The 226058-nt window shown below is 61.0% G+C and carries 211 protein-coding genes, 2 tRNA genes, 4 pseudogenes and 1 other annotated feature (2 of these 218 only partly in view); of the genes and pseudogenes, 150 read left to right on the top strand and 67 right to left on the bottom strand.

Annotated features, from left to right (window positions below; genetic code table 11):
- From RAK1035_RS18115 to xrtE, 3 genes are all read left to right on the top strand, one after another.
- Nucleotides 1–133, top strand: partial view of a DNA-3-methyladenine glycosylase family protein gene (locus RAK1035_RS18115; RefSeq protein WP_008282553.1) — the 3' end only. Its footprint begins 497 nt before the window's first position; only the last 133 of its 630 coding nucleotides appear in the window; its start codon lies beyond the left edge, outside the window; its stop codon occupies nt 131–133.
- Nucleotides 130–795 (top strand): alpha/beta hydrolase, encoded by a 666-nt coding sequence (locus tag RAK1035_RS18110; protein ID WP_008282552.1) that lies wholly within the window; start codon nt 130–132, stop codon nt 793–795. The genes RAK1035_RS18115 and RAK1035_RS18110 overlap by 4 nt, the downstream gene beginning before the upstream one ends.
- Before the next feature lie 66 nt (nt 796–861).
- Nucleotides 862–2466: an exosortase E/protease, VPEID-CTERM system gene (gene xrtE, locus RAK1035_RS18105; RefSeq protein WP_008282551.1), complete on the top strand. Its 1605-nt coding sequence runs from the start codon at nt 862–864 to the stop codon at nt 2464–2466.
- Nucleotides 2467–2475: 9 nt separating this feature from the next.
- Here the strand turns inward: xrtE and RAK1035_RS18100 are convergent, their stop codons facing one another.
- The 3 genes from RAK1035_RS18100 to RAK1035_RS18090 form a co-directional block, all read right to left on the bottom strand.
- Nucleotides 2476–2649, bottom strand: coding sequence for a VPEID-CTERM sorting domain-containing protein (locus tag RAK1035_RS18100; protein ID WP_232279244.1), 174 nt, complete (start codon nt 2647–2649; stop codon nt 2476–2478).
- Between the two features lie 208 nt (nt 2650–2857).
- Nucleotides 2858–6631: an efflux RND transporter permease subunit gene (locus RAK1035_RS18095; protein WP_008282550.1), complete on the bottom strand. Its 3774-nt coding sequence runs from the start codon at nt 6629–6631 to the stop codon at nt 2858–2860.
- Nucleotides 6628–7845, bottom strand: coding sequence for an efflux RND transporter periplasmic adaptor subunit (locus RAK1035_RS18090; RefSeq protein ID WP_008282549.1), 1218 nt, complete (start codon nt 7843–7845; stop codon nt 6628–6630). The genes RAK1035_RS18095 and RAK1035_RS18090 overlap by 4 nt, the downstream gene beginning before the upstream one ends.
- A gap of 221 nt (nt 7846–8066) precedes the next feature.
- Here RAK1035_RS18090 and RAK1035_RS18085 point away from each other — a divergent pair, with 221 nt between their 5' ends.
- From RAK1035_RS18085 to RAK1035_RS18055, 7 genes are all read left to right on the top strand, one after another.
- A complete protein-coding gene (locus RAK1035_RS18085; protein ID WP_008282548.1) occupies nt 8067–8756 on the top strand; it encodes a hypothetical protein in 690 nt (229 codons plus the stop codon).
- 73 nt (nt 8757–8829) lie between these two features.
- Nucleotides 8830–10158 carry a PQQ-like beta-propeller repeat protein gene (locus RAK1035_RS18080; protein ID WP_008282547.1) on the top strand — a complete coding sequence of 443 codons (1329 nt, stop codon included), beginning with the start codon at nt 8830–8832 and terminating at the stop codon, nt 10156–10158.
- A 49-nt stretch (nt 10159–10207) separates the two neighbouring features.
- On the top strand, nt 10208–11674 hold the full coding sequence (gene der, locus RAK1035_RS18075; RefSeq protein ID WP_008282546.1) for a ribosome biogenesis GTPase Der: 1467 nt from the start codon (nt 10208–10210) through the stop codon (nt 11672–11674).
- Between the two features lie 109 nt (nt 11675–11783).
- Entirely contained in the window at nt 11784–12797 is a 1014-nt protein-coding gene (locus RAK1035_RS18070) for a fatty acid desaturase (protein WP_037298606.1), read from the top strand.
- Between the two features lie 364 nt (nt 12798–13161).
- Nucleotides 13162–13536 (top strand): Rrf2 family transcriptional regulator, encoded by a 375-nt coding sequence (locus RAK1035_RS18065; RefSeq protein ID WP_441346848.1) that lies wholly within the window; start codon nt 13162–13164, stop codon nt 13534–13536.
- A gap of 2 nt (nt 13537–13538) precedes the next feature.
- Nucleotides 13539–14426, top strand: a complete 888-nt coding sequence (locus RAK1035_RS18060; protein ID WP_037298539.1) for an NAD(P)/FAD-dependent oxidoreductase — start codon at nt 13539–13541, stop codon at nt 14424–14426.
- Nucleotides 14427–14451: 25 nt separating this feature from the next.
- Nucleotides 14452–15168 carry a glutathione S-transferase family protein gene (locus RAK1035_RS18055; protein ID WP_008282542.1) on the top strand — a complete coding sequence of 239 codons (717 nt, stop codon included), beginning with the start codon at nt 14452–14454 and terminating at the stop codon, nt 15166–15168.
- A 526-nt stretch (nt 15169–15694) separates the two neighbouring features.
- Here RAK1035_RS18055 and serS read toward each other — a convergent pair.
- Nucleotides 15695–16987, bottom strand: coding sequence for a serine--tRNA ligase (gene serS, locus RAK1035_RS18050; RefSeq protein WP_008282541.1), 1293 nt, complete (start codon nt 16985–16987; stop codon nt 15695–15697).
- 160 nt (nt 16988–17147) lie between these two features.
- On the opposite strand from serS, the gene yajC reads away from it, so the two are divergent.
- Genes yajC through RAK1035_RS18005 form a run of 9 tightly spaced genes read left to right on the top strand, consistent with a single transcriptional unit; the run spans nt 17148 to nt 23983 of the window.
- Complete coding sequence (gene yajC, locus RAK1035_RS18045) at nt 17148–17429, top strand: preprotein translocase subunit YajC (RefSeq protein WP_008282540.1); 282 nt, start codon at nt 17148–17150, stop codon at nt 17427–17429.
- 41 nt (nt 17430–17470) lie between these two features.
- The gene (gene secD / locus RAK1035_RS18040; protein WP_008282539.1) at nt 17471–20107 is read left to right on the top strand and encodes a protein translocase subunit SecD; all 2637 of its coding nucleotides are present in this window, start codon (nt 17471–17473) and stop codon (nt 20105–20107) included.
- Nucleotides 20100–20861 (top strand): sulfite exporter TauE/SafE family protein, encoded by a 762-nt coding sequence (locus tag RAK1035_RS18035; RefSeq protein WP_008282538.1) that lies wholly within the window; start codon nt 20100–20102, stop codon nt 20859–20861. Before secD ends, RAK1035_RS18035 begins: the two co-directional genes overlap by 8 nt.
- Nucleotides 20862–20864: 3 nt before the next feature.
- Nucleotides 20865–21218: an Mth938-like domain-containing protein gene (locus tag RAK1035_RS18030; RefSeq protein ID WP_008282537.1), complete on the top strand. Its 354-nt coding sequence runs from the start codon at nt 20865–20867 to the stop codon at nt 21216–21218.
- Between the two features lie 56 nt (nt 21219–21274).
- On the top strand, nt 21275–21892 hold the full coding sequence (gene ccmA, locus RAK1035_RS18025) for a heme ABC exporter ATP-binding protein CcmA (RefSeq protein WP_008282536.1): 618 nt from the start codon (nt 21275–21277) through the stop codon (nt 21890–21892).
- Complete coding sequence (gene ccmB / locus RAK1035_RS18020) at nt 21889–22545, top strand: heme exporter protein CcmB (protein WP_008282535.1); 657 nt, start codon at nt 21889–21891, stop codon at nt 22543–22545. Before ccmA ends, ccmB begins: the two co-directional genes overlap by 4 nt.
- A gap of 16 nt (nt 22546–22561) precedes the next feature.
- Entirely contained in the window at nt 22562–23302 is a 741-nt protein-coding gene (locus RAK1035_RS18015) for a heme ABC transporter permease (RefSeq protein ID WP_008282534.1), read from the top strand.
- Nucleotides 23299–23457: a heme exporter protein CcmD gene (gene ccmD, locus RAK1035_RS18010; protein WP_008282533.1), complete on the top strand. Its 159-nt coding sequence runs from the start codon at nt 23299–23301 to the stop codon at nt 23455–23457. Before RAK1035_RS18015 ends, ccmD begins: the two co-directional genes overlap by 4 nt.
- On the top strand, nt 23450–23983 hold the full coding sequence (locus RAK1035_RS18005; protein WP_037298536.1) for a DsbE family thiol:disulfide interchange protein: 534 nt from the start codon (nt 23450–23452) through the stop codon (nt 23981–23983). Before ccmD ends, RAK1035_RS18005 begins: the two co-directional genes overlap by 8 nt.
- 78 nt (nt 23984–24061) lie before the next feature.
- Here the strand turns inward: RAK1035_RS18005 and RAK1035_RS20285 are convergent, their stop codons facing one another.
- Both RAK1035_RS20285 and acnA read right to left on the bottom strand, forming a co-directional pair.
- On the bottom strand, nt 24062–24199 hold the full coding sequence (locus RAK1035_RS20285; RefSeq protein ID WP_008282531.1) for a hypothetical protein: 138 nt from the start codon (nt 24197–24199) through the stop codon (nt 24062–24064).
- A 202-nt stretch (nt 24200–24401) separates the two neighbouring features.
- Entirely contained in the window at nt 24402–27152 is a 2751-nt protein-coding gene (acnA, locus tag RAK1035_RS18000) for an aconitate hydratase AcnA (RefSeq protein ID WP_037298535.1), read from the bottom strand.
- A 245-nt stretch (nt 27153–27397) separates the two neighbouring features.
- Here acnA and RAK1035_RS17995 point away from each other — a divergent pair, with 245 nt between their 5' ends.
- On the top strand, nt 27398–28102 hold the full coding sequence (locus tag RAK1035_RS17995) for a DUF1223 domain-containing protein (protein WP_037298533.1): 705 nt from the start codon (nt 27398–27400) through the stop codon (nt 28100–28102).
- An 82-nt stretch (nt 28103–28184) separates the two neighbouring features.
- On the opposite strand, the gene moaA is transcribed toward RAK1035_RS17995, so the two are convergent.
- Nucleotides 28185–29192, bottom strand: coding sequence for a GTP 3',8-cyclase MoaA (gene moaA / locus RAK1035_RS17990; protein WP_037298531.1), 1008 nt, complete (start codon nt 29190–29192; stop codon nt 28185–28187).
- Between the two features lie 85 nt (nt 29193–29277).
- Here moaA and RAK1035_RS17985 point away from each other — a divergent pair, with 85 nt between their 5' ends.
- The 3 genes from RAK1035_RS17985 (at nt 29278) to RAK1035_RS17975 (ending at nt 31749) form a co-directional block, all read left to right on the top strand.
- Nucleotides 29278–29718, top strand: a complete 441-nt coding sequence (locus RAK1035_RS17985; RefSeq protein ID WP_008282527.1) for a hypothetical protein — start codon at nt 29278–29280, stop codon at nt 29716–29718.
- 75 nt (nt 29719–29793) lie between these two features.
- Nucleotides 29794–30459 (top strand): HAD-IA family hydrolase, encoded by a 666-nt coding sequence (locus RAK1035_RS17980; protein WP_008282526.1) that lies wholly within the window; start codon nt 29794–29796, stop codon nt 30457–30459.
- 90 nt (nt 30460–30549) lie between these two features.
- Entirely contained in the window at nt 30550–31749 is a 1200-nt protein-coding gene (locus RAK1035_RS17975; RefSeq protein ID WP_008282525.1) for a DegT/DnrJ/EryC1/StrS family aminotransferase, read from the top strand.
- 239 nt (nt 31750–31988) lie between these two features.
- Here RAK1035_RS17975 and RAK1035_RS17970 read toward each other — a convergent pair whose 3' ends face one another.
- Entirely contained in the window at nt 31989–33377 is a 1389-nt protein-coding gene (locus tag RAK1035_RS17970) for a M20/M25/M40 family metallo-hydrolase (protein WP_008282524.1), read from the bottom strand.
- Between the two features lie 231 nt (nt 33378–33608).
- Here RAK1035_RS17970 and hemA point away from each other — a divergent pair, with 231 nt between their 5' ends.
- The 26 genes from hemA to hypE all read left to right on the top strand — a co-directional run bounded on the left by hemA (nt 33609) and on the right by hypE (nt 60034).
- Nucleotides 33609–34838: a 5-aminolevulinate synthase gene (gene hemA, locus RAK1035_RS17965; RefSeq protein WP_037298529.1), complete on the top strand. Its 1230-nt coding sequence runs from the start codon at nt 33609–33611 to the stop codon at nt 34836–34838.
- 114 nt (nt 34839–34952) lie between these two features.
- Nucleotides 34953–36191, top strand: coding sequence for a helix-turn-helix domain-containing protein (locus RAK1035_RS17960; protein ID WP_008282521.1), 1239 nt, complete (start codon nt 34953–34955; stop codon nt 36189–36191).
- 78 nt (nt 36192–36269) lie between these two features.
- Complete coding sequence (gene ispG, locus RAK1035_RS17955; protein ID WP_008282520.1) at nt 36270–37397, top strand: flavodoxin-dependent (E)-4-hydroxy-3-methylbut-2-enyl-diphosphate synthase; 1128 nt, start codon at nt 36270–36272, stop codon at nt 37395–37397.
- Nucleotides 37398–37461: 64 nt separating this feature from the next.
- Nucleotides 37462–38607, top strand: a complete 1146-nt coding sequence (locus RAK1035_RS17950) for a DNA cytosine methyltransferase (protein WP_232279243.1) — start codon at nt 37462–37464, stop codon at nt 38605–38607.
- Nucleotides 38604–39143 carry a GIY-YIG nuclease family protein gene (locus RAK1035_RS17945; RefSeq protein WP_008282518.1) on the top strand — a complete coding sequence of 180 codons (540 nt, stop codon included), beginning with the start codon at nt 38604–38606 and terminating at the stop codon, nt 39141–39143. The genes RAK1035_RS17950 and RAK1035_RS17945 overlap by 4 nt, the downstream gene beginning before the upstream one ends.
- 199 nt (nt 39144–39342) lie before the next feature.
- Nucleotides 39343–40617 carry a phosphopyruvate hydratase gene (eno, locus tag RAK1035_RS17940; protein ID WP_081506514.1) on the top strand — a complete coding sequence of 425 codons (1275 nt, stop codon included), beginning with the start codon at nt 39343–39345 and terminating at the stop codon, nt 40615–40617.
- Between the two features lie 125 nt (nt 40618–40742).
- Nucleotides 40743–42056: a sensor histidine kinase gene (locus RAK1035_RS17935; protein WP_008282515.1), complete on the top strand. Its 1314-nt coding sequence runs from the start codon at nt 40743–40745 to the stop codon at nt 42054–42056.
- On the top strand, nt 42053–43045 hold the full coding sequence (locus RAK1035_RS17930) for a hydrogenase small subunit (RefSeq protein ID WP_008282514.1): 993 nt from the start codon (nt 42053–42055) through the stop codon (nt 43043–43045). Before RAK1035_RS17935 ends, RAK1035_RS17930 begins: the two co-directional genes overlap by 4 nt.
- A complete protein-coding gene (locus RAK1035_RS17925) occupies nt 43042–44472 on the top strand; it encodes a nickel-dependent hydrogenase large subunit (RefSeq protein WP_008282513.1) in 1431 nt (476 codons plus the stop codon). Before RAK1035_RS17930 ends, RAK1035_RS17925 begins: the two co-directional genes overlap by 4 nt.
- Nucleotides 44473–44553: 81 nt before the next feature.
- A complete protein-coding gene (hypF, locus tag RAK1035_RS17920; RefSeq protein ID WP_008282512.1) occupies nt 44554–46767 on the top strand; it encodes a carbamoyltransferase HypF in 2214 nt (737 codons plus the stop codon).
- 210 nt (nt 46768–46977) lie between these two features.
- Entirely contained in the window at nt 46978–48084 is a 1107-nt protein-coding gene (locus tag RAK1035_RS17915) for a hydrogenase small subunit (RefSeq protein ID WP_008282510.1), read from the top strand.
- 3 nt (nt 48085–48087) lie between these two features.
- A complete protein-coding gene (locus RAK1035_RS17910) occupies nt 48088–49878 on the top strand; it encodes a nickel-dependent hydrogenase large subunit (RefSeq protein WP_008282509.1) in 1791 nt (596 codons plus the stop codon).
- A gap of 19 nt (nt 49879–49897) precedes the next feature.
- Nucleotides 49898–50089, top strand: coding sequence for a hypothetical protein (locus RAK1035_RS17905; RefSeq protein ID WP_008282508.1), 192 nt, complete (start codon nt 49898–49900; stop codon nt 50087–50089).
- 12 nt (nt 50090–50101) lie between these two features.
- Nucleotides 50102–50839 carry a Ni/Fe-hydrogenase, b-type cytochrome subunit gene (cybH, locus tag RAK1035_RS17900; RefSeq protein WP_008282506.1) on the top strand — a complete coding sequence of 246 codons (738 nt, stop codon included), beginning with the start codon at nt 50102–50104 and terminating at the stop codon, nt 50837–50839.
- A 245-nt stretch (nt 50840–51084) separates the two neighbouring features.
- Nucleotides 51085–51693, top strand: a complete 609-nt coding sequence (locus RAK1035_RS17895; protein WP_008282504.1) for a HyaD/HybD family hydrogenase maturation endopeptidase — start codon at nt 51085–51087, stop codon at nt 51691–51693.
- Nucleotides 51694–51696: 3 nt separating this feature from the next.
- Complete coding sequence (locus RAK1035_RS17890) at nt 51697–52017, top strand: HypC/HybG/HupF family hydrogenase formation chaperone (protein WP_008282503.1); 321 nt, start codon at nt 51697–51699, stop codon at nt 52015–52017.
- A 13-nt stretch (nt 52018–52030) separates the two neighbouring features.
- Nucleotides 52031–52411 (top strand): hydrogenase accessory protein, encoded by a 381-nt coding sequence (locus RAK1035_RS17885; protein WP_008282502.1) that lies wholly within the window; start codon nt 52031–52033, stop codon nt 52409–52411.
- A gap of 12 nt (nt 52412–52423) precedes the next feature.
- Nucleotides 52424–53257 carry a hydrogenase expression/formation protein gene (locus RAK1035_RS17880; protein ID WP_008282501.1) on the top strand — a complete coding sequence of 278 codons (834 nt, stop codon included), beginning with the start codon at nt 52424–52426 and terminating at the stop codon, nt 53255–53257.
- On the top strand, nt 53254–54039 hold the full coding sequence (hybE, locus tag RAK1035_RS17875) for a [NiFe]-hydrogenase assembly chaperone HybE (protein ID WP_008282500.1): 786 nt from the start codon (nt 53254–53256) through the stop codon (nt 54037–54039). Before RAK1035_RS17880 ends, hybE begins: the two co-directional genes overlap by 4 nt.
- A gap of 4 nt (nt 54040–54043) precedes the next feature.
- The gene (locus RAK1035_RS17870; RefSeq protein WP_008282499.1) at nt 54044–54895 is read left to right on the top strand and encodes a hypothetical protein; all 852 of its coding nucleotides are present in this window, start codon (nt 54044–54046) and stop codon (nt 54893–54895) included.
- Entirely contained in the window at nt 54888–55229 is a 342-nt protein-coding gene (hypA, locus tag RAK1035_RS17865) for a hydrogenase maturation nickel metallochaperone HypA (RefSeq protein WP_008282498.1), read from the top strand. Before RAK1035_RS17870 ends, hypA begins: the two co-directional genes overlap by 8 nt.
- The gene (hypB, locus tag RAK1035_RS17860; RefSeq protein ID WP_008282497.1) at nt 55229–56044 is read left to right on the top strand and encodes a hydrogenase nickel incorporation protein HypB; all 816 of its coding nucleotides are present in this window, start codon (nt 55229–55231) and stop codon (nt 56042–56044) included. Before hypA ends, hypB begins: the two co-directional genes overlap by 1 nt.
- A 3-nt stretch (nt 56045–56047) precedes the next feature.
- Nucleotides 56048–57520 carry a sigma-54-dependent transcriptional regulator gene (locus RAK1035_RS17855; RefSeq protein ID WP_008282496.1) on the top strand — a complete coding sequence of 491 codons (1473 nt, stop codon included), beginning with the start codon at nt 56048–56050 and terminating at the stop codon, nt 57518–57520.
- A 3-nt stretch (nt 57521–57523) separates the two neighbouring features.
- Nucleotides 57524–57814 carry a HypC/HybG/HupF family hydrogenase formation chaperone gene (gene hypC / locus RAK1035_RS17850; RefSeq protein WP_008282495.1) on the top strand — a complete coding sequence of 97 codons (291 nt, stop codon included), beginning with the start codon at nt 57524–57526 and terminating at the stop codon, nt 57812–57814.
- A complete protein-coding gene (gene hypD / locus RAK1035_RS17845) occupies nt 57811–58953 on the top strand; it encodes a hydrogenase formation protein HypD (protein ID WP_008282494.1) in 1143 nt (380 codons plus the stop codon). Before hypC ends, hypD begins: the two co-directional genes overlap by 4 nt.
- Before the next feature lie 58 nt (nt 58954–59011).
- Nucleotides 59012–60034 carry a hydrogenase expression/formation protein HypE gene (gene hypE / locus RAK1035_RS17840; RefSeq protein WP_037298525.1) on the top strand — a complete coding sequence of 341 codons (1023 nt, stop codon included), beginning with the start codon at nt 59012–59014 and terminating at the stop codon, nt 60032–60034.
- A gap of 20 nt (nt 60035–60054) precedes the next feature.
- On the opposite strand, the gene RAK1035_RS17835 is transcribed toward hypE, so the two are convergent.
- Entirely contained in the window at nt 60055–60675 is a 621-nt protein-coding gene (locus RAK1035_RS17835; protein WP_008282492.1) for an exopolysaccharide biosynthesis protein, read from the bottom strand.
- Between the two features lie 201 nt (nt 60676–60876).
- Here RAK1035_RS17835 and RAK1035_RS17830 point away from each other — a divergent pair, with 201 nt between their 5' ends.
- From RAK1035_RS17830 to RAK1035_RS17815, 4 genes are all read left to right on the top strand, one after another.
- The gene (locus RAK1035_RS17830; protein ID WP_008282491.1) at nt 60877–61842 is read left to right on the top strand and encodes a calcium/sodium antiporter; all 966 of its coding nucleotides are present in this window, start codon (nt 60877–60879) and stop codon (nt 61840–61842) included.
- A 92-nt stretch (nt 61843–61934) separates the two neighbouring features.
- On the top strand, nt 61935–64448 hold the full coding sequence (locus RAK1035_RS17825; RefSeq protein ID WP_008282490.1) for a cation:proton antiporter: 2514 nt from the start codon (nt 61935–61937) through the stop codon (nt 64446–64448).
- 90 nt (nt 64449–64538) lie between these two features.
- Nucleotides 64539–64597, top strand: a sequence feature (sul1 is cis-regulatory element that is thought to sense ions involved in sulfur or methionine metabolism; They are found in Alphaproteobacteria).
- 60 nt (nt 64598–64657) lie between these two features.
- Nucleotides 64658–66148 (top strand): SulP family inorganic anion transporter, encoded by a 1491-nt coding sequence (locus RAK1035_RS17820; RefSeq protein WP_008282488.1) that lies wholly within the window; start codon nt 64658–64660, stop codon nt 66146–66148.
- Nucleotides 66149–66162: 14 nt separating this feature from the next.
- The gene (locus RAK1035_RS17815) at nt 66163–67017 is read left to right on the top strand and encodes a universal stress protein (RefSeq protein ID WP_008282487.1); all 855 of its coding nucleotides are present in this window, start codon (nt 66163–66165) and stop codon (nt 67015–67017) included.
- Nucleotides 67018–67069: 52 nt separating this feature from the next.
- Here the strand turns inward: RAK1035_RS17815 and RAK1035_RS17810 are convergent, their stop codons facing one another.
- From RAK1035_RS17810 to RAK1035_RS17790, 6 genes are all read right to left on the bottom strand, one after another.
- Entirely contained in the window at nt 67070–67675 is a 606-nt protein-coding gene (locus RAK1035_RS17810) for a DUF1989 domain-containing protein (protein ID WP_008282486.1), read from the bottom strand.
- Nucleotides 67676–68056: 381 nt separating this feature from the next.
- Nucleotides 68057–68365 carry a hypothetical protein gene (locus RAK1035_RS20280; RefSeq protein ID WP_157132429.1) on the bottom strand — a complete coding sequence of 103 codons (309 nt, stop codon included), beginning with the start codon at nt 68363–68365 and terminating at the stop codon, nt 68057–68059.
- 244 nt (nt 68366–68609) lie between these two features.
- The gene (locus RAK1035_RS17805) at nt 68610–69893 is read right to left on the bottom strand and encodes a TRAP transporter large permease (RefSeq protein ID WP_198133609.1); all 1284 of its coding nucleotides are present in this window, start codon (nt 69891–69893) and stop codon (nt 68610–68612) included.
- A 3-nt stretch (nt 69894–69896) separates the two neighbouring features.
- Nucleotides 69897–70520: a TRAP transporter small permease subunit gene (locus RAK1035_RS17800; protein WP_232279242.1), complete on the bottom strand. Its 624-nt coding sequence runs from the start codon at nt 70518–70520 to the stop codon at nt 69897–69899.
- Between the two features lie 64 nt (nt 70521–70584).
- Nucleotides 70585–71643 carry a TRAP transporter substrate-binding protein gene (locus tag RAK1035_RS17795; RefSeq protein ID WP_008282480.1) on the bottom strand — a complete coding sequence of 353 codons (1059 nt, stop codon included), beginning with the start codon at nt 71641–71643 and terminating at the stop codon, nt 70585–70587.
- A gap of 57 nt (nt 71644–71700) precedes the next feature.
- Complete coding sequence (locus RAK1035_RS17790) at nt 71701–72423, bottom strand: isochorismatase family protein (RefSeq protein WP_037298602.1); 723 nt, start codon at nt 72421–72423, stop codon at nt 71701–71703.
- 132 nt (nt 72424–72555) lie between these two features.
- Here RAK1035_RS17790 and RAK1035_RS17785 point away from each other — a divergent pair, with 132 nt between their 5' ends.
- From RAK1035_RS17785 to RAK1035_RS17775, 3 genes are all read left to right on the top strand, one after another.
- Nucleotides 72556–73488: a LysR family transcriptional regulator gene (locus tag RAK1035_RS17785; protein WP_083803345.1), complete on the top strand. Its 933-nt coding sequence runs from the start codon at nt 72556–72558 to the stop codon at nt 73486–73488.
- Nucleotides 73489–73719: 231 nt separating this feature from the next.
- On the top strand, nt 73720–74121 hold the full coding sequence (locus tag RAK1035_RS17780) for a helix-turn-helix domain-containing protein (RefSeq protein ID WP_008282477.1): 402 nt from the start codon (nt 73720–73722) through the stop codon (nt 74119–74121).
- Nucleotides 74122–75003: 882 nt separating this feature from the next.
- Complete coding sequence (locus RAK1035_RS17775; protein WP_008282475.1) at nt 75004–75669, top strand: hypothetical protein; 666 nt, start codon at nt 75004–75006, stop codon at nt 75667–75669.
- 241 nt (nt 75670–75910) lie between these two features.
- On the opposite strand, the gene RAK1035_RS17770 is transcribed toward RAK1035_RS17775, so the two are convergent.
- Entirely contained in the window at nt 75911–76456 is a 546-nt protein-coding gene (locus tag RAK1035_RS17770; RefSeq protein ID WP_008281748.1) for a YaeQ family protein, read from the bottom strand.
- Nucleotides 76457–77015: 559 nt separating this feature from the next.
- On the opposite strand from RAK1035_RS17770, the gene RAK1035_RS17765 reads away from it, so the two are divergent.
- Nucleotides 77016–77894: a DUF3825 domain-containing protein gene (locus tag RAK1035_RS17765; RefSeq protein WP_008282474.1), complete on the top strand. Its 879-nt coding sequence runs from the start codon at nt 77016–77018 to the stop codon at nt 77892–77894.
- 475 nt (nt 77895–78369) lie between these two features.
- Nucleotides 78370–78684, top strand: a pseudogene (locus tag RAK1035_RS20715) (helix-turn-helix domain-containing protein); the annotation flags it as partial.
- On the opposite strand, the gene RAK1035_RS20585 reads toward RAK1035_RS20715, so the two are convergent.
- On the bottom strand, nt 78661–78825 hold the full coding sequence (locus tag RAK1035_RS20585) for a hypothetical protein (protein WP_008282473.1): 165 nt from the start codon (nt 78823–78825) through the stop codon (nt 78661–78663). The pseudogene RAK1035_RS20715 and the gene RAK1035_RS20585 sit on opposite strands and share 24 nt — an antisense overlap.
- Between RAK1035_RS20585 and RAK1035_RS17760 the strand changes: the two genes are divergently transcribed.
- The 3 genes and pseudogenes from RAK1035_RS17760 to RAK1035_RS17750 form a co-directional block, all read left to right on the top strand.
- Nucleotides 78805–79452: a hypothetical protein gene (locus RAK1035_RS17760; protein WP_008282472.1), complete on the top strand. Its 648-nt coding sequence runs from the start codon at nt 78805–78807 to the stop codon at nt 79450–79452. The two genes, RAK1035_RS20585 and RAK1035_RS17760, sit on opposite strands and share 21 nt — an antisense overlap.
- Nucleotides 79449–79895 (top strand): hypothetical protein, encoded by a 447-nt coding sequence (locus tag RAK1035_RS17755; protein WP_008282471.1) that lies wholly within the window; start codon nt 79449–79451, stop codon nt 79893–79895. The genes RAK1035_RS17760 and RAK1035_RS17755 overlap by 4 nt, the downstream gene beginning before the upstream one ends.
- A gap of 674 nt (nt 79896–80569) precedes the next feature.
- A pseudogene (locus RAK1035_RS17750) lies at nt 80570–81775 on the top strand (calcium-binding protein); the annotation flags it as partial.
- 829 nt (nt 81776–82604) lie between these two features.
- Here the strand turns inward: RAK1035_RS17750 and RAK1035_RS17745 are convergent.
- Both RAK1035_RS17745 and RAK1035_RS17740 read right to left on the bottom strand, forming a co-directional pair.
- Nucleotides 82605–82808 (bottom strand): annotated as a pseudogene (locus RAK1035_RS17745) (transposase); the annotation flags it as partial.
- Between the two features lie 371 nt (nt 82809–83179).
- Nucleotides 83180–84469 (bottom strand): hypothetical protein, encoded by a 1290-nt coding sequence (locus RAK1035_RS17740; RefSeq protein WP_037298522.1) that lies wholly within the window; start codon nt 84467–84469, stop codon nt 83180–83182.
- A gap of 723 nt (nt 84470–85192) precedes the next feature.
- Between RAK1035_RS17740 and RAK1035_RS17735 the strand changes: the two genes are divergently transcribed.
- Nucleotides 85193–86293, top strand: a complete 1101-nt coding sequence (locus RAK1035_RS17735) for an AAA family ATPase (protein WP_008282463.1) — start codon at nt 85193–85195, stop codon at nt 86291–86293.
- Nucleotides 86294–86461: 168 nt separating this feature from the next.
- Nucleotides 86462–87037 carry a hypothetical protein gene (locus RAK1035_RS17730; protein WP_008282462.1) on the top strand — a complete coding sequence of 192 codons (576 nt, stop codon included), beginning with the start codon at nt 86462–86464 and terminating at the stop codon, nt 87035–87037.
- Between the two features lie 255 nt (nt 87038–87292).
- Here the strand turns inward: RAK1035_RS17730 and RAK1035_RS17725 are convergent, their stop codons facing one another.
- Nucleotides 87293–87565 (bottom strand): helix-turn-helix domain-containing protein, encoded by a 273-nt coding sequence (locus RAK1035_RS17725; protein ID WP_112303113.1) that lies wholly within the window; start codon nt 87563–87565, stop codon nt 87293–87295.
- A gap of 243 nt (nt 87566–87808) precedes the next feature.
- Here RAK1035_RS17725 and RAK1035_RS17720 point away from each other — a divergent pair, with 243 nt between their 5' ends.
- From RAK1035_RS17720 to RAK1035_RS17675, 10 genes and pseudogenes are all read left to right on the top strand, one after another.
- Nucleotides 87809–89140: a DUF262 domain-containing protein gene (locus RAK1035_RS17720; RefSeq protein ID WP_008282460.1), complete on the top strand. Its 1332-nt coding sequence runs from the start codon at nt 87809–87811 to the stop codon at nt 89138–89140.
- Nucleotides 89133–89570 (top strand): GmrSD restriction endonuclease domain-containing protein, encoded by a 438-nt coding sequence (locus RAK1035_RS17715; RefSeq protein WP_157132427.1) that lies wholly within the window; start codon nt 89133–89135, stop codon nt 89568–89570. Before RAK1035_RS17720 ends, RAK1035_RS17715 begins: the two co-directional genes overlap by 8 nt.
- A complete protein-coding gene (locus RAK1035_RS17710) occupies nt 89570–89968 on the top strand; it encodes a hypothetical protein (RefSeq protein ID WP_008282458.1) in 399 nt (132 codons plus the stop codon). Before RAK1035_RS17715 ends, RAK1035_RS17710 begins: the two co-directional genes overlap by 1 nt.
- 477 nt (nt 89969–90445) lie before the next feature.
- The gene (locus RAK1035_RS17705) at nt 90446–93619 is read left to right on the top strand and encodes an AAA domain-containing protein (RefSeq protein WP_037298520.1); all 3174 of its coding nucleotides are present in this window, start codon (nt 90446–90448) and stop codon (nt 93617–93619) included.
- Nucleotides 93591–95159, top strand: a complete 1569-nt coding sequence (locus tag RAK1035_RS17700) for a hypothetical protein (protein ID WP_157132426.1) — start codon at nt 93591–93593, stop codon at nt 95157–95159. The genes RAK1035_RS17705 and RAK1035_RS17700 overlap by 29 nt, the downstream gene beginning before the upstream one ends.
- An 11-nt stretch (nt 95160–95170) precedes the next feature.
- A complete protein-coding gene (locus RAK1035_RS17695; protein ID WP_008282455.1) occupies nt 95171–97189 on the top strand; it encodes a hypothetical protein in 2019 nt (672 codons plus the stop codon).
- Between the two features lie 71 nt (nt 97190–97260).
- A complete protein-coding gene (locus tag RAK1035_RS17690; protein WP_204359582.1) occupies nt 97261–98694 on the top strand; it encodes a hypothetical protein in 1434 nt (477 codons plus the stop codon).
- Nucleotides 98691–101048 (top strand): hypothetical protein, encoded by a 2358-nt coding sequence (locus RAK1035_RS17685; protein ID WP_008282453.1) that lies wholly within the window; start codon nt 98691–98693, stop codon nt 101046–101048. Before RAK1035_RS17690 ends, RAK1035_RS17685 begins: the two co-directional genes overlap by 4 nt.
- Nucleotides 101049–101297: 249 nt before the next feature.
- Nucleotides 101298–102423 (top strand): annotated as a pseudogene (locus RAK1035_RS17680) (IS3 family transposase).
- A 20-nt stretch (nt 102424–102443) separates the two neighbouring features.
- Complete coding sequence (locus tag RAK1035_RS17675; protein ID WP_008282450.1) at nt 102444–103589, top strand: type I restriction enzyme subunit R domain-containing protein; 1146 nt, start codon at nt 102444–102446, stop codon at nt 103587–103589.
- 254 nt (nt 103590–103843) lie between these two features.
- On the opposite strand, the gene RAK1035_RS17670 is transcribed toward RAK1035_RS17675, so the two are convergent.
- Both RAK1035_RS17670 and RAK1035_RS17665 read right to left on the bottom strand, forming a co-directional pair.
- Entirely contained in the window at nt 103844–104257 is a 414-nt protein-coding gene (locus RAK1035_RS17670) for a hypothetical protein (RefSeq protein ID WP_008282449.1), read from the bottom strand.
- Nucleotides 104258–104272: 15 nt separating this feature from the next.
- The gene (locus RAK1035_RS17665) at nt 104273–106198 is read right to left on the bottom strand and encodes an AAA family ATPase (protein ID WP_008282448.1); all 1926 of its coding nucleotides are present in this window, start codon (nt 106196–106198) and stop codon (nt 104273–104275) included.
- A gap of 639 nt (nt 106199–106837) precedes the next feature.
- Between RAK1035_RS17665 and RAK1035_RS17660 the strand changes: the two genes are divergently transcribed.
- The 6 genes from RAK1035_RS17660 to RAK1035_RS20710 all read left to right on the top strand — a co-directional run bounded on the left by RAK1035_RS17660 (nt 106838) and on the right by RAK1035_RS20710 (nt 112053).
- Nucleotides 106838–108244 carry a hypothetical protein gene (locus tag RAK1035_RS17660; RefSeq protein ID WP_008282447.1) on the top strand — a complete coding sequence of 469 codons (1407 nt, stop codon included), beginning with the start codon at nt 106838–106840 and terminating at the stop codon, nt 108242–108244.
- Nucleotides 108245–108458: 214 nt separating this feature from the next.
- Nucleotides 108459–108881: a hypothetical protein gene (locus RAK1035_RS17655; protein ID WP_157132425.1), complete on the top strand. Its 423-nt coding sequence runs from the start codon at nt 108459–108461 to the stop codon at nt 108879–108881.
- 455 nt (nt 108882–109336) lie between these two features.
- Entirely contained in the window at nt 109337–109858 is a 522-nt protein-coding gene (locus RAK1035_RS17650; RefSeq protein ID WP_008282445.1) for a hypothetical protein, read from the top strand.
- Nucleotides 109859–109954: 96 nt separating this feature from the next.
- Nucleotides 109955–110443, top strand: coding sequence for a hypothetical protein (locus RAK1035_RS17645; RefSeq protein WP_008282444.1), 489 nt, complete (start codon nt 109955–109957; stop codon nt 110441–110443).
- A gap of 315 nt (nt 110444–110758) precedes the next feature.
- A complete protein-coding gene (locus tag RAK1035_RS20275; RefSeq protein WP_157132424.1) occupies nt 110759–111013 on the top strand; it encodes a hypothetical protein in 255 nt (84 codons plus the stop codon).
- On the top strand, nt 111013–112053 hold the full coding sequence (locus RAK1035_RS20710) for a tyrosine-type recombinase/integrase (protein WP_008282442.1): 1041 nt from the start codon (nt 111013–111015) through the stop codon (nt 112051–112053). Before RAK1035_RS20275 ends, RAK1035_RS20710 begins: the two co-directional genes overlap by 1 nt.
- Nucleotides 112054–112108: 55 nt before the next feature.
- On the opposite strand, the gene RAK1035_RS17635 is transcribed toward RAK1035_RS20710, so the two are convergent.
- Nucleotides 112109–112185, bottom strand: a tRNA-Met gene (locus tag RAK1035_RS17635).
- Nucleotides 112186–112288: 103 nt separating this feature from the next.
- On the opposite strand from RAK1035_RS17635, the gene RAK1035_RS17630 reads away from it, so the two are divergent.
- Nucleotides 112289–113716: an FAD-binding oxidoreductase gene (locus RAK1035_RS17630; protein WP_008282441.1), complete on the top strand. Its 1428-nt coding sequence runs from the start codon at nt 112289–112291 to the stop codon at nt 113714–113716.
- A gap of 1 nt (nt 113717) precedes the next feature.
- Here the strand turns inward: RAK1035_RS17630 and hemC are convergent, their stop codons facing one another.
- Nucleotides 113718–114665 carry a hydroxymethylbilane synthase gene (hemC, locus tag RAK1035_RS17625; protein WP_008282440.1) on the bottom strand — a complete coding sequence of 316 codons (948 nt, stop codon included), beginning with the start codon at nt 114663–114665 and terminating at the stop codon, nt 113718–113720.
- 94 nt (nt 114666–114759) lie between these two features.
- Between hemC and hemE the strand changes: the two genes are divergently transcribed.
- Nucleotides 114760–115794, top strand: coding sequence for a uroporphyrinogen decarboxylase (gene hemE, locus RAK1035_RS17620; RefSeq protein ID WP_008282439.1), 1035 nt, complete (start codon nt 114760–114762; stop codon nt 115792–115794).
- A 249-nt stretch (nt 115795–116043) separates the two neighbouring features.
- A complete protein-coding gene (gene dddP, locus RAK1035_RS17615; protein ID WP_008282438.1) occupies nt 116044–117387 on the top strand; it encodes a dimethylsulfonioproprionate lyase DddP in 1344 nt (447 codons plus the stop codon).
- On the opposite strand, the gene RAK1035_RS17610 is transcribed toward dddP, so the two are convergent.
- Nucleotides 117384–117602 (bottom strand): hypothetical protein, encoded by a 219-nt coding sequence (locus RAK1035_RS17610; RefSeq protein ID WP_037298511.1) that lies wholly within the window; start codon nt 117600–117602, stop codon nt 117384–117386. The two genes, dddP and RAK1035_RS17610, sit on opposite strands and share 4 nt — an antisense overlap.
- Before the next feature lie 80 nt (nt 117603–117682).
- Complete coding sequence (locus RAK1035_RS17605) at nt 117683–118417, bottom strand: GGDEF domain-containing protein (RefSeq protein ID WP_008282436.1); 735 nt, start codon at nt 118415–118417, stop codon at nt 117683–117685.
- Between the two features lie 191 nt (nt 118418–118608).
- On the opposite strand from RAK1035_RS17605, the gene RAK1035_RS17600 reads away from it, so the two are divergent.
- Nucleotides 118609–119829 (top strand): bifunctional alpha/beta hydrolase/OsmC family protein, encoded by a 1221-nt coding sequence (locus tag RAK1035_RS17600; protein ID WP_008282435.1) that lies wholly within the window; start codon nt 118609–118611, stop codon nt 119827–119829.
- 91 nt (nt 119830–119920) lie between these two features.
- On the opposite strand, the gene RAK1035_RS17595 is transcribed toward RAK1035_RS17600, so the two are convergent.
- Together RAK1035_RS17595 and RAK1035_RS17590 are read right to left on the bottom strand one after the other, a co-directional pair.
- A complete protein-coding gene (locus tag RAK1035_RS17595; RefSeq protein WP_008282434.1) occupies nt 119921–120571 on the bottom strand; it encodes a ChrR family anti-sigma-E factor in 651 nt (216 codons plus the stop codon).
- A 10-nt stretch (nt 120572–120581) separates the two neighbouring features.
- Nucleotides 120582–121175, bottom strand: a complete 594-nt coding sequence (locus tag RAK1035_RS17590) for a sigma-70 family RNA polymerase sigma factor (RefSeq protein WP_198133606.1) — start codon at nt 121173–121175, stop codon at nt 120582–120584.
- Between the two features lie 204 nt (nt 121176–121379).
- On the opposite strand from RAK1035_RS17590, the gene RAK1035_RS17585 reads away from it, so the two are divergent.
- From RAK1035_RS17585 to dapD, 9 genes are all read left to right on the top strand, one after another.
- Complete coding sequence (locus tag RAK1035_RS17585; RefSeq protein WP_008282432.1) at nt 121380–122678, top strand: NAD(P)/FAD-dependent oxidoreductase; 1299 nt, start codon at nt 121380–121382, stop codon at nt 122676–122678.
- Complete coding sequence (locus RAK1035_RS17580) at nt 122675–123430, top strand: DUF1365 domain-containing protein (protein ID WP_008282430.1); 756 nt, start codon at nt 122675–122677, stop codon at nt 123428–123430. The genes RAK1035_RS17585 and RAK1035_RS17580 overlap by 4 nt, the downstream gene beginning before the upstream one ends.
- Entirely contained in the window at nt 123427–124668 is a 1242-nt protein-coding gene (locus RAK1035_RS17575) for an MFS transporter (protein WP_008282429.1), read from the top strand. Before RAK1035_RS17580 ends, RAK1035_RS17575 begins: the two co-directional genes overlap by 4 nt.
- A 4-nt stretch (nt 124669–124672) precedes the next feature.
- Nucleotides 124673–125233, top strand: a complete 561-nt coding sequence (locus tag RAK1035_RS17570; protein WP_008282427.1) for a DUF3833 family protein — start codon at nt 124673–124675, stop codon at nt 125231–125233.
- A complete protein-coding gene (locus RAK1035_RS17565) occupies nt 125230–125964 on the top strand; it encodes an SDR family NAD(P)-dependent oxidoreductase (RefSeq protein WP_008282425.1) in 735 nt (244 codons plus the stop codon). The genes RAK1035_RS17570 and RAK1035_RS17565 overlap by 4 nt, the downstream gene beginning before the upstream one ends.
- A 68-nt stretch (nt 125965–126032) precedes the next feature.
- The gene (locus tag RAK1035_RS17560; protein WP_008282424.1) at nt 126033–126359 is read left to right on the top strand and encodes a DUF3775 domain-containing protein; all 327 of its coding nucleotides are present in this window, start codon (nt 126033–126035) and stop codon (nt 126357–126359) included.
- Nucleotides 126360–126510: 151 nt separating this feature from the next.
- The gene (locus tag RAK1035_RS17555; RefSeq protein WP_008282423.1) at nt 126511–126714 is read left to right on the top strand and encodes a hypothetical protein; all 204 of its coding nucleotides are present in this window, start codon (nt 126511–126513) and stop codon (nt 126712–126714) included.
- Between the two features lie 20 nt (nt 126715–126734).
- Nucleotides 126735–127718, top strand: coding sequence for a DUF6976 family protein (locus RAK1035_RS17550; RefSeq protein ID WP_008282422.1), 984 nt, complete (start codon nt 126735–126737; stop codon nt 127716–127718).
- 121 nt (nt 127719–127839) lie between these two features.
- On the top strand, nt 127840–128667 hold the full coding sequence (dapD, locus tag RAK1035_RS17545; protein ID WP_008282421.1) for a 2,3,4,5-tetrahydropyridine-2,6-dicarboxylate N-succinyltransferase: 828 nt from the start codon (nt 127840–127842) through the stop codon (nt 128665–128667).
- A gap of 334 nt (nt 128668–129001) precedes the next feature.
- Here dapD and ykgO read toward each other — a convergent pair whose 3' ends face one another.
- Both ykgO and RAK1035_RS17535 read right to left on the bottom strand, forming a co-directional pair.
- Nucleotides 129002–129127, bottom strand: coding sequence for a type B 50S ribosomal protein L36 (gene ykgO, locus RAK1035_RS17540; protein WP_008282420.1), 126 nt, complete (start codon nt 129125–129127; stop codon nt 129002–129004).
- Nucleotides 129128–129204: 77 nt separating this feature from the next.
- Nucleotides 129205–129279: transfer RNA gene (locus RAK1035_RS17535), tRNA-Val, on the bottom strand.
- Between the two features lie 144 nt (nt 129280–129423).
- On the opposite strand from RAK1035_RS17535, the gene RAK1035_RS17530 reads away from it, so the two are divergent.
- Nucleotides 129424–130287 (top strand): N-formylglutamate amidohydrolase, encoded by an 864-nt coding sequence (locus tag RAK1035_RS17530; RefSeq protein ID WP_008282419.1) that lies wholly within the window; start codon nt 129424–129426, stop codon nt 130285–130287.
- Between the two features lie 219 nt (nt 130288–130506).
- On the opposite strand, the gene RAK1035_RS17525 is transcribed toward RAK1035_RS17530, so the two are convergent.
- Both RAK1035_RS17525 and tkt read right to left on the bottom strand, forming a co-directional pair.
- Nucleotides 130507–131760 (bottom strand): DNA polymerase IV, encoded by a 1254-nt coding sequence (locus tag RAK1035_RS17525; protein ID WP_083803341.1) that lies wholly within the window; start codon nt 131758–131760, stop codon nt 130507–130509.
- A gap of 317 nt (nt 131761–132077) precedes the next feature.
- Nucleotides 132078–134093 (bottom strand): transketolase, encoded by a 2016-nt coding sequence (gene tkt, locus RAK1035_RS17520; protein ID WP_008282416.1) that lies wholly within the window; start codon nt 134091–134093, stop codon nt 132078–132080.
- Between the two features lie 213 nt (nt 134094–134306).
- On the opposite strand from tkt, the gene RAK1035_RS17515 reads away from it, so the two are divergent.
- Genes RAK1035_RS17515 through RAK1035_RS17505 form a run of 3 tightly spaced genes read left to right on the top strand, consistent with a single transcriptional unit; the run spans nt 134307 to nt 135634 of the window.
- Nucleotides 134307–134822, top strand: a complete 516-nt coding sequence (locus tag RAK1035_RS17515) for a hypothetical protein (protein ID WP_008282415.1) — start codon at nt 134307–134309, stop codon at nt 134820–134822.
- Nucleotides 134815–135210 (top strand): cell division protein ZapA, encoded by a 396-nt coding sequence (locus RAK1035_RS17510; protein ID WP_008282414.1) that lies wholly within the window; start codon nt 134815–134817, stop codon nt 135208–135210. Before RAK1035_RS17515 ends, RAK1035_RS17510 begins: the two co-directional genes overlap by 8 nt.
- A gap of 19 nt (nt 135211–135229) precedes the next feature.
- Nucleotides 135230–135634 carry a DUF1499 domain-containing protein gene (locus RAK1035_RS17505; RefSeq protein WP_008282413.1) on the top strand — a complete coding sequence of 135 codons (405 nt, stop codon included), beginning with the start codon at nt 135230–135232 and terminating at the stop codon, nt 135632–135634.
- Here the strand turns inward: RAK1035_RS17505 and RAK1035_RS17500 are convergent.
- Nucleotides 135566–135853 (bottom strand): hypothetical protein, encoded by a 288-nt coding sequence (locus RAK1035_RS17500; RefSeq protein WP_037298504.1) that lies wholly within the window; start codon nt 135851–135853, stop codon nt 135566–135568. The genes RAK1035_RS17505 and RAK1035_RS17500 overlap by 69 nt on opposite strands.
- 66 nt (nt 135854–135919) lie before the next feature.
- Between RAK1035_RS17500 and prfA the strand changes: the two genes are divergently transcribed.
- The 6 genes from prfA (at nt 135920) to RAK1035_RS17470 (ending at nt 142294) form a co-directional block, all read left to right on the top strand.
- Nucleotides 135920–136966 (top strand): peptide chain release factor 1, encoded by a 1047-nt coding sequence (prfA, locus tag RAK1035_RS17495; RefSeq protein WP_037298501.1) that lies wholly within the window; start codon nt 135920–135922, stop codon nt 136964–136966.
- Complete coding sequence (gene prmC, locus RAK1035_RS17490) at nt 136963–137820, top strand: peptide chain release factor N(5)-glutamine methyltransferase (protein WP_008282410.1); 858 nt, start codon at nt 136963–136965, stop codon at nt 137818–137820. The genes prfA and prmC overlap by 4 nt, the downstream gene beginning before the upstream one ends.
- A 206-nt stretch (nt 137821–138026) precedes the next feature.
- Complete coding sequence (locus RAK1035_RS17485) at nt 138027–138767, top strand: DUF4167 domain-containing protein (protein ID WP_008282409.1); 741 nt, start codon at nt 138027–138029, stop codon at nt 138765–138767.
- Nucleotides 138768–138879: 112 nt separating this feature from the next.
- Complete coding sequence (locus tag RAK1035_RS17480) at nt 138880–139623, top strand: RNA methyltransferase (RefSeq protein ID WP_008282408.1); 744 nt, start codon at nt 138880–138882, stop codon at nt 139621–139623.
- 56 nt (nt 139624–139679) lie between these two features.
- The gene (gene ctaA, locus RAK1035_RS17475; RefSeq protein ID WP_112303112.1) at nt 139680–140822 is read left to right on the top strand and encodes a heme A synthase; all 1143 of its coding nucleotides are present in this window, start codon (nt 139680–139682) and stop codon (nt 140820–140822) included.
- A 2-nt stretch (nt 140823–140824) separates the two neighbouring features.
- Nucleotides 140825–142294 carry a carboxypeptidase M32 gene (locus tag RAK1035_RS17470; RefSeq protein WP_008282406.1) on the top strand — a complete coding sequence of 490 codons (1470 nt, stop codon included), beginning with the start codon at nt 140825–140827 and terminating at the stop codon, nt 142292–142294.
- A 3-nt stretch (nt 142295–142297) separates the two neighbouring features.
- Here the strand turns inward: RAK1035_RS17470 and RAK1035_RS17465 are convergent, their stop codons facing one another.
- From RAK1035_RS17465 to RAK1035_RS17455, 3 genes are all read right to left on the bottom strand, one after another.
- Complete coding sequence (locus RAK1035_RS17465) at nt 142298–144202, bottom strand: nucleoside-diphosphate sugar epimerase/dehydratase (RefSeq protein ID WP_112303111.1); 1905 nt, start codon at nt 144200–144202, stop codon at nt 142298–142300.
- Between the two features lie 142 nt (nt 144203–144344).
- Nucleotides 144345–144980, bottom strand: coding sequence for a sugar transferase (locus RAK1035_RS17460; protein WP_008282404.1), 636 nt, complete (start codon nt 144978–144980; stop codon nt 144345–144347).
- Entirely contained in the window at nt 144977–145825 is an 849-nt protein-coding gene (locus RAK1035_RS17455) for an NAD-dependent epimerase/dehydratase family protein (RefSeq protein WP_008282403.1), read from the bottom strand. Before RAK1035_RS17455 ends, RAK1035_RS17460 begins: the two co-directional genes overlap by 4 nt.
- Nucleotides 145826–146005: 180 nt before the next feature.
- On the opposite strand from RAK1035_RS17455, the gene RAK1035_RS17450 reads away from it, so the two are divergent.
- Nucleotides 146006–147043: a polysaccharide biosynthesis/export family protein gene (locus RAK1035_RS17450; protein ID WP_232279239.1), complete on the top strand. Its 1038-nt coding sequence runs from the start codon at nt 146006–146008 to the stop codon at nt 147041–147043.
- A gap of 84 nt (nt 147044–147127) precedes the next feature.
- Here RAK1035_RS17450 and RAK1035_RS17445 read toward each other — a convergent pair whose 3' ends face one another.
- The 3 genes from RAK1035_RS17445 to gyrA all read right to left on the bottom strand — a co-directional run bounded on the left by RAK1035_RS17445 (nt 147128) and on the right by gyrA (nt 150973).
- Nucleotides 147128–147478, bottom strand: a complete 351-nt coding sequence (locus RAK1035_RS17445) for a DUF6614 family protein (protein ID WP_008282400.1) — start codon at nt 147476–147478, stop codon at nt 147128–147130.
- 80 nt (nt 147479–147558) lie between these two features.
- Nucleotides 147559–148137: a hypothetical protein gene (locus tag RAK1035_RS17440; RefSeq protein ID WP_008282399.1), complete on the bottom strand. Its 579-nt coding sequence runs from the start codon at nt 148135–148137 to the stop codon at nt 147559–147561.
- Nucleotides 148138–148273: 136 nt separating this feature from the next.
- Complete coding sequence (gene gyrA, locus RAK1035_RS17435; protein ID WP_008282398.1) at nt 148274–150973, bottom strand: DNA gyrase subunit A; 2700 nt, start codon at nt 150971–150973, stop codon at nt 148274–148276.
- Between the two features lie 221 nt (nt 150974–151194).
- Here gyrA and RAK1035_RS17430 point away from each other — a divergent pair, with 221 nt between their 5' ends.
- Nucleotides 151195–151464, top strand: coding sequence for an usg protein (locus RAK1035_RS17430; RefSeq protein ID WP_008282397.1), 270 nt, complete (start codon nt 151195–151197; stop codon nt 151462–151464).
- An 86-nt stretch (nt 151465–151550) separates the two neighbouring features.
- Complete coding sequence (locus tag RAK1035_RS17425) at nt 151551–153368, top strand: SLC13 family permease (RefSeq protein WP_008282396.1); 1818 nt, start codon at nt 151551–151553, stop codon at nt 153366–153368.
- Nucleotides 153369–153410: 42 nt separating this feature from the next.
- Here RAK1035_RS17425 and RAK1035_RS17420 read toward each other — a convergent pair whose 3' ends face one another.
- Both RAK1035_RS17420 and hemB read right to left on the bottom strand, forming a co-directional pair.
- The gene (locus RAK1035_RS17420) at nt 153411–153971 is read right to left on the bottom strand and encodes a YSC84-related protein (protein WP_008282395.1); all 561 of its coding nucleotides are present in this window, start codon (nt 153969–153971) and stop codon (nt 153411–153413) included.
- A gap of 130 nt (nt 153972–154101) precedes the next feature.
- Nucleotides 154102–155103, bottom strand: coding sequence for a porphobilinogen synthase (hemB, locus tag RAK1035_RS17415; RefSeq protein WP_008282394.1), 1002 nt, complete (start codon nt 155101–155103; stop codon nt 154102–154104).
- A 122-nt stretch (nt 155104–155225) separates the two neighbouring features.
- Here hemB and RAK1035_RS17410 point away from each other — a divergent pair, with 122 nt between their 5' ends.
- Both RAK1035_RS17410 and mfd read left to right on the top strand, forming a co-directional pair.
- Nucleotides 155226–155753 carry a hypothetical protein gene (locus RAK1035_RS17410; RefSeq protein ID WP_037298496.1) on the top strand — a complete coding sequence of 176 codons (528 nt, stop codon included), beginning with the start codon at nt 155226–155228 and terminating at the stop codon, nt 155751–155753.
- A gap of 37 nt (nt 155754–155790) precedes the next feature.
- Nucleotides 155791–159243 carry a transcription-repair coupling factor gene (mfd, locus tag RAK1035_RS17405; protein ID WP_008282391.1) on the top strand — a complete coding sequence of 1151 codons (3453 nt, stop codon included), beginning with the start codon at nt 155791–155793 and terminating at the stop codon, nt 159241–159243.
- Nucleotides 159244–159328: 85 nt separating this feature from the next.
- Here the strand turns inward: mfd and RAK1035_RS17400 are convergent, their stop codons facing one another.
- Together RAK1035_RS17400 and RAK1035_RS17395 are read right to left on the bottom strand one after the other, a co-directional pair.
- Nucleotides 159329–160222, bottom strand: a complete 894-nt coding sequence (locus tag RAK1035_RS17400; RefSeq protein ID WP_008282389.1) for a fructose bisphosphate aldolase — start codon at nt 160220–160222, stop codon at nt 159329–159331.
- Between the two features lie 101 nt (nt 160223–160323).
- Entirely contained in the window at nt 160324–161508 is a 1185-nt protein-coding gene (locus tag RAK1035_RS17395) for a phosphoglycerate kinase (protein ID WP_008282388.1), read from the bottom strand.
- A gap of 126 nt (nt 161509–161634) precedes the next feature.
- Here RAK1035_RS17395 and RAK1035_RS17390 point away from each other — a divergent pair, with 126 nt between their 5' ends.
- The 4 genes from RAK1035_RS17390 to RAK1035_RS17370 all read left to right on the top strand — a co-directional run bounded on the left by RAK1035_RS17390 (nt 161635) and on the right by RAK1035_RS17370 (nt 165144).
- Nucleotides 161635–162141 carry a peptidylprolyl isomerase gene (locus RAK1035_RS17390; protein ID WP_008282387.1) on the top strand — a complete coding sequence of 169 codons (507 nt, stop codon included), beginning with the start codon at nt 161635–161637 and terminating at the stop codon, nt 162139–162141.
- Complete coding sequence (locus RAK1035_RS17385; protein WP_008282386.1) at nt 162134–162682, top strand: peptidylprolyl isomerase; 549 nt, start codon at nt 162134–162136, stop codon at nt 162680–162682. Before RAK1035_RS17390 ends, RAK1035_RS17385 begins: the two co-directional genes overlap by 8 nt.
- A gap of 2 nt (nt 162683–162684) precedes the next feature.
- Complete coding sequence (locus tag RAK1035_RS17380) at nt 162685–163386, top strand: DUF4336 domain-containing protein (RefSeq protein ID WP_008282385.1); 702 nt, start codon at nt 162685–162687, stop codon at nt 163384–163386.
- A gap of 468 nt (nt 163387–163854) precedes the next feature.
- Nucleotides 163855–165144 carry a DEAD/DEAH box helicase gene (locus RAK1035_RS17370; RefSeq protein WP_008282384.1) on the top strand — a complete coding sequence of 430 codons (1290 nt, stop codon included), beginning with the start codon at nt 163855–163857 and terminating at the stop codon, nt 165142–165144.
- Nucleotides 165145–165180: 36 nt separating this feature from the next.
- Here the strand turns inward: RAK1035_RS17370 and RAK1035_RS17365 are convergent, their stop codons facing one another.
- Genes RAK1035_RS17365 through RAK1035_RS17355 form a run of 3 tightly spaced genes read right to left on the bottom strand, consistent with a single transcriptional unit; the run spans nt 165181 to nt 168024 of the window.
- Nucleotides 165181–166602 (bottom strand): protein adenylyltransferase SelO, encoded by a 1422-nt coding sequence (locus tag RAK1035_RS17365; RefSeq protein WP_008282383.1) that lies wholly within the window; start codon nt 166600–166602, stop codon nt 165181–165183.
- A gap of 31 nt (nt 166603–166633) precedes the next feature.
- Entirely contained in the window at nt 166634–167086 is a 453-nt protein-coding gene (locus tag RAK1035_RS17360; protein ID WP_008282382.1) for a GNAT family N-acetyltransferase, read from the bottom strand.
- Nucleotides 167083–168024, bottom strand: a complete 942-nt coding sequence (locus RAK1035_RS17355) for a nucleoside hydrolase (RefSeq protein WP_008282381.1) — start codon at nt 168022–168024, stop codon at nt 167083–167085. The genes RAK1035_RS17360 and RAK1035_RS17355 overlap by 4 nt, the downstream gene beginning before the upstream one ends.
- A gap of 319 nt (nt 168025–168343) precedes the next feature.
- Here RAK1035_RS17355 and ihfB point away from each other — a divergent pair, with 319 nt between their 5' ends.
- The 6 genes from ihfB to trpB all read left to right on the top strand — a co-directional run bounded on the left by ihfB (nt 168344) and on the right by trpB (nt 172076).
- On the top strand, nt 168344–168625 hold the full coding sequence (gene ihfB / locus RAK1035_RS17350) for an integration host factor subunit beta (RefSeq protein WP_008282380.1): 282 nt from the start codon (nt 168344–168346) through the stop codon (nt 168623–168625).
- Between the two features lie 3 nt (nt 168626–168628).
- Complete coding sequence (locus tag RAK1035_RS17345; protein ID WP_008282379.1) at nt 168629–168979, top strand: lipopolysaccharide assembly protein LapA domain-containing protein; 351 nt, start codon at nt 168629–168631, stop codon at nt 168977–168979.
- A gap of 9 nt (nt 168980–168988) precedes the next feature.
- Nucleotides 168989–169636 carry a phosphoribosylanthranilate isomerase gene (locus tag RAK1035_RS17340; protein WP_008282378.1) on the top strand — a complete coding sequence of 216 codons (648 nt, stop codon included), beginning with the start codon at nt 168989–168991 and terminating at the stop codon, nt 169634–169636.
- On the top strand, nt 169620–170078 hold the full coding sequence (locus RAK1035_RS17335) for a GNAT family N-acetyltransferase (RefSeq protein WP_008282377.1): 459 nt from the start codon (nt 169620–169622) through the stop codon (nt 170076–170078). Before RAK1035_RS17340 ends, RAK1035_RS17335 begins: the two co-directional genes overlap by 17 nt.
- A 64-nt stretch (nt 170079–170142) precedes the next feature.
- On the top strand, nt 170143–170772 hold the full coding sequence (locus RAK1035_RS17330) for a class I SAM-dependent DNA methyltransferase (RefSeq protein WP_008282376.1): 630 nt from the start codon (nt 170143–170145) through the stop codon (nt 170770–170772).
- Nucleotides 170773–170852: 80 nt separating this feature from the next.
- Nucleotides 170853–172076, top strand: coding sequence for a tryptophan synthase subunit beta (trpB, locus tag RAK1035_RS17325; RefSeq protein WP_008282375.1), 1224 nt, complete (start codon nt 170853–170855; stop codon nt 172074–172076).
- A gap of 11 nt (nt 172077–172087) precedes the next feature.
- Here trpB and RAK1035_RS17320 read toward each other — a convergent pair whose 3' ends face one another.
- The 3 genes from RAK1035_RS17320 to mazG form a co-directional block, all read right to left on the bottom strand.
- Nucleotides 172088–172483, bottom strand: a complete 396-nt coding sequence (locus tag RAK1035_RS17320) for a carboxymuconolactone decarboxylase family protein (RefSeq protein ID WP_008282374.1) — start codon at nt 172481–172483, stop codon at nt 172088–172090.
- 3 nt (nt 172484–172486) lie between these two features.
- Nucleotides 172487–172867 carry a DUF2237 family protein gene (locus tag RAK1035_RS17315; RefSeq protein ID WP_008282372.1) on the bottom strand — a complete coding sequence of 127 codons (381 nt, stop codon included), beginning with the start codon at nt 172865–172867 and terminating at the stop codon, nt 172487–172489.
- A 74-nt stretch (nt 172868–172941) separates the two neighbouring features.
- Nucleotides 172942–173757, bottom strand: coding sequence for a nucleoside triphosphate pyrophosphohydrolase (mazG, locus tag RAK1035_RS17310; RefSeq protein WP_008282371.1), 816 nt, complete (start codon nt 173755–173757; stop codon nt 172942–172944).
- 62 nt (nt 173758–173819) lie between these two features.
- Here mazG and RAK1035_RS17305 point away from each other — a divergent pair, with 62 nt between their 5' ends.
- Both RAK1035_RS17305 and speB read left to right on the top strand, forming a co-directional pair.
- Nucleotides 173820–174983, top strand: a complete 1164-nt coding sequence (locus RAK1035_RS17305; RefSeq protein WP_008282370.1) for a M20 aminoacylase family protein — start codon at nt 173820–173822, stop codon at nt 174981–174983.
- A gap of 9 nt (nt 174984–174992) precedes the next feature.
- Nucleotides 174993–175958 (top strand): agmatinase, encoded by a 966-nt coding sequence (speB, locus tag RAK1035_RS17300; protein ID WP_008282369.1) that lies wholly within the window; start codon nt 174993–174995, stop codon nt 175956–175958.
- Between the two features lie 38 nt (nt 175959–175996).
- Here speB and grxD read toward each other — a convergent pair whose 3' ends face one another.
- The 6 genes from grxD to RAK1035_RS17270 form a co-directional block, all read right to left on the bottom strand.
- Entirely contained in the window at nt 175997–176359 is a 363-nt protein-coding gene (gene grxD / locus RAK1035_RS17295; RefSeq protein WP_008282368.1) for a Grx4 family monothiol glutaredoxin, read from the bottom strand.
- A gap of 8 nt (nt 176360–176367) precedes the next feature.
- Complete coding sequence (locus RAK1035_RS17290) at nt 176368–176598, bottom strand: hypothetical protein (protein WP_008282367.1); 231 nt, start codon at nt 176596–176598, stop codon at nt 176368–176370.
- Nucleotides 176599–176602: 4 nt separating this feature from the next.
- Nucleotides 176603–176839, bottom strand: coding sequence for a BolA/IbaG family iron-sulfur metabolism protein (locus RAK1035_RS17285; RefSeq protein WP_008282366.1), 237 nt, complete (start codon nt 176837–176839; stop codon nt 176603–176605).
- Between the two features lie 193 nt (nt 176840–177032).
- The gene (purL, locus tag RAK1035_RS17280) at nt 177033–179198 is read right to left on the bottom strand and encodes a phosphoribosylformylglycinamidine synthase subunit PurL (protein WP_037298488.1); all 2166 of its coding nucleotides are present in this window, start codon (nt 179196–179198) and stop codon (nt 177033–177035) included.
- Nucleotides 179199–179377: 179 nt separating this feature from the next.
- On the bottom strand, nt 179378–179914 hold the full coding sequence (locus tag RAK1035_RS17275; RefSeq protein ID WP_254683685.1) for a phosphoribosylglycinamide synthetase: 537 nt from the start codon (nt 179912–179914) through the stop codon (nt 179378–179380).
- Nucleotides 179915–180082: 168 nt separating this feature from the next.
- Entirely contained in the window at nt 180083–182560 is a 2478-nt protein-coding gene (locus RAK1035_RS17270; RefSeq protein WP_008282362.1) for a penicillin acylase family protein, read from the bottom strand.
- A 98-nt stretch (nt 182561–182658) separates the two neighbouring features.
- Between RAK1035_RS17270 and RAK1035_RS17265 the strand changes: the two genes are divergently transcribed.
- Complete coding sequence (locus RAK1035_RS17265; protein WP_008282361.1) at nt 182659–183531, top strand: NAD(P)-dependent oxidoreductase; 873 nt, start codon at nt 182659–182661, stop codon at nt 183529–183531.
- A 12-nt stretch (nt 183532–183543) separates the two neighbouring features.
- Here the strand turns inward: RAK1035_RS17265 and RAK1035_RS17260 are convergent, their stop codons facing one another.
- The 6 genes from RAK1035_RS17260 to RAK1035_RS17235 form a co-directional block, all read right to left on the bottom strand.
- Nucleotides 183544–183930, bottom strand: coding sequence for a hypothetical protein (locus RAK1035_RS17260; protein WP_008282360.1), 387 nt, complete (start codon nt 183928–183930; stop codon nt 183544–183546).
- Nucleotides 183931–183942: 12 nt separating this feature from the next.
- The gene (locus tag RAK1035_RS17255) at nt 183943–185160 is read right to left on the bottom strand and encodes an MFS transporter (RefSeq protein ID WP_008282359.1); all 1218 of its coding nucleotides are present in this window, start codon (nt 185158–185160) and stop codon (nt 183943–183945) included.
- Nucleotides 185161–185203: 43 nt separating this feature from the next.
- Complete coding sequence (locus tag RAK1035_RS17250; RefSeq protein WP_008282358.1) at nt 185204–186469, bottom strand: cobyrinate a,c-diamide synthase; 1266 nt, start codon at nt 186467–186469, stop codon at nt 185204–185206.
- Nucleotides 186457–187332, bottom strand: a complete 876-nt coding sequence (gene cobA, locus RAK1035_RS17245; protein WP_008282357.1) for a uroporphyrinogen-III C-methyltransferase — start codon at nt 187330–187332, stop codon at nt 186457–186459. Before cobA ends, RAK1035_RS17250 begins: the two co-directional genes overlap by 13 nt.
- A gap of 113 nt (nt 187333–187445) precedes the next feature.
- Nucleotides 187446–188579: an ABC transporter substrate-binding protein gene (locus RAK1035_RS17240; RefSeq protein ID WP_008282356.1), complete on the bottom strand. Its 1134-nt coding sequence runs from the start codon at nt 188577–188579 to the stop codon at nt 187446–187448.
- 121 nt (nt 188580–188700) lie between these two features.
- Nucleotides 188701–189348 carry a TetR/AcrR family transcriptional regulator gene (locus RAK1035_RS17235; protein WP_008282355.1) on the bottom strand — a complete coding sequence of 216 codons (648 nt, stop codon included), beginning with the start codon at nt 189346–189348 and terminating at the stop codon, nt 188701–188703.
- A gap of 211 nt (nt 189349–189559) precedes the next feature.
- Between RAK1035_RS17235 and RAK1035_RS17230 the strand changes: the two genes are divergently transcribed.
- The 20 genes from RAK1035_RS17230 (at nt 189560) to RAK1035_RS17135 (ending at nt 209456) form a co-directional block, all read left to right on the top strand.
- Nucleotides 189560–191083 (top strand): trimethylamine methyltransferase family protein, encoded by a 1524-nt coding sequence (locus RAK1035_RS17230; RefSeq protein WP_008282354.1) that lies wholly within the window; start codon nt 189560–189562, stop codon nt 191081–191083.
- 25 nt (nt 191084–191108) lie between these two features.
- The gene (locus RAK1035_RS17225; protein ID WP_008282353.1) at nt 191109–193154 is read left to right on the top strand and encodes an NADH:flavin oxidoreductase; all 2046 of its coding nucleotides are present in this window, start codon (nt 191109–191111) and stop codon (nt 193152–193154) included.
- 1 nt (nt 193155) lies between these two features.
- Nucleotides 193156–193866, top strand: coding sequence for an NAD(P)-binding domain-containing protein (locus RAK1035_RS17220; protein WP_008282352.1), 711 nt, complete (start codon nt 193156–193158; stop codon nt 193864–193866).
- On the top strand, nt 193863–195842 hold the full coding sequence (locus RAK1035_RS17215) for an oxidoreductase (RefSeq protein ID WP_008282351.1): 1980 nt from the start codon (nt 193863–193865) through the stop codon (nt 195840–195842). Before RAK1035_RS17220 ends, RAK1035_RS17215 begins: the two co-directional genes overlap by 4 nt.
- A gap of 113 nt (nt 195843–195955) precedes the next feature.
- The gene (locus RAK1035_RS17210; protein WP_008282350.1) at nt 195956–197056 is read left to right on the top strand and encodes an MHYT domain-containing protein; all 1101 of its coding nucleotides are present in this window, start codon (nt 195956–195958) and stop codon (nt 197054–197056) included.
- A 106-nt stretch (nt 197057–197162) separates the two neighbouring features.
- Nucleotides 197163–198353, top strand: a complete 1191-nt coding sequence (locus tag RAK1035_RS17205) for a phage portal protein (RefSeq protein WP_008282349.1) — start codon at nt 197163–197165, stop codon at nt 198351–198353.
- Nucleotides 198346–198591: a GTA head formation protein, RCAP_rcc01685 family gene (locus RAK1035_RS17200; protein WP_008282348.1), complete on the top strand. Its 246-nt coding sequence runs from the start codon at nt 198346–198348 to the stop codon at nt 198589–198591. The genes RAK1035_RS17205 and RAK1035_RS17200 overlap by 8 nt, the downstream gene beginning before the upstream one ends.
- 23 nt (nt 198592–198614) lie before the next feature.
- Nucleotides 198615–199172 carry an HK97 family phage prohead protease gene (locus RAK1035_RS17195; RefSeq protein ID WP_008282347.1) on the top strand — a complete coding sequence of 186 codons (558 nt, stop codon included), beginning with the start codon at nt 198615–198617 and terminating at the stop codon, nt 199170–199172.
- Nucleotides 199173–199205: 33 nt separating this feature from the next.
- Nucleotides 199206–200387, top strand: coding sequence for a phage major capsid protein (locus RAK1035_RS17190; RefSeq protein WP_008282346.1), 1182 nt, complete (start codon nt 199206–199208; stop codon nt 200385–200387).
- 149 nt (nt 200388–200536) lie between these two features.
- A complete protein-coding gene (locus tag RAK1035_RS17185; protein WP_008282345.1) occupies nt 200537–201136 on the top strand; it encodes a head-tail connector protein in 600 nt (199 codons plus the stop codon).
- Nucleotides 201136–201474 (top strand): head-tail adaptor protein, encoded by a 339-nt coding sequence (locus RAK1035_RS17180; RefSeq protein ID WP_008282344.1) that lies wholly within the window; start codon nt 201136–201138, stop codon nt 201472–201474. The genes RAK1035_RS17185 and RAK1035_RS17180 overlap by 1 nt, the downstream gene beginning before the upstream one ends.
- Nucleotides 201471–201884: a DUF3168 domain-containing protein gene (locus RAK1035_RS17175; protein ID WP_008282343.1), complete on the top strand. Its 414-nt coding sequence runs from the start codon at nt 201471–201473 to the stop codon at nt 201882–201884. Before RAK1035_RS17180 ends, RAK1035_RS17175 begins: the two co-directional genes overlap by 4 nt.
- Before the next feature lie 24 nt (nt 201885–201908).
- Nucleotides 201909–202322, top strand: coding sequence for a phage major tail protein, TP901-1 family (locus RAK1035_RS17170; RefSeq protein WP_008282342.1), 414 nt, complete (start codon nt 201909–201911; stop codon nt 202320–202322).
- 4 nt (nt 202323–202326) lie between these two features.
- The gene (locus RAK1035_RS17165; RefSeq protein WP_008282341.1) at nt 202327–202650 is read left to right on the top strand and encodes a gene transfer agent family protein; all 324 of its coding nucleotides are present in this window, start codon (nt 202327–202329) and stop codon (nt 202648–202650) included.
- A complete protein-coding gene (locus RAK1035_RS17160) occupies nt 202647–202853 on the top strand; it encodes a rcc01693 family protein (RefSeq protein ID WP_008282340.1) in 207 nt (68 codons plus the stop codon). The genes RAK1035_RS17165 and RAK1035_RS17160 overlap by 4 nt, the downstream gene beginning before the upstream one ends.
- Nucleotides 202846–203487, top strand: a complete 642-nt coding sequence (locus RAK1035_RS17155; protein ID WP_008282339.1) for a phage tail tape measure protein — start codon at nt 202846–202848, stop codon at nt 203485–203487. Before RAK1035_RS17160 ends, RAK1035_RS17155 begins: the two co-directional genes overlap by 8 nt.
- A 13-nt stretch (nt 203488–203500) precedes the next feature.
- On the top strand, nt 203501–204133 hold the full coding sequence (locus tag RAK1035_RS17150; protein WP_008282338.1) for a DUF2460 domain-containing protein: 633 nt from the start codon (nt 203501–203503) through the stop codon (nt 204131–204133).
- A complete protein-coding gene (locus tag RAK1035_RS17145; RefSeq protein WP_008282337.1) occupies nt 204130–205005 on the top strand; it encodes a DUF2163 domain-containing protein in 876 nt (291 codons plus the stop codon). Before RAK1035_RS17150 ends, RAK1035_RS17145 begins: the two co-directional genes overlap by 4 nt.
- Nucleotides 205002–205445, top strand: a complete 444-nt coding sequence (locus RAK1035_RS17140) for an NlpC/P60 family protein (protein WP_008282336.1) — start codon at nt 205002–205004, stop codon at nt 205443–205445. The genes RAK1035_RS17145 and RAK1035_RS17140 overlap by 4 nt, the downstream gene beginning before the upstream one ends.
- A gap of 3 nt (nt 205446–205448) precedes the next feature.
- Complete coding sequence (locus RAK1035_RS17135; RefSeq protein ID WP_008282335.1) at nt 205449–209456, top strand: baseplate multidomain protein megatron; 4008 nt, start codon at nt 205449–205451, stop codon at nt 209454–209456.
- 72 nt (nt 209457–209528) lie between these two features.
- Here RAK1035_RS17135 and RAK1035_RS20270 read toward each other — a convergent pair whose 3' ends face one another.
- The 3 genes from RAK1035_RS20270 to RAK1035_RS17125 all read right to left on the bottom strand — a co-directional run bounded on the left by RAK1035_RS20270 (nt 209529) and on the right by RAK1035_RS17125 (nt 212919).
- Entirely contained in the window at nt 209529–209699 is a 171-nt protein-coding gene (locus tag RAK1035_RS20270) for a hypothetical protein (RefSeq protein ID WP_162655209.1), read from the bottom strand.
- Between the two features lie 31 nt (nt 209700–209730).
- On the bottom strand, nt 209731–211038 hold the full coding sequence (gene purB / locus RAK1035_RS17130; RefSeq protein ID WP_008282334.1) for an adenylosuccinate lyase: 1308 nt from the start codon (nt 211036–211038) through the stop codon (nt 209731–209733).
- Between the two features lie 87 nt (nt 211039–211125).
- Nucleotides 211126–212919, bottom strand: coding sequence for a hypothetical protein (locus RAK1035_RS17125; RefSeq protein ID WP_037298482.1), 1794 nt, complete (start codon nt 212917–212919; stop codon nt 211126–211128).
- 465 nt (nt 212920–213384) lie between these two features.
- Between RAK1035_RS17125 and RAK1035_RS17120 the strand changes: the two genes are divergently transcribed.
- Nucleotides 213385–214992: a peptide chain release factor 3 gene (locus tag RAK1035_RS17120; RefSeq protein WP_008282331.1), complete on the top strand. Its 1608-nt coding sequence runs from the start codon at nt 213385–213387 to the stop codon at nt 214990–214992.
- Nucleotides 214993–215005: 13 nt separating this feature from the next.
- On the opposite strand, the gene ribA is transcribed toward RAK1035_RS17120, so the two are convergent.
- The gene (gene ribA / locus RAK1035_RS17115; protein WP_008282330.1) at nt 215006–216094 is read right to left on the bottom strand and encodes a GTP cyclohydrolase II; all 1089 of its coding nucleotides are present in this window, start codon (nt 216092–216094) and stop codon (nt 215006–215008) included.
- A gap of 156 nt (nt 216095–216250) precedes the next feature.
- Here ribA and RAK1035_RS17110 point away from each other — a divergent pair, with 156 nt between their 5' ends.
- The 5 genes from RAK1035_RS17110 to RAK1035_RS17090 all read left to right on the top strand — a co-directional run bounded on the left by RAK1035_RS17110 (nt 216251) and on the right by RAK1035_RS17090 (nt 219790).
- On the top strand, nt 216251–216937 hold the full coding sequence (locus tag RAK1035_RS17110; protein ID WP_008282329.1) for a response regulator transcription factor: 687 nt from the start codon (nt 216251–216253) through the stop codon (nt 216935–216937).
- 229 nt (nt 216938–217166) lie between these two features.
- The gene (locus RAK1035_RS17105) at nt 217167–217955 is read left to right on the top strand and encodes an exodeoxyribonuclease III (RefSeq protein WP_008282328.1); all 789 of its coding nucleotides are present in this window, start codon (nt 217167–217169) and stop codon (nt 217953–217955) included.
- 52 nt (nt 217956–218007) lie between these two features.
- Nucleotides 218008–218925 (top strand): thioredoxin family protein, encoded by a 918-nt coding sequence (locus tag RAK1035_RS17100; protein ID WP_008282327.1) that lies wholly within the window; start codon nt 218008–218010, stop codon nt 218923–218925.
- 26 nt (nt 218926–218951) lie between these two features.
- Nucleotides 218952–219599, top strand: coding sequence for an LON peptidase substrate-binding domain-containing protein (locus tag RAK1035_RS17095; RefSeq protein ID WP_008282326.1), 648 nt, complete (start codon nt 218952–218954; stop codon nt 219597–219599).
- Between the two features lie 38 nt (nt 219600–219637).
- A complete protein-coding gene (locus RAK1035_RS17090; RefSeq protein ID WP_081508537.1) occupies nt 219638–219790 on the top strand; it encodes a Trm112 family protein in 153 nt (50 codons plus the stop codon).
- Here the strand turns inward: RAK1035_RS17090 and RAK1035_RS17085 are convergent.
- The gene (locus RAK1035_RS17085) at nt 219787–220998 is read right to left on the bottom strand and encodes a cytochrome b/b6 domain-containing protein (RefSeq protein ID WP_008282324.1); all 1212 of its coding nucleotides are present in this window, start codon (nt 220996–220998) and stop codon (nt 219787–219789) included. The genes RAK1035_RS17090 and RAK1035_RS17085 overlap by 4 nt on opposite strands.
- Before the next feature lie 204 nt (nt 220999–221202).
- On the opposite strand from RAK1035_RS17085, the gene fabD reads away from it, so the two are divergent.
- The 4 genes from fabD (at nt 221203) to RAK1035_RS17065 (ending at nt 225906) form a co-directional block, all read left to right on the top strand.
- On the top strand, nt 221203–222150 hold the full coding sequence (gene fabD / locus RAK1035_RS17080; protein ID WP_008282323.1) for an ACP S-malonyltransferase: 948 nt from the start codon (nt 221203–221205) through the stop codon (nt 222148–222150).
- 32 nt (nt 222151–222182) lie between these two features.
- Nucleotides 222183–222920, top strand: coding sequence for a 3-oxoacyl-[acyl-carrier-protein] reductase (gene fabG, locus RAK1035_RS17075; protein ID WP_008282322.1), 738 nt, complete (start codon nt 222183–222185; stop codon nt 222918–222920).
- A gap of 230 nt (nt 222921–223150) precedes the next feature.
- Nucleotides 223151–223384, top strand: a complete 234-nt coding sequence (locus tag RAK1035_RS17070) for an acyl carrier protein (RefSeq protein ID WP_008282321.1) — start codon at nt 223151–223153, stop codon at nt 223382–223384.
- Nucleotides 223385–223617: 233 nt separating this feature from the next.
- Nucleotides 223618–225906 (top strand): glycosyl hydrolase family 28-related protein, encoded by a 2289-nt coding sequence (locus tag RAK1035_RS17065; protein ID WP_008282320.1) that lies wholly within the window; start codon nt 223618–223620, stop codon nt 225904–225906.
- 27 nt (nt 225907–225933) lie between these two features.
- Here the strand turns inward: RAK1035_RS17065 and RAK1035_RS17060 are convergent, their stop codons facing one another.
- Nucleotides 225934–226058: the end of a hypothetical protein gene (locus RAK1035_RS17060; RefSeq protein WP_112303108.1), read on the bottom strand. It continues 535 nt past the right edge of the window; only the last 125 of its 660 coding nucleotides appear in the window; the start codon falls outside the window, past its right edge; its stop codon occupies nt 225934–225936.

The raw sequence follows: 226058 nt of genomic DNA, 5'->3' as shown, positions 1-226058 counted from the left end.
CGACCTGCCGGAAAGGCCCAAGGAACGGGCGCTGCGGCAAATGGCCGAGGACTGGTCGCCATGGCGCGCCGTTGCGGCGCGACTTTTGTGGGCCTATTACCGGGTGGCCAAGGACAGGGAAGGGATCAGATGACACGGGTATTGCAAGCAGGCCGCAAGGCGCCTCTTTCGGGTGAGACACGTTCGGCTGTCGTCTTTCTGCATGGATACGGGGCCAATGGCGCGGATTTGCTGGGGCTGGCAGACCCGTTGGCGGAACACTTGCCAGATACGCTCTTTGTCGCGCCCGATGCGCCGGAGAGCATTCCGGGGATGCCCTTTGGTCTGCAATGGTTTCCTATCCCGTGGATCGACGGATCAAGCGAGGAAGAAGCGCACCGGGGCTTGATGACGGCCTCGGCGGATTTGAATGCCTTTCTTGATGCGCTGATGGTGGATGAGGATCTTTTGCCTGAACAGGTGGTGCTCTTTGGCTTTTCCCAAGGGTCAATGATGGCGTTGCATGTGGCACCCCGGCGCGAAGAAGCACTGGCTGGCGTCGTGGCCTTTTCCGGGCGGCTTCTTTCGCCGGACTTGTTGGAAGATGAGACGCAGAGCCGCCCGCCCGTTCTGCTGGTGCATGGCGATGCCGATGAGGTGGTGACGGTACAGTCGCTGCCGCAGGCGGCGGAGGCGTTGCAGGGGGCAGGCTGGCAGGATGTCTATGCCCATATCATGAAGGGTACGGGCCACGGAATTGCACCTGACGGGCTGTCAGTGGCCCTGGCCTTTATGCGCGACAAACTTGGCCTCTGACGGTTTTCCACAAATCGCCTCAGGCTTGCCATATTGCGGCGGCGCTCTTGAGTTAGCGCAAGACGGATGAGTGAGGACACCGGCAAACTTACCCCGCATGGGCGGGCTCTATCCCTTGGCGGACTGTTTGTCGCCGAGATGGTGGTGCTTGTGCTTGGGTATCAGGTGTTGAGCGACCTAGAATGTCGCGCCACCGGGATCGAAGCTGCCTGTCGCGGATTGCGGTTTGTGGCGCTTTGGTTGCTTTGTGCGGGGTCGTTGGTTGGGATATACCTCTGGGCGCGCCCCGTCGCGCGCGCCGATTTCGGCATGGCGGCAAGCCGTGCGCCGGGCGGGTTAAGATGGGCCCTGATACATGGCCTTGGCATTCTGGCCATGCTCGCGCCGCTGATCGTGATCGCGCCTGACGCGCTGAGCGCAGAATTTCAGTCTGTTTTCCCTCTGGCGGCCTTGGGCGCGCTGATGGCGGCCTTGGGTGGTCTGCTGTGGCTGATGCGGCCCGCAGCATGGTTGAGTTGGTTACAGGGGCGCAGTCTGTCCCTTTTGGCGATGGTGGTTTTTGCCGCCGCTCTTCCGGGGGCTGTGGTTTTGGCGGGGCCACTCTGGAGCGTGCAGGCTGTCACGGATGTGACATTCATTGCGGTCTTTCTCTTGCTGCGCCTCTTTGTCGAGGAGGTGGTCGTTGATCCCGCGACCTATGTGATCGGCACGCCAGAGTTTCAGGTTATGGTGGCCGATAGTTGTTCGGGGATCGAAGGGCTGGTGTTGATCACTGCCTTTCTTGCCCTTTACGGGGTGCTTTTCCGTGACGAACTGCGCTTGCGCCGCTTTGGCCTCGTGATTTGGCCCCTTGCGCTGTTGGTAAGCTGGCTGTTCAACGCGGTGCGGATCACGGGGTTGATCCTGATCGGTGTGCATGTCTCGCCGGAACTGGCGGTCAACGGGTTTCACAGCTTTGCCGGTTGGTTGATGTTCACAGCCCTGTCGATCGGCGTTTTGGTTGTTGTCGGGCGCAGTGGCTATGCGCTTCAGGCGGTGGTGGTGCCACAGGTGCGCAGCGTGGCCCCGCTGGCTCAGGATGATGTGGCTGGCCGCATCCTGCCCTTTATCGTCTTTGCCTTGTCGGGATTGATCGCACAGGCCTTTTGGAGCGAACCTGCCCTCGCTTATCCGGTGCAGGCCGGCATGATGCTGGCTGCGCTTTGGTGGGTGCGCGCCACTCTGTGGCAGCATTTAGCTTGGCCCTCAATGCTCTCGGTGGTCGCAGGCATCGCGGTTGGGGTGGTTTGGATCGCAACCGCGCCCGCGTCAGAGCCACCCTCTGACGCGCTCATGTCGCTTGGGGCCGGCGCTTTTGCCCTTTGGGCCAGCGTGCGCATCCTTGGCACCGTGGCGCTCGTGCCGGTGATCGAAGAGCTATTTTTTCGGGGTTATGTCCAAGCGCGTCTGGACCGGGGCACTGTTTCAAGCCAGATCATCGCGATTGGTGTTTCCGCCGGCCTTTTCGCGCTTGTCCATGGCCGATGGATCGAGGCGGGGCTGGCTGGTGTCGTCTTTTCTCTGGTTTACATGCGCAATGGGCGGCTGGCTGATGCCATGGCCGCCCATGCTGTTGCCAATGCTGTTATCGCAGCCGTCGCCCTTTGGAGGGGGGATTGGGCGCTGATCTGACGGTAGAGGTCAGTTCCGCGCGCGACGGCGTTTGATTTCCCAAGCAAGGACAAGGGCCGCGAGAACAACCGCGATGGCCAATGTGCCACTTGCAGCGTCCATTTCCGGCACGGAGGACGTCGATGTCGAGCCACCGCTCGACGTGGTTCCACCATACCAGCCACTCCAGAACCAATCAAACATCAGTCGTCTCCGTATTACCATGCGTTCAAATTCTGACCTTAGATATGCCAGATTTCGGACACATTTCAAGCTTCGTGCCGGTCGAGGCCTATATTTGGAAACGAACCGGGTCTACAGGGCGCTTTGTTTCCGGATTAGAGGCTGAGATGCTGAAACATCGGGCAATCTTCCTGCGGGATACAGGGGCGAACTCACATCTTCAACAGAATCACTCCGCCGCGCGGAGAGGCGAATCTTGGCCTATGGAATCCGGTGTTTTTGTATTTTTTTCAGCAGGTTGGGTTGGGTCTGCGGGCACGGTTTGATTTTCGTCGGGCCAGACAATTTCAGCGTGTGCGAGGCGGTTTGCGGTGTGGGCAAGGGCCCAATCCTGAGCGGCGCGGCTGGAGCGACCCATCGAAAGCTTGGCCAAGAGGCGCGCGCCCCAGAGCGCGTAGGTGCCCAGCCACACCCGCAACGCCAACATCGCGGGGGTAAAGACCAGCGTCAGCACGGTTGCGATTCCGAGGCCGAAAACCACGGCGGTGGCAAGCTGCTTCCACCACAAAGCTGTTGGACTATCAAAGGCATAGCCACCATTCACAAAGTCAAGGCTTAGCCCGAACATCATCGGCGCGAGGCCCGCCATGGTGGTGATCGTGGTCAAAAGAACGGGCCGGATGCGATCCTGCGCGGTGCGGGTGATGGCCTCGATCTGGGGCATGTAGCGGGCGTATTCCTGATAAGTATCAATCAAAACAATGTTGTTGTTCACCACGATCCCCGCGAGGGCCACGATGCCGGTGCCCGTCATGATGATCGAAAACGGCTGATCCATCACCAGCATCCCGATCAGCACGCCGGTTGTTGAGAGCACGACCGCCAAAAGCACCAGCACTGCGTTGTAAACACTGTTGAATTGCGCCAAGAGGATAATGAACATCAGGCCAAGCGCCCCGGCGAAGGCCTTTTGCAGGAACGCGCCGGATTCGGCCTCATCCTCGGCGTCGCCGGTCCATTCATAGCTGATTCCGGGGGGCAGAACGCCGGAATCGAGCCACTCAGTCAGGAGCGCGATGCGCTCGTTTGCGGTGATGGGCACCTTACGATCTGTAACATCTGTGGCCGATTCCCTACGAAATAACCCGTCCTCAACTGCCGCCTTGATGTCGAAAAAGCGGGTCTGATCGACACGGTCGATCTGGGCCAGCTGTTTGACCGGTTTGCGGCTGACGAAATTCGAAAGTGGAACCAGCCCGTCATCGGTGCGCACCTTGAGGCTGTCGAGGGTTGAGAGCACGCGGTCTTGGTCGGGCAGGCGGACGCGGATCTCGATTTCTTCGTCGCTGCTGTCCACGCGCATCGTGTCGAGCAGGATACCGCGTGTCACAAGCTGCACCATCGCCCCAACGGTTGCCACGTCGGCGCCAAAACGCCCGGCCTTTTCGACATCAACGTCGATCTGCCAATCAATGCCGGGCAGCGGCAAGGTATCTTCGATCTGGCGCAGGCCTTCGGTTTCGTCGAATTTCTGTCGCGCCACTTCGGTAAAGGCGATGAGATCGTCCCAATTGTCACTTTTGAGGCGCAGGTGCACCGGCTTGGCCGAAGCGGGGCCACGGGATTGGGCAAGAACCTCAAACTTGATGCCGGGAATTTGCTCCAGTTCGGCGCTCAGTTCCGCAATCACCGCATCGCCGTCAAAGTCTGCCGCCACCACGTCGCGCGATACGGCAAGGTTGATCAGGGGAATGGTGAACCATGTCTCGTGCGTCTGGGGGCGATCCTCCCAGGCGATGGTTTCGAATTGTATCTGACCGATCGTGTCGCGTGGGGGCTGTGCGCCACCGGTGTTGGTATCAAGCCCGCCATCCCCGGCAAAGGCAAAGGCGGTCTGGATGCCCGGATGGGCGCGGATGATATCCTCGACCTGCTGGACCAACTGATCCTTTTGATCAATCGAGAGATTGCCGCGCCCGCGAACATAAACGATGCCTTGCTCGGGTTCGCTATCGACAAAGAATTCGGTGCCATTGTTGTTGTTGATGTAGAACATGAGCACAGAGCCCACGAGCACAAAAATCGCGCCAAATGCCACCAGCGGCATCACCGGATTGCCCGCGATCGCGTGGATCACCCAGCCAAAGGTCGAGCGGTGATAGCCGCCCCGGACCCGTTCGCGGCGCGGGGGCAGCCAGCGTTGCCGCGCGACGTGCAGGAGTTTGCCAAAACGGCGCGGAATGGCCAAAAGCGCCAGAAGCGTGGCGACCACCCCCGACAGCCCTACCGCCGCAAGAAGTGACACGCCAAGCAAGAGGCCAAAGACCGTGGTCAACACGGGTATGACGGAGCCAAGGATTTGCGTGCCGTCCATGGCTGAAAATTGCGCGCGCACTTCGTTCAGCAGGGTGGGGGCCAATTGGCCGGCCAGAAGCGCCGCACCGATTGCCAGCGGCAAGAGCAGCACATGCCAGAGCCAGAAACCGCCCGCAATCTGATCGGTGCGGGCGTTGAACCAGCGTTCCAGCCGCCCGGTCACGCCGCCCAGCACGGGCAGATAGACGAGCGCCACCAAGAGCGATGCAGAGAGCACGAAAATCAGCGTAACGGGTAGCATGCCCATGAATTGCCCCGGAATGCCGGGCCAGAAGAGCATCGGCAGAAAAGCACAGAGCGTGGTCGCGGTTGAACTGACCACGGGCCAGAACATCCGCTTGGCGGCCCCCACATAGGCGTGCATAGGGCCTTCGCCATCGGCAATCCGCTTGTCTGCATATTCCACCACGACGATGGCACCATCCACAAGCATGCCAACCGCAAGGATGAGACCGAACATCACGATATTCGAGACCGCGACGCCCATGACGGCGAGAAGGGCAAAGCAGAGCAGAAAGGAGGTTGGTATCGCAAAGCCCACCAGCAGCGCAGGACGGATGCCCAAGGCCGCCAGCGTGACGATCATAACCAAGGCAATGGCGGTCAGAACCGAGCCCTCAAGCTGGCTGACCATCGAGGCGACCGTGCTGGATTGATCGTTGGAGGTGCCAACGCTGACTGCGACCTGTAAATCCTCGGGCCATGTCTTTTCCGCCTCGGCGACAGCGGCGCGCACGAGGTCTGCGGTTTCGATTATGTTGAAACCTTTGCGCTTGACCACTTGGAGCGCGACGGTGGTCTCGCCATTGAACCGCGCGGTGCCTAGCCGATCCTCGAAGGTGAGGTTTATGGTGGCCAGATCGCCAAGTCGCACGATGCGGTCGCCATTGGTCTTGACCGGAAGGTTGTAGAAATCGCTGGTGTCTTCGAAGGACGAAGGGATTTTGACCGCGAAAGTGCCTTGGCTTGTGTCGACTTCACCGGCTGCGATCAATTGGTTGTTGTTCTGCACCACGTTGATCAGATCCAGCGCCGTGACGTTATATGCCTCAAGGCGGAGCGGGTCGATGATAACCTCGAGCATCTCTTCGCGATTGCCCGCGATCCCAGCCTCGAGCACAGGTTCCAGCCCTTCGAGCGTGTCTTGCAGGTCATTGGCAAGGCGCGACATGGTGCGTTCCGGCACCGGGCCGGAGAGGTTGACGATGATGATCGGGAATTCGCTGAAATTCACTTCGTTGAGGGTGTATTTTTCAGCGCCGTCGGGGAAATCGGCCTCGGCGGTGTCCATCGCGTCGCGCACATCGGCGAGGGTCTTGGTCTTGTCCCAGCCGAATTCGAATTCGAGCGCCACGCCGCCATAGTTTTCAGCAGCGGTGCCGGTCATTTTTTTCAGACCGTCCAGATCGCTCAGCTCGGTCTCCATCACTTTGACGAGCAGTTTTTCGCTATCCTCGGCGGAGATGCCGGGGAAGGGGACCGAGATGAAGAGGGCGGGCACCTCGATGTCAGGCTCGCCCTCTTTGGGCAAGCCGACATAGGCCAGCGTGCCTGCAAGGACCGAGAGCACGATGAAGGCCAAAACCATCCGGGCGCGGGTGGCGGCCCAATCGACGATTCCGGTCATTGGCCCAACTCCTGAAACACCGGGTCAACGGGCACGCCATCGGTCACGAAATCCTGTCCGATCACGATCACATCGGCGCTATCTGGCAGTCCGGTGAGCCAGACACCGGAGGGTGTATCGCGCAAGAGCTCGACCGGGACGAATTGGGCAAGGCTTTCGGGGTTGACGATGCGCAGGCCCAAGGCCCCCTCGTCATCAAGAGTGAGCGCGGATTGCGGCAGGAGATGCGCGCGTTTGCCTGCGGCACCGATCAGGATTTCGGCGGTTTCCCCGTCGCGCAGCGAGAGGTCCGGATTGGGCACGGTCACTTCAACGCGAAAGGTGCGGGTGACGTCATCGGCGGAGCGGGCAACGAAGGTCACGCGCCCCTCGACCCTACGGCCTGAGGCCATGCGAATTGTTGCAGGGGCATTCATTTCCACGCGGGCCACCTGCAATTCCGAAACAAAGCCGACCATGGTGATCGGGTCGAGTTGCAGCACCGTGGCGCAGAGCGCGCCGGGTTGCAAAAGGCTGCCGATTTCCGCGGTGTCGGTGTCGAGCACGCCGTCGAAGGGCGCGACGATGGCGAGGCGGGCGATCTCGGTTTCGGCGGCGGCGACGGCGGCGCGGGCGGATTCAATCCCGGCGCGCGCGGCCTCTAGGCCAGAGGTGGCCGACTGCACCGCGGCTTGCGCCGAGCTGACCGCAGCGCGTGTGGCGGCGACGCGGGTTTGTGAGGCAAAGCCGCTTTCGACAAGGTTTTCGGCGGCGTTGGCATTGATTTCAGCCTCTTCGAGTTGGGCGCGGGCCTCGTTGGCGCGGGCCTCGGCCTCGGGGATGCGGGTTTGGGATTCGCTCAGCCGGGCTTGGGCCTCGGCCAGAGCGGCGTTGCGCGCGGCGGGGTCAAGGCGGCAAAGGATATCGCCTTGGGTCACCATATGCCCTTTGCGCAGCGGGTCGTTGATGACAAGGCCCGAGGTTTCGGCGCGCAATTCGACGATGCGGTCAGCCTCGGATCTGCCGCGCACCACGACGGCGCTGTCGACCTCACGCGCTTGTGAACGCAGGGCCACGACGCGCATGATCTGCGTCGTTTGGGGGGCGGTTTCTGGTGATGTGGTTTCGGTTTGCGGCTGAGTGGCGGGGGCTGGAAGAAATCTGTCATGCTCAAAGACAAGAACATAGACAAGGACAGAGACCACGAGGGCGATGAGAACAGGAAGCAACCGCATTTATCTACCTTCGGGCCATGAGGCGTGGCGTTGGGCCGGGCTTGGGCCTGCCTTGCGGGACATGCCCTTGACGCAACATCATTGGCTTACGCTAAACCAACCGGTTCAGATTAATCTTTTCCAATGCCTGCTGCAAGCACGCCCTTGCGTCGCGGGCGCGGTGCCCCTTGGCAGGGGCAGGGCTTCGGGGTAAGAGGGGCGAAATTCAAGGGGGGCGCGGCGTGAGCAACACCGACACTTTCATCGATGAAGTCACTGAAGAGGTGCGCCGCGACAGGCTGTTCGCGTTGATGCGCCGATATGGCTGGATCGCGGTTCTGGCGATCCTGATGTTGGTGGGCGGTGCCGCGTGGAACGAATGGCGCAAGGCGCAGGATCAGGCCGCCGCCCAAGCGTTGGGCGATGCGGTGCTGGCGGCATTGGCCACCGAAGACCGGAGCGCCCGCGCCGCAGCACTGGATGCAATCGAGGCGCCGGGGGCCCAAGCGGGATCGGTGATTGCCTTGCTCGCGGCGGCGGAAGAAGCGGCCGACACCCCCGAGGCAGCGGCGGCGCGGTTGCTGGCGCTGGCAGACCGGTCGGATGTGGATGCCGTCTATCGCAATATTGCAACGCTCAAGGCGGTGATGCTTCCGGGTTCGGGGCTGGATGCCGAGGCACGGCGCGGGCGGTTGAATGGATTGGCGTTGAGCGGCGGGGTTTTGCGCCTCTTGGCCGAGGAACAATTGGCGCTGATTGATCTGGAAACGGGCAACCGGGATGCGGCTTTGGAGCGTCTTGGCGCGATTGCCAGCGATGCGGAGGCGACGATGGGCTTGCGTAGGCGCGTGACACAAGTGATTGTGGCCTTGGGCGAAGATATGCCCGACCTGCCGGAGCCTGTCACAGGGGCCGAGTCGCTAGGTGAATGACAGGGGCCGCGTCGGGCGACAGGCTCATGCGGGCCGGCAGGACGGCAAAAGGCGAAGAGTGAGGGCAAGAGCAGTGAAACCGAACGGATTGATCCTTGGGCTGATTGCAGTCCTTGCGCTGACGGCCTGCACCAAGAAGACACAGATTCTGAGCGGTGAGCGCGAGGGAATTCGCGAGGTTCTCCAGAGCGAGACTGCGCGCGCTCAGGCAAGTGTGACACCAACAAACCAAGTTCTGCCCGTTTCGCTGCCAGCGGCGACAGTCAATGCGGACTGGCGCCAGCGCATCGGAACGCCTGCAACGCGCACGGCCCATCCCGCGCTGTCGCGTGCACCGCAACTGGCGTGGTCGGTCAATATCGGCGCAGGTGACGGGCGGCGGGTGCGGATCACCGCTGACCCGGTAGTGGCCGAAGGGCGTATATTTACACTGGATGCCGAGGCGACGGTGGCGGCTGTCTCGACCACAGGGCAATTGCTCTGGACGCGCGACCTTACGCCGGCCAATGACAGGTCTGACAATGCCAGCGGTGGCGGCTTGGCCTACGGCGATGGCAAGCTCTTTGTCTCGTCCGGGTTTGGCCTGCTCACGGCGGTTGACCCTGCGACAGGCGGCGTGATCTGGCAACAGGCGTTGGGATCGCCCGGCACCGGCACACCGGCGGTCTTTGACGGGCTGGTCTATGTGGTTGCGGGCGATGATGTGGCCTGGGCGATTGAGACGGACACCGGGCGGATTGCCTGGCAGTTGAGCGGCACGCCGGATATTCACAACGTCTTGGGCGGACCTGCCCCGGCCATCACCGACAAATACGTGGTCTTTGCCTTTGGTGCAGGGGAATTGCAGGGCGCATTCCGCCGGGGTGGTCTGCGCCTCTGGGATGCGCAGGTTGCGGGCGAGCGTTTGGGCGTAGCGAGTGCGCGCGTGGATGACATCACCGGCGATCCAGTGGTCGTCGGTGACCGCCTCTATACCGGCAGCCATTCGGGGCGCACTGTTGCGCTAAGCCTTGGCAGTGGCAACCGCCTCTGGACTGCCGAAGAAGGCCCGCTTAACCCGGTTTGGCCCGCCGGGGACTCGCTGTTCATGGTCACGGATCGCAACGAATTGGTGCGGCTTGCCACGGAGGACGGGACGCGCATCTGGGGGCATGAATTGCCGCTCTTTGCGGATCGCAAGCCCAAGCGGCAGGCGGAAATCGTGGGGCATTTTGGCCCCATTCTGGCCGGTGGACAGCTGATCCTGGCCTCGGGCGACGGGCAATTGCGGTTCTTTGATCCGGCCTCGGGGCAGATGACGGGCGCGCGGGATTTGCCCGGTGGTGCCACGTCCAACCCGGTGGTTGCGGGCAATACGCTTTATGTCGTGTCGAAAAAGGGTCAATTGCTGGCTTTCCGTTGATCGTGCGATCCTGTATCAGGGCGACTTGATCCGTATCGGAGCCTGAGACATGACCTTTTCCGTAGCCATCGTGGGCCGTCCCAATGTTGGCAAATCGACGCTCTTCAACCGTCTGGTGGGCAAGCGCCTTGCGTTGGTTGACAACCAGCCCGGCGTTACCCGAGACCTGCGCGAAGGGGCCGCGCGGTTGGGCGATCTGCGCTTTACGGTGATCGACACCGCAGGTCTGGAAGATGCCACCGACGAGAGCCTTCAGGGCCGGATGCGCAAGCTGACAGAGCGCGCAGTCGACATGGCGGATATTTGCCTCTTTGTGATCGACGCGCGCACCGGGGTCACGCCCACCGACGAAAGCCTTGCCGAGATTCTCCGCAAGCGTTCGGCGCATGTGATCCTTGCCGCCAACAAGGCCGAAGGATCGGCGGCGGATGCGGGCGTGATCGAGGCCTGGGGGCTGGGTCTGGGCGAGCCTATTCGCATGTCGGCAGAGCATGGCGAGGGGTTGAATGACCTCTATTCCCAGTTGATGCCATTGGCTGATGCCTTTGAGGCGCGCGCGGCGGCGGAAGCACCAGAGGTGGATGTGTCGCTCGACGAGGATATCGAGGACGACGAGGATGTCAGCTATCGCAAGCCGACCGAGGCCCGTCCGATGCAGGTGGCGGTGGTGGGGCGGCCCAATGCCGGAAAATCGACCCTGATCAACAAGATCCTTGGGGAAGAGCGGCTCTTGACCGGGCCTGAGGCGGGGATCACGCGCGATGCGATCTCGCTGCGGATCGACTGGGACGGGATGCCGGTGCGGATTTTCGACACGGCAGGCATGCGCAAGAAGGCCAAGGTGCAGGACAAGCTGGAAAAGCTGTCGGTGTCCGACGGGCTGCGGGCGGTGAAATTTGCCGAAGTGGTGGTGGTTCTGCTTGATGCCGCGATTCCCTTTGAACAACAGGATTTGCGGATCGCCGATCTGGCCGAGCGCGAGGGGCGCGCGGTGGTGGTGGCGATCAACAAATGGGACATGGAGCCCGACAAGAGCGACAAGATCAGAGAGCTGCGCGAGGCATTCGAGCGGCTTTTGCCGCAATTGCGCGGCGCGCCTCTGGTCACCGTCTCGGCCAAGACTGGCAAGGGGCTGGACCGCCTGCGCGATGCGGTGGCCAAGGCGCATGAGGTCTGGAACCGGCGCGTGACCACGGCGCAACTGAACCGTTGGCTGATCGGCATGTTGGAGCAGCACCCGCCGCCCGCGCCGGGCGGCCGTCGGGTCAAACTGCGCTACATGACGCAGGCCAAGACGCGGCCACCGGGATTCGTGGTGATGTGCAGCCATCCCGACAAATTGCCCGAGAGCTATTCGCGCTATCTGGTGAATGGGTTGCGGGCAGATTTTGACATGCCGGGCACGCCTATCCGCCTTTATTTCCGCAGTCAGGCGGATCGTAACCCTTACAAGAGCAAGAAAAAGGCCGGGCCGTCGAGCCTGCGCAAGCATTTGACGGGGCGATCAAGCGACTGAGCCGGGCAGGGGCGTGCAAATTCCTGTGCAGCCCCTCTTGCATTCGTGCGGGGCGAGGTCAAATCTCTGAGGCCAAAGAGTGTTACCCCTCTGTGGCATGGAGGCTGACATGACCGAGACCCCCGATCAGGCGGCGCTTCGCGCCTTTCTCAGACCCTATACCACCAAGAGCGATGGTCGTGGCGCGCTGTCGTTTGCGGGCACTCTTGTGGTTTATGGCGGCGCGCTGATCCTGGGTGTGGCCTTGGCAGAGGCGGGGCAGTGGGCTGGCGCGGTGGCGATGGTTGGCGTGCTCGCCTTTGCTTCGGTGCGGCTTTACGTGTTGCAACACGATTGCGGGCATGCCGCGCTTTTTCGGCGCAAAGGGCTGAATGATGTGGTGGGCTATGCCCTATCGGTGTTTTCGCTGACGCCATACCGGGTCATGCAATACAATCACAACCAGCATCACGCCTATCTGGGCAATCTCGATCACCGCGAGACGACCGAGGTTTATACGATGACGCTGTCGGAATGGCAGGCAGCACCATGGCACAGACGGCTGTGGTATCGGCTCTATCGCAATCCGGTGGTGATGCTGTCACTGGGGGGGATTTACGCCTATTTCATCGCCTATCGCTGGCCGCGCAATACGCAAGTGGTGGGGGTATGGGGCGTGATCGCACATAACCTGATGCTGGCGGGCTATTTGACGCTGATCTGGACCACATTGGGCCTGGTCGGGCTTGTGGTCTGGGGCGTGAGCGCACTGCTGGCGGGGGTGATCGGGGTGTTTCTGGTGTATCTCCAGCATAATTTCGAAGAGACCTATTGGGATCGCAAGCCATCGCTCGATTTCCGCAAGGCGACGCTTGTGGGGTCAAGCTCGCTTGATCTGGGGTGGCTGTGGGATCTGGGGACGGGCAATATCGCCTATCACGACCTGCATCACTACAACCCCGGTATTCCGTCCTATAACCTGCGGCGCTGTCAGAGGGCGTTGCCGGAGGCGTTGCGCGCGCATGACGTGATCCGCTGGCCCGAGGCGATCCGGAGTTTCCGGCTGAAACTCTGGGATGAGGCGGCGGGGCGGTTGGTGCCGTTTCCGAAGGCTGAGACGACGCGCATGGTGGCGGCGGAGTAGGGGGAGTTGGCAGGTTGTTTGACTTTCACGTTATACCGTTGGGCTAAAACCGTAATCGGACATTCTTGCTGTGTGTGGGCGAAGGTTTGGAAAGAGCCCGTCGTGTCGATATTCTGCTGAGCAGCGAATGGCGGCTCTCGGCAGCCCTTCCGAAAGGTTCGGTAACTGGCGGGTCTGAAAGGGATTAGGGGGGCGGCTATGGAAGCGGTCGCTGGTTCATTGGTGAAAAGAGGCATTCTTGGAATGATCGCCCTATAACTTGACACACTGCACGAATCGTAACATATATTGTTACATGAAAAGAGATAGCCGCCTTTCCTCCGTCCTTCACGCGCTTCTGCACATGGCAGAGCACGAAGGGCCCATGACTTCGGAAGCCATCTCGCAGTGCATGGGCACCAATCCTGTTGTCGTCCGGCGCACCATGGCATTTCTGCGTGAAGCAGGGATCGTTTCGTCCGCTCGGGGCCACGCTGGGGGATGGCGCATCACCGCCGATCTTGAGGTCGTGACCTTGCACCAGTTGCACAAGGCACTTGGAGAACCAGCCATTTTCGCGATTGGCAATCGGACAGAGAACCCCTTCTGCCTGGTGGAGCAGTCGGTCAACGCCGCACTGGAACACACGCTTGAAGAAGCCGAAGCGTTGCTGCTTGAGCGTTTCGCTCATGTCACACTTGCCGATCTGGCTGCCGACTTCAAACGTCGCCACGCGGAAACGCTTAAACAGAAAGAATGAAAATGCAGGATGTTATCTTAGTTGGGGGTGGCTATGCAGGAATGGCAGCCGCCCTGCAGCTTCTGCGTGCGCGCAGGTCAGTGCTGATCATCGACGCCGGGATGCGACGCAACCGGTCAGCCAGCCACTCCTATGGCTTTCTGGGACAGGATGGTGTCGATCCGGCCGAACTGGCCGGCATTGCCCGAACCCAGCTCGAGGCGTATCCGACCCTGACCTGGAAAGAGGGCGAGGTTGCCAGCGCTGCTGGAGAGAACGACGCGTTCCAAGTGACCCTCACCACTGGCGAGCGCTTCGAAACGCGTCGCCTGCTGTTCGCCACCGGTGTGACGGATGGACTGCCCTCGGTGCCTGGACTGGCAGAGCGGTGGGGGCGTTCGGTGTTTCACTGCCCCTATTGCCATGGCTACGAGCTGGATCAGGGCCATATCGGCGTGATTGCAACCGGGCCCATGTCCGTGCATCAGGCGCAGTTGCTGACGGAGTGGGGCAAGGTCACATTCCTGACCAACGCCCTGATGCCACTCGACGATGAAACCCGTACCGATCTTCATCGCCGCGGTGCTACCATGGAGGAAACGCCAATCGATCGGATCGAGGGCAAGGCCGAAGTTTTTCTGACCGACGGTCGCCGCGTGGACTTTGCCGGTTTGTTCACGGCGCCCATCTGTTCGCCGGCCAGTGCGGTGGCCGAAACCATGGGCTGCGCCTTGATAGAAACGCCCATGGGGTCTCAGCTGCGGACGTCCGATGAGAAAGAGACATCTATCTGTGGCGTATTTGCGTGCGGTGATGTCGCACGCGCCCCGCACTCGGTGTCGCTTGCCGTGGCCGATGGCGCAACTGCCGGCGCACAAATTCACAGATCACTTGTTTGGCCCTCGCGCTGAGATCAAACTATTGGAAGGAAACTCCATGAAGCTTTACGAACTGAACTGGGCGCTCTTCCCACGTCGCATCGGAATCTACCTCTCCGAAAAAGGGATCACCGATATAGACCGGATTGCCTTTGATGCGATGGACCCGGAAAGTCTCGGCCGCCTGAGGGCAGTGAGTTCGTTCGGAACAGTGCCAGTGTTGCAAACCGAAGATGGTCACAAGATCCGATCTTCGATCGCAATCTTGGAATATCTGGAGGATCGGTATCCGCAGCCGAACATGATCGGGTGGTCACCCGCCGCGCAGGCCCGAACGCGGGAAGCAATGAGCATCGCAGATGAGGCAGCGCTTCAGCTTGGGGTATGGGCCCATAAGGGCAGTCCGGTCTTCGCCGGCATGGAGGAGCAGCATCCAGCTACAGCGCGTTTTGCAGCGGCGGCCTATCTGAAGCAGCTGGAACGCCTCGATCTCGTACTGACTGAAAATCAAGGACCCTTCCTAACTGGCTCTGAGAACACCATTGCAGACTGTATCGCGATGGCGACCCTGCAATTTGCAGCGGACGTCTACGGTGTTCACTTGCCCGAGAGGCTCGAAAAACTGCGCGCTTGGTACGAGTTCTTCCGGCAAAGACCAAGTGCCATTTGCCCCCCTTACCCAAAGGGTTTTCTAGCGGTTGCTCATGGTCTTCCGGATCATGGTTTCGATTGGTCACTCGATGATGTTGGGTGGAATGCTGCTCTGGTGGGCTGATTCTGATCCGGTATGGAGACCGCTGCTTCGAGATAGTCGTTAGAGGCCAAGTTGGGTGGTTTCGTCGCCACCTTTGCCAGACGTGTCAAGAACGATGGCTGCTTGGTATGCTCCTGAAGCAGTCATCAGCGAAGCGGCAGCGAAAGCTCTCTTTGTCCGCTCTGTAGACTTTCGCGCGCTCGGTCTCGAAGGTCGGGTCTTGGATGGACGGGCTCGGCCCTTGGCTCGAGAGTGCCTGACTGTTAGACGCTTGCTCCCGCGAGGTGTCAAAGGCGAGGGGGAAGCCCTGCGTAGGGCGGGCTGCGCCCGATTGAAACCGCATCCGTCCCGGACTTGATCCGGGACCTCACTGAGTCAGCGTCGAGGCCCCGGCTCGGGGGCCGGGGCGGAATGAACCTGATCAGCCGCAACGTGTTTTGATTGAAACCGCACCCGTCCCGCACTTGATCCGGGACCTCGCCGAAGCGGGAGGGGGAGGCCCGGGTCAGGCCCGGGGCGATGTGAACCCGATTGGAGTCAAGCTGCTTTAGCCTAGGCTCCCATCCGCGTTGAGGATCGTCTTGCCGCGCAGGTAGGGGTGGAGGGCGTCGGGGATGCGGACGGAGCCGTCGGCCTGCTGGCCGTTTTCCAGCACCGCGATCAGGCAGCGGCCCACGGCGAGGCCCGAGCCGTTGAGCGTGTGCAGGAATTCGGGTTTGCCGCCGCCTTGTGGTTTGAAGCGGGCGTTCATGCGGCGCGCTTGAAAGTCGCCGCAGACCGAGACGGACGAGATTTCGCGGTAGGTGTTTTGACCCGGTAGCCAAACCTCGATGTCATGGGTGCGGCGCGCGCCAAAGCCCATGTCGCCGGTGCAGAGCACGATGGTGCGATACGGCAGGCCAAGCCGCTCAAGGATACTTTGAGCGCAGGCGGTCATGCGGTCCAACTCGGCGCGGCTTTCGTCGGGGTGGGTGATCGAGACCATCTCGACCTTTTCGAACTGGTGCTGGCGCAGCATGCCGGCGGTGTCGCGCCCCGCAGAGCCTGCTTCGGAGCGGAAGCATTGGGTGTGGGCCACATAGCGGCGCGGCAGGGTGGCGGCATCGACCGTCTCGCCATGCACGATATTGGTCAGCGTTACCTCGGCGGTAGGAACGAGCCACCAGCCATTGGTGGTCTCGTAGCTGTCTTCGCCGAATTTCGGCAATTGCCCGGTGCCCAGCATCATTTCGGGGCGCACCAGAACGGGCGTCCAGGTTTCTTGGAGGCCATTTTCCTCGATATGGGTGTCGAGCATGAATTGGGCCAAGGCGCGGTGCAGGCGGGCGATGCTGCCCGACAGGACGACAAAGCGCGCGCCGGAGAGCTTGGCCGCCGTCTCGAAATCCATGCCCGGTTGCACGCCGGTAATGTCGTAATGCTCTTTCGGGGTGAAATCGAAACTTGCGGGCGTCCCCCAACGGCGCAGCTCGACATTGCCGCTCTCGTCCGTGCCATCGGGCACGTCGTCAAAGGGCAGGTTGGGCAGGGCCATCAGGAGGTCGGTGAGTTGGGTATCTAACGCCTTGGCCTCGGCCTGCATGGCGGCCATTTCTTCCTTTTTGGCCGAGACCAGAGTGCGCAGGCGTTCGAATTCTGCCTCGTCGCCGCGCCCTTTGGCGGCGCCTGCCTCTTTGCTCGCGCGGTTCTGGTCGGCCTGTGCGCTCTCGGCCGCATGGATGCGGGTGCGACGCGCCTCGTCGAGGGCCAGAATCTGGGGCGAGACCGGAGCCAGACCCCGCCGTGCGAGGGCGGCGTCAAAGGCATCGGGGGTCTCGCGGATGGCGCGGATATCGTGCATGGCGCTGGTCCTCAAAGCTGTCGGTGAATCGCTTGGGCGGCGTTATGCACCAGAAACCGGGCCTGCGCCATGCTTTCGCGCCTTGCAAATACCCGGCCCCGCGCCTAGGTTCCCCGGCAATTCGCGGCCCGCTGTCCGCGTCACAAAAAGAGGATACCCGATGGAAGCCTTTAGCCAGTTCATCCCGCTCATTCTGATCTTTGCGATCATGTATTTCCTGTTGATCCGCCCGCAACAGAAGAAGCTCAAAGAGCATAAGGCCATGATCGGCGCACTGCGCCGCGGCGATCAGGTGGTGACGCAAGGCGGCCTGATCGGCAAGGTTTCCAAGGTCAAGGATGACAGCGAGATCGAGGTGGAACTTGCTGAGGGCATCAAGGTACGTGTGGTGCGCGCCACCATCGCACAGGTTCTGTCCAAGACTGAGCCTGCCGAGGGCTAAGCCCCCGCTCCCCTGCGAAAAACCTCTGAAAGGGCAGGAACATGCTGCAAATCGACCTGTGGAAACGCCTCTGTATCTGGGGGACGGTAGCCCTTGGTCTGATGCTCGCCCTGCCCAATGGGTTTTACGGAAAGGTCGAGCGGCATAATGACGCCGTCGTCGCCGTTGAGGCGGGGGCTGATCCGGCGTCGGTGGCCGATGATCTGGCGCTTTGGCCCGGTTGGATGCCCTCGAGCCTTGTCAATCTGGGGCTTGATCTGCGCGGGGGCGCGCATCTATTGGCCGAGGTCAAGGTCGAAGATGTCTATCAGGCGCGGGTTGAGGGGATGTGGCCCGAGGTGCGCGATCTGTTGCGTGAAGAGCGTGACAGCGTGGGGCCCATCCGGCTGCAGCAGACCGATGAGCCCGAGTTGCGGGTGCGCCTTGTCGAGCGGCCCGAAATGGCCACAGAGGCCGCGGCGCTGGTGCGTGGGCTGGCGCGGCCTGTTACCGATGTGCTGACTGGCGTGGGTGGCAGCGATATCGAGGTGACAACGGACGGTGCGGATATCATCATCCGGCTGAGCGAGGCCGAGCAGCGCGCGACCGATGATCGCACCGTGCGGCAATCGCTGGAAATCATTCGCCGTCGGATCGACGAGGTGGGCACGCGCGAGCCGACCATCCAGCGCCAGGGCGCTGACCGCATCCTGATTCAGGTGCCGGGGATTGGCAGCGCAGCCGAGTTGAAGGCGCTGATCGGGACCACGGCCCAACTGACATTCCAGCCGGTGATCAGCCGTGCCGCGAGCGCTGATGCGCCCGCGGGCGCAGGTAACGAGGTGCTGCCGTCACTGGACGAGGCGGGCGTTTACTACATCCTGGAGCGCGCGCCCGTTGTGACGGGCGAGGAATTGGTCGATGCACAGCCAGATTTCGACCAGAACGGTCGCCCGGCGGTGTCGTTCCGGTTCAATCCCACGGGTGCCCGCAAATTCGGCGATTATACGGCTGAGAATATCGGCAATCCCTTTGCTATCGTGCTTGATGGCGAGGTGATCAGCGCGCCGGTGATCCAAAGCCATATTGCCGGCGGGTCGGGCATCATCACCGGCAACTTCAATGTTGAGGACAGCACGCAACTGGCCGTGCTGTTGCGTGCGGGTGCGCTTCCGGCGGGGCTTGAGTTTCTGGAAGAGCGGACGGTCGGGCCGGAGCTTGGGGCCGATAGTATCGAGGCGGGCAAGCTGGCCTGTCTTGTGGCCTTTGCGCTTGTGCTCGTTTACATGATCGTGAGTTACGGCATTTTCGGCATCTTTGCGAATATTGCGCTGATTGTGAACGTTGGTCTGATTTTCGGCTTGCTCAGCCTAATCGGGTCTACGCTGACCTTGCCGGGGATCGCCGGGATCGTGCTGACCATCGGGATGGCGGTGGACGCCAATGTGCTGGTGTTCGAGCGTATCCGAGAAGAGATGAAATCGGCCAAGGGCGCGGCGCGGGCCATTGAATTGGGCTATGAGAAGGCGATGAGCGCGATTGTCGACGCCAACATCACCACCTTCATGACGGCGCTGATCCTTTATGTCATGGGGTCTGGTCCGGTGCGTGGCTTTGCCATAACGCTGGGGCTGGGGATTGTGACTTCGGTCTTTACCGCTCTGTTTGTGACGCGATTGATCACAGTGATGTGGTTTGAGCGCAAGCGGCCAAAAACGGTGCTGGCCGGGCGCGGTTTCCGGCTCGTGCCGGAAATAACCTCTTGGGATTTCTTTAGCCGGTGGAAGCTGTGGCTGGGCATTTCCGGGGTGATGATCCTTGTGGCGTTTGGCTCTTTTGCCGTGCAAGGGCTGAATTTCGGGATTGATTTCAAGGGTGGCACCACGATCCGGACGCTCAGCGCAGAACCTGTTGATATCGGGGCCTATCGCGCTGCGACTAATGATATGGGGTTGGGCGATGTCAGCATCACAGAGGTGTTCGATCCAACCTTTGGCCCGGAAGAGAACGTGGCAATGCTCCGGATTCAGGCGCAGGACGAGACCGAAAGTGTCACCCCCGAAACGATCGCGGCGGTCGAAGCGGCCTTGCAGCAGGCTGTGCCGGATATCCAGTTCACATCCGTGGAGAGCGTTGGCCCCAAAGTATCGGGCGAGTTGATCAAGACGGCGGTGCTTGCCGTCGCACTCGCCATCGGGGCGGTGCTGGTTTACATCTGGATGCGGTTCGAGTGGCAATTCGCGGTCGGGGCGGTGATTGCGTTGGTGCATGACGTGGCGCTAACCATCGGTGTGTTTTCGGAACTGCAAATCCAATTCGATCTCGCGATCATCGCGGCCCTTCTGACGCTTGTCGGCTACTCGCTTAACGATACGGTGGTGGTGTTTGACCGGGTCCGCGAGAACCTGCGCAAATACAAGCAAAGGCCGCTGCGAGAGGTGCTGAACCTGTCAATCAACGAGACGCTGAGCCGCACGATGGTGACGTCACTGACCACCTTGCTGGCGCTTTTGGCCTTGTATGTCTTGGGGGGTGACGTGATCCGGGGCTTTGTCTTTGCCATGATCTGGGGCGTGATCGTTGGCACCTATTCGTCGATCTTTGTGGCCAGTACGGTGCTAATGTGGCTGGGTATCAAACGCGACTGGTCTAAGCCGGATGCCAATGCGGGCACGCAATTCGCCAATATAGATGCCTGAGGCATTCAGCGCGGTCTGGGCGACGCCCGGCCTGGTCTGGCTATTGCTGGCGATTGGGCTGGCAGGGATCGTGCGGGGCTTTACCGGCTTTGGAACGGCGTTGATTTTCGTGCCCGTGGCGGGGATTTTTCTGCGGCCAGAGATCATCGTCGGGGTGATCACGCTGACGGGAATTGCCAGCACTTCGGCACTGTTGCCGCGCGCTTGGTCGCAGGCGGACCGGCGCGAAGTGGGTATCTTGGCGCTTGCGGCGCTTGTGACTGTGCCGATTGGTCTGTGGCTGATGGGGCGGCTTGACCCGGTCAGCATCCGGTGGGTGGTGGCCGCTGTGGGCGCAATCACATTGGCGGCGCTGATCACCGGGTGGCGGTTCTCGGGGCAGGTGGGCCGCCCCATGCTGGTCGCGATTGGGGCTGTGGCCGGCGTGATTGGAGGGCTGACAGGGTTGACCGGCCCGGTGGTGATCCTGTTCTACCTCGCGGGGCAGTCGGCGGCGCAATCGGTGCGCGCGAATACGATCCTGTTTCTGGCCGCGCTGGATGTGGTGATCGTGGCCAACCTCCTTTTACGCGGGGCGATCAATGGGCAGATTTTCCTTTTGGCGCTGCTACTTGCGGTGCCGTATTTCATTACCTCATTGATTGGGCAATCGCTCTTTGACCCGCGTCACGAGCGGCTTTATCGTTGGGCGGCTTATGCAGTGATCGGTCTTGCGGTGGTGAGCGGGCTGCCGATCTGGGGCAAGGAGGGGTAAGCCATGCGCATGACGGAAATCAGTTTTAGCGGGGCGACGCCGATTGATGGCTATGGGCCGGGATTCTTTCGGGTTGCCGGACAGGTTATGGAGGGCGCGATCCTTGTCACACCGACTGGGGCGCGCACCTGGGGCGGTTATGAAGACACCGCGGCACTGATGGCGCTTGCGACGGAGGTCGATGTGGTCTTTATCGGCACTGGCGCAGAGATATCGCATATTCCCAAAGGGTTGAGAGATGATCTTGAGGCGGTGGGGTTGGGTGTTGAGACAATGAATTCGCCCGCTGCTTGCCGGACCTATAACGTGCTTTTGTCCGAAGGGCGCCGGGTGGCCGTTGCGTTGCAACCGGTGTGACGATCCGCGCGCTGATGGTGCTTTTCCAAGGTCTCGCATTGGGTTAAGCACAGCGCATGATGCTGCAAGTCTCTGATCTGACCATCGCGCGTGGCGGGATACCCGTGCTGGAAGGGGTGCGTTTCACGCTATCCCCCGGTCAGGCGCTTGTGGTGCGCGGGCCGAATGGCATCGGCAAGACCACGCTCTTGCGGACGATCGCGGGCTTGCAGCCGCCGGTTTCAGGCCGGATCGACGTGCCCCCCGAAAGCCTCGTTTATGCCGGGCATGCCGATGGGATCAAGGCCACTCTGACGGTTACAGAGAACCTGAAGTTTTGGGCGGAAGCCTTTGGTCGAAAAGACTATTCCCAGGCTATTGAGGCATTCAGGCTGACCGCGCTCTCGGGCCGGCTGGCGGGGGCGCTATCGGCTGGCCAGAAGCGGCGCTTGGGGTTGGCGCGGCTTTTGGTAACAGGGCGGGCGATCTGGGTGCTGGATGAGCCGACGGTGTCATTGGATACTGAGGCGGTGGCGATGTTTGCCCATGCCGTGCGCGGGCATCTGGCGACGGGGGGCATGGCGCTTATGGCGACGCATATCGACATTGGGTTGAGTGAGGCGCAGGTGCTTGATGTCGGAAAATACAAAGCCAAGCCGTTGATGGATAATGATTTTGACGGGGCATTTCTGTGATCGCCCTCCTGTTACGTGATATTCGGCTGGCGATGCGTGCCGGTGGTGGCTTTGGTCTGGGTTTGTCATTTTTCCTGATTGTCGTGGTTCTGGTGCCCTTTGGGGTGGGGCCGCAAAGCGCGCTGCTGACGGTGATTGCCCCCGGTATCCTGTGGCTGGGTGCGTTGCTGGCGTGTTTACTGTCGCTGGATCGCATTCTGGCGCTGGATTGGGAGGATGGCAGTCTTGACCTTCTGGCCACCTCGCCCTTGCCGATGGAGGGGATTGTGAGCGTCAAGGCGTTGGCACATTGGCTGACCACGGGCCTGCCTTTGGTGGCGGCGGCACCGGTGCTGGGGCTGCTGCTCAATCTCTCGGAGTCGGGCTATAAGTGGTTGATAGTATCACTTTTATTGGGAACACCTGCGCTTAGCGTCATTGGCACTTTTGGGGCGGCGCTGACGGTCGGGCTTAAGCGTGGGGGGCTGTTGCTGAGCCTGCTTGTGCTGCCGCTTTATGTACCTACATTGATTTTCGGCGCAGAGGTGGCGCGACGTGGCGCAGAGGGGTTTGACGTGACCACGCCGCTGTTGATGTTGGCGGGGATTACCTGCGGCACCATCGCGCTTTTGCCTTTCGCCTCGGCTGCGGTATTGAGGGTGAACCTACGTTGATGACACAGGACATGCGATGAACCTGAACGCACTCTGGGAATATGCCAATCCCAAGAAATTCATCCAGACCACCGACCGGTTTTTGCCGTGGTTCGCGGGGCTGGCGGCGGTGACGTTGGTGGGGGGGCTGATCTGGGGCTTTTTCTTTACGCCCGAGGACTACCGCCAAGGATCGACGGTGAAAATCATTTATTTACATGTGCCTAGCGCGCTGATGGCGATCAATGCCTGGCTGATGATGCTGATCACATCGCTTATTTGGATCGTGCGGCGGCATCATGTGAGCGCGCTGGCGGCACGGGCAGCGGCACCTGTGGGAATGGTGATGACCGTGATCGCACTGGTGACGGGGGCCATCTGGGGACAACCGATGTGGGGCACCTGGTGGGCCTGGGACCCGAGGCTAACCAGCTTTCTTATCCTTTTTCTGTTTTATCTCGGATACATAGCCCTGTGGGAAGCCATCGAGAATGACGATACGGCAGCGGATCTGACCAGCATTTTATGCCTTGTCGGATCGGTCTTCGCGTTGCTCAGCCGCTATGCGGTGAATTTCTGGAACCAAGGCTTGCATCAGGGTGCCTCGCTCAGCCTCGACAAGGAAGAGAATGTGGCGGATGTATTCTGGTATCCGCTGCTGGTCTGCATGGCGGGATTTGTGTTTCTTTTCATAGCCTTGGTGTTGATGCGCACGCGCACCGAGATCCGCGCGCGGCGGATGCGGGCGCTTTTGGCGCGCGAGAGGATGGAGGCATGATGCCGGATCTGGGGAAATATGCGGAGGCGGTTTTATCGTCTTACGCGGTGACGATTGCGCTTATCGCGGTTTTGATCGTGCTCAGCGTTCGGCGGTCTAATCGTGTGAAGAAAGAGCTACAAGAAGTTGAAACTAAGGTGAAATCCAATGGCTAAGCTTTCTCCGATGATGGTCTTGCCGCTGGTGATCTTTGCCGGGTTTGCCGGGTTGGCCTTTGTTGGGTTGCAACGGGATAACCCCAATGAGCTGCCTTCGGCACTGGCTGGTAAGCCGGCGCCGGTGGTGGCAGTGACACCGCTTGGCGACGGAAAAACTTTTGGTGACAGTGACTTGCGCGATGGAACTGTGACGCTTGTGAACTATTGGGCGAGCTGGTGTGCGCCCTGTCGCGTGGAGCATCCTAATCTGGAGAAGCTGGCCAAGGATGGCATCACGATCTATGGGGTGAATTACAAAGATAAGGCTGATAACGCCTTGAATTTCCTGAAAGAACTTGGAAACCCCTATGCCGCGATGGGCGCGGATGCGACGGGGCGGATGGCGCTTGACTGGGGGGTTTACGGCGTGCCTGAAACCTATGTGATTGATGGCAAAGGCAATATCGTGCTGCGCTTTGCCGGGCCGATCACCGAGCGGGTGATGCAGAGCACGATCCTTCCTGCGATCGAGGCCGCGCGCTAGGCGCTATTGGCCCCGGGGCGGGCGACCTTACATTTTGTAAGGTTTGTAAGCTGATTTTGTAAGGTCTGGCTGCGCGCGTCATTTCGGGGCTGCGCAATCCTGCGTGGTCGCGTGCTGCGGGCAGGTGGGCTTTGCTGGGTTGTCGCCATAGGCACCGTAAACGGCGAGCAAGCTGATCAGCCCGGCCTGGGCAAGGATGAGTGCGGTGGTGCGCATGATTTACCCTTTCTCAATCTTCTGCCCTCAAGATTGGGGCGTGGCGATCACGAAAAAAGGGGAATCACCGCAGAATGACAGCAGGAGCAGCGCATCGGCGGCGAATGGCCGGAAATTGGGCAAGGGTGGCGGAACCCTGCGCAAGATATGAAAAAGGCGGCCCGGATGAGGGGCCGCCCTGTTGATGACGCCGCGGGGTTTGTCAGGCCGCGGATTTGGCGAGGTTGCGCAGCACGTAATGCAGCACGCCGCCGTGTTCGATATATTCGATCTCGATCGCGGTATCGATCCGGCATTTGAGCGTGATCACCTTGGTCGTGCCATCGGCATAGGTGATGGTGCAGGGCACCTCGGCCAGTGGTTTGATCGTATCAAGACCCGAGATGGCCACGGTTTCTGCGCCGGTGAGGCCCAGCGTCTTGCGCGTGTCGTCGCCTGTGAACTCGAACGGGATCACGCCCATTCCGACGAGGTTGGAGCGGTGGATACGCTCGAAACTCTCGGCGATCACCGCCTTGACGCCCAGAAGCGCCGTGCCCTTGGCCGCCCAGTCGCGCGAAGAGCCCGCGCCATATTGCTCGCCGCCAAAGATCACAAGCGGGGTGCCCGCGTCCTGATAGGCCATGGAGGCGTCAAAGATCGAGGTCTGCGCGCCGTCCGGTCCCTGGGTATAGCCGCCCTCGACCCCATCGAGCATCTCGTTGCGGATGCGGATATTGGCGAAGGTGCCGCGCATCATCACCTCGTGGTTGCCGCGCCGCGAGCCGTAGGAGTTGAACTCGCGCACGGGCACCTGACGCTCTGTCAGGTATTTGCCAGCGGGCGTGGTTTCCTTGAAGGAGCCTGCGGGAGAGATGTGATCGGTTGTGACCATATCCCCCAGGAGCGCCAGAACGCGCGCGCCGGAGATGTTGGAGATGGTGCCCGGTTCCTTGGCCATGCCTTTGAAATAGGGCGGGTTTTGCACATAGGTCGATTGCGCGGGCCAATCATAGGTCTCGCCTTCGGAGGTTTCGACCGATTGCCACATCTCGTCGCCTTTGAAGACATCGGCATATTTCGACAGGAACGCCTCGCGCGTTACTGTGCGCTCGACCAGTTCGGCAATCTCTTTTTGGCTGGGCCAGATGTCCTTGAGATAGACCGGATTGCCATCCTTGTCGGTGCCCAAGGGCTCGGTTGTGAGGTCGATATTCATGTCGCCCGCGATGGCATAGGCCACGACGAGCGGCGGGGAGGCGAGGTAATTGGCGCGCACATCGGGGGAAATGCGCCCCTCGAAGTTGCGGTTGCCCGAAAGGACGGAGGTGGCCATCAGATCGCCCTCGGCGATGGCCTCGGAGATTTCCTTTTGCAGGGGGCCCGAGTTGCCGATGCAGGTGGTGCAGCCATAGCCCACGAGGTTGAAGCCCACGGCATCGAGATCCTCTTGCAGCCCTGCGGCCTCGAGATAGGCGGAGACCACCTGCGAGCCGGGGGCGAGCGAGGTTTTGACCCATGGCTTGCGGTTGAGGCCAAGCGCGCGCGCCTTGCGGGCGACAAGGCCCGCGCCGATCATCACGTAAGGGTTGGAGGTGTTGGTGCAGGAGGTGATCGAGGCGATCACGACCGAGCCATCCCGGATGCTATAGTCTTCGCCCTTGACCTTGACCGATTTGCGCGGGTCGGCGGCGACAGCGGTGGCCGGGCCTTCGGCGGCCATGTCGGCGGCGGCGGGGCTGGCATCCTTGCCGCGGTATTGCGACACGACGTCAAGGAAGGAGGTGGCGGATTTGTCGAGGGTGACGTAATCCTGCGGGCGTTTCGGGCCCGAGATGGCGGGCACGATGGTGCCCATGTCGAGATGCAGCGTGTCGGTATAGACCGGTGCGTAATCGGAGCCGCGCCAGAAGCCGTTTTGCTTGGCATAGGCCTCGACCAATTGCACGCGGGCCTCATCGCGGCCGGTGTTGCGCAGGTAGCGAAGCGTCTCGTCGTCAATCGGGAAGAAGCCGCAGGTGGCACCGTATTCGGGGGCCATATTGGCGATGGTGGCGCGATCCGCCAGCGGCAGGTGATCGAGACCGGCACCGTAGAATTCGACGAATTTGCCGACCACGCCTTTTTTGCGGAGGAGTTCCACGACTTTGAGCACGAGATCGGTGCCGGTCGTGCCCTCGACCATGCGGCCTGTGAGTTCAAAACCCACGACTTCGGGGATGAGCATGGAAATCGGTTGACCCAGCATCGCGGCCTCGGCCTCGATCCCGCCCACGCCCCAGCCCAGCACGGCCATGCCGTTGACCATGGTGGTGTGGCTGTCGGTGCCCACCAGCGTATCGGGATAGGCCACAGTCTCGCCGTTCTGGTCGGTGTCGGTCCAGACGGTTTGGGCGAGATATTCGAGGTTGACCTGGTGGCAGATGCCAGTGCCCGGCGGCACGACACGGAAATTGTTGAACGCGCCCTGGCCCCATTTCAGGAACTGGTAGCGTTCCATGTTGCGCTCATATTCGCGGTCCACGTTCATCTGGAAGGCGCGGGGATTGCCGAATTCGTCGATCATCACCGAGTGGTCGATGACGAGATCGACGGGATTGAGCGGGTTGATCTGTTGGGCGTCGCCGCCCAAGGCCACGATCCCGTCGCGCATGGCGGCAAGATCCACCACCGCCGGAACGCCGGTGAAATCCTGCATCAACACGCGCGCCGGGCGGTAGGCCAGTTCGCGGTTGGCGGTGCCGCCATTGGCCGCCCATTCTGAAAAGGCGCGAATATCGTCAAGCGAGACGGTTTTGCCATCCTCGAAGCGCAGCATGTTTTCCAGCACCACCTTGAGGGCAGCGGGAAGGCGCGAGAAATCGCCAAGACCGGCCTCTTCGGCGGCGGCGATCGAGTAATAGGCGACCGACTGGTCGCCGATGGTGAGGGTCTTGCGGGTCTTGGCGCTGTCTTGTCCGACGCTGATGGGCATGGGCCGTCCTTTCATGGTCGAGGCTGGATCACTTGCTTTTGCTTCTGACCGATTTGAAACGTCCGATCAAGAGGGGCGCGAGAATATTTGTATACTATTGCACACAATTGATCAATATTTCAGGAAATCACTTTGGACTCTCGAAACCTTGATTGGTTATTGCGATCCACGAGGCCTAGGTTCCATTGGGCGCGGATGTGGTATGATCCGCGGGCAAACAAGCACACCGAGTGGGAAGACACGATATGCGACACGTGGCGGCGAGCGTATTGGGGGGGATTTTATCCCTGTGGGCGGTGCAGGCAAGTGCCGGTGACCATCCTGTTGTGGTAGAGCTTTTCACGTCGCAGGGCTGTTCCTCTTGCCCGCCCGCGGATGCCTATTTTCTTGACCTTGTAACGCGCGATGATGTGATCGCTCTGTCGCTGCATGTCGATTACTGGGATTACATCGGCTGGGAGGACAGTTTTGGCAGTCCTCATAACAGCAACCGGCAGCGTGGGTATGCGCAGGCGAGCGGCCGCACGATGGTGTATACGCCGCAAATGATCATCAACGGGGCGGATCACGTGGTGGGCACGCGGTTCGGGGATGTTGAGGCGCTGATCGCGCAGCACCGCGCGCGGGCGCAAAGCGGCATCGCCGTCGAGGTGGTGCGAGACGCAGGCAAGGTGCGGATCAAGGCGCGGGCCGAGCCTGCGCGCAGGACGCCATTGATGGTGCAACTGGTGCGTTATGTTCCCGAGCAAACGGTGAAGATTGCCCGTGGCGAGAATGCTGGCAAGACCATCACCTATGCCAATATCGTCACGGACATAACGCAGGTTGCGGTCTGGGACAGTCGCAAGCCGCTTGATCTGGATGTGGCTTTGGCGCGCGAGGATAAGGCGATTGTGCTGTTGCAATATGTCGATTTCGGCACGATCGAGGCCGTGGCCTATTTGCACTGAGGGCGCTGTTTTTCAAGCAGGCCAGTGATTTCGCGTATTTTTGGAAGGATGACAGCCGCGGGCGGGCGTGACGCGCGCAGGCTTAGCCGCCTGTATGGCTCATGTGGCGCGAGACGCGGCCATCGACGGTCTGGCGCGAGTAGTCGAAATCGTGGCCTTTGGGTTTGCGCGTGATGGCGGCGCGAATGGCGTCTTCGAGCATAGCGTCATGGCCGGGGTTGTTGCGCAGGGGGGCGCGCAGGTCGGCCATATCCTCTTGGCCGAGGCACATGTAGAGCTCGCCGGTGCAGGTGAGGCGCACGCGGTTGCAGCTTTCGCAGAAGTTATGGGTGAGTGGCGTGATGAAGCCGATTTTCTGGCCTGTTTCCTCGAGTCGCACGTAGCGGGCGGGGCCGCCGCTGCGCTCGGTCAATTCGGTGAGGGTGAAGCGGTCGCGCAGGCGGGCGCGCAGATCGGAGAGTTTCCAATACTGGCCCAAGCGGTCCTCGTTGCCGATATCGCCCATTGGCATGACCTCGATAAAGGTGAGGTCCATGTCGCGCGATGCGCACCATTCGGTAAGGGTAAACAACTCGTCTTCGTTGAACCCTTTGAGGGCCACAGTGTTGATCTTGACGCGCAGCCCGGCGTTTTGGGCGGCGTCGATACCTTTGATCACCTGCGCCAAGCGGCCCCAGCGGGTGATATCGGCGAATTTCTGATCATCGAGCGTATCGAGCGAGATGTTCACCCGGCGCACGCCGGCCGCATAGAGATCGGCGGCGAAGCGTTCCATCTGGCTGCCGTTGGTGGTGAGGGTCAGTTCCTTGAGGGTGCCGTCCTCTAAATGTCGGGTCATGGCGTCGAAAAACGTCATGATGCCTTTGCGCACCAGCGGTTCGCCGCCGGTGATGCGCAGTTTTTCGACGCCCATACGGATGAAGGTCGAACAGAGGCGGTCGAGTTCCTCGAGCGTGAGCAATTCGCGCTTGGGCAGGAAGGTCATGTTTTCAGACATGCAATAGACGCAGCGGAAATCGCAGCGGTCTGTCACGGAGACACGCAAGTAAGAGATGGCGCGCTGGAACGGGTCTATCAGAGGTGCTGTCATGGCGTAAATCTAGGCGGGGGGGCGCGGCGGGGCAAGGGACAAGTTGGCCGTTGAAGGGGCAAGTTTCGGGGGGTAGGGTGGACAAATGAGATATTTGATCATGATCTTGGGTGTTTTGGGCGTGGCGGGCTGTGCGCAGGTGGAGCGGGTGTTCGCGCCGCGCGCAGAGCCCGCGCCCGAGGTGGTGGCACCGATGACGCCGGACGATTTGGACGCGACAACGCCCGCCGAGCGCAAGGCGGCGCGCGTCGAGGCTGCCACGGCACGGGCCGGGGCGCTGGGACCCACTGTGGCGTCGCTTGGATCACCGGCTGAGCCGGGGCTTTGGCTGAAGACGCCGCTTGTGGATGCGCCCGCGCGGGGGCGGGTGGATTATGCCGTGACCGGGCAATCGGTGGCGGTCGACCTTATTCCGCTCGACGCGGTGCCGGGGTCGGGCAGCCGATTGTCGCTGGCGGGGTTTCGGGCCGTTGGAGCACCCCTGACGGCGTTGCCGGAACTGCAGGTTTACCGGCTGGCAGACTAGGGCTGCGCGTCTTTTCCTTTGTGTTTCGGGCAGGGGCGCTCTATCCGCTGGCGAGAGGCGGCAAGAGGGCAGGGCATGCGCACGGTGGTTTTCGATCTGGATGGGACGCTGGCGGATACCAGCGGCGATTTGCTGGCGGCGGCAAATACCTGTTTTCGCGATATGGGCGCGGGTGATCTGTTGCGGGCGGACACCGATTCGGGCGTTGCGCTGCGCGGCGGGCGGGCGATGCTGCGGCTGGGGATGGAGCGGCTGGGCCGGGCCGAGGATGAGGCCACGATTGACCGGTATTACCCGGTGCTGCTGGAGGCCTATGCCGAGGCGATTGATGTGCATACGGTGCTATATCCCGGCGCGATGGAGGCTGTGGCGCAGTTGAGCGAAGACGGCTACCGCGTGGCCATTTGCACGAACAAGCCGGAACGTCTGGCGCGAATTCTGTTGGAGCGGTTGGGCGTGCTTGGGGCGTTTCAGGCGTTGACCGGGGCGGATACGCTGGCGGTGCGCAAGCCCGATCCGGAACATCTGCGCGAGACCGTGCGGCGGGCGGGCGGTGATCCGGTTCGCGCGCTGATGGTGGGCGATACGGTGACGGATCATGACACCGCGCGGGCGGCGGGCGTGCCGTCGGTGCTTGTGGGGTTTGGCCCCGGTGGGGGCACGGTGGCGGCCTTGAAGCCTGAGGCGGTGATCGGGCATTATGGCGAATTGCCGGGCGTGGTGCGGCGTCTTATCGGCTGAGCCGCAGGGCGGTTTCGGGTTTTCTGAAGGAAAGGGGGGCTGGCCTGCAAAACCATTGACGCAAGGCCAGACGCGCCCCAAAACAAGAGCATGACAGAGAGATTCACAGGCAATTTCACGCAACAGGAGCCGATCCCCGAAGAAGGGATCGCGGCGGCGCTCGATGTGCTGCGCTCGGGCCGGTTGCATCGGTATAACCTCGTGGGCGAGGAGGCGGGGGCGGTGGCCTCGCTCGAGCGGGAATTCGCGGAGTATACGGGGGCGCGCTATGCGCTGGCGGTGACGTCAGGCGGCTATGCGATGGCCACGGCGCTGCGGGCCTTGGGTGTGGGGCCGGGCGACAAGGTGCTGACCAATGCCTTTACGCTTGCGCCTGTGCCCGGTTCGATTGCCAGCGTGGGGGCGGTGCCGGTGTTCGTGGGTGTCACCGAGGCGTTGACGATTGATCTGGAGGATCTGGCGGCCAAGGTGGGCGAGGCCAAGGTTCTGATGCTGAGCCATATGCGCGGGCATCTGGCGGATATGGACGCGCTGATGGCGATTTGTGACGCTGCCGGGGTGACGGTGGTCGAGGATTGCGCGCATACGATGGGGGCGGCGTGGCGCGGTATCCCTTCGGGGCGTTGGGGCAAGATCGGATGCTATTCCACCCAGACCTACAAGCATATGAATTCCGGCGAGGGCGGGTTTCTAATCACCGATGACGAGATGGTGATGGCGCGGGCGGTGATGCTGTCGGGGTCCTATATGCTCTATGGGCGGCATGGCACGGTGCCGCCGGCAGAGGTGTTTGAGCAGGTCAAATATGACACGCCCAATGTGTCGGGGCGGATGGATCATCTGCGCGCGGCCATTTTGCGGCCGCAGTTGCGGGCGCTGGATGCGCAATGTGAAAAATGGAACGCGCGGTACCGTGTGGTCGAGGAGGGATTGCGCGGCACGCCGGGGTTGACGGTGGTCGAGCGCTCCGAGGCAGAGCGCTATGTGGGATCTTCCATTCAGTTCCTGTTGCTGGATTGGGACGGGGGCCGGATTGCGGATGTGTTGAAGCGGTGTCTGGCGCGCGGGGTCGAGCTTAAGTGGTTTGGTGGGGCGGAGCCGGTGGGCTTTACCAGCCGCTATGACAGTTGGCGCTATGCGCCGTCATCGCCGATGCCTGCGAGCGACCGGATCTTGCGCGGGATTGTCGATATGCGGCTGCCGCTGACCTTTAGCCTAGAGGATTGCGCGCAGATTGCGCGGATCATCCGGGCAGAGGTGGGCGCGGTGTATCAGGCGCAGGGCGTTTAGGGGGCGGCCTAGAGCGGACAGTCAGGGTGCCCCCGCGCGGAACAAGGCGCGGCACGCGCCGCCGCGCGATCGCTGGGCCGTCCCGCGGCCTAGCGATTTTGATGTGTAGCGCCTCACTGAGACGTCACTCGGACTTTGCTGACATAAAGTGGCATCCAGTTCTGTTGCTTCGCTAGTCCCCGGCCCAGAGATCGCGCGTCTCCTCAACGCAGACTATTGTCCCTTTCTGGCCACGCGTGTCACTTGGCCAGCGCGTCCAGAACCCGTGCCCAGCTTCGGATGCCTTTGTGGAAGCTCTGGACGTTGTATTTTTCGTTGGGGGAGTGAATGGCGTCATCTTCCTGGGCAAAGCCGATGAGCATGGCGTCAAGGCCGAGCACCTCTTTGAAAAAGCCCGCGATGGGGATGGAGCCGCCCATGCCGGTAAAGACCGCCTCGCGCGCCCATTCGTCTGAAAGGGCCTGACGGGCGGCTTCGAACTCGGGGCGGCTGATGTTCATCACGGCCGCGGGCGAGCCGTCGAGATCCTGATTCCAGGTGATCTTGGCATCGGGCGAGAGGCGATCTTCGACATGTTTGCGGACCTTTTGGCGCAGGCTGTCGGGGTCCATATCGCCGACAAGGCGGCAGGTCAGTTTGCAATGCGCCTCGGACGGGATCACGGTTTTTGTACCGGCACCCTGATAGCCCCCCCAAAGCCCGTTGATTTCCAGCGTGGGCCGCGCCCATTGCTGGACAAGGGCGGAATAGCCCGCCTCGCCATGGGCACGGGTCATGCCAACGGAGGAGAGGTAGTCGTGTTCGTCAAAGCCGCAGCTTTCCCATTGGCGCAGCAGGTCGGCGGGCACCTCATGGACGCCCTCGTAGAAGCCTTCGACGGCGACGCGACCCGTGTCATCGTGGAAAGACGCGATAAGGCGCGAGATTTCGCGCAAGGGGTTGAGGGCAGGACCGCCGTAGTGACCGGAATGCAGGTCGATTCGCGGGCCGGTGATGGTGAATTCATCCTTGAGCATGCCGCGCAGTTGCGAGGCGATGGAGGGCACGCCGGGGGCGACCATGGAGGTGTCGCAGATCAGGGCCAAGTCGGCGGAAAGCTCTGCGGCATTCTCGCGCATGAAGGGGATGAGCGAGGGCGAGCCTGATTCCTCTTCACCCTCGAAAAAGAAGGTGATGCGGCAGGGGAGCGCGCCGGTCACGTCCTTATAGGCGCGGCAGGCCTCGACAAAGGTCATCAATTGGCCCTTGTCGTCGGAGGCGCCGCGTGCGCGGATCACTTTGCCGTGCGGCGTGTCCTGAAGTTCGGGGGCGAAGGGATCGGTGTGCCAGAGCGCCAGAGGATCAACCGGCTGTACGTCGTAATGCCCGTAAAAAAGCAGGTGCGGCCCAGAGCCATCCGCAGGCCCGTCATTATGGCCCACAACCATGGGGCGGCCCGGTGTGGCACGTTTTTCTGCTTTTACCCCAAGGCTTTGCAGGTCTGACACAAGCCAATCTGCGGCGGCTTCGCAATCGCCCGCATAGGCCGGATCGGTCGAGATGGAGGGGATTCGCAAGAGCCCGGTCAGCCGGTCGAGAGCGGCGGGCAATTGGTCGTCGATGCGGGAGAGAACGGCGGAAAGCGACATGGCGGGCCTTTGGGTTTGAGTATGATTGAGAATGAGGGTATCAGGCCGCGTGGCACTGTCCAGTCACTTGACCCAAGTCAAAGTGGGGGGCAGCGTCAATTTGTAACCTGTTGCGTGAGGGGAATGTATTTTATATCCATTCCAAATATTGAATAGGTGGCCCGGTTCGCCGCCCAAGACCCGAAGGACGGCTGGCCCCGTTTGCCGGTGACGATCAGGAAGGAAACGCCAGTGGATTACGAAGCCAAGCTGGATCAGGCGATCGACCGTTTGCATCAGGAAGGTCGCTATCGCACCTTTATCGACATCGAGCGGACGAAGGGCAATTTTCCCCATGCGGTGTGGCGCAAGCCCGATGGGGCCGAGCAGCCGATCACTGTGTGGTGTGGCAACGATTATCTGGGCATGGGGCAGCATCCGGTTGTCCTTGCGGCGATGCATGAGGCGATTGACGCCACGGGCGCAGGATCGGGCGGCACGCGCAATATTTCCGGCACGACGGTCTATCACAAGCGGCTTGAGGCGGAATTGGCCGATCTGCATGGCAAGGAAGCGGCGCTGCTTTTTACCTCTGCCTATATCGCCAATGATGCGACGCTGAGCACGCTGCCCAAGCTCTTTCCGGGGCTGATCATTTATTCCGATGCGCTGAATCATGCCAGCATGATCGAAGGCGTGCGCCGCAATGGCGGGGCCAAGCGGATTTTTCGGCATAATGACGTCGCACATCTGCGCGAGCTGATGGCGGCGGATGATCCCGCCGCACCCAAGCTGATTGCCTTTGAGAGCGTTTATTCGATGGACGGCGATTTTGGCCCGATTGAAGCGATTTGCGATCTTGCGGATGAGTTTGGCGCGCTGACCTATATCGACGAGGTGCATGCGGTGGGCATGTATGGCGCGCGCGGAGCGGGGATTTGCGAGCGGGACCGGCTGATGCATCGGCTGGATATCATCAACGGCACCTTGGCCAAGGCCTATGGGGTGATGGGCGGCTATATCGCGGCAAGCGCCAAGATGTGCGACGCGGTTCGGTCCTATGCGCCGGGCTTCATTTTCTCGACCTCGCTGGCACCGGCATTGGCGGCGGGGGCCAGTGCCTCGGTTGCGTTTCTGAAGACGGCGCAGGGCGCGGCGCTGCGGGAGCAGCATCAGACTCAGGCGAAAATCCTCAAGACGCGGCTCAAGGCGATGGGCCTGCCGATGATTGATCATGGCAGCCATATCGTGCCGGTGATCGTGGGCGATCCGGTGCATACCAAGAAATTGAGCGACATGCTGCTTGAAGGCTATGGCATTTATGTGCAGCCGATCAATTTCCCGACCGTGCCGCGCGGCACCGAACGGCTGAGGTTCACGCCCTCGCCGGTGCATGGCCCCAAAGAGATGGATGCGCTGGTGCGCGCCATGGATGAGCTCTGGAGCCATTGTGCGCTGAATCGCGCCGAATTGGCGGGCTAACCTCTCTGCACGTGCATTATACCTTGCCTTGTGTTACGGTCTGAGAAAGAAAAGTTCAGAGCTCGAATCGGGACATTTGGGCAGCTGGGCAAGACACTCGAGAGGCAGGGGCGCATGATCGGGCGGCGATTTTCGCGGAAGGCCGAAGTAGAAGAGGTTGAAGCCCGAGGCTTTGACGCTTTTGAATTGCGCCTTGGCGATTTGATGCGCGGTGAGCGCGCGACGCTTGGAAAATCCCTGCTGGATGTGGAACGTGAGCTGCGGATCAAGGCCAATTACGTGGCCGCGATTGAAAATTGCGATCCGTCCGCCTTTGATACCCCCGGTTTCATTCCCGGCTATGTCCGGTCCTATGCGCGCTATCTGGGTATGGACCCAGATCAGGCGTTCAAGGTGTTTTGTGACGAATCCGGGTTTTCGATTGCCCATGGGATGTCGGCAGAGGCGTCTTCGATCCGCAAGGCTGGCCCTGTCAAGCAGCGCAAGGCGGCGCTGCAAGATCCGTTGGTGTCGCCCAATACGCCATTCCTGCCTGCCTCTGAGAGTTTCCTGTCGCGGATCGAGCCGGGGGCGATTGGATCAGCGCTGGTGCTGGTCGTGCTGATCGGGGCGATTGGGTATGGCGGGTGGAGCGTATTGCGGCAGGTGCAGCAGGTGCAGCTTGCGCCGGTAGAGAATACGCCGGTGGTCTTGGCCGATCTTGACCCGTTGAGCGGGGCTGCGGTGATTGCCGATGATCTGCCTCAGGGCGAGGAGGCCGCGTCGGGCGTGTTTCAGCCGCCGCGCGATGAACGGTTGAGCCGGCTGTACCGGCCCAAGGCGCTGGATGTGCCGGTTATGGTGGCGCGGGATGCGCCGATTTCCACGCTTGATCCGCGTGAAGTGGGCACGCTGAGCCCGGTCGCCCCAGAGGCGGATCGCGACAGTGGCATTGCGCTGGCCCTGCGCGAGGCACAAGACTTTGACGCGCCCGGCCCGAACCGGCCGCAGGTGGTGGCCGGAAATTTGGCAGAGGTACAAGTGGTTGCGGTGCGCCCGGCCTGGGTGCGGGTGCGTGCCGCTGATGGCAGCGTGATCTTTGAGGGTATTCTGAACGCGGGTGATACCTACCCGGTGCCTGCGACGGAAGAGCCGCCGACGCTGCGCGTGGGCGAATCGGGGGCGATTTATTTCGCCGTGAACGGGCAGCACTATGGGCCTGCGGGCACGCGAGGGGCTGTCACTTCGGGGTTGGCGCTGACGGCTGAGGGGCTGACCGGGCGCTATGCCTTGGCCGATATCACGGCAGATCAGGATTTGATGCGGTATGTGGCCGAGGCGCAGATCGCGCCTGAGGCTGTTCCGCAGCAATAAGCGACACGCGATTGCCCCTGACCCCGGCACGGTTTATCGTGTGGGAAAGTCACCTTTAGACGAACGGGGCCCGACGCGATGTCGCTCAATCATATCCGCCCGTGGCGCAATATCTACCGCCGCAAATCCCGTCAGATCATGGTGGGCAATGTCCCTGTTGGGGGCGATGCGCCGATCACCGTGCAGACGATGACCAACACGCTGACCACCGATGTGGCGGGCACGGTGGCACAGGTGCAGGCGGCCGCCGACGCGGGGGCGGATATTGTCCGGGTCTCGGTGCCGGATGAGGCATCGGCGAAGGCGCTGAAAGATATCGTGCGCGAAAGCCCGGTGCCGATTGTGGCGGATATCCATTTCCACTATCGGCGCGGCATTGAGGCAGCCGAGGCGGGGGCCGCGTGCCTGCGGATCAATCCCGGCAATATCGGCGATGCGCGCCGCGTGCGCGAGGTGATCGCGGCAGCACGGGATCATGGCTGTTCGATGCGGATTGGCGTGAATGCCGGGTCGCTGGAAAAGCACCTTTTGGACAAATATGGCGAGCCGTGCCCCGATGCGATGGTCGAGTCCGGGTTGGAGCATATCCGTATTCTGCAAGATAATGATTTCCACGAGTTCAAGATCAGTGTGAAAGCGTCGGATGTGTTCATGGCCGCCGCCGCCTATCAGCAACTGGCCGAGGCCACGGACGCGCCCATTCATCTTGGCATCACCGAGGCGGGCGGCCTCATGTCGGGCACGATCAAGAGCGCGATTGGTCTGGGCAACCTGTTGTGGATGGGGATCGGCGATACGATCCGGGTTTCCCTGTCGGCTGATCCGGTGGAAGAGGTCAAAGTTGGCTATGAAATCCTGAAATCGCTGGGGCTGCGGCATCGGGGGGTGAATATCATCTCTTGCCCGTCCTGCGCGCGGCAGGGGTTTGACGTGATCAAGACGGTCGAGGCGCTGGAAAAGCGGCTGGAGCATATCAAGACGCCGATGAGCCTGAGCATCATCGGTTGCGTGGTCAATGGCCCCGGTGAGGCGCTGATGACCGATGTCGGCTTTACCGGCGGCGGGGCGGGCAATGGCATGGTCTATCTGGCGGGCAAGCAGAGCCACCGGATGGACAATGCCCAGATGATCGACCACATCGTCGAACAGGTCGAGCGGCGGGCCGCCGAGATCGACGCAGAGACAGCGGCGCAGGCGGCGGAGTAGTTTAAGGCTTGTTTAATCTCGACAAGGCATAATCCGTCTCTTAAGCATAGATATGGTGTGCGTAATGGATCATACTCCGAGATATGCCGAGTTTTTTTGTGGCGGTGGTATGGTGCGTGCCGCACTTCAAGAAAATTGGCATTGTGTTCTCGCTAATGACATAGACGAGATGAAGTGCCGCGTTTATCGCGAAAATTGGTCGGGGACGGGACTGTTCGAAGGCGATGTTGCGTCGCTCGATCCAGAGTTTCTGAAACAAGACATTGACCTATATTGGGCGTCTAGCCCTTGCCAGGATTTCAGTCTTGCAGGCAAAGGGCTTGGTCTCGAAGGTGCGCGAAGTGGGGTCTTCAAACCTTGGTTCGAAAAAGTTCGTGCTGCCGTGAAGGCTGGGTTTGCGCCGCGTGTAATTGCGTTCGAAAATGTGACAGGGTTGATGTCGCGGCGCGCGGGCAAAGATCTGGATCATGTTCTACGATCGTTTATATCCTTGGGTTACAAGGTTGGGGCGCTGGAAATTGATGCGTCCCATTTTGTGCCGCAGAGCCGCCCCCGTTTGTTCATCATAGCGGTCCGGCGGGACATAGACGCAACGACTCTTTGTCAGCCACAAGCGAGAGGATTATTCTGTTCTCCTCGGTTGGTGCGTTTTCACGGCGCGTGCAGCCGTGTAATCCAAAAGAACTGGATGTGGTTTCGCGTGCCTTCCCCGACAACTTCACCGCAGTCCCTAGAAAATGTTCTTGACACCGATCCCGATACGCCGTGGTTTTCCGATGAACACGTCGCGTCATTACTGTCGATGATGTCTTCTCCGAGTCTCGGGCGAATTGAAGCGGCGAAGGCAACGAACCGAACTGTTGTGGGAACTCTTTATAAGCGCGGGCGCCCTGATGCAGCAGGGCAGGTGCGGCAACGGGCGGAAGTTCGGTTTGATGGCATCGCGGGATGCTTACGCACCCCGGCGGGTGGATCGTCGCGACAAACAATCCTGATAGTTCACGGGGATAAAATCGAAGCGCGCCTGTTATCGCGACTGGAGGTTTCGAGACTTATGGGATTGCCGGCTACTTACCGAATGCCTGCTCGTTATAACGATGCCTACAGGCTTGCGGGGGACGGCGTCGTTGTCCCAATTGTGAGATATCTCGACGAGCATATCTTTCAGCCAATCTTACTCAAAAGGTTGGTAGAAAGGGAAGTGGCGTGAACGAGGTCCAAGCTTTTCGGGGTGAAGCACTCAGAGCATTGACGGATGAGATAGGCGTTTACGCTCTTTGCGATTTGGATGGAATTCCGATCTACGTCGGGCAATCCGTCGATGGAATCCGTTCACGTGTGCGCCGCCATTTGACCTCAGCACGGTCAGACGTCATCGCAAATCGACAGGTCGATGTTTGGGAAAATGCTTATGTATGGGCGTGGCCGGTCGGGAACGTGGCTGAAATTACGGCGTTGGAAGCTTATCTTTTCAATCTGTTTGACGCCGAAGTAAGGCTTATGAACGGCAAAGTTATGCCTGTTCAGGAAGGTCTTGTACTCGTTCCCGAGAAGCAGGTCGTTCAGGTTATTGCTGAGGGCGAGCGGATCAATCGCCAAGACCCAGCTCTTCGGTTGCCACGACAGATCACGCAATACAACTTGCTCGTTGATTACATTCTCAACGTAAAGGATGCAGAGCACTTAAAACGTTCTCTAGATGCCCATTTTGAGCGCTTGGTCCGGTATCACCGAACCTTTCTTTAACATTTTCTAGATATAAGCTCTTGCGTCGAGTTGAAATGTTGCACGATCTAGTATGATCGCACGGGTTGGCGTCAGGCAAGGTTGTGCATACTGTAGCGCGGCGGAGTAGGGGCGGGGTTTGCGGCTCTGCTGCGTTTGCAAAGCGTGGAAAACTTGCTAAGGCAGGCGCGAGCCAATTCCAGCAAAGGATTCCCCGCCCATGAGCAGTATCATCGACATTCACGCCCGCGAAATTCTGGACAGCCGGGGCAATCCGACGGTTGAGGTCGATGTGACGCTGGAGGATGGCACCATGGGCCGCGCGGCGGTGCCCTCGGGGGCGTCGACAGGCGCGCATGAGGCGGTCGAGCGGCGCGATGGTGACAAGGCCCGCTATATGGGCAAGGGCGTGCTGGAGGCCGTGGCCGCCGTCAACGGTGAGATCGCCGAGGCGTTGGCGGGTATGGATGCGACCGAGCAGGTTTCGCTCGATATGGCGATGATCGAGTTGGATGGCACGCCCAACAAGGCGCGTCTGGGGGCCAATGCGATTCTGGGCGTGAGCCTTGCCTGTGCCAAGGCGGCGGCGGATTTTTCCGGCCAACCCCTCTATCGCTATGTGGGGGGCACCTCGGCGCGGGTGCTGCCGGTGCCGATGATGAATATCATCAACGGCGGCGAGCATGCCGACAATCCGATCGACATTCAGGAATTCATGATCCTGCCGGTAGCGGCGGAGAATATCCGCGATGCCGTGCGCATGGGGTCGGAGGTGTTTCACACGCTGAAGAAAGAGCTGTCGGCGGCGGGTCTGGCGACGGGTGTGGGCGATGAGGGCGGCTTTGCGCCCAACCTATCCTCGACGCGCGATGCGCTGGATTTCATTCTCAAGTCGATTGAGAAGGCGGGTTACCGCCCCGGTGAGGAGATTTACCTTGGTCTCGATTGCGCCGCGACGGAATACTACAAAGGTGGCAAATATGAAATTTCTGGCGAAGGTTTGAGCCTGAGTAGCGCTGAAAATGTTGCATATCTGCAAGCGCTGGTCGCGGATTACCCGATCATTTCCATCGAAGACGGCATGGCCGAGGACGATTGGGAGGGCTGGCGCGCGCTGACCGAGGCGCTGGGCGACAAGGTGCAGCTGGTGGGCGACGATCTTTTTGTCACCAATCCCGCACGTCTGGCCATGGGGATCGAGCGCGGATGCGGCAATTCGATGCTGGTCAAGGTGAACCAGATCGGCACGCTGACCGAGACGTTGCAAGCGGTCGATATGGCGCATCGCGCGCGTATGACCAATGTGATGTCGCATCGGTCGGGCGAAACCGAGGATGCCACCATCGCCGATCTGGCTGTGGCCACAAATTGCGGGCAGATCAAGACTGGCAGTCTGGCGCGGTCGGACCGGCTGGCGAAATACAACCAGTTGATCCGGATTGAGGAAATGCTGGGCGAGACGGCGATCTATGCGGGGCGCTCAATCCTGAAATAAGCGCGCGTGGGGGGGGCGGATTGTAAAATTCCGTTCCCCTCTGCGTGGCGCTTTTGTTTTTCCCGGATTGGTTTTAGGCTTGGTCAAGGCGCGCTGAGGCGTCTTGGCCCGGAGGCTGGTCTGGCATGGGAATCGATGATCTGCGCAAGGATTTGGGCGACCAGACCTGGGTTGATGTCTTGCGCGCCATGGACCGGACCTATGCGGAGCTGGTGGATTATCAGGAGCAGTTGGAGAGCCGCAATGCGGAACTGACCAATCTGCGGCATTTCCTGTCCTCGATCATGGTGTCGATCAGTGATTATCTGGTGGTGGCTGACAAGCATGGCGCGATTGCCGATGCCAGCGCGTCATTTTGCAACCTTGTGGGGATCGAGGTGGCCGATCTGGTGGGGCGGCCCTTGCGCGACTTTGTGGCCGAGGCCGACACCGGGGGATTGAGTGCTGCGGTGGCCGAAACGGTCGCCCTGCGCCGCACCCATACCCAGAGCGCGGATCTGATCACGCCCGATGGTTTGGAGCCGGTGGAATTCAGCATCGCACCGCAGCTTGACCGCCGCCGCAAAAGCACCGGCGTTGTGCTGACGGGGCGGCCACTGGGGGCGCTCAAGCGGGCCTATGCAGAGCTTGAGCGCAGCCATGAGGCGCTGAAACAGACCCAAGGTCAGTTGGTGCGCAATGAAAAGATGGCCTCTCTGGGGCGGTTGCTGGCCGGGGTGGCGCATGAGCTGAACAACCCGATCAGTTTCGTCTATGCCAATACGCATACGCTGGAGAAATACCTGTCGCAGTTCGAGACCTATTTCGAGCGGGTTCAGGCGGGGGCGAGCCGCGAGGAATTGGTGGCGCTGCGCGAGGCGTTGAAGCTGGATCGCAATCTCAAGAACCTTGCGCATGTGGTGCAGGGCGCGCGCGACGGGGCCGAACGGGTCCGCGATATTGTCGAGGATTTGCGCCGGTTGTCGGCGGATGGGGCGGGAGAGATGACCGATTTCGATCTGCTCGAGACAGCGCGCATCGCCGTCAACTGGATCGAGCGCGGCAGCAAATCCGATCTGCGGATCAGCTATGAGGGGCAGGCGCCCTGCATGGTGCGGGGGCGACCGGGGCATATCCAGCAGGTGTTGATGAACCTCGTGCAAAACGCGGTGGATGCGATGGAAGGGATGGAGGCACCCGCGTTGCGGCTTGACCTGCGTGACGAGGGGGGGCGCGCGGTGCTTGAGATATCCGACACGGGGCCGGGGATTGCGGCGGCGGATGCGCAGGCGATTTTCGATCCGTTCTATACCACCAAGGAGGTGGGCAAGGGCACGGGGCTTGGCCTGTCAATCTCGCATAAGATTGTCGAGGAACATGGCGGCACGTTGGAACTGGTCGAGCGGGCCGGGCCGGGGGCCTGTTTTCGCCTGAGCCTGCCACGAGGAGGGGCGGCATGAATATTCTTTGGCTGCAATCGGGGGGCTGTGGGGGCTGCACTATGTCGCTTCTCTGTGCAGAGGACCCCAATGTGCTGGCCTTGCTGGCGGGGGCGGGATTGGAATTTCTGTGGCATCCGACACTGAGCGAGGCCACCGGCGCGCCGGTGCGGCGCATGTTGGAGGATATTCGCGAGGAGCGTCAAACGCTCGATATTCTCTGTGTTGAGGGATCTATTCTGCGGGGGCCCAATGGCACCGGGCGGTTTCATATGCTGGCGGGCACCGGGCGGTCGATGCTGGACTGGCTGCGGGATCTGGCACCGCGCGCGGGGCATGTGGTGGCGGTGGGCACCTGTGCCACCTATGGCGGCGTCACCTCGGCGGGTGAGAATCCCGCCGATGCGGTGGGCGTGCAATATGACGGGGCGCATGTGGGCGGCGCGCTGGCGGCGGAGTTTCGGTCACGCTCGGGCCTGCCGGTGATCAATGTGGCGGGCTGCCCCACCCATCCGGATTGGGTGACAGAGACGCTTTTGATGCTGGCAGCGGGCGAGATGCGGGCAGAGATGCTTGATGGTTATGGGCGGCCGCGTTTCTATGCGGATCATCTGGTGCATCATGCCTGTCCCAAGAATGAGTTTTATGAATACAAGGCCAGTGCGACGCATCTGTCGGAAATGGGCTGTATGATGGAGCATCTGGGCTGTGTCGGCACGCAGGCGGTGGGGGATTGCAATATTCGCGGCTGGAATGGAGAGGGCAGTTGCACGCGGGCGGGCTATCCGTGCATCAACTGCACCGCGCCGGAATTCGAGGAGCCGGGCCACGGCTTTGCCGAGACGCCGAAATTCGCAGGGATTCCGGTGGGCCTGCCGTCTGACATGCCAAAAGCCTGGTTCATGGCACTGGCGAGCCTGTCGAAGGCTGCGACCCCGCCGCGCATCGCGCGCAATGCGGTGGCCGACCGGATCACCGTGCCCCCCAGCCTCAAGAAACCCAAGCCATGAGCGACACGCAGCTTTTGGTTGGCCCGTTCAACCGGGTCGAGGGGGATCTGGAAATCCGGCTGGATGTGGCGGAGGGCCGGGTGCGGTCTGCGCAGGTGAATTCGCCGATGTTTCGCGGGTTCGAGCGGATGCTGTTGGGCAAGGGGGCAATGGATGCGCTGACCATCACGCCGCGCATTTGCGGGATCTGTTCCATCAGCCAATCGGCGGCGGCGGCACGGGCCTTGGCGCAGGCGGCGGGCGTGGTGCCGGCCCCTGAGGGCGAGAAGGTGGCGGCGCTTTTGCATATGGTCGAGAATCAGGCCGATCACATGACGCATTTCAACCTGTTCTTCATGCCCGATTTCGCGCGCAGCGTTTATGCGGGGCGGCGTTGGCATGCCCGCACCGTGGCGCGGTTCACGGCGATGCAAGGCTCGGCGCTGCATGGGGCGCTGGAGGCGCGGGCGCGGCTTTTGCATATCGTGGGCCTTTTGGGGGGCAAGTGGCCGCATACGCTGGCCATTCAGCCCGGAGGGGTCACGCGCGCGCCCTCCCTGCGCGACAAGCTGCGGATGCAGGCCAGTTTGCGGGCCTTTCGCGCCTATCTGGAAGCCGAGATGTTCGGCGCGCCGCTGGAGGCGTTCATCGCCTTGGAGAGTGTCGCTGCGCTGGAGGCGTGGGACACTGGGGATGTGGGGCTTTTCTTGGAGATTGCCGCCGACCTAGATCTGGCGGGGATGGGGCAGGGATCTGGGCGCTATCTGTCTTATGGCGCCTATCCGAGTGGTGAAGGGCCGGTCTTTGCGCGCGGTATTTGGGCTGGGGGTGCGCTTGGGGTTCTGCAGACCGCGCAGATCACCGAGGATCTGAGCCATGCCTGGATGCTGGGCGAGGCGGTGCATCCGGAGGCGGGGCAGACCGTGCCCGACGAGGCGATGCGCGATCCCGGCTATAGCTGGTGCAAGGCCCCGCGACTGGGGGGCTTGGGCTATGAGACCGGCGCGCTGGCGCGGCAAGTGGTGGATGGGCATCCTTTGGCGCGGGCCATGGTGAGCGAGGGCGGGGTGCGGGCGCGGATCGTGGGGCGGCTGTTGGAGATTGCGCGCACGCAGGTGGGGATGGAGGAGAGGCTGGCCGGGATTGATCCCGCAGCAAGGTTCATGGCCGACTGGGCCCCGCCGCGTGACGGGGTGGGGGAAGGTTTGGTTGAGGCGGCGCGCGGCGCGCTGGGCCATTGGTGCCGGATTGAAAAGGGGCGCATTGCATCCTGGCAGATCATCGCGCCGACCACGTGGAATTTCAGCCCGCGCGATGCGGGTGGCGTGCCGGGGCCGCTTGAGGCGGCGCTGGTCGGCGCAGAGGTGCAGCCGGGCGAGGAGACGCCGATTGCCGTGCAGCATATTGTGCGCAGTTTTGATCCCTGCATGGTTTGCACGGTGCATTGAGCGGGGCGTGGGGGCGCTGCCCCCGTCGCGCCGATGGCGCGACCCCCCCGAGGTATTTGAGGCCAGATGAAAGGCCGGGCTATGGATGAAGGCTGGCGTATCCGGGTGCGGGGGCAGGTGCAGGGTGTGGGATTTCGCCCCTATATCTGGCAGTTGGCGCGGCAAATGGGGCTGCGTGGCCGCGTGTTCAACGATCCTGAGGGGGTGTTGATCGAGGCGGCGGGCGCGCAGCTGGCGGCGTTTGTCGCGGCTATTCCAGAGCGCGCGCCGGTTTTGGCGCGGGTCGATGCGGTTTTGCACGAGGTGGCGGTGTTCGATCTGCCCGAGGGGTTCGAGATTGCGCCGAGCCGGGGCGTGGGGGCCGAAACGCGGGTGACGCCTGATGCCGCGAGTTGCCCGGACTGCGTGGCGGAGGTGTTCGCGCCGGGACGCAGGCAGGGCTATGCCTTTACCAATTGCACCCATTGCGGGCCGCGTTTCACCATATTGCAGGGGCTGCCCTATGATCGGGCGCGCACCACGATGGCGGCGTTTCCGATGTGTGCCGCCTGTCGCGCCGAATATGAAGACCCTGCCGACCGGCGGTTCCATGCGCAGCCTGTGGCCTGTCCTGAATGTGGCCCGAGGGTTTGGCTGGAGCCGGGGGGTGGCGATGCCGTTGCGGGGGCTGTGGCGGTGCTGCGGGCGGGGGGGAGTATCGCGGTCAAGGGGTTGGGCGGGTTTCATCTGGCCTGTGATGCAGGGAGCGGTGAGGCCGTGGCGCGGTTGCGGGCGCGCAAGCGGCGGCCCGGCAAGCCCTTTGCGCTGATGGGAACGCTGGCGATGATCCGGGCGGTCTGCGCCGTGTCAGAGGAGGAGGCGGCGCTTTTGCGCGACCCTGCGGCACCGATTGTTTTGTTGCGCAAGAGGGCGGAGGTCTTGCCCGATGTGGTTGCGCCGGGGCAGGCGGTGCTGGGTTGGATGCTGCCCTATACGCCGTTGCATCATCTGTTGATCGCGGAATTTGGCGGGCCTTTGGTGATGACCTCGGGCAATCTGTCGGGCGAGCCGCAGGTGATTGGTAATGAGGAAGCGCGCGAAAAGCTGGGCGGGTTCGTGGATGCGTTTTTGATGCATGACCGCGTGATTGCCCGGCGGCTGGATGACAGCGTGGAGCGCGCGCATCCGCCGATGGTCTTGCGCCGCGCGCGGGGGCGGGTGCCGGGCACGCTGCCCCTTCCTGTGGGGTTTGAGGGCGCGCCGCAGGTCCTGGCCTATGGCGGGCAGATGAAGGCGGCGCTGTGCTTGGTGAAAAGCGGTCAGGCGCTCTTGGGGCATCATCTGGGCGAGTTGGATGAGGCGCTGACATGGGAGGCGTTTCTGGCGGCGGAGGCCGATTATGCGGCGCTGTTCGATCATCGGCCTGAGGTGGTGGCCTGCGATCCGCACCCCGGATACCGCGCGACGCAGGCGGCCCATGCGCGAGGCGTGCCGGTGATCGAAGTGCAGCATCATCACGCGCATATGGCGGCCTGCATGGCCGAAAATGGTTGGCCCTTGGCGGCGGGCCGGGTGGCGGGGATCGTGCTGGACGGGGTGGGATTGGGGCCCGATGGCACGATTTGGGGCGGTGAGGTATTGCTGGGCGATTATCTGGGGTTTGAGCGGCGCGGCTGGTTGACCCCGGTCGCGATGCCCGGCGGCGACCGGGCAAGCCGCGAGCCATGGCGCGTTGCGCTGGCGCAGCTGGATGCGGCGGGGTTGGGGCATCTGGCCGATGAGCTGTTTGGCACACGGCCCTTGGCCGTGCTGCGGCAGGCGATACGCGCCGGGGTCAATGCGCCGCTGACCTCTTCGGCGGGTCGGCTTTTTGATGCGTTTGCGGCGGCTTTGGGATTTGAAGGCGCGCAAACCTATGAGGGCGAGGCCGCGATGGGGTTGGAGGCGCGGGCGGTCTTGGGCGATGTGGGGGCCTATCCGCTGGGGGGCGTTGAGGGCGTGATCGAGACTGCCCCGCTGTGGCAGGCTTGGGCGCAGGACCGTGCGGCGGGGGTTGCGCCCGAGGTGATGGCGGGGCGGTTTCAGGCTGGGCTGGCGCGGGGATTTGCAGCCCGCGCGCGGGCTTTGATTGCGAGCGGAGAGGCGCAAGCCGTGGCGCTTTCGGGCGGGTGTTTTCAGAATGCGCTTTTGTTGGACTTGACCCTTGCGGCGCTGGGGGATGTGCCGGTGCTGATCCATCGCGGCACGCCTGCCAATGATGGCGGTCTGGCGTTGGGGCAGGCGGTGGTTGCGGCGGCACGGGCGGTAAGCGGCTGACCGGCGGGGGCGGCAGGGCGGTTAGCGACTGGCCGGTGGAGACGCGGCGCCTGTGCGCAAAACGCTGACAAGCTCATGATTTCATTTCAGTTTATTATCGTGGCGGCAGAGGTGTCTTTTCTTGGACAGGAGGCGCGCGCCTTGGTCTGATGATCCTTGAGGGGATGTATACGCGTGCATCCCGAGGGGAAGACTGAGGGAGGACCAGCCGTGAGCCAGATCGAAACCTTCTATGATGTGATGCGCAGGCAGGGGATCACCCGGCGCAGTTTCATGAAATACTGCTCTTTGACCGCTGCTGCTTTGGGGCTGAGCCCGGCCATGGTGCCACGCATTGCCCATGCGATGGAGACCAAGCCGCGCACGCCGGTGATCTGGGTGCATGGGTTGGAATGCACCTGTTGTTCAGAGAGTTTCATCCGCTCGGCGCATCCGCTGGCCAAGGATGTGGTGCTGTCAATGATCAGCCTTGATTACGACGACACGCTGATGGCGGCGGCGGGGCATGCCGCTGAGGCGGCATTTGAAGAGACGATCCAGAAATACAAGGGCCAGTATATTCTGGCGGTCGAGGGCAATCCGCCGCTGAACGAGGACGGGATGTTCTGTATCACCGGGGGCAAGCCCTTTGTGGAAAAGCTGCGCCATGCGGCCAAGGATGCCAAGGCGATCATAAGCTGGGGCGCTTGTGCGTCTTATGGCTGTGTGCAGGCGGCCAAGCCCAATCCGACGCAGGCCACGCCCGTGCATAAGGTGATCACGGACAAGCCGATCATCAAGGTGCCGGGATGCCCGCCGATTGCCGAAGTGATGACCGGGGTCATCACCTATATGCTGACCTTTGACCGTCTGCCGGAATTGGATCGGCAGGGGCGGCCGGCGATGTTTTACGGTCAGCGTATCCATGACAAGTGCTATCGTCGGCCGCATTTTGATGCGGGCCAATTCGTTGAGGCTTGGGACGACGAGAACGCGCGCAAGGGCTATTGCCTCTATAAGATGGGGTGCAAGGGGCCGACCACCTATAACGCTTGTTCCACCGTGCGCTGGAATGAGGGCGTGAGTTTTCCCATTCAATCGGGCCATGGCTGTATCGGCTGTTCCGAGGATGGGTTCTGGGATCAGGGCAGTTTCTATGACCGGGTGACGGACCTGACGCAGTTCGGGGTTGAGGCCAATGCCGACAAGGTGGGGATAGCCGCCGCCGGTGTGGTGGGCGGCGCTGTGGCGGTTCATGCCGCCGTTTCCGCGCTGAAGGCCGCGCAGAAAAAGACCCAGACCGAACCCAGCAAGCAATCCAGCAAAGAGGAGGCATGAGCCATGACTGTGACCCCAAACGGCTTTGACCTCGACACGACAGGCCGCCGCATCGTGGTGGACCCGGTGACGCGGATCGAAGGGCATATGCGCTGCGAAGTGAATGTGGACGAGCAGGGTGTGATCCGCAACGCGGTCTCGACCGGCACCATGTGGCGGGGCTTGGAGGTGATTTTGAAGGGCCGCGATCCGCGCGACGCCTGGGCCTTTACCGAGCGGATTTGCGGGGTGTGTACCGGCACGCATGCGCTGACATCGGTGCGCGCGGTTGAGGATGCGTTGGGTATCACGATCCCCGACAATGCCAATTCGATCCGTAATATCATGCAGTTGAACCTGGAAATTCATGACCATGTCGTGCATTTCTATCACCTGCATGCGCTGGATTGGGTGAACCCGATCAATGCGTTGCGCGCCGATCCCAAGGCGACGAGCGAATTGCAGCAGGCGGTGAGCCCGTCGCATCCGCTGTCTTCGCCGGGATATTTCCGCGATGTGCAGAACCGGCTCAAGAAATTTGTCGAGAGCGGGCAGCTTGGCCTGTTCAAGAACGGCTATTGGGACAATCCCGCCTATCTCTTGCCGCCTGAGGCGGATTTGATGGCGACGACGCATTACCTTGAGGCGCTCGATCTGCAAAAGGAGATCGTCAAGGTTCACACCATCTTTGGCGGCAAGAACCCGCATCCCAACTGGCTGGTGGGCGGCGTGCCCTGCCCGATCAACGTGCATTCCACCGGGGCGGTAGGGGCGATCAATATGGAGCGGCTGAATTTGGTCAGCTCGATCATTGATCTGTGCAACGAGTTCAATCGCAACGTGTATTTGCCGGATGTCATTGCCATTGGTGGCTTTTATAAAGGCTGGCTGCATGGCGGTGGGCTGTCGGGAAAATCGGTCATGGCCTATGGGGATTTCCCCGAGAACCCCAATGATTTCTCGCCCGCGAACCTGCATTTGCCGCGCGGCGCCATTATCAATGGCAATCTCAACGAGGTGCATGAGGTTGATGTGCGCGATCCTGAGCAGATTCAGGAGTTCGTCGATCATAGCTGGTATCGCTATGGGGAGGCGGGCAAGGGGCTGCATCCGTGGGATGGCGAAACCGAGGCCAATTACGAGCTTGGCCCCAATGCCAAGGGCACGCGCACCAATATCCTAGAGATTGACGAGGCGGCGAAATATAGCTGGATCAAGGCCCCGCGCTGGAAGGGGCACGCGATGGAGGTGGGGCCGCTGGCGCGCTATGTCGTGGGCTATGCGCAGGGGCATGAGGATATCCGCAATCAGGTGGATGGCCTGTTGCGGGCGCTCGATGTGCCGTTTGATGCGATCTTCTCGACCCTTGGGCGGACGGCGGCGCGGGCGCTGGAAAGCGAATATTGCGGGCGGCTGCAAAAGCATTTCTTCGACAAGCTGGTGCAGAACATCAAGAACGGCGATGAAAGCACTGCAAATATTGCGAAATGGGACCCAAGCACATGGCCCAAAGAGGCCAAGGGCGTGGGCATGACCGAGGCACCGCGCGGCGCGCTGGGCCATTGGATCAAGATCAAGGATGGCCGCATCGAGAATTATCAATGCGTGGTCCCGACCACCTGGAACGGTTCGCCCCGTGATACGGCGGGCAATATCGGGGCGTTCGAGGCAAGCCTGATGAACACGCCGATGGAGCGCCCCGACGAGCCGGTCGAAATCCTGCGCACCCTGCACAGTTTCGATCCGTGTCTGGCCTGTTCGACGCATGTGATGTCGGAAGAGGGTGCCGAGTTGACCACCGTCAAGGTCCGTTAAGCCAAGGGAGGAGAAGGCAATGAAATACGCGATCACGATGTATCTGGCTGGGGCTGGCGCGGCACTGGCGCATCCGGGGCATGATCTGAACCTGCCGCAGGAGGGGGTGTCGCATTGGTTGGCAGCACCTGTGCATGCGCCGGGGCTGATCCTGTTGGCGGCGGTTCTGGGCGGGCTGGCGGTTTGGCGCGCTGCGCGCAACCGGGATTGAGGGGGCCATGCCATGAGCACGACCGAAAGCGGGCTGCAAGACGTGGATGAGAGCGATCTTGCCACGGTCAGCCGACAGACAAGCGTCTATGTCTATGAGGTGCCGGTGCGCCTGTGGCATTGGATCAATGCGGCCGCGATCCTGATCCTGTGCGTGACAGGCTATTTCATCGGCTCCCCGCCGCCGTCGATGCAGATTGCCGAGGCGACGCATCAGTTTGTCTTTGGTTATATCCGGTTCGCGCATTTCGCAGCCGGGTGGATTCTGACGGTAGGATTTCTGGGGCGGATGTATTGGGCGATCTTTGGCAATCACCATGCGCGGCAGCTATTCTATGTGCCGATCTGGCGAGGGTCCTGGTGGCGCGAGGTGTTTTTTGAGGTGCGTTGGTATCTGTTTCTGGAACGGGCCCCCAAGAAATACGTGGGCCACAACCCGCTGGCGCAATTGGCGATGTTCTGTTTCATCACGCTGGGGGTGAGTTTCATGATCGTCACGGGCCTTGCGCTTTATTCCGAAGGATTGGGCAAAGAAAGCGGGCTTTATGCGCTCTTTGGTTGGGTGTTCACGCTGTTTGGCAACAACCCGCATATCGTGCATACCTATCATCATCTTGGCATGTGGTGGATCGTTATCTTCATGATCGTGCATATCTATGTGGCGATCCGAGAGGATATCATGAGCCGTCAATCCATCGTCTCGACGATGATCTCGGGCACGCGGACCTTTAAGGATGATCTGCCGGACTGAGGGGGTTTTATGGGATGAGAGTGCAGAAAAGCGGGCGTTCGGCCCGCTTTTTTATTTGGTTGATTGGTTTCCGAATTGATGTGAATGTGAAAAGTAGCTTTGCATATTGTTGCGATCCAGAGCGCTAATCATCTGTTTTTAATTCACTTTTTAGCAGGGTGTGTAAATCGGTTTTTGGTGTTCACCGGCATGCCAAGGTGGCCATTCTAGGGCCAGAGATAAGGCTGCGGCATGGAGGAGGGGACATGCAACCGAGCGTGCTGATACTGGGCATCGGAAACGTGCTCTGGGCGGATGAGGGGTTTGGTGTGCGCTGTGTCGAGCGGCTGGCGGCGCGCTGGTCGTTTGGGCCGGGGGTGACGGTGCTGGATGGTGGCACGCAGGGGCTATACCTTTTGCCGTTCATGGAGGCCGCTGACCGGCTGATCGTGTTCGACGCGGTCGATTACGGGCTGGTGCCCGGCACGATAAAGATTGTCGAGGACGAGGCCGTGCCCGCCTTTATGGGCGCGAAAAAGATGAGCCTGCATCAGACCGGATTTCAGGATGTGATCGCGACGGCGCAACTGATGGGCTATTGCCCGGACCACCTGTTGCTGATCGGCTGTCAGCCTGAAGAGCTGGAGGATTACGGCGGCGGGCTGCGTGCCGTTGTGGCGGCGCAGATTGATCCGGCGATTGAGGTGGCGCTGGCGCGGTTGCGCGACTGGGGCATTGAGATGCGCCCCGGCATGAGCGATGCCACCTATCTTGCGGATCCGTCGATCCGGCAGGACGCCTATGAGACGGGCCGCCCGAGTGCCGATGTCGCCTGTCGCGTTGGCGATGCGCGGTTCTTTCCCGGTGAGGGCTGAGCGATGTGTGTCGGCATTCCCATGCAGGTTCTGTCAGTCGATGGGATCGCCGCGCGCGCCACGGATGGCGAGGACGAGACGTTGATTGATCTGACGCTGACAGGGCCTTTGGCCCCCGGCACATGGGTTCTGACCCATTTGGGTGCCGCACGCGAGGTATTGGAGGCGGGCGAGGCGGTCAAGATCGCCGCCGCCGTGCGCGCGCTCAAATCCATCATGGCGGGGGGCGGGATAGGCGATGCCTTTGCCGATCTGGAGGCGCGCGCGCCTGCCTTGCCGCCGCATCTGGAAACCGCCCGCGCTGCGGGCAAGACAACCGCATGAGGGAGGGAAGGCCATGACACATCCGTTGATTGACCGGCTGAGCGCCGAACTGGGCTGGCCCTATTTGAATACGGTGGACGATCTGACCGCCTTTACCATGGGTGAGGGGGTGCATGCCTTGTTCATCCCCGGTGATCCCGCGCGCAATCTGGAAAGCGCCGATGTGGCGGTGATCCTGCCCGAATTGCGCATGGCCTTTCAGGGGCGGTTTGATTGCGCTGTGGTGGGTGATGCGATTGAGACGGAGCTGCGCGAGGCGACCCGCGTGCTGAAAACGCCCAGCCTGATTTTCTACCGCGCGGGCGCGGTGATCGGCGCGCTGCCCAAGGTGCGCGATTGGGATGAATACATGGCCCGGATCACGCAGATCCTGACCCGCAGCAACGCCGCCTGAGGAGGGCACGATATGGTCAGCAATTTTCACCTGCCCCCCACCGGTTTTGGCCCCGGATCGCAGCCCTTGGGCGAGGAGGGCGCGGCGCTGGAATATCTGCCGATGCCGCAGGACATGCGCGCCTATTCCCCGCATCTGCCCGAGGTCGAGGTGGACGACCGCCTGATGCCTGCGCTGGACCTTTTGGGCGAGATTGCCCATGCCGCGACGGCCTGCGGGCGGGATGGGGTGAACCGGCGGTTTGATCTGTCGGGGTTGGACGCTGCCAATCGTGCGCTTGTCGCCGAGACGATGGGCGCGGGCGAGGTGGCGATCAAGATCCACGACATTCCGGCGATTGCGGTGCAGGAAAGCGTTTTCGCCGGGGTTTGGGGGCTGAAAGGCGCGGGAGTGGATGCCATCGAGGTTGGGCCGGTGCCGGCACAGGCGCTGAGCCGCGCCTTTGCCCCGCGCCGGGCCATGCGAGAGGTGCCGCGCAGCGCACAGGTGGTGAATGCGCCGCCGCTGTTGATTGAGTTGCAGGATAAATCGGCACATTTCGTGCCGGGGGCAGAGGCGCATGTGATCAACCTTACGCTTTTGCCGCATACCGAGGCGGATCTGGAGTGGTTGGAGGCGCAGCTTGGCCAAGGCTCTGTCGATATTCTGTCGCGGGGCTATGGCAATTGCCGGATCACCGCGACCGCCTTGCCGCATGTCTGGCGGGTGCGGTTCTATAACTCGATGGATGTGCTTATTCTCGATACGTTCGAGGTGACGGCCATGCCCGAGGTGGCCTTGGCCGCGCCTGAGGATTTGGACGACAGCGGCGGGCGCATTGGTGAAGTGTTGGAGGCGATCCGATGAGCGGCTTTGAGGGGTCGTATCTGGGGGCCAATGACAAGATCAGCCCGCAGGCGATCATGGAATGCAAGATTTGCTGGACGCCCTATGATCCGGCTGAGGGCGACGACACCCGGCAGATTGACCCCGGCACGCCGTTCATGGCGCTGCCCGAGGATTGGAAATGCCCCAATTGCGATGCGCCCAAAGAACAATTTCTGGTGGGCGAGGACCCCGGCAGCGGGGCCATTGCAGAGGCGGCGATGATCGGGGCCAAGACCCATGCGCTGGTCACGGATTTCACCGAAGTCTGGCATGGCAAAATGCGCGATGTGCCGATTGTGAACAAGCTCTTGCATGTGCAAGCGGTGGGGTTTCACGTGCATGAGGGGCGGCCAATCGGGGTTTTGATCAGCCCGTGGTTCATGAACCTTGTGCAATTGCCTGCCGAGGGTGAGGATTGGTCGACCCTTGTGCCGGGGACCAAAGAGGTGATCGGATTTGCCTCGGGCGAGTATGAATTCATCCACAATGTGCGCGAGATGGTGGGGGGCTATAAGGCCTGTTCGCTGTTTTCCCCGATGGGCGAGTTTCGCAGCCAAGCGCAGGCGGTTGATGTGGCACGGGCGGTGATGGTGGCGCTCTTTCAGGACGAGCACCGTGCCGAGACCGACCGCGCCGCCGATATCCGCGCTGCGCGGGAGGCGGAATTGGCGCTGTTAGACGTGCCGACGTTGCCAGAGGTTCTATCGGAGGCCCCGACCCGGCGGCAGGTGATTTCCGGCGGTTTGGCAGGCGAGGGCTGAGGCGATGCTGGACCTTGACCGGAACGTGAGTGGCTTGCGCGCGATGCCTGCACCGCCCCTGCCGCTGGCGCGTCTGGTCGAGGGGCGCGAGGTAGAGGCGGTGGCCGAGTTGCTGCCGCGGCTTTTCAACCTCTGCCGCGTGGCGCAGACACTCGGGCTGCGGATGGCCTTGGGGTTGGAGAGGGGTGAGAGCGGCGCGCTCGCGGCTGAGATTGCGCGCGAACATGCCCTGAAGCTGAGCGTGGTCTGGCCGGTGCGGCTGGGCCTGCCTGCGCAGGTGGGCCGGGAGGTGCTGGGCGGTGACTTTCCGGGCGATGCGGACGGGTTTGCGCGGTATATGCGGGGAGATGTCGGGATTGGGCCGCTGTTGCGGGCGGTGGCGGGGCGGTTTGGGCCGGGCGAGGGGGGTTGTGGCGTTATGCCCGTGGTAACCCCCGAGAGCATTTTCACCCTGAGCGCGCAAGAAAACTCTATCGCCGCGCGGCATCTGGTGCATCCGGTGATGCGCCACGTCGAGGCGCACTATGGGCGGGGACCGCTCTGGCGCGTTGTGGCGCGGGCGCTCGATCTGCAAGCGGCGTTGCGGGGCGATTTGCCCATACCGCAGCTTACCCCGGACGGGGTGGCGGTGGTGCCCGCCGCGCGCGGGCTTTATGCGGTGCGGGCCGAGGTTCGGGCGGGCCGGGTTTGGCATCTTGAACGGGTGACGCCCACCGATCACCTGATGGCGTGTGGCGGACCCATGGCGCAGGCGCTTGCCAGCCTGCCGCGGGCCAAGCATGCTGAGGCGGGGCTATTGGTCGATCTGCTTGATCCGTGCTCGCCGGTCACGCTGGAGGGGGGCGCAGATGCATGAGATGTCGTTGGTTGAGGGCATGCGCCGGGTGATCGAGGATCAGGCGCGGGTGCATGCCTTTGCACAGGTCAAGGTGCTGCGGGTCGAAATCGGGCGCTTTGCCTGTGTCGAGAAACCAGCGCTGGAATTTGCCTTTGACGTGGTGATGCGCGGCAGCGTGGCCGAGGGGGCGCGGCTCGAGATGATCGACTTGGTCGGTCGGGCGCTGTGCTACGACTGCATGACCGAGGTCGAGATTGCCGAGCGGCTGTCGCCCTGTCCGGACTGTGGTGGCGGGCGGCTGATGCCGGTGGCGGGGGAAGAAATGCGGATCAAGGATATGGAGGTGATCTGATGTGCACGGTTTGCGGATGTGGAACGGGAACGGTCGAAGGGCAGGGGCATGATCATCACCACCATGCCCCCCATCATCATGGTCATGGCGATTTGCATTTCGGCCATGGTCCGGCGGGGGTTGAGGTGGCGGGGATGTCTCAGGCGCGGCTGATCGAGATCGAGACCGATATTCTGGCCAAGAATGACCGTTATGCCGCCGCCAACCGGGCGCGGCTGGCGGCATTAAGGGCCTTTGCGATCAATCTTGTGTCGTCACCGGGATCGGGCAAGACCACCGTTTTGTGCAAGACGATCGAGGCCTTGGGCGCGCAGCCCTTGGCGGTGATCGAGGGCGATCAGCAGACCGCCAATGATGCCGACCGCATTCGTGCCACCGGGGCGCAGGCCGTGCAGATCAATACGGGCAAGGGCTGTCATCTGGATGGGCATATGGTGGGCCATGCGATGGAGCATCTGGATCTTGCGCCCGCCTCGCTGCTTTTTATCGAGAATGTCGGCAATCTGGTTTGCCCCGCTGCGTTCGATCTGGGCGAGGATTGCAAGGTGGCAATCCTGAGTGTGACCGAGGGTGAGGACAAGCCGCTGAAATATCCCGATATGTTCACCGCCTCACGGCTGGCCTTGCTGAACAAGGTTGATCTTGCGCCCTATTGCGATGTCGATCTCGATCTCTATGAGGCCAATCTGCGCCGCGTCAATCCGGGGCTGGAGGTGATCCGCATCTCGGCGCGCACGGGCGAGGGGATGCAAAGCTGGCTGGGCTGGTTGCAAGGCGCGCTGGCGCGCAAAGCGGCCCGCGCGGCGGCGGAGTGAGGGATGACGACCCTGCCCACCCTTCTGCTGGTCGATGACGAGGCGCATTCCCTGAATGCCATGCGGATGGCGTTGGAGGATGAGTTCGATTGTCTGACGGCCTCGGACGCGGACGAGGCGGCGCGGTTGATGGCCGAGCATGACGTGCAGGTGATTTTCTGCGATCAGCGCATGCCCGGACGCTCGGGTGTGGCGTTTCTGACCGACATGCGCGACCGCTGGCCTGAAACGGTGCGTATCATCATCACCGGGTTCACCGAAACGAATGACATGATCGCGGCGATCAATGAGGCGGGGATTTATCAGTTTGTCACCAAGCCTTGGCATCCCGATCACCTGTTGATGACCGCCAAGAATGCCGCCGACCTTTTTCGTCTGAGCCGCGAGCATGAGCGGATGTCGCTGGAAATGCGCTATCTGGCGCGCACTGTCGAAAGCAAGCTTGGGCAGCAGCGTCGGGCGCTGCGCGAGGGGCTGGGATTTGAAAAGGTGCTGCGCGCGCCAAATTCACCCCTCAACGCTGTGATCGCGCAGGCCCGGCAATACGCGAGTTTCGATGTGCCAGTGTTGATCACCGGCGAGGCGGGCACCGGCAAGGCGGCGCTGGCGCGGGCGATGCACTATGGGTCGTTGCGCGCGGACCGACCATTTCAGGAAATCGACTGCACCGGGGTGGAGGACGATATTCTCGAGTTGGAGCTGTTCGGCGCAAGGCGGGGTGCGATTGCGGGGCTTCAGACCGGCAAGGTGGGGCTGGTGCAAAAGGCGGATCGGGGCACGCTGTTCCTTAATGGTCTGGCGGGGCTGAGCCCGAGGATGCAACTGGCGCTGTTGCGGGTGGCGCGGGATGGGGCGTTTCGCCCGGCGGGCAGCCATGAGGTGAGCCGTGTTGATCTGCGCCTGCTGGGGGGCGCAGACTGCGATTTGCGTATCGCGGTGGCTGAGGGGCGATTTCGCGCGGATCTGTATTATGCCCTGGCGCGGGCGGTGCTGGAGATGCCGCCGCTGCGCGAGCGGCGCGGCGATATCGGGCTTTTGGCGCAAACGCTGTTGTTTGACGCGGCGGCGGCGCATGGCAAGCCGGTGCATGGTCTGTCAGAGGATGCGACCCGGTTTCTGGCGGGCTATGACTGGCCCGGAAACCTGCGCGAGTTGGAAAACGAGGTCACGCGCATGTTGATCTTTTCGCAAGATAGCGTGCTGGGGCCAGAGTTGATCTCGCGGCATATCCTGCAGGCGGCGCCCGGCACGCAGCCTGATCTGGCCTTGGGGGCGGTGTTGACAGGGCGCGGCACGCTGAAAGACCGGGTGGACGAGGTCGAGGCGCGCATTCTGCGCGAGACCCTGACGCGGCTGAAATGGAACAAGAGCCGCGCGGCGCAGGAACTGGATCTGAGCCGAGTGGGCCTGCGCGCCAAGATCGAGCGTTATGGCATCGAGGAACCGGGCAAAGTGCCCCAATCAGAGGAGGAGTGAGCCATGTGTCTGGGAATACCCGGTCAGATCATTGCCGTTACCGATGCCGCCCGCATGATGGCCATGGCCGAGGTCTCGGGTGTGCGGCGCGCGGTCAATGTGGCCTGTATTGCGCAGGGGCCGCTTGACGATCTTGTGGGGCAATGGGCGCTGATCCATGTGGGCTTTGCCATGGCGGTGATTGACGCCGACGAGGCGGCCAAGACGCTGGAGGCGTTGCGAGGCTTGGGCGAAGCACAGGAAACGCTGGAGGCCATGGCGGCGGGCGATGCGGCACTGGAGGGGCAGGTATGAAATACGCAGATGAATTCCGCGACCCCAAGGCGGCGCAGGCGCTTTTGGCGCGGATTGCCGCTGTGACGGATGAGATTGGCGCGACCGCGGAAAACCCCACGCGCATCATGGAGGTTTGTGGCGGGCATACCCATGCGATCTTTCGCTACGGCCTCGACAAGTTGGTGCCGGAGGGTTTGGATTTCATCCATGGCCCCGGCTGTCCGGTCTGTGTGCTGCCGATGGCGCGGGTGGATGAATGTGTGGAACTGGCCGAAGATCCGCGCGTGATCTTTACCACCTTTGGCGATGCGATGCGCGTGCCGGGCAGCGCCAAGAGCCTGCTTCAGGCCAAGGCCGAGGGGGCGGATATCCGCATGGTCTATTCGCCGCTGGATGCGTTGGAAATTGCGCGGCGCAACCCCGAGCGCGAGGTTGTTTTCTTTGGTCTGGGGTTTGAGACCACGACGCCGTCAACGGCGCTGTCGATCCAAGCGGCGGCGCGTGAGGGGTTGGCGAATTTCAGTGTGTTTTGCAATCACATCACCGTGCCACCCCCCATCAAGGCGCTGCTCGATGACCCGTATATGCGGCTGGATGGGTTTGTCGGGCCGGGGCATGTGTCGATGGTGATTGGCATCCATCCCTATGATTTCATCGCCCGCGACTATGGCAAGCCCATCGTGGTGGCGGGGTTCGAGCCATTGGACCTGCTGCAATCGGTGCTGATGGTGCTGGAACAGATCCGCGACGGGCGGGCGGAGGTGGAAAACCAATATGCCCGCGTTGTGCCGGAACATGGCAATCCGGTAAGCCTTGCGGCGATTGCCGATGTCTACGAGCCGCGCCCCTCGTTCGAGTGGCGGGGCTTGGGCGAAATTGACGCAAGCGGGCTGCGCATCCGCCCGGCCTATGCTGCCTATGACGCAGAGGTGAAGTTTGGCGTGGGCTATGGGGCCGAGCGCCGCACTGTGCCAGAGCCCGAGGGCTGCGCCTGCGGGGCAGTGATGACGGGGCGGATCAAGCCAGTGGAATGCCCACAGTTTGGGCGCGGCTGCACGCCAGAGATGCCGCTTGGCGCGCTGATGGTCAGTTCGGAAGGGGCCTGTGCCGCCTATTATCAGTATGGCGGTGCGCGGGCTGTGGAGCGGGCGGGATAGGGGGCGCTGCGCCTGCGCCTTTGGCGCTCTTCCTGAGTATTTTTGGAAAGATGACAGCATGAGTTTGAGGGATACGCGGGTCACGCTGGCCCATGGCGGCGGCGGCACGGCGATGCGGGATCTGATCGAAGAGGTGTTCACATCGGTTTTTGCGCCCGAGATGATGGAGGATCAGGCGCGGCTGATGGATGCTGCCTTGCAAGAGCCGGGGGCGCGGCTGGCGTTCACCACCGACAGTTTCGTCGTCGATCCGGTCGAGTTTCCGGGGGGCGATATCGGCACGATTGCGGTCTGTGGCACGGTCAATGATCTGGTGGTGGGGGGGGCGCGGCCACTCTGGCTGTCGGCGGCATTCATCATCGAAGAGGGAACCGAAGTGGCGCTCTTGCGGCGGATCGTTGGTTCGATGCAGGCGGAGGCAGAGGCGGCGGGGGTGCGGATTGTGACCGGGGACACCAAGGTGGTGGGGCGCGGCATGGCGGACAAGCTTTTTGTGACCACTGCGGGTGTTGGGGTGATCCCGCCGGGGCGGAATTTGCAGGCTGGGCATATCCGGGCGGGCGATGTGGTGCTGGTCAATGGCGTGCTGGGCGATCACGGCGCGGCGATTTTGGCGGCGCGGGGGGATATGGCGCTGTCGGTGGATCTGGTTTCGGATTGTCAGGGATTGGGGCATCTGATGGAGGCGGTGCTGGCGGCGGCACCGGGCACACGTGCGGCGCGCGATGCGACGCGGGGCGGTGTGGCCTCTGTGCTCAATGAGATGGCGGCGGCGGCGGGGCTGGCGATTGAGATTGACGAGGCGGTATTGCCGTTGCGACCAGAAGTCCGGGGGATTTGCGAGATCCTCGGGCTTGAACCGCTCTACCTTGCGAATGAGGGGCGGATGGTTTTGGTGGTGCCTGAGGCGGAAGCTGAGGCAGCGCTGACTGCGATGCGCGCGCGCCCCGAAGGTGCCGGCGCGGTGGCGATTGGGCGGGTGTTGTCGGGGCGTGCCGGTCAGGTCACGATGCGCACGCTTTTTGGCGGTGCGCGGATTGTTGACATGCTGGTGGGCGAGCAATTGCCGCGGATCTGCTGAGATAGGGGACGTTTGCGCGCTTAGTGCAGGAGCGCGTCAGCCCCTGCTGCGAGAGACAGAATGATGGCGACAGTCAGCAGGACCGAGAGAGCCCCAAGTATGAGGCCGACGAAGGTCACGAGCCCGTCACGTTCGACAATGCCCACGCCCACGGTGAAGAGCGAGACCGCCGGGAACCAGCCGCTGAGCGGCACTGGCAAGAAGAGCGCGAAGGCGATCACGAAGAGCACAAGACCGAGTGGACGCTCGTTGCGGCGCGCAAAAAGCGTGATGTAGCGCGGCCTTAGGATACGCTCTAGCCGCCGCGTTACAGGGCGTAGGCGCAGCACGCCGCGACGCAAGCGGTCTTGGTCGATGCGCAACCCCGCAAGCCGCGCGGGCAGGCGGACATGCGGATACCCCAAAGCCATCTGGCCGGATGTAACCAGCAAAGGCAAAGCCGTCAAAAGCGTTGTGCCGGGGGGCAGGGGCAGCAATGTCACCAGCGAAAACACTACAATAGCCCAACCAAAAGAGGTTTCGCCCAAGGCGGTAAGGAGCGTGCCCAAGGTCAGGGTTCCGGCGCGATGCTGGGCGCGCGAGGTTCGCAGGATCGGAAGCGACAGCGAGGGTCGTTTCCGCTTGGCTTTTTTGCCTGTCATTCTGCGCCTCTCACAGTTCCGGGCGACATATCGGATGCCGCGCGGCCGAATTCAATCGCTGCTCTCTGTCTAGTCGCGAATGATGACGAATAAACATCGAAATTTTGCGCCACCCCTTCTCTTTTGGTCTGTGGACCCTTAGGTGCCCCCACGTTGTGTCCGGGCAGGCGCCGGGATGAACAAGGCAAGTCAGGATTCCAGATGTTGCACGATCTCGTTCTCGTGGCCGCGGGCCTCGTTCTTTTGTTTGTGGGCGGTGAGGCGCTGGTACGGGGCGCGGTGGCAATAGCTGAGCGGATGGGCGTTTCCAAGCTGTTGATCGGATTGGTGATCGTGGGCTTTGGCACCTCGACGCCCGAATTGCTGGTATCGGTCAAAGCTGCTCTGGATGGGGCGTCGGAAATTGCCTTGGGCAATGTGGTGGGATCGAACATCGCCAATATTCTGCTCATCTTTGGTTTGGCGGCGGTGATCGCGCCGGTCATGGGCTGGGCGCGGACAGCGGTGCGCGAGGCGTTGGTGGCGACCTTGGTCAGCCTTGTCGCCTTTGCGCTGGTGCAGGGTGCGGTGATCAGCCGGATGGAAGGCATCGCCATGCTGCTGGTGATGGTGGGCTATCTGGTCGCCAGCTATTGGTTGGAGCGGCGCGACCGCAGCGCGCAGACCTTTCAGCATGAGGCGGAGGCGTTCGCTGGGGGAGGTACCGCGCGTCGCTGGGTGCCGCCGCTTTTGGCATTGGGCGGTATCGTGGCGCTGGTGTTCGGTGCGGACCTGCTGGTTGAGGGGGCCGTGAATATCGCGCGGGTCTATGGCGTGCCGGATGCGGTGATCGGCCTGTCGCTGGTGGCGATTGGCACGTCTTTGCCGGAACTGGCCACTGCCATCGTCGCCGCAATCCGGCGGCAATCCGATGTGGTGCTGGGCAATGTGATCGGCTCGAACATCTTTAACATTCTAGCCATTCTGGGCGTGACCGTGGTGATCCAGCCTATTGAAGTCAGTGCGCGGTTTCGTGATGTCGACACGCCGGTCATGCTTGGCGTGGCGCTCTTGCTGCTTGCGCTGCTTTTTGCCACGCGCAGGATTGGCCGGGGTTGGGGTTTGGTGATGCTGGGGCTTTATGCGGTCTATATGGTCATGCTTTTCACGGGTGGCATGGTGGCGTGATCGGCACAGGGGCGGCGCGATCCGGCAAAAACCTGCCCTAGCCCCGGCAAGCTTCGATTCCCAATTCCTGAAATTCCAGCTATTTCAGGGATATGGATATTGTTCTTGTCACGACGATCATTGCGTCGCTCTTTCTGGTAATTGCTGCGGCTGACCCTTTGGCCGCGCGCCTGCGGCTGCCCTATAGCGTGATCCTCGCCTGTCTGGGGATGCTGATCGGGGTCGGGGCGATCTTTTTCCTGCGCACCGAGTTGACCGATGCGCTCAACCCGGTGGCAGAGGCCATTCTGGGCCTGCCGATCCGGTCGAATGTGTTTCTTTACGTGTTTCTACCCACGCTGCTTTTTCAAGTCACGCTCGGGGTCAACCCGCGACGGATGATGGATGATTGGGTGCCCATTCTGGTGCTGGCGGTGGTGGCGGTGGTGGTGGCGACGCTGGCGGTGGGCTATGCGTTGGCCTATGCGAGTGCGCTGCCGCTGGTGGCGTGCCTGCTGATTGGCGCGATTGTCAGCACGACCGACCCGTCGGCGGTGGTGGGCATTTTCCGCTCGATTTCCGCGCCGCGCCGATTGTCACGGATCATCGAGGGGGAGAGCCTCTTGAATGACGCGGCGGCCATTGCGCTTTTCGGTCTTTTCATGGCGTTTGTGATGTTGGGGGTGCCTGACCCAAGCTTTCAGGACGCCTTGGCGCAGTTTCCGGTGCTGATTGCGGGGGGTGCTGTGGTGGGCTGGCTCACGGCGCGCATTGCTGTCTGGCTTATGGCGCTGATGGCGCGCTATGAGCTTGCGGTGATCTCGGTCTCGGTGGCGTTGCCGTATCTGGCCTATATCGGCGCGGAACAGAGCATAGGGGCGTCAGGTGTGATCGCCGTGGTGGCGGCGGGTCTCACGCTTAATCTTACGGGTCCGGCGCGATTGCCGCCGCTTATCTGGACCAACCTGCGCGAGGTCTGGGATTTGCTGGCGCATTGGGCAGGGGCGCTTATCTTTATTCTCGCGGCGCTCTTGATACCGCGTCTTCTGGAAGAAGTGCGGGCGGGGGATTTTGTTTTGATCATCGTGGTCATTGCCGCGGCGGTGGCGGCGCGGGCGGTGATCCTCTTTGGCCTTATGCCAGTGTTGAGCCTGCTCAAACTGTCGCCGGTGGTGGAACGGCCCTATCGCGTCGCGATTCTCTGGGGGGGATTGCGCGGGGCGGTGACGCTGGCGCTCGCCCTTGCCGTGACCGAGAGTTTTAGGGTGCCGGTCGAGGTCAAACGGTTGGTGGGTATTTTGGCCACCGGCTTTACCCTTTTCACGCTGTTGGTGCAGGGCACGACCTTGAGATGGGTGATCGGGCGGCTGGGGCTGGACCGGCTTACGCCGCTGGATCAGGCGCTGAGCAATCAGGTCATTGCCGTGGCGCTTCAGACCGTGCGCGCGGATGTGGCGCGCACCGCCGAGAATTATGAGCTGACGCGCGAAACCGTGCGTTCGGAGGCCAAGCGCTTTGCCGAACGGCTGGACCGGGCGGTGGAGACCGCAGAGGAGGGGGCCGAGATACAGGACCGCGACCGCATCACGCTGGGGCTGATCGCCTTGGCGGGGGCGGAGCGCGATACCATTCTGGCGCGGTTTCGCGAACAGGCGATTTCGGCTCGGCTGTCGGAGCAGATCCTGACCGAAGCCGACCGGCTGATCGAGGCTGCGCGCTCGGGTGGGCGGACCGGCTATCAGCGCGCGGCGCGGCGCAGTTTGCGGTATGGTCGCGCGTTTCGCTTTGCGGTGCTGCTGAATAACCGGCTGCGGATTTCGCGGCCCCTTGCCTTGATGACGGCGGACCGGTTCGAGGTGCTGCTGTCGCAGCGTCTGATCCTGCGCGACCTGAACGGGTTTATTGATGGGCGTATTCGGCGCATTCATGGCAAGCGGGTGGCAGACCTGTTGCACGAGTTGCTGACGCGGCGGCAAGAGGCGGTGGAAACCGCGCTTGAGGGATTGCGGCTGCAATATCCCGGTTATGCCGAGGAATTGGAGCGGCGGTTCATCCGGCGCACCGCGCTGCGGCTGGAAGAGCGCGAATACGGGATGTTGCGCGAGGATGGGCTGATCGGGGCGGAATTGCATGTGTCGCTGATGCAGGACATCGCCACGCGCCGGTTGCGTGAGGAGCAGCGCCCCAAGCTTGATGTGGCGGTGCAAAAGGCCGAGTTGGTCCGGCAATTTCCGCTGTTTGCCGATCTTGATGAACGCAGTTTGCGGCAGCTGACGCGCGCCTTGCGGACGCGGTATGTCAACGAGGGCGATGTGATCCTGCGCAAAGATTCGCCTGCACGGCGCGTGTTCTTTATCGCTTCGGGTGCGGTGGAACTGGCGGTTGCGGGGCAAACATGGCGTTTGGGCCGGGGCGAGATGTTTGGACAGATGGCCATCCTGATGCAGAAACCGCGCCGCACCGCTGTCACGGCGATTTCGTCCTCAACCCTGTTGGTGCTGGATGAGGTGCGGTTTCGGCGGTTGCTGAAACGCAGCGCGGGGTTGCAAGAGGCGGTGCGTCAAAGCGCCAAGGCGCGCGGGGTCAAGACAGATGCGTTCACCATTCCCGCGCTGATCGACGCATAAGGCAGCAGCACGCGCCGGTGCGACTTGCTGCATTGCGGCGGAAATGGCTTGGCATTCGAGCCTGCGTCGGCTAAATCCGCGACTTAATCGCATGGATTTCGGGTGCAATCCCCGGATGGCTCTTCCGGCCGCCTATCCGCCGGATCATCTAAAGCTCTCAAGCGCGTCATCGGGCCGGTTATGGCTGGCCGGATCAGGGACGGATTTACATGATTTCAATAGATGCCTATCGGGCACAATGGTTTGGCAATATCCGGGGCGATTTGCTGTCTGGTTTGGTGGTGGCGCTGGCGCTGATCCCCGAAGCGATTGCCTTTTCGATCATCGCAGGCGTGGACCCCAAAGTGGGGCTTTATGCGAGTTTCTCGATTGCGGTGATCACGGCGATCACGGGTGGGCGGCCCGGTATGATTTCGGCGGCCACGGCGGCGACGGCGGTGCTGATGGTGACGTTGGTGCGCGATCACGGGCTGGAATATCTGCTGGCGGCAACGGTTCTGGCGGGGCTTATCCAGATCGGAATGGGGGTGCTGCGGCTGGGGTTCGTGATGCGCTATGTGTCGAAATCGGTGATGACCGGCTTCGTCAATGCGCTGGCCATTCTGATCTTTATGGCGCAATTGCCGGAACTTGACCCAAGGTCGGTGACGTGGATCACCTATGTTCTGGTGGCGGCGGGTCTTGGGATTATCTATCTTTTCCCGCTTGTAACCAAGGCGGTGCCGTCGCCGCTGGTGACGATCATCGTGTTGACGGCGCTGACCCTGACCCTTGGCCTTGATGTGCGCACGGTGGGGGATATGGGCGCGCTGCCCGATACGCTGCCGGTGTTCTTGATCCCGGACATCCCGCTCAGCTTTGAGACCCTGATGATCATCCTGCCTTATTCGGTGGCGGTGGCGGTTGTGGGCCTGCTGGAAAGCCTGATGACACAAAACATCGTCGATGATCTGACCGATACCAAATCCAACCGCAGCCAAGAGATGGTGGGGCAGGGCATTGCCAATACCGCCACCGGCTTTATCGGTGGGATGGCGGGATGCGCGATGATCGGCCAATCCATCATCAACGTCAAATCTGGTGGGCGTGGGCGGCTGTCGAGCTTTGTCGCGGGGCTGTTTCTGCTGATCCTTGTGGTGGGCTTGGGTGATCTTGTCAGTCTCATTCCGATGCCGGCCTTGGTCGCAATCATGATCATGGTATCGGTGGGCACGTTTTCGTGGTCGTCGATCAAGAACCTGCGCGAGCATCCGCGCTCGTCCTCGGTGGTGATGATCGCCACCGTTGTGACGGTGGTCTATACCCATAACCTCGCGATTGGCGTGCTGGTGGGGGTGCTCTTGTCTGGCATCTTCTTTGCCGCCAAGATTGCGCAACTGTTCCGTGTGACCTCTGAGATTTCCAAGGATGGGCGCGAACGGATCTACCGGGTCGAGGGGCAGTTATTCTATGGCTCGGTTGAAGATTTCATGAATGCATTTGATTTCCGTGAGGCGTTGGAGAGGGTCGTGATTGATGTGAGCGCGGCGCATATCTGGGATATTTCGTCGGTTCAGGCGCTGGATATGGCGGTGCTCAAGTTCCGCCGGGATGGGGCCGAGGTGGAAATCCGGGGTATGAACACGGCCTCTGAGACCCTCGTGGACAGGCTGGCCGAGCATGACAAGCCGGGGGCCATCGACAAGCTGATGGCACATTGAGGAAGGATAGAGACATGGCAGACAAGATCATCGCTTTGGTGGATGGCTCGATGTATTCAGCCTCGGTCTGTGACCATGCGGCCTGGATTGCGCAGCGCACGGGGGCGCCGGTGGAGGTGTTGCATGTGCTTGGGCGACGCGAAGGGGCTGAGACCTCTGACCTCTCGGGGTCGATCCGTCTGGGTGCGCGCACGGCCCTGTTAGAGGAGTTGGCGGCGCTGGATTCGCAGCGGGCCAAGTTGGTGGCCCACCGGGGGCGGGCCATTCTGGAGGATGCGCGCGCCCTGCTGGAGGCGGCGGGCGTGACGGAGATCACCACGCGGCTGCGTCATGGCGATATTGTCGAGACTGTCGCCGAGGTCGAACATGAGGCGCGCGTCATCCTGATCGGCAAGCGGGGCGAGGCGGCGGATTTCGCCAAGGGGCATCTGGGATCGAACCTAGAGCGGATCGTGCGCGCCTGTCACAAGCCGGTGTTTGTCGCGGCGCGTGCGTTTCGACCCATCGAGAAGGTGTTGCTGGCCTATGATGGCGGCACCTCTGCGATGAAAGCGGTGGATCACATCGCGCGCAGCCCGCTTTTTGTCGGGTTGAGGGTGCATGTGGTGACGGTGGGCACGGCCACGCCTGAGGCCAAGAAGGGGCTGGAGGATGCCCGCGCGCTATTGGCGGCGGCGGGCATTCAGGCGGAGACTGGTGTTGTGACCGGTCAGCCGGAGAGCGCGCTTGGCAAGCTGGTGGACGAGGCCGGTTTCGATATGGTGGTGATGGGTGCCTATGGGCACAGTCGCATCCGCAGCCTGATCATCGGCTCGACCACGACCGAGATGGTTCGGTCGTGCAAGGTGCCGGTTGTGTTGCTGCGGTAAGGCATCGGGGGCCGAGGCAGGCGTAGCTGCTCAGCTCGATGCCCCTATTCCGTTATCGTCCTACGATCTCGAAATGCGCCTCGGTCGGCACGCAGGCGGCCCCGTTGATCGGCAGGATGTCCTGCGGGCAGGCTGACATTGCCACGACGCAATCCATCACCGCGCGCAGCACCACGTGATCGCCCGGCTTGCTGAGCGGTGTGCCCCAAGAGGTGTGCCCCGCTGCATCGACGGGGATGTTCATCCAGAGATTCAAAGGACTGGGGGTTTCGGGGCTGCTGAGGCCCAGTTGGCGCAGGGCGGCGTGCAGGTTGTCGGTGCAATTGTCGTGATAGTCGGTGCAGCCCAATAGGCCGTAGCGGTAATCATCGCAGGCGGCAATCAAGGTATCGTGGCGGCCCGGAGAGCTGTCTTCTTCGAACATCAGGATCGGACGGCGGCGGTTCGTTACAAGCGCATCGCCCGCTGTCGGAAAGATGCGGCCAAGGGTGGGGCGAATATGCTCCATCGACATGAATTCGCCCATGTCATCGGCGCTGAAGGCCCAGGTATCCACCACTTGCGCGCCATGGGTGTTGATGATGCGAATGGCCTCTCCGGCGTTCAGGCGCGTGGCCTTGCCGCGGCGGGCGGGAATGGTGTTGAGGGGTGGGGGCATGCCTGCGCCTTTCGTTTGAACATGGCGCAAGCTAGCAGCTTGCGGTTCGATGCCAAGACCAAATCGCGCGGCGTTTTTGCGATCGTGGATAGCGCTTGTGGGGGATAATGGTAGCGGAGGAGGGACTCGAACCCCCGACACGCGGATTATGATTCCGCTCATATACATTGAAATCATTTAAAAATTTCTCAAAACACATCAAAAACGCGCTTATATAATTCAATAGGTTATATGCTTTTTCCCAACTGGATTTGATGTCTTCCTGCCACGCTTTCCCCATCTCGCAATCGTTATATCGCCACGAGCGCGCATCCTGATCGTTCGCACATCGCTCGTTGCAGAGACACGCGTCGTTGCGCTCGAACAGCTAAAGGGTGAGCGTTAATCACCACCAATGCGGAGATCGCGAGCGCGGCCCAGCGCACGACGGATTATGTCTCGAAGCACCTCGACCGCTTCCAGATGATCGGCACCACCGACCATGATCCGGTTGATGGCTGGCGGGATCAGCACTGGTTTTAGTTTTTGCCCAAGCGCTGGCAGGCGATCCACGCAGGTCATGACCTGAAAGAGATGACGCAGCTGCACGCAAACGAGGGACTGCTGAAGACCCAGAAGGGCGTCGGCTATCAGGTGCGGATGCGGATGGGCCGCAACATCCCGAGCCGCCCCAGAGCATACGCGGTTCACGCAGCAAAGCTCCTAGGCACGACCGAGGCCTAAGTGACGATCTGGCCGGGTCCTGTGAGTGCGAGAGAGGTGGTTTGCCTCTCTCCACCATTGAACCACGTGGACCACTTGGACCGGGAAAGTTTTTTAAATTCAACGCGGTCCAAGTGGTCCAATCGGTCCAACGCGGAAACAACAACAATTGGTATCGTGTAGTAAAACACATGACTGATCATTTCCATAACACCGGAGCAGTGCCATTGTTCTACCCAAAGGTTTCTGGCAGCCAGAGCGCGATCTGGGGGAAGGCGAGCAACAGGGCAATCATTATCATAAGGGCGGCGAGAAACGGCAAAGAGCCTATGATGACATCGTTGATCGAGCCTTTGCCACGCACACCCTGGATGACGTAGAGATTGACCCCGATCGGTGGTGTGATTAGGGCCGTTTCCAGCATCAGCATCATCAGAATACCAAACCAGACCAGATCAAATCCAAGGCCTGCGACGATCGGGGCCAAGAGCGGAGTGGCGATCAAGAGAAGCGAGAAGGCTTCCATGAAGCAGCCCAGGATCATGAAAGCGATAACAATCACGACCATGGTTTGCATCGGGCTAAGGCCTAAACCATTGATCAACCCGGCCAAGAGGTCCGTCAGGCCGACCACCGCAAGCACGAAGTTCAGGAATACGGCCGCAAATACAATGAGCATCACCATCGCTGTCGTGCGCATCGTGCTTTCGATCGCAAGGCGCAGCATCTCGATCCGCAAGCTGCCATTCCAAGCAGCTAGTGCCAGTGAGGCGATCACGCCAAGGGAGGCGGCTTCAGTCGGGGTCGCAAGCCCGGCATAGATCGAGCCGACAACCACAACAAAAATCCCGATTGGCGGCACAAGGCCCGGCAAAGAATGTAGACGCGTGGCCCAGGTGCTATGCTCAGGTTTTCCTCCCCAAGAGGGGCGGATCAGACAAGCAATCAGCACAGTGAGCATGAAGAGCCCGGCTAGAATGGCGCCGGGCAGAAAGCCAGCGAGATAGAGTTTTGGAACAGAAGTATCCGTCAAGAGCGCGTAGACGATCATGTTGATCGAAGGCGGGATTAGAATGCCAAGGGTGCCACCCGCCGCCAGCGTGCCCATGAAGAGGCTTGGGTTGTAGCCTTTCTTGGCGATCTGCGGCATGGCCACCGTGCCAACCGTAGCGGCCGTGGCAATGGAAGAGCCAGAGGTTGCCGCGAACAGCGTTGAGGCTCCGATGTTAGAATGCATCAAGCCACCCGGCAGCCAAGAAATCCAATGCGAGAGGGCGCCATACATCCGCTCTGCGATACCAGCGCGTAGCAGGATCTCGCCCATCAGGATAAAGAGCGGCACCGCAATTAAGATGAAATCAATGCTGTTGGTCCAGAAGATGTCACCAATCGCTAGGTAAAGTGGCATGGGCGAATACAGCGCGGCAAGCGCCAGTGCGAGGATGCCCACTACAGCGGCGATGGGCACGCTTAGGGAAATCAAGCCAAACAGCAAACTTGTTGCAGATCCCAACATCTCTCATTCTCCTGCGGGCACGGCTTGGGCCGTTGAGTTTGCACCATGAGGGTTTGGCCGCACGCCTTGTAACCCTTCTTCGATTTCCTCATCCATTGAGAGCGCCCCTCCAAGAGCTTGCAACCGGTCGAACTGTCCCCGCATCAGCGCGGTGATCATACCGCCCAGCAGACACAGAAGCGTGAGGCAAAAGAGCACCCAGCCAGTCACCCACAGTCCTTGCGGCAAGATCAATGGCGTGTGCAGAGGCGTGATCGAATGCGCGTCAGTCGACCATGTGAGGGCCACCGTCGCCAGTGCGCGCCATGTGACGATTCCAGCAAAGAGGGCCATCAGGGCCATTCCGAGAATGTCGAGCCAAGCCTGTGCAATGCGCGGGAGCCGCATGTAGAGCACATCAATACGGACATTGGCGCGGTGCAGCGCGGCGTAGGGCAAGGCAAAAGCGGTCGCAATTGCGAAAAGATATCCGGACAGTTCATCCGCGCCACCGATGCTGGCACCGAAGAATTTACGCGCGATGACATCCACAGTGACCATGACGGCCGAGATCAGCATCATGCTGCCTCCGATCCACACGGCGAATTGCGACAGTCGAAAGAGGTAAGAGACGAGTGTGGAATACATGGTGGTCCCAATCTGTGAAGGCAGATACCGCAGGGTGCGCATGCGCCCTGCGGTGTTAGTGCGTTCAACTTTCAGGTTGCGGTGCCGCGAGTCCAGCAGCTTTGCCTGCGCTCTCGTTCCAGGCGTCGATGCAGTCACCGCCACAGCGTGCCGCCCAACGCTTGAGCACGAACTCGTCCAAGATTTTCTGTCGTGCGTCCTTGTCTGCCTCGCCGGGCACAGTCAAGGTGGCGCTTCCCGCTTCCCCAAAGGCACAATCCGGACCCGTGCCAGTCAGGCAAGCCACGCCCATGTCTTGTTCCGAGGCTGCGATTTTCCAGCCGGACTCTTCCATAGCGGCGAAATTCTCAGTCAATGCTGTGCGGGTGGTTTCGTCCAACCCCTCCCAAAGCTTTGCGTTTACCGCGGTGAAGGTGATGGAATAACCGACCGGCAGGGCGAAAACATGGTTGATGACCTCATGCCAGCTCGCCTTGTAAGCCGAAACCGGATCAGTGATGGCACAGTCTGCCACGCCCTTTTCCAGTGCTGGCACCACTTCTGCAAACGGCAGCGTCACGGTCACGGCCCCGGCCCCTTCGACAAAATCGCCGAGCGTCGCAGAATGCACCCGCACTTTGCGACCCTTGAGGTCCGCAATCCCGGCAATCGCATCGCGGCAATAAACCATGGAGGCAGGCCATGGATGCAGCGACACGATCGTTGCGCCATAGGTATCGCGGAAAATCTTGTCCATCGTGGGCCGATAGGCTTCAACCACGGCACGCATCGTGTCGAAGTCCGAAGCGATGCTGGACAGGTCCGCGCCTTCGATGGCTGGGTTCTCTGAGGCAACATAACTGCCCAGCCCATGCGCCACCTCGAACACGCCGAGTTTCAAGAGGCGCATGACCTCTGTTCCCTTCAGCCCCGCCTCGGTGATCGGGATGGCATCGCCAGTGATGGCCCCACCGGTAGCGGCCGGAATCTGATCGCTCCAGAATGGCTGCTCGACATTCTGCCAAGAGGACAGGTTGCCCCAGGTTCCGACCACCTTGAATTGATGCGGCGTGATCTCTTCCGCGAAAGCGCTGCCACCGGCCAAGGCCACCACTGTGGATAGCATGATTGTTTTCATTTTCATTTTAATGTCCCTGTTGTGTGAGGTGTTGGGCGCCTCAGGCACGAGGCGCCCGTGGTTTTATTCAGCGGCGGCTTTTACCCCAGCCAGACCATTGATGTAATCGACGCATTCATCCACCGATTTCACGTCGCCAAACTTGGCGTCTATGTCAAAGAGGTTCCACGCCACGGCCCCCGGCACTCGGTCGCCAATGCACTCGCGCACCGCGATAGGACGGAAGCCATCTGCAATCCCGTCACAAACGGTCTGACGCACGCAGGCACAGGCGGTGACACCCGTCACGAGGATGGTGTCGACATCATTGGCGCGCAGAATACCCGCCAATTCCGTTCCATGAAAGGATGAGGCGCGCTTCTTGAGCAGCGTGTATTCCCCCTCAACAGGCGCGATACGGCTGTCGATGGCCCAAAGTTCCTTGTCTGCCAGATCCACCACATCCACCGGAATTTTGTTGTGCCAGAGGCCCATATCGGTGAAGGACGCGTTGCGATCAGTGATCTCATATGCGGTCGTCACATGCACAACAGGCAGGTTTTGCGCGCGAAATGCCTTGAGCAGGCGCTGCATGCCGGGGATGATTTCATTATCCATCTTTTCCTGATCACAGGTAAAGGGATTGCCGGGGCGGGTCCAGGCATTGGCCAGATCGACACTGACCAGCGCCGGGCGTTTGCCAAAGCCCACACGCCGCTGAAAGCCGCGCTCTTGATAGAGCTTGGTCGAGGCGTCGAACGCCGCCTGCAACATCTTGTCGAGTTCTCGGTTGTCAATATCGCTCATTCGGTTCTCCTTGGCCCCGAGGGCCGGGTCTTGATTGTTGGTTCCGAGCCTGATGCGGTCTCCGATCCGGCTGGCAAGACAGAAGGTGCCCAAGGAGGCCATCAAAGAGAATTGACAGTTGGGCAAATGTTGATGCACCTGATGCATCAATCGAACCATATTTCGGAGGCGCGGATGCAGAACCTGCCCGATATCTCTTTGCTGCAATCATTTGCCGTTGTTGCCGAAGAGCTGAATTTCCGGCGCAGCGCGGAACGTCTAGCGCTCGATCAATCGGCGCTTAGTCGTCGTATTCAGAAGCTGGAGGCGCAATTGGGCTACCCACTGTTTGAGCGCAGCACGCGAGAGGTGACGCTGACGCCCGCCGGGCAGAGTTTTTTTCGCAGCGTGTCCAACTTGCTCTACGATTGCTCGAATTCAATCCTAGAGGCGCGGCGCATCGCCGAAGGTCAGACCGGACAGGTGCGCGTCGGCTACATGGCCTTTGCCGCAACCGAGTTGCTTCCGCAGACTGTCGCGCGGTTTCGCAAACGGCATCCCGACGTAGCACTGGAGTTGAAATACATCCGAACCCAGGGCCAGAAAGTGGCGCTTGCGAATGACGAGATTGACGTGGGGTTTCTGATCGGCCCGTTCGACAACAGCGAATATCACAGCGTGCTTCTCGCGTCGGACTTGCTCTATCTCGTGATGCCCAAAGGACATTCTTTGCTGAAAAAGGCGGAAATTGCACCCGATGACATCCTTGAACAGGATCTGATTATTGGGGACATGGCGCAATGGGGAGAGTATCGCTATCGCCTCGACGACCTGTTCAACCCTTTGGGAATTACCCTGACACCCAGCCTAGAGGCTGCGAATACGCTGGCTCTGATTGGTCTGGTCGCAGCCGGCCTTGGCGTCACGATCTACCCCGAGAGCCTGATCGGATTTCTGGGTCAAAATGTCGATGTTCGCCCCATCGTGCATAAGAACTTCCGAATTCGCACCCTACTGGTCTGGAAACGCACCAACCGGGCACGCAATACATTGAACTTTGTCGAGACCGCTAAAGACAGATTTTGAGGTGGTTTTCTGGCGTCCTTGCTATCGCACCGAGGGCAAGGTGGTTGGTGTTCTTTGAGTCTTGGAAGGCGAGGGTCGCAAATAAGGTTTGCGCACTATTCTAGCCCACACGTTCAAGGATAAATCTGCGGAGCACAACAAAATTCTCATCCTGCCGAACAGTCCCACTCATGTATTTCTATAATGAATTCAGCAGCATGTGCTGCGTATCGAATTTAGAGAGACACAGAGATGACCAAGAAACCGCATCAAGACACCCAGCTGGCGCAGTTTGTCGAGCGCCGGATTTTAGAGTTGAGAACCAAGAAGAGACAGGGCGAAATCGCCGCGCAGGCGGGCTTCAACAACGCCAACATGATCACGATGATCAAGCAGGGAAAGTCAAAGGCCGCGCTCGACCGTATCCCGGCGTTAGCGCGCGCCCTGGAGTGTGACTCGGCCTATCTTATGCGGCTTGCTCTGGAGCAAGCGATCGGTCGGACCGCAGCCGCTGCAGTCATCGAGATTTTTGGCGAACCGATCACTGAAAACGAGACAACCTGGATCAAGGCAATCCGCGCGGCCTCCGACAACAGCGATCCGCGTCTTACCAGCCGGTCGCAGGCGGCACTCAGCGCGATTTTCGGGAGGTGAGCGAGATGGAGCGGGTAGAAGTCCTCACCGAAAACGAACGTGCTTGGCTGGAGTTCTTGCGGATGATCGCCCTAGACAGCGACCCGGCACCCACCCTGCGGCGCGTGCAGCTGCTGCGGCGCGTCTGTGAGAGCAGGAGGGAGTAGACCGACGAGGGTTGAGATAACCGGCGAGGAATGGCTGGAGAGTCGTCCCTCGCCGGATTCCGGTAGAAATGTTTACATGGAGGTTGCACAATGTTTACCTGACAAAATAAGTGGGAAACATTGCGTGCTCTTAACACGCTCGCAAACAGGCGAAAACTGCCTGAATGGCGACCAAAGGTTTACCCTATGTTTCCCCTAAGTTGACGGATTTGGCTTCGAAAACAAAAAAATCCGGGATCGACGCAAGCCTTTCGAGGCCAGAGGGTCAATAAAACAAGGCGCGAGCAGGATCAGAGTATCAACACAGGCTGGCAAAGGCACAACGTGGCAGGTGTGGTTTTGTCTGCGCATAAGCTGTCGATTTGTGCGGATCACAGTCAGGGCGCGCTGCAGGGCATCGGAAGCGCTACGTTCAACGTCCCAGTCCCATTGCCATGGCGCGCGGTCTGCATGTTAATAGTGCCGACCCGTTACATGGATGGCAGAGGTGAATGATGGCGAGATCGGCTTGGCACGGCTTAGATCAGTGATGGGAGTGTGGATCGCACGCAGCGCACTCTCTGCAAAGCCCGATCAACCGTGCCAGACCTCCCTGGAATGGTGTAGAGCATCCAGCATGGGCTAACAGCGGATGTGCTCCAGCGCGCGTCAGTGGCCTGTGCAGACTCTTAAGGTTGCGGCTTCACGCTTTGCGGACATAATGGAACCATAGCATGGTATGTGGCAGCATCCTCACATGATCGAATTCCGCCCCCTCGCCGATGACCATCCCGACCTCGCGCAGTCTCCCCTGCTTCGCGCTGCGCTTCTGACGCTGCAATATGCGCAGGAACATGGCTCAATCTGTCTGACCAAAACCAAAGCCTTCAAGCGCGTGTTTGTGCACTGGGCCGTTGAGCATTTCGACTGGCCGGGGAAGAGCGCAGCAGAGATGTTTCGCTACAACAAGGTGATCAACGAGTATGAATTTCCCCCGCTTGAGGTGCTGCATTTCCTACTGATTTCCTTGCGCCTGGGGCGGCACTTCAAGGGTGAGTTTCGGCTGACCAAGCGTGGCGCAGAACTGGCGCAAGCCCCTGGCCGCCTATTCGCCGAGCTGATCCCATATTTTGTGCTCCAGATCGATCACGCATCCTATGCGCGCTTCGACGAGCGCCCGTTTGGGAAATGGGACGTCTGGTTGAACGTGATCAACGTAGAGGCTGATCATGGCACGACCGAGGCCGCCTTGTTTGAGGCCTTCTACGGGGAGCCAGAAGATTGGCACACTGCCGGGTGGCGCGAGATGGCCGCATTCTCATCTTGCGTGCTGCGGCCGCTCGAATGGGCAGGATTGCTGATCGAGACCCGCGAAGACGGCACCGGCAGGCACGTCTGTCATGTGTTCAAGACCCAGCTTTGACGCAGCGCGCTCACGCTTGATACGGACGACTTGCTGCAACCCAGATCCATTCACTGAGATGGTTTTCAACGCTCCCAAGACGTGACGCTGTTTGGTTAAAACCGGCCCTTGGACTAAGCCCCTCCGTGTGTCACCGTGATCGGCGCTGTGGTGCAGCTTACCCAGTGCGGACATTGGCGCGCTGGAGTTAACTGTGTTCAATTCGGGCTCCTCCGGTCCAGTATGCGACAGTTACGGCAACCTATGTTACGTCCTTCCATGTGTCGGGCGTGACGTAGACGACGCTTTCATCGACGCTGACCATTACATCCCCGTCCTGAATATTGACCTGGAGCTTCATCGCGCGGTTGGCCAGTTTTGCCAATGTGGCCGTATCGGCCTCCGAGAAATTGACGACACGGAGATTGTCGAAACGAGTGGTGCCGTTCTTGACCTTGTCCCACCACATTTCGGCAATTCTGCCGCCATAGGGGTAGACAATCACCTTTGCGGCCTTGTTGCAGGACTGCCGCATGACTTTCTCGCTCGGAAGTCCAAGTGCCACGCATAAATTGATCTCGCCACTCAGGCTCTTCTGCCAGATGTCAGGCTCGTCGTCCGTCGAAAGCCCCTTGGTCATTTCCAGATGCTCGTGGGCATTCAGTGCGAAGGCGACGATGCGCACCATCAGTCGCTCGTCCGTCTCCGAGGGGTGTTTTGCAACGGTCAGTTTATGGGTCTCGTAATAGTGGCGATCCATGTCAGAGACCGACAGTTCAATTTTGTAAATGGTGGCATTCTGCGCCATGATCTTTCCCAAACCTCCAAGGATCGGACTGCCTACCCCGTCCGGTGATCCTTGGGAAGCAGATATAGGGCCCGCAATCAGCCAAGCGGCAACGCAGTGTGCCCCAATGGAGGACGTCACCGTTAACATCGTCGGGCCGAGTCCGCGTCGCTTAACCGATGTCGGCCCACAGCTGCCTGTTGCCTAGACGGCTCGCCGCCATCCAACGTCCCAGGACCGGACATTCGCGCTTGCAGCATCCTAGCTGCTACGGCAAGGTCCTGAATGGGATAAAGCAGACATTCGTTTCTTCCTAGGATGTAGGCCGTAGCAGTTAGAACTTGACTCTCAACGCCTCTAGGTCTACCCGTAGGTCTATCAGTGGCAGATTTGCCGACTTATGCTCTACACAGCTTAGACGAAACTCCTACCACACACAGCTTTCGACCCAATGGGTCACCTAAAAGATCCTACCTCGAAAGAGGATACAGATAAACGGCCTCGGGGCATATGGTCCCGAGGCCGTTGTCGTCTCTACCCCGCCTAAAACACAAATAAACCCACACAAAGGAGAGCTACCATGAAGGTATACGTCAGCCTGTTTAAGATGCATCGAGACCAGCCGATCGATGAGGTTTTCGCGCATTCCTATTCGATCAGGGGCGATTACGACGAACCGTTCGCACTTGTCGCCCGTCAAACCGTCGACGGAGTCGACGCGTGGCATTTTCACCAGCAGCGGTTCAAAGACAAATACGCTAACCAAGCGTATCCGAAGCTCCGCAACTACCTCAACTATACGTTCAAACGCCTCGTCGCTCTGGAACAGCAGGAGCCGGGTCGGTTCTTCGTTGAATCTGCGGACGGGAACTGGATCACGTTCAACACTGGGCTGCAAAACGCCCACGGTGCTGACCTGATGGCTGTCTTCGAAAAGTATAGGCCTCGGCCCGACATGCCGGAGCGGGAAACGCCCGATTGGGTCTTCAAGGGGTGCTACGCCCCCGGAGACCGGAACTATCAGGGCAACTTCGGGACCAAACAGCCCGACATCGCGTGGTATTCCAGAGACAGTCGGGACTACATCTTTGATACGGAATACAGCCTGGATCGCGACGTCTTTGACCATCTCTTCGAGAGAGCAAAGGAGCGTGCTGGGATGCCGAACTTCTCGGATGAGGTGGTCAGAAACTACCTGCGTGGAGCGTTGGAAAACCTCATCCCGAAGATTCGTCGCAACTACAAGATCGCGATCCCTGTCTTCTACGTCGAGGAGCAGAGGATGCAGCTACTACTGCCGTTCAGTTCCGCCAGCAACGTGAACGAGGTGTCATGCTTCTTGGTCGAGCGGGATGATGCCCTGCGGACCTATCGGATCAAGACGATCTTCGATCTGGACCACGCATATTTCTCGGCCCGCCTGATCACGCGGCCTGACAGGGACTGGCTCAACCCGTAAAGTGGCTCCTGAAACGATACGGGACGCCAATAGGCGTCCCGTGCATTTTAGGCGAACTGAGGGATTCGCCCCTCCGCCGTTCCGGACATAGGATCTAGGTCACGCTTACTTGCAGCGGTGAGATAGCCGAAGATCCACTGCATGCGAATGTCCGGTCTGGGGCTTTCGCGCTTCGACTGCGGCGGCGGACATGCGCCCTGATGCCCTTTCACAGCGTCGGGTTTGGCGATTGCGTCCTGACAGGTCGCAAAATCATGAGAGACCGCATTCCGCCCGGCGCGACCTTGCCGTCGTGGCCGACCCAGAGCGGATCCTGCAGCTCGCCTCCAGAAAAGTTCCGCTTCTAACATGATTTTGGTTCCGGAGCTGCCGGGAGAGCCGACCGAACGAAGCGGCCGAGGCCGGACGAGTGAGGGCAAAGGGCCGGTCTCCTAGTGGTGGCGCGTTGCCGTTTTGCAGGGCGAGCCCTGACGGAATGTCGTCGGCAGGTGCCATGGCTGCGATGCGCTGTGTCCTCGCACTTCAATCAGGGCAGGTCTGGTGCCAAAGGTGCAATTCCCAAGAAAAATGGCATAAAAAAAGAAGACAATGGCACTATAATGTAAATTTTTGTGCCGGTAATTGCTGTAAAAAGAGGACATCGAAACTGGTGAACATAGAAATGACAATACATGCAGAGACATTGCGGCGGCTGAGGAAGAGGGCGGGGTTCTCCCAACAAGACCTGGCAGATCGGTCGGGAGTCTCCAAGCGCACCATAGCCCGCTTAGAGCAGGGCGTTGGAGAAGGCGGAAATCGTAACCACACCGTCAACTGCCTCGCCCGTGCTCTCAAGGTAAGCACCGATGTCCTCGGCGCGCCTCTTGCCGGGGATGAAATCGACAGCGTCTCCGTGAACATGCAGCGTGTGATGACCTTCGTCTCGCAGCATACCCTGCTCGATTTCGATGTGGTCAAGCAACGCTATGGGGTGGGTATCGACGCACTCGTGGCAGCCGCGCCCTGGATGTTCGCCCTGATGGCGGAGATGAGCCTCGACGATCGCCGAGAGCGGCTTGCCCGTGCTCGGGAGGCTATGGCGCGGATGCAGGCGACCGCATCTGTCCATCTGGGGCTCGCAACGGATTTGCCAGTCGGTCTCGCCGAACGCTTCGAACGGGAAGCCGCGTCCGTCGATGCCGGCGACGTTTTCGGCATCATGCTCCCCGAGCCAGATGGGTGGCCCGAGGTGGAAGATATGCCCTTTACCAGCTTTCTTGCAGAAAAGGCGCGCGGTCTCGCCTCGTCGCTCGTGGATCCGGCCGAGATGGATACGGACATTGGCGACCCTCTCCCGATCTGGTCGATCCACACCGCTTGGCTGGAGGCTTGGGTTGGCGGTGATCGCGTCGCCAAATATGCCTTGTTGTCCGGCCTCGCGCGTGTCGGCGACATACCGGAGGATCTGCGTTCCGCCGAGGAAATGACAGAACGGGTCGCATTTCTTCGGAAGCTTGTCCCCCAGAAAGATCACAAGCGCATTGAACAGAACGAATTCATCTTGGGAGAAATCAAATGAATATTCACGCAACCTCTCTGGGGCAGCCTTCCTCCATCGAATTCGAGGGCATCCGTCTGCATGTTTCCTGGCTGCCGGGGCGGGGATCGTCGCCGGACCTGCTTCCCGACCGGCCGGGCCTCTATGCGGAAATCTACTGGCCTGAACGCGGCGTGCGCATCGGGGAAACTGGCCGAAGCATCCGTGGAAAGATCAGGCACGATATCCGATGGATGAAGAGCATGCGTGCTAGGACCGCGCCGCCCGAGCAATTGCGTCGGACTTTGCCGATAGCGATGGCGGCAAAGCAGACGGGCCATGTGGGGTTCGAATTTTACGCGGTGTCTGTCGATCCGAGACTTGCTGAAAAGAGCCTACGGCAGGAGGCAGAGCGCTTCCTGTTCTCTTGGGTGAGGCGGCAGGAGGAGTTCGTGGATTGGAACCGCCAAGTGAGTTGGCGGTAGGACGTATAACACCTGGAAAGTCTGCATGGCTTGGACTTTCTTGCACCATTTGCCTTACGGGCGACTAAGGTGATGCATCGCGCTCTCCCAATGAGGTGCGACCGCTTTGCCGCATATGCATCGGTCTGCGTTCCGCCCTTCTTGCAGTTGTCAATATGCCAACCACCCCTCTGTTCCTGACCACCTGACCGGGAAGGGCTCAGAATGCTAGCCGAACGCCCTTCCAAAGCTTGTGGCCAGGCTTTGGCGTGGTTAAAGAATCTTAGTGTTGACAATACCTAGAGTCTCTAAACATTCTCAAAGTCCCAGTAAGGGTATTGCAATGAAATGAGGTAACAATGGCCGTTGTTCGAGCGTTTCAACCATTCCGCATGGACGCACTTGGGATAACGTTTGGAGAGGGCATTGAAGCATCTCAAAGCCGAATAATCATAGCGGCCGGCCCACAACTCTTCATTTATGGCGGCGTATTTCAATATGATAGTTTCGGCCAGGTATTTGGAACACTCACCTCGTTTGAAATTCGAGTTAACAACGTAACGACGTTGCGCATAGACCAGTTCAGCGCAAACGCGAATGACGCGTTCCGGGCCGTTGAGATTCTTGGGGACGCGGTTTTACTCGCGGAGCTCATGCTTGTTTCAAACGACACGTTGTTTGGCTCGTCGGGAAACGATTTCCTCTTCGCTCACACAGGTAGCGACTTTCTTGACGGAGGCGGCGGCGACGATGTCCTTCTTGGAGAATCGGGCAATGACACCTTCGTTGGCGGAAACGGTAGTGACACGCTGATAGGTGGAACGGGCATAGATACAGCGATCATCAATGCAACTTTTGCCTCTGCCGTGATCACCGAGTCCGAAGGTATTGTCATAATCTCGAACCAGGATGGAACGACAGACGAGTTTCAGGGAATTGAGAGGTTTTCTTTTTTAGATCAAGTGGTCTTGGCGGAAGATTTGATACCAGACCCAGTGGTCCCAGACGCAATCTTTAATGGAACCCAGGCCCCCGAGGTGATTTTGGGCACCGTTGGCAACGACTCGATAGCTGCTGGTGGCGGAGACGACACGCTCGCCGGTGATGCGGGCAACGATACGATTGACGGTGGCGCCGGGAATGACCGTATCTCTGCCTCGGATGGCGATGACGTTGTGCTGGGTGGTTCTGGCAATGACAACATCGGCGGAGGGGTCGGAAATGACACCATCGACGGCGGCGATGGCGATGATGTGATGGGGGCCGGTTTTGGCGACGACAGCGTCTCAGGCGGCCTTGGCAATGATGTGCTGGCAGGCGGCGCCGGGAACGACACGCTCTCGGGCGGCGACGGAAATGACAGCATGTCCGGGAGCTTTGGCAACGATCTGATCGACGCAGGTTCGGGGGCGGATGACATCGGCGGCGGCACCGGTCGCGATGCCATCAACGCCGGTGCGGGCAATGACCGTGTGGGCGGCGGCGAGGGGGATGACACTATCTCGGGTGGCAACGGCAATGACTTTCTTGCCGGTGGTGGACGGGACGACATCATCGACGGCGGCACGGGTAATGACACGATCAACGGCGGCGCAGGCAATGACGTGATGACCGGGGGTGCAGATGCGGATCAGTTCGTGTTCAGCGCCTTCTTCGACGGTGAGGCAGATGTGATCACCGATTTCGAGGACGGTTTGGACAGCTTCTTCATCCGCCGTTTCGATCCCGATACCGGCGTTGAGAATATCAGCAACGGCGGTAATGGGCTTGCTGGGTTCGTGGCAGCGATGAACATCGTCGACGTGGCGGGTGGCGCGCAGATGACGGTGAATGGCAACACGATCCTCGTCGAAGGCATCACGGCGGCGCAACTGACTGTGGATGATTTCCAATTCTTGTGATGGATAGAGCTCGCCGATTTCGGCTGGCGGGTATGTCGAGATGCACGCCTATATGTGGTCGCGTGCTTGCTAATGCGCTGGCATGCGAGAGGTAACTTACCTCTCTCACCTGCCGGGCCAGTTGGACCAATGGGACCGGGAGGACCGGGAGGACCGGAAAAACACAGTAGTTTCAAATCGGTCCAAGTGGTCCTGTCGATCCAAGCCAAATTTATTAATTATCAGTTCTTAAGAAGGCATACCGTTTCAGGCATCCACACAAGCAAGGTCTCGATCCTCAGGGACAAGGTTCAATTTGTCGATCTGCGCCGAGGAATGGCTCGACTTCCCGGTATAGACCTCTGCCCAAATGCACGGGATCGATCGCGAAGTCCTAGAGATTTCCAACGAACGCGATGGGGATGCATTCTGCCGCCGCCAATGCCGCGCGATGAAAGCTCCCATTGCCGCTGCTCGATGGACACAATCTATACCTGAACAATTGTTCTAGGCGCGGTCAGCGTTTGAAATTGCCATATGGTCGCGGTTCGAGCACGAGCCGGGTGTAGTGGCCCAGAAGTCCGGACGCGGATTGACGGTAACCGACCGGTTGTTACTGCGGTGATTGGGCCTTGATGCGCGTGACGAGTTCTTTGTAATCGACGAAAGCATAGAGAAATTCGTGCTAGGTTCGGTGGAAATACGAGCATCCCTGAGCATGTCGGTCAGTTTCTCGAGGCCGTGTTGGTCAGTGCGTTGATATTCTCGTCCGGACCGGTGAGGCGGTTAGGGTTGTTCGAACAGGTGCCTGACGGTTTCTAAGTGGATTTCTGACTTAGTTCTGCCGCTACTTCTTCAGCCGTGCGTTCTCGTCATCGAGACCCTCTAGCCGCTTGGCCTCGCTGACATCCATGCTGCGATACTTGGCCTTCCACTTGTAAACGGTCGTATCGCTGACGCCGTGCTTTCGGCACAGATCGGCGACGGAAACCCCGGCCTCATACTCCTTCAAAATGCCGATGATCTGATCTTCGGTGAACCTGATGCGCTTCATCTCTGGTCCTTTCGATTGGGCCAGAGTCGATTTCAAACTGGATCAAGTGGAGGGGGCAGCGTCAAACTTCTCGCGCGGTATCATTCGCGCCGGTAACCGTGACGAACACGCCCGAGCCGCAGATCAATTCAGTTGATCCCTGTCCGCCTCTGGAATGTCATGTCGAGATAGCTCTGACGAACGGGCGCCGGGTCATCGTGGCGGTGGGCGGGAAGTCCGAAGCGATTTCCCGGATCCTGTCGGCGGTGGAAGGGCAATGATCGCGTTTCCGGCGGGTGTGAAGGTTTGGACTACGGGAAATACAAAATGCTGCAGTCAAACGTGCGCAATTTGGAGCGTGGGATAGAGCGCTACAGATATGCGCTTGAACTTCATTTAGCGCCTTCATGGCCATTGAGCGGATCTGGGCTTGATGCCCACATAAAAAGGAGCTCAGGGTTTTCAGAGATCGTCTTTGATGCCAAACGTAGTCCCGGTAGCAAATAGCCTGCGATATTTTTGTCCGTTAGATAACGAATGGTTTTCGCCTGATTTTGTTCCGATAGATCAAAGTTCTCGTCAAGGTAGGCCTTGAATGCTAATGCTTGAGCATCGTTGTCAGGAATCCGATTTATGACAGAAACCAGCATTTCCGCGCCTGAGTTATAGGCTACGCCAGCTCCAGTATCCCGATCATTATATTGCACTGTCTGCAGCATGGCTCCTGCACACAAAAGCCGGAATACCGGATTGTCAAATTTACGTTGAAGATTATCGTAGCGCTCTAAGATCAATTCTTCAATCGTTTTAGTCACGGTCAACTGGGATGATTGCGTAGCCAAAGCGGGTCTTGACTGCGTGTGCTGTTTAGATCGGACAACGCGCTTTTCGAATACTCCTGTTTGCGGATCTCGTATGAAGGATCGCGCCCTCTCGTTTGCGGCTACGAGCCTAATAGCAAAGCTTGGATCGTTGCTGCTATAGATCTGATTTACCGACAACGAACGGCGTATCGACTGTGACAAGCTGGCTGGATCATTCTGAGTAACCAACGCGCCTCTTGCCAGTCTTGCGAAGCTTCTTGGATGTTTTTCTGAGGGTAGAAGTGGCCCCACTCTATCATCCATCAAACTCCAACACTTAGCGGAGAGCGGGTCGCGCAAAATCAAGAGCACCATCGTAGCAAGAGTTTCCATATGTCCACGGTAAGTGCGGTCACTATCTCGAAGTTCATCTAGAGCATTGTTAAATGAGGAATTCTCGTGGAAACCCTCCCACCTTTCCTGATGCGATGGAACACGCAACGCCGCGTCCACCAAATTATTCAATGAGCTGTCTACTTCCTGCAGTGCACCCGCCAAAGACCAGAAAGTATCTGCGGTCCTTTCCATCAATTGCTCGATATAGACGATCCCCTCAAATTCTGACTGCATTCGAGAGACCGCATAAGCACGATGTGCAAGGTAGATTGCAACTAACGACCCTGCTAAAGCTACAGGCACACCTACAACCACTGAAAGGAAGTCAGCCGCACTGGAAGTCTCCTCTGGCTTGGTCAAAAGTAAATGTTTTGCTCCACCCTCAACACCGAGGAAAGAGAAGGCCAACCACATCGCAGCAGTAGCAATCAGTAGAAGAGCAATGAAAAGTGCTGTAAATAAAACCGAAGAAGCATGTTTCATGAGGTTCAACTCTTAAGAAAGATGTTAGAGATCAGTAGGGCTCCTCTGGCTGTAGCGACTTAGAGCGGTTGTGTTGATTTAACAAGGCATTACGTTCTGACCTGAAATTGGCTGTTGGCGAAGGCGCTCGTGGGGTTCTTGACCGCGTTGCGCGAGCTGTTACCCACCACGCGTGAAAAGCGGTGCTGGCTGAACAAGGCCATAAACGCGCTGCGCGCTCAGGGGCAGCGCGGACAAAAGCTCAAATATTACGCGGACAACCGTTCCGATTTGACGTGGACCAGATTCCTGGGCTCTCGAAAAAGATCGCGGAGCTCTTTGCCGGGGTTCTGAGTAATCACGTGGCGGGTAGTCTTTTGTTCTTTTGGAGATCTGGAAGGAGCCAACGGTGAGATTGCCGATGAGGAAGATCAAAAAAGCCTTGAGATTGCGGGCAAGTGGCATGACGACCACGGAAGTGTCGATAATCATTTCCTAGAGTTGCCATTGCATTCGCTCAGTGATGCAAGCTAGCAAAGAAAACTCCGTCCAAATTCTCCGTTGACCTTCGTTTGTTCGCAATTATAACGCAACTCATGACACACTCGCGCACCATATTCCCGATAGCTGCATAACCCTGTTTATGAACGGGGCCGCACAGGTGTGTGACTTCAAAGTCCATTAAAATCATGTGGTTCAGTCTACGCTGCGGTCCCATCCGAGCTTTCAAGGATGGACAACGCTATGTCAAAAATTCCCTTCATGCCCGACATTCGGGAATTCCCGCTCTCTGCTTCCGAGATCGAAGACCGCTTAACCAATTTCCTCATCGCGCTTCGTAAGCGGCTTGGGAAGATCAAAACCACTGATGTAGCCTGCGACAGCGTGGGCTCAGCTGAACCACTGTCGTCGAATGATGACGTCGAGCTCACAATTGAGGACCATTTCAAGATCCGGCGGCGCTCAAAACGTTTGGCTGCAAAACGAGAAGCCGTTTCATGCCTCGCCCACCTCAAATCGAACGACCGTAAGCGTCTGCAGCTCGCTGAACGTGGCGTGTCTCTCAATGGCCCGGCCACCGTGCAAGAGGTCGATGAATTGGCATCCCAGTTGATGAATGAAATGCCCTGGATGCAGCCCGTTATCAAACCGATCTGGCAGGATGCACGGCAAAATCTCGCGAGGGGCGGTTACGGGCTCTGGCATCGGCCCCTGATCGTGGTTGGGCCTCCGGGTATCGGTAAATCGCATTTTGCAAGGCGGCTTGCCGAGCTGTCTCGGCTGCCGACATTGAAGATCGACGTGGGCGGGGGCAGTGCTGGCTTTGCCGTTGCGGGTGTTCAACGGGGCTGGGGCACGGCTTGTCCGGGGCGGCCAGTTGAAATGATCCTTTCCCATGGCGTCGGCAATCCAATCGTGGTGGTCGATGAGATTTGCAAAGCGGGGGTCTGCTACTCCGAAACGGGCGCTTCAACATCCATCGTAACGTCTCTGCTTGGCCTCTTGGAACCTGTCAGCGCGCGCTCCTGGGAATGCCCGTATTTCAACGTCAATTTCGATATGAGCCACATCTGCTGGATCATGACGGCGAATGACGTGACGACAATCCCGCTGCCGTTGCGGTCGCGCTGTCGTGTGATCGAATTAGGCGGGTTGACGCAGGACGATTTGTTGGACCTCGTCGGATACGAAGCCGCGAAGCGTGGTTTGGACCAGATGGATGTCCATGTGGTGCGGCGTCTCATCACCTCTTATCCCAAGGGCCATCCTGCTCTGAACCTGCGCGTTGTCACCCGCTACCTCGACGATCTCGAGACCTTGGCGCAAACACCCGTTCTTCATTGAACACCGGCCATCCCCCTCATCTATGAAAGGATCAAGAATTGATACGGATATGCCCTTCGCAATCATCCCAAAAAGGCCGCTTCGCTTTCAGCGACAGAGGCTTCGAAGACACTTGTGCGCATCCAAAACCTGATGCGCCACTCGAAGAAACAGAAAGATCTTGCACCTATGAAAACGCAAAAGACGACGAACCTTCTCCCCTTGCCCGCCCTCGCTTTGCTGAGTGCAGCCCTGCTCTCGGCTTGTGGGCCTGAAAGCGATTTCGAGAACGCGATCAACGTGGCTCTTGAAGATCGCAAAAAGTGCTGGAACATCTCCTCATCTCAGCCAGTAACCTTTCCCATCACGGTTCAACGCGGCTTTGGCAGCAGTGAAACCTTACACCCAATCCTCGCCGGTCTGGAAACACAGGGCATGATCGAACTTGAAAAGGTCACCACAAAATTCCTTCCCTCCGACAAGATCAGCCTGACATCAGAGGGCGAACGACGCGACGTCTGGACTGATGGGGAGGGCTTCTGCATTGGCACCCCTGAGGTCGTCGAAATTGTTCGTTTTACCTATGGGGACGACGGGCGGAATGAGAATGTGGCAGACGTCGAATTCACATACCGCTACACAAACGTGCCCTCTTGGCTGGACCGCAACGTCTTTGCAAAAATCCCCGGTATGGTCGAACCTGACGAGGACTACGTGACGGTGCAAAAGTCATCTGACGGCTGGCACGCTCCCGGTTGGTTCTGATTACCCCGAGCGCTATGAAAGTGGTTCGCCTTTCGGGGCGAGCCATTCAGCTTCTCTGCCGAGGAATGGCTCGACTTCCGGATATAGACCTCTGCCCAAATGCACGGAATCGATCGCGAAGTCCTAGAAATTTCTATCGAACGCGATGGGGATGCATTCTGTCGCCGCCAATGCCCCGCGATGGAAGCTCCCATAGGCCCCCCATCATGCGAGTATTGCCTTCCAGCGCCGCCACCGAAGGATGAACCAATACTGTCAGTCCGACGCGGCTTTCGGTCCGACACTATCCGTATCGTGATTGCGCTCAATTTCGGCAACCAAGTCCTGCATGCTGATACGCAGTCCTTTGCTGAGCGCGTGAAGTGTTGACAGCGACGGTTGACGCCGACCCGTTTCCAGAAACGAGATGAAGCGCGCAGACACGTCCGCGCGTTCGGCCAGCTCCTCCTGCGTCAGCCCAGCCTTCTGGCGTTCTTCATAAAGCGTGACCGCGAAGGCGGCGATCAGGGAGTCGTTCTGGCGGTCCATGCGGATAGGCATTCCGCATGGCTTGACAACGCGCCACGAACAGTTGTTCTAGTTGCGCCAAAGACCATCTGAGCCGCCCCAAAATTCCAGAGCAAATGACCTTCAAGAACCAAGCCATGGCGAGCGAGCAGATCTCCCGATGAGCGTCCTTGCGTGACGTCTCCCCAGTTTCATAATCGCCGCCAGACAGCTGCGACGTGTTCCGTCGTCCGGTCTCTGTCGGCCCTAAACCAAGGTGTCTGAATGAGTTACGCGACCATCACGATCGGCGACCTCCTCGCGGATGTGAACAGCCGGTATTTTCTGCCTGCCATCCAACGGCCCTTTGTCTGGAACGCGGATCAGGTCATCTCTTTGATTGACTCGCTCCTAAAGGGCTATCCGATCAGCTCTCTGATGTTCTGGGCCGTGGATGAAGATCTGAAGCGCGAACTAAGGATCTATAATTTCATCGAGCATTGGAAGCCGGGCATGCAAAACGTGCCGGCCTCGGTCAACGGCCGCGATGTGACACTGGTGCTTGATGGCCAACAGCGCATCACCTCACTCCTGATTGCGCTGCGTGGCAGCTTTGCCGAGAAGGCCAAGCACAAGCGCAGTGCGAGCCTGGACGCCTGGTCGGAGAAAACGCTCTATGTCGATCTGCTCACGGATCCGGCTTCGGAAAGCGACGATGAGGACGTTGAGCATGGTGTGAGCTATGGGTTGCGGTTTCACGCCGTGGCACCGCGCAACGATCATCGGCATCAATGGTTCCGGGTTGGCGATATTCTCAATCACCGCGCACCCGAAAAACTGGACACGCTGATCGAGGCAACGCTCGCGCGCGTGCATCACGGTGTGACCCCCTATGAACGCGACTTGATCAGCACCACGCTGCGGCGCCTGCATGAGGTGATCTGGGCGGACGCCGTCATCAACTATTACACGGAAACCAGCGCCTCGGTGGACCGCGTGCTTGACATTTTCGTGCGCGCGAATGACGGCGGCACGAAGCTGTCAAAATCCGATCTGCTGATGTCGCTGATCACCTCGAAATGGGAAAACGGATCGGCGCGTGAGGCTGTTTTTGATTTCGTGGACTACATCAACAAAGAACTGCCGCAACCCAACAAGATCTCGAAGGACTTCATTCTCAAAAGCTGCCTCGTGCTCTGTGGTTTCGATGTCAAATACAACGTCGCGAATTTCACTCAGCAGTCCATCGCCGAAATCGAGCGGAACTGGCCCGATATTCGTGACGCCCTGGAGCGGACCTTCCGCTATCTCAACGGGTTGGGTATCAACGCGGACAACCTAAGTTCATTGAATGCTGTCTTGCCCATTGCCTGGTTTCTCTATCACGCGCCCGGCGTCACGCTGCGCGGCACATCAGAATTCGACCGTCAGAATGCGCGCGCTATCCAGCGTTGGCTGATCAACAGCCTTCTGATGGGTGTTTTTGCTGGCAGCTCTGACCGAACCATAGCTGCGGCGCAAGGTCCTCAAAGAAGCCGGCCAGATAAGCCGGAATTTTCCCGAGGATCAGCTCTACCAAGCGCTTGCCATTGGCGGTCGGTTGGCACGTTTGGATGAGCGGGCCGTCGAGGATCTGCTCGATCTGAGTTTCAACAAACCACGCACCTTTTTGGCGCTTTCGCTGCTTTATGACGATCTTGACTGGAGCGGAGCCGTGCATCACGTGGATCACATCATTCCCCGCAGCAGGGCCGAGCGTCGTGTCCTCATGGGAACGAACCTGCCCGAGCACCGTATCCGCGAGATCATGGCATCGGTTGACAGGCTGGGAAACCTACAACTGTTGCCCAGTCAAGAGAACCTGGAGAAATCGGACATTCCGTTCGAATCTTGGATCACTGGGCGGAGCGATGGATACAAGACGAAACACCTGATCGCGCATACGCCCGATCTTTGGACCGAAGCAATGTTGCCTGAGTTTGTGCGTGAACGAGAGAAACTGATCCGCCAGCGCCTGATGGCACTCACAGGCAAGGTCGTTGCGTGATGGATCGACAGGAACTCAAAATGCAGTGCCTTGAGATTCTTGATGCGCGGGCATCCGAACATCCAGCCGGCCATCAAGGCACATTGGTGGCGCGTTACCTTCTGCGTGGGCAGAATGGCGATGTGACGGAGCTGATGTTTGAGAAAGGGCCGAAGACCCCGGCCAACCTCTGGGTGGTGCATCGCCGAGCTGTGGGGCTGCTGGTTGAGCCTGGGCTACAGTTTCAGTCCTCTCCGGCATCGGCGCTCTATGCGAACAAAGGCGCGAATGGAAAACCAATCTACGGGCGGCACTCAGCTTTGAAACCCATGCGGGAACTGGGACATGCTGACCTGATTTGCTTCAGCATCACCACGCTTGCCGAGCTTGCCAAGATTCTGGATCATCTGGCGGAGTGATCTTGGAAATACCATAGCGCAGTTGTGTTTTCCTGACATGTGGCATTCATCAAGTAAAAGCTGAACTTCACAATACCCGTGCCCCTTCGGCCTGTGGTGTTAGAGACGATTCCCATTTTGATTTGTAGCCGCTGATGCTGCGTTCCGTGCACGATCACTATCCCATTCGCACATCCGGCACGACTTGTGTCTACGAGTTCTGTTCGCCATACCGGTTGAGAAAGTTGCAGCGATTATTATCGTCCTAGAGAAGGAAGTATTAGGCGACCGCGGGGCGCTCGCCGGATCGGCAAGGAAACACGGTTCTCGAGTATCCTAAGGCAATCAATTTTAATATCGGGGATCATTCCGTTGAAGCCAAAAAGAATGAATAGTCGACATGCAAGAATGTGGATAACTCTCGAAATCTGTTTGAAATCGGCTGGCGATGGTCGGCTGGTCGAATGGAATGAAACACCTGAGTTTCAGGTGTAATTCGTGTCGTTGGTTCTAAAAATGGTGCGGGCTTTCCCGCGTGGTAGAACCACCGAAGAATTGCTCGTGCTTGTTGGTGCTAGCTTTTCACATGACAAGCGCCTTGCTGCGATCGCCGAACTGGATCAGCTCTTGCGAGATGGTTTTGTCGAGAAAGGACGTGACGGGCGTTGGCGTGCCAAACGCGAAGTTCTCTTTGAAAGTGGCCGGACGGCCGCTGTGGCGGACCCACTAAGAAGCGCCGCTTCTGAGGATGTTATTCACGCAGCCGCTGCAACTTTTATCTTGGAACCGCTTACGAACGAGCATTTTGATGCGGAGGATTGTGAAAGCGAACACCTCGATCCGCAGGCGCTCCTCAGATACTGGCGCTCTGCACTCCGTGCCGACCCGCGTGGTGCAACGACCCAAGTGCTTGACACGCATGGGATCGAGTGGTCGCTCATATCCGGGCGGGGTCCAGTCAGCCCCGGAGAGGGCGGATGCTTGCGGATTTCGATTGATCTAGCCACGATTGCCCCCACTTTCCAAGAGGCCCTCATTCGCCGAGAAGGAAACGAGAACGCGCTCGCGATCGGATGGCCGATGGCCGTGAATAGACGCGGGGGTGTGCCCATTTTTCAGCCTGTCGGTATGTTCGCTGCAGCATGGAAACGGGAGGGTGAAACTCTCGTCCTTACGGTAGATGCCGATGATGTTCTCGTTAACCCGGACTGGGTGAAAAGTGCGGCACGTGCAAGCGGATGGAATCGAGACGACCTCGCCGACCTGTTCTCGGCGGACGATGGTCTTGGGCTTCGCGCGGATGATTTCGTAGAAAAGATCAGGGTTGCCGTTGCGAGCCAGATCCGGGGTCGCGTCGTAGGTGAAGACCTTGCTTCGCAGCTCGACAGTTCTGCTCAAGGTATTTACGACAGCGCAGCGATATTTCTGCCGACAGACTCTTCATTTACAGCGGGAGCTGCTCGCGATCTTGACGCGATTGCGGCTTGGCCCCAGGAGAGGATCGCGCGCACAGCGCTTGCTTCCGTGCTTGGTGTTGAAAATTCAAACAGCGCGAATCCTGTCGCGGCTATCGATGCGGTGCCTTTGAACAAAGAGCAATTGCGGGCTGTCCGGGGCGCTTGCGAAGCGCCGCTCACTGTAGTCACCGGCCCACCTGGAACCGGGAAGAGCCAAGCGATCGTTTCAATGGCGGCCTCGATCCTTGCGGCGGGTGGCAGCGTGCTGGTTGCGTCCAAGAACCATCAGGCTCTGGACGCAGTGGAAGATCGTCTGGGTTCTCTCGCACCGGACGTCCCGTTCTCGGTGCGCACCCTCAATCCCAGTGAGGAGACGGATACGGGTTTCTCTGACGCGCTCAAGAAGCTTTTGTTTAATGAGGGCGGATCGCGTCGTGCGTCTGTGGATGAATTCGCCCTGACGCAGTTGGTCGAGGCAGCTTGGCGACGTAAAGACGCGGTTGATATCCTCGACCGGATTACCGAACTCCAGTGTGAAGTATCAGACGTCCTCGAGCGGATTGAGATCCGTGAGGCGCATGGCCATGAGGTAAGTCCGGAAAGACTGCCCCAAGAGCGTTCTTCTGGCATCCTGCGGCGCTTTCTTTCCTGGTTGCGGTCTGTTTTCGCCAGCCGACCTTTGCAAGAGGAGTTGCTGAACGCGGCTGCCCCGGACCGCCGCGGCATGAGCCTTGCGGACCTTCGCGAGACATTGGCGGCCCTGCGTGCAATGAGAGAAGGGCTTGGCGATCCCGATGATCCAATCGAGATGGGTGAGCGGATCCGTGAAGCCACGGCACGACTTCTACCCGCGATTTTGTCGGCCCGCACCCACTTGCCGGACGACGAACGACGCGAAATATCGGAAATCTACGACGATTGGACGTTCGAAGGCGGCAAGAAACATCCTCCATCCGATTTGTCGAAGGCTTTGATGTCCTACAGGCCGCTGTGGCTTGCGTCGATACTGGGCACCCCTCGGCGCATTCCTCTCGACGACGGTTTGTTCGACCTTGTGATCTTTGACGAGGCGAGCCAGTGCGATATCGCCACGGCGATTCCGCTATTCGCCCGCGCGAAACGGGCCGTGGTGGTTGGAGACGACCGGCAGCTGTCCTTCATCCCGCAACTCGGCCAAGCGCAGGATCGAAATCTCATGCAGGCCCAGGGTCTGCCGGTGGCCAAAATGGGGCGCTTCGCGCAAAGCCGCCGATCTCTGTTCGACTTCGTGTCGCGTGTCCCGGAAGCTCAAAGGGTCACGTTGCGCCATCAATACAGATCGGCTGGGCCAATTGTCGATTATATCAGTGAGAATTTCTACGGGGGCCAACTGCAAACCTCTTATGATCCGCGAGGGCTCAAGGTGCCGAAAGGTGCCAAAGCCGGGATCGCATGGGAGAATGTCACCGCGCCTGCGGTGCCACAGGCAGGAAATGTGAACCTGGCCGAAGTCTCCGCTATCGTGCGACATCTGCGAATGCTCCTCGGTGACGATGAGTATGGTGGCAGCATAGGCGTGATCACTCCGTTTCGTGCGCAGGTTCTGGCCCTTGAGAACGCGATTGCGACGGCGATAGAGGCGCCAAAGCGGGTGGCTTGTGATTTGAAGGTTGGAACGGTCGATGGGTTTCAAGGCCAAGAACGTGATCTTATCTTGTTTTCCCCCTGCGTCGGGCCGCGTAGTCCGCAGTCTGGATTGACCTTCTTTCAGCGAGATACCCGCCGCCTGAATGTTGCCATTTCACGAGCGCGTGCCGTCGCAATGGTTTTCGGCGATTTGAATTTCGCGCGCTCTGGGCAATCCAAGCCATTGCGGCGACTGGCGGCAATGGCGACCGAACCACGCAGTAAGATTGGAGAAGGGGTTTTCGATAGTGACTGGGAGCGGAAGGTCTACCACGCCTTGAAAGCGCGGGGTCTGGATCCGCACCCTCAACACGAGGTCGCGGGCCGCCGCCTCGATTTCGCGCTTTTTGGCACGAACGGGGTCAAGCTTGATCTCGAGGTGGACGGGCGAAAATGGCACGAGAGCCCAGATGGTCGACGAAAAACGTCGGACCTTTGGCGTGATCATCAATTGAAGTCCCTCGGCTGGCGCGTGCGCCGGTTCTGGGTGGACGAACTTTCTAGAGATATGGAGAAATGCCTTGACCGAGTCGAACAAGACTTATCGTAAGTCGACCAGAAATACTTCGATCGCTTTGGGCCTCGGTGGCGCAGCGATCCTCGCGTCAGGTTTTCTTGTTCTACAAGTCAATTCTCTAGACCGTAGATACGGACGTATTGAAGAGAACTTGGGTTACTACACGCAGGAGCTGCAATTGGCGCAGCAACAGCTGGAAAGCGCCAGAAGGAAATCGCGTGAATTGTCCGACCGTAATCAGAATCTGATGGCAGAGGTAGCAAGCGCTGAGAGTAACCGCCAGAGTGCGGCCCAGCGTGAGGCTGACGCTCAGGCAAGGCTCGATGCGCGACAGGCTGAGCTTACATCGGTGCAGGAACGCTTGTCCAAGGCGCAACAGACTATTTCCGAAGCACAGCGGCTCGAACGCGAGAACACGCAAGCGCTGGCTCGCAGAAATGATCTTGAAACTCAGGTGGCTAGTCTTGAAGGCGAAGTGAAAGACCTCAATAAACGGCAGCTGAATTTAGCCAATGGCACGGCAAAGGCCGAAACAGCCATCGACCGCCTCGAAGGTCGGCGTGACGAGCTCCAGCGCGAAGTGGATTCACTGGGACCGAAAGTCGAAGACCTCCGCGCGCAAGAACGACGCGTGGAACAGTTGCAGATTGATGAGGCTCGTCTAAAGAAGCGCATCGAGGATCGAAGCGCTGAAGAGGATCAGTTACGTAGCAAATTAGCTTCTTTGCAGGAAAGATTCGTGTCGACGGAGCAGCGATTGCGCGACCGAAACGCGGAGTTGACGGTGAGCGAGACAAAACTCGAAGAGCTCACATCTAATCTCAAGACTTTGGAGGAACGTCACTCCACTTTGGATGCGAGCATATCTGGCGCTCAGGTGCGACTTTTTGAACTGCAAAATGAGGCGGAGATTGCACAGAAAGTCGTGACGCGGGCGGAAGCACAGCGAGCTGAGACCGCGGAAGCGTCGAAGCTCGCGCAAGAGCAGCTTTCCACACGAAGCTCGGAACTCTCGACGCTTACGACGCAGATAGCATCTGCGAAGGAAGAACTGTCCGCACTCGACGAACGACGCGCAGAATACAACAGGTTACAGGCTGACGTTGAACGGCTTGAAGTGAGACGGATGGCACTTGAAGAAGCCCTGCCCGATCTCGAAAGCAGGGTCGGGTCGGCTCGGTCAAGGTTAGCATCGGGACAGGCGGACGCCGACGGGGCGCTCGAACGGGTTGCAGAACTCACCGGACGTGCCTCGAGCCTAGAGACAGAAATTCAGCGTTTGCAGGACCGCCGTGACACACTTCAAGTCGCGGCCGAGACTGCTCAAGCTGCTGCGGACGAAGCAATTAGAGCCCTCCAAAACCGGCGTGTGGAGCAGGGCCAGGTTGCGGCAAGCGTGCAAGAGCAAACTGAAACCCTCTCGCGTTTAAACGAAAAGCTGTCAAACAGTCAGACACAGCTCGCTGAGCTGCAAGAAAAAATAGAAGCGGCGCAACGGGTGATGGAGATCATCGAGGGGGCCGTTGAGCAGCCTCAAGAAGTTCGCGACCAGCTTTCTATCGGCGATGAGTGAGGATTTCGGAAATGTTAACAGATAATACAATCCTCGTGCTCGCCATTGCTGGAGTGCTGATACTGCTCGCAATCGTTCAATTGTTCTTGGCGGTGAGGCACGATAATGTCGTCACCGCGCAGGGTCCTCTCGCCACGCTTGAGGCGCTTGAAGCGCAGATCGAAGTTAAAAGAAACACCCTCGACGACTTGGAAGCAGAACTCGAAAAGCGCCGTGAGGCGATGGCTATCGTCGCGGACGTTCAAGCCGAGGTGGACGGCCTACGCCGACAGAAGGAAGAGCTTCTCGCTGAATGGGAGAGCCTGCGGGAGCGGAGGGACGAAGTCGCGGCGGTGCGGCAGGAGACGGAGGCGATCGTTATAGAACGCCAGCAACTCGAATCCGAGATCGCGCCGCTACGAGCGGAATATCTCGCAGTCAAGGAAAGGCTGGAAAAGGCAGAAGAGCTTTTGGCGCGTATTGACGCCCTGAAAAGAGAACATGAAGAAATTTCCGGGCAGGTTGACGACCTTCGTGACAAGAAGCGGGAACTTGAGGAGGCCGAAGAAAGAGTTTCACGCCTAGAGGCTCGCGCTAAAGACCTAGAGACAGACAACGCTCGACTGGAGGGGCGGAAATCCTCTCACGAGACCGAACTCGGAGAGCTGAACGCCAGAGTCGCATCCGAACGCGAGGCTTTGGCACAGACGCAGACTGAACATGCTCGTATCGGTGCGGAAGTCGCAGCACAGGCGCAGGACATGCGTCGCATCGCGGGCGAAATCGAAACTCTCAAAGAAACGCGCGGCATGCTTGATGCGAGATTGGCGTATCTAAAAGCAGAAATCGCTCGCAAGGAGGGTCGTTCTGTCGATGGCGAAACCAGCGAAGCCGATCCGCTGCGTGAACTCAAGGAAACGCCTCCGGTTATTAAGGCAATGAGATCTTGGGGCCCTGCGCCGCGCGAAAACGAGGCGGATGCGATCAAGCGGGTGGAGCGGCGGCTACGTGCGAAAGGTCTCGACTATCCCGCGCGCACGCTTCGTGCCTTTCATACCGCGATGAAGGTAAATGAAACCACGCAGATGGCTGTGCTTGCCGGCATTTCCGGCACTGGGAAAAGCCAGCTGCCGCGACAATACGCTGCTGGCATGGGGATCGGCTTTCTTCAGGTGCCAGTTCAGCCGCGTTGGGACAGCCCGCAGGACCTCATGGGGTTCTACAACTACATCGAAAGCAAGTTTCGGCCCACGGATATGGCACGCGCACTTTGGGCCATGGACGAGCTTAATAATGACGACGCGGAGCAGGATCGCATGATGATGATCCTTCTGGACGAGATGAACCTCGCGCGCGTAGAATACTACTTCTCTGATTTCTTGAGTCGACTTGAGAGCCGCCCACGCCCAAGCGATGTCGGCGATGCAAACGAGCGCAAGGATGCCGAGATCGAGCTCGAAATCCCGAATATGGAGCGCGCGCCCCGGATCTTCCCGGGCTACAACCTTCTGTTCGCCGGAACGATGAACGAGGACGAAAGCACACAGTCGCTGTCTGACAAAGTCGTCGATCGGGCAAATATTATTCGTTTTGCGGCACCGAAAAAGATCAGGGACGGTCAGGCTGATGGTGAAGCTGAACCCACCAAGGCCCTGTCACAGGAAACATGGAACAGGTGGAGCCGCTCCAGCGCCTCGGTTGCAGGGGACAAGCGGGTTACCGGCCGGGTCGAGGAAATGCTCGACCTGATGCGTGAATTCAAGCGGCCCTTTGGTCATCGCTTGGGACGAGCAATCATGGCCTATGCGGCGAATTATCCAGAGGTTGAGGGCGGTCGCGGCGTCGACGATGCGTTGGCCGACCAGGTCGAGATGCGGCTCCTGCCCAAGCTACGGGGCGTCGAAGTCGATATGGCGGGTCCACAATTCTCCAAACTGAAGACCTTTGTTGAACGCGACCTTGGTGATGATGCTCTGGCGCAGGCGATCGACGAATCTATGACACTGGCCGAGGCCACAGGACAGTTTGTCTGGAGCGGGGTCACGCGCTGATGCGACTAATTGCCCGCCCATGGTCATCTCGATCCCTGCCTGAAGGTGGGGCGTTCGGGCCAGGGGATTGTTTGCTTGGTGAGTTTCAAGGAGGAAGCCCGCGCGGCCTCGAATACATGACGCTCCTTAGCGGCATTGTGAGGGACACCGTCACGGGTTTGGCTCTCATTCCCTACCCACAGCGCGATCGTGCATTTGCCCCTGAGCGCTCTGGCTTTCCGGTGCGGCCCCGGTCTGGTCAGGACCGGATGACGGAAGCCGAACAAGAAGGGGCAGCCGCCCTTCAGCATATGAACGAAGTTCTCGCCCGGATCCAAGAGCTCGAGGAGGCGCTCGAAGACCCAAGCAACACTTGGGGTCGTTTGCGAGAGGCATGGCGGCGCGCCGAGGATGAAGCCGACCCAAAGATGGCTGAAATTGTCAGGCAGGCGCGGCTAATGCAGCCCGTGCTACGCGATCTGGAAAAACGGGTGCGACGGGTGTTGCGCAGGCAGCGGGAGCTTACTCCGCTCGACCGGGTCCAGGAAATGGATCGCGCTTCAATGGTCTGGCTCAGTCGACAACCTGGCCGGAACATTTCAGAGCGGGCAGGGGCATCTCAGCGGATCCTAGCGACTGTGCGACGTGAAAACTTCGACACGTTGGAAAATCGCGTGCTTCATGCATATGCGCGTCTGGCCACCGATGCGGCTCGGGAATGGATGCGGGAACACCCACGAGCGAAATCCAGCGCACGCTATACACAAGTTGATGGCTTCCGGAAATCCTGCCGCACCTTAGCGAGAACGCTTGCCGATCTTGGAGTAATGATCGCGCCTGCCGGTATAACCCCCAACTACGTTTTGATGCAGGACCGCAGCTACCGAGAGGTCCACACGAGCTGGCTCAGGCTACTGTTACGTCGCAAGATCGAAGATGATCTATGGGCATGGCAGGCTGAAACCTGGACAGATTTTGCAGTCCTTGCGATTATTCTCGCCATTGATGAACTGGAAGAAGCGGAGTTGGTTGCCCAGTCTCCGATATCCTGGAATGCCGAGGCAGTCGGGGGGCGCTGGTTTGATCAGGATAGACCGATCGCGGTCTTTTGGCTCCGCGACACAAACCGGATCGTAGAAGTTCAGGCGCGACCGGAAAAACCGGGGGCGTTGTTGAGCGTCGCTCGCGCTCATGTCGCGCTTCGGATCTCGGATCCGAGCCGAACGGATTTGCCTAGACGTGTCGCGGTTTGGACGCCCCATGCGATGCGTCGGATCGCTCTCGAGGATTGCGCCAAAGAGGCCGCTGCGCTTCTTCAGCAGATGCAACCCCTTGCCCAGACCGAGGTGCTTCGACACGGATTGATCATGACGCCCGCACGCGGCCAAGCGGGTGCAACCAGTGCTTCACTAGGAAGGGTGACCGCAAAAGCCATAGCGCTTGGTCCTGCCGGAGATGATCTTGCAAAGGGGTTCAACGCCGTTCGTGACTTCGTGCGGAGCGAAATTTACGAGGCCTCGGAATGACGGCCAGAAAATTTTGTGGCTTCGACGTCAACGGCTGGCGCGACTTCGCTGCCAAGAACTGGCGCTCCGTGCCGGGAGAAGAAGAGGAGGTCGGTCCCGTCGAGATAGTGCCAAGCGGCCCGCTTACGTCGGTTGTCAACGTTGGAGATGGTGAAAGGACCCGATGGATCGGCGGTGCCCAGGCTGACGCAGCACCTCATGGTTTAGGCGGCGGGTGGGGTCAAGTTGGGGCAGCAGGACGTCGTGTTTCGGTCCGCAAGCTCTTGGAACTGAGAGATGACGATGTCACGAAGCTGTCCTCCTGTTTTGCCGGATCGGCACAGGGGGCATCACACAATATCTTGTCTATCGACGAGGGGCCGGACGGAGTCGAAACCACACAGGAACACCTGCTCGAAGCGCTATCTTTTGGCAAGTATAGGAACAGCTCTCTCGTCTGGCGTCCTGTTCTTGCTGCGCTCTATGCGATCGAGCAGGGTCTCGTGTTGGAAGGACAGCGTGTAGGCGTTGTGTGTCATGATCGGAGAGGATTGGCCATTCAGCACCTCCTGATCCGAAGCGCACGCGGCGTTCTGGCACCTGAAAGGCGAGAGGCTGCAAAGCATGCGCAAAGCGATATCGGATATGAAAACCTCGTGCGTGCCGCCCGTAATGCAGCCATCGGTCCGGATGGCTTCACATCGAGAACTGCTCATCGCGCCATCGCGCGTTCGGTCGGAAAGGCAGCTCTTGGCATTGAGTGTCCGCCTGAGATGCTCCGGGTCCAAAACGGAGATTGGGAGACCCTCGACCTGAGCGGATACGACGCCGCGGCTTCGTTGGTCGGTTTTCAACACGGCCTTGATCTGGGTGGTTGTGACGTTGTGCTTTTCGAGACCTTGACCGAGGGAACGCTCAAAGACCACATGGTCTCAAACCTTGAGATTGCGTCGCCAGTGGCATTTACAGCCCTGCCTGCGCAAGCTGTCGCACTGGGCGCATTGTCCGCCGCACGTCGGGCCGGGGACGGCGCGCCGATATTTTTTGACTTCCTTCCGAGGTTGTCAACGATCGTCTTTGGGCCTGAGGGCGCGACCAATTTCGACCTAATTCGACCCGAGGAAACGTTGGAGGCCGGTCGCACTTATCGTAGCCCTGAGCCCGCCTCTCTAGCGATTCCTGCTGGGCAAGAAAGTGTCTCGGTGTATTTGAGAAAGGAAGCTGCACCACCACCGCGAAAGGCTACGGTGAAGATCGGCTTGCCCTTAAAGGAACAGGCGGCTGTGTCGCTCTGGGTTGAACAAAAGCCAGCGGCTGGCCGCGCAAGGATTCTGATGGAAGCGCCGAGTTTGGGACGGAACTTCACGGTAGAATGGGATGAGGCAGATGAAGATGCACGATCTTGGGCAGAGATTATTGAGAGCCTGAAGGTAAACGTTTCAATTCCGCGTCGCTTGGTTCTTCCATGTGGCATGCACCCATGGGAAGACAGCGCGCGCTCGGACGGGATGCTTTGCCTGCTACAGACTGAACCTTTCCGCAACGATCCCGACTGGGATACGCTCGCGATGAAATTAGCTCAGCGGCCATTCGGGCAATACTGCATTTCAAGCGATGGACATTTTCCTGCCGAGATCGTTCAGGAGGATATCGAGCGTTTCGACCTGCTGACCGAGAAAGCTTTGGATGTCACTCGCAGCCGTTTGGCAGGGGGCACGGGCCCGGGAACCGAAGACAACGGGGCCCTCAAGTTTTTGACGTGGCAATTTCGGCGATGCCCACCGGAGGTGGCAACATGGCTGGTGGACTGTATCGAAAACTCTGAACGTTCCCACCCATTCGTTGGCCATCAGGCGAGCTGGATACTTGTCTACCAAGGTTTGGGACGGATCATGCTGGGCGATTATATCGAAAGGCGGGCCATGGAAGTTCTCCTGTCGTCCGACATTGAAAGCTGGGTTTGGAATAGACAAAGTGCGTGCATGGCGTTTCTGCTCTCTCGATCGGACACGGCACCAACTCTGTTGTCTCGTGTCGATGTGGAAAGATTGGCGGGCCGCACGATAGCAGATTTCCGGCGTAACATCGGTGAAGAATACACCATGTTCAACTACGCGCCCTTCTTGCTCGCGGGGCTGCTGAGGTGGCGTATCAAGAATCCAACAGCCTTGGTGTCTGGCGTTGATCCGCTGGCAGCTGATTTTTTGGCGATTATCGAGGAAGTAGAAGCGGATCTGGTTAACCGGCGTAGGCCGAGTGTTAACCTCCAGAGGCGACGTGGCAAGATTTTGCCGATTCTAAAGGATATCAAAGCAGAGTTGCTCGGCGAGGGGACGAACCCTGATCTTCTTTTGGACATCTACGGCGCGGGCTGACGGTGAACAGATGGTCCTGGCTCTCGACTGAGATCGCACGTGGACGCGACCGAAGACCGGTTGGAAGAGCTTTCAATCTGCGGTGGATTGAGAAGCCCGTGGCGTGTTCGGATGCCTCTTTGCAATTATGCTTTTGTCTCGCATTCCATCCTCGATCACGCTGAAACAGGCGGTTAGGAAGATTGGAGTAGCCCCCTGAAAGTGGTCCACCAACTGGGATAGATTGTCCCGTGAATTGGAGGATCAGCGATGGCTGGAAAACGAGAGAAGCCCGAAGAGATCGTATCGAAGCTTCGGCAGGTTGAAGTTCTGCAAGGACAAGGCGCGACGATCGCCGAGGCGGTGCGCCAGATCGGCGTGACACAGCAGACGTTCTACAGGTGGCGTAAGCTCTATGGCGGGATGGGGAGGTCTCAGCTCGCACGCCTGAAGGAGCTTGAGAAAGAGAACCAGCGATTGCGGCGGGCTGTGTCCGACCTCACCCTGGACAAGCTGATCCTGACCGAGGCAGCAAAGGGAAACTTCTGAGCCCTTCGCGTCGCCGGAAATGCATCGACCATGTGCGGCGGGAACTTGGCGTATCAGAGCGCCGGGCCTGTCGCACACTGGGGCAGCACCGATCCACGCAGCGTAAGATGCCGCAAGGCCGTGCTGACGAGCAGCGTCTGACCGACGACATCATTGAATTGGCTGATCAGTACGGGCGCTATGGATATCGCATGGTCACTGGCCTGCTCAACAATGCAGGTTGGTGTGTGAACCATAAGCGGGTCGAACGCATCTGGCGGCGTGAAGGGCTGAAGGTCCCTCAAAAGCAGAAGAGAAAGGGGCGGCTCTGGCTGAACGACGGGTCGTGCGTGCGTCTGCGGCCCGAGCGCCCCAACCATGTCTGGTCCTATGACTTCGTCCAGGATCGCACCGCAGATGGCCGTGTCTACCGGACACTGAACATTATCGACGAATACACCAGGGAGGCGCTCATGATCCGCGTCGATCGCAAGCTCACTCAACGGACGTGCTGGATGCACTGACCGATCTGTTCATCCTCCGCGGCCCGCCTGAATACATCAGATCCGACAATGGCCCGGAATTTATCGCTCAGAAGGTGCGGGACTGGATCGCCGCCGTCGGAGCGAAGACGGCCTATATCGAGCCGGGATCACCCTGGGAGAACGGATACTGCGAAAGCTTCAACGCCCGGTTCCGTGACGAGCTGTTGAACGGCGAAATCTTTTACAGCTTGAAGGAAGCCCAAATCCTGATCGAGCAATGGCGGGTTCACTACAACACGGTCAGGCCGCACAGCGCATTGGGCTATCGCCCACCCGCGCCCGAAAGCATCGTTCCGCTGGATCAAAGGCCCACAATGCACTAACAATCAAATCGGACCACCCGATGGGGGCAGACCAGCCTTTCTCGGGCGATCTGACCGTCGATGGAATGGTTTGGACCGAGGCGACAGCAAACGGGTTTGCCGAGACCGAACTGCCCAAGAAGTTCGACACGGATGACTACCAGGTCCTCGTGGTCGCCGAGAAATACCAGACCGGGTTTGACCAGCCGAAGCTGGTGGCAATGTATGTCGACAAGAAGCTGGCAGGCCTGCAGGCGGTGCAGACGCTGGCCCGGCTGAACCGCAGCTACGGCAAGGACAAGCCGACCCATGTGCTCGACTTTCAGAACACGATGGAAGACATCCGCGAGGCATTTGCGCCGTTCTTCGAGGCGACAGCGCTCGAGGAGCGCACCGATCTGAACCAGATTTACGATCTGGAACAGCGCATCACGAACGCAACTTACATCCACAAAGATGAGGTCGAGCGGTTTGCGAACCAGTTCTTCAAAGGCGACCTGACGACCCAAGACCGGCTGGCCCTCGAAGGCACCGTGCGTCTCGCCGTCGAGCGGTTCAACCTCGATGAGGACGAGGCGCAGCAAGAGGAATTCCGGCAGCTCCTGAAGAGCTTTTTGCGTTTCTACGCGTTCGTGGCCCAGGTCGTGTCACTCAACGACGCTTGGTTGGAAAAGCTCTATGCCTATTCGGCCTGGCTTTCGCGGCTTCTGCCATCGCGCGATGTGCCCGCCGACATTATGATTACTGACGACATGCTGACCCTGTCGGCCTTCAAGCTCCAGAAGGGCGAGGAAGGCAGCGCGTCATTGGCGCCTGGAGAAACCGCCACGCTCGCCCCGATCACCGAGTTCGGCGCGAACGCCTATACCGAGGAGGAGGAGCGGTCCCTGTCGGAGATCATCGACTCATTCAATGAGCGGCATGGAACGCAGTTTTCGCGCGACGATTTTCTCCGTTTTGAGCGCGTCACGCGTGAGGTCATGGATGAAGATATGACCGAGATGGTTCGCAACAACCCGGCCGACGTGGTCTACAATGCCTTCTCGCAGGCGTTCTTCCAGGGCATGGTCAAGATGTTCCAGAATGACAACGAAATGCGTAACATAGTTATGACCGACAAGAATGCGCGTGAGCAGGCGACGCGACATTTTTTCAAGCGGGCGCAGCGAGCGGCGCGGGAGGGGTGAGCGGCCGCCTGATTTAATGTCTTTATAAATTTCGACTTATTTTCGGTCAATTTGCGTGGCATGCATGCCGAAGCGCGGTTTTTCTAGAACCTTAATCTGCTGCCTGTGCAGCACCGGCTGTCCGGAGTCATGAAAATAGGAACAACTTTAAGTTGCAAAGTGAAGATCTGTGGCCACCACTCTAGACACGATCGGATCATTGCGGTCCTTCGTCGGCTAGTTTGGTGCTGCTTTGCAGCCGCTCAAAGCCGACATCAAGTCTCCTTCGACTTACCGCGGCTTTCGACCCAAGCAGCGATTGCGTCGTGGAGCATCCATGGAGACGGCGCGCTGCATATGATATTTGAGCCTTCACTTGCAGTGAAGTGACACCACTCTTCGTCATCGGACACCCATTCGCCGATGATTTCGCCATCGACCAGCAACACGTCTCCTTTGAACGCTTTATTGTGGTAACCGAGCATTACGATGCCATGACGAACCATGCCTCCACTGTCGATCAAGTCGCAGATAGCTGCAAATTGAGCAAACAAATCGGCTTTCGAGCGCCCCGCAATTCGTCCAACCTCGAAGGCGCGGTATTTCAATTTCCCAGTGAGTTTGGCGCAGCTATTGTCTTGTTCAACCTCACAAGACAAATCGCCCTGGCTCAGCGTATCTATGTGCATAATTTTGACGCCCGTCTATGCCAACGTTTTGTTGATACGCTTGAACAGCGCCTCGAAGGCATTCAACGTTTCGTCTGACAATGCGGCAACCCGCTTGGCGCGTTCACGCAACAAAACCTCCGCTGGGGCATTGTGGTCATACCGGTCCACACCCTCGTTGCGGGCGATCTGTCGCACAATTGGGTCGGTTCCCCTGAGGTCCGCTGCCTTGATCTTCTTGTCGAACGCAGCGTTGTATAGCGCAACGTAGTCGTTTTTGGCAAAGAGATCCTCAATGTCAGCCATCGTCCGGTCAGCAACCTCACCAATGGTAATGATTCGCTTTTCCCCGAGGAATCCTGCCTTGGCTAGGGCGCTCAGCTTCTGGTGGCCCTCCTTGCGAGAGTCCACGACAACTGTAACGTCAAGGTGGTTGCCCAAGAGGGCGACAAATGCCGGGATCACGTCAGCACCACCCAACGGCATGATCGACCAGCGCTTGTCGAGCCCCTCGCGCCCGTCCTCAATCAGCCGCTCCGAGATGGTCTGCATGAACAGGAAGTCTGACGGCCCCTCAACCACAAGGTTGTCCTTGGCGATGAAGAGGTGTTGGGCGATGTCGTAGCCCAATGCTGCTTGAAGAGGGAACAGTGTGTCGCTGTCAGTGGTAAGGACGTCAGAGGTCGTCACGGAACCGCGCTCGCGTCCCTTGTCTTCAACGAGGCGAGCCCGCTCTAGGTGGTCAGGCTGGATCATGAAGGGCGAGTGTGTCGTGTAGATCACCTGACAGCGCTGGGAAAGCCGCTCCTCAATGAACCGGAGGAAGTCACGCTGCGCCGTCGCGTGGAGCCCCAGCCCGGGCTCATCTAACAGGATGATGATCGGGGTGTCGTCAAACTCATAGCGGGAAAAGGCCGTCAGGAAGGAAAAGAACCAGCGAAACCCGGAGGAGCGCTCATCAAAGCGCAGGGAAAGTTTGTGCTGGTCGTCCCACATTCTGATGTGCAGTTCATCAATAACAGTCGTTTGCCCGTTGTTGGTGGGCTGCTTCGTTAGCGTAAGATCCATCTCCACGCGGAGATGTTGATTGGTCGTCCAATAGTCCAGGACCTGTTCGCCTAACTCATTCGCTACGTTCTGAAGTTCCCTCTTCCGGGTTTCATAGTCGGCATCAAGAAGGTGGTCCTTCTCAAACTCAGCCAATTGGAGCAAGGCTAGCGCCGTTTGCTCATCGTCTTCAAGTTTGTCTTCATCGGCTTCCAGCAGTTCGCGGATTGGAACGGTGCTCGGGAGGCTGCTGTATTCAGAGAAGTAGAAGAATTGGGGCACCCGGGCGAACAACACAAGCCAAACTGACTGCCAAAGTGTCGTGTCATCCGGCAGCAATTCGTTGGTGGCCTTCGTGACCTCCGCCAATGCGAGGGTGATTGCGCTCTCCTCGCCGCCATCTGGCGAGAGGCTTGCGACTTTGGCGCGGAGGGCGCTAAATGTCTCACATGAATTGAGTGGTTCTAGGGCCGTGGGAAGTTCAATCTGCGCGAGCAGATTGACAACGGCTTTGGCCTCATCGACCTCAAACACACCCGCGTATTTATTGGTGTATTTCCGACGGATCGTGAACGTTTCCGACAGTAACACAGCTTCGCCAAACCGAGCTTCGACAGCCGCAATGTCCTCCGACTCTAAGGTGAAGGTCGCATTGATGGGGGACTTTTCGTCAAGGTCGCGCCCTTTCGCCTTCGCTTCCCGGCGATGCCTCTTCTCCAGCCAGGCGGGGTATTGTGTTGGTGAGGAAAAACTCGCCGCGCCCTGAGCAGGCTTGAGCCGCCGTAGCGCTTCTAAGAAGGCACTCTTTCCGCTTTCGTTTTTGCCAACAAGGCATGTGATGTCTGGCTGGATGGCAACCTCAGTCGAGTCCAGCACGTGCTTGAAGTGATCTATCCTAACTGTTTTGAGCTTCATGCCGCTATCCCTCAAACCAATTGCACGTGTTGATGCCACATATTGTTATTGCAGTCCTTAAAGTTCAAGGCGCAAAAGGCGAGGCGGGCATAGCGGGCACAGCTTAAGCGGTCAGTGCAGCTCCGCTCATTTATCGGTTTTTTTCGTTTCACTTCGGGATGTCTGCTTCACGGCAAAAACATTGAGCCCTTGCATCCGCAGCGAATGACTGCCCGCCGCCCTTAGTGTCGAGGGTTCCGGTCCAAACTGCACTTTGAAGACCGTTTGAAAAGGGGCTGTGACCCATCATCTGCGCGAGAAGCAGGTGACGTCTGTTACTGGGGTTGCAAAGCGCTTCGCGCTGACATGCGAGAGCAACGCGGTGCACCATGTAAATGGCCACTCGTTAATCTCAGCAACAAGCTCAGCCTGGAAGCTGATGCCACACATCCATAGGGCCCGCTCATCTCCCCTGATTTCGACCTAGAACGAAGGCTGCCCAAACATCCATCATCTAGCGCTGATTTTCCAGCACATTCAAACGCTGGTAAGATCGTAAAAGCTATACATGGTGATTTCCACGACGTCGCTTGATCCTCAAGTCGGACCCTTGCCGCCTGATACTTCTGCAGGCAAAAGAGCCTTTAAACCTGTGGAGCCGTGGGATTGGTCAAGGAAATGCGCAGGCATGTCGATCTTCTGACGGGCATCTTGCTGGTCGGGATTACATGTCTTGTGATCTTTCACGAATGGCATGTCGCGGAATGGATGGCTCCGGTGAAGCCGGTGCTGGTGGTGTTGACCATCACCATTCTCGCGGCGCAGGAGCGTCTTGCGCGCAAGGCGTTTGTCGCGGTTGCCCTCGGCCTGACCTTGGCGCTGGCTCTCAGCGCGTCTGACTGGCAGGAGGCGGTTCTGGATGGATTACGCTCAGCGGCGTTCATCGCAGCGTTCTTCTCGGCGCTGTCGACCTTGCGCAATGTTGCGCAAACCTCGCCTGCTGTGCAGGCGGCGGGCCGATTTCTTTCCGGTCAGCGGCCCGGTCGGCGCTATCTAGCGCTGACCCTCGGCGGACAAGGCTTCGCGTTGCTGCTCAATTATGGTGCGATCCAGCTGTTGGGCGCTCTGGCGTTGGCGAATGCAGGTTCCGAGCCTAATGCCGAGGTGCGTGGCCACCGCATTCGTCGCATGCTTCTGGCGATTCAGCGGGCATTTGTATCGACCCTCCCCTGGTCGCCCTTGTCCTTTGCCATGGCGATTTCGGTGAGTGTCGTTCCTGGCACGAGTTGGGCACAGGCGATGGTGCCAGGGCTCATCTCCTCGGTGCTGCTGGCCGGGGTTGGCTGGGGACTGGACACCGCGTTCAAGCCAAGTCTGAGCGTGACGCCACAACGCCAGGAGCCAGAGGGTTCTTGGGCCCTCATGTTGCCGCTGCTGGCGTTACTAGGGATCCTTGTGATCAGTGTGATCATTCTGTCTGCGATTACGGACGTGCGGATCGTTGGGCTAGTCGTTGTCATTGTGCCGGGGATCGCACTGGTGTGGATGATCATCCAGCACTGGGCGCACGCACCTGTTCGATCGGTGGTGCGGCGGGTCGGCGATTACGTGTTCAAGGAACTACCGGGATATCGTGGAGAACTCACGCTGCTTATGATGGCAGGGTACATTGGCACTGTAGGGTCAGCCTTGTTGGGGCCGTTGATGCAACGCGCGGGGCTAGATCTATCGGTGCTTCCGCCCTGGGTGATCCTCGTGGCCTTTGTCTGGATCATCCCGTTGGCGGGGCAGCTCGGGATGAATCCGATTCTTGCGGTGACGCTGATCGCGCCGCTCATTCCAGGCGCCGACAGTTTGGGCGTAACGCCGACGGCCATCGTCGTGGCACTGGTCGCCGGCTGGGCGCTGAGCGGGGCAAGTTCGCCCTTCACCGCGACAACGCTGCTGATCGGGTCTTTCGCGGGCATCAGCGCGCTGCGCGTCGGATGGGTGTGGAACGGCGTCTACACCCTGCTCTGCGGTGTGGTCCTGTCGATCTGGGTGCTGCTTTACGCCTTCGTGCTGTGACGGTCCAACTCGGCGTCATTGGTCAGGCGAGATGGGCAGGCGATAGACATGGGGACGCAGCCCGGATTTGTGAGCTGTGCCGGGTCATGCAGGTCTGGCACCGCGGTTCGGCCGTGTTGTCGGCGTTGTGAAGCAGCCCGTCGAGGGTATATCATCCCGAGCTGAATGCCTCTGCGGACCCGGCTGTGTGTTCGTCCGATCAAGGAAATCCATTGTGAAACCTATGACGCCCCTCGCAGTTCTTGTGCTGCTTGCCAGCCCGGCATTTGCTGAAACGTGGCGGTGCGAGGTGCCCTATGACGAGGTCAACGGTGGCGGCCGTGTCACCATCGAGGACGACCGACTGGTCTTCGTGTCGAACTGGCCGCATCGTGACCCCGAGACTCTGAAATGCACCAAGAGCGGTCTGACAAGTGAATGCATGTCGGCGGATCTTGCCACGAATAGGAATGGCGGCGCGTCCGTATTCGCTAAGCTCTTTTCCATCGTCTGGGAGAAGGACGGTGGCCCTCCGACGGTGATCACAACACGGCAGCTTTCCGCGATCTTCCACGCCCATGAAAACGGCTATGCGACCGCCGAGGCATTTCCCTCAATCGGTTACCGGTTTCCCGTGACCGACTGCAAGGCAGACTGATCGGACGAAGGAAGGCAAACTTGTGCTGCATCCCCATCTTTATCCTCGCAGACAGTAGGGCAGGTCGGACAGTCGGGCATTGGGTGCGTGTCCGACGGTCCAAACGCCCGACACGGAGAATATGGAACGGCATCTGACTATGCTCTGTCGTGTCAAGCTGGCGCTCTAGGTCGTGCTTTACGCATACGCCATTTGACGCTCCAATGACGGCGGCGGCTCTGTCGCTGATGATCTCAAGGCGCAGCTGGCTGTGTCCTTGTATCTATCGAACTCGAATCGGTGTCTGAAGTGCCCGTTCTCGGTCTGTCGGGGGCAGAGGCGGGGACGGTCTTCAATAAGAATCGTGTGATCTAGGAAATCGGACGAATTTACGAGCGGGCGATAAATTGGTGTTGACAATAGTAACGGTAATGCGTTACTAAATGTGTATAGAGTAGCAGAGCTAGGATAGAGAAATGGCACTTACACCCGCTGAAAAGCAAAAGGCGTATCGGGACCGCAAAAGGCTGGAGAAACGAGATCAAGCGGACGTGGCCCGCCAATTACTAAAGACTCCTTTCAGCGACTGGATACAGTCGGACACATGCTACTCTGACTTTCTGACGCCGTTTGAGCTGATCGGCTTGAACCCTCCAATGTTTGACGATGAGCGCGGTCCAGAGGAGTTGATGATAGATGGCGCAAGCGAAGAGGACGATCCGTTCCCTGGAGCCAAAGGGGCGGTAGGACGCGCCGAGGTGATTGTTGATTACCTGCTGGACGCCGCGTGGTCACTGGCCGATGCGCTCAATCGTTACAAGCGTGAGGAAATTGAAGCCCGGCTTGCCGAGTTGGAAAACTCGGATGACGCAGATACCGCTACCGCTACCGCTACCGCCACAGTCATCAAGGAAGCGGTGCGGCTCAGCAAGATACTGGACCAGCTTAATAAGCGGGTTCGAAGGGACTTCCCTCAGTGGAAGGTAACGGGCGTTTAACGTCCGTATTAGCAGCCTGATCTGGCAATCAAAATCTGACCTTCGATGCCAGATCAGGCTACATTTCTGAAATGTCTCAAGCAGAGGAGAGACACTATGCTGGATGGTATCACAAATACCCAGAACTTCAACTTTCGCGATTACATGGCTATGCCGTCCGGCACGGATTTTGAATGCTTCTTGGGCACTCTTAACGATCATGGAATTAGCGTAGACCTCAAAACCGACAGTTTCTTCGAAGACGAAGAAAATGCACTGTTCAATATGAGTGAATTAGGTGGCCATCTTGAATTTTTCGCTCGTTTCTTGCAGGCCAAGGCCAAGGGATTTGAGGCGCTGCGCGATGAGGGAGTTGCTGCTATCTTCGCGACATCCGAGTATTCAGCGCCCGTGAGTATCAGTTCTTCTGGTGGATGTGACATCAGTGGTTCTTGGTGTCGTAAGGATGGCGTGCTTTACATCGTCCATAACGATATGATCGACACGCATGCAGCAAGCGCCGCACGGACAATGCGCGGCCGAAACAAGGCGGATCAGCAAACCGCCGCGTTTTGGATGAAAGAGATGGCTGAGAGAAAGATCTAGGCACAGCGCGAAGCCGCCTAATGATCACCAAAACAATAAGCCCGCCGGTGCCAGCTGGCGGGTTTATACTTTTTCGCACACTTTACCGCTAATCGCAGAGCGTCGACTGCGACATCTCATGCCGCTGCGTCACCTCAGCCAGCGTCACACCATCGCGATGGCTTTCTTCGACTATCCGGACCATCTCCTCCCTCGCGATAAAGGTTTCATGCGAAACGCAAACCTCACGCTCGCGCTACTGCTCGCTCGAGATCAAAATTCTAATATTGAAATAAATATCACGTAAATGTGATTAATGTGTCAGAAGTCCGATCGTTGAACCGCTATTACAAAGCTATGGACGCGAGGTGCATTATGGAAAAACGGAAAAGTAGCTTCACCGTTAGCGATGTGAAAAGAGCCGTGGCAGCTGTTTCAAGCTCGGGACTGACGGTGTTTGGGGTGACTATCAGCAACGACGGAAGCATAAGGATTGATACGGCAGCCAATGACGGCGGGCGTGTTTCCGATACTGGCTCGAGTTCTTTCGATCAGTGGAAATCGAAGCGTGCAGCTTGGGGCGAAGACTGATGCGTGTCCATTTAAAGGGCATTAACTCCATCCGTAAGAAGCTCTCAGATGGTTCCGTGCGCGTTTACTATTATGCTTGGAAGGGTGGCCCACGTTTGCCTGGGAAACCCGGAGATCCTGAGTTTGTGGACGCCTATCACACAGCTGTTCAAACGCGGCGCTCACAGCAAGAAGGCACTTTGCAGGCCATTCTTAACGCTTACCAGGAAAGTCAGAGGTTTCTGGACCTTGCTCCGCGAACTCAGAGGGATTACGCGCGCCATATTCGCAAGATCGAGGGGGAGTATCATGACTTCCCTCTCTCGGCCCTTTTGGAGCGAGCTGCGCGAGGCGAATTCCTGTCATGGCGGGATAGGATGGCGAAGACATCTCGACGCCAAGCTGACTATACTTACTCTGTGCTGGCTCTGATAATCGCTTGGGCGTATGATCGAGGCCTCGTGCCTTCAAACCCGTGCGAGCGCCCCGGCAAAGTCTACAGGTCCGAGAGGATCGACAGTGTCTGGACGTCAGAGGATGAAGCCGCGTTTCTGAAGGTTGCCCCCTCACATATCGGCCTTGCCTTTATGCTCGCGCTCTGGACTGGCCAGCGCCAAGGCGATCTGCTGCGTTTGTCCTGGTCTGCATATGATGGCGAGAGGATTCGCCTTCGGCAGCGTAAGACCGGTGCTCGTGTGGAGATTCCCGTTGGTAAGCCGTTGCGGGCTATGCTGGACCAGACATCGAGAAGCGCGGTCACAATACTGGCGACGAGCAGGAAGACCTCATGGACGGAGTCAGGCTTCAGGGCGTCTTGGGGCAAAGCCTGCAAGAGAGCAGGGGTAGAGGACGTGACCTTTCACGATCTTCGCGGCACCGCAGTAACTAGGCTGGCCGTAGCGGGCTGCAGTGTCCCCGAGATCGCGGCTATTACCGGGCATAGCCTGAAGCAGGTCACCGCAATCCTCGATGCGCACTATCTCAGCCGGGATTCGAAGCTTGGAATTTCAGCGATCCAAAAGCTCGAAGAGCACGAAAAAAGAACAAAATCTCCCAACTGATCTCCCAACTCAGGGAAAGCGTCGAGTTACCTGCTGCATAAGTGCTTGGAAATTATGGTAGCGGAGGAGGGACTCGAACCCCCGACACGCGGATTATGATTCCGCTGCTCTAACCAACTGAGCTACTCCGCCAAACCGTGCGGCTAGGTAAGACAGCCCGCGCCAAGCGTCAAGGGCGAAAATGCCGGGATTGGCGCACTTGTAGAGGGGCGGTCTTTGTTTCATCATCCTTGCCATGACAGGTAGTAACCCCGCAATTCTGAACGAGATCACCGCGATCGTTGGCCCGGCGCATGTGGCAACCGGCGCAGAGGCCGCGCGGTGGTCGCAGGATTGGCCGGGGCTGACCCAGTGGAGCCCTCTGGCGGTGGTGCGGCCCGCCACGACGGGCGAGGTTGCGGCAGTGGTACGGCTGGCCAATGCGCGGCGCGTGCCGATTGTACCGGTGTCTGGCAATACCAACCTTGTCAAAGGAACGGTGGCAGACAGCGCGCTGATGCTGTCGTTGGACCGGATGTCGGCCATCCGCGAGATCCGTGCAGAGGCGCGCGTGGCGGTGGTGGAGGCCGGGGTGATCCTTGCGACGTTGCACGCGGCGGCGGCAGAGCAAGACCTGATTTTTCCGCTGAGTTTCGGGGCGCGCGGATCGGCGATGGTGGGCGGCGTGCTCTCGACCAATGCGGGCGGCTCGAATGTGCTGCGCTATGGCAATACACGCGATTTGTGTTTGGGACTGGAAGTGGTCACGCCCACTGGCGATGTGATGAATTTGATGAGTGCGCTCCACAAGAACAATTCGGGCTATGACCTGCGTCATCTGATGATCGGGGCCGAAGGCACGCTTGGAATTATCACGGCGGCGGTGCTGAAACTTTTTCCGCGCCCCAAGGCCTATGCGACGGCAATGGTGGCGGTGCCATCGGTTGGGGTGGCGTTGCGGCTGCTCAATCGGTTGCAAGATGAGACAGGCGGTGCGGTGGAGGCGTTTGAGTATATGCCGCGGTCGTTTTTGGCGGCGCTGTTGCAGCGGTTTCCACAGATGCGACCGCCGTTTGAAAAAGCCCATGATGTCAATGTCTTGGTCGAGTTAGGTGCGCGGGCACCGCGGGATGTGACACCGGATGCCGCAGGGGCTGTGCCAATTTGCGCGCATCTTGAGGCGGTTCTGGCGGGGTTTTACGACGAGGGGCTGATTCTCGATGCGGTCGTGGCGCAGAGCGAGGCGCAGCGCGCCGAAATCTGGGCCCGGCGCGAGGCCTCGGCGCAGATCTTGCGGGTGCGCAAACCGGTGGTCGAGAATGACATCGCTGTTGCAACGGACCGCATGGAAGAGCTGATCGCGCGCATTGAGAGTGTGAGCAAAGCCCTTGATCCCAATATAGAAAATACTGGCGTGGCGCATCTAGGGGATGGCAATCTGCACTATGTCGGCTGGCCCTCGCGGGATGATCCTGTGCTCTGCCGGGCGGTGCAAGAGGCGGTGGAGCGCGAAGTGATCGCCCTTGGCGGCAGTTTCTCGGCGGAACATGGCATTGGCCTGTCGAAACTGCCCGCAATGGCGAAGCACAAAGACCCCGCCGCCCTTGCAATGATGCGCGCAATCAAGGCGGCGGTGGATCCGAACGGGATCATGAATCCCGGAAAGCTAATTCCAGATCAATAGGTTAGCTGCGCCAATCAAAAAACCCCGGACCCGCCTGTGCAAGCAGTTTGGCGGCCATGGCGCGGCCAAGTTCGGCCCCATCCTCGATCGGGGCGGATTGATCGTCTGTCAGGCTCTCGCTGCCATCGGGGCGCAGGATTTCGCCGCGCAGGCGCAGGGTGCTGCCGTTGAGTTCTGCCAGACCGGCAATCGGCGTCTCGCAAGAACCATCAAGGGCAGCAAGAAAAGCCCGTTCAGAAACAAGGCGTTGGCCGGTTTCCTTGTGGTGAATGGCGGCCAGCATTTCGGCGGCGCGGGTATCATCGGCGCGGCGTTCGATGCCGATGGCACCCTGGGCCACAGCGGGCAACATCACGTCGGCGTCGATGGCGCAGGTGGCGACCTCGGAGCGGCCAAGACGATTGAGCCCCGCCATGGCAAGGAAGGTGCAGGCGGCCACTCCGTCCTCTAGTTTTTTCAATCTTGTCTGCACGTTACCGCGAAATTCGACGACCTCGAGATGCGGGTAGGCGACCAAAACTTGGGCTTTGCGCCGCAGGGACGAGGTGCCGACGAGGGAGCCTGCAGGCAAATCGGCCAAAGAGGCCACGGTGGGCGACACAAATGCATCGCGCACGTCCTCTCGGGGCAGGTAGGTGTCGAGCAAGAGGCCTTCGGGTTGCAGGACGGGCATGTCCTTCATCGAGTGGACGGCGATGTCGATGTCGCCGGTCAGCATCGCCTGTTCAATCTCTCGGGTGAACAGCCCTTTGCCGCCGATCTCCTTCAAGGGGCGGTCGATGATCTGATCGCCCGTTGTTTTTATAACAACGATTTCAAAGGCTTCTTCCGGCAGGTCAAAGGCTGCGCCAAGACGCGCGCGCGTCTCGAAGGCCTGCGCAAGCGCCAAGGGCGATCCGCGGGTGCCGATCTTGAGCGGGTGGGACGGGGTGGGCAAATCACGTGTCATGGCGCAGGTTTAGACGTGACAAAGCGACGTGGCAAGCGCCTGACGCTTGACATCTGGAAGTGTCAAGGCGACCACAGGCAAAACGGAGGATAAGATGCCCGCGCAAAAGACCATTCTGAGAGCCCTCGCAGGGGAAACCCTGCCCACACCACCGATTTGGATGATGCGGCAGGCGGGACGCTATTTGCCAGAGTATCGGGCGACACGGGAAGAGGCGGGCGATTTCCTTTCCTTGTGTTATAACAGTGACTTGGCGACCGAAGTTACATTGCAGCCGATCCGCAGATACGGGTTTGATGCAGCGATTCTGTTTGCCGATATTCTGCTTTTGCCACAGGCGCTTGGGGCGGATTTGTGGTTTGTCACGGGGGAAGGGCCGCGGCTCTCGACGATCACGGACCGGGCGGGATTGGAAAAGCTGAAGCCCGTGGCGGACATTCACGAAACATTAAATCCTGTGTATCAGACTGTGCGCAACCTTGCCGGGGCCTTGCCGAAGGAAACGACGCTGATCGGATTCGCGGGCGCGCCCTGGACGGTGGCGACCTATATGATCGCCGGGCGCGGTACCCCGGATCAGGGGCCTGCCCATGCGCTGAAGGCTGAAAACAAAGAGGTTTTTGAGGGGATCATCGAGCGGTTGACCGAGGGCACGATTGAATATCTCTCGGCCCAGATCGCGGCGGGCGCGGAGGTGATCAAGCTCTTTGACAGTTGGGCCGGGTCGCTGAAAGGTGACGATTTCGAAAACTATGCGGTCGCACCGGCCAAGCGGATCATTTCCGAGTTGAAAGCGCGGCATCCGGGGATTCCGATCATCGCCTTCCCACGGGAAGCGGGCGATAACTATCGGGGATTCCACGCGAAAACCGGGGCCGATTGTGTTGCGGTGGATGATTCGGTGAGCGCCCAATGGGCGGCGGAGAATGTGCAAAAAGACGGCTGCGTTCAGGGGAATCTCAAGTCTTCCCATATGGTTACGGGGGGGGAGGCGCTGGTGCGTGAGACCCGTGCCATTGTCGATGCTTTTGCCAAGGGGCCGCATATTTTCAACCTTGGTCATGGCATCACGCCCGATGCGAACCCCGACAATGTGCAGCTGATGATCGACACGGTGCGGGGCGGCTGACCTTACAAAACGTAAGGTTTGCACGGCGATTTTGTAAGCTCGCGGGCGGCGTGCCGGTTTTTTCCGGCGCGTGAACCTGATGTTAACCTTTGCCCGGCAGGGTGGGTGCATGAGGCCGCAGAGGAGCACGCCATGCCGATAACCCACCCACCACCCGGTTCTCGCACCAAATGCGACCATCGGCGATGTCGCCGCTGAGCGCGCCAAGGCGGGAGACCGGTCACAGTCTGAGGATCGGAGGACCTGCCGATGAACAGACATTACCGCGATACCCGCAAGATCGATCCAAGCCGTGGTCTGACGCTGGGCGATGGCACGCCCAATGACGCCGACCGGGTGGAGATTGGCCCCACACAGCTGGCATACGGCGAATGGGCTGCGGCGGGGCTGGAACTGCCGGACCTGCCGGCAATGCGGCAGTTTCGATGGGAGCGTCTGACGGCGGCGATTGGAGCGCGGGACTATGCGGGCCTGTTGATGTTCGATCCGCTCAATATCCGCTATGCGACCGACAGCACCAATATGCAGCTTTGGAACACGCATAACCCGTTTCGTGCCGTGCTGCTCTGTGCCGATGGCTATATGGTGATCTGGGATTATAAGAATTCGCCGTTCCTGTCGCGGTTCAATCCGCTGGTGCGCGAGGCGCGGTCGGGGGCGGATCTGTTCTATTTCGACCGGGGCGACAAGGTGGATGTGGCCGCTGATGTCTTTGCCCGCGATGTGGCGGCGCTGTTGGCGGAACATTGCCCCGGCAACCGGCGGCTGGCGGTGGATAAGGTGATGCTGCACGGGCTGCGCGCCTTGGAGGCGCAGGGGCTGACGATCATGGAAGGAGAGGAGGTCACGGAAAAGACCCGTGCCATCAAGGGACCGGATGAGATCAAGGCCATGCGCTGTGCGAGCCATGCCTGCGAGGCGGCGGTAGCGGAGATGGAGCGGTTTGCCCGCCGTGCGGTGCCGGGGGGCGGGGTCAGCGAGGATGACATCTGGGCGGTGCTGCATGCCGAGAATATCCGGCGCGGCGGTGAGTGGATCGAGACGCGCCTGTTGGCGAGTGGGCCGCGCACGAACCCGTGGTTTCAGGAATGTGGGCCGCGCATTGTGCAGAATAACGAGATCGTGGCCTTTGATACCGATCTGATCGGCAGTTACGGTATTTGTGTCGATATCAGCCGGACTTGGTGGATCGGCGATGCGCGCCCGCGCCCCGATATGGTGGCGGCCATGCAGCACGCGCATGAGCATATTCAGGCGAATATGGCGCTGCTGCGCCCCGGTGTGACGATCCCCGAATTGATCGCGGGCTGTCACCGGCTGGAGGAGAAGTATCAGGCGCAGAAATACGGCTGCATGATGCATGGCGTGGGTTTGTGCGATGAGTGGCCGCTGGTTGCCTATGCCGATAAGGCGGTGGCGGGTGCGTTCGATTACGCGCTGGAGCCGGGTATGGTGCTTTGTGTCGAGGCGTTGGTGAGCGAGGCGGGCAATGATTTCTCGATCAAGCTGGAGGATCAGGTTCTCATCACCGAGACTGGTTATGAGAACCTGACGCGCTATCCGTTCGATGCGGCATTGATGGGGGCCGCTTAACGCGGCTGTCCCGCGCCTGTCCAATGCGAGCGCATGACATTGCCGTGCCAGTCCTCGGGTATGGGGGGCTGGGCCGTGGTGTGTTCGGCTGGTGGCGCGGGGGCCAGAGCGGCGACGACCAAGGCGGCAAGCAGCAGGGTCACAATGGGGGCAAGCGCGGGGGCTTGCGGGGTGCGGGCTGGAGCTTTGGCGCTGTGGCAGAGATCTTGGGGCATGGTCCGATCCTTTTGGTTGGATGGCCCGAAGGTAATTGCACCGGATGAATTCTTAAAACGAATTTATGAGTGATATTAAATCACGTATTGTGATGGATTTGGATAGCCCTGGTCTGTCCGGGGCCTGCGTCAAGCGCCGGGTCGTGGAGGCAGGCGCGATCGCGCCCGGCGCCTTTGGCGCGGTAGAGGGCGCGGTCGGCCCGTTGCAGGCCCGCGTCGAGCGTGTCGCCCGGTAGGAGGGCCGCGACGCCGAAGCTGGCGGTCAGGGTCTGTGGGCCGGTGTCGAGAAAGACCGGGCCCTGCCGAATGCGGCGAGCCATGCGATTGGCGGCGCGCAGGGCATTGGCCGGGTTGGTCATTGGCATCAGGATCACGAATTCTTCGCCGCCCAAGCGTGCCACTAGATCGCCCGCGCGGCAATTTTCCCGCAGAAGCTGCGCAAAGTGGCGCAGGGCGAGATCGCCCGCCGCATGACCATGGCAATCATTGAAGCGTTTGAAATGGTCGATATCGGCCACGATCACGGCGCAGGGGCGCGCGGTGTCGCCCGGCACGCCGGCACGCAGGCTGGCGCGGCTTCGTACGCCGGTGAGAGAATCGTGGTGCAGCGCATGTTCGAGAGCCTGCGCGTGCCGCTGATTTGCCCGGAGACGCTGGCCCATGGCATAGGCGAGGGGGGCCGCGATCATCACGACCGTGAGCGCGCCGGGAAGCAGGGCAAGGTCCCGCAGCAGAGTGTCGACAATCAGCACGCCAAGGCAGATCAGCGCTGCGAAGCGCCGCACATCGCCCGCCGATTCGATCTGCCTGCGCATGGTCCCACCCTCCTCTGTGCATCCGAGGATCGCGCGCGCCGGTTAAGGAAGGGTTGGGGGCGGGCGGCGGAATAGGCCGGGTTTTAGGCAAATACCACAATGTCTCACCTTCGCGTGACATTGGGCGTGGCGGGGTGGCGATCCGTAGTTCGGGTACATAGTCTGGCGAGGTAGCACGCAGAGGATGTGAGATGCCCACCGAACGCCTGACGTTTCCCGGCCATGCAGGCCATGATCTTGTGGCGCGGCTTGACCTGCCGGAGGGGCCACATCTGGCGACGGCGCTTTTTGCGCATTGTTTCACCTGTTCCAAGGATATCCCGGCCGCGCGGCGGATTGCGGCACGGCTGGCGGGGGCGGGAATCGCGGTGTTGCGGTTTGATTTCACGGGTCTGGGGCATTCGGGGGGCGAGTTCGAGAACACGTCTTTTACGTCGAATGTTGTGGATCTGGAGCGGGCGGCAGAGGCCTTGGCAGAGCGCGGCATGGCGGTGAATGTGCTGATCGGGCACAGTTTGGGCGGCGCGGCGGTTCTGGCCGCTGCGGGGCGGATCAAGAGCGCGCGGGCGGTTGTGACGATTGGCGCGCCCTATGATCCGGGCCATGTGACGCAGAATTTCGGGGATGCTTTGGAGCGGATCGAGGCTGAGGGTGTGGCTGAGGTGCGGCTGGGCGGGCGCGGTATTCGCATTGGGCGCGGCTTTGTCGAGGATGTGCGGGCCGAGGTGCTTGGCCCGAAGATCACGGGACTACGCAAGGCGCTGTTGGTGTTGCACGCGCCACGGGATGCGGTCGTGGGGATCGAGAATGCCTCAGAGATTTTCCGGGCGGCGAAGCATCCCAAGAGTTTTGTCACGCTGGATGGGGCGGATCATCTGATTTCCCGCGCGGGGGATGCCGAATATGCGGCGGATGTGATTGCTGCCTGGGTGCCGCGCTATCTGGACATGCGCGTGCCTGCGCCGCCGCCCGGAGCCCCCGAAGGCGTGGTGCGGGTGAGTGAGGCAGATGCAGACGGGTTCTTGCAGGATGTCAACGCAGGCCCCGCGCATCATGTGCTGGCCGATGAGCCGGTGGCCTATGGCGGCACGGATCGGGGCATGTCGCCTTATGGGTTTCTGGCGGCGGGGCTTGGGTCTTGTACCTCGATGACGATTCGAATGTATGCGCGGCGCAAGGGCTGGCCGCTGGATCATGTGAGTGTCGATGTCTGCCATGACAAGGTGCATGCGCAGGATGCGGATGCGCGGGCCGAGGCCAAGGTGGATGTCTTTACGCGGGTAATCCGGCTGGAAGGGGATCTGAGTGCGGCGCAACGCGAGAAGCTGCGCGAGATCGCGGATAAATGCCCGGTGCATCGCACGCTGGAAAAGTCATCGCGCGTTGAGACGCGGGTGGTTGAGATCGGCTGAGACGTGCGCCCGTCGGTGTGGGCGAGATGGTCTGGCCTGTCACCTGTGGCCCCGCGCCCGATAGGAACGGGGAGGGGCGACAGGCGCAGGGTCAAATCCGCAGGAAGGGCTGTGCGATGCGCGGCATCAGGGCGCGGAAGCGCAGGGGCGCGTCGGTGGCGGCCAAGCAGATGCAGTCAGCGCCAATTTCGGCGACAGGGGTGTGATCGAGATCCTCATTGGCAACCTCGATGTCACCGGGGCCGAAGCGCGCGACCTGATCGCAGAACGCCCCTTGCAACACCAGTGTCAATTCGGTGCCGCGATGCCCGTGGTCGGGCACGGCCGCACCTGCGGGGATATAGAGCAGCCGGGCGGTCGCCGCGCGAGAGGTGGGCAGGATCGCCTGTTTCACACCCATGCCGACAGGCCGCCAGCGGACCGCAGCCAGATCGCCGCCGACGTAATCGCGCAGCGGCGCGGGAAAAATCCCTGTGCGCTGGGCCGGTGCCTCGCGCTGCGGCTTGCCTGCGCGGATGAGCGCCATTGTCGCGGCAAGACTATCCTGTGCCATCTCGGCTGTTTGCGTCTCTTCCATCATCGCGCCGCCCACGGCATCAAAGGCCGCCGCGCGCGCACGACACTCGTCGCACATCGACAGATGGGTGGCCACCGTGAGATTGAACGCCTCTGGCAGGCTGCCTGCCGAATAGGCCATCAGGAGGGCGTCGGTCAGGTGGTGGGTGATCTGATTTCTGGTCATGGCATACACTTTACTTCATTGCGTGGCGCAGTCGATCGAGCGCCAGTCTGATGCGAGATTTGATCGTTCCAAGCGGCAGGCCGGTATCGGCGGCAATCTCGGAATGGCTGAGATCGCCAAAATAAGCCTTTTCGATCAATTCCCTTTGTTTCGCGGGCAGGGCGGCAATCGCGCGCCCCAGTTGGTCGCTTTCCTGTTGCAGGGCGAGCACGTCGGCCTGATCGGGTTCTGGGTCTTGGCCCCAAGGCAAATCCTCGGGTTCGGGTCGTCTTTGCTTGCGCAGCGCATCAATTTTGCGATTGCGCGCGATGGTGAAAATCCAAGTTGCGGCAGAGGCGCGGGTCGGATCGAAGAGATGCGCCTTTTGCCAGAGGGTCGACATGACCTCTTGGGTGCATTCCTCGGCCAGCGTCGCATCTGCGCCGGAGCGCATCAGAAACGCCTTCACCCTTGGGGCGAAATGGGCAAAAAGCCGGGCAAATGCCGCCTCGTCCCCGTGATCGCGAATGGCCGCGATACAGGCCACCCAATCGGTATTCTCAGTCTCTCGTGCCGTAGTCACCTGTGCCGGTCCCGCCCGTTTGCCCGTTGTCACGCGCCTCATAGCACGGGCGACAGGCACCGGCGAGGGGGCTGGGTCACAGAGGAGGGTGGCATCATTCAACATAGACGAGTTACGCGACGCAGGTCATGGTGGATCACCGGGCGCGCGAAAAAAACGCGAAGGGCAGACAAAAACAATCTAATCCGTTTGCGGTGCCGGTCCGTAAACAGGATTGTAATAAGAAAATGACAGGTGACACGCCCAATGCCCTTCGAGACCAGCGCAACCGCGCGCAAGACAATTGCCGTGATCGGCGCAGGTATATCGGGAATGGGGGCGGCAGAGCGTCTGGCGGACAGGCACCGGGTGGTGCTGTTTGAGGCAGAGCCCCGTTTGGGGGGGCATGCGCGAACGATCCTGGCGGGACAGCGCGGAGATCAGCCGGTTGATACCGGCTTTATCGTGTTCAACTATGCGACCTATCCGCATCTGAGTGCGCTTTTTGAGCGGTTGGATGTGGCCGTGACGCCGAGCACGATGAGCTTTGGCGCGTCCTTCCGGGGGGGCGCGTTGGAATATGGTCTGCAAGGATCGGGGGCGTATTTTGCGCAGCGGCGCAATCTGGCGAACCCGGCGCATTGGATGATGTTGCGTGATATTTTCCGGTTCAATGCCGGGGCGCTGGAGGCGTGCAGCGAGCCAGGTTTGACGATGGCCGGTCTGATTGACAAGATGAAGCTGGGCCGGGCGTTTCGCGACTATTACCTGACGCCATTTTCCGGGGCGATCTGGTCGATGCCGGTAGAGCAGGTGTTGCAATTTCCGGCGCAGGCGCTGGTGACATTCTTCAAGCAGCACGGGTTGCTTGGATATAGTGAGCAACATCAATGGTATACGGTTGTTGGCGGATCGGTGGCCTATGTGCGCCGGTTAGAACAATCGCTGCGCGCAAAAGGGGCCGAGATCCGGTTGGGTGCGCCCGTGGCGGGCATTCGGCGTCTGGCCGAGGGCGTTGAGGTCCGGGCCGAGGGCGGCGCGTGGGAGCGGTTCGACGAGGTGGTCATTGCCGCGCACAGCGATGACGCGCTGCGGCTCTTGTCGGATGCGGATGAGATCGAGCGCGGTGATCTGGGGGCGATTGCCTATCAGCCCAATGACATCGTGCTGCATGCCGACACCAGCGTGATGCCGCGTCGGCGGGCGGTCTGGTCGTCGTGGAATTACACCGAGGCAAAGGTGAAGCGGGTGGGGCAGATTGATCTTACCTATTGGATGAACAGCCTGCAACCGATCCCCGAGAATGATCCGCATTTCGTGACGCTGAACACCACACGGCCCATTCGGGACGACTTAATCTATGATCAGGTGACGCTGCGCCATCCGGTCTATGATCTGGAGGCGGTCGCGGCGCAATCCCGGGTGCGGGCGGGCAACGGGCGGCGGAATACATGGTTTTGCGGTGCGTGGATGCGACACGGGTTTCATGAGGATGGGCTGTCGAGCGGGTTAGAAGTGGCTGAGGCGCTCTGTGCGTCGCTGCCGCAGGCCGTGGCGGCGGCGTGAGCCGGGTCGATCATATCGCGGGCCACACCTGGCATGGGCGCAAGGGCGGGATTGAAAACGCCTTTCGCTATGGGATTGACTATGTGCTGTTGGATGCCGAGGCAGAGGTGAACGCGCCGCGTCTTTTTGGGCGCAATCGGGGCGGGTTGGCCTCGGTCTGGGACAAGGACCATGGCGGCGTGCCGGGACAGGGGCGCGGGGCCGCGTGGGTGCGCGCGGTGCTGGCCGAGCGGCAGATTGCACCGCCTGCGCGGATCGAGCTTTTGGCGCAGCCGCGTATGTTGGGGCATGTGTTCAACCCGGTGAGTTTCTGGATTTGCCGGGATGCGGCGGGTCAGGTGCCGGTGATCATTGCCGAGGTGACGAATACCTATGGCGATCGCCATTCCTATCTGTGTCATCGCGATGATATGGGGCCGATCACCGCAGAGGACCGTATCCGTGCGTGCAAGATTTTCTATGTTTCGCCCTTTCTGAAGATCGAGGGCGGTTATGAATTCCGCTTTGATCTGCGGGAGGATCGGGTTGGGATCTGGATTGATTTCAGCGGCGGCCATGGCGGGGTGATTGCCACGCTGGTGGGGGCGCGCAAGCCGCTGACCACGGGCGGGCTGGTGCGTGCCATGCTGCGGCGTCCCTTTGGATCGCGGCGGGTGCTGGGCCTGATCCATTGGCAGGCGCTCAAGCTTTGGTGGAAAGGGGCGCGGTTTGAGAGCCGTCCGGTGCCGCCCGCCGATGAGGTGAGCCGATGAGCGCGGTTCTGGCGGGGAGCGTGGCGCAGGCAGCGCCGCGCCTGCCGGGTTATGCGCTCTTTGGGGCGCTTTTGGCGGCGGCGGGATTGCCGCTCTATATCCATGCGCCGAAATTCTATGTGGATGAATATGGCGTATCGCTCGGGGCTTTGGGGGCGGTGCTGTTTGCGCTGCGGCTGATTGATGTGGTGCAGGATCCGGCGCTGGGGCGTTTGGCCGAGCGGTTGCGCGCGCATCGTGCGGTGAGCATTTGGATTGCGGTGGCGGTGATGGCGGCGGCGATGCTGGGGCTATTTGCCGTGGTGCCGCCCATCGCGCCGCTTTGGTGGTTTGCGGCGATGCTGGTGCTGGTGTTTTCGGCCTTCAGCTATCTGACCATTTGCTTTTACGCGCAGGGTGTGGCGACGGCAGCGGCCTTGCCGGGGCAGGGGCATTTGCGGCTGGCGCGGTGGCGGGAAACCGGCGCTTTGTTGGGGATATGCGCGGCGGCGGTGGCACCGGTGGTGTTGGGCGGGTTTGGCGGCTTTGCCCTCAGCTTTGCGATTTTGTCGGGGCTGGCGGCGTTGGCGATGGTCGGGCAATGGCAGGATCGCGGAGGGGTGCCGGGAACCGGCTTTGGCCCGGTGCTGCGGGATGCCGTGGCGCGGCGGTTGCTGATGGTGGCGATGGTCAACGCAGCCCCTGTGGCTGTGAGTTCGACGCTGTTTTTGTTTTTCGTGGAGAGCCGGTTGCAGGCACCAGGATGGGAGGGGGCATTTCTGTTGCTCTTTTTCCTGTCGGCGGCGGCGGCGGCCCCGGTTTGGGGCGCCTTGGCCGAGCGGTTTGGGGCCAAGCGAATGCTCTTGGCGGGAATGATGCTGTCGATTGCTGCCTTTGCCGGGGCGATTCTGCTGGGGGCGGGCGATCTTTGGGCCTTTGGACTGATCTGCGTTGCCTCTGGCGCGGCGATGGGGGCGGATATGACGCTTTTGCCGGCGCTGTTCGCACGGCGGATGGCGCAGGTGTCGCCGGGGGCGGCGGAGGGGTTTGGCCTCTGGTCGTTCGTGTCGAAATTCACGCTGGCGCTGGCGGCAGTGGCGCTGTTGCCGCTGCTCGAGGCGGGCGGCTTTGCTGCCGGGCAGAATAACGATGCGGCGGCGCTGACTTTGCTGAGCTTACTTTACGGGGCAGTGCCCTGTGTCTTGAAACTTTTGGCCATTGCGCTCTTGGCCCGAACACCGATTGAGGAAAGGAGCTGATCTGATGGACGCTTTGGGATGGACGCTGTTGGGGGCGGTCGCGATGCTGGTGCTTGTGCTGCTCAAGGAGCGGTTTGCGGGCTTTGGCGCGCAGGTGCCGCAGGATTACGCAGGCCAAGGGCCGCAATTCGATCTGCGCGAGCATCTGAACGGTGCGATCAAATGCGAGGGGGTGATTTACGGACCTCTGGGGCGGGTTGCGTCGCGGTTTACTGGCGATTTCGAGGCCAGTTGGCAGGGCAATCGCGGCGTGATGCGGGAGCATTTCCAGTATGACAGCGGCAATGCGCAGGACCGCGAATGGCAGCTTGAGTTGGGCAATGACGGATCAATCCGGGCCGAGGCCGACGATTTGGTGGGCACCGGAACGGGGCAGCAGATGGGGGCTGCGGCGCGGCTTTGCTATCGCATCCGCCTGCCGAAAGAAGCGGGTGGCCATGTGCTGAGCGTGACCGACTGGATGTATCTGGCCCCCAATGGCGTGGTGGTCAATCGCAGCCAATTCCGCAAGTTCGGGATCAAGGTGGCGGAATTGGTGGCGGTCATGCGGCGGGTCGAGGCATGATGGATTGGCGCGGCAAACGCTATTGGCTGGTGGGCGCGAGCGAGGGTCTGGGTGCGGCATTGGCGCAGAAGATCAGCGCTGCCGGGGCAGAGGTGATCGTGTCAGCCCGGAGTGCCGAGCGGTTGCAGGAGGTTGTTGCCAGCCTGCCGGGGCGGGCCAGTGCGGTGCCGGTCGATGTGAGCGACAGTGCCAGCGTGGCAGAGGCGGCGCGCGCGGTGGGGCCGGTTGACGGGTTGGTGTGGCTGGCCGGGGTCTATTGGCCGATGCCCGCGACCGAGTGGAAGCCCGAGGAAGCGGTTGCCATGGCGGATGTGAATTTCACCGGTGCGGTGCGGGTGATTGGCGCGGTATTGCCCGATATGGTGGCGCGGGACGCGGGCCATGTGGTGCTGACCGGCTCGCTTTCCGGGTTTCGTGGCTTGCCGGGGGCGATTGGCTATGCCGCGTCCAAGGCGGGGGTCATGTCCCTGGCGGAATCGATGCGCGCTGATCTGTGGCGGACGGGGGTGCGGGTGCAACTGGCCAATCCCGGTTTCATCAAGACGCGGTTGACGGATAAGAACGCCTTTCGCATGCCCTTTATCATGACGCCCGAGGCGGCGGCGCAAGAGATGTTCGAATTGATGTGTGATGAGGCGGCATTTCAGCGGCATTTTCCACGATTGTTCAGCTATCTCTTTCGTTTGTCACGGTTTTTGCCGGATTGGGCCTATTACCGTCTGTTTGCGTAAGATCAAGGACGGGTGGCTGTGTGACCGTCATTCCTGTGCTAGGATAGGTGCGACAGGAGGGCGGGAAAATGCTGGACATCACGGTACACAAGATTGCGCAGGTGGTGCTGATGGCGCGCGAATTGGAGCGCGCCGAGGGCGAGTTGCGTGCGTTTATCGACCGGCTGAGCGAAGAAGAACAGGCAAGTCTGGTGGCGGTCATGTGGATCGGGCGCGGCAGTTTCGAGGCCGAGGAATTGGCTGAGGCCAAGCGCACCGCCTATGAAGAGGCGACCACGCCCTGTGCTGATTACCTGCTTGGGACGCCGCATTTGTCGGATCATCTGGAAAACGGGCTGGATGCGCTGGGCCTGTCGGCATCGGATGACGAGGATGAATTGATCCGGGGCGGTTGAGTGATCCTGCCCTTGCGCGTGGTGGTCTAAGATCTGCCACGCTGTCCTTTGTTGGGGGTGAATTGCGGCCCTGACGACCTGTGCGCCGTGCAATTTGGCGCAGTTTTTGCAGCGCTCTCCTGTGTCGATCATCGGATAAGGAGGGCACTAAGTGATACTTTCGGAAACTGACCTGACCCGGGCCATAAAAGGGACCACGGACCTGGCTGCCGCATCGCTGGCCACCCGCATTGTTTTGAATCGTCTTCGTGTGCAAGCGCGCACAGAGCCCGCTAAGCTAAGCGGTCTCGTTGCAGAATTGCGTGCGTTTGTCGCCAAAAATTCTGATGCCGCCGCTGAGCTGGCAAAACTCTGACCTATTGCGAAGGAAACCCCATGAAGAACGAATTTCTAACCCCCCAAGAGGCGGCAGAACGGATCGAGGCCGGAGCGGTCATGTCGATTGCCGGTGCGCCAGAGTTGTTGAGCACTTTGCCCAAGGGCAATTGGATCGGCGGCAGCACCGTCTATTTCATGACGGAAACCGGGGGCAAGGTGGATCGTGAGCACCTGTTCTGCACCACCTTTCCAGAGGGAAGCCACGCCACTGCACGGTATCTGGCCACGGCGGACCTTGCCAACTTGGCACAAGGCTATGAGGCCGGTGGCGTTACTCTGGTGATCATTCCGGCGTTTTCCGAGGCGCATGCCCGGTTCGCCGAGGATGGTGCAGGCTATGCCGATCTGTTTGATCAGCCGCTGTTGGGCTGGATCAGTGGTGTGCATCTGGACGAGATTGGTAAAGTGACGCCCTCTGTTTTTGACGGCGCGCAGGGTGCCAAGCACGAGGACGGGGCCGTTCTTTTGCATGTTGCCGTTCCTGAGGGGATGCGGCCGAGCCTTGATATCGTGAATATCTTTAAGCAAGGCGACGATGCCGAGCTTGTGTTCTCGTTTCCCGAGGCAGGATTTTCGGCGCATAAAGCCATCGTGAACGGCCAAGAGATTGGGTTTGCCCGCTATGTCACGGACAAGGGTATCGACACCAAATTGCCGCTGGTGGCCAATTATGCGGGCGCGCTGATCAATGTGTCGTTCCAGTCGGTTGATCCGGATGCGGGCGAAGTAGCCTTTTACGCGCCGGTCTTTCCGGGTGTGGAATATCGTCTGGCGGCCGCGCAAGAGGATTATGCCAAGACCTTTGCCACGCAGGTCGGGTCCGCAGGTGAGGGCAGCTATTCGTGCAACTGCATTCTCAACTACGTTTACGGCGATATGGAGGGCAAGCTGACGGCGGGCTTTACCGGGCCGGTGACCTTTGGCGAGATTGCTTATGTTCTGTTGAACCAGACGCTGGTCAAGCTGGATCTTGCCGCCTGAGGCGGCGCTAGGGGTGGCCTTGGGGCCGCCCCGACCATGGCACGACGGGGCGGGTCTCTTGCATTGTATGCGCGCGCGCATTTGGCTATAGCCGCGAGGGACAATTGCAACCGGAGGCCCCATGTCAAACGCAGCCCTAGAATCCGCAATCGAAGCCGCCTGGGAGGCGCGCGACACGATCACCTCTGCAACAGGCGGAGAGACCCGCGAGGCGATTGAGGCCACGCTGGCAGCGCTTGATAGCGGCAGCTTGCGGGTGGCGGAGCGGCAGGCGGATGGCCAATGGCATGTAAACCAATGGGCCAAGAAGGCGGTGCTTTTGGGGTTCCGCATCAAGGATATGGAAATCCACGCTGGCGGGCCGCAGGGCGCGGGCTGGTGGGACAAGGTGGACAGCAAGTTCAAGGGCTGGGGCGATGCCGAGTGGCGTGAGGCCGGGTTTCGGGCCGTGCCCAACTGTGTTGTGCGCAAATCGGCCTATATCGCGCCGGGCGTCGTTTTGATGCCGTCCTTTGTCAATCTTGGGGCCTATGTGGACAGTGGCACGATGGTGGATACCTGGGCCACGGTGGGATCTTGCGCGCAGATTGGTAAGAACGTGCATCTTTCCGGCGGTGTTGGCATTGGCGGCGTATTGGAGCCGATGCAGGCGGGGCCGACGATCATCGAGGACAATTGCTTTATCGGTGCGCGGTCCGAGGTGGTCGAGGGCTGTATCGTGCGCGAGGGTTCGGTTCTGGGGATGGGGGTTTTCATCGGGAAATCCACCAAGATCGTCGACCGCGAGACCGGCGAGGTCATGTATGGCGAAGTGCCGCCCTATTCGGTTGTGGTCGCAGGAAGCATGCCGTCGAAGAACGGCATCAACCTATACTGTGCTGTGATCGTCAAGCGGGTGGACGCGCAGACGCGTTCCAAGACCGGGATCAACGAGTTGCTGAGGGATTGAGAGGGCAGGCGCAAGGGGCGTGTCCTCTGCGCCAAATATTCCTTGCGCGGAATCAAGGTGCCGCAGGCACCGCCGCGCAGCGGTCATGCCGAAGGCATGCCTCTGGCATGACCCGCCCCCTCGGGCGGGCGCTTTTGCAACGGCCCATCTCATTGAAAACGCGAAAGACTTCTCAGGCATAAAGTGCCAATCACGTCTGATGCTGCGCCCACCCGGCGGACGGGCACCGCGCGGCTTGTTTCGCGAGGCAAGCTAGGCAAAGAGCCATCCTCCAAAGAAAAACCCCGCCGGTTGGGCGGGGTTTTGATCCTTCAGCCGAAAGGCTGATCGCGGCTCAGCCCTGACGGGCTTTGAAACGCGGCTGGGTCTTGTTGATCACGTAGACGCGGCCTTTGCGGCGCACGACGCGGCAATCCCGATGCCGGTTCTTGAGCGAGCGGAGCGAATTACGAACCTTCATGGTCGTCTCCTCGGTTGTCGCGGCGCGGGCCAGCGCCTGGGGTTGCGGGCGTCCCGGTGGGCGGGACAGTGAATTCATGGTGGGCGATACAAGGTTCGAACTTGTGACCCCTTCGATGTCAACGAAGTGCTCTACCACTGAGCTAATCGCCCATGAATGCCAGCCGATCGCCTGCCCCAAAAAGAGGGGCGCGGAAATCCGCGCCGGTTCGGTGGTCTATAAAAGGAGTCGGAGAGGGGATCAAGGGCTTTTAGAAGCTCAATTTCAGTCTATTATCGCCTGAGAGAGGAACATCAATGCCCAAGGTCGCTTATCACCTCACGCATCCCGAACGGCGCACCACGGCGGTGGTGTTCGCCTCGCCCCATAGTGGGCGGGATTACCCCTGGACCTTCCTGCGGCGCACCACGCTGAATGAGCATTCGGTGCGCTCGTCCGAGGATGCTTTTGTCGATCAGTTGTTCGACAGCGCCCCGCTCTATGGGGCACCTTTGATCAAGGCGGGGGCACCGCGTGCCTATGTCGATCTGAACCGCAGCGCTGATGAATTGGACCCGGCGTTGATCGAGGGGGTGGCGCGGCAGGGGCATAATCCGCGTGTGGCCTCTGGTCTTGGGGTCATTCCACGTGTGGTGGCGAATGGGCAGGCGATCTATGCGGGCAAGCTGAGCATGGCCGAGGCCGAGCACCGGATCGAGAGCTATTGGCGGCCCTATCACACGGCGTTGCAAGGGCAGTTGGATCAAGCGCATCTGATGTTCGGGCAGTCGATCCTGATTGATTGTCATTCGATGCCGCATGAGGCGATGGATGCGGTGGCGCGGCGGGGTGTGCGGCGGCCCGAGATCGTTTTGGGGGATCGGTTCGGGGCGGCGGCGGATGGCGCGGTGGTCGAGCGGATCGAGGCGGCCTTTGCCCGCGCGGGTCTGGTGGTGACGCGCAACACGCCTTTTGCCGGGGCCTATATCACGCAGGCCTATGGTCGCCCTGCGCGCGGGCGGCATGCGGTGCAGGTAGAGATTGACCGCGCGCTTTATATGAATGAGCGGCTTATTCGGCCCAATGGCAATTTCGAAGCGTTCCGGACGCTGCTGTCGGGCGTGATCCGCGAGATCGCCGAGATCGGGCGCGCAGAAGCGCGGCCCTTGGCGGCGGAGTAGGGGGCAGGCACCTGTGGTGCCGCGCGGAATCAAGGGCGAAGCCCGCCGCGCGGATCGCTGGGCCGTCCCACGGCCTAGCGATTTTGAGAGCAAGCGAAACACTGTTAAGTCTTACGGACTTGGCTGGCATTAAGTGGAAGCCACGGATGGTGTTTCGCTAGTCCCTGGCCCAGCGACCGCGCGGCTAATGCGCGTATCACAAGCATCGGCACCCGCCGCCTATCGCAACGCCCGCCCTTTGACGATTGCATCTGGGCCGAATTTGGCGCGGATGGCATCGGTGGCGCGTTCGGCCCCGGCGCGGCGGGTGGCTTGGGGATCGAGCAAGTCGCCGGAGCGGTCGGCGGCGGTCTCTTCCACGAGGTCTGACAGCCCGACGCCGATGAGCCGATAGGCGGCCCCGTCGGGCACCTGATCCATCAGCGCGCGGGCGGTGCGATAGAGTGTATCGGCAAGCTGGGTGGCGTCACGCAGGGCATGGCGGCGGGTGAGAAGCGTGTGATCGGCCCGCTTGAGTTTCAGCGTGACGACGCGGCCCGCGAGGGCGCGGGCCTTGGCGCGGTCGGCCACCTTTTCCGCCAACCGCCAAATATGCCCATCAAGCAGGTCGCGGTCGCGCGTGTCCTCGAAAAAAGTTGTCTCGTTCGAGATGGATTTGACCGGCGCATTGGCCGAGACGCGGCGGCGGTCCTGGCCGCGCGCCAGATGCCAGAGCCGGTCGCCCATCGAGCCAAAGCGCGCGTGCAGATCGCGGCGGTCCCATCGCAGGAGATCGGCAAAGCTGCGGATGCCTGCGTCATTCAGCGCCTTGAGGGTTGATTGGCCCACGCCCCAGATCAGGCTGACGGGGCGGTCACGCAGGAAATCGGCGGTCTCGCCTGCGCCGATCACGGCAAAGCCATGCGGTTTGTCGAGGTCCGAGGCGATCTTGGCCAGAAACTTGTTATGGCTGAGGCCGATGGACCCGGTCAGGCCCAACTCGTCGCGCATCCGTTTGATAAGCTGGGCCAGCACGACGGCGGGCGGTGCGCCATGCAATTGCGCGGTGCCGGTGAGATCGAGAAACGCCTCGTCAAGCGAGAGCGGTTCCACGGCGGGGGTGAGATCGAGCATCATGGCGCGGATGGCGCGCGAGACCTCGGCATAGACCTGCATGCGGGGTTTGATCACCACCGCCTCGGGGCAGAGTTTGAGCGCCTGAAACATCGGCATGGCAGAGCGCACGCCCTTGATGCGGGCGATATAGCACGCGGTCGAGACCACGCCGCGCCGTCCGCCGCCGATGATGAGCGGCTTGTCGACAAGATCCGGGTCGTCGCGTTTTTCGACGGAGGCGTAGAAGGCATCGCAATCCATATGGGCGATGGAGAGGTCGAAAAGCTCGGGATGGGCCACGATGCGGGGGCTGCCGCAAGCGGGGCAGCGGCGGGCGGTGTCGAATCGGGTCAGGCAATCGCGGCAGAGGCTGGGCATAATGCGCGAGTGTAGGGGCTGTGCGCGGGGGCGCGCAAGTTGGGGGATGTGGTGGAAGAGGTGCGCGGGGCGCTGGGCCGGGGACTAGCGAAGCAACGGCATGGTCGCCACTTTATCTCGCCAAGTCCGTGTGCTCCCACAGCATAGCGCCCCCTCTCAAAATCGCTAGGCCGCGGGACGGCCCAGCGATCCGCGCGGCGGCGCGTGCCGCGCCTTGTTCCGCGCGGGGCTCAGGGACAGCGCTGTATCTCGTTGCCAAAAGAGAAAGCCCGGATGCTGGGCATCCGGGCTTCGTCGTTGGGTTCGATCCCCTCGGCTCAGAGCAGGGATTTGACCTTGTCCGCCACGGCCTCGGCGGTGATGCCGAATTCCTTGTAGAGTGTGGGGGCAGGGGCGGATGCCCCGAAATCATGCATGCCGACAAAGCCGCCCTTTTCGCGGCGGCCGCGCTCGCCGTAGAGCCAGCGGTCCCAGCCAAAGCGGATCGCGGCCTCGACCGCGACGCGCACCGGGCCTGCGGGCAGGACGCGGCGGCGATAGCTGTCGTCTTGTTCCTCGAAGAGTTCCCAGCAGGGCATGGAGACCACGCGCGTGCCGATACCCTCGGCTTCCAAGAGGTCGCGCGCCTTCATGGCAATCTCGACCTCGGAGCCGGTGGCCATCAGGATCGCCTGACGCTTGCCCGTTGCATCGGCCAGCACATAGGCGCCTTGGGCGGTCAGGTTCTTGGCCTTATGCTCGCGGCGCAGGGTCGGCAGGCCTTGGCGGGTGAGCGAGAGAACCGAGGGCGTTTCCTTGGACGTGAGCGCCAGTTCCCACGCTTCGGCGGTCTCGACCGTATCGCAGGGGCGGAAGACCCAGGTGTTGGGGGTGGCGCGGCTGATCGCCAGATGCTCAACGGGCTGGTGGGTCGGGCCATCCTCGCCCAGACCGATGCTGTCATGGGTCATGACGAACACGGTGGGGATTTTCATCAGCGCGGCCAGACGCATGGCGGGGCGGGCGTAATCGGTAAAGCACATGAAGGTGCCGCCATAGGGGCGGATGCCGCCATGCAGCGCCATGCCGTTCATCGCGGCGGCCATGCCATGTTCGCGGATGCCCCAATGAATGTAGCGGCCCTTGCGGTTGTCCACGTCGAACACGGACATATCGCCCGAGCGGGTGTTGTTGGAGCCAGAGAGATCGGCAGAGCCGCCGACGGTTTCCTGAAGGATCGGGTTCACGACCTCGAGCACCATTTCAGAGCTTTGACGGGTGGCCACTTTGGGCGCCTCGGCGCTGATCTGCTTTTTCAGGGCGCGGATGCGCGCGCCCAGTTTCATTGGCATGTCGCGGTTGAAGATGCGCGCAATCTCGGCCTGACGCGCGGGCGAGGTGTCTGCCAGACGCTTGGCCCATGCGGCATAGGTGGTGGCCCCACGGTGGCCGATGGCCTCCCATGCGGATTTGACATCAGAGGGGATCTCAAAGGGGCCATAGGGCCAGCCATAGGCCTCTTTGGCGGCGGCAAGCTGGTCTGGGTTGGTCAGCGCGCCATGACCCTTGGAGGTGTCCTGCGCGGCGTGACCAAGGGCGATATGGGTTTTGCAGGCGATCATCGTAGGCTCTGCGGTGGTCTTGGCCTCGGTTAAGGCTGCGTCAATCGCCGCCGGGTCATGCCCGTCGATTTCCAGCACATGCCAGCCGGAGGCGCGGAAGCGCGCGACCTGATCGGTGCGGTCGGCAAGATCGACGGTGCCGTCGATGGTGATGTTGTTGTTGTCCCACAGCACGATGAGGCGCGACAGCTGGTGCCGACCGGCAAGGCCGATGGCCTCTTGGCTGACACCCTCCATGAGGCAGCCGTCACCGGCGATGACATAGGTATAGTGATCCATCAGCTTAGCGCCAAAGCGGGCGCGCAGCATTTCTTCGGCCATGGCAAAGCCCACGGCGTTGGAAATGCCCTGACCGAGCGGGCCGGTCGTGGTCTCGATGCCGGTGGCGTGGCCATATTCGGGATGGCCTGCGGTTTTGGCCCCCCATTGGCGGAAATTGCGGATTTCGTCGAGCGTCATATCGGCATAGCCGGTCAGATGCAGCAAGGAATAGAGCAACATCGAGCCATGCCCCGCCGACAGGATAAAGCGGTCGCGGTCGGGCCAATTGGGATTGGTGGGGTCGAATTTCAGGTGCTTTTCATAGAGCACGGTTGCGACATCGGCCATGCCCATCGGCATGCCGGAATGGCCGGAATTGGCGGCGGCAACGGCGTCGAGGGTCAGCGCGCGGATGGCGGTGGCCTTTTTCCAGTGATCGGGGTTGGCGGAGCGGAGGGCGGCGATGTCCACGGGGCGTGCATCCTTTGAATGGGGCGGTGTCTGACGGGTCTATCTGGGCGTTGAATACCAGCCCGGTCCAGAAGTTCAAGCACGAGGCGGCGCAAGCGGTGCATTGAGCGGGTTTGGGGGCGCATTTCGCCGATCCTTTCATTAGACTTGATCAAAACCCGCCCGGTGTGCGATTCGTGGGGCACGCGGGCAAGCAAGCGAGGACCCTCGAGGATGAGCCAGATAAACGAGTTACAGGCACGGATTACGGCGGCGCTGGACCGCATCGCGCAGGGGCTGGAGGGGCGGCCCGTGGCTGCGACAGGTGCCGCACCGGACGCGGGAGCAGATCCCGAAGAGCTGGCCCGGTTGCGCGAGCAGCTTGGCGAGGAGCAACTGGCCAATGCGCAGTTGCAAGAGCGGATCAAGGTGCTGCATGCCAAGCTAGAGGCGGCGGAAGGCGCGCGGTCTGAGAGCCTGCGCAAGCTCGACGCGGATCTGCAAGCGCTGCGCAAGGCCAATCAACAGCTGCGCGACAACAATCAGACGCTGCGCGAGGCGCAGGTGGCGGGCGTGTCTGAGCCGCATCTGATCAACAAGGCGATGATGGCCGAGTTGGAGGGGCTGCGCGCCGCGCGGGGCGCGGATCGGGGCGAGGTTGAGGCGGTGCTGGCGGCCTTGGGGCAGGTGATTGCCGAGGCAGAACCGGCGGCGGCGCAGAACGAGAAAACGGAGACATCGGATGCCTGAGGTGCAAATCGAGATCGGGGGCCGCAATTTCGAGGTGGCCTGTCAGGCGGGCGAGGAGCATTACCTCTATGCCGCAGCCAAGATGCTGGATGAGGAGGCCGCCGTGTTGGCGGCGCAGATCGGGCGCATTCCTGAGCCGCGCATGTTGCTCATGGCGGGTCTGATGCTGGCCGACAAGACCGCAGGTTTGCAGGACAAGCTGCGCGAGGCCGAGGACCGGTTGGCGGAGAAAGAGGCGGAGCTGGACCAGATGCGCACGGCGCCCGCGCCCGAGGCGCAGCGGATCGAGGTGCCGGTGGTGCCCAATGAGGTGGTCGAGACTTTGGCCGAGATCGCCGCGCGGGCCGAGGCATTGGCCGAGACCGTGGATGGGGCGCGGGCCGGGTGAGGCTGGCTGAGGGGGTGCGATGAAGCTCGTCTTTGGTCTGGTGCTTTTGGCGCTGGTCGCGGGCGCAGCCTATGTGCGGCTTGCGCCGACCGATCCAAAGCACTGGCACGGGATGCCGCAGAGCGTATCCCCCGGTGATCTGGACGGCGGGGCCGTGCGGGTGGTCAGCGGCGATTTGGCGGCGCTTGATGCGATCATCCGCGCCACGCCGCGCACCCAAGTTTTGGCGGGGGATGTGGCGCAGGGCATGATCACCTATGTCACGCGCTCGCGGCTCTTTGGCTTTCCGGATTATACGACGGTGCGGCAGAGCGGCGCGCAATTGGAGATTTACGGGCGTCTGCGCTTTGGCAAGTCAGATCTGGGCGTCAACGCCGCCCGTATCGACGGCTGGTTGCAGCGATTGGGGCAGGCGGGAGGATAGGCATCCATCCGTGATCTTGCGCCACATCGGCACGTTGAGCGACATCTGGCACTGCGCCATGAACATATTGCCATCCACATGAAGGCAGATCGTCTCGCCCATCTCGACGCGCGCGCCGCTTTTGTCGGTGCAGTAGCATTCAACCGTTTTGCGCCCGATGGTGGCATCGGCGAGCGCCGGGGTGGCGCAGATCAGAAGAAGAGGCAGGAGCGCTTTCATGGCGTAATTCTAGCACAGGTGAGACCTCTTGACCAAGTCACAAGGATGGGACAGAGGATCATTCCCATGATACCCTTGGACAGATTGCAACAGATCGTGGAGCGCTTTGACTATGTCGAGGCGCAGATGATGCAGGGCGGTGGCGATATTGCCCGCCTTGGCCGCGAATATTCCGAATTGAGGCCCGTGGTTGAAGAGATCCGGGCCTATCGTCTGGCCGTGAACGATCTGGACGGTGCGCGGGCGATGCTGGCCGATCCCGAGATGCGCGATCTGGCGCGCGAAGAGGTGGCGGTGCTGGAGGCGCGGTTGCCCGAGATGGAGCAGCGGTTGCAACTGGCGCTCTTGCCCCGCGACGAGGCGGATGCGCGGCCTGCCATCCTTGAAATCCGGCCCGGCACGGGGGGCGAGGAGGCGGCGCTCTTTGGGGCGGACCTGATGCGGATGTATCAGCGCTATTCCGAGGCGCGCGGCTGGTCCTTTGAGGTGATCGAAGAACAGCAGAGCGAATTGGGCGGTATCCGCGAATTGGTGGTGCGGATTGGCGGTGAGGGCGTTTTTGCCCGGCTCAAGTTCGAATCGGGGGTGCACCGCGTGCAGCGCGTGCCCGAGACCGAGAGCGGCGGGCGTATTCATACCTCTGCCGCGACCGTGGCGGTGCTGCCCGAGGCGGAAGATGTGGATATTCAGATCAACGCCAATGACCTGCGGATCGACACGATGCGGTCGTCTGGCGCGGGTGGCCAGCATGTGAACACCACCGATTCGGCGGTGCGGATCACACATTTGCCCACAGGCATCGTGGTCACGAGTTCCGAGAAATCGCAGCATCGCAACCGCGAGATCGCGATGCAGGTGTTGAAGACCCGGCTTTACGATTTGGAGCGCAATCGCGTGGACAGCGAACGCTCTGCCAATCGGGCGGCGCAGGTGGGCAGCGGCGATCGGTCAGAGCGGATTCGCACCTATAATTTCCCCCAAGGGCGGATGACCGATCACCGCATCAACCTGACGCTTTACAAGCTGGAGCAGGTTCTTGGCGGTGATCTGGACGAGGTGATCGACGCGCTGACAGCGGATGCACAGGCCAGCCTGCTGGCTGAGATGTCGTGATCCTGCGCGACGCCCTGGTAAGCGCCGTGCGACGGCTGGAGGCCGAGGGGATCGAGGGGGCTGCGGGCGATGCGCGGGCGCTTTTGGCGGGCGCGGTGGGCCTCGCCCGTGACCGTCTGACGCTGCATCTGGGGGAGGATCTGGACGCGGCGGCCTTGGCGCGGTTCGAGGCCATGATTGCCCGGCGGGCGGCGCGCGAACCTGTGGCCAAGATCCTTGGGCGGCGGGTGTTCTGGGGGCGGGAATTCGAGGTTACAGCGGATGTTCTTGATCCACGCCCGGAAACGGAATGCCTGATTTTCGAGGCGCTGGCTGGACCCAAACCATTGACTTTGCTTGATCTTGGCACGGGCAGTGGAATTCTGGCGGTGACGCTTTTGGCGGAATGGCCGGACGCGGGGGGCGTGGCCACGGATGTGTCCGATGCCGCCCTTGACGTGGCCACGCGCAACGCGGCGCGGCATGGGGTGGCGGGGCGCTTGACGCTGAGCCGTTCGGATTGGTTTGCGCGGGTGGCCGGGGTGTTTGATCTGATCGTGTCGAACCCGCCCTATATCGCGGCGGCGGAAATGGCGGGGTTGATGCCCGAGGTGCGCGAGCACGATCCGCGCGGGGCGCTGACCGATGAGGCGGATGGGCTGACCGCCTATCGGGCGATTGCGGCGGGGGCGGGGGCGCATCTGAGCCCCGGTGGGCGTCTGATGGTTGAAATCGGGTGGAAACAGGGGCCGGCGGTGGCCGATCTGCTGTGTGCGGAGGGATTCGACGCGGTGACGATCCGGCCCGATCTGGAAGGGCGCGACCGGGTGGTCTGCGGGGTTTGGCCGGGGACCTCACGCAGAAATGAGCCATAATTGGCGAGATTTGCGGAAATTTTCCGCTTTGCTCTTGTATGGTCGGGCGGCGCGTGCTTATTGGGGAGCAGTCACGACGGAGGATGCCCAATCGGGCGGTCCCGCTTGACACCAAGCCAGAACATGTCCGATCCGGTTTCATTCGGCGCAAGGGGCGCCCATCGGGTCAAGCGAACATTTTGAGCATCAGGGCTGGACAGCACCATATGAGATCATCGAAGTCACGTCAGCGGAACAAGCCGAACCGCAATCGAACCGTCGGGAACGTTGTCAATCGCGTGTTTGACAGCTCCGGCCCAGAGGGCAAGGTGCGCGGCACACCGCAGCAGATCATTGAGAAATACAACCAGTTGGCGCGCGATGCGCAATTGGCGGGTGACCGGGTTGCGACCGAGAATTTCCAGCAGCATGCAGAACATTACCTGCGCCTGCTGAGCGAGGCGCAGAAGGAACAGGACGCGCGGCGCGAGGAGCAAGAGCGCTTCAACCGTGATCGTCAACAGGATCGCGACCGCGACCGCCCCGAGCGGTCTGGTGGGCGTGAAAGCGACGAGGGTGAACAGCCCGTGTCGCAGGATCCCGCAGCCCAAGCGCAGCCCGATGTGATCGGCAGCTATGACGAGCGCGACATCGGTCTGGTCGAGACGCCCGAAAGCAAGCCGCAGCCCGAACCGTCGCGCCGCCGGGCGCATTCGGCGGACCGCGGTCCGCGGCGTGGACAGGATCGCGCAGGCGATGCAGGTGCTGGGGCTGTTGCCCCAGAGCCGCGCGCGGAGGCCCCGGTGCCAGAGGCAAGCGGGACAGATGCCCCGGCGCCCGAGGCTCCGGCCCCAGAAGCTGCCGCCAAGCGCCCGCGCAAGCCACGCGCCAAGCGTGCCCCCAAAGCCGAGGGCAATGGGGCCAATGGCGATGCGGGCGGCGAGGTTGCGACCAAGGCGGCCGAGTGATCCGATCCGGTGCCCCCTTGGGGCGCGGTGCGAGATGAGTATTTGAAGAACGATGAAAGAGGGGGCTTGCCGGTGGCGGGCCCCCTTGCATGACACCGGAGTGAGAGTGCCTATGCCGAGCGACCGACCCCAACCCGCCTTTGTGCTCGTGCGTCCGCAGATGGGCGAGAATATCGGGGCGGCGGCGCGGGCGATGTGGAATTTCGGTCTGGACCGGATGCGGCTTGTTGCGCCGCGCGACGGGTGGCCCAACCCCAAGGCCGATGCCATGGCAAGCGGGGCGGGGCGGCTTTTGGATGAGGCGCTGTTGGTTGCGGATACGGCCGCAGCGGTGGGGGATTGCACCTATGTGCTGGCCACGACGGCGCGGGCGCGGGGGCTGACCAAGCCGGTATTGAGCCCCGAGCGCGCGATGGTGGTGGCGGCGGAAAAAATTGCGGCTGGGGAAAAAGTGGCGGTGCTTTTTGGCCCCGAGCGCGCCGGGTTGGAAAACGACGATATCGCCCGCGCCAATGCGATCATCAACGTGCCGGTGAACCCGGAATTTGCCAGCCTTAATCTGGGGCAATGCGTGCTTTTGATGGCCTATGAATGGCAGCGCGCGGCGGGGCAGGTGGTGCCTGAGCGGGTTGATCTGGCCAAGACCGACTGGGCCGCGCAGGTCGAGGTTGAGGCGCTGGCCGCGCATTATGAGGAGCGGCTGGAGGAGGCCGGTTTTTTCTTCCCCGAGCACAAGGTCGAGAGTATGAAAACCAACCTGCGCAATATGTGGAGCCGGATGCCGATGACGCGCGCCGATGTGCAGACCTTGCACGGTGTGATGCGGCAGATGGTCCGCTGGAAGGCGCGCGGTTGAAGCACGGTGGGCTGAGCCCTAGTGTTGCCTGGTGCCAAGGGAAAAGAGGCTGAGGGATGAGCGGAAAACGCAGCATTTTCGAAGAGGTGGGGCAGGCCGAGGCGGTAAAGCCCGTGCCGCAGGGCGGCATGATCGACGCGGGCCGTCGGGGCGCGCGGGGGGCGATCCGGGTCTGGCTGATGGTGCTTTTTGCGCTGGTTGTTGTGATGATCGCGGTGGGGGGGCTGACGCGGCTGACTGACAGTGGCCTTAGCATCACCGAGTGGAAGCCGGTGACGGGCGCGCTGCCGCCGATGTCTGAGGCGCATTGGATGGAAGAATTCGACAAGTACCGCGCCATTCCGCAATATGAGTTGGTCAACAAGGGCATGACCCTATCGGAATTCCAATTCATCTATTGGTGGGAATGGGGCCACCGGCAATTGGGCCGGGTGATCGGGCTGGTCTGGGCCTTGGGGTTCTTTGGATTTTTGCTGGCGCGGCAGATCCCGAATGGGTGGAGCGGGCGTTTGCTGCTACTGGGTGCGCTGGGCGGCACGCAGGGGGCCATCGGCTGGTGGATGGTATCCTCTGGTCTGACGGGCGAAATGGTGGCGGTGGCCTCTTACCGGTTGGCGACGCATCTGGGGCTGGCCTTTGTCATCCTTGGCGTCATCGCGTGGTTCGTCTTTCTGCTTGGGCGCGAGGAGCGCGAGTTGATGCAGGCGCGGCGGGGGCGTGAGGCGAAGCTCTATAGCCTGTCGACGGGGCTGATGCATTTCGCATTCCTGCAAATCCTGCTGGGGGCGCTGGTGGCGGGGATTGATGCCGGGCGCAGCTATACCGATTGGCCACTGATGGCGGGGGGCTTTTTGCCGCCTGATATGATGGAATTGCAGCCATGGTGGCGGAACCTCTTTGAGAACGCCGGGACGGTGCAGTTCATTCACCGGATGAGCGGCTATCTGTTGCTCGCCTTTGCCGTGGTGGTTTGGTTGCGCGGGCGCAAGAGCGCGCATGAGCGCACGCGGGGCGCGTTCAACGCTGTCTTTGCCGTGCTTTTGTTCCAGATCGCTTTGGGCATCATGACGGTGCTTTATATCGCGCCGTGGCACTTGGCGATTGCGCATCAGTTCGTGGCGGTCATCCTTTGGGTGTTGATCCTGCGGGCGCGGTTCCTGAGCCAGTATCCGCGCGCCACATCCATTCGGGGAACCTGAGCATGAGCGCCTATGACGATCTGATGGCGCGCGAGCGCGAAACGCAGGCGCTGGCGCAGGTGGCCGGGCGGCTGGGCTGGGATCAGGAAACCATGATGCCGCGCGGGGCCGCCGATCAGCGGGCCGAGGAATCAGGTGCGATGCAGGCGGTATTGCATGCGCGGCGGGTGGACCCGGCGCGGGGCGATGTGCTGGCAGAGGCAGAGGGGCAGGCGACCGAGCCTGTGGCGCGGGCGCAGTTGCGCCATATCCGGCGCGATTATGAGCGGGCGGTCAAGGTGCCGGGGGATCTGGCCGTGGCGCTGGCGCGGCTGACAAGCCGGGCGCAGGGGCAATGGGCCGAGGCGCGGGCGGCGGATGACTATGCCGCCTTTGCGCCCGTGCTGGCCGAGGTGGTGCGGCTCAAGCGCGAGGAAGCGGCGGCGTTGTCGGCGGGCGGTACGCTTTATGATGCGCTGCTTGAGGATTACGAGCCGGGGATGAGCGCGGCCAAGCTTGATGCGATGTTTGCCGAGATGCGGCCCCGGTTGGTGGCGCTGCGCGGCGCGGCGCTGGCGGTGGAATGGCCTAGGCTGGAAGGGCGGTTTGACCGCGACGTGCAATTGGCGCTGTCGCAGGAGCTGGCGCAGGTGTTTGGCTATGATCTAAGCCGGGGGCGGCTGGATCTGGCGGTGCATCCGTTCAGTTCGGGCAGTGGCGATGATGTGCGCATCACGACCCGGGTGAGCGAGGTGGACCCGTTCAACTGTTTTTATTCCACCATCCACGAGGTGGGGCATGCCTGCTATGAGCAGGGCATTGATCCGGCCTATCGCCTGACACCTCTTGGGCAGGGTGTGTCGATGGGGGTGCATGAAAGCCAGAGCCGGATTTATGAAAACCAATTGGGGCGCAGCCGGGCGTTTTGTGGCTGGCTTTATGGGCGGATGCGCGATGGGTTCGGCGATTTTGGCATTGCCGATGAAGAGACATTCTATCGCGCCGTGAACCGGGTGCATCGTGGCTATATCCGGACCGAGGCAGATGAGGTGCAATACAATCTGCATGTCATGTTGCGCTATGATCTGGAGCGGGCCTTGATCGCGGGGGATCTGAGCGTGGCCGATCTTGAGGCGGCGTGGAACGACCGCTTTGCCGCCGATTTCGGATATGCGGTGGATCGCGCGTCGCATGGCGTGTTGCAGGATGTGCATTGGTCGGTGGGGCTGTTTGGTTATTTCCCGACCTATAGCCTTGGTAACCTTTATGCCGGGTGTCTTTTTGAGGCGTTGCAGGCCGCGGTGCCGGGGCTTGACGCGCAATTGGCACGGGGGAAGTTGGCCGAAGCGACGGTGTGGTTGCGCGGCGCGGTGCAGCGGCATGGCGGGCTATTCGAGCCGGCAGAGGTGATTGCGCGGGCCTGTGGCGCGGCCCCGACGGCGGGGCCACTTCTGGATTATCTCGACCGGAAGTTTGGCGATTTGGCGGGCTGAGGCCTATTGATTGACCGTGGCGTCGGGGCGATCTTCGATCTGTTCGATCCATTGCGCCAACACGCTGCGCAAGAGGGCGACATCGCGGGTCTCGATCGCTTCGGACAGGGATTTCAGCGCCTTGGCAAGTTCGATTTCCGACAGATGCCCCTCTTGGGCGCGCAAGATCTTGGGGTGGGGTGTGGTCAGCATGTCAGAGCCGATCAGCAGTTCCTCGTAGAGCTTTTCGCCGGGGCGCAGACCGGTGATCTCGATCTCGATGTCGCCATCGGGGTTGTCAGCATCGCACACGGTCAGGCCGGAGCCTTCGATCATCTTGCGGGCCACATCGCGCACGGCGATGGGTTTACCCATGTCGAGCACGAAGACATCGCCGCCGCGGGCAAAGGAGCCGGCCAAGAGCACGAGGCGCGCGGCCTCGGGGATGGTCATGAAATAGCGGGTGACATCGGCATGGGTCAGCGTGACCGGCCCACCGCGCGCGATCTGTTCGGCAAAAAGCGGGATGACAGAGCCGGACGAGCCCAACACATTGCCAAACCGAACCATGGAAAAGCGTGTGGTGCTGGTGCGGGTGGCGAGATCCTGCACGATCATTTCGGCAAAGCGCTTGGATGCGCCCATGACACTGACCGGGCGCACAGCCTTGTCGGTGGAGACGAGGATGAAGCGTTCAACGCCTGCGTCCCGCGCTGCCTGTGCCACGGTGCGCGTGCCGATGACGTTGTTGCGCATCCCCTCGATGGCGTTTGATTCGACCATGGGCACATGTTTATAGGCGGCGGCGTGCAGCACGATTTCCACCTTGCGCGATTGCATGAGCACGTTGACGAGGGATTTCTCGCAGACCGAGCCCAGAACAGGGGAAATCCGCATCAAAGGTGCAAGGCTGCGCAATTCGCGCTCGATTTCGAACAGGGCGTGTTCGGCGTGGTCAAGAAGGATGAGATGCGCAGGCTCATAGGCGATAAGTTGGCGGCACAGTTCTGAGCCGATAGAGCCGCCTGCGCCGGTGACAAGGATGCAGCGCCCTTTGTAGCTGTCGCGCGACCCCGGCAGTTTGTCGGCCAGACCGTCACGACCAAGAAGCTCGTTCAGATCGACCGGGCGGCTTTGATAGAGGCTATGGGCGTCGTTCGAGATCAGGTCGGCAAAGGAGGGCAGGGCGTGCACCTCGACCCCATGTTCGGCGATGCGCCGCGTCAGCAGGGTGCGTTTGGCGGGCGGGGCGCTGGGCATGGCGAGGATCACGCGCTGAATGTCATAGCGTTTGACAAGTTCGGGCAAATCCTCGGATTTATGCACTTTGAGCCCGGCGATGGTCAGGGATTGCAGGCGCGGTTCGTCATCCACAAAGGCCATGGGCAATACGGCATCATCGGTGGCAAGGGCCGTGGCCAGCTGTTGGCCAGTCTGGCCTGCGCCATAGATCAGCACGCGCAGGCGCCGGTTGCCGTTGCGGTAGATTCGAAGAAGCGCGATGCGCAGCGCCAGTCGAGAGGTGACGGACAGGATAAGAAACATCATGCCACAGACGATATAGACCGTGGCGGGGGGGGTGACGTCTGGGTCTAAGGCGGAAAACGCAAGCCCGGTGGCGGTGATGGCCAGCGCCACCCAGCCAGAGCTGAGCATGCCCTGCATTTCGTAGGATTTCAGCTTGACCTTGTGCAGGCCGAAATAGGTGGCGAGCGCGGCTGCGATGCACATCATCGCAAAGAGATCGTTGGAGGCGGCGCTGAGATTGCTCGACAGGGCAGAGGGCCCCAGAAACAGAACCATAGAGAAGCCGTAAGACAGCACCACAATCAGCATGTCTAGCGTCAGGAAAAACGCCTGTTTCTGGCCCTGTTTCAGTGAGGTGACGGTTTTGTACAGCACGGCACGATCCCCTGATATCAAGCACATTGAAATCAAACTGTTTGTAGGCATTCACGGCGGCTTAAGGAATGCCGATTCATCGCGATTTGAAAAGAGATGCGCTGCTTCTGAGCAAGTTTTAGCCGATTGGATCAAAAAATGTGCAAAAGATGTTGGGTGGCTCTTGGGGTCAGCCCCGCTTCACGCGGTAGCTTCGCCGTCGTGAGAACACACGAATCACAGTTTGGTAAATCAGTCGGATATCGTAACAAAGGCTTTGGTGGCGGGCCCAGATCAGGTCGAGCCGGGCCTTTCGCGGGATGCAGCGGGTGACATAGGTGCTCTCGCCGCTTTCGTGGCAGCTGCAGGCCAAGAGCAGCTTTTCTTCGGTGCGGTGATAGACAAGAGTGGCGAGCCCTGTAACGCCGGGGCGTTTTTCCAGCACGCGGGCGTAGATTTCAGGGCAGCTTTCAACATAGCAGCGCAGCGGCGGGCGGGGGCCGACAAAGCTCATGTCGCCGCGCAAGACGTTGAGCAATTGCGGCAGTTCATCGAGACGGGTGGCGCGCAGGCGGCGTCCAAGAGGGGTTACGCGGTGCTGTTTATAGCCGCTGGAGACGCCTGCATCGTTTTCTACCACGCGCATCGTGCGGAATTTCCAGAGGCAAAACGCGGTGTCGGGCGTTTTCATCCGTTCCGAGAGGTAGAACACGGGCCGTCCGTCGCAGACCGCAATGAGCAAAGCGATCACAAGCATGACCGGTGACAGCAGCACGATCAACAGCAGGGCTAATCCCACGTCAAAGGCCCGTTTAGCCGGATTCATGCTGCCATCTCCAAGCTGTGCCAATCGTCGATCATCGCGCGTGCTGTGTCTTTCAGATACAGAAAGGGAAGCAAACCGGCAAGAGAGCTGCCATCAAGGGTAACGGCCTGCACGGCGTTTTCCGGGGCCTCTTGCCAGATGAGGGGCCGGTCGGCAGCGCGCACAAGGCTTTCCATGGTCACGGGCACTGGCGCGGTCACATTAAGCCGCGTGGGCAAACGGTCTGGCGGCAGCTGAGCCAAGGCGCAAAGCACCTGTGCAAGGTCACCGGGCGCGATATAGCTGCGCAGGGGGCCGGTGCCATCGGCGAAGCGGTCAAGCCGTACAGGGCCCTTGCCCGCGCGCAGGGCCGGGGCGAGGCTGTCGGCCCCCACGACATTGGCCAGTCGCAAGCAGCAATGGCGCGTCTCGTCCGAGGGCAGCGCGCGCACCGCCTCTTCCATCGCCAGCTTGGCATGGCCATAGGCGTTGGCGGGACGGGGGGGCGTATCCTCGGTCAGGGCTGTGCCGGGGCCGTAGACCGCAGCGGAGGAGAGATGCAGCATCCGCCGGGCACCGCAGGCCCGGGCCAAGCTCGCGCCGTGATGCACGAGGGTCACATTGGCGGCAAGATCCTCGGATGTGCCTGAAATTTGGCCCCAAAGGGCTATCACAGTGTCGCAGCGGGGCAGCACGGATGGCAGCGCCTCCCCCGGCGACCACAGGATATCCGCCGGGCAGCGACGCGCCAACCATAGCGGGCGCGGGCCTGCCGGGCCCTGCCAAGCCCTGCGCAGCAGCGTGCCGATGCGGCCGGTAGAACCGGTGATCAGCATGGTTTCATCGTGGCATATTTCGGCCAACATAGGGTGGTGCCTGACGTTCGAGGGCAGATTCCGATTGTCTAGCACGGTCGGACCGGGGTAGGAACCGATGCAATGCCAGAGGGACCGGGGAGTCGGAGAGTGACGCGCAAAATCAGGGTTATCCTCGGAATCATGATGTTTGCCGCGTTGGCGGCATGCAGTCTGCCCCGAGGAGCCGCCTTGCAAAGCGAGGTTCTGGCCGAGAAAGACAACAAGGTGCCGACGTTTCAGGTGGTTGAGGTCACACGCCGGTCGACTCCGGCGTTGGCGCTCTGGCCGGCCTCGGGATGGAAGGGCAGCTATAACTGGCTGTCCGCCAGCCGCGGGCCGGATTCGTCGATCATCCAGACGGGTGACAGGTTGGCTGTGGTGATCTGGGACAATCAGGAAAACTCTTTGCTGGCGAGCGAAGCATCGCGCTCGACGCCGATTGAGGGATTGACGGTCTCGTCTTCGGGCACTGTGTTCATGCCCTATATTGGCGAGGTTGCGCTGCGTGGCATGACCGAGTCGGAGGCGCGCGCCACGTTGCAGACGCGGTTGCTGGAAATCGCGCCATCAGCGCAGGTGCAGTTGACCGTAGAGCCGGGCCGCAACAATGCCGTGGATGTTGTGGGGGGCGTAGCGGCACCGGGAAACTATCCGCTTTTGTCACGCAACACCCGTATTCTGAGTGTCTTGGCCAGTGCGGGCGGTATCGCGCCGACGATGAATAACCCGCTGGTGATCCTGCAACGCGGCGGTCAGGTGTTTGAGACGCGGGCCGAGACGCTCTATGCCGAGCCGGCGCGCAACGCGCTGGTCCAGGGCGGTGATCAGATCGTCGTGACCGAGGATGACCGCACCTTCAACGTGCTGGGGGCCGCTGGCAGCCAGAAGGTGATTCCCTTTGAGGAGGAGCGGATCACGGCGATGGAGGCGGTATCGGCCATGGGGGGCTTGAGCGCTGCGCGGGCCGATCCCAAGGGTCTTTTGGTGCTGCGCGAGTATGAGCCGCAGCACATCAACCCCGACAAGCCCGGCCCTGAGCTGCGTCAGGTGATTTTCTCTTTGGATTTCACCAATGCGGATGGTCTGTTTGCGGCGCGCCAGTTCCATATCAATCCGGGCGATACGCTGCTGGCCACCGAATCGCCGGTCACGCGCGTCCAGACCATTCTTGGCCTCTTTGGGACGGTGGTTGGCTTTGCCTCGACCGCGAATAACGTCGCGAATTAAGGTGCACGCCTAACACCGGTGCGCAGGCGGGGGACGCTGTCCCCCGGACCCCCTGAGGTATTTCAGGCCAGATGATCGCCTGCGTCAGATAAGGGACATGCGTTCGGCCCCTTCCGCATCCGGGAAAGGGCGGTAGAGCGCAAACCGGGACTGTGCGATCTGGGCATGCACGCGGTCATGCAGCACGGTTGTTGTTTCATCCTGCGCCCCGGTGAGGCGAAAGGCGCGGTCAAGCTGGGCCAGATCCTCAACCTCGATTTCAAGCAGGAAATCACCATAGGCATCGGCGGCAAGATTGAGTTTGCGGCGGCAAAGGCGCCAGCGCCCGATGGTGCCGTGGCTGTGGAGATGTGTAAGCCACGCGTCCAGTGCTGCGGCAAAGGCCAGCGCCTTGGCATCCTGCTTGAGGTCGATCATGCAGCAATAGAGGTTCATTCCCAGGCATCCTGTGCAAGCAGCGGCGTGCCCAGTCTGGAGCGCAATGGTTGAGACAGAGTTAAGCGGCCCCGGTCCCGTCAGATATTCGCAAAGATGTTTTCGGCGTCGTCCTCGTGGGAGGCGGGGCGACGCGACAGGGTGGAGGCGGCGAGGGCGGAGCGTATTTCCTGTTGAACGGGCCGTTTTTGCACAGTCTGTGGCGTGATGCGGCGGGGGTTGATGGCCCGTTGCGCCATGGCGCGGCGTAGGCGTGCGCGGTGAGCGAGGACCGAGGCGCGGCGCAGGGCACCGGGACCGAGGGTGAGATAGGTCAGCAGCACCGCTGTGGCCAAGGTCAGATCGCGCCAAAAGGCCGAGAGGCTATCGGGGGTGACGATAATGAGGTTTTGCACGAGGCTGGAGCAGAACACCAAGAGGGCGAGGCTTAGCGCGCAGAGGCGGAGCTGCAGCCCGGCCATGAGCGCCGCGCTGAGGCAAAAGAGCAGGGTCGAGCCGATCAAGTCTGCCGTCGCATGCGGCAGCAGGGCGGCAAAGAGTGTTGCGGCGTCGAGCCCTGAGACAAGATCGAGCGAGAGCGCAAGGAAATACGAGCCGATCACGATCCGGATCAGGTTGAGGCCGGTCTGGTCCATGCTTTGGCGCAGGGGCGTTGTCATGTGAGAATCCGCTGTGAGGGGGTCGGAAACCAAGTGAGACAAATACAACCATGCCGCGAGGCGACTAGGGTATCATCACTGTAAATCCGGCGAAAATGGGGCCGGAGCGTGATGATACCCTGACGCGCGTCTGGGATCAGCCTTCTGCGGTCTCGTCTTCTTCGGCCTGTTCGGCGATCCAGGCGACCGAGACCACCTCTTCTCCGGCGCCGGTGTTGAACACCTTGACCCCGCCTGCGCTGCGGGAGCGGAAGGAGATGCCCATGACGGGCACGCGGATCGACTGGCCCTTGGAGGTGGCGAGCATGATCTGGTCTTCGAGCGTGACCGGGAAGGAGGCCACGACCGTGCCGCCGCGCATGCCCTTGTCCATCGCCTGCACGCCCATCCCGCCGCGCCCGCGCACGGGGTAATCGTGGCTGGAACTGAGTTTGCCGGTGCCGCGCGCGGTGATGGTCAGGATCAGATTCTCGGCCGCCTGCATTTCCGCGAATTGTTCCGCGCTGAGGGCGGCGTCGGCATTGCCTTCGTCATCGCTTGTGCCGTCGTCCTCGGCCCCGGCCAATTGGCGGCGCATCTTGAGATAGGCGGCGCGGTCATCGGCGGAGGCGTCGAAATGGCGGATCACGGACATCGATACCACGCGGTCATCGCCGAGCAGGCGGATGCCGCGCACGCCGGTGGATTTGCGGCCCTTGAAGACGCGCACCTCGGTCGTGGGGAAGCGGATGGCGCGGCCTGAATCGGTGACCAGCATCACGTCATCCTCGGGGCCGCAGATGCGCGCGTTGACCAGTTCAACGCCCTCGGGCAGGTCCATCGCGATCTTGCCATTGCGCATGACATTGGTGAAATCCGAGAGCGCGTTGCGCCGCACATCGCCTGCCGAGGTGGCAAAGACGATTTGCAGGTCTTCCCAATCTTCTTCGGGGCGGTCCACGGGCATGATCGCGGCGATGGAAACGCCGGTCGGAATGGGCAGGATGTTGACGATGGCCTTGCCCTTGGAGGTGCGCCCGCCGAGTGGCAAGCGCCATGTCTTGAGCTTGTAGACCATACCGCCGGTGGTGAAGAACAAGAGCTGTGTGTGGGTATTGGCGACAAAGAGCGTGGTGACCACGTCTTCATCCTTGGTGGCCATGCCCGACAGACCCTTGCCACCGCGTTTTTGTGCGCGGAAATCGGCCAGCGCCGTGCGTTTGATATAGCCGCCACTTGTGACGGTCACGACCATATCCTCGCGTTCGATGAGGTCTTCGTCTTCCATATCGCCGGACCAGTCCACGATCTCGGTGCGGCGGGGGACGGCGAAGAGTTCACGCACTTCGCGCAGTTCGTCGGAAATGATCTGCATGATCCGCTCGCGGCTGGCCAGAATGGCGAGGTATTCCTTGATCTTGCCTGCGAGGTCTTGGAGTTCGTCGGTGACTTCTTTGACGCCCAGTTGCGTGAGGCGTTGCAGGCGCAGATCGAGAATGGCGCGCGCCTGTACTTCGCTCAGGTTATAGGTGCCATCGGCATTGGCCGGGTGGCTGGGATCGTCGATCAGCGCGATATAGGGCAGGATGTCGCCCGCGGGCCAGCGACGTTCCATCAGTTTCTGGCGCGCCTCGGCGGCATCCATGGAGCCGCGGATCGTGGCCACCACCTCATCCACGTTGGACACAGCAACGGCCAGACCGCAGAGCACATGCGCGCGCTCGCGCGCCTTGCGCAGGTCATAGGCGGTACGGCGCGCGACCACCTCTTCGCGGAAGGTGATGAAGAGCGACAGGAACCGGTGCAGCGTCAATTGCTCGGGTTTGCCGCCGTTCAATGCCAGCATGTTGCAGCCGAAATAGGTCTGCATCGGGGTAAAGCGGTAGAGTTGATTGAGCACCACCTCGGCGGTGGCGTCACGTTTCAGTTCGATCACCACGCGCACGCCGTTGCGGTCGGATTCGTCCTGCACATGCGCGATGCCTTCGATCCGCTTGTCACGGGCGGCCTCGGCGATCCGCTCGATCATCGTGGCCTTGTTCACCTGATAGGGGATTTCGTCGATGATGATGGCGTAGCGGTCTTTGCGGATTTCCTCGGTGCGGGTTTTGGCGCGGATGATGACCGAGCCGCGCCCTTCGAGATAGGCCTTGCGCGCGCCGGAGCGGCCCAGCATCAGGCCGCCGGTGGGGAAATCGGGGCCGGGGATATATTGGATCAGATCCTCGCTCTCGAGATCGGGGTTGTCGATCAGCGCCAGCGTGGCATCGACCACCTCGCCCAAGTTATGCGGCGGGATATTGGTGGCCATGCCGACGGCGATACCGCCCGCGCCATTGACCAGCATATTGGGAAAGCGGGCGGGCAGGACGGTGGGTTCGCGGTCTTTGCCGTCGTAATTGTCCTGAAAATTGACGGTCTCTTTTTCGATATCGGCCAAGAGATAGGCGGCCGGTTTGTCCATCCGCACTTCGGTATAGCGCATGGCGGCGGCGTTATCGCCATCCATCGAGCCGAAATTGCCCTGACCATCGAGCAGGGGCAGGGACATCGAGAAATCCTGCGCCATGCGCACGAGCGCGTCATAGATCGCGCTGTCGCCATGGGGGTGGTATTTGCCCATCACATCGCCCACGGCGCGGGCGGATTTGCGGTAGGGTTTATCGTGGGTATTGCCGCTTTCGTGCATGGCATAAAGGATGCGGCGATGCACGGGTTTGAGGCCATCGCGCAGATCGGGAATCGCGCGGCTGACGATCACGCTCATGGCGTAATCGAGATAGGAGGTTTTCATCTCATGGGTGATCGAGACGGAGGGGCCGCTATAGGCGGGCCGCTCTGGCGGGGTTTCATCCATGTTTTCAGGGGGTTGAGGCGTATCGCTCACGTTTGGGACCGTCCTGTGATCATTCTCTATATCTTGTTGAAAGGACTATATCAGAGGCAGGATATAGGGTGCAATGGGGCTGGGGAATTGCCTTTGTCAGCCAGCAGTCATGAGTGCTAACATACTGTTTTAATTGAAAAGTAATTTATTTCTGGCACCATGAGTCTGTCAGGCAGTGACAGGAGAGACACATGCAGATGTCTGAGACGGAAATGATGCTCAGGGGATATGGGCTGACGACGGCGGAATTTTTCTATCGGATGCCCGATTATCGCAACGTGCTGAACAGTTATCTGTGGCAGGATTTTGATCTGGCGCCGGACCATCCCAAGCTCTTTGGCTTTATCGAGTTCTGGCAACGCGAGATTGAGGGGCCGTTGCATTCCGTGCGCTTTACCCATCGCAAGCTGATCGCGCCGGGGGAGTGGCGTAACGTCGTAGGTGAATTCACGCTGCACTAGGGCGGGGCGGGACTTTGACGGGTTGAAGCCCCGAAGCTGGCGTGGTCTTTTTCTGGCAGGGCCGGGTGCGCCCGCAGGAGAGGCGCATGACCGCAGCACAGATGATGATCCTTGGCATTCTGGCGCTGACCATGGCGCTGTTTCTCTGGGGGCGGTTGCGGCATGACGTGGTGGCGTTATCCGCCCTTATGGCCTGTGTCGTGACAGGGTTGGTGCCGGGAGCAGAGGCCTTTGCCGGGTTTGGGCATCCGGCGGTGATCACCGTGGCCTGTGTGCTGGTGCTGAGCCAAGGGTTGCAGAATACCGGGGCGGTCGATGCTTTGGCACGGACGGTGTTGCCGCGCGACGCGGGGCGGTTGGTGAGCATCGGGGCGATCTTGGCGCTGGGTGCGGCGCTGTCGGGGTTCATGAACAATGTGGGAGCGATGGCGCTTTTGATGCCTGTGGCGGTGCAACTGGCCAAGCGGCTTGAGATGCCAGCGGGGCAGGTGCTGATGCCTTTGGCGTTTGGCACCATTTTGGGGGGGATGACGACGCTGGTCGGCACGCCGCCCAATCTTATCGTCTCGGGCTTTCGCGAGGACGCCGGGCGCGGTGCCTTTGCCATGTTCGATTTCGCGCCGATTGGCGTGGCTGTGGCGGTTGTGGGCGTGCTGGCGATCACGTTTATCGGTTGGCGCATTGTGCCTGCGCGCAAGGCTGCGGGCGCATCAGAGTTTGACGCCGGGGCCTATATGACCGAGGTGCGGGTCGGCGAGAAGAGCAAGGCCATTGGCCTGACACTGCGTGCCTTTGAGCGGGAGGTCGAAAGCTCTGATGCGCAGGTGGTCGCGCTGGTGCGCAATGATGTGCGCCTGCTGGCACCGCATGGCGGTCGGCGCATCCGGGGGCATGATGTGCTGGTGCTTGAGGCAGATGTCGAGGCGTTGGCGGAAACGCTGTCGGTGTTTGATCTGACGCTGGAGGAAGACGTCAAACAGGCCAAGGACGCGACACCGGTGGACGCAGAGGAGGAGGCGAGTGAGGAGGCCAAATCCAACGATGAGCGTGACACGGTGCTGCGTGAAGTGGCGGTGCTGCCCGCATCGTCGATTGTCGGTCTGTCGGCCAGCGACCTGCATTTGCGCACGCGCTATGGGCTGAACCTGTTGGCGGTGGCACGGGCGGGGCAGGCCCCGCGTGCCCGGCTGCGGTCGGTCAAGCTGCGCTCGGGTGATCTGCTTTTGATGCAGGGACCGGCGGAATCGCTGTCGGAATTCATCCATGACACCGGCTGTGTGCCGCTTGGGGCGCGCGATTTGCGCCTGCCAAGCCGTCGGATGGCAATCACGGCGACGGCGATCATGGGTATGGCGATCCTGTTGGTGACGTTTGGTGTGCTGCCAGCGGCGGCGAGTTTTGCGTTGGGCGTGCTGGCCTCGATGCTGTTTCGCACGGTGCCCCCAAGAGAGGTCTACACGGCGATTGATTGGCCGGTGATCGTGCTTTTGGCCGCGCTTATCCCGGTGGCGGGGGCGATGCAGGAAACCGGGGCGGCGGGGGTTCTGGCGGAATTTCTGGTGGCAGAGGTGGCGCGCGGGCAGGCGGTTGCGGCGCTGGCCGTGATCCTGATCACCACGATGTTCCTGTCGGATGTGATGAACAATGCCGCGACCGCCGCCGTGATGTGCCCCATCGCGCTGGGCATTGCGGGAACATTGGGGGTGAGCCCGGACAGTTTCCTGATGGCGGTGGCGATCGGGGCCTCTTGCGCCTTTCTCACGCCTATTGGGCATCAGAACAATACGCTCATCCTTGGTCCGGGCGGGTTTCGGTTTGGGGATTACTGGCGGCTTGGGTTGCCGCTAGAGGCTTTGGTGGTGGCGGTTAGCCTGCCGCTCTTGCTGATCTTCTGGCCGCTCTGACGCCTGCACGCCCAAGGGCGCGCGGCGTCAGGGGCAACGATATCAGGGGATGATGCGGGTGTATTTCATGCCTTCAAGCGACACGCCCGCCAAGGCCCCGGCCTGACCAAAGATCACGGCAATCACCGGGCTGGAGGAGGTGGTTGTCTCGGCGCGCAGGTTCTCGCCCCGGTCGTTGAAGACATATTCCACATCGGCACCTGCCGCCCATCCGGACGAGCGGCGGAATTTTTCGAGCGCATCGGGGGTCATGAAAAAGAGCACATGCGCGAATTGCTGTGCCCCGATCTGAAGCCCAACGCTGCCTTTGGTCGCGGAATAGTAATCGACCGTGACATTGTTGATGCGCAGCGCGCCCCGACCAAAGCCGCCGCCGACGAGAAAGCCCGCCTCGGTCACGACCGGCATGACGAGCATGCCGTTGGCCTTGTCTGCAAGGTCCCGGGTGTTGGGGTAGCGCGAATACATCTGGCTCAGCGTGGCATCGACACGCGCGTCGATGGTGGCCGCGCCGGAACTGCCCACGCCATTGCCACAGGCCGCAAGAAGCGGCGTGCCAGCCATCAGGCCAAGGGTAAAATTGCGTCTTGTCAGAATGCTCATGGGATTGCCTGTCTGTTGCCTCGTTTCGGGCCGGTCTTTTGTCTCATACCGGTCTGCTACTCAGCATAGGGGCAAGGCGGGCTGATGTCACCATGGATTGCGGTCATGGGCGGGATGCTGCGCGCGGGCGCTATCCTTTTGCCAATATCCGGGCCACTTCGGGGGCGAAATAGGTCAGCACCCCGTCACAACCGGCGCGTTTAAAGCACATGAGGCTTTCCAGCATGGCGCGCTCGCGGTCGATCCAGCCGTTCTGCGCGGCGGCCATGATCATCGCGTATTCGCCGGACACCTGATAGGCAAAGGTGGGTGCGCCAAAGGTTTCCTTGGCCCGTCGACAAATGTCGAGATAGGGCATGCCGGGCTTGACCATCACCATATCAGCCCCTTCGCTCAGGTCACGCTCGATCAGGCGCAGGGCCTCGTCGGTGTTGGCGGGGTTCATCTGATAGGTTTTCTTGTCGCCCTTGAGCGCGTTCGCCGCGCCCACCGCATCGCGGAACGGGCCATAAAAAGCAGAGGCGTATTTGGCAGCATAGGACATGATCATCACATTGGGATAGCCATGCGCCTCGAGCGCCGTGCGGATCGCGCCCACGCGCCCGTCCATCATGTCGGACGGTCCGATGATATCGACGCCCGCCTCGGCCTGACTGAGCGCCTGTTTGACGAGCGCGGTCACGGTGGAATCGTTGACGATCTCGCCATCCACGACAAAGCCGTCATGGCCGGTGTCCGAATAGGGATCAAGCGCCACGTCGGTCATCACGGTGATGCCCGGCACTGCCGCTTTGATCGCGCGGGTGGCGCGGTTGCTGAGGTTCTCGGGGTTCCAGGCCTCGGCGCAATCGGCGGTGCGGTTTTCCGTCGAGGTATAGGGAAAGAGGCAGATGGCGGGAATGCCCAGGTCAGCGGCCTCTTGTGCGGCTTCGACCACGCGGTCGATGGACCGGCGCATGACACCGGGCATGGAGGGCACCGGCTCTTCTATCCCGTCGCCGTCGCGCACGAAAAGCGGCCAGATCAGATCGCCCGCTGTCAGCGTGTTCTCGGCCACAAGGGCGCGGATGCTGGGCGTGGCGCGGGTGCGGCGCAGGCGGGTGGCGGGAAAGGCGGCTTGGGTCGGGCGCATGGGCGGTCTTTCTGGCTGGATCAACCTTGACTGAGTGGCATGGAAATTCGCGCATCTCAAGGGTAGGAATTGCCGCGCTCCGGCGCTAAGAGAGGCGATGATGCGGCAAGAGGGGCGCGGGCTTGGACTGGTACGATACGGTTTTCGAGTTGATCGACATGCGGTCTTTCAGCAACCTGTGGTTCTGGATTGCGCTGGCGGTGACATGGTCTTCGGCCAGCCACTGGGTTCTGGGGGTGCCATGGGACATGGCCATTCGCGCGCGCAAGGGCCAAAATGCGCAGGCGATGACCGATTTCGAGGATATGGTGCGGATCAATATCAACCGCTTGCTGTATCTGGTGCAGGAATCCGGCCTGTTGATGGCGGGGATTGCGGCGTTCTTGATGACCACGCTGGTGTTGCTGGGATTTGTCTATGACAGCGAATTCGCTCAGGCGCTGTTTTTGCTGGGCTTTCCGCTGTTGCTGGTTTGGGGGTTGTCGATCCGGCTGGCGCAGCGCATCGCATCGCGCGGGTGGACGGGTGTTGCCTTGATCAAGCGGGTTCAGACGCATCGTCTGGTGATTCAGGTGATCGGTATGCTGTCGATTTTCGTGACTGCGATGTGGGGCATGTACCAGAACATGAACGCCAATATTCTGGGATGACATGCGCAGTTGACGGCGCGCAAGATGCAGGAAGATCATGACCAAGGCGCAACATATCACCGTGGGCGGCGCGCCCGAAGGCTTTGACGCGACGCTCATTCTGGCTGAGGTTGCCAAGACCGGCGCGCCGGTGCTGCATGTGGCACGCGATGACAAGCGGATGGCGGCGATGCAGGCTGCGTTGCGCTTTTTCGCACCAGATATGCCGGTGATTACCTTTCCGGGCTGGGATTGCCTGCCCTATGATCGCGTGTCGCCCAATGCCGAGATCAGCGCCACGCGGATGGCGACGCTGGCGGGGCTGGCGCATGGGGGGCCGTCGCAATTCGTTCTATTGACCACGCTCAATGCCGCGACACAGCGGGTGCCTGCGCGCGAGGTGTTGCGCGGTGCGGCCTTTGTGGCCGCAGTGGGCGAGCGCATTGATGAAAAGGCATTGCGGGATTTTCTGGTGCGGATGGGGTTCACGCAGGCGCCCACCGTCACGGAGCCGGGGGATTATGCGCTGCGTGGTGGCATCATCGACATCTATCCGCCGGGTGAGGGCGGGCCGGTGCGGCTTGATCTTTTTGGTGATGTGCTGGACGGGGTGCGCGGGTTTGATCCGGGCACGCAGCGCACGACCGAGAAATTGGACCGAGTAGAGCTGGCCCCGGTCTCTGAGGTTATTCTGGACGAGGAAGCGATCCGCCGCTTTCGTCAGAATTACCGGATCGAATTTGGCGCGGCGGGCACCGATGATCCGCTCTATGAGGCGGTGAGTGCCGGGCGCAAACATGCCGGGGTCGAGCATTGGTTGCCATTCTTTCACGAGCGGCTGGAGGGGCTTTTTGACTATCTGCCTCAGGCGACGATCACGCTGGATGAGCAGGTGACGCCGCAGCGGTTGGCGCGTTGGGAGAGTATCGCGGATCAGTATGAGACCCGGCATCTGGCGCTGAGCCAGAAATCGCGCGGTGACACGGTGTATAAGCCGGTGCAGCCGGGGCTGCTCTATTTCGACGATGCCGCGTGGACGGCGGCGGTGGCCGAGCGGCGGGTGCTGCAATTCTCGGCGCTGCCGCAGGCGACCGGGCCGGGGGTGATTGACGCGGGCGGGCGCATCGGGCGGAATTTCGCACCGGAGCGGCAGCAGGAAAACATAAACCTCTTCAGCGCGTTGAAGGATCATATTCGCGCGAAACTCGACCGTGCGCCGGTGTTGGTGGCCTCCTATTCCGCAGGCGCGCGCGAGCGGCTTGAGGGGCTTTTGGAAGATGAGGGACTGATCGGCGCGGTCGGGGTGAGCAGCGCCAAGGGCATTGGCAAGCATGGGCTGCATTTGGCGGTTTGGCCGCTTGAGAGCGGGTTCGACGCGCCGGGGCTGACGGTGATTTCCGAACAGGATGTGCTGGGCGAGCGGTTGATCCGCGCGCCGCGCCGGCGCCGGGCCGAGAATTTCCTGACCGAGGCGCAGAGCCTGAGTGTTGGCGATCTGGTGGTGCATGTCGACCACGGTATCGGGCGGTATCTGGGGCTTGAGGTGGTCACCGCCGCCGGGGCGGCGCATGAATGCCTCGTGCTGGAATATGCCGAAAGCTCCAAGCTGTATCTGCCGGTCGAGAATATCGAGCTCTTGTCGAAATACGGCCATGAAGAGGGCCTGCTTGACCGTCTGGGCGGCGGCGCGTGGCAGGCCAAGAAGGCGCGGCTTAAAGAGCGTATCCGCGAGATGGCGGATCGTCTGATCCGGGTAGCGGCCGAACGGGCGCTGCGCAGCGCGCCGGTGATCGAGCCGGAACATCACGCCTGGGAGGCTTTTGCCGCGCGGTTCCCCTATCAAGAGACCGACGATCAGTTGCATGCGATCGAGGATGTGTTGAACGATCTGGGATCGGGCGCGCCGATGGATCGGTTGATCTGTGGCGATGTGGGCTTTGGCAAGACCGAGGTGGCGATGCGCGCGGCCTTTGTTGCCGCGATGTCGGGGCTACAGGTGGCGGTGATTGCGCCGACAACCCTGCTTGCGCGGCAGCATTATCAGGAATTTGCGTCACGGTTCCGCGGCTTTCCGGTCAATGTGCGGCCCTTGTCGCGGTTTGTGTCGGCGGGAGAGGCGGCCAAGACCCGCGATGCCATGGCGCGCGGCGAGGCGGATATTGTCGTGGGCACCCATGCCCTCTTGGCCAAGGGGATACGGTTCAAGAACCTTGGGCTCTTGATCATTGACGAGGAACAGCGCTTTGGCGTGGCGCATAAGGAGCGGTTGAAGCAGTTGCGTTCGGATGTGCATGTGCTGACGCTGACCGCGACGCCGATTCCACGCACGCTGCAACTGTCGCTGTCGGGGGTGCGCGACCTGTCGATCATCAGCACGCCGCCCGTCGACCGTTTGTCGATCCGCACCTATGTGAGTGAGTTTGACAGTGTGACCGTGCGCGAGGCGCTGTTGCGCGAGCATTATCGCGGCGGGCAGTCGTTCTATGTCGTGCCACGCATCAGTGATCTGCCCGAGATCGAGGATTTCCTGAAAACGCAGGTGCCCGAGGTGAGCTATGTCATCGCCCATGGGCAGATGGCGGCGGGGGAACTCGACGAGCGGATGAACGCGTTTTACGACGGCAAATACGATGTGCTGCTGGCGACGACGATTGTTGAATCTGGCCTCGATATTCCCACCGCCAATACGATGATCATCCACCGCGCCGATATGTTTGGCCTGAGCCAGCTCTATCAGATCCGGGGTCGGGTGGGGCGCTCGAAAACGCGCGCCTATGCCTATCTGACAACCAAGCCGCGCGTGCCCTTGACGCCCGGCGCGGAAAAGCGGCTGCGGGTTCTGGGCAGTCTCGACACATTGGGGGCCGGGTTTACGCTCGCCTCACAGGATCTCGATATTCGCGGGGCGGGCAATCTGCTGGGCGAGGAACAATCCGGGCAGATGCGCGATGTCGGCTATGAACTCTATCAATCCATGCTGGAAGAGGCGATTGCCAAGATCAAATCCGGCCAGATGGAGGGGCTGTCGGAGGCTGATGAGCAATGGGCACCGCAGATCAATCTGGGCGTGCCGGTGCTGATCCCCGAGGAGTATGTTCCTGATCTAGATGTGCGTCTGGGGCTCTATCGTCGCCTGAGCGGGTTGGAGACCAAGGTGGAGTTGGAAGGCTTTGCCGCTGAACTGATTGACCGGTTCGGCAAGTTGCCGCGCGAGGTCAACATGCTGATGCTGGTGGTGCGGATCAAGGCGATGTGCAAACGCGCTGGCATTGCCAAGCTCGATGGCGGGCCGAAAGGGGCCACGATCCAGTTTCACAACGACAAATTCGCCTCGCCGCAGGGCTTGGTGGAGTTCATCACCAATGAGCGGGGTTTGGCCAAGGTGCGCGACAACAAAATCGTGGTGCGCCGCGATTGGGCGGGCGAGAGCGACCGGATCAAGGGGGCCTTTGGTATTGCGCGCGATCTGGCGGAAAAAGTGGTGGCCGAGGCCAAGCGCGCGAAGGGGTAAGGGCGGGGTGGGGGCGCTGCCCCCGTCCCGGATTTTATCCGGGACTCCCCCGAGGTATTTTGGGCCAGATGAAAGGCGCGGGCGATTAGCCCGCGATGGAGGCCCGGTAGATGTCGTCGATGGATTTCGCGATGGTGGCGTTGAATTCGGCGTCTGATTGCTGGGCCGAGAGACCTTCGGTCAGGGCGCGGCTGAAGCTCGCGATGACGCCGCGATTTTGCGCCAGACGCGCGTTGGCCTCTTCCCGGCTATAGCCGCCCGAGAGCGCCACGACGCGCAGCACGCGGGGGTGGTTGACGAGGCTTTCGTAAAGGTTTGCGGTTTCGGGCAGGGTGAGTTTGAGCATCACCTCTTGATCGGCGGGCAGCGCGTCAAGCTGCGCGAGGATGGCGGCGCGCAGGAGGGTTTCGGCTTCGGCCTTGTCCTTGATCGAAATGGTCACTTCGGGTTCGATGATCGGCACGAGGCCGTGGCCCAGAATTTGCTGTCCGACCTCGAATTGCTGGGCGACCGCCGCTGCAATGCCGGTGGGATTGGCCGCGTCGATCACCGAGCGCATTTTGGTGCCGAAAATCCCCGCCTTGACCGCGCGCTCCAAGAGCGGATCGAGATCGGGCATGGGTTTCATCAGCTTGACGCCATCGGTGTCACTGGCCAGTCCCTTGTCGACCTTGAGAAAGGGGACCACGCCGCGCTCTTGCCAGAGGAAGGCGGGCGAGGGTTTGCCGCCGATGTCGCGGTCCATGGTCATTTCGAACAGGATCGCGCCCAGAACCTTGTCGCCGGTAAACTCCGGGGCCTGAGCGATGCGTGCGCGCATGGCGTGCACCAGATCGAACATTTCCGCCTCGGAGGTATAGGCGCTTTCCTCGATGCCGTAGAGGCGCAGGGCCTTGGGGGTGGAGCCGCCGGATTGGTCGAGAGCGGCGATAAAGCCCTGACCTGCGCGGAGTTTGTTGGCCTGTTCGGTCTTGGTCATATGGGACACCCCTGAAGGACTACACGGTTTCGCGCCCTCATAGGCGAGGGGCGCGGGCTGTGCAATCGTGGTGGCGCTAACAGGTGGTGGCCGGGTGGCACTCAGGCCTTGAGTGCTGCAACGCCAGGCAGATCCTTGCCTTCCATCCATTCCAGAAAGGCACCACCTGCGGTCGAGATATAGGTGAAATCCTCGGCGGCACCGGATTTATTGAGGGCGGCCACGGTATCGCCACCGCCTGCGACGGAGATGAGCTTGCCCGCCCGGCTGAGTTGGGCGGCATGGGAGGCGGCGGCGTTGGTGGCGGTATCGAAGGGGGCGATTTCAAAGGCACCCAGCGGGCCGTTCCAGATCAGCGTTTTGGCGGCATCGAGCGTGGCGATAATGCGCGCAACGGCCTGAGGGCCTGCGTCAAGGATCATGGCGTCGGGCGGGCAGGCATGGGCGCCCACCACCTCATGCGGGGCACCGGCGGCAAAGTCGCGTGCGACGACCACATCGGCGGGCAGAACGATCTTGCAGCCTGCATCCCCTGCCTTGAGCATGATCTCGCGGGCGGTGGCGGTCATGTCATGTTCGCAGAGCGATTTGCCCACATCGAGGCCCATGGCGGCGAGAAAGGTATTGGCCATGCCGCCGCCGATGATGAGGCTGTCCACCTTTGCCACGAGATTGCCCAAGAGGTCGAGCTTGGTCGAGACCTTGGCCCCGCCGACGACGGCCACGACAGGGCGTTTGGGCGTGCCAAGAGCCGCCTCGAGCGCCTGCAATTCGGCCTGCATCAGGCGGCCTGCGCAAGACGGAAGATGCCGCGCCAAGCCTTCGGTTGAGGCATGGGCGCGGTGGGCGGCGGAAAAGGCATCGTTGCAGTAGATGTCGCCCAGTTGTGCCAGACGCGCGGCAAAGGCGGGATCATTCGCTTCTTCGCCGGGGTGAAAGCGGATGTTTTCGAGAAGCAGCACATCAGAGGCGAGCGCCTCGTCGGTTAGGTTCTCGGCCCCTTCCAGCGTTTCGATCAGCCGCACCTTGCGGCCCAAGGCGGCCTCGAGCGCGGGCACGGTCACGCGCAGCGACATGTCGAGCACGACCTTGCCCTTGGGCCGTCCGAAATGCGCGAGAAGGATCGGGCGTCCGCCCTTGGCGAGAATGTCGGTGACGGTGGGCGCGATGCGGTCGATGCGGGTCGCGTCTGTCACAAGGCCATTCTCGACCGGGACATTGATATCAACGCGCACCAGCACGCGCTTGCCGGTCAGATCGATGTCGTCAAGGGTTTTCCAGCTCATGCCTCAGGCCTCCCGAAATCTGGTCGCGCTTCTATTGGCGCGGGTCTTTGCCAGCGTCAACCTCTGTGCTTGGCAATCGTGTGGGAACCGCCTAGGTATCATGGCATATTTACCAAGGAGAGCCCCATGGCCGAGATCAAGGACCCCGAAAACACCATTCTGATGGAGCTGAAGGGTGGCACTGTCACCATCGAGCTTTTGCCGGCTATCGCACCGGGCCATTGCGAGCGGATGAAGGAACTGGCCCGTGCCGGGCATTATGACAACGTGGCCTTTCACCGCGTGATCGACGGGTTCATGGCGCAGACTGGCGACGTGGAACATGGCAATATGGAAAAGGACTATCAGCCGCGCCGGGCGGGCACCGGGGGCAGCACGCTGCCCGATCTCAAGGCCGAGTTTTCCAAGATCCCGCATGATCGCGGCACGCTGGGGGCGGCGCGCAGCCAGAACCCGAATTCGGCGAACAGCCAATTCTTTATCAATTTCAGCGACAACCATTTCCTGAATGGTCAATACACGGTCTATGGCCGGGTGATCGCGGGCATGGAGCATGTCGATGCCATCACGCGCGGCGAGCCGCCGGCGAGCCCGGACCGGATGATCAGCGTCAAGGTGGCCGCAGATGTATAAGATTGCTGTCGCACTTAGCCTGCTGGCGGGTCCGGCGCTGGCGACGGGGCTGGAAATCGAGATTGCGGGCGAGGCCAATGGCACTGTCAAGATCGACCTCTATGAGGATATCGCGCCGGGGCATGTGGAACAGATCACGGCGCTCGCCTCTGAGGGGGCCTATGATGGGGTCGTGTTTCACCGGGTGATCGAAGGATTCATGGCGCAGACCGGCGACGTGCAGTTTGGCAAGCTCAAGGGTGGTGATATGGGCCGCGCGGGGATGGGGGGCAGTGAGCGCCCCGACCTCAAGGCTGAATTCTCGAACGAGCGATTCTTGCGCGGGGTAGTGGGCATGGCGCGCAGCCAAGATCCCAACAGCGGCAATAGCCAGTTCTTCATCATGTTTGATGCGGGTGAGTTCCTGAACGGGCAATATACCGTGGTTGGTCAAGTCACTGAGGGCCTTGAGATTGTGGATGCGATCAAGCGCGGCACCGGGCCCAATGGGGCCGTGGTTGGCCAGCCCGATGTGATGACACGCGTCACAGTGACCGACTAGGCATGACGGCTGCCCCCACGTTCACTTCGGAGTCTCTTGCCAAGGGGGTCTGGGGTATTGTGGGGGCCGCAGTGCCGTGGCGCGGCGGCGTTTCGATGCCGCTGCGAACAGTTGTGATTGAATTGCCCTCGGGCGACTTATGGGTCCATGCGCCGGTGCCGCTGTCGGATGATTTGCGGGCTTGGCTGGCAGAGCGGGGCCGTGTGGCGCATATCGTTGTGCCGCAGGCGCCGGTTTTGGCGCATCTGCCCGCGTGGCAGGCGGCCTATCCGTCAGCGCGGATCTGGCGCGGGGCCGAGGTGACAACCGCCACTTGGGCGCGTGAGATCAAGCCGCTTGTGCTGGAAGGCGCGCAAACCGAGGTCGCGTTTTTACATCAGGCCAGCCGCTCTGCGATTCTGTCACGGCTGATCATGGCGGTAGAGACCGCGCCGTTGCCGGTGTGGGTACGCCCGCTGATCTGGCTGGCCGGGATTGACGACAGTGATGGCAAACCGCCTATGGGGCTTGCGCAGCGTTTGGGCGGGCGCAAGGCGGTTGGGGATCTGGTGGAGCAGATGCTGGATTGGGGGCCAGAGCAGCTGATCCTGACACATGGGCGATGCTACACGCGGGATGCCAGCGGAGAAATCAAGCGCGCGTTTCGCCGGTTGATGCGCGACCGGTTGTGGGACCGCGCGCTGAGCGAGGCACGGCGGGGCTGAGACCCGGTTTCAGGCGCGTGGGGTGGGCTGGTTTGACACCTGCGATATGCGCATCTTGGGCTGTGACCGATGCTATGACAGGCGGCGCTTGCCCCGCTTTCTTGGTTTGCTGACAACCCTCATGTTGATTGCCTCTCTGGCCCATGCCGATCCTCGGTCGTGGCGGTGCGGCAGGCAAAAGGCGACGCTGTGCTTGACTTCTGCGTGCTGCACCGCCATATGAACGTCAACCGACATTTCCTGCCGCGTGAGCAGCACTGCCTGAAACAGGCGTATCTTATGAAATGTCGCGGATGATCCCAAAATCACGCGTGGGGCCAAACACCTGTCAGAGTGCAGGGGGCATGCGGCCCCTTGGCTGCGGGCGGGTGCAACCACGACGACCGGGCGGTGTGTATCACTGCCTGTGACGGGCTGCGGGATGTCCTCGCGCCCCTGAAAGGATACGACTTGAACCTATTTGACGAAATGGGCCTGCCTGCTGCTTTGGTGCGCAAGCTGGCCAACGAAGGCATCACCGAACCGACCCCGATCCAGACCCATGCGATCCCGCATGCGCTGAACGGGTTTGATGTTCTGGGCCTTGCGCAGACCGGCACCGGCAAGACCATGGCCTTTGGCCTGCCTCTGATTACGGCGTTGATGCAGGCACCGGGCAAGCCCGCGCCCAAGACCATCCGCAGCCTGATCCTTGCACCGACGCGGGAATTGGCCAGCCAGATCCGTGACGCGTTGTTGCCACTGGTTAAGGACAGCCCGATCAAGATCAATCTTGTGGTGGGGGGTGCCTCTATCAATCCGCAGATCAAGCGGTTGGAGCAGGGCACTGATATTCTGGTGGCGACGCCGGGGCGGTTGCTTGACCTTATTGACCGGCGCGCGGTGCGTCTGGATGCGGCGCATTTCCTTGTGCTCGATGAGGCCGATCAGATGCTTGATCTGGGCTTTATCCATGCGCTGCGCCGGATTGCGGGGCTTTTGGCGGCGGAGCGGCAGACGATGCTGTTTTCGGCCACCATGCCTAAGCAGATGGAAGAGTTGGCCGGTAGCTATCTCAAGCATCCCAAGCGGGTGCAGGTCAGCCCGCCGGGCAAGGCCGCTGACAAGGTCACGCAAGAGGTGCATTTTGTTGCCAAGGCCGCCAAGCCCGATCTGCTGATCGAGCTTTTGGCCAAGCACAAAAGCGAATTGGCGTTGGTCTTTGGTCGTACCAAGCATGGCTCGGACAAGTTGGCCAAGCGGTTGGAGCAGGCCGGTTACAGCGTGGCGGCAATCCATGGCAACAAGAGCCAAGGCCAGCGCGAGCGCGCGCTCAAGTCGTTCCGTGACGGGCATGTCAAAATCCTTGTGGCGACCGATGTGGCGGCGCGAGGTCTGGATATTCCGGATGTCAAACACGTCTATAATTACGAATTGCCGAATGTGCCTGACAACTATGTTCACCGGATCGGACGGACCGCGCGGGCCGGCCGGGACGGGGCGGCGATTGCATTCTGCGCGCCCGACGAGATGGGCGAGTTGAAGGATATTCAAAAGGTTCTGGGCACGACGATCCCCGTTGCCTCGGGCCGTCCGTGGGAAGTGCTGCCTGATCCGAAGTCGCCCAAGCCCGCCACGGGGCGGGGTGGTCCACGGCGTCGCACAGGCGGCGGTGGCGGATTTTCCGGCGGTGGCCAGCAGGGCAAGCCGGGCGCGGGCGGTGGTCGTCGGCGCAAGCCCGGGGGCGGCGGTGGTGGCGCGCGGTCGAACGCAGCCTGATCAAGACAAGAACGCCGGGGCATGCCCCGGCGTTTTTCATGTGCCGCAGAAGGTATTTTCCACCACCTCTGACGGGGTAGGCGGGCGTTTGAGATCGGCGGCATCAGGCTGATCTATGTAGGGGCGCGCCAAAACGTCGAGCAGCCGCTCGAAGGGGGCGTAATCGCCGGCAACGGCGGCCTCAATCATTTGTTCAACCCGGTGATTGCGGGGGATGTAGGCCGGGTTGGCGGCGCGCATCACCGCCTCTGGATTGGCCTCTTGCGCGATACGGGCACGCCAGAGCGGCTCCCATGTGTCAAAGGTGGCGCGGTCGAGAAACTGATCGCGTGCGGTGCCGTCGATGAGGCCCCGGAAGGTATTGGTGAAATCCGCCCGCCCCTCGGCCATGCGCGCCAGCAGGTCAGCGATGAGCGGGGCATCCTGTGCTGTTGCCTCGGCAAGGCCGATCTTGCGACCAAAGGCGCGGCGCCATTCGGCCTCGATCTGGTCGGGCATGGCATGCACTAGGGCGGTGAAATCCTCGATCGCCTCGTCCTGATCGGGCATGAGCGGCACCAGAGCGGTGGCCAGTTGCGCCATGTTCCAGACGATCACATGCGCCTGATTGTCATACGCGTAGCGGCCGCGCGTATCAATCGAGCTGAACACGGTCTGCGGATGATAGGTATCCATAAAGGCGCAGGGGCCATAGTCGATCGTCTCGCCGGAAATTGCCGTGTTGTCGGTGTTCATCACCCCGTGGATGAACCCGATCGAGAGCCAGCCCGCCACAAGGCGCGCCTGTGCGCGGATCACCTCGGCCAAGAGATGCGCGGGGCTTTCGACATGTGGGTAGTGGCGGGCCACTGTGTAGTCATAGAGCGTGCGCAGCCCGTCAAGATCGCGCCGGGCGGCGAAAAACTGGAATGTGCCAACGCGCAGATGGCTGGAGGCCACGCGCGTGAGCACCGCGCCGGGTAGGCCGCCCGCCTCGCGGTAGACTTGTTCGCCGGTTTCAACGGCGGCGAGGGCGCGGGTGGTGGGCAGGCCAAGGGCGTGCATCGCCTCGGACACCACATATTCGCGCAGCACCGGGCCAAGCCACGCGCGCCCGTCCCCCATCCGGCTATAGGGGGTGGGGCCAGAGCCTTTGAGCTGAATGTCGCGGCGCTGACCGTTGCGGTCGATCACCTCACCCAAGAGCAGCGCGCGCCCGTCACCCAGTTGCGGCGAGAAGCCGCCAAACTGATGCCCGGCATAGACCTGCGCCAAAGGGGTGGCACCCTCGGGCACCTGATTGCCGGAAAACACGTCGGCAAGTTCGGGGTCTGGGACCTCTGCGATGCCCAGTTCTGCGGCCAAATCCCGGTTGAACCGGATGAGGCGGGGGGCGCGCACATGCAGGGCTGTCTGACGCGTGTAAAACCGCGCAGGAAGATCAGCATAGCTGTTTTGAAACGGGATCACGAGAGTCATGAGGTTTACCTAGGGTCAAGCAGGCGAAAGTCTAGAGCGCACAGGTCATGAGGCTGTAGGCGTCGCGTGGTTCGAAACGCAGCTTGCGATAGAGCGCGCGCGCCTTGTCATTGTCGCGCCGCACTTCAAGGTGCAGCGCCTTTAATCCGGCACCGGCCAGGGCCTTGGGCAGGCTGATCATCACTTCCGAGCCGATGCCGCGCCCGCGCACGCGCACGCTGGGCCGGATGTAGAATTCATCAACATATCCATCGAGTCCGCCGAATTCGACCGACCAGCCAAAGCTGATGACGATATAGCCGATTGGCGCACGCCCCGGTCCGATGAGGTAGGTCACGCCATGCGGGCTGCCTTCGAGCATGGGCAAAAGTGCGGCGCGGCGGGTGGCCTCGGACTGGGCAATGCCGGTCTCTTGGTGAAAGGCGGCGACCAGAGACAAGAGCCGGTCCAGATCATCGGGCCGGGCGAGGGTGAGGGCGGTCATAGGCGCGCGAGCCTTTCAGTGAGCAGGTCAAAGAAGGCCTGCGCGTTGATATCGTGAACAAAGGTGGCATTGGCGGGGCGACCGGTGACAGCCCACCAATCCACCACGGTCATGCCCATGGTCAATTCCGAGTGCGTCTCGATTTCCACATTGACGTGGCGGGCGGTAAAAAGATCGGGGCGCAAGAGCCAGCCAATCGTGCAGGGATCATGCAGCGGTGCACCATCCGCGCCGTGGCGTTCGGGGCGGTAGCGTTCATAAAACCCGGTCAGTGCGCCGACAGCCTCGCCCACCGGGGTTCCGATGGCGCGAAAGGCGGCGTTGCGGGCGGGGGTGACCAATGCCTGATGCGTGACATCGAGTGGCAGCAGGGTCAGTGGCACGCCAGAGGCGAGCACGCAGGCGGCAGCCTCGGGGTCGACATGGATGTTGAATTCTGCCGCCGGGGTCACATTGCCATGCGCGGCATGGGCCCCGCCCATAAGCACGATTTCCTGCACGCGCGCGATTATGTCGGGCGCGCGCTGAAAGGCTGTAGCGATATTGGTGAGCGGGCCGATGGGCACCAGCGTGATCGTGCCAGCGGGGCGCGCGCGCAGGGTGTCGATAAGGAAATCGACAGCGTGCTGGTCCTGAAGCGGCATGGTCGGTTCGGGCAGGTCGGGGCCATCCAGGCCAGAGCGGCCATGCACATGCTCTGCGGTCACCAGAGCGCGGCCAAGGGGCCGGTCGCATCCGGCAAAGACCGCAAGATCGGGGCGGCCCGCCAGTTCGCAGATTTTGCGCGCGTTGCGCGTGGTCAGATCCAGCGGCACGTTGCCTGCCACGCAGGTCAGGCCAAGCAGGTCGAACGCCTCGGGACAGGCCAAGGCAAAGAGGATCGCCACCGCGTCATCCTGACCGGGATCGGTGTCGATGATGATCTGTCGTGCCGTCATACCTGTCCTCGCGGTGCCCGGCGCACCATGGGGCGGATGTGGCGAAATGTCCACCAGTGGTGTCGTGCGAACGCTTAAGGTTGCCGATCCGAATCAAGGGCTGCGTGATCCGGATGCCGCGGCGCAGCATCTGCACGGGGCTAAGGATGTGTTGCCGCCCAATGGGTGTTGGGCACAAAAATCGCCCATGCTCAGCAAAAAACCGCATAGATTTCCGTCTCTTGCCCCGGCTTTCTGTTTGGGTTTCGCGGCATTCTGGCTATAGTCCCCTGCAACTGCCACAAAGTTACAAACAATAAGGCCGGGGGAGAGACCACCGATGATCCGATCGGAACTGATTCAAAAAATCGCTGACGAGAACCCGCATCTTTATCAGCGCGACGTCGAGCGTATCGTCAACACCATCTTCAACGAGATCACCGATGCGCTGGCCGAGGGCAACCGCGTCGAGTTGCGCGGCTTTGGTGCGTTCTCGGTGAAAAAGCGGGATGCGCGCACGGGTCGCAATCCACGCACCGGTGAAAGCGTGCATGTTGAAGAGAAAAACGTGCCCTTCTTCAAGACCGGCAAGCTATTGCGTGACCGGCTCAACGGAAAGTAATCCATGCGCTATATCCGCTATGCTTCGATTGCCATTTTCGCCCTTGCGCTGGTGCTCATTGCGCTGGCCAATCGCGGGGTCGTGACCCTGCGGGTGTTGCCCGATGAATTGGCGGGGTTTGCCGCGCTCAATCCGACCTATGATCTGCCGCTTTTTATCGTGATCTTTGGCGGCATTCTGATGGGTTTGATTGTCGGGTTCATCTGGGAATGGATTCGTGAGGCGGGCGAACGGGCGGCGGCGGCACGGCAGGCGCGCGAACTGGCAAGCCTGCGGGCCGAGATCAAGCGGCTTAAGGGCGAGCGGCATCAGGGCAAGGATGAGGTTCTGGCGCTGTTGGATCCGGCGAGTTAACCTGAGCGCATGGCGAGAGATATTCGTGTCAAGATTTGCGGTCTGACCGCCGCCGCTGACGTGTCGGCGGCGGTCGAGGCGGGTGCGGCTTATGTCGGGTTCGTATTCTTCGAGAAATCACCGCGGAATGTGGGGCTGATGCAGGCGCGGGCGCTTGCCTTGGGCGTGCCGCCGGGAGTGGCCAAGGTGGCGCTGACGGTCGATGCCGATGACGCCACGCTTGATGCGCTGACGGATCAGGTGCCGCTCGATTTCCTGCAATTGCATGGGGAGGAGAGCCCCGCGCGGGTATCCCAGATCAAAGCACGCTATGGCCTGCCGGTGATCAAGGCGATTGGGATCGCCGAAGCTGCGGATCTGGCGCAGATTGACGCGTATAGCGGTGTGGCCGATCAGCTTTTGATCGACGCCAAGCCCCCACCGGGGGCGACACGACCGGGCGGCAATGCGCTGGCCTTTGACTGGGGTTTGATCGCGGAGCGCGACTGGGCGTTGCCATGGCTTTTGGCGGGGGGGCTGAACCCGGACAATGTGGCCCTGGCGGTGGCGCGCACGGGCGCGCGGCAACTTGATGTCTCAAGCGGGGTCGAGGCCGCGCCGGGGATCAAGGACGCAGGCCTGATCCGCGCGTTTATCCGCAATGCCCAAGGTGCTTGAATTCCGCGAGGCGCGTCGTGATGAGGTTGCGCAGGTGGTTGCGCTTTTGCGCGACGATGTGCTGGGGCAGGGGCGGGAACTGGGGGATATGGCCGAGTATCTGACCGCCTTTGACGCCATGCAGGTCGAGGGCAACAATCACCTCATTGTGGGCGTTGACGCGCAGGGCGCGGTGCTGGCCACCTATCAAATCACGATGATCAGCGGGCTATCGCTTTTGGCGGTGCGGCGGGCGCAGGTGGAAAGCGTGCGGATTGCAAGGCATCTTCGGGGGCAGGGATTGGGGCATCTCATGTTTGCGGATGTCGAGGCGCGCGCGCGTGCCGCCGGATGCCGGTTGATCCAACTGACCATGAATGCGACCCGCACCGAGAGCCGCCGGTTTTACGAGAGCCTTGGTTACAGGGCGTCGCATGTCGGCTTTAAGCGGGCCTTGGATTAGGCGTTCCGGTTGACAGGCCCGAACCCGCGACAGATGCTTTTATAAAGAGCGACAAGAGGCTGCGATGACCCGTGATCCCGAGGATCTGAGCGATGTGTATGGGGCGAAGACGCCCGAGCAATCCCGCGCGATCTATAATGATTGGGCGCTGAGTTATGACGCCGACAATCTGGCGCGGGGGTTTCGGCTTCCGTCGCTGGGGGCGGCGATGTTTGCGCGGTTCATAGGGACGGCTGAGGGGCCTGTTTTGGATGCCGCCTGTGGCACCGGGCTGGTGGGCGAGAGCCTGCGGATCCTGGGCTATGGCCCGATCACCGGCTGTGATCTTTCGCCCGGTATGTTGGCGGCGGCGCAGGCAACGGGGCATTACGCCGATCTGGTCGAGGCGGAGATGGGGAGTGGTCTGCCCTTTGCCGATGACAGGTTTGCAGGCTTTATCTGTGTCGGGGCGTTTGGCCCCGGTCATGCCCCGGCGGAGAGCCTTATTCATCTGGCCCGCGTGACGCGCCCCGGCGGTATTGGGGTGTTCAACCTGCTGGAGGCCACATGGAAGGCGCAAGGCTTTCAATCGGTGCTGGAATCGCTTGTGGACAGTGGCCAGATCCATATCGCGCAGCGGTCAGAGCCGTTCTTGCCCTTTCTTTTGGCCGAGCCGGACCTTTGGTCGCGGCTCTATGTGATCCGCCGCCTTTGAAATTCTGCTTTTCGCTGGAAAATCCCCCGCGCGTCCCATATTCAACCCCAGACTTCCCCGAATGACAAAGGCCCGAGACAATGAACGATCTCTTCAACAGCTTTATGACTGGTCCCGACGAAAAGGGCCGGTTTGGCGATTTCGGCGGGCGGTTTGTGTCGGAAACCCTGATGCCGCTCATTCTGGAACTGGAAGAGCAGTATGAGCACGCCAAGACCGATCCATCGTTCTGGGACGAGATGCACGATCTGTGGACGCATTACGTGGGCCGCCCGTCGCCGCTCTATTATGCGGACCGTCTGACGCAGCATTTTGGCGGGGCCAAGATTTATCTCAAGCGGGATGAGTTGAACCACACGGGCGCGCATAAGATCAACAATGTGCTGGGGCAGATCATCCTTGCCCGCCGCATGGGCAAAAAGCGGATCATCGCGGAAACGGGGGCCGGTCAGCATGGGGTTGCCACGGCGACCGTCTGCGCCAAGTTCGGGCTGCAATGCGTGGTCTATATGGGCGCGCATGATGTCGAGCGTCAGGCGCCCAATGTGTTCCGGATGCGTTTGCTTGGCGCGGAGGTGGTGCCGGTCACGTCTGGTCGCGGCACGCTCAAGGACGCGATGAACGACGCGCTGCGCGATTGGGTCACGAATGTGCGTGACACGTTCTATTGCATCGGCACCGTGGCTGGGCCGCATCCCTATCCGGCGATGGTGCGCGATTTCCAATCGATCATCGGCAAGGAAACCAAAGAGCAGATGCAGGCCGCCGAAGGGCGTCTGCCGGATACGCTGGTGGCGGCGATTGGCGGCGGGTCAAATGCGATGGGGCTGTTTTACCCGTTCCTTGACGATCCAACGGTAAATATCATCGGGGTCGAGGCCGGGGGCCATGGCGTTGATGACCGGATGGAGCATTGCGCGTCGCTGACGGGCGGGCGGCCCGGCGTGTTGCATGGCAACCGCACCTATCTTTTGCAGGATGCCGATGGGCAGATCCTTGAGGGGCATTCCATCTCGGCCGGTCTTGATTATCCGGGGATCGGGCCCGAGCATAGCTGGCTGCATGAAACGGGACGCGCCAAATATGTCTCGATCACGGATGTCGAGGCGCTGGAGGCGTTTCAGCTTTGCTGTGCGCAAGAGGGGATTATTCCCGCGCTGGAACCCAGCCATGCCTTGGCCCATGTGATGAAAATCGCGCCGACCCTGCCCAAGGATCATCTGTTGGTGATGAATATGTGCGGGCGCGGCGACAAGGATATCTTTACCGTCGCCAAGCATCTGGGATTTGACATGAAGATCTGAGGCGTTGCGCGTCAGACCTTGAACACCTCATCCACCGGCACCTGAAGAGCGGTGGCGAGGGCGTTGGTTTGCGATGCCATGCCGATGACGGAGAGCAACTCGCCGTGCTGTGCGGGGGTCATGCCCTTGGCGCGGGCCGCTGCGGTGTGGGAATGGGCGCAGTATTCGCAGCCATTGGCGACCGACACGGCGATATAGATCAGTTCCTTGGTCAGGGGATCAAGGGTGCCGGGGCCCATCACGGATTTGAGCCGCTGCCATGTGGCGCTGAGGAGCGCCGGGTCATGCGCCAGCGCGCGCCAGAAATTGTTGATGAAATCGCTGCCGCGCGTGGCGCGGATGTCGTCGAAGACGGCGCGCACCTCTGGTGTGGCTTCGGCATCGCTGATGAGGGTCACTGTGGCCATGTCTTACCTCTCGGGGGCGGCATGTTGTTGCAGAACCTCGAGCGGAACGATTTCGAGGGCGCGCACATGGGTTGCATCAAGCCGCACCAAGGGCGCGCACCCCTCGTCATGGGCCTGAAGAAAGCGCGCGGCGCAGAGACACCAGTGATCGCCCGGTTTCAGGCCGGGAAACTGAAATTCGGGGTGTGGCGTGCTCAGATCATTGCCGACATATTTGGAAAAGGCCAGAAACTCTGCGGTCATCTGGGCGCAGACCGTGTGGCTGCCGTGATCCTCGGCGCAGGTGTTGCAATGACCATCCCGGAAAAAGCCGGTGAGCGGCTTGGTTGAACAGGGTTCCAGCGCCTCGCCCAGAACATTGCGGGCCTCATCCATGATCGACATTGCTTTGGTCCTTTCGCTGTTGGTCTGAGAGTGGCGGGTTTTGCGCGTGTTTACAAGCGGTTGTCAGCGTGCGTTCACTGGCGTTCTTCGGCCTTGGCCTGATCCCAGAGCGTGTCCATTTCGGCCAGATCCGACTCGATCGGGCGTTTGCCGCGTTCGGCCAAGAGCGCCTCGATCCGCTCGAATCGCCGGGTGAATTTGGCATTGGCGCGGCGCAGGGCGGTTTCGGGGCAAACCTTCATGTGCCGGGCGAGATTGGCCATGACAAACAGAAGATCGCCGAATTCCTCTTCGACCGCGTCTTGGGTCAGTTCGGTTGCGGCTTCGTGCAACTCTTCAACTTCTTCGCGTATCTTGTTGAGAACATGAGAGGAGTCGGGCCAATCAAAGCCCACCCCCGCGGCGCGTTTTTGCAGTTTGACCGCGCGCAGGAGCGCAGGCAGGCCAAGGGCCACACCGTCAAGCGTGCCGGTCTTGGCCTCGGCGGCGCGTTCGGCGGCTTTGACCACCTCCCAATCGCGGGTCTGTTGCTCGGCGGTTTTGTCGCGGCTTTCGGTGCCGAACACATGCGGATGACGTGCGACCATCTTGTCAGAGATGGCGTTGGCCACGTCCTGCACATCAAACAGGCCTTGGTCCTGGGCAATCTGGGAATGAAACACGACCTGCAAGAGCAAGTCGCCCAATTCGCCGCGCAGCTCTTGCCAGTTCTGCTGCTCGATGGCGTCGGCCACCTCATAGGCTTCTTCGATGGTGTAGGGGGCGATGCTGGCGAAATCCTGTTCGATGTCCCAAGGACAGCCGGTATCGGGATCGCGCAGCCGCGCCATGATGGCGATGAGGCGGGGCAATCCCCCGTCGGGATCGTGGATGAGCATATCGTCAGGCATTGCGGCGGCCTCGTCTTTGGGGTTGAGTGGACCCTGACGCGAGAAAGAAGGGATGTCCAGAGATGGCTGTGATCAATCGAATTGCCGGGTTTTCCGAGGAAATGACGGCGTGGCGGCGGCATTTGCATGCGCATCCCGAGTTGGGCTTTGATTGCCATGAAACAGCGGGTTTTGTGGTCGAGCGGTTGCGCGAGTTCGGCATAACCCAGATCGAAACCGGGGTGGCGACCAGTGGTGTGGTCGCGGTGATCGACGGGCGGGGTGATGGCCCCACGATCGGGTTGCGGGCTGATATGGACGCGCTGCCGATGACCGAGATTACCGGGCTTGAATATGCCAGCCAGACCCCCGGCAAAATGCATGCCTGCGGCCATGACGGGCATACGACGATGTTGCTGGGGGCCGCCAAATATCTGGCGGAGACGCGGAATTTTGCAGGGCGTGTGGTGCTGCTGTTTCAACCGGCAGAAGAGGGGCCGGGCGGCGGGCGCATCATGGTCGAAGAGGGCGCATTGAGCCGCTACGGGGTGGAGCAGGTCTATGCGCTGCACACGCTGCCCGGCGCGCCGGCTGGCACGTTCGAGACCACGCCGGGGCCGATCATGGCGGCGGTGGATACGCTGCATATCGACGTGATCGGTCGGGGTGGGCATGGGGCGATGCCGCATGAATGCCTGGACCCGGTGGTGGCGGCGGTGGCCATCGTTCAGGCGATTCAGACCATTGTCAGCCGCAACCGCAACCCGCTGGATGATCTGGTAATCTCGGTGACGCAGATTCATACCGGCACGGTTGATAACGTGATCCCCGAGACCGCCTATATCAACGCCACGATCCGAACCTTCACGCCCGAGGTGCAGGAAATGGTGCATCGACGCCTGCGCGAAGTGGCGTTGGGGACGGCGGCGGCGCATGGGGTGCGGGCCGAGGTGCGGATCGAGCTGGGATACCCCGCGACCTATAATGATGCCGACAAGACCGCCTTTGCCGCAGAGGTGGCGCGCGAGGTGGTGGGCGCGGATGCTGTCATCGCGGACCGCCCACGCGAGATGGGGGCCGAGGATTTTTCCTATATGCTGCAAGAGCGCCCCGGGTCGTATCTGTTTCTTGGGCAGGGCGAGGGGCCGGGCTTGCATCATCCGGGGTTCAATTTCAATGATGCGGTGGCGCCGGTTGGGGCCTCGTTTTTCGCGCGGCTGGTCGAGCGCGCGCAACCTGTGAGCTGAGGGAAAGCCATGGCACTGGAAGATGCGAAGAAGCAGGTGGATCAGGCGTTCACCCGCGCGGAGTTGCGGGGGGCAAGTTATGAGAACACCTTTGGTGGGGCGCTGTCCTTTGCGCGGAGGCGCTATAGCAAGGACTTGAGCGGCGTAGATGTGGCAATCACCGGGGTGCCGTTTGATCAATCCGTGACCAACCGGACCGGCACCCGCATGGGGCCGCGTGCGGTGCGTGAGGCGAGCGCATTGCAGGTCTATGATCCGCCCTATGGCTGGGATGGTTATGATCCGCTGTCCCATCTCAGCATTGTGGATTACGGGGATTTAGCCTTTGATTACGCGCATGTAGCGGCCTTTCCTAAGGCATTACATGAGCATGCCAAGGGTATCTTGGAGGCTGGGGCCGCCTGTTTTGCCATCGGGGGCGATCACTATATCACACTGCCGCTGTTGCAGGCGCATGCGGAAAAATATGGGCCGCTGGCGGTGGTGCATTTCGATGCCCATTCCGACACATGGGCGGATGACGATCTGACCCGCATTGACCATGGCACGATGATGTACAAGGCGGTGAAGCAAGGGTTTGTGGATGTGGCGCGCTCGGTGCAGGTGGGCATTCGCACCACCAATCCCGACACAATGGGCTTGACCACGCTTGATGCGCGGCAGGTGCATCTGGAGGGGCCGGTAGAAATCGCGCGCAAGATCAAGGAGATCGTGGGCGATGCGCAGGTTTATATGACCTTTGACATCGACGCGCTTGACCCGGCCTATGCACCCGGCACCGGCACGCCGGTCTGGGGGGGGCTGACCTCGGGGCAGGCGGCGATAATTTTGCGCGATCTGGCGGGGATCAATCTGGTGGGCGGCGATATGGTCGAGGTCTCGCCACCTTATGACACAACGGGGGCCACCGCGATTGCGGGGGCGCATGTGTTGATGGAAATGCTGTGCCTCTGGGGCTGGACCCGGCGAGATTGACGAAACAGGCGGCCGGTCGGTCCGGCCGCCTTGGTCGCTCAGGCGTTGGCTTCGCGGATTTTCTCGGCGGCGTCCTTGTCATAGGACACGCCGGATTTCTCAAAAAGGTCGTCGAGTTCGCCCGAGAGCGTCATCTCGGTGATGATGTCGCAGCCGCCCACGAATTCGCCTTTGACGTAAAGCTGCGGAATTGTGGGCCAGTCGGAATAGTCCTTGATCCCTTGGCGGATGTCCGCATCGTCGAGGACGTTCACATCCTTGAAATCAACGCCCATGTAATTCAGCACGCCCGCCACGCGGGAGGAGAAGCCACATTGCGGCATGTCCTTGGTGCCCTTCATGTAGAGCACGACATCGGCGGATTTCACGGTCTCTTCAATGCGGGTTTTGGCGTCAGTCATGATATGTCCTATCGGTCTCTTAGGTGGCCTTGGCCGGTGGAGTCGGTCTCTTCAGGGTCATAGCTGGTTTCGGTGTCGCCCAAAAGGGTGACATGGGTGCTGTCGGTTTCTTCGCAATACCCCAAGCCATAAGCTGCGCGCCCATCGCGACGATAGCGCAGAATTTCGTGCCACATCGTATAGGCAAAGATGCCAGCGAAGGGCAAAAGCAGCAGAGCGACGAGCAGGCGAGGTTCCATTGCGTCAGGCAGGGGCCTTGGTGGTCAGCGCCAGCGCATGCACGGCACCGTTGGGCCCATCCATTTTGCCCTTAAGGGCGGCGTAAACGGCGCGTTGTTGTTGCACGCGATTCATGCCGCGAAAGCTCTCGTCAATGACTTCGGCGGCAAAATGCACGCCGTCATCGCCTTCGACGGTGATCTTGGCATTGGGGAGCGCCTGACGGATCAGGGCTTCTAGATCAGAGGCGAGCATGGCCATCGGGGGTCTCCTTGTCAGGTCTTGCCCAAGATGTAGAGCGCCGCCGGGGCGAGTGCAAGGGAGGGTGCAGCGCTGCGCCCGGCTTGCGCGTGATCTGTGGTCCTTCTTGAGCGGGGCGTCAGTTAATGCGCACCAAAGTTTTGGGCCATGATGGGATCAGCCCCATCATGGCCATCGCGCCGCCCTTGGCCCCTTAGCCGAAGGTCGCCCCGAATGTGCCCCGGAAGATATCCGATAGCTCGCTCAGCGCCGCTTCGGATTTGCCCAAGCGCACGGTGTCACCAGTAAAGCGGCCCACGGCGGTGAGGGGCACGCCCGCACGGCCTGCGGCGATCATCAGCGCCTCGGCCTGATCGAAGTTGCAGGCAATGAGATAGCGCGCCTGATCCTCGGCAAAGAGGGTGGCTGTGTCATCGCTGTCGAGGTGGACGCCGACACCCGCCGCTTCTGCCAATTCGAAGGCGGCCAAGGCCAGACCGCCATCGCTGAGGTCGGTGCAGGCCTTGATCAGCGCGTGGTTGGCGCGGATGAAATCGCCATGCCGCTTTTCGGCGGCAAGGTCTACGGGCGGTGCATCGCCTTCGACCCGGTGAAACACCTCGGCCAGCAGCGCGGATTGCCCCAGATGCCCGTGGGTTTCGCCCAAGAGAAGGGCCACATGCCCGTCACGCACCTGTCCGGTGATTGCCGTTTCCGGATCGCGGATGATGCCCACTGCGCCGATGGTGGGGGTGGGCAGGATCGCGGTGCCGTCAGTTTCGTTGTAGAGCGAGACATTGCCCGACACGATGGGCATGTCGAGGGCGGCCACCGCCTCGCCGATGCCTTTGATCGCCCCGACGAATTGGCCCATGATCTCGGGCTTTTCGGGGTTGCCGAAATTGAGGTTGTCGGTGGTGGCAAGCGGGACCGCGCCCAAGGCGGAGAGGTTGCGATAGGCCTCGGCCACCGCCTGTTTGCCGCCCTCAACCGGGTTGGCCTTGACGTAGCGTGGGGTTACGTCGGAGGTGAAGGCCAAAAGCTTGTCGGTGCCATGCACGCGGATGAGACCTGCGCCCTGACCGGGGGTGCGGGCGGTGTCGGCCATGACCATGGTGTCATATTGCTCGTAAACCCACTGCCGGGCGCAGTAGTTGATCGAGCCGATCAGCGCCTTGAGGCCGTCAATCGGATCGACGCCGGGCACGGTCGCGGGGTCAAGCGGCGCGGCGGGTGTTGTTTTCACCCAAGGGCGGTCATATTCGGGGGCTGAGCCAGAGAGAGTGGCCAATGGCAGGTCGGCCTTGATCTCATTGCCGTGCAGGATCAGGAACCGGTCTTCGGCGATGGTTTCGCCGACGATAGCAAAGTCGAGATCCCATTTCTCGAACACGGCGCGGGCCTCGGCCTCAAGCTCGGGGCGCAGGACCATGAGCATGCGTTCCTGAGATTCGGACAGCATCATCTCATAGGCGGTCATGTTCGCCTCGCGCTGTGGTACGGCGTCGAGGTGCAGTTTGACGCCAAGCCCGCCCTTGTCGCCCATTTCCACCGCAGAGCACGTGAGGCCCGCGGCGCCCATATCCTGGATCGAGATGACCGCGCCGGTGGCCATCAGTTCGAGACAGGCCTCCATCAGGCGTTTTTCGGTGAACGGGTCGCCCACCTGAACGGTGGGGCGTTTTTCCTCGATGCTGTCGTCGAATTCCGCAGAGGCCATCGTCGCGCCACCGACACCGTCGCGGCCCGTCTTGGCCCCGAGATAGACCACGGGCATACCGACGCCCGAAGCGGCTGAGTAGAAAATCTTGTCTGCGTCCGCCAGACCTGCGGCAAAGGCATTCACAAGGCAGTTGCCGTTATAGGCCGGATCAAACCGCACCTCGCCGCCCGCGCAGGGCACGCCAAAGCAATTGCCATAGCCGCCCACGCCCGCAACCACGCCATGCACGAGCTGGCGGGTCTTGGGGTGTGACGGCATGCCAAAGCTGAGTGAATTCATCGAAGCGATGGGGCGCGCGCCCATGGTGAAGACATCGCGCAGGATACCGCCCACGCCGGTCGCCGCACCCTGATAGGGTTCGATATAGGAGGGGTGATTGTGGCTTTCCATTTTGAACACAACCGCCTGACCGTCGCCGATATCGACCACGCCTGCGTTCTCACCCGGGCCACAGATCACCTGCGGGCCGGTGGTGGGCAGGGTGCGCAGCCATTTCTTGGAGGATTTGTAGGAACAATGCTCGTTCCACATGGCCGAAAAGATGCCCAATTCGGTAAAGGTCGGCTCTCGCCCGATGATCTCGAGGATACGGTCGTATTCCTCGGGCTTGAGGCCATGGGCCGCGACGAGATCGGGGGTGATGGACGGTTCCTGCATCGGGCGGGCTCCTTCGGGGATATGCATGTGCGGGTCTTTAAACCACAGGTGCGGCGGGGGGAAGGGGCGCGTGATCTGGGGGGGCGATTTTGGTATCGGACAGCAAAACGGCCCGGCCTTTACAGGGCCGGGCCGCAGGCGCGCCGGGAGGGAGGAGCGCGCGGTGGAAAGGCAAATGGTTACTGCGTCATCGTCGCGACTTTCTCGGCCACGGCGGTGCGCAACTGCTCGAGGGTCATCGCGTATTCCAAGCCACCGTTTTCGGCAACGCTGAGTGTGCCAGCCTGAAAGCCGATACGCTCCGCCGGAATTTCGGCATCCGCATGCACATCGACGTAGATGTAGTGTTCTGCGCTTTCATCGCCTGCGTGCGAGACGACTTCGCCGATCACCTTGTCATCCACAGAGCTGAGCGTGGCCCCTGTTTCGGCCTCGGCCAGAATGTTTTCGACAAGAGTGTCGCTGGCCTTGCGCTGATCCTTGGCGGCCAGATCAAGGTCTGTGGGCGCGTGCAATTCGCCATTGTCGGCGACAGTGGCTGCGGACCAATTGCCCGATGCTGCGCTTTCTACCGTGCCTTGGCTTTCTTCATAGATGGCGTCGACGCCGCTGTTGTCTTGGGCCTGCCGTTCGGTGCCGCCTTCGTCTGCGGCATGGGCGGCGAGGGCTGCGACGCTTGTGAGGGCCGTTGCGAGAGCCAGTTTGCGGAACATCATATCGTCCTCCGTTTCTGCAGGGTCCATCCTGCGGTTTGCATCAACGCGCCAAATGCGCGCTTGAGAGATCAACGCAGGAGGTGTGCTGTGGTTCCGAACGGATGGAAAAAATATCTGGGTGAAGGCTGCGCAGGCGGCGAGCCCTGCGCAGTTGTGCTCATGTCGCGATTATTGATCTGTGGGGAGCAGGGTGGTGATACCCACTGAGGCCGCGCGCGCCAGATCAGGATCGAGCGACATCGGGATATACTCGCCGCGCCGCCAGAGTTGCGACAGGTTGTCGTAATAGCGGCTGAGGAAATGCCCTGATTGGCCGGTGGCGATGATAAAGACGCTGCTATCGGGATCGGCAAAGTCATAGACCCCGCGATACCCTGCCCCATGCACGTTGTGGAACGGGTCCGGCCCGTTGCCGCCACGCGTGCGCCCGCGCAGGAGCGTATTGTCGCCGCCCGAGGTGGATTGGCGGATGTTGACGAAATGGCGCAGGAGCGGCACGTCTCCCAGCACTTGATGGTCATGGGTCGCCTGATGCGCGTCGCCCCAGCGCAGGCTTTCGAGGGATTGGCCATAGCGCTCGGAAATCCAGATCAGCGCATCGTCGAGCGCCATGCGGGCGGTATCCGTGCAGGTCTCAATCGCCGCTGATTGCTTGACATCGCACCAGTCGGCGGCGCCATCGACATTGCGGAATACCCGTTCAATGAAGATCGGATCAGGGTGGTCAAACTCTCGCGAGAGGGGGCCCAAGTCATCGCGAATGAGCCGGTCCATCAGCGCCCGCATCCACGCGGCGTAAAGCAGCGGCTCGGGCAGATGTTCGTTCATTTCGCCGTTCCAGTCGGCAAGCATGGTGAGCGCGCGTTGGCGCAGGCGTTCGGGCGTGCCTTCGGGGGCGGATTCGCCGGTAAACCACAGATCGGCACCAATCAGGGGCAAAAGCGAGCGGGCGGTAAAGCTGACGGTGTCGAGTTGTGCCTCGATAAAGCTTTCTCGGGTATGCACCTCTCGCCCCTGCATGAGCCTGCGCCAGCGATGGACCCGCTGGGTATCACCCCAGAGGTGGCTCACATGCATGGGAAAGGGGCGATCAACGACCTTGTTGTTGGTATTGCCAAGGATGCCGCCAGAGGGGGCCACGAATTCGGGATTGGCGGCAAAGGGCAGCGTGCCCTGCCAGCGGTTTTCCGGCAGCCAGCCGCGCGCGGGCATCCGCCCCTCGCTCTCATGGCGGGCGTCACGGCGAGGCATTGCCCCGATGGTACGCATGGCGATCGTGCTTTGGTCCACCAAGGTAAGGTTCTGGGAGGGCGCAATATAAAGACGGCTGAGGTCAATCGCGTCCTGCACCGATTGCGCGCGCATCAGGCCGATGGCCGAGGACATGGTTGTATCCTCTGGGCTGAGCGCGGTCCAATTCAGCGCGGCCACATGGCCTGCGGGTGTCACTTCGGCCAGATTGTAATGGCTGCCGGGCAGGACGGGGCCGTTCTCTGTCCAGCGCAGGGTCAGTGTGACGGGATCGGCATCCTTGATCTCGACGATAGACCGCGTGGTGCGAAACGGTTTCCATCCGTCGGGCGTGCGGTATTGATTGGGATCATCGGGGTTCAGCTCTTCGATATAAAGGTCCTGATCGTCGAGATAGGACGAGGTGACCGCCCAACCCAACCGCGCGCTGCGCCCGGTCAGGATGGCCGGTATGCCGGGAATGGTGCCACCGATCACGCCACCGGATGTCAGGTTCAGGCGGGCGAGATACCAGATATTCGGTGCGGAAAAGCCCAGATGCGGGTCATTGGCCAGAAGCGTGCCGCCCGAGGCCGAGCGCGAGGGCGCAGCGGCAAAGGCATTCGAGGCCCCGGCAAAGGCGCGGCGTTTGAAGGGCGAGAGCGGATCACCTCTTTCAGGGCTCGTTTGCGCGATGCGCGACCAGTTGGCACCGGGAAAGAGGGCGGCATATTCCGGCAAGGCCGCGATGCCGCTGCCCGGTGCCAGTGGCATGATATCGGCCAAGCGATTAGGGTTTTCCAGCGCAAGCGCCGCTCGGGCAAAGAGCACTTCGTTTTCCAGATGCGAAGACAGCTGCACGGCCATCAGCTTGATCAGCGCAATGGAATCAGCCGGTTGCCAAGGCGCAATCGGGGCGTTGAAGATGAATTGTTCGGGTGCGCCGCGCCCCAGAGCCTCGCGGTTGATTTCGTTCAGGCGGGCGTTGACGCCATCGGAATAGGCCTTGAGCGCGGCCAGGGTTTCGGCGTCCTGCACGGTGACAGATTGGCGCGCGAGCGTGTAGAGGTCAAAGCGGCGCATGGTGCTGTCGATCTTGACGGTGCGGGTGCCGAACACCTCTGAGAGCCGCCCTTGCACGGTGCGGCGCATCGTCATCATCTGCCACAGCCGATCCTGTGCATGGGCATAGCCCAATCCAAAGAAGCTGTCGGCATCCGTCTGGCCCAGAATATGGGGCACATTCGCATTGTCGCGCACGATTTCGACCGGGGCGGTGATGCCCGGCACGCTCAGCGTCTTGTCATAGTCGGGCAGAGAGCGCGACAGCAGGAAATAGGCCCCCAACAGCGCCAGAACGGCCAAGAGGATCGCGCCGCCTGCCAGCCGCAATAACCATTTCACCAGCCCTGACATGCCCCGGCACCGCCCTATTTTCCGCTTGCATCACCTGCCGGGGATAGTCAGAAAACCCCGGCAAGACAATGGCACACAGTATGGGAGAGGACAGGACAATGGCAAAACTGGCGTTTCTGGGGCTCGGGGTTATGGGCTATCCGATGGCGGGGCATCTGGCAGCAGCCGGGCACGAGGTCTGTGTCTATAACCGCACGGCGGCCAAGGCCGAAGCCTGGGCAAAAGAGCATGGTGGGCGTCATGCCGCCACCCCGCGCGAGGCCGCCGAAGGGGCCGATTTCGTGATGGCCTGCGTGGGCAATGACGATGATCTGCGGTCGGTCTGTCTTGGGGCCGATGGGGCCTTTGCCGGTATGGCGGCAGGCGCGATTTTTGTGGATCACACCACGGTGTCGTCCAAGGTTACAGCCGAGCTTTATGCCGAGGCCAAGGCAGCGGGGCTGAATTTCGTTGATGCGCCCGTGTCGGGTGGACAGGCGGGGGCCGAAAAAGGCCAGCTTTCGATCATGTGTGGCGGCGATGAGGCGGCCTATGCGGCGGCTGAGCCGGTGATGCAGGTCTATGCCAAGCTTTGCCGTCGGATTGGCGAGAGCGGGGCCGGGCAGATGACCAAGATGTGCAATCAGATCGCGATTGCCGGTCTGGTTCAGGGTCTGGCCGAGGCGCTGCACTTTGCGGAAAAGGCAGGGCTGGATGGGCGCGCGGTGGTCGAGGTCATCTCTCAGGGGGCGGCGGGATCTTGGCAGATGTCGAACCGGTATGAGACCATGATTGACGACAAATGGAACCACGGCTTTGCCGTCGACTGGATGCGCAAGGATTTGGGTATTTGCCTGAGCACCGCTGATGAGACCGGCGCCAGCCTGCCGGTGACGGCGCTGGTGGATCAGTTCTACAAAGATGTGCAGAAGATGGGCGGCGGTCGCTGGGATACGTCGAGCCTGTTTGCGCGGCTGCGCAAGCTTGGGTGACATAGCGCGGTGTCAGGCGATTTTGCGGTCGCCTGACAGCCATTTGCGGCTGTCGATGACATCAAGGATCAGCGAAAAGACATCGACCGCCAGCAGGATCACCAGATAGTTGTGGTAGGTTGGGGTAATGTCTTGGGTCAAAAGCCACAGGATCAGGCCCAGCATCGGTGTCCAGATGAGGATATGCGGCAGTGCCATAACCTTGGAAAAGCCGCGCTCGATCAGCATCAGCACGCCATTGCAGAGCATCGCGCCGACCGCCATCGTCGCCAGCCACGCGCCTGCGGGATGCGAGATAAAAAAGAGCGAAGCGGCGTTGACCGGCACAAGGATGAGCGCGACCCAGAGTTGCACCCAGAGGGGCAGGCGGCGGTAGCTCTGCCAGATTTGCCTTATCATGTGCGCCCCTGCTCAGGCCTCTTTTGGGCGCAGGGTCAGCCATATGAGCGCACCGCCTGCCAGCATCAGGAAGGGGGCCATGGCGAGGTTGACCGCAGTCCAGCCCGCCTCAGGCGTGCCGCCGGAGCAGTTCATCAGGCCACCGGAGGACAGGGAGGCAAAGGTCACACCGCCAAAGACGATAAGATCGTTGAGCCCCTGCATGCGGCCACGTTCCTGAGGCTCATGGGCCCCTGCAAGCATGGTGGTGGCCCCGATAAAGCCGAAATTCCAGCCGATGCCCAAGAGGATGAGGGCGACGAAGAAGTTTTCCAGATGCACGCCGTTCAAGGCCACCGCGCCTGCGCCTGCAAGGATGACAAGGCCAATGGCCACGATTTTTTCCACACCAAAGCGGGCGATCAGATGGCCGGTGAAGAACGAGGGGATATACATCGCCAGCACATGCGCCGTGACCACATCCGCCGCATTGCCCGCGTCAAAGCCGCAGCCGACCACGGCGAGCGGCGTTGAGGTCATCACCAGATTCATCAGGGCGTAGGATACGGTGGCACAGATCACCGCCACGGCGATGCGCGGCGTTTTCAGAAGTTCCATCCGCGTGCGGCCATGCGGGGCGTCGACAGCGGGTTGGGGCGGTTTGGGGATATCGAGCAAGAGAAACAGGAACGCGCCTGCGATATTGAGAGCGATGACCGCGAGATAGGTGCCGAGAAACGGAATCACCATGGCCTGAGAGGTGGCCTTGACCAGTTGCGGCCCGATTACGGCGCTGAGCAGGCCCCCTGCCATGACGTAGGAAATAGCCTTGGCGCGGAAGGCGTCGCTGGCGGTATCGGCTGCGGCAAAGCGGTAAAAGCCTTGGGCTGACATATAGGTGCCGGTGATGAGGCTGCCCAAAAGGAAGATCGGGAAGGAGGCGGTATAAAGCCCATAGGCGCCGATGGCCCCGCCAAGCGCGCCTGCGCCTGCGCCGATGAAAAACCCGGTGCGGCGGCCATAGCGCTGCATCAGATGCGAAATCGGTGTGGCCGAGAGCATTGAGCCGAGCACGATCAAGGAAATCGGCAAGGTCGCGAAGCAGATGTTGGAGGCGAGCGATTGCCCGGCCAGCCCACCCACGACAAAGATCATCGGCATTTGCGCGCCCAAAATGGCTTGGGCTGCGACGAGAACGGCCACATTGCGTTTGGCGCGGCTGTCGTCGGGATGAAGGGCGATATCGGTCATGGCCGAAGTGCTAGACCCGTCGCGGGCAGGCTGCAAGCGTAATTCAGGCGCGGTCGATGAGATGCGCGAAAGAGCCGCTCACCCGGCCCGAGTGGAGGCCCATCGGGGGCAGCTCTGTGCCTTCGGCGTCTGTTGCGGTGAACAGCGTTGGGCCATCCGCGCGCAGGGTGGTGGCATAGTGGAATTCATGCGCGGCCCATGTGCCTGGAAATGGGCCGGTGTGCGCCGCAAGATGGCGGTAGCCGAGATGGAGACGGCGGGTGGCAAAGCTCGTGTCTAGCGGCAACAAGCCAGCCATGGTGTGCCGGGTGCCGCTGGCATCGGTCAGGCTGTCGCCTAGAACCATGTATCCACCGCATTCTCCATATATATCTGAGGTTTGCGCGGCGTTCTTGAGGCTTTGCATGAAAATCTGATTGGCGGCGATCTGACCTGCGTGCAGTTCCGGGTAGCCGCCGGGAAGAAAGATGAACTCTGCTTGTGGCACGGGTTCGTTGGCCAGTGGGGAAAAGGGACGGATTTCGGCACCTGCTGCCTGCCAATCGGCCAGCATATGCGGATAGGCAAAGCCAAAGGCGGGGTCTTGGGCCACGGCGATCACCTGAGCCGGAGGGGTGAGGCGTGGGGCCGCTTGGGCGTCGGGCAAAGGGGCGGCGAGTGCGAGCAGCGTTTCGCGGTCGAGTGTCATGGCGAGCGCGTCGGCGGCGGTGTCGAGGAACTGGTGCAAATCAGGGCGCTCGCTGGCCTGGACCAGACCCAGATGGCGCGAGGGTTGCGCCAGCGCCGGGTTGCGGCGGAGGGCGGCCAATACGGGCAGGCCAAGGGGGGCGAGGGCGCGGCGCAGCATCGCTTCGTGCCGGTCAGAGCCAACATTGTTGAGCATCACGCCTGACACGCGCACGCGGGCGTCAAAGCCTGCAAAGCCTGCTACAAGCGGCGCGATAGAGCCTGCCATGCGGCCTGCATCGACCACCAGCACCACGGGCAGGCTGAGATGCCGCGCGAGATCGGCCACAGCGCCGCGCCCATCGGGCGGTGCGCCATCGAAGAGGCCCATGGCCCCCTCGATGATCAGCAGACCTTGGCCCGCCGCGAGGCTGCGCAGGCGGTCGGGCGTCATGGCCCAAGCGTCGAGATTGGGGCAAGGCGCCCCGCAGGCGGCCTCGTGAAAGCGGGGGTCGATGTAATCGGGGCCGGATTTCGCACCGCGCACGGGCAGCCCCTCGCGAGACAAGAAGCGCAGAAGGGCGAGGGTGAGCGTGGTTTTCCCCGCGCCCGACGAGGGTGCAGCGAGGATCAGCCCCCGCATGCGGTCTCGGCGGGCAGGCCGCGCCCGAGCGGATCAAGATCACGCGGGGCGGCACCGGCCAGCATCCCCTGCCAGTCAAGCACTTGGCGCATGAGCACGGAGCGTCCGATGCAGAGGATCGCAGGCGGCTCGAACCCGCTTGTCTCGATATCGGCGGCAAGCTGTCCAAGGGTGGTTTCCAGCACGCGCTGATCTGGGGTGGTGGCGGAGGAGACGACGGCGCAGGGCTCATCCAAGGGGCGGCCTGCATCCAGAAGCGCCGCGCTGATCTGGCCTGCGTGCTTCATACCCATGTAGATCACGATGACCTGACTGCCCTGCGCAATCGCCTGCCAATTCAGCGAGGAAGGGGTGTGCCCGGACTGGTCGTGGCCTGTTACGAAGGTCACGGATTGGTTCACATCGCGGTGTGTCACGGGAATGCCCGCATAGGCCAACCCGCCGATACCGGCGCTGATGCCCGGAATGATGCGGATGGGCACGCCGTGCTGCACCAGCGTCTGCGCCTCTTCGCCGCCGCGCCCAAAGACAAAGGGGTCGCCCCCCTTGAGGCGCAGCACGCGCAGGCCTTCGCGGGCGAGATCAACGAGTTGCAGGGAAATATCGCGCTGCTTGGCCGAAGGTTTGCCGCCGCGTTTGCCCGCATAGATATGGCGGGCCTGCGGTGCCCAGTCGAGGATGCAGTCCTGCACCAGCGCGTCATAGATCACCACATCGGCCTGTTGCAGGGCATTGAGTGCGTGCAGTGTCAGAAGGCCGGGATCGCCGGGGCCCGCGCCACAGAGCCAAACCCAGCCGGGTTCCATCCGGGGCCAGTCGGTGCCGGGCAGCGAGGGGAGAGTGGGGTGGTGCGAGTCGGTCATATCTTTCTATGCCGCGAGTTTGATGTGGGGGAAAGGTGGCAAACGACCATGCACCGGGGTCAGAGCGACATGCAGAGGGTGGCCGGGCCATGGGCGGCCCGGCCAAAGGCGTGTTACATCTTGCACTCTGCGGCGTAGGCGTCGACGTGATCCTCTAGCGCCACGCCAATGATCTTGTTGGTGTAGACGTCGCCCTCTTTGATCACCTCGCGAACATAGATGTCCTGGATCGGGTGATGGTTGTTGCCAAAGGCGAAATCGCCGCGCGTGCTGGCGAAATCGGCCGCTTTGAGGGCGGCGCGGAAGGCGTCAGCATCCGAGGGTTGCGCTGTGTCCAATGCGGAAATCAGGAGATTGGCAGTGTCAAAGCCTTGGCTTGCGTAGAGCGAGGGCAGGCGGCCATATTTTTCCTGAAAGCTGGCGACAAAAGCGGCGTTGGTTGCGTTGTCGATGTCCTTGGACCATTGCGATGTGTTGACCACGCCAAGGGCCGCGTCGCCCACGGCCTGAAGGATGCCTTGGTCAAAGCTGAAGGCGGGGCCGACCACGGGCAGGCCGACACCGCTGTCGGCATATTGCTTGAGGAAGGAGATGCCCATGCCGCCGGGCAGGAAGAAGAACACAGAGTCAGCGCCGCTCGCGCGGATTTGGGCGATTTCGGCGGCGTAATCGGTCTGGCCGAGTTGGGTGTAGATTTCACCCGCCAATTCGCCCTTGTAGAACCGTTTGTAGCCGGTCAGCGCGTCCTGACCTGCCGGGTAGTTGGGCGCGAGGATGAAGCTGTTTTTATAGCCTGCGTCATTGGCATAGGCCCCCGCGGCCTCGTGCAGGTTGTCGTTCTGCCAGGCGACGTTGAAATAGTTGGGCAGGCAACCTTGCCCCGCCAGCGCCGAGGGGCCCGCATTGGGCGAGAGGTAGAATTTGCCTTGGGCCACGGCACCGGGCACCACCGCCATGGCGAGGTTGGACCAGATGATGCCAGTCATCACATCGACCTTGTCGGATTGGATCATCTTGTCCGAGAGTTGCACGGCGATGTCGGGTTTTTGCTGATCGTCCTCGATGATCACCTCGATATCGCTGCGTCCCGATTGCTCTAGCGCCAGCATGAAGCCATCGCGCACGTCAATGCCGAGCCCTGCGCCGCCGCCTGATAGCGTGGTGATCATGCCGACCTTGATATCAGCCTGCGCGGTGGCGGCGGCAAGGCTGAGCGCGCCTGCGATGGCCAGTGTCTTGAATGTCATATGTCATCTCTCCCTGATGTCGGGCGGTTTGGTCCGTCCCGGATTGCCCTTGGTCCCCCAGAAGGCGGTGCTTAATCCTTTCCACAGCTTTGGCAAAAGGTCCAGATGGCAGCGGATTGGATCAGGCTGAGGTATGGCGGGCCATGAAGCGGGCGGTTTCGGCGGGGGCCGGGGCGTGGCCCGAGAAATTCTCGACATAGGCGGGCATGCGGGCGATGCGGATATCGCGGGGTTCGGCCACCATCATCGAAATATAGCCGATCTGGGTGTAATAGACGGTATGGGCGCGGGTGTCGGCGTGATCGGGGGCGTAGCCGAATCGCGCGAACATGGCACGGATGGCGGTGATGCGGGTTTCATCGGTGCGTTGCAGCTTGGCCTTGACCACCGGATCCCCAAGCGCCCAGTTGCGGATCGCGAAATCAAGGCGGGAATCAAACAGCTCGCGGGTAAGCCAGCAGTCGAAGAGATTGTAGAGCGCCTCGTTGATCGAGTCTGCATAGGCTTCGGTGCGGGCGACAAGATTGCCGGTGTTCTGCGCCTCCCAGCGGTCGAGAAGGGCGGAAAGCAGCGCCTCTCGATCCTTGAAGTGCCAATAAAAACTGGTGCGTGACAGGCCAAGCATGTGCGCCAGAGGCATCACCTTGACCGCATCCACCCCGGCGGTGACGAGCACCTCATAGGCGGCACCCAGCCACAGATCCTCGGACCCGCGGGTGGCGGGATCGGGGGCGGGTTTGGCGCGGTGGTTGGTTTGGGTGCGGTTCATTGCCCAAGACTAGACGCTTTTTCGGGGGCTGGCAAATATCTTGACAGGTTAGTTGATTTTCTCGACAGTAGTGTCGATAAAGTTTTGATGCCACCGCCGGCGTAGTTCCGGCCAGCCCAGGATCAGGCACATGCCGCACGCGATACCTACTGAAATTTCCTGTGATACGCCTGTTCCACTTGCGCGTCGGGCGCGCGGCGGGCGCGCCGCCATGCAGGTGCGCCGGGGCACCGGGGCGGGGGCCGGGGTGAACCCGCTGCATGTTCCCTATATCACGCGGGGTATTCCCACCCATGACATCGCGTCAGAGGAATCGTTAGAGGCGATTATCGCCACCGCAGATCGAATTCTGGCCGAAATCGGGATCGAATTTCGCGAAGACCCAGAGACAGTGCGATTGTTTCAGCAGGCCGGGGGCAAGGCGCGCGAGGTGGGGCCAGAGGCGTGGAATGTCACGTTTGAGCCGGGGTTGATCCGGGGTCTTTTGGCCACTGCTCCGGCGGAATTCACACAGCATGCGCGCAATCCGGCCAAATCGGTGCGGATCGGCGGCAAGTCGATGGTGTTTGCACCCGCCTATGGGTCGCCCTTCGTGATGGATCTGGACAAGGGGCGGCGCTATGGCACGATTGAGGATTTCCAGAACCTGATCAAGCTGGCGCAATCCTCGCCCTGGCTGCATCATTCGGGCGGCACGATCTGTGAGCCGACGGATATTCCGGTGAACAAGCGGCATCTGGATATGGTTTACGCGCACATGCGCTATTCGGACCGGGCCTTTCTGGGCTCGATCACCGCGCCGGAGCGGGCTGAGGATAGTATCGAGATGTGCCGCATCCTGTTTGGGGCGGAGTATGTCGACAGCCATTGCGTGATCATGGGCAATTTCAATTCGACCTCGCCCTTGGTCTGGGATGGGGTGAGCACGCGGGGTATTCGCGCCTATGCGGCTGCCGGTCAGGGCTCCATCCATCTGCCGTTTCTGTTGGGGGGCGCTGTATCGCCGCTGACCATGCCGGGGGCGATTGCGCAATGTCTGGCCGAAAGCATGGTGGGATGTGCGCTGACGCAATTGGTGCGGCCCGGGGCACCGGCAATTCTGGGCAGTTTCCTGTCGTCGATGTCGCTGCGCACCGGATCACCCACGTTCGGCACGCCCGAGCCTGCGTTGGGATCGCTGGTGATGGGGCAGATCGCGCGGCGGCTGAAAATGCCGTTGCGTTGTGCGGGCAATTTCAGCACCTCAAAATTGCCGGACGGGCAGGCGATGACGCAGGCCATGATGTCGATGATGTCGGCAGTGAATGGCGGGGCCAATTTCATCCTGCATTCGGCAGGGTTCCTCGATGGGTTGCTGTCGATGTCCTATGAAAAGCTGATGTTGGATATGGATATGTGCGGCGCGCTGCATGCGTGGCTTAAGGGGTTGGAGGTCAACGAGGATACGCTGGCCTTCGAGGCCTTGGCCGAGAAGGGGCCGGGAGAGCACATGTTTGGCTGTGCCCATACCCTGCGCCATTACGAGACCGCCTATTGGGATAGCGGGCTGGACGACAACACCACCTATGAGACATGGTCGGAGGCGGGGGGCGTCGATGCGATGACGCGCGCCAATGGCGCATGGAAAGCGGTGTTGGCGACGTATGAGGCGCCACCGCTTGACGCGGGCATTGATGGGGCGCTCTGCGATTTCATCGCGCAGCGCAAATCCGAGATGGCCGACGCCTGGTATTGAAACGAATTGACGAAAGGCAACGCCCATGTCGCGTGACCCGCTGCTGCAACCCTATCAACTCAAGCATCTGACGCTGAAGAACCGGATCATGACCACGAGCCATGAACCGGCCTATCCCGAAGAGGGCATGCCCAAGGCGCGCTATACCGCCTATCACGCCGAGCGTGCAAAGGCGGGCGTGGCGCTGGCGATGACCGCAGGGTCGGCGGCTGTGTCCAAGGACAGCCCGCCGGTATTCAACAATGTCCTCGCCTATAAGGACGAGGTGGTGCCCTATATCCGGCAGTTGACCGATGCCTGTCACGAGCATGGCTGTGCGGTCATGATCCAGCTTACGCATCTGGGGCGGCGCACGGGCTGGTCCAAAGGGGATTGGTTGCCGTCTGTGTCCTCGACCAAGCATCGCGAACCCGCGCACCGGGCCTTTCCCAAGCTGGCGGAGGATTGGGATATTGCGCGCATCATTACGGATTTCGTCGATGCCACGGAGCGGATGAAAGAGGGGGGCATGGATGGGATCGAGTTGCAGGTGTATGGCCATCTTCTTGATCAGTTCTGGTCGCCGCTGACCAATGATCTGGACGGGCCCTATGGTGGGCAGAGCCTTGAGACCCGGATGAAGCTGCTTTTGGATGTGCTGGCGGCCATTCGCAAGCGGGTGGGCACTGAGTTCATCGTAGGTCTACGCTATACGGCGGATGAGGCCGAGGCGGGGGGGATCACGCCCGAGGAGGGGTTGGAGATTTCCAAGCGGCTGGCGGCGACTGGCATGGTCGATTTCCTTAATGTGATCCGGGGGCGTATTCATACCGATCCGGCGATGACCGATGTGATTCCGGTGCAGGGGATGCGATCTGCGCCGCATTTGGATTTCGCGGGGGCGGTCAGGGCGGCGACAGGCATGCCCACGTTCCACGCCGCCAAGATCCCCGATGTGGCAACTGCGCGGCACGCGATCCAAGCGGGGCTTTTGGATATGGTTGGCATGACGCGGGCGCATATGGCGGACCCGCATATCGTGCGCAAAATCATCGAGGGGCGCGAAGCGGATATTCGGCCCTGTGTCGGCGCGACCTTCTGTCTGGACCGGATTTATGCCGCAGGTGAGGCGCTGTGCATTCACAACGCCGCCACGGGCCGTGAATTGACCATGCCGCATGAGATTAGCCCGGCTGAGACACGCAAAAAGGTTGTGATTGTCGGCGCGGGGCCTGCGGGGCTGGAGGCGGCGCGCGTGGCTGCAGAGCGCGGCCATGATGTGACCGTGTTCGAGGCGCAGCCCGATCCGGGGGGGCAAATCCGGCTGACCGCGCTTAATCCTCGTCGGCGCGAGATGATCAGCATCATCGACTGGCGTATGGCGCAATGCGCGGCGCGCGATGTGGTCTTTCACTTCAACACAGTCGCCGAGGCCGAGGATGTGACCGCCCTTAACCCCGATGTGGTGATTGTGGCGACAGGGGGCCTGCCCAATCGCGAGCTTTTTGAAAGTGGCAAAGAGCAAGAGTTGGTTGTCACGGCTTGGGATTTGATTTCGGGCGATGTGAAGCCGGGGCAGACTGTCCTTATCTATGACGAGAGTGGCGATCATCCGGGGTTGATGGCGGCAGAGGTTGCGGCCAATGCCGGGGCGAGCGTTGAGGTGATGACACCGGACCGGGTCTTTGCGCCCGATATCATGGCGATGAATCTGGTGCCGTACATGCACAGCCTGCAGGACAAGGATGTAGCCTTTACCGTGACGCGGCGGCTTTTGGATGTGACGCGGGACGGCAACCGGCTGAAGGCAAAGATCGGCACGGATTATAGTAAGTTCACCTCTGAGAAGACCTATGATCAGGTGGTGGTGAATTATGGTACGCTGCCGCTGGATGATCTTTACTTCGAACTGAAGCCCCTGTCGCGCAATCTGGGTGAGGTGGATCAGGATGCGCTGATTGCCGGAGATGCGCAGGCGGTTGACAGCAATCCCGAGGGCGCGTTCCAGTTGTTTCGGATTGGCGATGCGGTGTCGTCGCGCAATACCCATGCAGCGATTTATGATGCGCTGCGGCTGATGAAGGATATCTGACGTGCGGCTGGGGTTTCTGGGCACCGGCACCATTTCCGAGGCGGTGGTGCGGGCGCTGGCCCCTGAGGGGCATGAGATCGCGGTATCAGAGCGCAATGCTGGGCGAGCGGCGCGGCTGGCGGGGGATTTTACCAATGTGACCGTCGCGTCCAATCAGCCTGTAGTGGACGCGAGCGAGGTCGTGTTTCTTGGGCTTATGGCGGAGATTGCGGCAGAGGTTTTGGGAACGCTGCGGTTTCGGGCAGATCAGCGGGTGGTGTCCTTTATGGCGGGGATGCCGCTGGAAGAGGTGGCGGCGTTGGTGGCCCCGGCGCGGGCCGAGGCGGTGATGCTGCCCTATCCGGGGATTGCGCAGGGTGGATCACCCATTCTGGCGCTGGGTAAGGTTGCGGTGATCGAGGCGCTTTTTGCGCCTGCCAACACGGTTTACAGCTTGCGGGACCGGGCGGAGTTGGAGGCGTATCTATGTGCGCAAGCGGTATTGTCGCCCGCGGTGCAGATGGTCAGCGGTGCGGCGGAGTGGCTTTGCGGGGGCGAGGCGTTTTTGCGGCATCTGGTGGGAAGCAGCCTGATGAGCGGGGCGTGTCAGCCAATGCTGGACGCGCTCAACACGAAGGGCGGATATAATCAGCGCCTCAGGCAGCATATGGAGAGTGCGGGGATGCGCGCGGTGTTGAGCGAGGGTCTGGACCGTTTGGCGGACAAGGGATGAGTGCGTTTTCGCATGTGTTTCGCCCTGCTGTGCTGGCGGGGCATGTCCTGCGTAATCGGGTGGTGTTTGGGGCGCATACGACGAATATGGCCGAGGACGGTCTGCCGGGCGCGCGGCATATTGCCTATTACGAAGAGCGGGCCATTGGCGGGGCTGCGATGATTGTCGTTGAGCCGATGCCGGTGCATCGCACCGCCGTGTTGACGCGGGGCAATTTCCGGCATTCCTCGGATGAGGTGATCCCGGCCTTTGCCAAGCTGACGCAGGCCGTCAAACGGCATGGCGCAGTGGTGGTGCAGCAGCTTTATCACGTGGGCGCGCATGGCGATCAGGACAATAGCTGGCACGCGGCATGGTCGCCCTCGGGCGGGCCAAGCTGGCATGACAGTGACGGCAGTCACGAGATGAGCGGCGCGGAAATCGAGGAGATCATCGAGAGCTTTGTAGCGGCGGCGCTGCGCTGTCAGAAAGCCGGGTTTGACGGGGTCGAGGTCTGGGCCGCCTATCATTGTCTGCTGGATCAGTTCTGGACGCCGATGTCGAACACGCGGGACGATGAGTGGGGCGGCAGCCTTGAGAACCGCACGCGGTTTTCGCGCGAAATCCTGCGCAGGGTGCGGGCGGCCTGTGGGCCGGGGTTTATTGTCGGACTGTCGGTGAGTGATGGTTCGACCGTCGAGGCGACGCTGGGGCATGAGGCCATGGCGGAGGTTGTGGCGTTGCATGATGCCGAAGGGTTGATGGATTATGTGACCTGCGGGTCAGGCAGCTATCTGGATTATCATCCCTTGATGCCGACATTTCTATATCCTGAAAAGCTGGGGGTTGATCTGGCGGCGCGGCTAAAGGGCGTGGTGCGACATGCCTTGGTGACGGCGGAAAGCCATATTCGCACGCCCGAGAATGCCAATACGGTGCTGGGCGCAGGCGAGGCCGACATGGTCTCGATCGTGCGCGGGCAGATCGCCGATCCACATCTGGTGGCCAAGGCCGAGGCGGGGCGCCCCGAAGATGTGCGGGGCTGCATTTCGTGCAATCAGCAATGCTGGGGGCGGCGCAGCCGGGATTACTGGATTTCCTGCCTGATCAACCCGTCGGTGGGATGGGAGCATCAATGGGGCGGTGATCGGTTCCGCCCGGCGGAGCAGGTCCATACTGTGCTGGTTGTGGGCGCTGGGCCTGCGGGGCTGGAGGCCGCGCGGGTGGCGGCAGAGCGCGGGCACCGGGTGTGTCTGCATGAGGCCGGGCCGGAGTTGGGCGGGCAGTTCCGGTTGGCGGGGTTGCAGCCAAGGCGGGCGCAGATTTTGGACCTGCTGGGCTGGTATGCGCGGCAGTTGGAGCGCTTGGGCGTCGAGATGCACTTTAACAGCTATCTGGACGCGGGCGAGATTGCTGCGATGGGGGTGGATCAGGTGATCCTCGCCACCGGGTCTTTGCCTGCGGGCACCGGGTTTCAAAAGGCGATACCGCAGGTCGCGGAATTGCCCGGCCTTGATGGGAATGTCTGGCCGGTCGAGGATGTGATGGGGCGCGCGGCGCGGCTGGGGCCCCGGGTGATCGTGCTGGATGAGGGCGGCAATTGGCGGGGGGGTGGCACCGCCTGGCATCTGGCCGAGGCGGGGCATCAGGTGGTGATCGTGACGCCACAGGCCGTTGTCGGGCGCGAATTGGAGCGGTCTGCCGCCGATGTGCCGCTCAGGCGGCGTCTGGCGGCGCTGGGCGTGCGGTTTTGGACCGAGAGCGCCATCACTGGCTGGCAGAACGGCGGGGCCGAGGTGGTGGACCTTTTGACCGGCGCGCGGTCTCATGTGGCGGCGGATAGTCTGGTGTTGGCGACGACCAATCGGGCGGATGTGAGCCTGCGTCACGGATTGGCTGATCTGGGCATTTCGGCGGCGCTGATTGGCGATGCCCATGCCCCACGGCTGGCGGCGCAGGCGTTTCACGATGGGCGCAAACTGGCGCTTAGCCTGTGAGGTCAAGAGCCTTGTAAGGAGAGCGGCCGCGACATACGATCCGAGCAAAATTGAGGAAGAGCGCGGCGGCGGTTGCCGGTGCTCTTGCGGTATGCTCAAGCCGTTGGGTCGACATGGAATTTCTGGAGTATTCGCATAATCTCTGGTTGGTCGTTGCGTCACTGAGCGTGTCGCTTGTGGCAGCCTTTACCGGGTTTTCGCTGACCCGTGGCATTGCGGCGCAACCCGTAGCGATGCGTAAACTTTCCGTGACCTTGGCGGCGATTGCGCTGGGTGGTGGCATCTGGTCGATGCATTTCGTGGCGATGCTGGGGCTGCAACTGCCGATCCCGATTTATTACGATGCGATGATCACGCTGGGATCGGCGCTGATTGCAATCCTGATGGTGGGGGCGGCGCTGCTGCTCTTGCATTTCTATCCGCGCACGCGGGCTAGCCTGACGGCGGCGGGCTGTGTCATCGGTCTTGGCATTGTGGCGATGCATTATCTGGGCATGTCTGGGCTACAGCTTTGCCGGGCGGTTTACACGCTGCCGGGGGTGGTGTTTGCGGTGCTGGCGGCCTGTGGGCTGAGCGTGGCGGCGATTTGGGTGGCCTATGGTCAGCGGCGGCCACGCAATATTCTGCTGGGCACATTGGCGTTTGGCTTTGCCGTGTTCCTTGTGCATTTCGCGGCGGTGTTCGGCACACGGTTTGTGGCAGTGCCAACGGCGCAGGAGATCGGCCCCTTGATGGGCAATGAGGTTTTGGCGCTGGGGGTGCTGGTCAGTTCGTTTGTTCTGTGCGGGGCGTTCTTGCTGACGGGGGTCACGTTTCTGGCGCAGGGGGCCAAAGCGGAGGGGGCTTTGCCTGTTGAGGCAGAGGTCAAACCCGTCCAAGTCTTGCAGCGCATTCCCTATGAGCACCACGGGCAGACCCATTTCATCGATGCGCGTGATGTGGCGTTTTTGCGGGCCGAGGGGCATTACACGCTGCTCTATACCGGGGCCAACAAGCATTTTTGCACGTGGTCAATCACCGAGGCCGAGCGGCGGTTGAGTCCCGGTCCGTTCCTTAAGGTGCATCGCAGCTATCTGGTCAATCCGGCGCATGTCTCGCATTTCGAGCGGCGTAAGGACAATGGGCTGTGCTATTTTCGCCTTGGCGGGCAAGACGTTACCACGCCTGTCAGCCGCTCGCGTCTGGCGGAGTTGCGCGAGGCTTTGGGGGTCTGAGCGCTGGCCCGCTCGGTCTGGTTTACTTTCCTTAAACCTTTGACGGTCTGATGCCTCTCAAGCGGGCAAGAGGCCCGGCGTCAGCGGGATCAAGGAGAGTAACGCGATGATACTGGATTTTTTCCGGCAAGGGGGCGGTGCCCCCGACGCGGCACCCGAACAAAAGGCAAGCGCGGCTGGCCGTGTGATGGCGTGGCATGGCGCGGGGCGTGTGGCCTGGAGCCCGCGCGATACCGTCAGCCTGACGCGCACCGGGTTTTCGGGAAATCCGGTGGGGTTTCGTTGTGTGAAGATGATTGCTGAGGCGGCGGCGGCGCTGCCGCTGGTGTTGCAGAATTCTGAGCAGCGCTTTGCCGTCCATCCTGTGCTGAGCCTGATCAAATGCCCCAATCCGGCGCAGGGGCGGGCGGAGCTTTTTGAGGCGCTTTATGGCCAGCTTTTGTTGACGGGCAATGCCTATATCGAGGCGGTGGGCGCGGGGGGCATTCCGTTGGAACTGCATGTGCTGCGCTCTGACCGGATGAGCGTGGTGCCGGGGGCGGATGGCTGGCCCGTGGCCTATGAATATGCCGTGGCGGGGCGCAAGCATCGGTTCGATGTGCGCGAGGGCGTTCCTTGCGTCTGTCATATCAAGACCTTTCACCCTCAGGACGACCATTATGGGCTGTCGCCATTGCAGGCGGCGGCGCAGGCGGTGGATGTGCATAATTCGGCAAGCCGCTGGTCGAAGGCGCTTTTGGACAATGCGGCGCGCCCCTCGGGTGCGATTGTCTATAAGGGGCCGGAGGGACAGGGGGCGATGTCTGGCGATCAATATGACCGGCTGGTCAGCGAGATGGAGGCGCATCATCAGGGCGCGCGCAATGCCGGGCGACCGATGCTGTTAGAGGGCGGGCTGGATTGGAAGCCGATGGGGTTCAGCCCATCGGACATGGAATTCCAGAAGACCAAGGAGAGCGCGGCGCGCGAGATTGCGCTGGCCTTCGGCGTGCCGCCGATGCTGCTCGGTATTCCTGGCGATGCGACATTCGCGAATTATCAGGAGGCCAACCGTGCGTTTTATCGGCTGACGGTGTTGCCTTTGGCCATGCGGGTGGCTGCGACGGTATCGGCCTGGCTGGGGCGGATGAGCGGTGAGGCGTTGGATCTTGTCCCCGATCTGGATCAGGTGCCGGCGCTGGCAGCGGAACGTGATGCGCAATGGGCACGGGTGAGTGGGGCAGACTTTCTGAGCGATGGAGAAAAGCGCAGCCTTTTGGGCTTGCCTGCACTGGCGGCGGAGGAGGTCAATGGCTGAGCGGGGAGTGCCGCCGCCGCGCTATGGGTTCGAGGCGTTCGACTGTGCGCCGGGGCTGCGAATGGAGGCGCATGAGCGGGTTTCAGAGTTTCAGACCCGCGCGATGACCGAGCGGTTGGAGCGCACCGAGGCGGCCTTGGAGCGGCTGGAGCGGCGATTGTGGCTGGCGGTTTACGGTGTGGTGGCAGCGATCCTCGCGCAGGCGTTTCAGCCACTTTTGGCGGTGTTGCCGGGGTGAGGCAGAGCGAAAGGATCAGACGGATGGACATGGATACAGGGCTGGAACGCAAATTCGCGCGTCTGGATGGGGCGGTGCTGAGCGTGAGCGAGGCGGGGCAGATCGAGGGCTATGCCAGCCTGTTTGGCGCGCCCGACCAAGGGGGCGATATTGTCGAGCGGGGGGCCTATGCGGCCTCTCTCGGGCGGCTGGCCAAGGAGGGGCGGCGCGTCAAGATGCTGTGGCAGCATGATCCGGCGCAACCGATCGGCATTTGGGATGAGGTGCGCGAGGATGCGCGGGGTCTGTGGGTCAAGGGGCGGCTTTTGGAGAGTGTCGCGCGTGCGCGTGAGGCGGCAGCGCTGATCGCGGCGGGGGCGATTGATGGCCTCAGCATTGGATACCGGACGCTGCGCGCGGTGAAGAATGACAAGGGCCAGCGGCTCTTGACGGAACTGGAGCTGTGGGAAGTGTCGCTGGTGACCTTCCCGATGCTGCCCAGTGCGCGGGTGACGGCCAAGGGCGATGCCCCCGAGGCCCAAGCCCTGCGCGAGATGGCGGCGGCGTTCGACGCGGCCCGCCGGGAGATGGCGCAGGTGTAGCGCCCGAGCGAGGACCCAAACCTGAAGGATGGAATGATGATGACCCAAGCAAAGGCTCGGGCCGGGGAAGATCTGTCTCCGGTGGCCGAGGTGAAATCCGCAGTGGCGGGGTTTCTGAGCGAATTCAGCGGCTTTCGGGCCGAAATTCACAACCGACTGCAACAGCAAGAAGAGAAAATGACCATGTTTGAACGCAAATCCATCGCGCTTGCGCGTCCGCATCTGGCGGCCAGTTCTGACGGCTCTGCGCCGCATCGCAAGGCGTTTGACGCCTATCTACGCGGTGGCGACGATGACGGGCTGCGCGGCCTCGAATTGGAGGGCAAGGCGCTGAACACCGCCATCGCGGGGGAGGGCGGCTATCTGGTCGATCCGCAAACCGCCGAGACGATCCGCTCGGTGCTGAGGTCCACCGCGTCGATCCGGGCGGTTGCCAATGTGGTGGCGGTCGAGGCCACCAGCTTTGATGTGCTGGTGGATCACACCGATGTGGGCCATGGCTGGGCCACGGAAAGCGGCACAGTATCCGAGAGCGATACGCCGGTGATCGACCGCATCAGCATCCCGCTACATGAGTTGAGCGCGTTGCCCAAGGCCAGCCAGCGGTTGCTGGATGACAGTGCCTTTGACGTCGAGGGCTGGCTGGCAGGGCGCATCGCCGACAAGTTCGCGCGCGCCGAGGCGGCGGCGTTCGTTGCGGGCGATGGGGTGGACAAGCCGCGCGGGTTCCTGACGCATCCGAATGTGGACAATGATGTCTGGGTCTGGGGCAATCTTGGCTATGTGCCCACGGGCGTCGCGGGCGCGATCTCGGGGCCTGATCCGATTGTTGATCTGGTCTATGCCTTGGGCGCGCAGTACCGGGCGAACGGCACCTTCGTGATGAATTCCAAAACCGCAGGCACCATTCGCAAGATGAAGGATGCCGATGGGCGGTTCCTGTGGTCGGACGGTCTGGCCGCCGGAGAACCTGCGCGGCTGATGGGCTATCCGGTGCTGATCGCCGAGGATATGCCCGACATCGCGACCGGGGCCAATGCCATCGCCTTTGGCGATTTTCACGCGGGCTATACCGTGGCCGAGCGCCCGGATTTGCGGGTGTTGCGTGATCCCTACAGCGCCAAGCCGCATGTCCTGTTCTACGCGACCAAGCGAGTGGGCGGCGATGTGTCCGATTTCAAGGCGATCAAGCTTTTGAAGTTTGCCGTTTCCTGAGGACGCGGCGACGGGGCGGGGGTGATCCCCTCGTCCCGGGGCGCGTGCCGTTCGGGCGAGGCGTTGTCCAACTGTCCCCTCCGTCCGTGCAACGCGGAATGGCGCGCGCCTGAACCACCGGAGGGGTCCGGGATAAATGGAGTAGGTCCATGATGTTAATCGAAGAAACTGCGGTGCCCCTGGCCGCGCTGCCGCTGGCGGAGTTCAAGGCGCATCTGCGGTTGGGCACGGGCTTTGCCGATGACGATATCCAGGACCCGGTTCTGGAAAGTTTTCTGCGTGCGTCGCTGGCGGCGATTGAGGGGCGCACCGGTAAGGTCTTGCTGGAGCGCGAATTTTCTTGGGCGCTGCATCAGTGGCGGGATGTGACAGGCCAGGCCTTGCCGGTGGCACCCGTGCGGGCGCTGCTGAGCCTTGGGTTGCGCAACCGGGCGGATGAGGTCGAGGTGATTGACCCCGCGCATTACCGGCTGGAGCAGGATGTGCATCGGCCTGTGCTGCGGCCTGTGGGCACGTTCCTGCCCGTGATTGTGCGCGGAGGTGTTGCAGAGGTTCGGTTTCGCGCGGGCTTTGGCGTGGGTTGGGGGGATTTGCCCGCAGATCTGGCGCAAGCCGTGTTGATGCTGGCGGCGCATTATTACGAGTACCGGCATGACCTGAGCCTGAGCAGCGGGTGCATGCCCTTTGGTGTGGCCAGCCTGATCGAGCGCTATCGCACGGTGCGGCTGTTGGGCGGGGGTGCCCGGTGATGGCGCGCCCGAGGCTGAACCGGCCCCTCGTGCTGGAGGCGGCGGTGCGTCTGTCCGACGGGGCGGGGGGTGTCACGGAAGTCTGGGAGGTGCGCGGCACGCTTTGGGCTGAGGTTGCCGCGCGCACGGCCCGAGAGGCGGAGGTGGGCGGCGCGGCTGTGGCGCGCGCCGCCTATCGGATCACGGTGCGCGCTGCACCGCAGGGGGCAGCGTCGCGACCAGAGGCCGGAAACCGATTGCGCGATGGTGCGCGCGAATTCGCAATCCTGTCGGTCACAGAGGCGGATATGGGCGGGCGATACCTGTCTCTCTGGGCGCAAGAGGAGGTGGTGCCATGAGCTATGCGATGGCGGCAGGATTACAGGCGGCGGTGTATCACAGGCTGGTGCAGGATGTGGCATTAAGCGCGCTGGTGGGCGGTGCGATTCATGATGCGCTGCCGTCGGGCCGGGTGCCGCCGCTCTATGTGATGCTTGGCCCTGAGGAGGTTCGCGCACGTGGCGATGGCAGCGCTGGCGGGGCTTGGCACCGCTTCACCGTCACCGTTGTCAGCGAGAGTGGCGGGTTTCAAGAGGCCAAGGCCGTGGCGGGTGCTGTCAGCGATGCGCTGCTGGATGCTGACTTACCGCTGACCCGCGGGCGGGTGAGCGGCCTTAATTTCCTGCGTGCCCGCGCCCGGCGCGAAACGGCTGGGCAGGCGCGGCGGATCGAGCTGACCTTTCAGGCGCGCGTGGATGATGGCGCTTAACCTTTAAACTCTGGAGTGACGACAATGGCTGTACAGAATGGCAAGGATCTGCTGGTCAAGATTGACCTCAATGGCAGCGGCAATTTTCAGACGGTGGCGGGGCTACGGGCCACGCGCGTGAGTTTCAACGCCGAGAGCGTGGATGTGACCAGCCTTGAGTCGGCGGGCGGGTGGCGCGAATTGCTGGCGGGGGCGGGTGTTAAATCTGCAAGCATCAGCGGATCGGGTATTTTCCGCGATGCGACAAGCGATGCGCGGGCGCGGCAGATCTTCTTTGATGGGGAAATGCCGGATTTTCAGGTGGTGATCCCGGATTTTGGCACCATCGAGGGGCCCTTCCAAGTGACGGCGATCGAATATGGCGGCACCCATGATGGTGAGGCGACGTATGAGTTGGCGCTCGCCTCGGCCGGGCAACTGACCTTTACGGTGCTGTGATCCGATGGCCAACCCCTGGGCAGGCGAGGTGGCGTTGGTGATCGGCGGAGAGCGGCAGGTGATGCGCCTTACGCTGGGCGCGCTGGCCGAGTTGGAGGCGGGGTTGGCGAGCGGTTCGCTTGTCGATCTGGTGGCGCGGTTCGAAGGGGGCGCGTTTTCCACCCGCGATGTGCTTGCACTGATCGTGGCGGGGCTGCGTGGCGGTGGCTGGCGCGGATCGGCGGCGGATTTGCTGAGTGCCGACATCGAAGGCGGGCCGTTGGCGGCGGCGCGGGCAGCGGCAGAGCTTTTGGCGCGGGCCTTTGCCTTGCCAGAGGGGGCCGCATGAGCGGGCGGTTTGACTGGCCTGCGTTGATGCGCGCGGGGCTTCAGGGATTGGGCCTTAAACCAGCCGAGTTCTGGGCGCTGACGCCGGTCGAATTGCGCCTGATGCTGGGGGAGCGGCAGGGCGTGACCCCGATGGCGCGCGCTGGATTGGAGGCGCTCTTGCGCGCCTTTCCCGATGGAAAAGGAGAGATGAGCGATGGATGAGTTGGAGGCGCAGATTGCCGCCCTTGATGATGCAATGGGGCAGACGACCAGTATGGCGGCGGCCTTTGGCGCAGAACTGGCGCGGGTGCGGGGCGGCTTTGCCGGCGCCGAACAGGATGTGCAATCGCTGGAGCGGGGGCTGAGCCGGGGCCTGCGTGGGGCCATCCGGGGGGCTGTGGTTGATGGCGACGGCCTGTCGGACAGTTTGCGGCGGTTGGCCGCGATCATGGTCAATACCGCATTCAACGACGCTGCACGTCCGGTGACGGATCAAATTGGTGGCCTGATTTCGCAGGGGATCGGCAGCTTGGTGGGGGGGCTTTTCCCCTTTGCCAAGGGGGCGTCTTTTTCGCAGGGGCGGGTGCAGCCCTTTGCCAATGGTGGCGTCGTGAATGGTCCGGTCATGTTTCCGATGCGGGGTGGCACCGGATTGATGGGCGAGGCTGGACCAGAGGCGATCATGCCGCTCAGTCGTGGCCCGGATGGGCGTTTGGGCGTGCGCGCACAGGGCGGCGGGGCGGTAAGCGTGGTGATGAATATCCAGACCCCCGATGCCGAGGGGTTTCGCCGCTCGCAAGGGCAGATCGCGGCGCAATTGGGCCGCGTGATCGGGCGCGGCGGGCGCAATCGCTGAAAGGGAGTGGGACATGGGATTTCATGAGGTCAGATTTCCGGCAAACCTGAGTTTCGGCTCGCTTGGCGGGCCGGAGCGGTTGACGGATATCGTCACGCTCGCCAACGGGTTCGAGGAGCGCAACACGCCTTGGGCGCAGGCGCGCAGACGCTATGATGCGGGTGTGGCGCTTCGGTCTCTGGACGATATCGAGGCGTTGATCGCGTTTTTCGAGGCGCGGCGCGGGCAGCTTTTTGGCTTTCGCTGGAAGGATTGGACTGATTTCAAATCGGGCCGGGCCAAGGCTGCGCCGGATTACCGGGATCAGGAAATTGGCGTTGGCGATGATGCGACTGTCGCCTTTCCACTGGTCAAGTCCTATCGGTCAGGGGATCAGATCGTGCTGCGGCCAATTGTGAAGCCAGTCACGGGCACAGTGCGCCTGGGTCTTGATAATGTCGAGATGCAGGACGGCGTGCATTACACAGTTGATACCGCCACCGGGATTGTCACCTTTTCCGAGCCGCCCAATCGCGGCGTGCCGATCACGGCGGGATATGAATTTGATGTGCCTGTGCGGTTTGATACGGACCGCATTCAAACCAGCCTTGCCAGTTTTCAGGCAGGCGAGGTGCCCAATGTGCCGGTGGTGGAGATCCGAGTATGACCGATCTGTTGGAGCATCTTGGCACAGGTGTGACCACCACCTGCCGCGCTTGGGCGCTGACGCGGCGTGATGGGGTGGTGATGGGGTTCACCGATCACGACCGGCTATTGGCCTTTGAGGGAATCGCGTTTCGCCCCGACACCGGGTTGAGCGCCTTGGCCTTGCAGCAGACGACGGGGTTGTCGGTGGACAATACCGAAGCCTTGGGCGCGCTGAACGATGCCGCCATCCGTGAGGCGGATATCGATGCGGGGCGCTATGACGGTGCGGAACTGCGCGCTTGGCTTGTGAACTGGCAGGATGTGGCGGCGCGGCGCCTGCTCTTTCGCGGCAGCATTGGCGAGTTGCGGCGTGCGGGCGGGGCGTTTGAGGCCGAGCTGCGCGGGCTGACCGACGCGCTCAACGTTCCCTTGGGGCGGGTCTATCAAAAGGCGTGCAGCGCCGTTCTGGGGGATCGCGATTGTCGCTTTGATCTGGATACGCCGGGGTATGTTTCAGAGCGTCCCGCCGAGGAGGTGGAGGAGAGCCGCGTGTTTCGCTTTGCCGAGATGGGCGGGTTTGCCGAAGACTGGTTTCGCCATGGCGTGATCCGGGTTTTGAGCGGCGCGGCGGCGGGCTTGATCGGGCTGATCAAGCGAGACCGGACCGAGGGCACGGGGCGGGTGATCGAGCTTTGGCATCCTCTAGGGGCTAAGGTTATGCCCGGTGATGCGCTGCGGATTGAGGCTGGGTGCGACAAGCGTCGCGGAACTTGTCAGTTCAAGTTTGACAATCTTGTGAACTTTCAAGGGTTTCCGGACATCCCCGGAGATGACTGGACGATTACCGATCCCAGCAAGGCGCCGCGTCTGGATGGCGGGAGCCGCAGGTGAGCGGGCAGGGGGCGCGGATTGTGGCGACGGCGCGGGGCTGGATCGGCACGCCGTATCGGCATCAGGCGGCCTGTCGCGGGGCGGGCTGCGATTGTCTGGGGCTGGTGCGAGGCCTGTGGCGCGAGATGTGCGGTGCCGAGCCGGAACGCCCCCCCGCCTATTCGATGGATTGGTCAGAACCGGCGCGGCAAGAGGTGCTGTGGCAGGCGGCGGCTCGGCATTTGCTGGCAAAAGATTTGACCGAAGAGGCGGCAGGTGACGTGATCCTCTTTCGCATGCGTGAGGGGGCGGTTGCCAAACATCTGGGCGTGGTCGCGGAACTGGGCGCGCGCGCAAGTTTCATTCACGCCTATTCGGGGCATGGCGTGGTTGAGACCGCGCTGAGCGCGCCTTGGAGGCGGCGCATTGTGGCGCGATTTGCATTTCCCGAGGAGGGCTGAGACATGGCAACCATTCTGTTATCTGCGGCAGGGGCCGCGATTGGCGGGGCGGTGGGCGGCACCGCGCTTGGCCTGTCGTCCGTGGCGATTGGGCGCTTTGCCGGGGCGGTCATTGGCCGTTCGATTGACCAACGTCTGTTGGGCCAGGGATCGGAGGTGGTCGAGACGGGGCGCGTGAGCCGTCTGCGCCTGACCGGTGCGGGCGAGGGGGATGCCATCCCGCAGGTTTACGGGCGCATGCGCGTTGGCGGGCAGGTGATCTGGGCCACCGAGTTTCGCGAGAACGTGACCGTAACACAGGGCAGCCGGGGGGGCGGCAAGGGCAATCCGCGCCCCGCCACGCCAGACACGCGCGCGATCAGCTATTCGGTGAGCTTGGCGCTGGCGCTCTGTGAGGGGGAGATTACCCGCGTCGCGCGAATCTGGGCGGATGGAACAGAGGTCGCCCCTACAAGCCTAAACATGCAGGTCTACAAGGGCGCGCGCGATCAATTGCCAGATCCCCGGATCGAGGCGGTCGAGGGGGCGGGCAATGTGCCCGCCTATCGTGGCACGGCCTATGTGGTGATCGAGGATCTGGATATTTCGCAGTTTGGCAATCGTGTGCCGCAGTTCAGTTTTGAGGTGTGTCGCCCGTCTCAGGCCGAGACGCCGGGTGCCGCGCTTGATCCGGTGCGGTCGGTGCGGGGCGTGGCGATGCTGCCGGGCACGGGCGAATATGCGCTGGCTACAACGCCGGTCACAATGAATTTCGGTCTGGGCGCAAACGGAATTGCCAATATCAACAGCCCCTCAGGGCGCTCGGATATGGCGACGACGCTGGAGGCGCTGGTTGAGGAATTGCCAGCCTGCCGGGCCACCTCATTGATCGTGAGCTGGTTTGGCGACGATCTGCGCTGTGGAGTTTGCCAGATCAGGCCACGAGTAGAGCAAAAGAAATTCGAGGCATCGAACATGCCGTGGCAGGTCGCTAGCCTAGGTCGTTCAGGGGCAGGTGAGGTGCCCAAGGATGCGCAGGGCCGCGAGGTTTATGGCGGCACGCCGACCGATCAGGCGGTGATCGAGGCCATTCTGGCGCTGCAACAATCGGGGCAGGACGTGCTTTACTACCCGTTCATCCTGATGGAGCAAATGCCGGGCAACGGCCTGCCCGATCCCTGGAGCGGTGCCGAGGATCAGCCCATTCTGCCATGGCGCGGGCGGATCACCACATCCAAGGCGCCGGGGCAGGTTGGCAGCCCGGATCAGACGGCGACAGCAGAGGCAGAGGTGGCGGCGTTCTTTGGCACCGCGCGCGCGGCGGATTTTACGGTGACACCGATTGCGGCGCAGGTGGAGGAGAGCGCCGGAACCGGCGCGTTGGACATTCTGAGTTTTGGTGGCGCGCTCAAGCGCAGCCCGGTGGCCTATCACGGGCCGGATGAATGGTCTTATCGTCGCTTCATTATGCATCAGGCGGCGCTTTGTGCGGCTGTGGGCGGGATCGAGAGTTTCTGTATCGGGTCGGAAATGCGGAGCCTGACGCAGATCCGGGGCGCGAATAACAGCTTTCCGGCGGTGGTGCAGTTGATTGCCTTGGCGGCTGAGGTGCGCGCGCTGCTGGGACCGGAGGTCAAGATCAGCTATGCTGCGGATTGGTCTGAATATTTCGGCTATCAGCCGGGGAATGGCGATCGGTTCTTTCACCTCGATCCGCTGTGGGCGGATGCCAATATCAATTTTGTCGGGATCGACAATTACATGCCGCTCAGCGATTGGCGCGAGGGGGATGAGCACCTTGATGCGCGCGATTGGCCGTCGATCTATGATCTGGACTATCTGCAAGCCAATATCGAGGGCGGCGAGGGCTATGACTGGTTTTACCCCACGTCAGAGGCGCGCGCGGCGCAACGCCGGGTGCCGATCACCGATGAGGTGTTCGGTGAACCTTGGATCTGGCGGTTCAAGGACCTGCGCAACTGGTGGGAACACCGGCATTTCGAGCGGGTGGGGGGTCTGCGCGCGTCAGAGCCGACCGCCTGGGTGCCGCAATCGAAACCGATCCGGTTCACCGAATATGGCTGTGCGGCGGTGGACAAGGGCAGCAATGAACCCAACAAGTTTCTTGACCCTAAATCTTCTGAATCAAGTTTGCCCCGCCATTCAACAGGGCAGCGGGATGAACTGATTCAGATGCAATATCTGCGCGCCATGGCCGCCTATTGGAATGATCCGGCGCGCAATCCGCAGTCCGAAGAATACGCGGGGCGAATGCTCGACATGGATCACGCCTATGTCTGGGCCTGGGATGCGCGGCCCTATCCCTATTTTCCGGGAAATCTCGAGCTTTGGTCAGATGGTGCGAACTATGCGCGCGGGCATTGGATCAATGGTCGGGTCAGCGGGCGGCGGCTTGCGGATGTCATGGTAGAAGTGGCGGCGCGGGCGGGTCTGCGTGATCTTGACACAAGCCGAACTGAGGGTTTTTTGCGCGGGTTTCTGGTGGATCAGGTGGGTGCCGCGCGCGCGACCTTGCAACCCTTGATGCTGGCCTATGGTCTGGATGCGATCGAGCGGCACGGTGTGCTGCAATTTCGGGCACGCGATGGCCGGGCGGATCATGTGGTTGATCTTGATCTGGTGGTGCGCGATCCGGAATTGGGCGGCGTCATCGAGGAATTGCGCAGTAGCGATCTAGAGCTGGCGGGCCGGGTGCGGCTGCGGTTTCTGGAGGCGGATGCTGACTATGAAGCGATTTCAGAAGAGGCCATTCTGCCCGACGAGGCGACCCATGCGGTGGCAGCCTCGGAAATGCCACTTGCGTTGACGCGTTCTGAGGGGCGGCAAGTGGTGGAGCGGTGGCTCTCGGAGGCTCGGGTGTCGGTGGATACGCTGCGCCTGACCTTGCCGCCGTCGCGGCTGGACGTTGGGGCAGGAGATGTCATTGCCCTGCCCAAGGGGGGGGATGGCGCGCGGTTCCGCATCGACCGGATCGAGCAGATGGGCAATGCGCAGCGTGTCGATGCGGTGCGGATCGACCCCGAGAGCTATCGGCCGATCCTTATTGAAGAGAACCCGGCGCGGCTGCGCCCCTTTGTGGCACCGGGACCGGTGACGCCGCTCTTTCTTGATCTGCCGCTCTTGACCGGCGATGAGGTGCCGCATGCGCCGCATATCGCGGTGCTGGCCAATCCCTGGCCCGGCACGGCGGCGGTTTATTCGTCCGCCGAGGATGCCGATTACCGGCTTAACACCCTGATTGCGGCACGCAGCACGGTAGGGGTGACGCAAACGCCGCTTTTGCCTGCGCCGATGGGACGGATCGACCGCGGGGATGGGCTATTCGTGCGGATGCGGTTCGGGACGCTGGAAAGCGTGGGAGATACGGCGCTTTTGAATGGCAGCAATCTTTGTGCCATTGGCGATGGCACCCCGGGGGGGTGGGAGCTGTTTCAGTTCCGCGATGCAGAATTGGTGGCACCGGACACGTATATTCTGCGCCATCGGCTGCGGGGACAGTTGGGGACTGAAAGGGCTGGCGGTGGTGTCTGGCCTGCGGGATCGCTTGTCGTACGCCTAAATGGCGTGCCGCAACAGATCGAGTTGACCGAGGCACAGCGCGGGCAAGCGCTGCATTACCGGATCGGGCCGGGGGGGCGACCCGTGGATGACCCGAGCTTTGCCCATGCCATTTTGGCCTTTGATGGGGTGGGCCTGCGACCCTATGCGCCGGTGCATCTGAGGTTCACGGAGGCGCAAGGAGATTTGACCGTGACGTGGATCAGGCGCACGCGGATCGGCGGGGATCGTTGGGATACGCCCGAGGTGCCGCTTGGCGAGGAGAGCGAGCGCTATCTCTTGCGGGTGATGCGAGGGGCGCAGGTCTTGCGCGAGGTCACTCTGGAACGCTCGGATTGGGTTTATCAGCAAGCGGCACGCGTGGCCGATGGGGCAGATGCGGGCAAACGGATCGAAGTGGCGCAGCTCTCAGCGAGTTTCGGGGCCGGTACATTTGCAACCCGTGATCTCTGAGATGCCCAGGACGTGTTTGCGTATTTGTAGAACGGTAAAGCAGGGGCGGGGAGTGATCCCGCCCCGTAAAAATCAGCTTGAGGTTTGTGGCACGCAGCTACTGGTCGCCGCATCCCATGCGGTGCCTGTAACGCAGGAAATCGCCTGTTTCTGTTTGCTGTAGTTACAGCCCCCCGTTGCCAAGGCAAGGCTGGGTGTCACGACAAGCGCGAGGGCGGCCAATCCGAATTTCAACTTCATCATATGTCTCCCTGTTGGACAGGGGTTCAGGCTATCACGATTCCCCGAAAACCCGCGCGAAAATCGTGTTCACATGCTTTGTATGATAGCCCAAGTCGAATTTTTCAGCAATTTCCGCCGGGCTGAGGGCGGCAGTAACCTCTGCATCATTCAGCAACTCGGTTTTGAAGTCACAGCCGGTTTCCCAGACCTTGAGCGCGTTGCGCTGCACAAGGCGATAGGCATCCTCGCGGCTGACGCCCGCTTGGGTCAGGGCCAATAGAACCCGCTGCGACATCACAAGGCCGGGAAACTTGTTCATATTGGCCATCATGTTGTCAGGGTAGACCAAGAGCTTGTCGATGACATTGGTTAGACGTGCGAGGGCGAAATCGAGGGTGATGGTGGCATCCGGGCCGATCATGCGCTCGACCGAGCTGTGCGAGATGTCGCGTTCATGCCAGAGGGCCACGTTTTCCATTGCGGGCACCACAGCCATGCGGACGAGACGGGCGAGGCCGGTGAGGTTTTCAGTCAGCACCGGGTTCTTCTTGTGCGGCATGGCGGAAGAGCCTTTTTGCCCCATCGAGAAAAACTCGGCTGCTTCCAGAACTTCGGTGCGCTGCATGTGGCGGATTTCGATGGCGACATTTTCGATGCTGCTGGCCACGACACCAAGAGCGGCAAAAAACGCCGCGTGGCGATCGCGCGGGATCACCTGGGTGCTGATTGGCTCTGGCGTCAGGCCAAGTTGGGCGCAGACATGCTCTTCGACGCGCGGATCGACATTGGCAAAGGTGCCGACGGCACCGGAAATCGCCCCTGTCGCGATCTCTTCGCGGGCGGTGTGTAGGCGGCGCAGGTTGCGCTGCATCTCGGCGTAGAAACGGGCAAAGGTCAGCCCCATGGTGGTAGGCTCTGCGTGGATCCCATGGCTGCGGCCGATGCGCAGCGTATCCTTATGCTCGAATGCGCGACGCTTGAGGGCGGCCAAAAGCCCCTCCATATCCGCAATCAGGATGTCGGCGGCGCGGGTCAGCTGGATGTTGAAACAGGTATCAAGCACGTCCGAGGAGGTCATGCCCTGATGCACAAAACGCGCCTCATCGCTGCCTACATGCTCTGCCAGATGGGTAAGAAAGGCGATGACGTCATGTTTGGTCTCGGCCTCGATCTCGTCGATGCGGGCGACGTTGAACTCCACGTCCTTGGCTTTCCAGACCGCTTGGGCATTCTCACGCGGGATGACGCCCAGATCGGCCATGGCATCACAGGCATGGGCCTCGATCTCGAACCAGATGCGGAATTTGGTGGCAGGTTCCCAGATGGCGACCATGTCGGGACGGGAATAACGAGGTATCATGCGGCGATCCTTGAGCAGACTAAGGGGATTTGCCGCGCTTGTAGTCGCAAGAGGGGGGCGCGGCAAGCCGCGCTGCGGCCCCTTGGATCAGGCCGCCAACAGCAGGATCGGCAGAAACGCGAGCGCCAAGGCCCCAAAACCGAAATCGCCGCCACCGCCACCGCTGTCATCGGCATCGCCGGCTGCGGAGTCTGGGGCATCCTCTGGCTCTTCGGCGGGGGGGCTTGTCGGGATCAAGCTCTCGCTGCTGCCGGACCCTGAGCTGCCGGATTGGAAGAAATCTGCGAAGTTGAGGACATTGTCGACGACCTGATTGTCGCTTTCCTCGACGTCGATTTCGTCTGTCTCCTCGGGGGTGTCGGCGACCATACGGGCCAGTTCGGCGGTAAAGACGGGGTTGAGCATCTCGATCATCAGGATCTCGTAGGGCGCAAGGTCTGCGATCAGGATGCCGTCCTCGATCAGGTCTTGTGGGTTCTCGTTGGTCACAACGGGTTCGGCAGTGGACTCGCTTGGGTTTTCGCCCTCAGCCACGCCTAGGCGCGTGATTGTAACGTCGCCCAAATCGCGCAGGATGCTCATGAAGTCCACGACCTCTTCGCTGGGTTGGTCGCTGGTCGAGGCAAGGAACGTGACCAGGCGATCCGGGGCATAGAACGCATGCACATCCGCTGTTTCGCCCGACAGCTCCGTCTCGCGTCCTTCGCTTCCTGCAAGGCCGAGAGGGCGGGTGCCGGGCAAGGTTTCGTTCAACAGGCGGAACATTTCGCCGGGTACACGGATATCTGCATCGCCTTCGCCATCAGCCAGACCTGTGCGGCTATTCATTTGCAGGGGCCATACATGTGCCGCATCGACACCGCCCCAAGAAAACGCCTCAAGCACATTGAGCATCTCATGCGCTTGTTTCAGGCCGAACTCTTCTTGTGGGTCCTCGGACACCGAGCGTTTCAGGTTCCATTCAGTTGCATAGATATCCAGCCCCGGCATTTCCTTAAGCCAGGTGTCGGCAATCTGCGACAGTTCGAAATAACGGCTGTTGGGGGTGTCGGCCCCCTTGGAGTAGATATGGGCAACAACGCCGTCGATGGCGCTTTGCTCTGCGACGGTGTCGAACTCGTTGAGGATGATGGCATTGGCGACCTTGGCCCAAGCCACATCGCCAGAGGAATAGATGTATTCGTTTTCCGAAAGGTTCAGGTCATATGTTTCATTGAGCTCGGCAAGTTGATCTTCTCCCGTTCCTGAAAACAGGTTTGAAAGAGCGAACCGGCCATAATTCGTGCCCATCTGGACCAGAATATCGGTTTCCGAGAGATGCTCCGCGTCGGGGTGGCTGCGGATTTCGTCCTTGACGATGACGGCCATTTCCGAGGCGAGGCGGCCATATTCAAAGGTGTTCATGCCACCGCTGCCCCAATATTCATTGCCAATTTCGATGGCCTGAATATCTGCGGCTCCGTAGCGTCCGTCGAACACATCCTGCAGGAAGCTGCGCAGGGCGGGTTCGTCGATATCGGGCAAGCGATTGCCCTCTGCGTCTACCTCGGTGCTGAGAAAGTGCCGCGTGGGCAGAACGATCGTGACTGCGATCCCCTCTTCCTCGGCAAAGCCCAGAGCATCACTGATCGGCAGAAATGATGTTGCTTCGCCGGTCTCGGAGTTGACCACGATATCGTTATCCGGGTTGCGGATGTCGAAGTAATACTCGGTTAGGCTGCCGCCGGGGTAGCGGATATGTTCCACGCCAAGTGTGCGGGCAACGTCATCATAGGTGCCCTCGTCCCCAACGCGGTCCCTCAGGGCAAGCGCGTTGCCGCCGAAATGCGCCTGTGTAAAGGTCGTATCGGACAAGTAACCCGCTGAAATCGTAAATGGCATTCAAACCCCCGGCATCGATATTTGCCGCCAGAGCGTGCCGTTCTTCGGTTTGGATGGTCCGTACCAAGGCGGCGAAAACTCTCGCAGTCCTCGGAATTTCTAAAGAAAACAGGGATTTATGATACTACTCCGCCGGATAGGCGATGCTTCCGGATAGGGTGTTAACCATATTTGCGAGCTTGGTCCGAATGTTGCATTTTCCTGCCCCTCGGCACGGATGACCGAACGGCGTGCTGGGTGCCGTCACGCTAAAAAATGTATCAAAAACAGGTCAATGAATGTGGCCGACCGGTTGGGTGCCAAATTGAACGCTGATTGAGCCGCCCGATGCACGGGTGAGACATTTTTGCCGCCGCGCTTGGTGCCCGACGCCAGCATTCAGAGAATCATCTGGGGATTATTGGCGTTCGATACCCTCAACACCCCGTATTGCGCCGCCCCCGCCGCGCCTCTATATCCGGCGCCATGTTGGATACTCTTTCAAACCGCCCCGATCTTCCGGCTGAGATTGCCCGCCGCCGCACGTTTGCGATTATTTCGCATCCAGATGCGGGCAAGACGACGCTGACCGAGAAGTTCCTCTTGTACGGGGGCGCCATTCAGATGGCCGGGCAGGTGCGTGCCAAGGGAGAGGCGCGGCGCACGCGCTCTGACTTCATGCAGATGGAGAAGGACCGGGGCATTTCTGTGTCGGCCTCGGCCATGTCGTTTGATTTTGGTCGGTTCCGGTTCAACCTCGTAGACACGCCCGGCCACTCGGACTTTTCCGAAGATACCTATCGCACCCTGACCGCCGTCGATGCGGCCGTCATGGTGATCGACGGGGCCAAGGGCGTTGAAAGTCAAACGCAGAAGCTGTTCGAGGTCTGCCGGTTGCGCGATTTGCCGATCCTGACCTTTTGTAACAAGATGGACCGTGAAGCGCGCGATACGTTCGAGATCATTGATGAAATCCAGCAGAACCTTGCCATTGACGTAACCCCGGCAAGTTGGCCCATCGGTATGGGGCGCGATTTTGTCGGCTGTTATGACATGCTGAACAACCGTCTGGAACTGATGGACCGCGCCGACCGTAACAAAGTGGCAGAGTCGATCAAGATCGACGGGCTTGATGATCCGAAACTGGCGCAGCATGTGCCCGCAAACCTTATCGCCAAGCTGCGCGAGGAAATCGAAATGGCGCGCGAACTTTTGCCCGCGCTCGATCCGCAGTCGGTGTTAGAGGGCCATATGACGCCCATTTGGTTTGGCTCAGCGATCAACTCGTTTGGCGTCAAGGAATTGATGGATGGCATTGGCACCTATGGTCCCGAGCCGCAGGTGCAAAAGGCCACTCCGCGTGCGATTGCCCCCGAAGAAACTGCCGTGACCGGCTTCGTCTTTAAGGTGCAGGCCAATATGGACCCCAAGCATCGCGACCGTGTGGCCTTTGTCCGCCTCGCCTCGGGGCATTTCAAACGCGGCATGAAGCTGACGCATGTGCGCTCGAAGAAACCTATCACTGTCTCGGCACCGGTGCTCTTTCTGGCAGCGGACCGTGAATTGGCCGAAGAGGCTTGGGCTGGGGACATCATCGGTATCCCCAACCATGGCCAGTTGCGTATCGGGGATACGCTGACCGAAGGGGAAGCGCTGCGCGTGACCGGCATCCCATCCTTTGCGCCAGAGCTTTTGCAGCAGGCGCGGGCAGGTGATCCGATGAAAGCCAAGCATCTGGAAAAGGCGCTGATGCAATTCGCCGAAGAAGGTGCCGCCAAGGTGTTCAAGCCTGCGTTTGGCTCTGGCTTTATTGTGGGCGTGGTGGGGGCGCTGCAATTCGAGGTGCTGGCCAGCCGGATCGAGCTGGAATATGGGCTCCCGGTGCGGTTTGAGGGCTCTCAGTTCACCTCGGCCCGTTGGGTATCTGGCGATAAGCTGGCGGTCGAGAAATTCACTGCCGCCAACAAACAGCATATCGCCCATGATAATGATGGCGACATCGTCTATCTTACGCGCCTGCAGTGGGACATTGATCGGGTCGCGCGCGACTATCCAGATGTCACGCTGACCGCGACCAAAGAGATGATGGTCTAAAGGTCGCCTTGGCCTAGAGCATATGCCCAGATTTTGCGGCCTTGGTCGCGAGATAGTGATGATTATGCGTGTTCTCGCCCAGTTTCAGCGGCACACGCTCGATCACCTTGATGCCGTTCTGCTCCATCATCGCGATCTTGGCGGGATTGTTGGTAAGAAGCCGCACCGAGGAAAAGCCCATCAGCGACAGGATGCGCGCACCGATGCGGAAATCGCGTTCGTCATCTTCAAATCCAAGGCGATGATTGGCTTCGACCGTGTCGAATCCCTGATCCTGCAAGCTGTAGGCACGCATCTTGTTGGCGAGGCCAATGCCGCGCCCCTCTTGGTTGAGATACAGCAGCACGCCGGCACCTTCGGCCCCCATCTGCGCCAGAGCGCCGCGCAGCTGAGGTCCGCAATCGCATTTCAGGCTTCCCATCAGGTCGCCGGTGAAACAGGCGGAATGCAGCCGTGCCAGCACGGGCACGGCGCGGTCAGGTTGACCGATTTCGATGGCGTAATGTTCCTCGCCACCATCCTCGGGGCGAAAGATATGCAGACGCCCCGCCTCTGACACAGCAAGCGGCAGGCGCGCGCTGACCACCGGATGCAGCGGGCTTGTCAGTTCGAGTTGCGGTGCCGCGGCTGTATCAAGCAGGGTCAGCCCATGACGGCGCGCGAATTCCACGCCTTCCGTTAGTGGCAGCACCAAGGCGGCGGGCAAAAGCCGCGACGATTTCACAAGGCTCAGCGCCAGCCGGTGTAGATCGACCGCGCCCCCGCGCTCGGAGGTGAGCGGGCCTTTCATCGGGCTTTTGAGATCATCCGCCGGGTCCGCAACCGACAAGATCCATCCCAGAGAGACATCGGGCGGAAGAATAACGCGCGCGAGATCATCATCATAGGCCCGCGCCTTGAGCGTGGTGGCCCGGCGCGCAGTAATCGCCAGAACCGGAGTGCCGCCCAATGCCCGCAGATCCGCAAGCCGCTGCGCCTCAAGCGTTTCGGCAGCCATGATGAGTGCCGCACCTCCGCGCCCGCTTAGCACCACGGGCACGCCCATGCGCAGATCGCTGCGTGCGCGCGCGGCAATTTCAGTGAGATCCGGTGCAAGGCTCATGCGGGGCTCCTGTTTATCAGTCCAACCGTGATATAGTCTTTTGTAATGAATGGAAAGAAACGCTCGCGCCGCAACACTAGGGCGTGAGTGGAATGTTGCACATCTTGCCGCGACGCTGCTTGTACCGCATGTTCGACGAAACAAGAGGAAACCGAGATGGGACAAGTCAAAAAAATTCTTCTCGTGGATGATGACGACGACCTGCGCGAGGCGCTTGGCGAACAGTTGGTCATGACCGAGGATTTCGACGTCTTCGAGGCGTCAAGCGGTGCCTCTGCGCTGAGCAAGGTCAAGGACATGATCTATGACCTTGTGATCTTGGATGTGGGGCTTCCGGATACTGATGGGCGCGAACTGTGTCGCCTGATGCGCAAGCAGGGAATCAAGGCACCGATTCTGATGCTCACCGGGCATGATGGTGACGCGGACACGATCCTTGGGCTTGATGCCGGGGCCAATGACTATATCACCAAACCTTTCAAGTTCCCGGTACTGCTGGCCCGTATCCGTGCGCAATTGCGTCAGCATGAGCAGTCTGAAGACGCTGTGTTCCAGCTTGGACCCTATACGTTCAAACCGGCGATGAAGATGCTGATCACCGAAGATGATCGCAAGGTAAGGTTGACGGAAAAGGAAACAAATATCCTTAAGTTTCTGTATCGTGCGACGGAAGGCGTGGTTCCGCGCGATATTCTGTTGCACGAGGTTTGGGGCTATAACGCGGGGGTTACGACCCATACTCTTGAGACGCATATCTACCGGCTGCGTCAAAAGATCGAACCCGATCCCGGAAATGCGCGGCTTTTGGTGACGGAATCGGGCGGCTATCGGCTTGTTGTCTAAAAGGCACGGTTCTTTGACCAAGATCAAAGTCGTATCTGCGGTTGAGCTTTAATCTGCTATTATCCGTTATGTGTGCGGTTACACACATGAACCTCCCTGTTGGACTGCCCCGGCCCCTGTGCCGGGGTTTCTTTTTGTTTTGGCGCTCGGCTCTGTCTGGGGCAATCGCGGCTGGAATCCTTGGACGCATCGCTTTAGTGTCCCGGCGAATCCGCACGGGAGATGCCAGATGTCCTTTACCCTCGCCACATGGAACATCAATTCAGTGCGTCTGCGTGAAGGACTGGTGGCGCGCCTGATGCAGGAAGAGGGGCCTGATATCCTCTGCCTTCAGGAATGCAAAAGCCCGGTTGATAAGATGCCGCTCGAGGGCTTTGCCGCCCTTGGCTATGCCCATGTCGTCGCCCGTGGGCAAAAGGGCTACAACGGAGTGGCGATCCTGTCCAAATTGCCCATCGAAGAGGTCGGGGCGATGGACTTTGCGGATCTCGGCCATGCAAGGCACATTGCGGGCCGACTGGAAAATGGTGTTGTGATCCACAATTTCTACGTGCCTGCAGGGGGCGATGTGCCTGACCGGGCGGTGAATGACAAATTCGGCCAGAAGCTCGATTATCTTACGGGCATGCGCGATTGGTTCCATGACAGCCGTCCCGAAAAGGCGATCCTTGTGGGGGATCTCAACATCGCCCCGCGCGAGGATGATGTTTGGAATCATAAGCAACTGCTCAAAATCGTGAGCCACACCCCTGTTGAAGTGGATCATCTGAGCGCGGTGATGGCGGCGGGCGGTTGGCAGGATGTTACGCGCGCCGACATTCCCGAGGGGCAGCTTTATAGCTGGTGGTCCTATCGCGCAGCCGATTGGGACGCTGCGGATAAAGGGCGCCGGCTTGATCATGTCTGGGCCACAGGCGACATCGCCACTTCGGCGCATTCCAGCCGCATCCTGCGTGGCGCGCGGGGCTGGGAGCAACCTTCGGATCACGCGCCGGTGTTCGCAACATTTGATCTTTGACTCCGCCCGCCGCGTCCTCATATAGGGGGCAAATCTCTTAAGGAGGCTGAACATGCTGGAACTGGGTAAAACCAAAAGTGCCCCCGCGACGGGCGACCTGATCAAGGATGTGTCCGAGGCCAGCTTCATGGCGGATGTCGTGGACGCATCGCAAACCGTGCCGGTGATCGTCGATTTCTGGGCCCCGTGGTGCGGTCCCTGCAAAACGCTTGGTCCGGCGCTTGAGGCGGCGGTGACCCGCGCCAACGGTGCGGTCAAAATGGCCAAGATCAATGTCGATCAGAACCAGATGATTGCGGGCCAGATGCGGGTTCAATCGATCCCAACCGTCTATGCCTTTTGGCAGGGCCAGCCGATCGACGGTTTTCAGGGTGCCGTGCCTCCGTCAGAGATCGAGGCGTTCGTCGCGCGTGTTATTGCAGCCGCCGGGGGCGAGCCTGAGGATGGTTTGGACGAGGCGCTTGATGCCGCCGACGAGATGCTTGAAACCGGCGCTGTGGCCGATGCGGCCCAGACCTATGCCGCAATTCTGCAAGAGGACCCGCTGAATGCGCGGGGCTACGCGGGTCTTGCCCGTGCCCATATGGCGCTAGGCGAGTTGGATCAGGCCGAAGCGATCCTAAACGGTGCCCCGGCAGAAATCAGCCACGCCCCTGAAATTGACGCCGCCCATGCGCAACTGGCACTGGCACGTCAGGCGCAAGATGCCGGACCTGTCAACGAACTGCGCGCCGCCGTTGAGGCAGACCCCGCGAACCTTCAGGCACGATTTGATCTCGCGCAGGCGCTTTATGCCAACGGGCAGGCGCAAGAGGCGGTGGATGAATTGCTTGATCTATTTCGGCGGGATCGTGAGTGGAATGATGGCGCGGCCAAGACCCAGCTTTTCACCATCTTCGAGGCGCTCAAACCGAATGATCCGGTCTTGCTGAGTGGGCGGCGGAAATTGAGTTCGATGATATTTGCCTGAACCTATGCACGGGCTAGGTTAGCGGCATGACACACAAGCTCGATCTTCCAGAGATCATCCCCGTCTTTCCGCTGCCCGGTGCACTCTTGCTGCCGCGCTCGCGTCTACCGTTGCATCTATTCGAGCCTCGCTATCTGGCGATGCTTGAGGATGCGTTGAAAACTCCGGGTCGGCTGATCGGAATGATCCAGCCGAACCGGGTCCCGGGTCGCGCGGGCGGCACCGGTCTGCATGCAATCGGCTGCGTTGGACGTGTGACGCAATTCTCGGAAACCGAGGATGGGCGCTATATGATCACTCTGACGGGCCTGTCGCGGTTTCGCGTCCTCGAAGAGGTAGAGGGCTTTACACCCTATCGTCGGGCGCGCGTGTCGTGGACTGGCTTTGAGCGTGATTTGGGGCCGGTCGACAGTGATCCCGACTTTGACCGCCGCGCATTCCTTAGGCTTTTGGCGCGGTATTTCGAGGCCCGCGAGCTTCAAACAGACTGGGATTCGCTGAAAGAGGCCGAGGATGAGTTGTTGGTCAATTCACTCTCGATGCTGTTGGGCTTTGAGCCGGAGGACAAGCAAGCCTTGCTTGAGGCGCCATCGCTGAGCACGCGGCGCGAGACGCTGATCACGCTTATCGAATATGTGCTGCGCGGCGGCGATAACGAGGACATCATGCAGTGACCGAAGACACACCGCCCCCCCCGGCCTTTGACCGGCGCATGCTTGAGGCGCTGATCTGCCCACAGACCCATGTTACGCTGGAGTATGACGCGGCAGCGCAGGAATTGATCAGCCGCCGTGCCAGTCTTGCCTTTCCGATCCGCAACGGCATTCCGGTTATGCTGATCGACGAGGCACGCAGGCTGGATTAATTTCCCCGCGTGGCGGTCAACTCAAAGCGTATATCGACCCCAAAACCCAAGGACTTTTCGTCCGTCACCCCGTTGCCGATGTTGAAATTTCGGCGATCGAGGGCAAGCGTACCCATTGCCATGGCGCTATCGCCGGTGATGGTCAGGTCAAAGGGCATCTCGACGGGCACAGATTGGTCTCGGATGGTCAGCGTGCCGCGCGCCACAGGGCCTGTTTCACCAGACATCAAATCAGCGGCAAAGATCGCAGTTGGGAATTCTGCGGTGTTGAAGAAATCTGCTCCCATCGCCTGTTGTGTGACCGAGCCAAGCGAGAGAGAGGCGATGCTGACAGTCACCGTAACATCGCCGTGTTTGCCATCTGCGTCCGGGGTTTCGGAATAGGCGATTTCGGCCGTCCATTCCTCAAAGCTGCCGGTCACGGCTGAGCCCATTTGTTGCACTGTCACTTGCAATTGGCCGCTTTCGACCTGCCAGTCACTCTCGACCGCCGCAAGTGTGGTCGGGCCGGTTTGTGTTGTGTCGAACCAGCCAAGCGCCGTCGCGCCCCCAAGTGTACCAAGCCAAACCGCCACGGCGGCAACCATGGGCAGCACAGGGTTGGGTTGCCGCGCGGTGGGAATCGCATCCATACGTCCCGGCAACATCCGGCGCAGCGTCGCATCACCATCCAGCAGGTGATGTTTGAGAGCGCCGCCCACATGCGCCGCAATCGTACCCAACAAGACCAGCACAAACACAAAATGCAAGGTTGAGGCCAGGTCGGACAGGGCCTCAGACTTGGGCACCAATGGCAGGTTCTGCCCCAATGGCCACCAGATCGGCGCAAAACCTGAGGTTGCAGCGTGATGCACCCAGCCTGAAAGCGGCACCAGCACCAGCGAGCCATAGAGCAACCAATGCGCGGTTTCGGCCGCCCAGGCCTCGAGTCTGCGATCCCCGTTGAGCAATCCGGGTTTGGGCTGCGACATGGCCCAAAGAATACGGGCCAACGCCACAAAGAAAATTGTGACCCCGAGTGTTTTGTGAAGTGAAAACAGGAAAGTAGCCTGCGCGATCAGCGGTTCGGTTGGGGACGCTGCCACCGCCTCGGCGACTTTGGTCGCATACCAGCCCAGCGGCAGGTTTGACAGGATCAAGAGCGCCGTGAGCCAGTGAAAGCCCTTGGCGATACTGCCGTAGCTGGTGGCGGAATTGGTGCGTTGCATCGCGAATGTCCTCATGGTTGTGGCGTCACTCTAGCGGCATATGTCACGGGCGCAATCGCCGCCCACGCACAGGGCCTCTGCGTCTTTGCGTGTCTATCTAGCCCCGTTTAAAACCTGAGCAAACTCAGTTGAAATTGGGCAAATACGTTGCCTTGGCCTGCGTGCCGATGTATCGGGAGGCACTTTTCAAGGGAGGGGCAGGCCATGAGCCGAGCATTCGTATTTCCGGGGCAGGGCGCGCAGGTGATCGGCATGGGCGCGGATTTGGCCGCCAGCTATCCGGCGGCGCGCGCGGTGTTCGATGAGGTGGACGAGGCGCTTGGGCAAAAGCTTTCGGCGTTGATCTGGGAGGGCGCGCAAGACGAGCTGACCCTGACCGAAAATGCGCAACCGGCGCTGATGGCCACCTCTATTGCCGCGCTGCGGGCGCTTGAGGCAGAAGGTGTGAACCTTGCTAAGGCGGCATCCCATGTGGCGGGGCATTCTTTGGGGGAATATTCCGCCCTAGCGGCGGCGGGGGCGATCAGCGTGGCGGATACAGCGCGCCTTCTGCGCATCAGAGGGCAGGCGATGCAACAGGCGGTGCCTGTTGGCGTCGGCGCAATGGCGGCCTTGTTGGGGCTTGACTTTGAAACTGCCCGCGCCGTGGCGCAAGAGGCGGCGCAGGGCGAGGTTTGCCAAGCCGCGAATGACAACGATCCGGCACAGGTGGTGGTCTCAGGCCACAAGAGCGCGGTAGAGCGTGCGGTGGAACTGGCCAAGGCGCGCGGGGCCAAACGGGCCATGCTCTTGCCGGTAAGTGCGCCCTTTCATTGCGCGTTGATGGCACCGGCTGCCGAAGTGATGGCAAAGGCCCTTTCTGAGGTCGCTATTCATGCGCCGGCTGTGCCGCTCGTGGCCAACGTGCGCGCGCAAGCGGTGACAGATCCGGCGGAGATCCGCGCGCTCTTGGTCGAGCAAGTTACGGGCTCTGTCCGTTGGCGCGAGTCAGTGCAATACATGGAGGCGCAGGGCGTCACCGAAATTTGGGAAATCGGCGCGGGCAAAGCGCTCTCGGGTATGGTGCGCCGCATCGCGCGTGACCTCAGCTGCCGCACCATCGGAACGCCGGATGAAGTCACAGCGGCAGCGGCCAGCCTGACCGAGAAGTGAGCCGCGTATCGTTTACCAAGGAAGGACAGAACATGTTTGATCTGACAGGGAAATCTGCGCTTGTCACGGGCGCTTCAGGTGGCATTGGCGCGGCGATTGCCCGTGCTCTGCATGGCGCGGGCGCGACCGTCGGGCTGAGTGGCACGCGGGTAGAACCGCTGGAGGCTCTGGCTGCGGAACTGGGCAGCCGCGCGCATGTCCTCCCTTGCAACCTTGGGGATGCAGAGGCAGTTGAGGCGCTTGCAAAAGAGGCCGTTGGTGCATTGGGCGGGCTCGACATTCTTGTGAACAATGCTGGCATCACCCGTGATCAACTCTTCATGCGGATGTCTGACAAGGACTGGCACGATGTGCTGGATGTAAATCTGACGTCTGCGATGCGCCTCTGCCGGGGGGCTGTGCGGCCAATGATGAAGGCGCGTTGGGGCCGGATCATCAACATCGGCTCGATCGTAGGGGCGAGCGGGAACCTCGGTCAGGCCAATTATTCCGCCGCCAAAGCGGGGCTTGTGGGGATGACCAAATCCATCGCCGCAGAGGTGGCCAGCCGGGGTATTACCGCAAATGTCGTGGCCCCTGGATTTATCGCCACGCCGATGACAGATAAGCTGAGCGACGATCAGAAGGCGGGGCTAAACGCCCAAATCCCGATGGCCCGCATGGGCACAGCCGAGGAAATCGCCGCCGCCGTTCTCTATCTTGCCAGCCCCGAGGCCGGCTATGTCACGGGGGCTACATTGCATGTGAATGGGGGCATGTCGATGTACTGAGCCGCGGCTTGATCGCTGTGGCGGTTTTGGGCTGAGTGAAAGCATTTGCCATTGCCCGCGCATATGCTATAGGCCACCGAGATTAGCCGGAGGGATATGCGGATTCTCCCGGTGGCCTTGGTATTAAGGCAGTCGAGAACCGCCCACTGGGGCAAAATCATCGCCACTTCCCGGGCTGGGCGGGGGCAGACAACGGGCAAACCAGCCCAAGACAAAACGAGGAACAAGACATGAGCGATATCGCAGACCGCGTTAAGAAGATCGTTGTGGAACACCTGGGTGTCGAAGAGGACAAGGTCGTCGACAAAGCCTCTTTCATCGACGATCTCGGCGCGGACAGTCTCGACACCGTCGAACTGGTCATGGCATTCGAAGAAGAATTTGGCATTGAGATCCCCGACGATGCGGCGGATACAATCCAGACCTTTGGCGACGCGGTCAAGTTCATCACCGAAGCGTCCTGATATCGCCCCCGCGCGACAGGCGAAAGCCCTGCCATCCGGCAGGGCTTTTTGCGTTTCAGGCGAAGCATATCACAATTGCGTGTGCCTGACGCGCAATCTGGTGTTTTACAGGCACCGTGACGGTGCCATGAGACCTGATTAACACGTCGTTGATACATCCCCTTCCGACCGCTTTGGCCCATCGCTTTGGCCACGAGCATCCGCATGCGGCGCGCAACAGGAAAGGGATATCCATGAACAAGGCAATCACCGACGGCATCGTTTTCATGCCGCCCCCCTTTGCAAACGGTCTGGACCAGTGGTCGCGCGGGGATGGGCGACCGGGGTCTGACACCTATGCAAACGCCGTCGACGCAGCCTTTGTCCCCGCCGATCAGGATTTTGGTGGGGCGCTGGAATTGCAAAAGACCGAGGCTGTGCAGCGTTTGCGCTCGATGGGCGAAACGCCGATCTTACCCGGCTGCTACCTGCAAATCCGAGCGCGGATCAAGGCGATTGCCGGCAATCTGCCGAGTGTGCGCATCGCGGCCTTTGCCGGTGGGGCAGGGGGTGCCGCCCTGCCCGGGGTGACGGTGACCGGGCCGCAGGTCGCGTTGACCACCTATGGCGCGGTGGTCGAGGTGACGGCCATTGTAGGCACGGGCACGCGCACCGGCGTGGATATGCCTTGGGGGCGCGCTGCTATTTTCGGCCATTTCGGTCTTGATCTGAGCGGGCCAAGCGGTGGCGTGGTACGCATTGACGACATCATCATCGAGGATGTCAGCCGCTTTTTCCTGCGCGATATCCTCAGCACGGTCGATGTGCGTGATTACGGCGCGATTGGCGATGGGGTGACGGATGATCATGCCGCTTTCGAGGCCGCTGACACTGCGGCGCAGGGCCGCGAGATCATCGTGCCCGCAGGCCAATATTTCCTTGGGCAAAGCACCACGATCCAGAACCGCATCCGGTTCGAGGGCACGCTCGTGATGCCGGATGCGGCCATTCTCGCATTGACCAAGAACTACGATCTGCCCGCTTATATTGATGCGTTTGGCGATAGCGAACTGGCCTTCAAAAAGGCCTATCAGGCGCTTTTGAACAATCCCGATCACGTCACGCTTGATCTGGCTGGGCGCAAGGTGGCTCTGCGCGGGCCGGTTGATATGGCTGCGGCGGTGAACAACCGCTCTACCTATAACCAGCGCCACGTCATCCAGAATGGCCAGTTCACGATCCGGGGCGGCCCGGCTTGGGCGACCGATGTCGTGACCTCGCAGGCCAGCTATGACATCGCGAACCCCCTCCGCCTGACCAATGTGATTGACGTGGCCAATATCCCCGTGGGCGCGCTGATTGAGGGCAATGGTGTGGGCCGCGAGGTTTACGTCAGCGCCAAGAACGTGGCGGCACAGCGGCTCGACATCAGTCAGCCGCTTTTTGACGCGGCGGGCACGCAGGTTTTCACCTTCCGGCGGTTCAAATACCTGCTGGATTTCAGCGGTTTTGACGATGTCTCGCGCATGGTGTTCTCAGAAGTGGATTTCCAGTGCACGGGGGATTGCAGTGGCGTGCTCTTGCCGCCGCAGGGCTCTGCCAATCATTTCCGCGACTGTTTCTTTACCCGCCCCAAGGATCGAGGCATAACCAGCCACGGCGAGGGCGATCAAGGGATGATGATCGACCGCTGTCAGTTCATTTCGGACGAAGGGCCTCTGTTGTCGACCGAGCGGCGCAGCATCGCGTTCAATGCCAATGCCAATGACCTCAAGATCCGCGATAATCGCAGCGTTCTGTTTCGCCATTTCGCCGTGCTTGCGGGTAGCAGTTCCCTGATCTCCGGCAATCACGTGTTTCAGGGGGATACTTCGCAAGGCGGCGCGCGCGTCGCGGGTTTTGTGCTGACGCGGATCAACAATCGCGGCAGTGTCAGCGGCAATTACATCGACAACTGCTTTATCGAATGGGTGAACGAGCATGATGCCGAGCCCGAATTCGCAAGCGAGTTTTCGTTCAGCGCGCTTAGCATCACCGACAATGTTTTTCTGGCCGGCAACATGGCCCCTTGGTTCACCTATATCGTGGTCAAGCCGCACGGCGCGGGGCATTTTCTTGACGGGGTGACCGTCACTGGCAACACGTTCCGCACTATTGGCACCATTACCCGGGTCGAGATGGTAGACACGAGTTTTGCCGATCTCAACTATGATCGGGTGCGCAATGTCACCTTTGCCAACAACAGCTTTCACAACATCAATATCCCGGTCGCCAGTCCGCTGGTGATGCAGCACACCGAGGAAAGTGCTACTGCCACGTGGGAGGTCGAGCCTGCGCCACGCTTGCCGTTCGGTGCTTGGGCGCAGACGGTTGAGGCGGTCATTCCTGCCGGTCCTCTGCGTAATGCAGCGAATGCGGTGGTGTACGCGGCCCCCTATTTCGAGGCGCAGCAAGGGCCGAACCGGGATCGGATCAACCTGCGTTGGCCCAGCCCGGTTTCGGGATCGGTGGTGCTGCGTATCCGGATCGACGATCCGCTCTGACAGGTTCTTTGGGCCTCTAATGGGCTGTTAGAATGACCGCCAGAGGCCCAGCTTGACCCCCCGTTCGCCACCATCTGTCAAGGGCAGGATTAGCCCGAATTCCAGGTGCGCGCCGGGCTTGGTCGCATGCACATAGGAGGGTGCGAAACGCA

Origin of the sequence: Roseovarius sp. AK1035 (assembly GCF_003288315.1) — a bacterium.
Taxonomy (GTDB): Bacteria; Pseudomonadota; Alphaproteobacteria; order Rhodobacterales; family Rhodobacteraceae; genus Roseovarius; species Roseovarius mucosus_A.
Note: the sequence above shows the minus strand (reverse complement) of the source record. Positions and strands in the feature narration are given on the sequence as shown.

Excerpts from the sequence above, each read along its gene's own strand:
- RAK1035_RS18110 (WP_008282552.1), top strand. The coding sequence starts at position 130 with ATGACACGGGTATTGCAAGCAGGCCGCAAGGCGCCTCTTTCGGGTGAG.
- RAK1035_RS17065 (WP_008282320.1), top strand. The coding sequence starts at position 223,618 with ATGAACAAGGCAATCACCGACGGCATCGTTTTCATGCCGCCCCCCTTT.
- RAK1035_RS17510 (WP_008282414.1), top strand. The coding sequence starts at position 134,815 with ATGCCTGAGGTGCAAATCGAGATCGGGGGCCGCAATTTCGAGGTGGCC.
- RAK1035_RS17430 (WP_008282397.1), top strand. The coding sequence starts at position 151,195 with ATGCAGATGTCTGAGACGGAAATGATGCTCAGGGGATATGGGCTGACG.
- RAK1035_RS17950 (WP_232279243.1), top strand. The coding sequence starts at position 37,462 with ATGGATCATACTCCGAGATATGCCGAGTTTTTTTGTGGCGGTGGTATG.
- RAK1035_RS17695 (WP_008282455.1), top strand. The coding sequence starts at position 95,171 with ATGTTAACAGATAATACAATCCTCGTGCTCGCCATTGCTGGAGTGCTG.
- hypE (WP_037298525.1), top strand. The coding sequence starts at position 59,012 with ATGAGTTTGAGGGATACGCGGGTCACGCTGGCCCATGGCGGCGGCGGC.
- moaA (WP_037298531.1), bottom strand. The coding sequence starts at position 29,192 with ATGACAGCACCTCTGATAGACCCGTTCCAGCGCGCCATCTCTTACTTG.
- ykgO (WP_008282420.1), bottom strand. The coding sequence starts at position 129,127 with ATGAAGGTTCGTAATTCGCTCCGCTCGCTCAAGAACCGGCATCGGGAT.
- RAK1035_RS17380 (WP_008282385.1), top strand. The coding sequence starts at position 162,685 with ATGACGGCTGCCCCCACGTTCACTTCGGAGTCTCTTGCCAAGGGGGTC.
- RAK1035_RS18015 (WP_008282534.1), top strand. The coding sequence starts at position 22,562 with ATGAACCTGAACGCACTCTGGGAATATGCCAATCCCAAGAAATTCATC.
- RAK1035_RS17320 (WP_008282374.1), bottom strand. The coding sequence starts at position 172,483 with ATGGCCACAGTGACCCTCATCAGCGATGCCGAAGCCACACCAGAGGTG.
- RAK1035_RS17420 (WP_008282395.1), bottom strand. The coding sequence starts at position 153,971 with ATGAGCATTCTGACAAGACGCAATTTTACCCTTGGCCTGATGGCTGGC.
- RAK1035_RS17270 (WP_008282362.1), bottom strand. The coding sequence starts at position 182,560 with ATGTCAGGGCTGGTGAAATGGTTATTGCGGCTGGCAGGCGGCGCGATC.
- RAK1035_RS17090 (WP_081508537.1), top strand. The coding sequence starts at position 219,638 with ATGCTTGAGGCGCTGATCTGCCCACAGACCCATGTTACGCTGGAGTAT.
- RAK1035_RS17880 (WP_008282501.1), top strand. The coding sequence starts at position 52,424 with ATGGTCAGCAATTTTCACCTGCCCCCCACCGGTTTTGGCCCCGGATCG.
- eno (WP_081506514.1), top strand. The coding sequence starts at position 39,343 with ATGAGCAGTATCATCGACATTCACGCCCGCGAAATTCTGGACAGCCGG.
- RAK1035_RS17480 (WP_008282408.1), top strand. The coding sequence starts at position 138,880 with ATGCCGAGCGACCGACCCCAACCCGCCTTTGTGCTCGTGCGTCCGCAG.
- RAK1035_RS17110 (WP_008282329.1), top strand. The coding sequence starts at position 216,251 with ATGGGACAAGTCAAAAAAATTCTTCTCGTGGATGATGACGACGACCTG.
- RAK1035_RS17985 (WP_008282527.1), top strand. The coding sequence starts at position 29,278 with ATGAGATATTTGATCATGATCTTGGGTGTTTTGGGCGTGGCGGGCTGT.
- RAK1035_RS17935 (WP_008282515.1), top strand. The coding sequence starts at position 40,743 with ATGGGAATCGATGATCTGCGCAAGGATTTGGGCGACCAGACCTGGGTT.
- RAK1035_RS17685 (WP_008282453.1), top strand. The coding sequence starts at position 98,691 with ATGACGGCCAGAAAATTTTGTGGCTTCGACGTCAACGGCTGGCGCGAC.
- RAK1035_RS17805 (WP_198133609.1), bottom strand. The coding sequence starts at position 69,893 with ATGTTGGGATCTGCAACAAGTTTGCTGTTTGGCTTGATTTCCCTAAGC.
- RAK1035_RS18060 (WP_037298539.1), top strand. The coding sequence starts at position 13,539 with ATGCAGGATGTTATCTTAGTTGGGGGTGGCTATGCAGGAATGGCAGCC.
- RAK1035_RS17235 (WP_008282355.1), bottom strand. The coding sequence starts at position 189,348 with ATGAACCGCACCCAAACCAACCACCGCGCCAAACCCGCCCCCGATCCC.
- fabG (WP_008282322.1), top strand. The coding sequence starts at position 222,183 with ATGTTTGATCTGACAGGGAAATCTGCGCTTGTCACGGGCGCTTCAGGT.
- RAK1035_RS17485 (WP_008282409.1), top strand. The coding sequence starts at position 138,027 with ATGAGATCATCGAAGTCACGTCAGCGGAACAAGCCGAACCGCAATCGA.
- RAK1035_RS17330 (WP_008282376.1), top strand. The coding sequence starts at position 170,143 with ATGACCCGTGATCCCGAGGATCTGAGCGATGTGTATGGGGCGAAGACG.
- cybH (WP_008282506.1), top strand. The coding sequence starts at position 50,102 with ATGAGCACGACCGAAAGCGGGCTGCAAGACGTGGATGAGAGCGATCTT.
- RAK1035_RS17395 (WP_008282388.1), bottom strand. The coding sequence starts at position 161,508 with ATGAGCTGGAAAACCCTTGACGACATCGATCTGACCGGCAAGCGCGTG.
- RAK1035_RS17630 (WP_008282441.1), top strand. The coding sequence starts at position 112,289 with ATGACAGGTAGTAACCCCGCAATTCTGAACGAGATCACCGCGATCGTT.
- RAK1035_RS17175 (WP_008282343.1), top strand. The coding sequence starts at position 201,471 with ATGAGCTATGCGATGGCGGCAGGATTACAGGCGGCGGTGTATCACAGG.
- RAK1035_RS17290 (WP_008282367.1), bottom strand. The coding sequence starts at position 176,598 with ATGGAACCTCGCCTGCTCGTCGCTCTGCTGCTTTTGCCCTTCGCTGGC.
- RAK1035_RS17835 (WP_008282492.1), bottom strand. The coding sequence starts at position 60,675 with ATGACAGGCAAAAAAGCCAAGCGGAAACGACCCTCGCTGTCGCTTCCG.
- hypC (WP_008282495.1), top strand. The coding sequence starts at position 57,524 with ATGTGTCTGGGAATACCCGGTCAGATCATTGCCGTTACCGATGCCGCC.
- mazG (WP_008282371.1), bottom strand. The coding sequence starts at position 173,757 with ATGCCTGACGATATGCTCATCCACGATCCCGACGGGGGATTGCCCCGC.
- RAK1035_RS17225 (WP_008282353.1), top strand. The coding sequence starts at position 191,109 with ATGTCGCGTGACCCGCTGCTGCAACCCTATCAACTCAAGCATCTGACG.
- RAK1035_RS17975 (WP_008282525.1), top strand. The coding sequence starts at position 30,550 with ATGACAGAGAGATTCACAGGCAATTTCACGCAACAGGAGCCGATCCCC.
- RAK1035_RS17830 (WP_008282491.1), top strand. The coding sequence starts at position 60,877 with ATGTTGCACGATCTCGTTCTCGTGGCCGCGGGCCTCGTTCTTTTGTTT.
- RAK1035_RS17285 (WP_008282366.1), bottom strand. The coding sequence starts at position 176,839 with ATGGCCATGCTCGCCTCTGATCTAGAAGCCCTGATCCGTCAGGCGCTC.
- RAK1035_RS17770 (WP_008281748.1), bottom strand. The coding sequence starts at position 76,456 with ATGGCGCAGAATGCCACCATTTACAAAATTGAACTGTCGGTCTCTGAC.
- ihfB (WP_008282380.1), top strand. The coding sequence starts at position 168,344 with ATGATCCGATCGGAACTGATTCAAAAAATCGCTGACGAGAACCCGCAT.
- RAK1035_RS18095 (WP_008282550.1), bottom strand. The coding sequence starts at position 6,631 with ATGACCGGAATCGTCGATTGGGCCGCCACCCGCGCCCGGATGGTTTTG.
- RAK1035_RS17885 (WP_008282502.1), top strand. The coding sequence starts at position 52,031 with ATGACACATCCGTTGATTGACCGGCTGAGCGCCGAACTGGGCTGGCCC.
- RAK1035_RS17425 (WP_008282396.1), top strand. The coding sequence starts at position 151,551 with ATGACCGCAGCACAGATGATGATCCTTGGCATTCTGGCGCTGACCATG.
- hypB (WP_008282497.1), top strand. The coding sequence starts at position 55,229 with ATGTGCACGGTTTGCGGATGTGGAACGGGAACGGTCGAAGGGCAGGGG.
- RAK1035_RS17825 (WP_008282490.1), top strand. The coding sequence starts at position 61,935 with ATGGATATTGTTCTTGTCACGACGATCATTGCGTCGCTCTTTCTGGTA.
- speB (WP_008282369.1), top strand. The coding sequence starts at position 174,993 with ATGGCACTGGAAGATGCGAAGAAGCAGGTGGATCAGGCGTTCACCCGC.
- fabD (WP_008282323.1), top strand. The coding sequence starts at position 221,203 with ATGAGCCGAGCATTCGTATTTCCGGGGCAGGGCGCGCAGGTGATCGGC.
- RAK1035_RS17740 (WP_037298522.1), bottom strand. The coding sequence starts at position 84,469 with ATGAAACATGCTTCTTCGGTTTTATTTACAGCACTTTTCATTGCTCTT.
- RAK1035_RS17445 (WP_008282400.1), bottom strand. The coding sequence starts at position 147,478 with ATGAACCTCTATTGCTGCATGATCGACCTCAAGCAGGATGCCAAGGCG.
- RAK1035_RS17505 (WP_008282413.1), top strand. The coding sequence starts at position 135,230 with ATGAAGCTCGTCTTTGGTCTGGTGCTTTTGGCGCTGGTCGCGGGCGCA.
- ccmA (WP_008282536.1), top strand. The coding sequence starts at position 21,275 with ATGATGCTGCAAGTCTCTGATCTGACCATCGCGCGTGGCGGGATACCC.
- hypA (WP_008282498.1), top strand. The coding sequence starts at position 54,888 with ATGCATGAGATGTCGTTGGTTGAGGGCATGCGCCGGGTGATCGAGGAT.
- RAK1035_RS17120 (WP_008282331.1), top strand. The coding sequence starts at position 213,385 with ATGTTGGATACTCTTTCAAACCGCCCCGATCTTCCGGCTGAGATTGCC.
- dddP (WP_008282438.1), top strand. The coding sequence starts at position 116,044 with ATGAACAGACATTACCGCGATACCCGCAAGATCGATCCAAGCCGTGGT.
- RAK1035_RS17255 (WP_008282359.1), bottom strand. The coding sequence starts at position 185,160 with ATGACCGATATCGCCCTTCATCCCGACGACAGCCGCGCCAAACGCAAT.
- RAK1035_RS17560 (WP_008282424.1), top strand. The coding sequence starts at position 126,033 with ATGCTGGACATCACGGTACACAAGATTGCGCAGGTGGTGCTGATGGCG.
- grxD (WP_008282368.1), bottom strand. The coding sequence starts at position 176,359 with ATGACTGACGCCAAAACCCGCATTGAAGAGACCGTGAAATCCGCCGAT.
- RAK1035_RS17230 (WP_008282354.1), top strand. The coding sequence starts at position 189,560 with ATGCAGGTGCGCCGGGGCACCGGGGCGGGGGCCGGGGTGAACCCGCTG.
- RAK1035_RS17980 (WP_008282526.1), top strand. The coding sequence starts at position 29,794 with ATGCGCACGGTGGTTTTCGATCTGGATGGGACGCTGGCGGATACCAGC.
- RAK1035_RS17515 (WP_008282415.1), top strand. The coding sequence starts at position 134,307 with ATGAGCCAGATAAACGAGTTACAGGCACGGATTACGGCGGCGCTGGAC.
- RAK1035_RS17145 (WP_008282337.1), top strand. The coding sequence starts at position 204,130 with ATGACCGATCTGTTGGAGCATCTTGGCACAGGTGTGACCACCACCTGC.
- RAK1035_RS17810 (WP_008282486.1), bottom strand. The coding sequence starts at position 67,675 with ATGCCCCCACCCCTCAACACCATTCCCGCCCGCCGCGGCAAGGCCACG.
- RAK1035_RS17905 (WP_008282508.1), top strand. The coding sequence starts at position 49,898 with ATGAAATACGCGATCACGATGTATCTGGCTGGGGCTGGCGCGGCACTG.
- yajC (WP_008282540.1), top strand. The coding sequence starts at position 17,148 with ATGGAAGCCTTTAGCCAGTTCATCCCGCTCATTCTGATCTTTGCGATC.
- RAK1035_RS17150 (WP_008282338.1), top strand. The coding sequence starts at position 203,501 with ATGGGATTTCATGAGGTCAGATTTCCGGCAAACCTGAGTTTCGGCTCG.
- RAK1035_RS17470 (WP_008282406.1), top strand. The coding sequence starts at position 140,825 with ATGAGCGCCTATGACGATCTGATGGCGCGCGAGCGCGAAACGCAGGCG.
- hypF (WP_008282512.1), top strand. The coding sequence starts at position 44,554 with ATGGATGAAGGCTGGCGTATCCGGGTGCGGGGGCAGGTGCAGGGTGTG.
- RAK1035_RS17530 (WP_008282419.1), top strand. The coding sequence starts at position 129,424 with ATGCCCAAGGTCGCTTATCACCTCACGCATCCCGAACGGCGCACCACG.
- cobA (WP_008282357.1), bottom strand. The coding sequence starts at position 187,332 with ATGACCGACTCGCACCACCCCACTCTCCCCTCGCTGCCCGGCACCGAC.
- RAK1035_RS17215 (WP_008282351.1), top strand. The coding sequence starts at position 193,863 with ATGAGTGCGTTTTCGCATGTGTTTCGCCCTGCTGTGCTGGCGGGGCAT.
- RAK1035_RS17650 (WP_008282445.1), top strand. The coding sequence starts at position 109,337 with ATGGCACTTACACCCGCTGAAAAGCAAAAGGCGTATCGGGACCGCAAA.
- RAK1035_RS17340 (WP_008282378.1), top strand. The coding sequence starts at position 168,989 with ATGGCGAGAGATATTCGTGTCAAGATTTGCGGTCTGACCGCCGCCGCT.
- RAK1035_RS17735 (WP_008282463.1), top strand. The coding sequence starts at position 85,193 with ATGTCAAAAATTCCCTTCATGCCCGACATTCGGGAATTCCCGCTCTCT.
- RAK1035_RS20585 (WP_008282473.1), bottom strand. The coding sequence starts at position 78,825 with ATGCTGCGAGACGAAGGTCATCACACGCTGCATGTTCACGGAGACGCT.
- RAK1035_RS17820 (WP_008282488.1), top strand. The coding sequence starts at position 64,658 with ATGATTTCAATAGATGCCTATCGGGCACAATGGTTTGGCAATATCCGG.
- RAK1035_RS17385 (WP_008282386.1), top strand. The coding sequence starts at position 162,134 with ATGTATAAGATTGCTGTCGCACTTAGCCTGCTGGCGGGTCCGGCGCTG.
- RAK1035_RS20710 (WP_008282442.1), top strand. The coding sequence starts at position 111,013 with ATGCGTGTCCATTTAAAGGGCATTAACTCCATCCGTAAGAAGCTCTCA.
- RAK1035_RS17960 (WP_008282521.1), top strand. The coding sequence starts at position 34,953 with ATGATCGGGCGGCGATTTTCGCGGAAGGCCGAAGTAGAAGAGGTTGAA.
- RAK1035_RS17710 (WP_008282458.1), top strand. The coding sequence starts at position 89,570 with ATGGATCGACAGGAACTCAAAATGCAGTGCCTTGAGATTCTTGATGCG.
- RAK1035_RS17195 (WP_008282347.1), top strand. The coding sequence starts at position 198,615 with ATGGACATGGATACAGGGCTGGAACGCAAATTCGCGCGTCTGGATGGG.
- RAK1035_RS17755 (WP_008282471.1), top strand. The coding sequence starts at position 79,449 with ATGAATATTCACGCAACCTCTCTGGGGCAGCCTTCCTCCATCGAATTC.
- RAK1035_RS17525 (WP_083803341.1), bottom strand. The coding sequence starts at position 131,760 with ATGCCCAGCCTCTGCCGCGATTGCCTGACCCGATTCGACACCGCCCGC.
- RAK1035_RS17775 (WP_008282475.1), top strand. The coding sequence starts at position 75,004 with ATGATCGAATTCCGCCCCCTCGCCGATGACCATCCCGACCTCGCGCAG.
- purB (WP_008282334.1), bottom strand. The coding sequence starts at position 211,038 with ATGATACCTCGTTATTCCCGTCCCGACATGGTCGCCATCTGGGAACCT.
- RAK1035_RS17275 (WP_254683685.1), bottom strand. The coding sequence starts at position 179,914 with ATGATGTTCCGCAAACTGGCTCTCGCAACGGCCCTCACAAGCGTCGCA.
- serS (WP_008282541.1), bottom strand. The coding sequence starts at position 16,987 with ATGCACGATATCCGCGCCATCCGCGAGACCCCCGATGCCTTTGACGCC.
- RAK1035_RS17185 (WP_008282345.1), top strand. The coding sequence starts at position 200,537 with ATGATGTTAATCGAAGAAACTGCGGTGCCCCTGGCCGCGCTGCCGCTG.
- RAK1035_RS20270 (WP_162655209.1), bottom strand. The coding sequence starts at position 209,699 with ATGATGAAGTTGAAATTCGGATTGGCCGCCCTCGCGCTTGTCGTGACA.
- mfd (WP_008282391.1), top strand. The coding sequence starts at position 155,791 with ATGACCAAGGCGCAACATATCACCGTGGGCGGCGCGCCCGAAGGCTTT.
- RAK1035_RS17895 (WP_008282504.1), top strand. The coding sequence starts at position 51,085 with ATGCAACCGAGCGTGCTGATACTGGGCATCGGAAACGTGCTCTGGGCG.
- RAK1035_RS17355 (WP_008282381.1), bottom strand. The coding sequence starts at position 168,024 with ATGACGGCACGACAGATCATCATCGACACCGATCCCGGTCAGGATGAC.
- RAK1035_RS17335 (WP_008282377.1), top strand. The coding sequence starts at position 169,620 with ATGCCCAAGGTGCTTGAATTCCGCGAGGCGCGTCGTGATGAGGTTGCG.
- RAK1035_RS18005 (WP_037298536.1), top strand. The coding sequence starts at position 23,450 with ATGGCTAAGCTTTCTCCGATGATGGTCTTGCCGCTGGTGATCTTTGCC.
- gyrA (WP_008282398.1), bottom strand. The coding sequence starts at position 150,973 with ATGGATGAAACCCCGCCAGAGCGGCCCGCCTATAGCGGCCCCTCCGTC.
- RAK1035_RS17190 (WP_008282346.1), top strand. The coding sequence starts at position 199,206 with ATGATGATGACCCAAGCAAAGGCTCGGGCCGGGGAAGATCTGTCTCCG.
- RAK1035_RS17785 (WP_083803345.1), top strand. The coding sequence starts at position 72,556 with ATGCACCTGATGCATCAATCGAACCATATTTCGGAGGCGCGGATGCAG.
- hemC (WP_008282440.1), bottom strand. The coding sequence starts at position 114,665 with ATGACACGTGATTTGCCCACCCCGTCCCACCCGCTCAAGATCGGCACC.
- RAK1035_RS17095 (WP_008282326.1), top strand. The coding sequence starts at position 218,952 with ATGACACACAAGCTCGATCTTCCAGAGATCATCCCCGTCTTTCCGCTG.
- purL (WP_037298488.1), bottom strand. The coding sequence starts at position 179,198 with ATGCAGGAACCGTCCATCACCCCCGATCTCGTCGCGGCCCATGGCCTC.
- RAK1035_RS17160 (WP_008282340.1), top strand. The coding sequence starts at position 202,647 with ATGAGCGGGCGGTTTGACTGGCCTGCGTTGATGCGCGCGGGGCTTCAG.
- RAK1035_RS17440 (WP_008282399.1), bottom strand. The coding sequence starts at position 148,137 with ATGACAACGCCCCTGCGCCAAAGCATGGACCAGACCGGCCTCAACCTG.
- RAK1035_RS18100 (WP_232279244.1), bottom strand. The coding sequence starts at position 2,649 with ATGTTTGATTGGTTCTGGAGTGGCTGGTATGGTGGAACCACGTCGAGC.
- RAK1035_RS18030 (WP_008282537.1), top strand. The coding sequence starts at position 20,865 with ATGCGCATGACGGAAATCAGTTTTAGCGGGGCGACGCCGATTGATGGC.
- trpB (WP_008282375.1), top strand. The coding sequence starts at position 170,853 with ATGAACGATCTCTTCAACAGCTTTATGACTGGTCCCGACGAAAAGGGC.
- RAK1035_RS17305 (WP_008282370.1), top strand. The coding sequence starts at position 173,820 with ATGGCTGTGATCAATCGAATTGCCGGGTTTTCCGAGGAAATGACGGCG.
- RAK1035_RS17315 (WP_008282372.1), bottom strand. The coding sequence starts at position 172,867 with ATGTCGATCATGGATGAGGCCCGCAATGTTCTGGGCGAGGCGCTGGAA.
- RAK1035_RS17265 (WP_008282361.1), top strand. The coding sequence starts at position 182,659 with ATGGCAAAACTGGCGTTTCTGGGGCTCGGGGTTATGGGCTATCCGATG.
- RAK1035_RS17360 (WP_008282382.1), bottom strand. The coding sequence starts at position 167,086 with ATGACCGCCCTCACCCTCGCCCGGCCCGATGATCTGGACCGGCTCTTG.
- xrtE (WP_008282551.1), top strand. The coding sequence starts at position 862 with ATGAGTGAGGACACCGGCAAACTTACCCCGCATGGGCGGGCTCTATCC.
- RAK1035_RS17720 (WP_008282460.1), top strand. The coding sequence starts at position 87,809 with ATGAGTTACGCGACCATCACGATCGGCGACCTCCTCGCGGATGTGAAC.
- RAK1035_RS18055 (WP_008282542.1), top strand. The coding sequence starts at position 14,452 with ATGAAGCTTTACGAACTGAACTGGGCGCTCTTCCCACGTCGCATCGGA.
- RAK1035_RS17600 (WP_008282435.1), top strand. The coding sequence starts at position 118,609 with ATGCCCACCGAACGCCTGACGTTTCCCGGCCATGCAGGCCATGATCTT.
- RAK1035_RS17465 (WP_112303111.1), bottom strand. The coding sequence starts at position 144,202 with ATGTGCTTGATATCAGGGGATCGTGCCGTGCTGTACAAAACCGTCACC.
- RAK1035_RS17100 (WP_008282327.1), top strand. The coding sequence starts at position 218,008 with ATGCTGGAACTGGGTAAAACCAAAAGTGCCCCCGCGACGGGCGACCTG.
- RAK1035_RS17570 (WP_008282427.1), top strand. The coding sequence starts at position 124,673 with ATGGACGCTTTGGGATGGACGCTGTTGGGGGCGGTCGCGATGCTGGTG.
- RAK1035_RS17645 (WP_008282444.1), top strand. The coding sequence starts at position 109,955 with ATGCTGGATGGTATCACAAATACCCAGAACTTCAACTTTCGCGATTAC.
- RAK1035_RS17610 (WP_037298511.1), bottom strand. The coding sequence starts at position 117,602 with ATGCCCCAAGATCTCTGCCACAGCGCCAAAGCTCCAGCCCGCACCCCG.
- ccmD (WP_008282533.1), top strand. The coding sequence starts at position 23,299 with ATGATGCCGGATCTGGGGAAATATGCGGAGGCGGTTTTATCGTCTTAC.
- RAK1035_RS17460 (WP_008282404.1), bottom strand. The coding sequence starts at position 144,980 with ATGAATCCGGCTAAACGGGCCTTTGACGTGGGATTAGCCCTGCTGTTG.
- acnA (WP_037298535.1), bottom strand. The coding sequence starts at position 27,152 with ATGCCCATCAGCGTCGGACAAGACAGCGCCAAGACCCGCAAGACCCTC.
- prfA (WP_037298501.1), top strand. The coding sequence starts at position 135,920 with ATGATACCCTTGGACAGATTGCAACAGATCGTGGAGCGCTTTGACTAT.
- RAK1035_RS17165 (WP_008282341.1), top strand. The coding sequence starts at position 202,327 with ATGGCCAACCCCTGGGCAGGCGAGGTGGCGTTGGTGATCGGCGGAGAG.
- RAK1035_RS18035 (WP_008282538.1), top strand. The coding sequence starts at position 20,100 with ATGCCTGAGGCATTCAGCGCGGTCTGGGCGACGCCCGGCCTGGTCTGG.
- RAK1035_RS17730 (WP_008282462.1), top strand. The coding sequence starts at position 86,462 with ATGAAAACGCAAAAGACGACGAACCTTCTCCCCTTGCCCGCCCTCGCT.
- RAK1035_RS18065 (WP_441346848.1), top strand. The coding sequence starts at position 13,162 with ATGACTTCGGAAGCCATCTCGCAGTGCATGGGCACCAATCCTGTTGTC.
- RAK1035_RS17250 (WP_008282358.1), bottom strand. The coding sequence starts at position 186,469 with ATGCGGGGGCTGATCCTCGCTGCACCCTCGTCGGGCGCGGGGAAAACC.
- RAK1035_RS17780 (WP_008282477.1), top strand. The coding sequence starts at position 73,720 with ATGACCAAGAAACCGCATCAAGACACCCAGCTGGCGCAGTTTGTCGAG.
- RAK1035_RS17565 (WP_008282425.1), top strand. The coding sequence starts at position 125,230 with ATGATGGATTGGCGCGGCAAACGCTATTGGCTGGTGGGCGCGAGCGAG.
- RAK1035_RS17815 (WP_008282487.1), top strand. The coding sequence starts at position 66,163 with ATGGCAGACAAGATCATCGCTTTGGTGGATGGCTCGATGTATTCAGCC.
- RAK1035_RS17665 (WP_008282448.1), bottom strand. The coding sequence starts at position 106,198 with ATGAAGCTCAAAACAGTTAGGATAGATCACTTCAAGCACGTGCTGGAC.
- RAK1035_RS18090 (WP_008282549.1), bottom strand. The coding sequence starts at position 7,845 with ATGCGGTTGCTTCCTGTTCTCATCGCCCTCGTGGTCTCTGTCCTTGTC.
- RAK1035_RS17725 (WP_112303113.1), bottom strand. The coding sequence starts at position 87,565 with ATGGACCGCCAGAACGACTCCCTGATCGCCGCCTTCGCGGTCACGCTT.
- RAK1035_RS17260 (WP_008282360.1), bottom strand. The coding sequence starts at position 183,930 with ATGATAAGGCAAATCTGGCAGAGCTACCGCCGCCTGCCCCTCTGGGTG.
- hemB (WP_008282394.1), bottom strand. The coding sequence starts at position 155,103 with ATGCGCCCGACCCAAGCCGCCTTTCCCGCCACCCGCCTGCGCCGCACC.
- RAK1035_RS17575 (WP_008282429.1), top strand. The coding sequence starts at position 123,427 with ATGAGCGCGGTTCTGGCGGGGAGCGTGGCGCAGGCAGCGCCGCGCCTG.
- RAK1035_RS17595 (WP_008282434.1), bottom strand. The coding sequence starts at position 120,571 with ATGACCAGAAATCAGATCACCCACCACCTGACCGACGCCCTCCTGATG.
- RAK1035_RS17795 (WP_008282480.1), bottom strand. The coding sequence starts at position 71,643 with ATGAAAATGAAAACAATCATGCTATCCACAGTGGTGGCCTTGGCCGGT.
- RAK1035_RS17995 (WP_037298533.1), top strand. The coding sequence starts at position 27,398 with ATGCGACACGTGGCGGCGAGCGTATTGGGGGGGATTTTATCCCTGTGG.
- hypD (WP_008282494.1), top strand. The coding sequence starts at position 57,811 with ATGAAATACGCAGATGAATTCCGCGACCCCAAGGCGGCGCAGGCGCTT.
- RAK1035_RS17605 (WP_008282436.1), bottom strand. The coding sequence starts at position 118,417 with ATGCGCAGGCAGATCGAATCGGCGGGCGATGTGCGGCGCTTCGCAGCG.
- RAK1035_RS17870 (WP_008282499.1), top strand. The coding sequence starts at position 54,044 with ATGCTGGACCTTGACCGGAACGTGAGTGGCTTGCGCGCGATGCCTGCA.
- RAK1035_RS17085 (WP_008282324.1), bottom strand. The coding sequence starts at position 220,998 with ATGCAACGCACCAATTCCGCCACCAGCTACGGCAGTATCGCCAAGGGC.
- RAK1035_RS17500 (WP_037298504.1), bottom strand. The coding sequence starts at position 135,853 with ATGAAAGCGCTCCTGCCTCTTCTTCTGATCTGCGCCACCCCGGCGCTC.
- RAK1035_RS17790 (WP_037298602.1), bottom strand. The coding sequence starts at position 72,423 with ATGAGCGATATTGACAACCGAGAACTCGACAAGATGTTGCAGGCGGCG.
- RAK1035_RS17400 (WP_008282389.1), bottom strand. The coding sequence starts at position 160,222 with ATGACCAAGACCGAACAGGCCAACAAACTCCGCGCAGGTCAGGGCTTT.
- RAK1035_RS17590 (WP_198133606.1), bottom strand. The coding sequence starts at position 121,175 with ATGAGGCGCGTGACAACGGGCAAACGGGCGGGACCGGCACAGGTGACT.
- RAK1035_RS17925 (WP_008282513.1), top strand. The coding sequence starts at position 43,042 with ATGAGCGACACGCAGCTTTTGGTTGGCCCGTTCAACCGGGTCGAGGGG.
- RAK1035_RS17170 (WP_008282342.1), top strand. The coding sequence starts at position 201,909 with ATGGCTGTACAGAATGGCAAGGATCTGCTGGTCAAGATTGACCTCAAT.
- RAK1035_RS17180 (WP_008282344.1), top strand. The coding sequence starts at position 201,136 with ATGGCGCGCCCGAGGCTGAACCGGCCCCTCGTGCTGGAGGCGGCGGTG.
- RAK1035_RS17125 (WP_037298482.1), bottom strand. The coding sequence starts at position 212,919 with ATGCCATTTACGATTTCAGCGGGTTACTTGTCCGATACGACCTTTACA.
- RAK1035_RS17365 (WP_008282383.1), bottom strand. The coding sequence starts at position 166,602 with ATGACTCTCGTGATCCCGTTTCAAAACAGCTATGCTGATCTTCCTGCG.
- RAK1035_RS17200 (WP_008282348.1), top strand. The coding sequence starts at position 198,346 with ATGGCTGAGCGGGGAGTGCCGCCGCCGCGCTATGGGTTCGAGGCGTTC.
- RAK1035_RS18070 (WP_037298606.1), top strand. The coding sequence starts at position 11,784 with ATGACCGAGACCCCCGATCAGGCGGCGCTTCGCGCCTTTCTCAGACCC.
- RAK1035_RS17370 (WP_008282384.1), top strand. The coding sequence starts at position 163,855 with ATGGGCCTGCCTGCTGCTTTGGTGCGCAAGCTGGCCAACGAAGGCATC.
- RAK1035_RS17155 (WP_008282339.1), top strand. The coding sequence starts at position 202,846 with ATGGATGAGTTGGAGGCGCAGATTGCCGCCCTTGATGATGCAATGGGG.
- hybE (WP_008282500.1), top strand. The coding sequence starts at position 53,254 with ATGAGCGGCTTTGAGGGGTCGTATCTGGGGGCCAATGACAAGATCAGC.
- ctaA (WP_112303112.1), top strand. The coding sequence starts at position 139,680 with ATGAGCGGAAAACGCAGCATTTTCGAAGAGGTGGGGCAGGCCGAGGCG.
- RAK1035_RS17585 (WP_008282432.1), top strand. The coding sequence starts at position 121,380 with ATGCCCTTCGAGACCAGCGCAACCGCGCGCAAGACAATTGCCGTGATC.
- RAK1035_RS17675 (WP_008282450.1), top strand. The coding sequence starts at position 102,444 with ATGGGGGCAGACCAGCCTTTCTCGGGCGATCTGACCGTCGATGGAATG.
- RAK1035_RS17550 (WP_008282422.1), top strand. The coding sequence starts at position 126,735 with ATGAAGAACGAATTTCTAACCCCCCAAGAGGCGGCAGAACGGATCGAG.
- RAK1035_RS17205 (WP_008282349.1), top strand. The coding sequence starts at position 197,163 with ATGATACTGGATTTTTTCCGGCAAGGGGGCGGTGCCCCCGACGCGGCA.
- RAK1035_RS20285 (WP_008282531.1), bottom strand. The coding sequence starts at position 24,199 with ATGCGCACCACCGCACTCATCCTTGCCCAGGCCGGGCTGATCAGCTTG.
- RAK1035_RS17910 (WP_008282509.1), top strand. The coding sequence starts at position 48,088 with ATGACTGTGACCCCAAACGGCTTTGACCTCGACACGACAGGCCGCCGC.
- RAK1035_RS17070 (WP_008282321.1), top strand. The coding sequence starts at position 223,151 with ATGAGCGATATCGCAGACCGCGTTAAGAAGATCGTTGTGGAACACCTG.
- RAK1035_RS17210 (WP_008282350.1), top strand. The coding sequence starts at position 195,956 with ATGGAATTTCTGGAGTATTCGCATAATCTCTGGTTGGTCGTTGCGTCA.
- RAK1035_RS17930 (WP_008282514.1), top strand. The coding sequence starts at position 42,053 with ATGAATATTCTTTGGCTGCAATCGGGGGGCTGTGGGGGCTGCACTATG.
- secD (WP_008282539.1), top strand. The coding sequence starts at position 17,471 with ATGCTGCAAATCGACCTGTGGAAACGCCTCTGTATCTGGGGGACGGTA.
- RAK1035_RS17345 (WP_008282379.1), top strand. The coding sequence starts at position 168,629 with ATGCGCTATATCCGCTATGCTTCGATTGCCATTTTCGCCCTTGCGCTG.
- RAK1035_RS17670 (WP_008282449.1), bottom strand. The coding sequence starts at position 104,257 with ATGCACATAGATACGCTGAGCCAGGGCGATTTGTCTTGTGAGGTTGAA.
- ispG (WP_008282520.1), top strand. The coding sequence starts at position 36,270 with ATGTCGCTCAATCATATCCGCCCGTGGCGCAATATCTACCGCCGCAAA.
- RAK1035_RS17890 (WP_008282503.1), top strand. The coding sequence starts at position 51,697 with ATGTGTGTCGGCATTCCCATGCAGGTTCTGTCAGTCGATGGGATCGCC.
- RAK1035_RS17970 (WP_008282524.1), bottom strand. The coding sequence starts at position 33,377 with ATGTCGCTTTCCGCCGTTCTCTCCCGCATCGACGACCAATTGCCCGCC.
- dapD (WP_008282421.1), top strand. The coding sequence starts at position 127,840 with ATGTCAAACGCAGCCCTAGAATCCGCAATCGAAGCCGCCTGGGAGGCG.
- hemE (WP_008282439.1), top strand. The coding sequence starts at position 114,760 with ATGCCCGCGCAAAAGACCATTCTGAGAGCCCTCGCAGGGGAAACCCTG.
- RAK1035_RS17455 (WP_008282403.1), bottom strand. The coding sequence starts at position 145,825 with ATGTTGGCCGAAATATGCCACGATGAAACCATGCTGATCACCGGTTCT.
- RAK1035_RS17135 (WP_008282335.1), top strand. The coding sequence starts at position 205,449 with ATGGCAACCATTCTGTTATCTGCGGCAGGGGCCGCGATTGGCGGGGCG.
- RAK1035_RS17105 (WP_008282328.1), top strand. The coding sequence starts at position 217,167 with ATGTCCTTTACCCTCGCCACATGGAACATCAATTCAGTGCGTCTGCGT.
- RAK1035_RS17765 (WP_008282474.1), top strand. The coding sequence starts at position 77,016 with ATGAAGGTATACGTCAGCCTGTTTAAGATGCATCGAGACCAGCCGATC.
- RAK1035_RS17855 (WP_008282496.1), top strand. The coding sequence starts at position 56,048 with ATGACGACCCTGCCCACCCTTCTGCTGGTCGATGACGAGGCGCATTCC.
- der (WP_008282546.1), top strand. The coding sequence starts at position 10,208 with ATGACCTTTTCCGTAGCCATCGTGGGCCGTCCCAATGTTGGCAAATCG.
- RAK1035_RS17760 (WP_008282472.1), top strand. The coding sequence starts at position 78,805 with ATGACCTTCGTCTCGCAGCATACCCTGCTCGATTTCGATGTGGTCAAG.
- RAK1035_RS17800 (WP_232279242.1), bottom strand. The coding sequence starts at position 70,520 with ATGTATTCCACACTCGTCTCTTACCTCTTTCGACTGTCGCAATTCGCC.
- RAK1035_RS17240 (WP_008282356.1), bottom strand. The coding sequence starts at position 188,579 with ATGACATTCAAGACACTGGCCATCGCAGGCGCGCTCAGCCTTGCCGCC.
- RAK1035_RS17390 (WP_008282387.1), top strand. The coding sequence starts at position 161,635 with ATGGCCGAGATCAAGGACCCCGAAAACACCATTCTGATGGAGCTGAAG.
- ribA (WP_008282330.1), bottom strand. The coding sequence starts at position 216,094 with ATGAGCCTTGCACCGGATCTCACTGAAATTGCCGCGCGCGCACGCAGC.